The following is a 225,132-nucleotide window of genomic DNA, read 5'->3' on the forward strand; positions in this document are numbered from 1 at the left end:
CGTGCTCAAGCTGCTCGCCGCGGCCCAGCATCCGGGGACGGTCACGGTGCGGATCGGCGAGGAGACGCAGGTAGAGCAGATGCGCGGCACCTCGGTGGTGTCCACCGGCTACGGCGCGGCGGGAGCGGTGCTCGGCGGAATGGGGGTGCTCGGCCCGACCCGGATGGACTACCCGGGCACGATCGCATCGGTGGCGGCCGTGGCCCGATACATCGGTGAGGTCCTCGCCGAGCGCTGACCTGACCAGCGCGGGGAGACGCCACTGCTACGCTCGACCTTTCGGCCGGATAAAGTTGAGTGCACAAGACTAATGCTGTTGCCGGCGCGCTTCGAACGCGGCGCGGGCACCGGCGGCACCGTCGAGAACGACCAAGGACTAGAGAACTCAAGTGGCACGGGACTACTACGGACTGCTCGGCGTCGCGAAGAACGCGACCGATCAGGAGATCAAGCGGGCCTACCGCAAGCTGGCGCGTGAGCTCCACCCCGACGTCAACCCCGACGAGGCGGCGCAGGCCAGGTTCAAGGAAGTGTCGACCGCCTACGAGGTGCTGTCGGACCCGGAGAAGCGGCGCATCGTCGACATGGGCGGCGACCCGCTGGAATCCGGCGGCGGCGGGGCCGGATTCAACGGCGCGGGCTTCGGCGGGCTCGGCGACGTGTTCGAGGCGTTCTTCGGCGGCATGAGCGGATCGGCCGGCGCGCGCAAGCCGCGCGGCCGCGTCCAGCCCGGCGCCGACTCGCTGATCCGCACCCGGCTCAGCCTGGCCGAATGCGCGGTCGGCGTGACCAAGCACCTCACCGTGGACACCGCGATCCTGTGCGACATCTGCCAGGGCTCCGGAACCAACGGCAACTCCAAGCCGGTGCGCTGCGAAACCTGCGGCGGCGCGGGCGAAGTCCAGTCTGTGCAACGGTCCTTCCTCGGCCAGGTGCTGACCTCGCGCCCGTGCCCCACCTGCCGCGGCGCGGGCGAGACCATCCCCGACCCCTGCCACAAGTGCGGTGGCGACGGCCGGGTGCGGGCGCGCCGCGAGATCGCCGCCCCGATTCCCGCCGGCGTCGCGAACGGTATGCGGGTGCGGCTGGCCGCGCAGGGCGAGGTCGGCCCGGGCGGCGGTCACGCGGGTGACCTGTATGTCGAGATCGTGGAGCAGCCGCACGACGTCTTCGTCCGGGACGGCGACGATCTGCACTGCACCATCCGGGTGCCGATGGTCGACGCGGCGCTGGGCACCACCGTCGTGATCGACACCATCCTCGACGGCCCCACCGAGCTGACCATTCCGGCGGGCACCCAGCCCGGCGAGATCTCGGTGCTGCGCGGGCACGGCATGCCGCGGCTGCGCTCCGGCGCGCGCGGCGACCTGCTCGCGCACCTGGACATCGTGATCCCGGCCAAGCTGGACAGCAAGCAGACCGAACTGCTGCGCAAGTACAAGGGAATGCGCGAGCGCGAACGCGCCGAGGTGATGTCGGCGCAGTCCGAGCACAACAGCGGCCTGTTCGCGCGGCTGCGTGCCTCGTTCAGCGGGCGCTAGGTGGCCGCGACGGTCTTCTACCTCGACGAGGTGCCCGAGCCGGGTGCGGTCGCGGTGCTCGACGGACCGGAGGGCAGGCACGCCGCCACGGTGCGCCGTATCCGGGTCGGCGAGCCGATCACCCTCTCCGATGGGCGCGGCGTGCTCGCCGAATCGGAAGTCGTCGCCGCGCACCGTGACCGGCTCGAGCTGGCGGTGCGCGACCGGAGGCTCGCGGCCCCGCCGACGCCGCCGGTGACCGTCGTGCAGGCGCTGCCGAAATCCGACCGTTCCGAGCTGGCGGTCGAGCTGATGACCGAGGCCGGCGCCGACGCCGTCGTTCCCTGGCAGGCCGCGCGCTGCGTCGCGAACTGGGAGGCCAAGGCCGCCAAAGGGGTGGACAAGTGGCGGGCCGCGGCGCGTTCGGCCGCCCGGCAGTCCCGCCGCGCCTACATCCCGGAAGTCGCCGATCTGCACCGTACGAAAGAGCTGCTGGAGCTGGTTCGGAAGGCCAAGGCCGCCGGTGCGATCGTCGCGGCGCTGCACGAATCCGGTACCGCTCGCTTCACCGAATTGCCCTTCGCCGGCGCCACCGAAATCTTCCTCGTGGTCGGTCCGGAAGGCGGGCTGGACGACGCGGAACTCGCCGCTTTGACCGAGGCGGGCGCGGACGTGACCCTGCTCGGTCCGACGGTTCTGCGCACCTCCACCGCGGCGGCGGTCGCCCTCGGCGCGCTCGGCGCGCTGACACCGCGCTGGTGACGATTCCCCCGTGTGGCGCGACAATCGGTTCGGTGCTCGGTCAGACCCGGACAGGTGCCGCTTCCGAGGCGGGAGTGGCGCGCCTCGCCGCCTCGCGCTGCGCTCGATGCGATACGCCCAGCAGTAACGCCGCGAGGACCATCAGGAAGCCGATGCCGCAGGTCAGGCCGAGCCATCCGGCTCGGGCGTAAGCGATCCCGGCCGCGCCGCCGACCAGCGCGCTGCCCAGGTAGTAGGCGAAAAGATACAGCGACGACGCCGCGCCCCGATTGCCTTCGGCCATCGTGCCCACCCATGCGCTCGCCGCGGTGTGCGCACCGAAAAAGCCTGCGGTGTAGAGCAATACGCCGAGTATCACGGCACCGAGGTGATCGGGAATCGTGAGGACGAGCCCGAATGTCATCGCCAGCAGTGAGATCGTGAGCACCCACTGCCTGCCGATCCGATCGGTGAGCCGTCCGGACGCCGCCGACGCCGCCGTTCCGGCCAGATACAGCACGAAAACCAGCCCTGCCAGCGCTTCCGGCAAGCTGAACGGCGCCATGGTCAGCCGGTAGCCGAGATAGTTGTACATCGAGACGAACCCGCCCATCAGCACGAACGCCAGTCCGAACAGCGCGAGCAGTCCGCGATGGCGCAACTGGCTGCCCAGGTCGCCGAGCACCGTGCGGATCCCGGCGGGCCGCGGGACGAAGCCGCGAGACGGCGGCAGCCACCGGACGAACCATACGGTGCAGGCCGCGGCGGCGAGGGAGGCCACTGCCAGCGCCCACCGCCAGGACGCGAGGTCCGAGGTGAACGCCGGAATCAACCGCCCGGCCAGCCCGCCGATCGTGGTGCCCGCAACATAGACGCCCATCGCGGCGCCCAACCCGTCCCCGCCGATCTCCTCCGCCAGATATGCCATAGCCACCGCGGGCACACCTGCCAGGGCGACGCCCTGAAGCGCGCGTCCGGCGAGCAGCACATCCAATGAGGGGCTCAGCGGTAGCAGCAATCCGATCACCGCCGCCGTGATGGCGGAACCGGTCATCACCTTGGTCCGGCCGATCCGCGACGAGAGCGCGCTCACCGGGATGATCGCCAGCGCGAGGAATCCGGTCGTGAGCGAGACGGCCAGCGCCGCTCGCGCGGGCGTCGCGCCGAACGCGGCCGAAAGGCTGGGCAGCAGCGCTTGGGCGCTGTACATGGAGGCGAAGGTCGTCAAGCCGGCCGCGAACAGCGCGGTGGTGATCCTGCGGTCGTGGGCGGCGTCCCGTGCCACCCCGCTCGGAGTCGTGGACATGGCTTCCTCCTTTCGACCAGCATCACCAGCCGTTATTGAGAACGGAAATGAATAATGAGAGCCGAGTTCATGCGTTGATCGCATATAGGGAGGCCGGAGCGTGCTGGGTGAGGATCTGGAGTGGTTCACGACACTCGCCGAACTGGAGCGGGTGGGTGCGGCCGCGGACCGGTTGCACCTCGCGCAGCCGACGCTGTCGCGCATGCTGGCCCGATTGGAACGCAGGGTGGGTGTCGAACTGTTCGATCGGCACGGGAAGCGGATCACTCTCAACGAGTTCGGGCGGATCTATTACGAGCACGCCCGCCGCGCGCAATCCGAACTGGACGCCGCGAAACAGGCGCTCGCCGATCGGTCCAATCCGGCCGGGGGCGTGCTTCGGCTGTCGTTTCAGCACTCTTTCGGCGGCTCGCTGGTGCCGCAGCTGATCAGCGGTTTCCGGCGCGTTTCCGGCCGGATCACGATCACCTTGTGGCAGGGCGCGGCCGAAGCGGTGACCGAGCGGGTGCTCGCGGGCGAAGCCGATCTGGGCATCGTCTCGCCGCGCCCCGCCGCAGCGGGCATCGGCTGGCGCGCCGTGCTGCGCCAGCCGCTGGTCCTCGCGGTGCCGCCGGAACATCGGTTGGCCGGGCGGCGGCAGGTCCGGCTCGCGGAGGTGGCCGACGCGGAGTTCGTCACCATGCACCACGGCTTCGGGATGCGGCGCATCTTCGACGAACTGTGCGCCGCCGCGGATATCCGGCCGAGGATCGCGTTCGAATCGAGTGATCTCGTCACCGTGGCCGGGCTGGTGTCGGCGGGGTTGGGCCTGGCCATCCTGCCGGGCGAAGACCCGCTGTCGGCGGGACCGCTGTCCGGCCCGGCCACGGTGCCGCTGGCGGACGCGGGCGCCGCTCGCTCGGTGGGGCTGGTCTGGTCCGCCGCGGCGACGCCACCGGAGGCGGTGCGGCGCTTTCGTGACTTCACCGAGGATTGGGCGCGGCGACGTGGGGGAATCCCGTGAGGACCTGATTGCGCCGGCAGCATATTCACTGGGCGGTGTCGGTGGGGCGGGTTAAACTTCTCTCCATACAGCAGTCGAGACCGGAAAGCAGGCATTAGCCACTTTTGAGAACACAAGGCGAGATCGGCGACCCGGCCACCCCAGCGGCGGGCATCGGCGCCGGCGACAACGGTTCGGGTCCCGCAGCGCGCACAGTGCGCTCGAGTATCGAACTCGCTCCCGAATCCGTGTTCCCCTTCCTCGGTTCGGCCGACCAGAACCTTCGTGAACTGGAAACGCTGCTCGACGCGGACATTCACGTCCGCGGCAATTCCGTGACCCTCACCGGCAAGGCGGCCGATGTCGCGCTCGCCGAGCGGGTGATCGAGCAGCTCGTCGCGCTCACCGGCCGCAACCGCGTGGTGACGCCCGAGGCCGTTCGGCACACCGTGTCCATGCTCACCGAGGGCTCCAGCGACTCCCCCGCGGAAGTGCTCAGCCTGGACATCCTGTCCCGGCGGGGCAAGACCATCCGGCCCAAGACGCTGAACCAGAAGCGCTACGTCGACGCGATCGACGCAAACACCATCGTGTTCGGCATCGGCCCCGCGGGTACCGGCAAGACCTATCTGGCCATGGCCAAGGCGGTTCAGGCGCTGCAGTCCAAGTCGGTCAACCGGATCATCCTCACCCGCCCTGCGGTCGAGGCGGGGGAGCGGCTCGGCTTCCTGCCCGGCACGCTGAACGAGAAGATCGATCCGTACCTGCGCCCGCTCTACGACGCGCTGCACGACATGATGGATCCGGAGGCCATTCCGAAGCTGATGGCGGCCGGTGTCATCGAGGTCGCGCCGCTGGCCTACATGCGCGGGCGCACACTGAACGATTCGTTCATCATCCTGGACGAGGCGCAGAACACCACCGCCGAGCAGATGAAGATGTTCCTCACCCGCCTCGGCTTCGGCTCCAAGATCGTGGTGACCGGTGACGTGACACAGGTCGATCTGCCGAACGGCGCCCGATCCGGCCTGCGCGCCGCCAGCGAGATCCTCACCGAGATCGAAGACATCCACTTCGCCGAGCTGACCAGCAGCGATGTGGTTCGCCACCGGCTGGTCTCCGACATCGTCGACGCCTACGACCGCTTCGAGTCCCAGACGCGCCCGCAGGTCGCCCCGCATTACGCGGGCAACCGGGCGCAGCGCCGCGCGGCGAACCGGTCGGACCGGCGATAACTCGTCTCGCCGGGCGGGGCTCCGCTCCGCCGACGCGATAGCGGGGATCGTAGGCTGTTCGGGTGAGCATCGAGATCGCCAACGAGTCGGGCATCGACGTACCCGAAGAAGAGCTGGTCAGCGTCGCGCGGTTCGTGATCGCCCGGATGGACGTGCACCCGGCCGCGGAGCTGTCGATGGTGCTCGTCGATCTCGACACCATGGCCGATCTGCACATGCGCTGGATGGACCTACCCGGCCCGACCGACGTCATGTCCTTCCCGATGGACGAGCTCGAGCCGGGCGGGCGGCCCGACAGCCCCGAACCCGGCCCGTCCATGCTCGGCGACATCGTCTTGTGCCCGGAGTTCGCCGCCGGGCAGGCCCGCAAGGCGGGGCACTCCCTGGATCACGAACTCGCCCTGCTCACCGTGCACGGCGTCCTGCACCTGCTCGGCTACGACCACGCCGAGCCGGAGGAGGAGAAGGAGATGTTCGCGTTGCAGGCCCGGCTGCTCGAGGAGTGGTACGAGAGCCTGCGGGAAGCTCGGCGGCGCGCCGAGCTGGCCGAACGCGACGCGCGGTTGCTTGGCAAGGCGGGCTTCACCACACCGGGTGACTCCTCGGGTCAAGCGTGAATTCGCTGACCCTCGTTCTGCTCGCGGTCCTGCTCATCTCGGTGGGTGGGGTTTTCGCCGGTGTCGATTCCGCCCTGAACACGATTTCGCCCGCCCGCGTCGACGACATGATGCGCGCCGACCGGCCCGGCGCGGTGCGGTTGAGCCGGGTCGTCGCCGACCGGGCGCGCTACGTGAATCTCATGGTGCTGCTGCGCATCCTGTGCGAGATCGGCGCCACGGTGCTGCTCGCGGCGGGGCTGATGACGGTCTGGGGGAAGAACTGGGCGCTGCTGGTCACCGCGCTGGTGATGGTGCTGGTGTCCTACGTGGTGATCGGCGTCGGCCCGCGTACGCTCGGCCGGCAGCACGCGTACTCCATCGCGCTGGCCGCGGCCTTGCCGCTGCAGTTCATCGGCGCGCTACTCGGCCCCCTGAGCAGGCTGCTGATCCTCATCGGTAACGCGATCACCCCGGGTAAGGGTTTTCGCAACGGCCCCTTCGCTTCGGAGATCGAGCTGCGCGAGGTGGTCGAGATGGCCGGTGAGCGCGGTGTGGTCGCCGACGACGAACGGCGCATGATCCAGTCGGTCTTCGAACTCGGCGACACACCGGCGCGTGCGGTGATGGTGCCGCGCACCGAGATGGTCTGGATCGAAGCGGACAAGACCGCGGCGCAGGCGATGTCGCTGGCGGTGCGTTCCGGGCATTCGCGGATCCCGGTGATCGGCGAGAACGTCGACGACATCCTCGGCGTGGTCTATCTGAAGGATTTGGTGCCGTACACCGATCGCAGCCGCAAGGTGCGGGTGCGCGAGGTGATGCGGCCCGCGGTGTTCATGCCCGACTCCAAACCGCTCGACAGCCTGCTCGACGAGATGCAGCGCAGGCGCAACCACATGGCGTTGCTGGTGGACGAGTACGGCGGCATCGCGGGTCTGGTGACCATCGAGGACGTGCTCGAGGAGATCGTCGGTGAGATCGCCGACGAGTACGACACCGACGAGACCCCGCCCATCGAGGATCTCGGTGACGGCCGTTATCGCGTCTCGGCCCGGTTGCCGGTGGAGGACCTCGGCGAGCTGTACGGATTGGAGATCGACGAGGAGGACGTCGACACCGTCGGCGGCCTGCTCGCACACGAGCTGGGGCGCGTGCCGCTGCCCGGGTCGAAGATCGAGGCGCACGGGCTGGTGCTGCGCGGCGAAGGCGGCGCGGACGCGCGGGGCCGGATGCGGGTGAACACCGTAGTGGTACGCAAAGCGCGCGAGAAGGTCCCCGCGGGGAAGACCAACGGGGACAATGCCAATGGCAAGCGCAAGGCCAACGGATCGGAGCGGGAGATCCCTGCCGATCGCGACGAGGACGGAGACAGCGAATGACCGAACTGGACGCCGAGGACAACAAGCTGGTGGTGCTGGCGAGGGGCGCGCTCGGCCGTACCGGCGGGGCGAGCGGAGCGGCGATCCGGGACACCGACGGCCGCACCTACGCCGCCGGTGAGGTCACGCTGACCGCGCTGCGGCTGACGGCGCTGCAAGCAGCCGTGGCGGCGGCGTTGTCCAGCGGCGCGGAAGGATTCGAGGCGGCCGTCGTGGTCGGCGGGCGGTTGTCCGACTTCGGTGTGACCGCGGTGCGTGAGGTGTCGGCGGAGGCGCGGATCATCTTCACCGACCGCGACGGCGCGGTGTTCGAGATCGTCGACGACTCCGCCGACGCGGCCGACGCGGTGAGCGCCGAATCCAGCGAGGTTCGCGGTGGCTGACGCGCGGGAATTCCGTTCCGGATTCGTCTGTTTCGTCGGTCGCCCCAACACCGGCAAGTCGACGCTGACCAACGCGCTGGTGGGTGCGAAGATCGCGATCACCTCCTCGCGCCCGCAAACCACCAGGCACACGATTCGCGGCATCGTGCACCGCGAGCACACGCAGTTGATCCTGGTCGACACCCCCGGTCTGCACCGCCCACGCACCCTGCTCGGCCAGCGGCTCAACGACCTTGTGCGCGACACCTATTCGGAAGTCGACGTGATCGCGCTGTGCATCCCGGCCGACGAGAAGATCGGTCCGGGCGACCGCTGGATCGTGCAGCAGATCAGGCAGATGGCGCCGAAGACCACGCTGCTCGGCGTGGTCACGAAGATCGACAAGGTGAGCCGCGACCAAGTCGCCGAACAACTGATGGCCGTCTCCCGGCTACTCGGCCCGGATGCCGACGTGGTGCCGGTGTCGGCGGTCAAGGGCGAGCAGGTGGAGGTCCTCGTCGACGTCATCGCCTCGAAGATGCCGGAGGGCCCGGCGTTCTACCCCGACGGCGAACTCACCGACGAGCCGGAGGAAACGCTGATGGCCGAGCTCATCCGCGAGGCCGCGCTCGAAGGCGTACGCGACGAACTGCCGCACTCACTCGCCGTGGTCATCGAGGAAGTCCTGCCCTACGAGGAGCGCGAGGACATGCTCGACGTACACGCCCTGCTCTACGTCGAGCGCCCCAGCCAGAAGGCCATCGTCATCGGCAAGGGCGGCTCCCGCCTGAAAGAAGTGGGCACCAACGCCCGCAAGCAGATCGAACACATCCTCGGCACCCGGATCTATTTGAACCTGCACGTGAAGGTGGCCAAGGACTGGCAGCGGGATCCCAAACAGCTGGGCAAACTCGGGTTCTGAGCGGTTCGGTCGTCGGTTGCCATGAAGACCCTCTGGGGATGATGGCGGGCGCAGCGCTGTCGTTGCTCATGTCGCCAGGAAGGTTCTGATCGCTTCGTCGCTGGAGAGATGGTTGGCGCCGGTGGTGACGTCGATCGTCGGGTAGTTCCTGCGCACGGCGTCGGCGACGGTGGCGAGGCGATCGGCGACTACCGCGGGGTCGCGTAGCGCCTGCTGACTCAGGCCTTCGAAGCCGGGGAACCCGTCGGCGACCAGGGTTACCTCGGGGTTGGCGATGATGTCGTCGTAGGTCTGGAATTCGACGCTGACGATCTTGGATGTGTCCACCCGGCCCGGGGTGGTGAATACGCGGTCGCTGACGCCTTCGATGAAGTTGGCCGCCGAATGCCCCTCTTCGATCATCGGATTCACCCGGATACGGTTGGGGTCGATACCCAGGACCATGCCCGCGGGGTGGAACCGCATCGTGCCGTCGCGAACATCGGTCCAGCTCGTGATCGTTCCGTACACTCCGGCGATGTCTGTGCCGTCGGTCAGGTATACGACGTCTCCGGCGGTACTGTGCGACGCCGTACGGATATAGCCGTCCTCGGCTGAGGCTTCTCTTCCGCGAAAAGCCCTGGGAAACACCTGATCGACCTGCCATAGGCGTGCGCCGTTGTAGAAACGATCCGGCGGGGTGGATCCGGGTTCCAACAGGGGATGCGGGAACGACGGGTCGCCGGTAGCGAATTCGTGGCGAAAACCTCTGTCGGCGTCGGTGAGTACTCGGGCCGCACCCTCGGCTTCCCGAGCGAAGGGCCGGACGCCGTGTTCGGCGTCAACCCTCGCGAGCCTCTCGAGCTCGTTGCTCAAGTGTTGGGCGAAGCGGGCATACGCCCGTGCAATCAAGTCGGATCTGCTCAGCAAGACAACGCCCTCGGCCCGATCGCATCATCTAAGGCGTTACTGGCCTGCGGATACGTCTCCGCGGTGCTGAGGCGGCAGTAGTTCCTCGTCGAGCACCACCAAGACATGAGCGTCTACCGAATGACGGTCGGCCATCGGGGTCCTCCTCGCGTTCCGGGTTCGGCCGAGAGTCGCGGCATCGGCGCTCGGAACCCGCGAGGGCACAGCAGCGGCCGTACCGACACATGCGTGGACTCGGCGCATCCCACAAGGTACATCGCGCAGGTGGATGCCGAGCCTGATTCGGCGCGTCGCTCGGGTCGGAACCGGCACGGCCCGAGCCGGATTCGAGTCAGATCACCACCACGGGTCCGGGCGGTGGCGGTCCCATCGGAGTTCCGATTCGAGCTGGGCGGCCAACGAGATCAGCAGAGGTTCGGAATTCGCCGTGCCCATCAGTTGGGCGCCGATGGGGAGACCGGCGGCGGTGAAGCCGGCGGGGACGTTGATGCTCGGCCAGCCGAGGACGTTCCAGGGCCAGGTGTAGGGGCAGGCCGCGGTGATGAGGTTGTTGGTGGCGTTGACGCCGATGCCGTCGATCTCCTCGGCGCGCGGCGGGGGAGTCGCGGTGGTGGGTGCGAGGACGACGTCGTAGTGGCGGAAGAAGTGGCCGATTCGCCTGTGCAGCAGGGGTTCCAGTTGCCGTGCCGCGTAGAGGGCGGGGCCGTCGAGTACGCGCCCGATCCGGGCGTTGGCGGCGGTGCGCGGGTCTACCTCGAGGCCGTGCATGCGGTGGTATACCCGCCGGATTCCGGCGAGTGAACGCGGCAGGAACGAGGCGCCGATCAGGATGCCGTAGTGCAGGTCGGCCACGGTCACGGTATGCCCGAGCTCGCGCAGGGTTTCGGCGGTGCGTCGGACGGCTCGCTCGACCTCGGGATCCAGGGCGGTTCTGGTCGCGGTGAACGGAATACGCAGCGAGAGGGCGATGCGCAACCGGCCCGGATCGCGCCCCACCGCGTCCGAGGCGCTGATCGGCTCCGGCGTGTGCAAATCTCCCGGGTGCGGACCTGACGCAGCATCCAGCAGGAGCGCCGCGTCCGCGACGGTGCGCGCCAGCGGCCCGTTCACGGTGAGGCCGTAGAACGCTTCGGCCTCCGGCCAAGTCGAGATGCGTCCGCGCTGTGGCTTGATGCCGACCAGATTCGTCCAGGCGGCCGGGATGCGGATCGAGCCCGCGCCGTCGGACCCGAGGGCCGCCGGGACCAGTCCGGCCGCGACGGCTGCCGAAGCGCCGCCGGAGGACCCGCCCGGCGTCCTGGTGCGGTCCCACGGGTTACGGGTGTGCCCGAACCACGCGGCGCTGGTGAACGGCCACTGGCCCAGTTCGCAGGTATTGGTCTTCCCGACGATCACCGCGCCCGCGGCACGCAGGCGGCGGACCGATTCCGCGTCCTCGGTCTTCGGCGCGAAATCGCCGCCGCAGCCGAACGCGGTCGGCTCACCCGCGACATCGGTGTCGTCCTTCACCGCGACGGGCACCCCCAGCAGTGGCAGCCGTTCGCCCGCGGCCAAGCGCCGGTCGGCGTCGGCGGCCTCGGCCAGCGCCCGCTCGCGGCGCACGATCCGGAAGGCGTTGAGCGTTCCCTGGGCCGCGTCGATCCGATCCAGCGCCTCGCCGACCGCATCGGTCGACGTGATCGCGCCGCCGGCGATCGCGGCCGCCAGTTCGGCCAGCCCCAGCCCCATCCGCCGCGTGCCGGGTGCGGGATCGGACACCGTCATGTGAGCTCCGTCTCGTCGTTATCCACCAGACGGTAGCGCGAAGTTGGTCAATCGTCCATATCGGTGCGCGGCCATGGGACCCCGCTCGGCCGTGGTGGGGAGGGAACCGGGGCGGTGCTCGCCAGGCGGGTCACCTACCTCCCCGGCGCGGTACGCGCCGCAGCAGCGATGTGGTGCTGGGACGAGCCGCCCGACCGGAGGATCGCCTCAGCGAATGTGCTTGCACTCGCCGTAGGGCACGCCCTGGGTGAGGTCGGGCCTGCCGAACATCCGGCCGACCAGCGCGTTGAACGCGGCCACCGAGAACCTCTCCATGTCGTTGCAGAGGAAATCGTTCTTGGTGCCCGAGACATCCTTGGATTTCAGCGATTTCGCCCACTTCTGCGGTGTCCCCCCGCACCCGACGTGTACCTGGTAGTCGCCACCTTTGTCGAGCTCGAAGGAATAGTCGACCTTGGAGTGGCCGCCGAGCCGGACCGGGACCTTGGTCTGCGCCCATCCCGATTTCGACGTCTTGGCCTGGACCCAGACACCGACCGGCGAGGCACTGTTGATGCACCCGATGGTGCCGCTCACGGTGGTCGGCGCCGCCGACGCGCTCGGCAGGCCCAGGCCAAGGAATGCCGCCGAAGCGGAGAGCACAACGGCCGTGCGAAGGGACTTGCGCATTATTCGAACCTTTCGATAGGGGATTCCGTCTCGACGGACTCGGATCGCGCCGAGCGAGCCGCGACGACGACTTGTTCCGGTCGCAAGAGGCGCGCACCCATGACGTATCCGGGGCGCACGACCCGCAGCACCGAGCCCGGCGATCGGCCGGAAGCCTCGGCGGCGACCGCTTCATGGATGTCGGGATCGAAGCCGGCCCTGGCGGGCACGCGCCGGACGCCACGGCGTTCGAGAACCTCGTGCAGTTCGTCGACGATGCTGCCGAGCACCTCGTCGTGCTCGTCGTTCAGCGACGCCACGCGATCGACGAGCATGAGCAGTTCACGGAACAGCGGGGCGAGCAGCTGTTCGGCGAACCCTCCGCGGGCGAGGGAGAGCTGCTCGTGCAGATCGTCCAAGGCTCGATTCTTCGCCTTGTCCTCGAGCAACCGGCGGTGGAACAGGTCGCGCAGTTGGGCGACCTCTCCGGCCAGCGTCGTCAGCGGATCATCGGTACCGGGCGGGGCCGTCATATGCCGCGCTCGAGGATGTCGTACCGCTTCGAGTTGTGCTTCCAGACCGGCATGCGGTGGGTGAGCGTGTAGCCGGCGACGACGGCGGCGACGATCAGCAATCCGATGCCCTTCATGGGTATCAGGGCCAAGCCGATGATGAGGGCCACCGCCCACGGGCCCATACCGGTGTGGACCCACCTGGCCTCGGCGGCTTTGTCGGCGAGTTCGATGTTCTCTTGCAGCGATGCGCGCAGCGGACCGTCGTCGAACCGGAGTTTCAACGCGCGGCCGGACATGTCACGGGTGACGGCGATCTGGGCCTCGGAGGTGATGCAGTACGCTCCGCTGCGCAGCTGCGACCACATGCCGAGGTTGACCTGTTCCAGCGCGAGCGCCAGGTAGTACTGGAAGATCTGCTCGTTCGGATGATGCCGGACCACGTCCTCCATCAGCTCCAGCGCCTTGTCGTTCTTGTTCTGCTGCAAGTAGACGTTGGCGATGGCGGTCCGATAGAGCGGCTCGCCGGGCGCGAGACGCAGTGCCGTCTCGTATTCGGCGAGCGCTTCGTTCAGCGCGCCGGTGGCCAGGAACGCTTCGGCGTAGTCGAAGTGGTATTCCGGGCTGTCCGGCTTGAGACCGATGGCTTCCCGGAACTCGAAGCCGGCGTCCTTGTAGTTGCCCATGACGAACGACGAGTTCGCGCGCACCGCCCACGCCTCGTGGTCGGCGCCGTTGACCGAGATCGCCTCGCGGGCACAGTAGTACGCGGAGGGCGCGTTACCGCGCTCGAAGTACTCACGGGCGAGGCCGAGCCAGTCCCGGCCGCTCTGCGCCACCGGCGCCGGTTGATTGCTCGTCGGCCGATACTGCCTGGCCTGCTGGTCGAATTGCCGTCGTCGGTTCGCGTCGAGCAGCACGCGTTCGGCCTGACCGAGGTGGCGTACCCGGGCTTCGGCCTGCGCGCGTTTCACGGGATCCGACTGGCCCGCGCGCTTGTTCCACATTCTGCGCTGTTCGCGGATGGCCGTCTTGATGGCGTCCTCGTCGGCGGTCTCGGCGAGGCCGAGGATTTCGTAGTAGTTGACGAACTCTTCGGTTGTCGTGGTCATGCTCAATTCACCTCGAGATTTTCGTTCTTCGTGCGGGCGGCCCGGATGTCGGTGGCGCTGAGATTGGCGACGTTGTCGACCTCGAACGTGCCGAGTGATCTGTCCGCGGTGAGGTCGGTGATTTCGACCTGGATGGTCTGATCCATGTCGTAGTGGAAGGTGATCAGGACCGGAGCGTTCGCCGGATAAGGCGGGATGGCGAAAAGCTGCCCGCCGTCGGGCCATTTTCCTTTGGTGACGAACCGGACGTGGTCGATGTCCTCGTCGTCGCCTTGGGTGACGCAGATCCGCACTTCGGTCTGGCCGTCGGCGACGGTGCCGAACACCTTGCTCGCCTCGGCGGGGATCTTGGTGTTGCGCGGGATCACGATGCTGTTGCGCGGCCGCAAGCTGTCGTTCAGTGCGACCGTTCCCAGCGCCTGCGAAGTGACGTCGAGGATCACCGGCTTGCGCGCCGCGCTCGACGACGTCTCGGCTTCGGCCCGCAGCGCCGCGCCGAGCGCCACGAGCTCGTCGGGGTTTCCGGCCCGCAGCGGTGGCTTGCCGGTCAGTTCCTCCAGCATCGTCGCCACCATGGGCATGCGGGTGGACCCGCCCACGAGCAAGGTGTGATCGATGTCCGCGAACCGCAGGCTCAACTCCTCCACGAGGGAGTGGGCCAGGTCCCGCGACTGGTTGAGCAGGTCGCTGGTGAGGTCTTCGAACGTTTCGCGCGTCACGGTCAGTGTGCGGGTGACGCCGTCGTGGCTGAGCACCACTCGGGTGGACCGGGTCGAACTGAGCGTGCGTTTGGCGAGTTCGGCCTTCTCACGCAGGTCGGCTTCGGTCTCGAACGCGTCGGTGAGATCGCCGCCCCCCTGGGCCATGTACTCCTCGTTGAGGTGCTGCATCAGCCGGTTGTCCCATTCGAAGCCGCCCAGTTCGTGCAAACCGTCGGTGCCGAGTACGTCGAACACGCCGTCGCTGATGCGCATGACGGTGACGTCGAAGGTGCCGCCGCCCAGGTCGTACACCATGACGGTGCCGCTGCCGCGATCGAGTCCGAAGGCCAGCCCGGCCGCTGTCGGCTCGTTCACCACACGCAGCACGTTGAGACCGGCGATCGTGCCCGCGTCCCTGGTCGCCCGCCGTCGCGCGTCGTCGAAGAACGCCGGGACCGTGATCACCGCGTCGGTGACCTGCCCCAGGACGAGTTCGGCGTCCTCCTTCAGTCGTTTGAGGATCAACGCCGACACTTCCTCGGCCGAGTAGGCGCGGTCGTCGGAGGTGACGAATCGGTAGTCCGGGTTGCCCATCTGCCGTTTGACGAACTGCGCGACATCCAGCGGCGCGGTCACCGTGGACCGTTTGGCCATCGAGCCGACCAGCACGCTGTCGGAGTCGAAGAAGACCACCGACGGTGTGAGTCGCTCGCCGTCCCGGTTGACCAGGATCTCCGGCCTACCGCTCGCGCCGACGACGGCGACCGCTGAATACGTGGTACCGAGATCGATACCGACGGTATGTGCCACTGTTTGCCCTCCCGACGCACCTGGTGACGGTGCATGAAAAACGGATACTGCGAAATATTCGACGTGTGCGGTTCCTGTGGTGGCCCGCGTCGGCTTCGGACGCGCGCCACGCACCGCACAGCCGGCGGGAACGGTCAGGGATTCGGCGCCTTCCATTCGAATTTGCACATCTGGCACTGGTATTTCTGCCAGCCCTGACGATCCTTCTCGCCGATGTCCATTCCGGTCTTCTTGCTGCATTGCGGACATACTTCAGCCATAATCGGCCTTCCGGTAGTGGGAACTGTGCTCCAGAGCCATCGGGGGGTGCACAGGTTTAGAATCATATAAGTCGGAGAGGGCAAGTAATCAGCGAACTTCGCAGTGATTTCCGGCCCGTATTATCGGCGGCGGACCGAATTTTTGCCGTTCCTTGATGATGTCGCTGGATTATTGCTCCGAGTGCCCCGTACTCGGCAAGATCTTGCTACGGGGGTTCGTATCCCGGTCTTCGGCTCGGGTTGCCGATCTCGCTTCGGTACGCGCGCTATGAAACCTACTGGTTCGAAAGACGTTCGATGTCTTGCCGACGCGTATCACCAGCGATGAAGATCGCGATATGGAACCGAGCTTGCGAGTACTCGTCGCCTCGCCCCTGGGGGGAATCATCGCTCCCACACTGTCGCAATATTTTCCGGCATCGACCGTCGCGGTTGCCTCCGATGTCGACGAGGTTCGCACTCAAATCGTGGGACGTTTTCGGTTCGACGTGGTCATCTCGGATCTGATCTGGAACAAACCCGAAATGGAGTACCGTTTCGACGGTTTGGATGTCCTGGACTTGCTGCGTGACACCAAACGGCAGAGCGAGGTTCTGCTCGCCGCGCAAGGGCACAGCATGGAGAGCGATCACCTGGACGAGGCCCGGCTGCGCGCGGCCGAGATCGCCGAGTTCTACGACAAGTCATCCGGCGTCCCCGCGCTGCTCGCGGCTATCCAGCGCGCCGCGACCGGCCGCAGCGAACAGATCGCGCTCCCGCGGCAGGGGCCGCCCGCACTGTGCGCGCTGTTCACCGAACAGCGTGGTGAGACGGCGGGCCGGTTGGCCGGTGCGATCGCGGCCAAATCCGCTTGGGACTACAACTCTCTCGCCCAAGTCGCCCGGGTGGGCCTCAACACCGCCAACAAGGCCACCAACACTTATATCGGGCCGATCATTCTCGCCCGCAAGGAGTTGCCGGAGGGGACGCCGTTGACCCAGGGGGCGGTCTTCCGCTGGTGCGGTGAGCACGCGCATTATCTGATCAGTTGGTGCCGCCGCAACGGCCATGCCGATGTCCTCGGCCCGCGATTCACGTGACGGCACGATCCGCACCGGGAGTGCGCGGATCGCCATCAGCTCTCGTCCCGATGCGTCAGTACCTCCGTGTGCCCGTTGCGGCGACACCAACTCATCAGATAGCGCGCGTGTAATCCACACCAGCGGTACACGACGGCGGAGGTCAGCTCTCCGTGGGATTCGTTCTCGCGCCGTTGCGCGATGATTCGTCCGAGATGGCCGTCGGCGAGCGAATGGGCCGCGTCGAGATCGACTTCGGCCACGGCTGCCAGGGACGCGGGGTCCCACGTGCGTCCGGAGGCGATCGCCCCGGCGAGCCGGCCCGCGATTACTCCGTCTCGTCCGGTGAAAAGTTCATAGAGCGACGGAATACCGTCTGTCGCGCGCCGATTCGGCAGGCGTCGGCCGTCGGCCGCTTGTCGTATCGCCGAGAGCAGTGCCGCTACCCCCGTGGCTTTCTCGTGCACACCCGCGATCTCGTCCGCCCGGTGGTACGCCTCGTCCAAGTGATCCTGCTCCATGCTGTGCCCTTGGCCTGCCAGCAGAACGGCAGTGCCCGTCCGGCTTTCGCGCACCATTTCCAGGACATCCAACCCGTCGAAGCGGAACTCTTGCTCGGGGTCGTTCCATACCAGGTCCGCGAGCACCACGTCGAGTTTCTCGATGCCGGTGACAGCGTGGACCACCTCTGCCCGGTCGCGGGCGACGATGACCTTCGCCGCGGGGAAGGACGCCGACAGCGTCGGTTCGATGACGTTTCCGAGCGGTGAAGCGACGAGGAGTCGCATGAATCGTTTCCCCTCTCGTGATCCCGATGGAAACTTTCCGTCCCGCGGCGAGAAGATAAGTATGAGCCTCGCGCAGAAGCGCACGGGAGATCATCGACGCCGGATCTGGCACTCCGTCCGGCTCTGTCGGCCCGTAACAGCCACCCCGCGAGACCTTTTCGTCGATGGTTGCCTCCGTGCGGTAGGGGGCTGCAACATCTTGCCCGGCAGTGCGCTACTGCGGGCACAGACCGTGCTGGGCGATGGTCGGAAGGTAGCGCTGCCACTCGGTGGCGGTGATCGGCCCGCTGCCGCTGTCGCAGAGTTCGGCGGCGACCTCGTCGACGTCCGTCGCCCAGACGCGCACGATCCGGTCCGGTCCCGCCGCGAGCAGCACATCGCCGCCCAGCGCGTAGACGGCATCGTTGACCCGACCCGTGTAGGCGTTGAGCACCGCCAGCCGCCGCGGGTCGCGCGGGTCGGTGATGTCCCAGACCCAGATGCCGTTGTCACTGGCGCCGCCGACCAGTCGCGTGCCGTCGGGGCCGAAATTGACGGTGATGATCGCGTCGGCGGCGCCGATCAGCGTGGCGAGATGCCGGGGCGCCTCCGGGTCGGACAGGTCGAAGAGTTTGACGGTGTGGTCCATGCTGCCCGCGGCGAGGATCGGCGCGGTGGGGCTGAAGGCCACGGCGGCCAGATCGTTGGTGAATCCGGAGAGTTCGGGCAGTTCCCGCGGGCGGGCGCGATCACGGATGTCCCAGCGGAACACCGACTCGTTGGACGTGGCGATGGCGAGTTGGGCGCCCGCGGCGTCGACGGCGGCGATGCCCGGCAGGCCGGGACCGGTGGAGACCGCGCCGAGCGATCGCGGGGCGGCCAGGTCGCCGAGGTCCCACAGCGTGACAGTCGGATCGTCCTGGCCCGCGACGACCAACGTCTTGGCGTCGGGGGTGAAGGTCATGGCGGAGACGATGCCGTTGACGGCGGCCACCTTCGATGTCGGCCGGGGGTGCGCCGGATCGCGTAGGTCCCACAGCAGTACGTGCCCGGCGCGGGTGCCGACCGCGGCCGTCGAACCGTCCATCGCCAGCGCGACCGCTCCGCAACTCTTCTCATCCGCGCCGACGGGCAGCGCGGCGTATTCGACGGGTGCCGCGGGATCGCCGAGGTTCCACAGGTGGGCGCTGCCGTCGCCCGCGCCGGTGCCGACGAGCAAGAGCTTCCCGCTGCGATCGATCGGTGTCTGGAAGACCACGCTCTGTGCCCCGCGCAGGACCGGGCCCGGCAGCGGCCAGATCCGGACGGTGCCGTCGAGACTGCCCGTGATCAGTGCGTGCGCGTCGAGGGCGAAGCGCACCGACACCACGATGACCGGGTTGGGCAGTTCCATCTCCAGTTGGTCGGTGTCCAGGCGCCACACGCGCGTCTTGTTGTCCGAGCTGACCGCGGCCAGCCGCGTGCCGTCCGGGCTGAAGGCGACGTCGTTGACATAACTGGTGAATCCACGCAGCGCGGGCAGTGGCGCCGGGGCGGCCGGGTCGCGCACATCCCAGCGGCGCACCTCGTTGGCGCGTCCGGGGACGGCGAGGACGGAGCTGTCCGGACTGAATCGCAGCGACAATGCCTGCGCCGTGGAACCGTCGGGCGGAATGTCGGTCAGCGGAACGTCCCGGTCGGTGGCCCAGATGCGCAGTGCGCCCGCATTTCCCGCGGCGGCGAGAAGCTTCCCGTTCGGGGCGAACGCGATGACGGGTGCGCCTGCGGGAAGCTGCCAGGCGGGCAACGGAATCGGGTGCCGGGCGTCGGTGATGTCCCATCGGACGATCTCCGCCGTGGTGGTCGTCGCGGCGAGGGAGTGCTTGTCGGGGCCGAGATCGAGCGTGCGGTACTGGACGCCGGTTCCGGCGAGGGTGGCCAGCGTCCGGGGTGCGTCCGGGTTCGCGATGTCCCAGAGATCGATGTGGCCGCCGAATGCCGCGGCCAGCAGTGCGCCGTCGGGAGTCATCGTCACGGAGCCGAGAACCGCTCCCGGCCGGGGCGCGGGAATCCGGCTGCGGAAATCCGCCGACCCGGGCTGTCCGGAACGGGTGCTCCGGTGCAGGTGGTGCAGGTCGATCGTGGCGTCGCTGCGGCCGACGGCGAGTACGACTCCGGAGCGGTCGGTGGCCACCAGCGTGCCGCCGTCGGGTCCGAGCAGCCGGGTCGGCGTCTGCACCGCGGTGCTGTCCAAGAGCGCGGAGCGGGCTTCGAGGGTGGGTCGGATGCGGAAGGCCGCGAGCGCGAGCTGCGCCGACAGCGCGGGATCGGTGCCGCGCAGTCGCTCCGCTTGGAGCGCGATCTGGCGCGACAGCGCCTCGTCTCGCGCGTGCGCGGCGTTCGACCGGGCCACCAGTGCGACACCGGTCAAGACGATCGTCGCGATCAGCGCGGTCGCCAAGCCCGCGACCATCCGCTGCAAGATCCGGGTGCGGCGGCGTTCTCCGGCCTGGATCTCCGCCCGGTGGGCGATACTGGCGGCGATGTAGTCGCGTTCGCGCTGGTTGAGGTCTCGCCGATGTCCGTCGTCGCGCGCCCACTCCTGGACGAACTCCAGCCTCGCGGGTCCGAGCAGCGCGCTGGGGTCCTCGTTGTTGTCGAGCCAGACCTGGGTGGCCTGGGTCAGCCTGCGGTGCACGGCCAGGCTCTCCCGATCCTCGTCGAGCCACCGGTGCATCCGGGACCAGGCGCCGATCAGCGCCTCGTGCGTGATCGCGACGGTCTCTTCCTCGACCGTGAGCAGGCGGTGCGTGGCGAACCGCTCGATCACGGTGTTCACGTTCGCGACGGAGTCGTAGTCGAAGAACAGCTCCTGGCGTTGTACCCGGCGACGGGTGGTGACATCGTCGTCGATGTTGAGCAGTCGCAGGAACGTGCGGCGGGTGATCTGCCGCTGCGGCTCGGTGAGACCGCGATACACGGTTTCGGCGGTTTGCTCGATGGCGCCCGCGATTCCGCCGACGGCGTTGTAGTCGGCGACGGTCATCTTCCGGCGGCTGGACCGTTGCCAGGTCTCCAGCAGAGCATGCGACAGCAAGGGGAGAGCGCCGGTGTCGTGAGCTTCGGCGGACCCGCGCGGCGCGAGTTCCACGATCAGCAGCTGCACGAGTTCGTCTTCCACGCTCCAGTTCGCTTTGCGGGCCGGCTCGATGATGACGTCGCACAGCGCCTGCTTGCTCAGGGGGCCGACCAGCACCGAATGATGCGCCAGCGCGTGGTGCAAGAACGGCTCTTCGGCGGCGTGGCGGTAGAAATCCGCGCGCAGTCCCAGCACGTGGGTCCGGCCGCTCGCGTCGCCCGCGAGCGCGGCCAGGAAGTCGGCTCGCTCGCCGTCGTCGAGGCACAGTGTCCAGGTCTCCTCGAACTGATCGATGACCAGGACGTCGGCGGGGTCCTGGAGTACCTGGGCCGGATGTGCGCCGGGGGTGACCACCGCGGCCGTGCGGCCTTCGCGCTGGAGCGCGGGTAGCAGTCCGGCGCGCAGCAGCGAGGACTTCCCCGAGCCGGAGGCGCCGGTGACGATGAGTATCCGCTGTTCGGATCCGGCGAGCGACGAAACGCGCTGTCGCAGATCCGCCGTGAGTTCGGCGCGGCCGAAGAGCCATTCGGCGTCATCGGGTCGAAAAGGCTCCAGGCCCCGGTAGGGCACCGGTCCCTGGCTACGCCTGCGTCCGCTCGTCGGACGCACCTGCCGGACCGCCGCGAGCCACCGCTGTTGCCCCTCCGGGTCACGAACGCCGCACGCCGTCAGGACATCCCGGAACATCCGCTCGTTCTGCTCGGTCGGCACATGGTGACCGGCGAACCATCCGCTAACCGTGCCGTGCAGGCCTCCCGAGTGCTCGACGACCTGGCGGACGGTCAACCCGGCGGTGGTGCGCAGCCGTGTGAAGGCCGCCGCGAATTCCTCTCGGGTGGAGATGGATCGAGGATCCACCCGCCTCCCGCCCCCATCGGTCATGACGGGAGTCTAGCGAGATCCGGGCGGCGGCGCGGCGTGTCGTATGGACCTTGTATTGACTTCTTTCTCGACCGTACGCACTGCTCAGAGGCTATTTCCTGAACCCACGCCGCGAACGTGCTCCGCGCATCGCCGCAGTGGGAGGAAAGGAAACAGCCACCATGTCCGCACCATCACTGTCGTTGCCGACCCGGCCGAGGCCCGGATTCGGCCGCGCCCTCGATACCTTCCACCGGGCGGCGATCCACGTGCCGGCCTACGCCGACTTCCTCGCGCGCCGCGGAATCGAACCGGCAAACATCAGAACCGCCGATGACTTCGCCGCGCTGCCGCCGATGACCAAAGCGGAATACCTGCGGCACTACCCGTTGCGCATGTTGCTCTGGCACGGCGACGTCGCTTCGGCCGGGACGTGGTCGTGCAGTTCCGGCTCCACCGGCCGGCCCAGCTATTGGCCGAGGGACCTCGTCGCCCAGGAAGAGGCGATCGAGCTCTATTCGCGGGTGTTCCGCGACAGCTTCCAGACGCGGCAGCGGTCCACGCTGTTGGTCGTCGGCTTCGCGATGGGCAATTGGATCGGAGGCACCTACACCTACGCGGCGGCCACCGCGATGCGTCAGCGCGGGCACCGCATCTCGACCATCGCACCCGGCATCGAACCGGAGACGATCCTGGCCGACATCGCCGAACTGGGCCCGCACTACGACCAGGTCGTCCTGGCCGGTTACCCCCCGTTCGTCAAGGATGTGCTGGATCGGGCGCCCGCCGAGGTGCTGCGCCAGAACCTGCGCATTCTGCTGGCAGGCGAGGCCATCACCGAAGAATGGCGGGACTACGTGCTCGACCGGATCGGCAAGCCGGGGCAGCCGGGGGAGATCCGCGTCGTCTACGGCACCGCCGACGCGGGCATCATGGGTTGCGAGACGCGCACCAGTGTCGCCGTCCGCCGCGCGGCCGGCGCTGATCCCGCGCTGAGCGAGGCTTTGTTCGGCGAGGCGCACCCGCAGCCGACCTTCGTCGAGTACGACGCGGAGTATCGGTATACCGAAGTCGACGCCGAAGGCCGATTCCTGTTCAGCGCCGATACCGCGATCCCGTTGCTGCGCTACCGGATCAACGATGTCGGCCGGATCTTCTCCGCCGCTGAGCTCGCCGCCGTCCTCGACGCGCACGGTCACCGTCTGCCGGTGCGCACCTCCACCGACTCCTGCGGGTTCCTCGCCCTGCACCGGCGCACCGACGTCGCCGCGTCGTTCTACGCGCTGGAGATCTACCCGGAGAACATCCGCGCCGCGCTGGAGGACCCGGACGTCAGCCCGACGGTCACGGGAAAATTCGTGCTGGTGACCGACACGGACGCACGATTCGAGCAGACCTTGCGGCTGCGCGTGGAGCTCCGCGACGGCGTCTGCCCCGCAGGCGGATTCACCGCGCTGCTGGAGCGGAAGGTGGTCGATGCCCTGCTGCGCACCAACAGCGAGTACCGCCGCCTGCACCGGGCGCTCGGCTCGGCCGCCGAGCCGCAGATCAGCCTGCACCGGCACGGCGGCGCGGGCTTCGAGACGGGCGTCAAGCACCGGTGGACGGGAGCGCGGTCATGATCGAAATCCTGCATCCGGCAGACGACGAGCGGCGCATCGCCGAACTGTGCGCACCCGGATCCGGGTACCGGCTGGTCGACGGCTGGGCGAGTGCGGCAAGGGAACTCGCGTTGATCGAGCGGCCCGAACTCGCCGCGGGGACCCCGGCCGCGGCGGCAGCGCTGGAGGACTACCTGACCTCGGTGCGGGACGGTGCGGCCGTCGACCGGATCAGCCGCTACGTCGTGTACCCGTGGCGCCGGACCATCGTCGAACTGCCCGACCGCGAGCAGTTCTGGCGCTTGAGAACGGCCAGGAACCGGCACCTGCTGACCGGTGACGAGCAACGGGCCTGGTCGGACGCCGTGGTGGGAGTGGCCGGGCTCAGCGTGGGCGCTTCCGCGCTGGCGGTCTGCGCGATGTCCGGCGCCCGGCGGTTCCGGCTCGCCGAGCACGACACTCTCGGATGCACCAACCTCAACAGGCTCCAGGCGTCGGTGTGCGATCTCGGCGAACCCAAACTGACTCTGGCGCAACGCCGTACGTTGGAGCTGGACCCTTATAGCGAGATCGCCGCCTTCCCCGAGGGGTACCGGCCGGAGAACGCATTGGACTACCTGGGCGGGCCGGGAGGCTCCGCGCCCCTGACCGTCCTCATCGAGGAGATGGACGACCTCGCGCTGAAAGTGGATATCCGCAAGCGCGCCCGCGCGCTCGGCATCCCCGTGGTGATGGCGACCGATCACGGCGACAGCTCCTTCGTCGACGTGGAGCGCTACGACCTGGAACCGGACTATCCGTTCTTGCACGGCCGGGCCGGCGATCTGACCGACCTGACGGCGGCCGAGCTGCGCGATCCGGCGCGACGGATCGAGCTGGCCACCGCCATCGTCGGCAGCGACGTCACACCGCGGACGCGCTACTCGCTGACCGAAGTCGGCCGCAGCCTGCCCTCGTGGCCGCAGTTGGCCACCGCGGTGACTCTCGCGGGGGCGCTGGCCGGCCTGGCCGCACGGTTGATCGCCTGTGGTAGCAGCTTGTCCTCCGGCAGGTATCGAGTGGATCTCGACACGCTGCTGCGGGGTACGCGGGAGCGGTGGAACGAGCTGGGAGAGGCGGAGTTCCGCGCGATGCTCGGCATCCCCTAGTGCTCGAGCAAGATCTTGCCGATAAGGATTCGCGTCGAGCCGAAACGAACCCGGGTACGGCGGTGTCCGGCCATACCTGGCACGGCTTCCTGGTTCCGCTCGGCTCGACCCGAGCCGGATGTTTGGCTGGCGAGGTGCGATGCGCCGAGTGTCAGCATTTCAACCGCCACGGCTACCCGTTCTGCGGGAACTGTGGTGTGCGTGCCCGACGGAGGCGGATCGGCGGCGACGGTGCGGCCCCATCGAAGGCGGTGGAGGATCTGCGTTCTTCGCTGAGCGATCTGCTCGACCGGATCAGTGGGTGCGACATCGACCTGGAGGACCGGCAGCTGGTCGAGGAGACGACTCGGCGCGCGGCGGTCGAGGCGGCGAAGGATCGGCCGAACCGGATCGTTCTCACCGGTGTCCTCCACGCGGTCGGAGAGTCCGTCGCAGGGGTCGCCTCCTTGGCGACCGCGGTGATGGCCTCGAAGGACGCGGTCGAGGCTGTCTTCCGCTGATCCATCGAGCCGAATGTAGACATACATACGGTATGTATGTAACAGTGGACGGGAACCCGAACACTGGGAGGACCCATGGCAACCAGCACAGCTCTCGGCCGCACCCGCGAGGTGGATCTGCCCGGCGGCCGCATTCGCTATCACGAGACGGGGGAGGGTGCTCCGGTCGTCTTCGTGCACGGCCTGCTCGTCAACGCGGACGTCTGGCGCAAAGTCGTGCCCGTGGTCGCCGCGGCCGGATACCGCTGCCTGGCGCCGGACTGGCCGCTGGGCTCGCACGAGATCCCGGTCCCGGACGCGGAACTGACCCCCATCGGCATCGCCGATCTCATCGCCGCGTTTCTCGAACGTCTCGACCTCACCGACGTCACCCTGGTCGCCAACGACACCGGCGGAGCGATCACCCAGGTGCTGCTGACCCGCGACCGGTCCCGCGTCGGCCGCGTCGTGCTCGCCTCGGTGGACAGCTACGAGAGTTTCCTGCCGCAGCCGTTCACCTCGCTTCCGCTGCTGGCGAAGATCCCGGGATCGCTGCGCCCCCTCACCGCGGCGCTGCGGATCCGGGCGCTGCACCGCCTGCCGCTGGCCTTCGGATGGGTGACCAAGCGGCCCGTTCCGCCCGAGATCGTGGACTCCTATCTGCTGCCGAGCCGCAATTCCGCCGCGATCCGGAAAGATCTGCGCCGCTTCCTGAAATCGGCGCATCGCCGCTACACGCTGGAAGCCGCGCGCCACTTCGCCGAGGTCGACATCCCGGTGCTGTTGGCCTGGGCGCGCGAGGACCGGCTGTTCCCGGTGTCGTTCGCCGAACGCCTGGCCCGCGACCTGCCGGACGCGCAACTGAAGCTCATCGACGACTCCTACACCTTCGTGTCGGAGGATCAGCCCGAGTTGCTCGCCGAATCGATCCTGGAGTTCACTCGGCTGCATGCCACGCCGTAGCCAGGAAGACCGGTCTCGCGCGACCAGGGCCGCGCTCGAACAGGCGGGACGCCGCCTGTTCACCGAGCGCGGCTTCGCCGGAACCTCGGCCGAAGGGCTGGTCATCGAGGCAGGCGTCACCCGCGGCGCGCTGCACCACCACTACGGCGACAAACGGGGACTGTTCCTCGCGGTGCTGGAGCAGATCGAGGTCGAGATCACCGAGGAGATCGAGAACGCCATCGGGGCGGTCGATTCCGAGGACGTGATGGCCGGAATGGCGGTGGGGCTCGCGCTTTTCCTGGAGATCTGCCAGCGCCCGGCGATGCTGCGGATCGCCCTCACCGACGCCCCAGCCGTGCTCGGCTGGCAGGCCTGGCGCGAATTCGAATCCGCGCACGGCCTCGGCCTGATCACCAGGCAACTCGAGCGCGCCCGCGCCGCCGGGTTGATCGCCGACGCCCCCATCCCCGTACTGGCCCAGCTCGTCGTCAGCGTGATCAGCGAGGCCTCCTTGATCGTCGCGCACGCCGAAGACCCCGATCGCGCCCGCGCCGAGGCACAGGAGTCGGTGCTGTTGCTGATCTCCGGACTCATGCGCACCAGCGGTTGAATTGCTCCGGCTGCTCGGCGCGCGTCGGTCTCGGACGGCGCCGCTCGCTCGTGGTAGGTGCCTCGCCTCCCCGAATCCGGCCACGCACGGCCTTATCCTGCGCACGTGACTGAGCAACCGGCGCGCTCGGCATATCGACTCCCCTGGCGTGCGACGGCGCTGACCGTGGGTCTCCTGCTGGCGGCAGGTGGTGCCGCGACCCGCCCCTTCAGCAGGCCTGCGACCGCGATCGTGGCGGTGGCGGCGCTGGGCGCGCTGGTGCTGGCGTTCCGCGGGCGAAGCGCGCGGCCGCCGTGCACCACCCGGCTCGGACGTGGCGTGGCTGTGTGGTCGGCGCTGCTGGTCGCGGTGTTGGCGTGGGAGGTCTACGCATTGTCGCGGCAGCCCGCCCTGAATCAGCCGAGCGACGAGCACCCGACACTGTCCACGCTGCTGGATCCGGCGCTCGAACAGTGGCCGCTGCGGCTCGCCGGCTGGCTGGTGTGGCTGGGCGCCGGGTGGTGGCTGGTGTCGAGATGAGCGACCGAGGCATCATCCTCCTCGGATTCGGCCTGATCGCGGCGGCCGCACTCGTCGCGATCCTGCTGACGCGGTTGCGCCGGGATTCGGTCGCGTCCCTCGGCGAAACGATCGCGTACCTGACCGGCACGCGAACAACGAGAATCACCGCCGTGCTCATATGGGCATGGCTCGGCTGGCATTTCTTGGCCAGGTGAGGCCCGTGGAGCCGCATGCCACCTGTCCGGAGTTCGCATGCCCCGCGCCCGGCTCACCGCGACTCCTGCTTTCGAGCGAAGCGAGACCGGGCATCACTGTTGACACTGGCAGAAAGCAACTCGCCCCTGGCGTATGGGCGGCCGGATTGCACGACGAACCGTCCTCAGGGTTGTCGGTTGTCCGGCCCGGGCCGCGCACCCGATGTCTGGAGTTCGCATACCGACGCCCCCGGCTGACCGTAACTCCCGGTTTCGAGCGAAGCGAGACCGAGCATGTTCGGTTCGCGGCCCGGCTCGCGTTTGCGCGGCCGTCGCGTCCGCGACGAAGTCGCCAGCGGCGGTCGCGCGAACGCGAGCCATAAGGGGGCCGCGAACACGCAGCGCCGCAGGCGCTGCAATTAAGCTGAGCACGTGCGTTTGTATCGGGACGAGGCGGTTGTGGTGCGCCAGCACAAGCTGGGCGAGGCGGACCGCATCGTCACGCTGCTCACGCGGCAGCACGGGCTGGTTCGCGCGGTCGCCAAGGGGGTGCGGCGCACCAAGTCGAGGTTCGGGGCCCGGTTGGAGCCGTTCTCCTACATCGACGTGCAGCTGCACCCCGGGCGCACGTTGGACACCGTCACCCAGGTGCACACGATGGAGGCGTTCGCCGCCGACATCATCGACGACTACGGGCGATACACCACCGCGTGCGCGGTACTGGAGACCGCCGAGCGTCTGGCGGGGGAGGAGCGCGCGCCCGCGCCCCGGCTGCACGCGCTCACCGCGAGCGCCCTGCGCGCCATCGCGGCCAAACAGCGCCCGCACGAACTGATCCTGGACGCGTTCCTGTTGCGCGCCATGGGTTTCGCGGGCTGGGCGCCCGCACTGGACGAGTGCGCCAAGTGCGCGACACCGGGTCCGCATCGCGCTTTCCACGTCGCCGCCGGAGGCGCGGTGTGTGTGCATTGCCGTCCCCCGGGTGCGGCGACGCCCGCGCCGGGGGTGCTCGACCTGCTGGTCGCGTTGTTGCGGGGGGAGTGGGAGCAGGTCGAGGCGACGCCCGAGGCGGTGCGGCGACAGGCCAGCGGCCTGGTCGCGGCGCATTTGCAGTGGCATCTGGAACGTCAGTTGCGCACGCTGCCGTTGATCGAGCGGTCTACTCCACGAATTGAAGCTCTACCTGGGGCAGCTCGATCATGACCCGGGCGCACACGGCACGATGCCAGGTGGCCGGGTAGCGGGTGTCCGGCTCGTGCTTGCAGTAGTCGTCGTTGGTCCGGTAGGTGTGCAGGCGGGGTGAGATCTCCCCGGCGTCGATGGCGTCGACCATGGCCTCGACCACCTGGTCGGTCTCGTCCGCGATGGAGGCGAGTTCCCTGGCCACGATGTCGGGAATCTGGAAGGCCCCCTTCTCCCACCGCTCGACGGTGCGTTCCGCGACCGCGAAGAACCGTGCACACCATGGAACCGGAAGGCCGAGCAGTTCACGAGTGGCCCGGAAACCCGCCGCGGTCGCGGTGCCTGGTAAATCGGTCACGTTCGAGAAACCCCTCCCCAGTATCACGATAGGGAAAAGAATAAGTCACCGGCGCCGGTGGAACCGCGGAATTCGGCAGGAAGCAACGCGGCGGTAGGGGCGGCGGAAGCGATCAGGCAGGATAGAGGCCGTGATCCGCCGCCGAGATTCCGCCACCGCGACCGCGCCCGAGCACGCGGGCGTCGTCCGCCCGCCCGCGCCGCACCCGTCGGGAGCTCGGCCGCCGCAACTGCCGCCGGAACTGGTGCCCAACCACGTCGCGCTCGTCATGGACGGCAACGGGCGCTGGGCCCAGGAGCGCGGGCTGCCGCGCACCGCCGGGCACGAGCGCGGCGAGGCGGTGCTGATGGACACCGTCGAGGGCTGTATCGAGATCGGCGTCAAGTGGCTGTCGGCCTACGCGTTCTCCACCGAGAACTGGCGGCGCAGCCCCGAGGAGGTGCGCTTCCTCATGGGCTTCAACCGCGACGTGATCCGCAGGCGCCGGGACGAGATGCACGAGATGGGTGTGCGGGTGCGCTGGGCCGGTCGGCGACCGCGCCTGTGGCGCAGCGTGATCAAGGAACTGGAGATCGCCGAGGAACTCACCAAGGACAACACGGTGATGACGCTGACCATGTGCGTCAACTACGGCGGCCGCGCCGAAATCGCCGACGCGGCAAGGGAGATCGCGCGCCGGGTGGCGGCGGGTGAGATCGATCCGGAGAAGGTCACCGAGGCGACGGTGGCGAAATACCTCGACGAGCCAGACATGCCGGACGTGGACCTGTTCCTGCGCCCGTCGGGCGAGTTCCGCAGCTCCAACTTCCTCCTCTGGCAGTCGGCCTACGCCGAATTCGTCTACCAGGACACGCTGTTCCCCGACTTCGATCGGCGCAACCTGTGGGAGGCATGCCTCCAGTACGCTTCCCGGGACCGCCGTTTCGGCGGCACCAAGTGAACGGCGGGTCGGACATGGACGCAGCGGTGACGCCGGATCGGGAACTTCAGGCGCGGGCCGGGGCCTGCCTGTCGAGTTACGGCATCGACGTGCGGGTCGACCCAGAAGGGTCGCTGGGATTCGAGTACGAGGGCGCGCTGTGCTCGCTGCGCGCGGTGACCCTGGCGCCCGGCTTGGACGTGCTGAGTCTCACCTGTGTGCTGGCCTGGGACCGCCCGCTGAAGGCGCAGCTGCACAAGCGCGTCGCCGAGCGCAACAACGCGCTGCAATTCGGTTCGCTCACCGTGATCGCCCGTGGCGGGCTCGCCGATGTCATCCTGCGCTACACCTTCCCCGCCGCAGGCTTGGACGACCAAGCCCTCACCACCATGCTGCTGCTGGTGCTGTCCAACGCGAGCCGAGCCAGGCAGGGTCTGCTGCCCTGAGGAGGGCACGACGGCCGTCAGCCGGCGTTCGTGCCGGTGGTTTCGCCGTAGGGCAGCAGGGTGCGCACGCCGCGCGCCAGCGTCTGCGGGTCGAGGTCGTCGAGGATGAGGTGCTGGAGGATGAATCCCGGCAGCAGTCCGATGATCGCTTTGGCCACGGCGTCGAGGTCGGCGTCCGCGGGTAGCCAGCCCTTGTCGCGCATGCGCTCGGCGTAGGTCACCCAGAGCGCGCGCATCGAGATCATCGTCTCGCGCACCATCACCGCCGCCTCCGGATGCACCAGGGCCAGCGCCCAGGCTTGCGGCGCCAGTCGCACCGGCCCGTCGGGTCCGCTGCGCCGCACGACCTCCTCGGCGATCACGGTGATCAGCTCGGCGGGCGTGGGCAGCGGGTCACGGCCGATCGCGTCGGCCATGGCCACGCGCAGGGACACCGTCGTCTCCGTGGCGAGCGCCGTGATCAGCTCGTCCTTGCTTTTGAAGTACCGGTAGACCGCACCGGCCGAGAGCCCCGACTGCGCGAACACGTCCTGCATGGACGTCTCGAAGAACCCCTTGCGGGCGAAGCAGAGCCGCGCGGCGTCCAGAATCTGCTGCCTGCGGCGTTCCATGTGCTCTTCGCTGACTCGGGGCATAGGCCAAAAATAAAACGAATATCCGTTCTTGACAACTTTCCGGTCCCATGCGACCGTAGGCGCAACTAAAAAGAACGAGCATTCGATTTTTAGGAGAAGGTCATGAACACCACGCAGCGGGCGTTCGCGCTGGGCATCGGCGCCGCTCTGCTCCAGGCGCTGATGCTGATCGCTTTCGCCTGGCCGGCCGCGAACATCGCGCCTCGTGACCTACCGCTGGCCGTCACCGGTCCGCAGGCCGCGATGGTCACCGGCAAGCTCGCCGAGCACAGCCCTGGCGCCTTCGAGATCACCACCCCCGCGGACGAGGCCGCCGCTCGCGCCGCGATCGAGGACCGGGAGGTCTACGGGGCGATCGTCACCGGCGACGGACCGCCGCGCGTGCTGGTCGCCTCCGGCGCCAGTCCCGCTGTCGCACAGCAACTCACCCAGATCGGGCAGCAGCTCTCCGGCGCACCCGCCGCCCGGGTCGAGGACGTGGTGGCCGCCGACTCGGACGATCCGCGTGGCACCGCGTTCGGTGCGATGGTGCTGCCGCTGGTGATGTCCGGCATCGCGGCAGGTGTGCTCCTGTCGCTGCTGATCCCGGGAATCGGAGGAAAGGTGATCGGGCTGGCCACCTTCGGTGTCGTGGGTGGACTGCTCGGGATGGCGATCATCCAGGGCTGGATGTCGGTGGTGCCCGGGTCGTACCCGGTGCTCGCGGCGGTCGCGGGGCTGGTGTCGTTCGCGGTCGCCGGTGCGGTCGTCGGCCTCGCCGCGGTGCTCGGACGTGCCGGAATCGGTATCGCCGCGCTCACCATGCTGCTGATCGGCAATCCGTTCTCGGCGGCCACGTCCGCGCCGGAGCTGTTGCCGCAGCCGTGGGGCGCCGTCGGGCAGTTGCTGCCGCCGGGCGCCGCCGCATCGTTGCTGCGTTCGGTCGCGTTCTTCGACGGCGCCGCCGCGATCGGACCGCTGGTGGTGCTGCTGGTCTGGAGCGCGCTGGCGCTCGCACTGCTCGGAGTGGCCGCGCTGCGCGGTCGTCCGGCCCAGACGCCTGTGTCGGCTCGGGCCGCGGTCCCGGTCGGCTGAACCGAGTACAGGCGCGGAGCCGTACTGTGCGTCGGGTTCACGCGGTCGTCGCAACACTCTCCAGCCGGGATGTTGCGGCGACCGTGTCGTTTTCCGAGGACATGGCCCGGTTCAGTGGCAGGGCAGTACGGAATGTGAGATGTTCTCGGCCGACCGGCCGTGCGGCCGAAGCGCCTGGGCCCCGGGGGGTGGAGAGTATCCACCCCCCGGGTGGGTGGGCACCCGCAGGGGGTGGGCGCCTTGACCCAACTCGGACCGTAGCGGCTCGCCGGTCGGTCCCGAGGTGTTTTCACTGCGGCGTCGCGCGTGACACGTCGTTGTCCCCATCGCCTCTCTCGCACTGCGGCAATCCTTCAGCAAGTGAATGCGCTCGGCTCGGACGCTCGGTCTCGGCGCAGCTGCCCCACTGCACCTCGGGATTCTCGAGGGGCTCGGGGAAGGTTCGCCGAAAAAGGCGGCGGGCGACCGGATCAGCCCACCGTGAACGACAGTGTGGGCGCGCCGGCCGCGCCTTCTTCCTTCTGAGCGTTGTACGTCAGCGTGTAGGGGCCTGTGCCAGGGGAGGGCACCACGAAGACGACGTAGTTCTTCGGGTTGTCGATGGTCTCGTTGGCGTTGAGCAACTCGTTGATCGGGCCGCGGACGTCGGCGGCCACGGTCTGGCCGTCGGGGGTCCGGACGGTGAAGTAGTCGTAGTAGATGTTCGTCCCGCCCGCGGGGATGCCCGCTCCGCCGACGAGCGCGATGCGCAGCGCCAGATCGGATTTGCCGTTCTCGTTCTCGGTGTAGCTCGGGCTGATTCTGCCGCCGGTGATCCGGATGGTCGTCTGGTCCTGCACCAGCGTGCCGCTGATCGGCAATGTCCTCGGCTGGACGCTGTCCACCTTGCCCGCCGCGGCGAGCGGGATCTTGGTCTGGTTGTCCGCGGCCTTGCCGTACACGATGGTCATCGTGTCGATGAGGTGCTCGGCGTCCTTCGCCGACGCGACGGACGTCGTCGCGGTGCCCGTGGCCGAGCCGTTGCCGGGCACCGCCGGGCTGTCGAAGATCGCCCCGCCATCCACTTCCCTGCCGACCAGCAGCGACGGCGTGATGCTCAGGGTGTGGTCGTCGAGGGTGGTGTTCTTGTAGGTGATGTCGACGCGCACCTTCGCGCCGCCGTATTCGTCCGGCACGACGGTCGCCTTGTCCACGGTGATGTCGAATCCGTCGTACCAGCCGGTCTTGCCGACGGTGCGGACGGTCGACTGCCCGCTGTCGGTGCCCGGCCGGACCGCGACCGCGGAGGTGGGCGTCGGGGAGACGGCCACCGGCGTACCGTTCTTGTCCTCGCACGCCGAGAGGAGCATCGCCGAGACCACGGCGAGCGCGGCCCCGGCGACGGTCACGGCCCGGCGGCGCACCGGGCGGATGGATGAGTCGATGGTCGTTGACACGCTGCCTCCCCAGCAGATGGCGGTTCCTCCGTATCGGGCTCGGCTCGGCCCGGGCGTTCGAGGAACTCGCCGGTGAATCTCCGTTGATGGAGGCCGCGTTAACCGGACACGCCGGGAATCGGGTGGCTCAGCCGTCGCGGCGGCGCGCCGCCCCGCATGTCGTGCAGGTGCCGAACACCTCGAGGGTGTGGCTGATCTCGCTGAAGCCGTGCTCGCTCGCGATGGCCTCGGCCCATGCTTCCACCGTCGGGCCCTCCACCTCCACGGTGTGGCCGCAATGCCGGCACACCAGGTGGTGATGATGGCCGGTGGAGCACTGGCGGTAGACCGACTCGCCGGAGTCGGTGCGCAGCACGTCGACCATGCCCGCGTCGGCCAGCGACTGCAACGTCCGGTAGACCGTGGTCAGCCCGATGCCCTCGCCGCGCTTACGCAACTCGTCGTGCAGGTCCTGGGCGGAGCGGAACTCATCGATGTCACCGAGCAGCGCGGCGATGGCGCTGCGCTGCCTGGTGCTGCGGATACCGACCGGTTTCTGTGGAACGGTCGTGTTGTCTGGCACGAATCACCCTTCCTCGGCGTGCGCGACGGCGTCGACGACGATGTGCGCCAGATGGTCGTCGACGAGTTCGTAGAGCACCTCGCGACCCGAACGCTCACCGTGCACGACACCGGCGGCCTTGAGGATACGCAGATGCTGACTGACCAGTGGTTGCGTGACACCGAGCGCGTCGACCAATTCGTGCACGCACCGCGGTGACTCGCGCAACTGGAGCACGATAGCAATCCGAACCGGCGCTGCCAGCGCCCGCAACAACTCACCCGCGTCCTCCAGCACGGATCGTGCGGGTACCGGCGCCGGGCCGGGCGACCGATACGGGTTGTGCGGCGGTGCCGGGGCGGTCTCGGCGGTCATGTCACCAACTCCTTAATGGAAAGCATTACCAGTTTGCGTATGCACAGGTGCGCATGTCAAACGGGCGCGCCGAACCGTGCGGTTGAAACCGGCACCGGGCCTGCCGATAGGCTGGGCACAATCGCAGCATCGACACAAAACTATCGTGTTCATGCAATGCAAAATTCCGACTCGCAGTGGATGGAGAATTCTCGCGTGGCACCCAAGTCGAAGGTGGACACCGTTGCCAACCTCGCCAAGCGCCGGGGTCTGGTGTACCCGTGCGGTGAGATCTACGGAGGCACCAAGTCGGCATGGGATTACGGGCCACTGGGCGTCGAACTCAAGGAGAACATCAAGAAGCAGTGGTGGCGCGCCATGGTCACCGGCCGCGAGGATGTCGTCGGTCTCGACTCCTCGGTGATCCTGCCCCGCCAGGTGTGGGTCGCCTCCGGTCACGTGGGCGTGTTCAACGACCCGCTGGTCGAGTGCCTGAACTGCCATCACCGCTTCCGGCAGGACCACCTGCAGGAGGCGTACGCGCTCAAGAACAAGATCGATGATCCGGACACGGTCTCGATGGAGCTCATCGCGTGCCCGAACTGCGGCACCGTCGGCCGCTGGACCGAGCCGCGCGACTTCAACATGATGCTCAAGACCTACCTCGGCCCGATCGAGTCCGAGGAGGGCCTGCACTACCTGCGCCCGGAAACCGCCCAGGGCATCTTCGTGAACTTCGCCAACGTGATGACGACCGCGCGCAAGAAGCCGCCGTTCGGCATCGCGCAGATCGGCAAGAGCTTCCGCAACGAGATCACGCCGGGCAACTTCATCTTCCGCACCCGCGAGTTCGAGCAGATGGAGATGGAGTACTTCGTCAAGCCGGGCGAGGACGTGGAGTGGCACAAGTACTGGATCGAGACGCGGTTCTCCTGGTACACCGACCTCGGCATCGCCGCGGAGAACCTGCGGCTGTTCGAGCACCCGAAGGACAAGCTCTCGCACTACTCGGCGGGCACCACCGACATCGAGTACCGCTTCGGCTTCCAGGGCAACGAGTGGGGTGAGTTGGAGGGCATCGCCAACCGCACCGACTTCGACCTCAAGACGCACTCGGAGCACTCCGGAACCGAGCTGAGCTTCTTCGACCAGACGACCAACGAGCGCTACGTCCCGTATGTCATCGAGCCCGCGGCGGGCCTCACCCGCTCGCTGATGGCGTTCCTGGTCGACGCCTACGCCGAGGACGAGGCGCCCAACGCCAAGGGCGGCGTGGATACCCGCACGGTGCTGCGCCTGGATCGCCGCCTCGCGCCGGTGAAGGCGGCGGTGCTGCCGCTCTCACGCAACGCCGACCTCACGCCGAAGGCGAAAGACCTGGCCGCGCAACTGCGCAAGAACTGGAACGTCGAGTTCGACGACGCGGGCGCGATCGGCCGCCGCTACCGCCGCCAGGACGAGATCGGCACGCCGTTCTGCATCACCGTCGACTTCGAGACGCTCGAGGACCAGGCGGTGACCATCCGCGAGCGCGACACGATGACCCAGGAGCGCATCGCGCTGGACAAGGTGGAGGGCTACCTGGCCCAGCACCTGATCGGCGCCTGAGTCCGCCGTTGCGCCCCGTGGTCGTGATCGGCTACGGGGCCCCGGCGTTCAGCGGCTCTTCTTGCGGGTGATCATGCCGATCGTGGTGGGGATCAGCAGCGCGAGTCCCCACGGCACCGCCACCCAGAACGGCCAGAAGTAGCCCGCGCCGGTGGCCAGATAGATCGCCACGCACAGCACGTTGACGAACACCCACGGCGTCCACATGATCGTGATCCACTGGGGTACGCCTGTCCCGCGCGCAGGCTGCGATTCCCGTTGTGCGGGAAGGTCGGACAGCAACGGCGTCAGTTCGCCATAGGTCTTGGCGGCGTACACCTGTTGCAGCCGTTCGTCGAATTCGGGCAGCGACAGCCTGCCCTCGTTCATCGCCTGACGCAATCGGTCGACGATCTTCTCGCGATCGGCGTCGGATGCCCGCACGTGGTCCTGACTCACGTTGTCAGCGTAGGTCACTCATCCGTGCCCGGATGGATTCAGCGGGACGTCCCAGAACGCCAGTTCATGCCGCAACCCCTCGCGGAACAGCTCCTCCGCGCGGGCCGGGTCGACTCCGGATTCATCGATCATCTGCGCGCAGCGGCGGGTCAGGGCGGCGAAGCCGGGATCGGCGTAGGTGTCGACCCAGCGGCGGTAGCGCGGTTCGGCGGGCGGGCGCTGTGCCAGTCGCGCGCCCAGCGTGGAGTACCCCCACATGCACGGATAGAGGGCGGCGAGCCCCGCACCGTAGGACGCGGCGGAGTCCAGGAGAAACGCGGTGTACGCCGCGCACGGCGCGCCTTTGGTGGCGCCGTCGAGATCCGCGCGGAATTCGGCGGCCAGCGAGCGGTGCAGCGACAGCTCCTCGTGGTAGGTGGCGTGCGCCAGGTCGACCAGGTCGCCCAGATGAGCCTGCGGAGCTTGCCATGCCAAGCGGGCGAACACCCGCACGTAGTCGAGCAGGAAGAGGTAGTCCTGCTCCAGCCAGGACCGGAAGACCGCTTCGGGCAGGGTGCCCTCGGCGATACCCACCACGGTGGGATGGTTGAGCTGTTCCTCCACCGAGGACAGGCCGAGGATCTCCAAACGCGCCGCGAGACTCATACCGGCAGTCTTCCGCATCCGTCCGCCCGGTCGGTTTGCACCCGTGGCGGTGGTGCCGCACCCTTGCGATGTGTTGTGGGATGAGGATTCTCTGGTTCGGATGCTGGCGCCGTCGGAGCAGCGGTTCGTGCGGCATGGCACCTACACGGGCCGGTCGGTGTCGGTGCGGGGAGCGCTCGACGTGACGGCGCTGCGGGAGGCGTTCGCGACGTTGCGGCGCGGGTATCCGGTGATCGGTTGCAGAATCGTGGAAGACGCCGCAGGACAGGGCTATCTGCTCGCCGGGGACGAGGCGGCGTGGACCTCGGTCTCCGTGCGCGAGGGTGACGTGGCGGTGATCGACCTTCCCGCGGTGGATCCGGCGGCGCAATCGGCCTATCTGGACGTCGTCGGCTCGGGCGCGGACGAATGGCGGATCACGCTGTTCGCGCACCACAGCGTCGCCGACGCAGGCCACTGCGTCGAGCTGTTGTCGCGACTCTGGGACTGCTATACCGGCATCACCGAACGGCAATCCATAGAGATTGCGCCACAGGGGATTCCGCAATCGTTGGAGTGGCATGTCGCGGCGCGCGGCATCACGAGGACCACGACATCCGGCTTCGAGGACGTGACCAAGCCGCTTCCGCCGCAAGCGCGGGAGCTGCCGTCCGACAGCGCGCCACCGGCACCGAGCACGCTCGCCCGTCCGGTACGTGTGCGGCTGAACCGGGAGGCCACCGCCCGGATCGTCGAACTCGGACGCAGAGCAGGCGTGACGGTGAACGGCTTGCTCACCGCCGCTCTGCTACGCGCTCATGCACGGGAGACAGTCGGCGGCGCGGCACATTCGGGCTGTCTGTATCCCGTCGACCTGCGTACCCGGCTGGAGCCGCGGGTGGCCGCGTCGGCGGGCACCAACATGGCCGGTCTGGCTTCCTTCGCCGCGGAGGTGGATCCCGCGGCCAACCCGCTCGAACTGGCACAGCGCATTTCGGCCCGCCTGACGCGCGACCTGGCCGACGGCGTCGTGCAGCAGTCCGTGCTGCACTTCCCGGATTATTACGGCGCGAACAGGATTCACTCGCTGGCCGGGCACATCGCGGTGACCAACACCGGCGTCGTCCCGGTGTTCCGCATGCCGCCCGGCCTCGAGTTCACCGATTACGAGATCGTGTACGTCTCGGCGCATCCCCGCCCGTCCGCGGGCGCGTCGGCCGCGGTCACCTTCCTCGCCTACACCTTCGCAGGCGAGTTGGCCGTCGGCGTGCTCGGCGGCGGCGCGCACGCCGACGGCCTGCCCGAGGCGGTGCGGGCGGAGCTGACCGCCTTGGCGGCGGTCGGCGCCCGCTGATCCGGCGTGCCCACCCGGTCAGAATCTCCCGCCGCGACCGATCCGCCGGGAGCCGGACGAACCACCGAACGAGCCCGGGCTCCAGCCGCCTCCGGAGTGCCGCGCGCCACCGGCCGCCCCGCGCAGCAATCCTTCGAGCAGGATGCCGCCGAGCACCGCCCCCGCCTGCGCGCCACCGGCGGGGGCCTGCTGCGCCTCCCATGCCCGCACACTGGCCTGAGCCGCCTGGAGGGCGCGCCCGGCCAGATCCGCCGCCGCCTGCGCGTGCCGCAGTGCCCGGGCCGGATCGCTCGCGCCCACCCGCAGCGCCTCGTCGAGGTTGCGCTGAGCTTCGGAGAGGCGGGTGCGCGCTTCGGCATCGATGCCGCCGCGCCGAGTGGTCACGTAGTCGGCGGCCGCGCCGATCCGGGCCCTGGCGTCGCCGAGTGCGCCGTCGAGCCTGCGCCGCAGATCCTCGACGGCGAGTTTGCGGTCGGTGGCGGCGGCGAGGGCGCGGTCGAGATCGGCGTCGGCGGTGACCGCGTCGTGGAAGGCGCTCAGCGGATCGGTGTCCGCCGTGGACGTCGCCTTTTCCAGCGCGGACTGCGCCGAGGTGCGGGCATCCGCCAGCTCCGGCCCGCCGTAAGCGGAGAGCTCGGTGGCGGAGGTGAGGTCGCGGCGCAGCTCGTCCAGCACAGCCGGTAGGCCGTCGCGCGCCTGCTGGATGGCGCTCGAGGCGTTGTCGACCGCGTCGAGCAGCGCGCGGGCCTGCCCGATCGCGGCTTCGGCGGAACGAATGGCGGCCACCGCGCCGCCTTGCTCGCCGACCGGCTCGGTGAGCGCCGACCGGCCCGCGTCGATGTTCCGCTCCGCGAACGCGATACGCTCCCGCGCCATCCGCACGTTGTCCGCGATCGGCGCGAGGACACCGGCCGGATGGGTGGCGGCGAGCCGGTCCAGCTCGGCTTCCGAGCCGGGTGTCCGGGCGGTGACGTCGACGATGTCCCGGGTCAGCGCGTCCAGCCGGCCCGCGGCGCCGAGCAGCAGATCGCGCATGGCGTCGAATTCGGCTACCTGCGCGTCGAGTTCGCGGTCGGCGCGGCCCACCGTGCCGATCAGCTCGACCAGCAGCGAGCGCTGTTCTTCGGGGGTCTCCGGTATCGCGTCGTCGAGGCGCTGCCGGATCGCGAAGGCCTCGGCGGCAGCGGCTTTCGCGTTGTCGAGCGCGGTGCGGAAGGGCGTGGTGGCGGTGGCGCCGAACTCGCCGGTGGCGAGTTCGAGTTCCTCGCCGCTGGTGCGGATCGCGTTGTCGATCTCCACCAGCGTCTCGCGGGAGCGGGCGTGCAGCGCTTCCAGCGGCAGCTCGGCCAGCGCCGTCGTGTTCTCCGGATCCAGTTGCCGCGCCGCCGCCAGCTCGGCATCGGCTCGGTCACGACGCCGTTTGCGCGCGTACCAGACGAGGCCCGCCGCCACCAGAACCACCAGCGCAGCGATGACGAGCAAGGCGCGCACGCTCACCCCGCCGCCGCGCATGGCCGCGTCCAGCCCGTCGGCCGTCGCGATCCCCGCCTCGGCCCACCGCCCGTCGCGCAGGGCGGGCTCGACCTCGCCGATCAGCATGCTGTCGAGTTCGGCATCGCTGACGCCGCCGGGCAGTTCACCCTCCAGCCAGTACGCGCGGTCCTCGGTGGCGACCGCGAGGAGCAGGTCGCGCCCGCCGAACCCGGAGATCGAAGCCGTGCGCTGGGCCCACTGCTGCGGATCGAGCCCGTCGAAGCCGCGTACGTACACCACCCACAACCGGATCTGCTGGTCGGCGTAGAGCTGGTCCACCGCACCGCGCACCCGATCGAGCTGCCCTTGGTCCAGCGCGCCGGCGGAATCCTCCACGTAGGTGCTCATCCGCGCCGGCGGTTCCGCCGCGCTCTCCGGAACGCCGAGCAGGGCGATCGCGGCCAACAGGACGCTGGTCGCGAGCAAGCGAAGGAGGCCGATCCGCGGCGGCAGTGACATGGCACGAATCTAGCTCGCTAGCATCGTTTCGTGATCACCATCGATCGCTCCTACAGCGGCCACGTGTCCCCGGATTCCGATCCGCAGCAGCGCGACGTCCCCGGCGCCCGCATCGTCAAGATGTCCGTCGGCGGCATGGACAACAACTGCTACCTGGTGCAATGCACCGGCACCGGCGCAGCCCTGCTCATCGACGCGGCCAACGAGGCGCCGCGCATCGCGGCGCTCGTCGAGCAGGAGGCGCCGGGGCAGGTGCGGCTGATCGTCACCACCCATCAGCATCGCGACCACTGGATGGCGCTGCGGGAGACCACCGCCGCCACCGGAGCGCCCACCGCGGCGCATCCGCTCGACGCCGACCCGCTGCCGGTCCGCCCCGACCGGCTGCTCGAGGAGGGCGATACCGTCACGATCGGCGACCTGGTCTTCGAAGTCATCCACCTGCGTGGGCACACGCCGGGCTCGATCACCCTCGCCCTGACCGACGGGGCGGGACGCACCCACCTGTTCACCGGGGACTCGCTGTTTCCCGGCGGCGTCGGGCGTACCACCGCAACGGAAGACTTCACCTCCCTGTTCACCGATGTCTCGGCCAAACTCTTCGATCGCTACCCCGACGACACCGTCGTCTACCCCGGCCACGGCGACGACACCACCCTCGGCGCCGAGCGCCCCAGCCTTCCGGACTGGCGAGCGCGGGGCTGGTAACCGGCACTGGTGGTTGCCGGTCCGGGATCGGCGCCGCTGCTGGCAGACTTGGGGAGTGGATTTGCCAACGATGCGCACCCGGGCTCTCCCGGCTCCCGACCCTGCCCGGCCGCACGGCTTCGGCGCCGGGTTGCTGCGCTGGACGCGGCGGCTGGTCATCGGGTCGGTGGTGATGGGCGCGGTGCTGGTCGGCGGGACCGCTTTCCGCGTGTGGCAGGTCGCGCGCGTCGATGACTACGCGAAGGCCGACGCGATCGTCGTGCTCGGCGCGGCACAGTACTCCGGGACCCCGTCCTCGGTGTTCGAAGCGCGACTGGATCAGGCGTACAAGCTGTTCCGCGCCGGTGTCGCGCCGCGCGTCATCACCGTGGGCGGCAAGCAGGAGGGCGATCTGTTCACCGAGGCCGCCTCGGGCAAGAACTACCTGCAGGCGCGCGGGGTGCCGGGTGACAAGATCCTCGCCGTCGAGACCGGGTCCGACACCCTGCGCAGCGTCGAAGCGGTGGCGACGGCGATGCGGGCGCGGGACATGTCGTCGGCGGTGCTGGTCAGCGATCCCTGGCACTCGCTGCGCACCCGCACCATGGCCAGGGACGAAGGTCTGTCGGCGTGGACCGCGCCGACCAGAACCGGTCCCGCCGTCTACACCCGCGAATCCCAGGCGCACGGCATCGCTCGGGAGACCGGCGCCTTGCTGTGGTATCAGCTCACCCACTTCGCAGCGGACTTCCCCTACACGGCGGGACAGTGAGACCTTGAGCGCCCGGTACACCGACCACGACACCGAACGCCTCGTCGTCGAGCGCGCCAAGACAGCGGGGCTCGGTCCGCCGCGCGATGAGTTCGAGATCGGCCACCGGACCGAATTCGCGCGCGACCGGGCCCGCGTGCTGCACTCCGCGGCATTGCGCAGGCTGGCCGACAAAACGCAGGTCATGGGTCCGCGTGAGGCGGACACTCCGCGCACCCGGCTCACCCACTCGCTGGAGGTCGCCCAGATCGGCCGCAGCATCGCCGACGGACTCGGCTGCGATCCCGACCTGGTGGACCTGGCCGGTCTCGCCCACGACATCGGCCATCCGCCCTACGGCCACAACGGCGAGAAAGCCCTCGACACCTTCGCCGACGCGTTCGGCGGGTTCGAAGGCAACGCGCAGAACCTGCGCATCCTCACCCGCCTCGAACCGAAAGTGCTCGAACTCGACGGTGTCAGCGCGGGCCTCAACCTCACCCGCGCCGCGCTCGACGCGGCGATCAAATACCCCTGGGGCCGAACGGGTCCCGGCACCAAGTTCGGCGCCTACGAGGTCGACACCGAGCGTCTGGAATGGATCCGCAAGGGAGCGCCGGACCGGCGCCGCAGCCTCGAATGCCAGGTCATGGACTGGTCCGACGACGTCGCCTACTCGGTGCACGACGTCGAGGACGGCGTGATCGCGGGCCGCATCGACCTGCGCGCGCTGGCCGACCCGGCCGAACAGGACGCGCTGGCGGCGCTCGGCCAGTTCCAGCACTCGCTGGCCGCCGACGAGTTGATCGCCGCCGCGCAACGACTGTCGGAACTCCCGGTGGTCGCGGCGGTGACCGCATACGACGGCACGTTCACCGCCTCGGTGGCGCTGAAGCGCCTGACCAGCGAGCTCGTCGGCCGTTTCGCCACCGCGGCGATCATGGCGACGAGGGAGGTGGCCGGTCCGGAACCGGTGTCCCGCTACGCGGCGGACCTGCAAGTACCGCGCATCGTCGCCGCCGAGGTGGCGTTGCTGAAGACCGTCGCGTTGCGTTACGTCATGTCCGACCCGGCGCACCGGTTACGGCAGGCCGCGCAACGCGAACGCATCCTCGCCGTGGCCGATCGTTTGCTGGCCACCGCCCCGCACAGCCTCGATCCGCTGCTGCTGCCGTTCTGGAACGCCGCGACCGACGACGCCGCTCGCGTGCGCGTCGTCGTGGACCAGATCGCCTCCTACACCGAAAGCCGCCTGGAACGGGTCGCGGTGGAACTGAACGTCTAGACCGGGCGGCGTCATGCCGAGAGGCCGTCGGTGGACTCCGCTCGAGCCATTTTGACCAGCGCCGCGTGCAACTCCTTGGCCGACGCCCCCGCTCGCTCTCCCCGCAGGACCACCTCGGTGAAGCCGTCGACCAAGGCCCGGCCGGGATCCAGCAGCCCGGCACCACCCCCGCCGCCGCGCAGGGACTCGTTGATCAACGTCCGCAACGCTTCTTGCCGAGCCCGGAAACCACCCGCCAGGTCCAATGCCCCCGCGAATTCGCGGACGACCGCCTTGTACACCGGCCGCTCGGCGGGCCCACGTCTACGAAACACTCTTCGCGTCTCCACCGGCGCCGCCCGCGGCGGATTCAGGGCAGCCCGGTCGAGGACGATCCAGATCGCGGTCTCCGCTGACTGCTTCGCCGTCGGCGTGCGATCCGGCCTCGGGCGAGATTCCGAGCCGTCGGTCAACTCGACGCCCTGCAGCGGCAGCGGGTATTTCGCGAGCAGCTCATCGATGGCGGACGCGATCTCGCGGACCACCTGAACGTCCATGTCCGCCGCGTCGAACCCGACGACTTCCACCCCATGCCGCGCCGACATCTCTCGGACGATCCGAAGCGCCTCGGGCCCGTCAGCGGTCTCGGTCCGCTCCGCGACGGCGGGGCGTGGTGTGGTGTTGCTCCGCTCGACGTGTGCGGGCTTTTTTCTCCGGGCGGCCGCGGCGTCGTCGGTCCGTTGGGCAGGAGCGCCGGTGCCGGCGATCGGCGGGACGGCCCCGCGCGCCTGTGGCGGCCGTGGCCCTTCCCGAGCCGCGGCGACAGCGGCGGAGCCGTCGGCGGTGGTCGTCCGCTGAGCAGATCCGGGCCGGTGCGCTGTAGCGGTGTCTTCGATCGGTGCGGGCGGTCGCGGGGCTTCGGTTCGTCGGCTGAGTTCGGCCGCGTCGGTGCGGTCGGGCGAATCAGTTCGACGGCCGGTTGCCTGATGAGTCGTGCGGCCCGTCTTCCGGTTGGCTTCGATGTCGTCTGTGCTGCCGGACTGCCCAGGTGTGATGTCGGCCCGCACAATGGGTTCCGGAGAAGACCGGGGGCCGATGCGTTCCATGGATGCACTGTCGGTTCGCTGGGCCGGGGTGCGGTCGCTCGCATCGTCGGTCGGCGGATGCGGTCCGGGGTCCCCGCGGTGAACCGAGGGGTCGTCGGCCGATTCAGCACTCGGCGGGGTGACCTGCGCGCCGCGCGCGGCGTCGATCCAGGAAAAGCGCAGTGTGTCGAGCCACGGCAGAGCGGCGGGGGTGGTCTCGGTTCGTCGGCGCGATAGGGGTTCGTCACCGGGGTCCGTCTGCTGGATGGCCGCGGAGCCTGTTCGCGGATCGGCCGCACTGGGATCCGCCACGCCGGTCGGGTGGATATGAGCGGAGTGGCGCGCGGCATCGGTCTCCGGTGCGGAGGTCGCATCCTCGGCAGCGACCGTCCCTACCGCGTCGTGTGCGCTGGTCGTCGGCTGCCTTCGGGCGAGCGGCTCCGCGGTCTCGATCGGCGGGCTGGGTGCGGCGGTGGCTGGGGAACCATTCGGCAGATCGCTCCGTGACGCGGCGTCGGTCGACCGGGCGGGGGCGTCGTCTCTTCGCAAATGGGTGGACTCGCCTGCCATCTCGGACGCTGGGGCGGCGGGGGAGTCGTAAGTGGCGTCGCTCTGCTGGGCGGTCGACGGAGGGTGCGGAGTCCCGCTCGTCTCGGTGCCCCCGATGTCTCCGGTGTCGACGGGGGAACGCTGCCCGCCGTCCGCTGCGACGGGTCCGAGGTCCTCGGGCATGTCGATCTGGCGGAGAAGGTCCGCGTCTGTCGTCTGTGCCGCGGGCTCGGGGGTGGGTGCGTTGTCTGGTGTGGGTGTGGGCTCGGGTGTGGATGCGGAGTCAGGGGCAGAAGCGATGTCTCGCTGCGGGGCGGACGTCGCGGCTGAATCCGTAGGCGGGTGCGCGTCGCTGGTCTGCCGTATGGGTTCGTCTTGGGCGACCTCGAGGGGCGGCGCCGTCTCGGGCCGGGGTGCGCTGTCGAGCTCGAGGATGTCCGGGGAGTCGGTATGGGCCGAGGCGGAGGCGCCGGCGAGATCGGTCTGTCGAATCGGTGCGTCGCCGGTCGGCGCGCCTGACGCGGGGTCTGTCGGGGTCGGTAGCGGTGTCGAGTCGTCTGCGATGTCGACGTGTCGGCTGGGCGTGAAACCGTCGGCGCTGTCTGCTCGCGGGGCTGATTCGCGATGGTGCGTAGTCGCGGGCTCGGGCAGGGGCTCGGGGTGGTGCGAGAAATCTATCTTCGGGACCGATGGCGGCTTCTGCACCGTCACATCGATGTGTGGGCGCCCGGCCGGATCGTCGGTCCTGCTCGCCTGCCGGAAGCCAGGGGTGCGATTCTCGACCGGCGGAGCGGATGCGGCTCCGGTCGGCGCGATCGCTGTGGAGGCGTCAACGGCATTCGTCCGGCGGAAAGACGCGGCGTCGGCTCGTGGGTGGGGGCCGGAGTGCTCTGCGCGGCCCGGCCTCTGGATCAGCGCCGAATCGACGGTGATGGCCTGCGGGGCGGGGGGAGGGCTGTGCGCGACATCCGTGCTCCGGACGGATATCGGGTCGTCGACGGCATCCGTCCGACGAGCTGCCGGGTCGAATTCCGAGTAGCGCGCGGCGGCCGGTGGCCGTGCAGGCGCGGGCATTTCTGCCGCCGCATCGCCGGGCGCGGGTGCCCGAACCGGCGCACTCGGCGCCGTCGGGCACGGTCGGACGACCCGCCTCGACCACGGCGTCGATGCCGAGGCTCTTCGGGCCCACGGGGTGGGCATCGCCTGCCGCTCGGGCGCGGCCGATGCTTCGGGCGTGGACTCCGGAGCCCGGGACTCCGCTACCGGGGCAGACAGTGCGCTCGCCTGGTGGAGTTGGTCGCTGAGCTGCGCCTCGGCGGACGCGATGGCTGCCTTCAACGCGCCGACCGTCCGGGAGGCATCGGCGATGAGCCGCTCCAGTGTCGATACCATCGCCCGCAGTTCGCCCGTGTCGATCCGCGACGGCTGACCCACGATGTCTCCCGCTTGTCCTCATCAGGTCGTGCCGCGGTGCGCCGACATGCTGATCTCGCGTGACCGTAAAGCAAACTGTGATCGCGTCATTGTCGCTCAGACCGGCCGGACCTCTCGGGGCTGGGAAGATGGATGATGGGTCGCGAGCCGCCGAACAGCTATCGAATCGCAACCTGCCCGCATCCTTACCACCCTGCTCTCGATGCCGAAGGGCCGGGGGCGGTCGACTCACGTTCGCCGCCCCCTGGCCCGGTGCTGTTCATCGTCCCGATGAACAGCCTTGTGCGGCAATGGTATTCGTTACAGCTTCCAGTTGGCTACCATGGAAGGGTGCGGATCGGAGTAGGGCTCTCCACCGCGTCCGAGGCGCGGCGAGCGGGCCGGGAAGCCGCAGCGCGCGCCCGCGACCAGCTCGCGGGCGAAGCGCCGTCGCTCGCTGTGCTGCTCGCCTCCCGCGTCCACACCGACGACGCCGTGGAGGTGCTGTACGGCGTCCACCGGACGGTCCGGGTGCCCGCGCTGATCGGATGCGTGGCCCAGGCAATCGTGGCGGGTCGTCGCGAGATCGAGGACGAGCCCGCGGTGGTGGTGTGGCTGGCCTCCGGACTGCCCGCCGCCGAGACTTTCCAGCTGGACTTCCTCCGCACGGCGAGCGGCGGGTTGCTCGCCGGTTACCGCTTCGACAAGGCCGCCCGCGACTTCCACCTGCTGCTGCCCGACCCCTACTCGTTCCCGGCCGATCTCCTGCTGGAGTACGTGAACACGGATCTGCCCGGCACCGTCGTGATGGGCGGGTTGGTCAGCGGCGGACGGGGCCCGGAAGGCAGCCGTTTGTTCCGCGACCACACCGTGGTGACCTCGGGCGCGGTCGGCGTGCGCCTCCCCGGCCTGCGCAGCGTGCCGATCGTGTCCCAGGGCTGCAGGCCGATCGGCTATCCCTACACCGTTACCGGCGCGGACGGCACGGTGATCACCGGGCTCGGCGGCCTGCCCCCGATCGAGCGGTTGCGCGAGATCGTGGCCGTGCTGCCGCTCGCCCAGCAGGAACAGCTCGCGCGCGGCCTGCAGATCGGATTCGTGGTCGACGAGCATCTCGCCGAGCCCGGGCAGGGCGACTTCCTGATCCGCGGCCTGCTGGGCGCCGATCCATCCAGCGGGGCGATCGAGGTGGGCGACGTCGTGGAGGTCGGCACGACCGTCCAATTCCAGGTCCGCGACGCGATCGGCGCCGACCAGGACCTGCGTGCGGCCCTGGCGCGGGCGCGCACCGATCTTCCCGGGCGTCCGGCCGGTGCGCTGCTGTTCACCTGCAACGGACGCGGCAGGCGGATGTTCGGGGTCGCGGATCACGACGCCACGACGATCGAGGACCTGCTCGACGGCATCCCGCTCGCGGGATTCTTCGCCGCCGGCGAGATCGGGCCCATCGCGGGCCGCAACGCGCTGCACGGATTCACGGCGTCGATGGCGCTGTTCGTCGAATGAGCGTCGACCTGCGGGTCTACGCCGAGCTGAACGACTTCCTTCGGCCCGGCGAGCAGTACACCGTGCTGCGGCGGCCCTACCGGCCGCACCAGACCGTCAAGGACGTCATCGAGGCCGCGGGCGTTCCGCACACCGAGGTCGACCTGGTCCTGGTCGACGGACAACCGGTGCACTTCGACCATCACCCGCGTCCCGGTGGGCGGATCACCGCGTATCCCGTCTTCGAGACGCTCGACATCGGCCGCGTGACCAGGGTTCGCCCGCACCCGTTGCGTGAGCCGCGGTTCCTCGCGGACGTGAATCTCGGCGGTCTCGCCAAGCTGATGCGGCTGATGGGCCTGGACGTGCACTGCCGGTGGGAGGCCGCGGACGCCGAACTCGCCGAGCTGTCGGCGGCCGAGCACCGGATCCTGCTCACTCGCGACCGCGGCCTGTTGAAGCGCCGCAATGTCACACACGGCGTCTACATCCGGTCGGATCGGCCGGTCGACCAGGTCGTCGAGGTGATCCGGCGGCTCGACCTCGTCGCGCGCCTGGATCCGTTCACCCGCTGCCTGCGCTGCGGCGGCGTCGTCGACGAGGTCGCCAAAGCCGAGGTCGAGGATCGGCTGCAACCGCTCACCCGTCGTTACTACGACACCTTCCGGCAGTGCCGCGACTGCGGCCGGATCTACTGGCAGGGCTCCCACCAGGCACGACTGGCCGAGACGATCGGGGCGATCCGCGCGGAGCTCGACCGCTCCTGACACTCGCGCGAGCGATTCCGGTTCGACCACGCGATGACTCCATCGAAGGCCGGACACCGCCTCGGTCCGAGCCGCCGTGGCCCGCCCGGCCACCCGCTCGTCGGCAGGTTCGACCGGAACTCGCTGTGCGGAGCCGCCCGGGCGCGTCGGCCTCGCGTTCGCCTAGACTCTCTGCCGTGGCCGGACGACTTCCAGATCGCGATATCGCGGCAATACGCGAACGCGTCCGGATCGAAGACGTGGTGGGGGAGTACGTCGCGCTCAAGCGCGCCGGTGCGGACTCCATGAAGGGCCTGTGCCCGTTCCACGACGAGAAGTCGCCGTCGTTCCATGTGCGGCCCAATCACGGACTGTTCCACTGCTTCGGCTGCGGCGAGGGCGGCGACGTGTTCGCCTTCATGCAGAAGATCGAGCATGTCGGGTTCGTCGAGTCCGTCGAGCAATTGGCCGACCGGATCGGTTACCAGATCAACTACGAGGGCGGCGGCACGTCGGTGCAGCGCGACCGGGGCACCCGGTCCCGGCTGGTCGCGGCGAACGCGGCCGCGCACGAGTTCTACGTCGCCCAGCTGCGCGAGCCGGGAGCCGAGGCCGCGCGCAATTATCTCACCGAGCGCAATTTCGACGCCGCGGCCGCGCACACCTTCGGCTGCGGCTACGCCCCCGCCGGATGGGACACCCTCACCAAGCACCTGCTTCGCAAGGGCTTCGACTTCAAGGAGCTGGAGGCGGCCGGACTGTCCCGGCAGGGTCAGCGCGGCCCGATCGACCGCTTCCACCGGCGGCTGCTGTGGCCGATCCGGAACCTGTCCGGCGACGTCATCGGGTTCGGCGCCCGCAAGCTCTTCGACGACGACACCATGCCCGGCAAGTACATCAACACGCCGGAAACGGTGCTCTACAAGAAATCCCAGGTGCTGTTCGGCCTGGATCTGGCCAAGCGCGAGATCGCCAAGGGCCACCAGGCGGTCGTGGTCGAGGGCTACACCGACGTCATGGCGATGCACCTGGCCGGGGTCAAGACCGCCGTCGCCTCGTGCGGCACGGCCTTCGGCGACGAGCATCTCGCCCTGCTGCGCCGCCTGATGATGGACGACAATTTCTGGCGCGGCGAGATCATCTACACCTTCGACGGCGACGCGGCGGGCCAAGCGGCGGCCCTGAAAGCCTTCGGAGGCGACCAGAAGCTGGCCGGTCAGACCTACATCGCGATCGCCCCGGACGGACAGGACCCGTGCGAACTGCGGCAGCACTCCGGCGACGCCGCCGTGCGCGACCTGGTCGCCCGCCGAACCCCGCTGTACGAGTTCGTGATTCGCGGCCTGCTCGCCGACCACAACTTGGACACCGCCGAGGGCCAGGTGGAGGCGCTGCGCCGCGCGGTGCCGGTGGTCGCGCAGATCAAGGACAACGCCCTGCGCAAGGCCTACGCCACCAAACTCGCGGGCTGGGTCGGCTGGGACGACATCCAGACCGTGGTGCGCCGCGTCGGCGAGGAAGCCAAGCGGCACCGCAACGGCGGCGGCACCGCCGGTGTCGGGCGGGCGCCCGCGCCGCGTGAAGTGGTCGCCGAACATCCTGCGGCACGGCCGAATCCGAACGATCCCACGCTCTTGCCGCAACGCCAGGTGCTGGCCGCCGCGTTGCAGTACCCGGCGATGGCCGGAGCCGGTTTCGACGCGCTCGAGGCCGAAGCCTTCACCCATCCCGCCTACGCCGTCCTGCGCGCCCTGATCGCCGAGGTGGGCGGTACGGCGATCGGGCTGGGCGGCGCCGAGTGGGTCAATGCCGTCGCCGACCGCACCGACGACCTGACCGTGCGCGCCCTGCTCTCGGAGCTGGCCAACGAGCCGCTACCGGTGAAAACGGAAGCCGACATCCCTCGCTTCGTCGCCGGTGTCCTGGCGCGCACCCAGGAGGCCTGGGTCGGCAGGCAGATCGCCGAGCTGAAGTCCAAGCTCCAGCGGGTCTCCTCGACCGAACAGCCGGACGCCTACTTCGCCCTCTTCGGCGACCTCGTCGCCCTGGAGCAGTACCGCAAGAGCCTGCTCACCCAGGCGATGGGCAGCCACGGGGACTTCGCCACCGGAGCCTAGCGTCCGGCCGCGTCGGTACAGGTACGCGCGGGGCGGGGAGGCCCGGTGTGCGCAGGTCAGCGGCGGAGCTGGTCGTGCGGCACCAGCACGGTGGTCCGCTCGTCGAGCGGCTCCATCGGCTCCAGGCGGGGACGGGTGCTGAGCTTGTCCGACAATTTCTGCCTGCCGACGAGCACGAGCTTGCGAGTCACCGGGCTCTCGGTCAGCGCGCGGGTCGCGGCGCTGATCTGTTCGTAGCGAGCCCGCCCGGCCTTGCTGCCGAGTACGTACCCGGCCGCCACGCCGATGATCAACCGCAGCATCTCGATGTGCTCCTCCCAGTTGCCAGTTCGCCGCCCCCATCCTGCCCGACGCCCCAGGCGCCTGTCGATCCGGACACCCGATAGCTCCGCACCCGGCCCACCCGGACAAGTCGCAGGTAGCGACACGATTTGGGCTCTCGCCCAGCGATACGCTAGAGTTTCTCCTCGGCCCGCCCGATACCAACCGGACGAGCCAAGGGCAATCCCCTATAGCTCAATTGGCAGAGCAGCCGACTGTTAATCGGCAGGTTTCTGGTTCGAGTCCAGATGGGGGAGCAGAAAACGGCCTCTGACCAGCAGTTCATCCTGCAAGGTCAGGGGCCGCATTTGTATCCGAACCCGAAAAACCTCCAGAAAGTCTCCCAAAAGGCGCTCGGCGTCCCTCGCCGTCCCGAGTTTGCCCATCAGCCCGCAATCCGTCCATCACCGCCCTGTGCACTATCGCCGCGGCATCATGGTGCACCCGACCTCGCGCCATATATTTGCGCTGGGTCATCGCCGGGTCGGCGTGCTGGAGGACATCAGCAGTCACACGAGCCGAGATTCCCTCGTCATCGAGCACCAGCGCGATCAGTTTGCGGAACGCGTACGGGCTCAGGTCGTCGGTAAGCCCGAGCGCTTCGCGAACTCGCTGCCATTGGTTTGGCATCGAGACGAGAACCTGCCGCTCGTCGACCGCTACATCGAAGCGCTCTACAAAGTGATGACCCACCACGCCGACCTGAAAGGATAGGGCTCGATGATCGAGACAACGCTGCTGGAGAAGTTGACGCGGGAAGCCGACCGGGGCGAGGTGCAACAACTCGTCGTCGGTGCCGTCGTCCAGCACGGCGGCAAAGTCCTTCTGCTGCAACGCCCCGCCGATGATTTCATGGGTGGAATCTGGGAACTCCCTAGCGGCAAAGTCGACCCTGGGGAAGCCATCGACCAAGCCCTCATTCGGGAAGTCAAGGAAGAGACGGGCCTTGAGGTCACCGCCATCACGAACTACCTCGGCGAATTCGACTACCAGTCCGGCAGCGGCAAGAAAAGCCGACAGTTCAACTTCACCGTCGAGGTCGGCCATGCCGAGCCTGTGCAGCTGACCGAACACGACGCCTACACCTGGACCAGCCTGGTCGAGGAACCACCGGTCACCGATGCCGTGAAGCAGGTTCTGGCGCGGTACCGGGAGAGCTGACCGCACAGTCAAATCGGCCGCGCCGACGGGTACAAACCGAGGTATCCGTAAACGCCAATAGCCCGCTCCTGAAACGGAGCGGGCTACGCTGATGGTGCTGTCCTTACTCATGACCCCTCGATCACCTCAGGACGGACATGGTATAAACGGCGCAGCTTCGCTGAGGAGTAGTGAGACGAGTCCTGCAGTAGGCGTTTCTGCATGAGCAGTCTGGGGAGCCTAACTATCTCGATGGCGCGGACTCGCTGTGTTAGTCGCCGGAAGATCGATCCAACCGTGCGATGATTCTTTCGAAATCGCGTACCGAACGTCGGCAGAACTCCAAATCCGTATTAACCAAGAGGTCCGCAGCGTATCTCTCCTGCCCCAGCGGCAACCTTTAGGCATATTCACGCAGTGTCTTGGCGTCCTTGTTCTCGTAGGCCAGATGCCGGAACCACGAGCACAACGGCTCGATCGGCTGCATCGTGACCTCGTCCAGGAACACCGGTGTCCCAGCAGGGATCGCGCGGAACTCCGGGAGCCGGACCACGTCGCTGGCATCGACCGCCCCACCCGCGAAGTGATCACCGACCAGCACAGGATCAACGAACGACAAGAACAACCAGCCCTCCTCCACGAACCCCAGCGGAGGACAGTCATTACACGAACCATCAGAGCGACACGCAGACGTTCACCCTCGGTGTGCCAGAGCTGATGGTAGGCGCCGATCGCGAAGGCGAGACCGGCGCTGGTGGGCGGACCGCCATGTACGCTTCGCTCATGCGTTCGATACCGAAAATCGCGACCAAAATCCGGCAAAAGGAATCATGGCAATGGATCGGTGGCGCGGTGAGCATCTTCGCGATCCTCGCAGTCACGGCCTGCGGCGGGATCAGCCCAAATCCTGAATTCGAGTCCGTTCCTACCTCGTCAACCCAAGAATCTGCCCCGCCACCCCCAACCGAGCTGCTCACGCCTTCACCTCCGCGGCCACAATGGGCTGCTGTCGGCCAGCCAGTCGAATTCGCGGACACCTTTGACATGCGGGGCACCAGCTTCGACACCCTGCCACGCATCACCATGACGGTCACCTCAGCACAAACCACGAACACGGATCCGCACATCCCCGCCGAATTCCGGAAGCCGAAGGAGGGAGAACAGTACTTAATCCTGACCGTCAAAACAAATTCTCCCAACCCCACTCATGTTCCCTCTATGGCGCATTTCCAGCTGGTGGCACCGGATGGCGCGACATTCGAACTGAATGAAAACATGTCCTACCGGCCGGACCGTTATGAAAATGGGAACGGCGTCCTCATGTACAACGTTCCCGCGACTGGAATCCCCAAGGGCACCAAGGTGCAACTGGAACTGTACCGTGGCCAGCCGTTCGGCTGGGTGGTGTCGTAATCATTGAGACAGTCACGAACTGCCAGCGGGCCGTCTGGCGTTCGATGAACTTCGAAGAAGCTGAGTTTTTGCCCGTCGAGCGCACGCGGCTATCCAAGGGGTGGGGCAGCCGGACTCGGGGGAAAGTTGTCGGTCGGTTGCGCTACGGTTCTGTTCGCCGACAATCGACCGGCACCGCCGAGGGGGAGACATGGCACGACGGCGTCGTCACTCCGACAACGTGGCTCTGCTGTTGATGTTCGGGATTGCCGGGGTTGTGGTTCTGGCCCCGGTGGTGCGATTCGCCAGGGACAACCTCGTGGTCATTGTCGCGGCGGTGGTGGGGGTTGTCGCCGTGGCAGTAGCTGCGGCGGTGTTGTGGAGGTCGCGTATCCGGCGGCGTCGGGAGCTCGAGGACAAGCGACTACGTGCCGTCTTGCCGTTTCACGATATGAATGACAAGCAGTTCGAGCACGCGCTGGCTTCGCTGTGTCGCGACAGCGGTTGCCGTCAGGTGGAGGTCTCCGGCGGCTCGGGTGACCACGGCGCGGACGTGGTCGCGTTGACTCCGGACGGGCGCAGGTTGATCCTGCAGGCCAAGCGGTACAACATCACACGCAGGGTCGGTGACAAGGAGATGCAGCAACTGGTCGGTGGATTGCTGACCTGGCACCGATTCGACATCGCCGCACTCGTCGCGACGGCGTCGTTCACCGCGCCCGCTCGCGCCACAGCCGCTCGGAGCGGCATCCGGCTCGTGGACAACCGTGCGCTGGCCGCATGGAACTCCGGGACCGGTCCTGCTCCCTGGGAATGAGGTCGGGTGGGCGAGGAAACCGGCCTTGGACGAACCTCGGCGGCCAGGAAGAAGGGCGAGTCTTCCGTGTTGGCCGCACCCCCGGCGGGCGTCTCCAACGGCCCGGCCCGTCGAGGACAACGTGGAGGAATGGGTTGACCATCTAACGGAGGCTGGATCGCCAGGCGCGAGGTGGCCGCGATGCTCGATTCGGGCGACGGCACCGCCGTTCGCGAGGCGATTCTGTCTGTGGCACTGCATGATCCGGAGGCCGCGTGGGTGACCGACCGTGCGCTGAGGTTGTCGGATGGTGGGCGGCTGCGGTCACCGCTGTCGGGCATCTCGCCCGAATCCATCGGACAATCGATGAAGAACGTGTTGTTCCGGCATTGCGCGGATTGTCGCACGAGCCCGAGGTCGCCGGGCGAGTCGAGGATGTTCTCGACGTCATCGCGGTCTTCGTCCGCAGGTCGGCGTAGGAGCGGGCGGGGAGCCCGCAACCAGTGGTTCGCGGACAGTGACCAGGCTCACGATTCGGTCTCGGCACCTGGCGGGAGCGGCTGCTGAACAGCGGTTTCTGGTAGGCGTGTGCGGTGGGTCGGCCGGAAAATCGGGTGATTTCTGTCGGTGCCGACCGGAATACTGACCCGCGCCCGATGAGTTCGAGCAATCGACGCCGTCTCTACAGCTGTGGCGCCGGGACCCGATCCGGTGACTCGGCGCAGGGCCACATGTTCTTGTCAACGACCCATTGCCCCGGAGGTATCCGATGTCCGCCGAATTATCCGCTCCCGCCTCGGGAGGGCGGACACCGACCGTCATCCGGGTGCTGGTACTCGCGACTTTCGTCGTGATCCTGAACGAGACCATCATGATCAACGCGATTCCGCGGTTGATGGAAGACCTCTCGATCACCGACCGGGCGGCGCAGTGGGTGTCGACGGCGTTCATGCTGACGATGGCGGCGGTCATCCCGACCACCGGCTGGTTCCTGCAGCGTGTGTCCACTCGGCACGCTTACGCCGCCGCGATGGGCGTCTTCCTGGCCGGTACCGCGCTGTCGGCGGTCGCCCCGTCGTTCGCGGTGCTGCTGCTCGGGCGAGTCGTTCAGGCGTTCGGCACCGCGGTGATGATGCCGCTGTTGATGACCACGCTGATGACGGTGGTGCCCGAACAGGACCGGGGCCGGGTGATGGGCAACGTCACCTTGGCTATTTCGGTCGCGCCCGCGATGGGTCCGGTGATCTCCGGAGCGGTACTGCAAATCGGTTCGTGGCGTTGGCTTTTCGTGCTGGTGCTGCCGATCGCCGGGATCATCGCCTGGCTGGGTCTGCGTCAGCTGGAGAACGTCGGTGAACCGCAAGCCGGGCAGATCGACGTGTCCAGCGTGGCACTGGCGGCGCTCGGGTTCGGTGGGCTGGTGTTCGGGCTCAGCCGGTTCGAGAGCGGCAACCTCACCAGCCCGGCGCTGATCGTCGCCGCGGGCTCGGCGCTGATCGCTGCGTTCGTGTGGCGTCAGCTGCGCCTGCAGCGCACCGGCACGCCGCTGCTGGATCTGCGGGTCCTGCTGTCGGGCACCTACGCCAAGGCGCTGATCCTGATGTCGGTGGCGTTCATGGCGATGCTCGGATCGATGATCCTGCTGCCGTTGTACCTGCAGAACCTGCGTGGTCTGAGCCCCTTGGCCACCGGCTTGCTGGTGATGCCGGGCGGATTGGCCATGGGCCTGCTCGGACCGACGGTCGGCCGCCTGTTCGACCGGTTCGGCGGGCGCCTGCTGGTGATTCCGGGCTCGATCGGCATCGCCGCGTCGCTGGCCGGGTTCACTCGGATCTCGATGACCATGCCGTACTGGCAGCTGCTGGCCCTGCACATTCTGCTGATGGTGTCGCTCGCGGCGGCGTTCACCCCGGTGTTCACGCTCGGTCTCGGTGCGTTGCCGCAGCAGCTGTACTCGCACGGCAGCTCCATGCTCGGCACCTTGCAGCAGGTCGCCGCGGCGTTCGGTACCGCACTGGTGGTGACGGTGATGTCGGCGCACGCCACCACCCGCGCCGCGGAAGGCGCGGATCTCGTCACCGCCCATCTCGACGGCATGCGCCTGGCCTTCCTCGTGTCGGCGGCTCTGGCGTTGCTCGTGATCGTCATGGCCGTGCTGTTGCCGGGCCGGGCCGCCGCCCCGGCGGAAGCCGACGAATTCGAGACCGCGACTCCCGAACTAGCCAAGCACTGAGCTAATTCCGCACGGCGAAGCCCTGGCAGCATCGACTGCCAGGGCTTCGCCGTATGCGGCCGGGACCGGTGGGGTAGGTACCCGCGCACGGCCGCCGCTCAATCGTTGATGATCGTGACTATCCGGTAGCCGATGATCAGGGCGGTCAGCACCGCGGGGATCGCGGCCACGCTGGGGGTGACGATCGCTCGCGCGAAATCGCGAGCCGGACGGCCGGAAACGGGGGTCATGTCGAACGGAAGCAATCCGGTCGCTGCCGGGTCTCGCAACTGCTGGGCAACGGAGGCGAACAGCTGACGGTAGCGGCGTTCCAGGCTCAGGTAGTACCCGTCGAGACCCCAGAAGATCCAGGTAGGCGCCAAAGCCAGCAGTATCAGGCCCGATCCCTGCCGAGCCTGCGCGGTGAGCAGCGCGAAGATCACCGAGACCAGAGTCACCGACCATCCGCGCACCGTGAACGACTGCTGACTCAACCGTGCGATGATGGATTGCAACATCTCGAGATGCTTGACTCGATGATCCGTGTCCATTCCATCCCCAATTCTCGTCCGGCGGAGAGCAATTCAGTATTCCGGTCCGAGTCGCCAGGGTACGGCAGTAGGGAGCGGGGCGGCCGCGACGGACAAATCAGGGTATCGGCGCATCGGCTGTGCGGGCATTGTCCGACAACGAATTCGCGTACCGCGAGAAGCGGTGGACGGTAGACTCACGGCAACAAGGGGTGTGGTAGCCGGTCGGCCCCGGCTCGAACGGGCAGTTGCAGGTTCGTCGGAGTATCTCGTCGTGGACGAGACGCCCCGGCAGGCAACGGATCCGAGGTAATGATGGCAGGTGCTGAATTCGGTCCGGAGCTGCGCAGACGCCGAGTCGAGCAGAAGATGACCCTGGGGAAGCTCGCCGGACGCGTGCACTACAGCACGAGCCACCTGAGCAGAATAGAGAACGGGCACAAGTCGCCCTCCGCGGCGCTGGCGCGCATCTGCGATACGGTCCTGTCCGCCGGCGGCGATCTGCTGATGCTCGCTCCGCCGGAAGCGCAACCGGATGGCGATCCGGACATCGATGACGACATCTGTTCGGAGGCCGAGTGGATCGTCCGATTGCAGGTGGATGGTTCCGGTGCATTCCACCTCGGGGAGTCGCACGCGCCGCCGGTGACCGCGTTCCCTCCGGTGCTCACCGGCTCCGCCGTCGTGTTGCCCGGCCTGAGCGCGATGTTCGAGCAGACGAGACAGCTCGGCCGGGCCAGCAGCCCGAGCGTCGTGCTGCCGATGGTCGTCACTCAAACGCATGCCGCGGTCACCTCAGCGCGGCAGAGCACCGGCGAGCTACGTCAGCGACTGCTGCTGCACGCCGCGCGTACCGCGGAGTTCGCCGGATGGATGGCGCAAGAGTGCGGTGACGAGCGGGGCGCCCTGTGGTGGACCGATCAGGCGGTCCTGCACGCCTCTGCCGTCAGTGACGAACACATGACCAGCTACGCGCTCGTCCGCCGGGCGGTGCTGAGCCTTTATCGCGGCGATTCCTCCGCGACGACCGGCCTCACCGAACAAGTGCTCGCCGACCACGCCGTCCATCCTCGGATCCGCTGGCTGGCCGCGCTCGGAGCCGCGCAGGGGTACGCCATCGGCTTGGACGATTCGAGTTCGATGCGCGCGCTGGACAAGGCCGCGAGTCTGTACGACGCGGCACACCGCACCGGGGACAACGCGCTGGGGCCGTCAGCGCTGCATGAACGGCCTGTGCTCATCGAGGCCTGGTGCCACTACGACCTCGGCAACCTCCGGGAGGCCGCCGTTCTCTTCGATCGAGCGTTGTCGCAGAACTTCGAGCAGTCCGACCGTGACCGTGCTCGGTTCGGCACCCGCCGGGCATTGGTGTACGCCGCGCTCGGTGAGCTGGACCGAGCGTGCGCACTGATCGAGCCGTTGCTCGACATCATCAGCGCGGTCGACTCGATGACCATCCGCGCCGATCTGCGCGAGTTCGCTCGCACGATCGGACGCTACCGCGGGCACTCCGCGCTGCACGACATCCAACCGGCTCTCATGTCCGCCCTGTCGAGGCGTTGAACGACTGGTTGTCCGTTGCCGTTCGCAGCGGCAACGGACAACCACTGTTGCCGGTCGGCTGCCCGCTGGATGCTGGAGAGCGAGCCGTGATTCGCGGCCTGGAAATCCTGGGCCACCGGCACGGGCGATATCGCGCTGGGCGGCACCGTCTTCGGGATCGGATACGTCGGGGGCGACCATGAGACGACAACGCCGCTTCGATGCGTCGCGGCGACGAGGGGAAGGAATACGCCGACCTACACTGAAACATCGACACATGGCTCAGCGGGGGGTCGACTGCCGAGCACCGGTGGCGGGAAGTCGACCGAAATAGGGAAATAAACCAACCAGAATCTTTCGCCGCGAGGTCGTTTGCTGCACCCGGTCGGGTATATGACCGAACGTTTGCTGTTCCGGTCGCCCGGATCCGGGTTCGAGTGCAGACTTATATTCGAAAACCGTGGTGTTTCGGTCGAGGACGAGATTTGTGACCGCGAGACATCCGGAAGGATGTCACGCGAGGGGTGTAACGAACTGGTCGGTTTGATTCCTGTCTCCACTATCCCGCATCATAAATCTTCACATCGCGCCGTGCTGCGCTGATAACCGTCCTCGAGGAGTACCCCAGTTGACGGAGATATTCTTGAACTACCGAATCGTTGACAGCGTCTACGCCGTCAACGAGATATCGAAGCAGATGGCCCACCATCTCGGCAGGGCGCGCGTCTTCCGGGACGAGGATTCCCTGGCCTTGGGCGTGTTGTACGCACGCCGGATACGTCGGGCGCTCCAGGAGTGCGACACGATGGTGTCGGTGATCGGCCCGCATTGGCTCGAGGCGCGCGACGCACGCGGACGTCGTCGGATCGACAACCCTCGCGACTGGGTGCGGCTGGAGTTGCGCACCGCTTACGAACGCGGGATACGTGTGGTTCCCGTGGTGCTGGACGACACGCCGCTGCCGAGCCCGGAGCAGCTTCCGAATGACATTCGCGCCCTATCCGGTTCGCAATACTGGCGTATTCGCTACCGGACGCTCGAAGAAGACGTCCGCGGCCTAGTCGGGCGACTCGCCCCGCAGGTCGAAAGCCGGCCTGACGATCGGCAGCGGGCGGCCGCGCCGGGTACGCAGAACAACCAGGTCAACGTCGCGAGTGAAGGCGGCATCGTGAACGCCAATCAGAACGGGACCCAGCGCATCAGGCTGGACGGTCCCGGCAGGAGATGAAAATGCACCCTTCGCCGGGATCGAACAACAATCCCAATGCGAACAATCAAGTCAACATGGCCAACAACGGCGGCAGCATCTTCGCCAACAATGGTGGCCGACAGCGGATAAGCATCAACCACGGCCCGCGGCGGCGCCTCTGGACCTGGTATGTGCTGGCGGGGATGTTGCTCCTCGACATCGCGTACTTCTTCTACGGCCAGTCCGCCTATACGGGCAACGCCGGGAACTCCGGTGATCTATCGCGTGCGTTGATCTTTTTCACGCTGTTCGTCGGGACCGTTGCCCTGTTGCGGCTCTGTCTGCGCGACCTGTTCGGACGGCGGTAGGCGTTCATCTCGCGAGACACGTTTCCGCTGGTCTCGCCGCGAAGCGGGGGTGAAGAACTGTGGAATACGCGCCGAGTTCCCGTGGAATCGGCCGCGCGTCCTCGAGTAGCTCGAAAACAATATCGAAGTGTTGTAAAGGAAAAATTCATGAGTGTCGCGTTCGACCACAGGAACGACCCGCTGCCCGCCGCGCTGGGGGCGCGGGAGCGTCCGGCGCTGAGCAGTCGGGAGATCGAGGTGCTGCTGGCGTGGATCGCGTCGGACTCCAAACTGGAAGTCAGTCGGCGCCTGTATATCTCGCTGGGAACGGTCAATACCCATCTGGCTCGGATCAGGGACAAGTACGCCGCGGTCGGCCGGCCCGCGCCGTCGAAGGCCGCCCTCGTTGCCCGCGCATTGCAGGATGGGCTGATCGACATCGAGGACCTCTGACCATCGAAGGTCCCGGGCTGTCGCGGTTGGACGGTCCGGACGACGCTGCGGCGCCGAAGGTCCGGGCGACTCGACGGGCCCGCAGCTGTCCGTCGCGGACCGCGTCGACCGAGGCTGCCGGGACGCGGGACCGTTCGCGCCCGCCCGGGATCAGGGTGTGGATGTTCGGGTATGACGCCGCTGACGCCGGTCGGGATTCTGCCGGGAAATGCATGGGCTCGGCAAGATATTGCTCGATACGCGTCGAAGTCGGCGATATATGACTCCTCGCAGGCGCCTCCCTCCGAGTAGCTCAGCGGTAACATTATCGGAAGTATGATCGGCGACGGGACGTGAACGTTCGCATCGCCGCCGGGGTGATGAGGTATATATTGTGCTCGTAAGCGCCTACAGAAATGCTCCATTACGGCATCGAATTCTGAAGGGCTACGTAGTCGTCGCAGACGATATCGACGAAATGCATCGAAAGTTGCAACGGTCATCCAGCGCGTTGTCCGGTTCTGGCGGGGGGTTCCCGCGAGTGTGTTTCAATGCGAACCGGCCGGGCTGTCTGTGGATCGATACCGGGCCGGTCTGGATCAGCGATCCCGCGCAGCGCTCCGCGCTCGTCGGCGCCTTGGCCGACGTCGTGTCCGCCGCCGCGGAACAGGTGTGGCAGGCCGGTGGGACGCTGTTGCCGTCGGGCATCTCCTGGGGCGGCCCGCCGCATCGTCGGCTGTGCGAGGACGGGCATTCCGTCGAAGTCGCCGACGACTTGCAGCGGGAGATTCTCAGCAACCTGATCCGGCGCTACGTCCCCGAACTCGTCGCGCTCAGCGGACGCGCGCTGTTCGTCGCGGGCCGCGTCAACGGACGTGGTTCGCTGCGTCTGGCGGAATCGAAAGACCAAGTCTCCACGCGCTATATCGCATCCGCGTCCGTCCGGCACCTGCGGCGGGTCGAGCAGGCGTTGCGCCGCGACGACCGCGTATCGGGCTTCGCTGTGATGGACGTGAATCCGGTCGGTGACACGGAACTGGAGATCCCGAATGTCAGCGTTCGATGCCTCGATGCGCAAATCTTCCCGAGTTCGGCCGTCGCGCAGGCGGTCGTGCTGCAAGCACTCGCGGTACGTGCGCGGATGATGGAGCGCGACGGTCGGCGTATGCCCGCGGTCCCGCAACGGATGCTCGACAGAAATCGATCCAATGCCATTGCCAGGGGCATGGGCGGGGAGTTCGAGCGTGAGGCGGACGACCCGCGCAAGGCACGGGAACAGGCGACCGTCCGCCGCTCGGCGGCCGAGTCGGTGTCCGATCTGCTCGACGACCTCGATGCCGAACTGCGCGCGATGCAGATCGAGCCGCGCGAGATCCTGCCCTTGCTCTCCGCTCCGGAACTCGCGAAGCTGCATCCGGAATACGCCCAGACCGAGAATGACTTGCTGGCTGTCTGGAGCCGGCAGCACGCATTCGGAGTCGAGCAGATCGCGGCACTGCTGCGGGATCGGGCGACGCTCGCGGACGACCAGCTGACCGAGCACAACAGGCGGGTCGCTCCGGGCAGCCTGGGAACCTTGGAGGCGGCCTGGCGAACCAGGCTGACGGTCCGGCCGCGACGTTCGACGCCGAACGGGCGCAAGGGGCCGGCTCGCCCCGCTCGTCAGCGCCGGTCGGACGACGAGATCATTCGCGAGTTGGACCAGTTGACCGAGCAGCGTGACATGGATGAACGGCTGCGCGCTCTGCTGGCTGGTCGCCCGCCGCGCAATCTGGCTGCGGCGCTGTCGCGCCTCGGTCGCAGCAAGGAGATTCGGCGCGTGCTGCGGCAGCCGAACGCCACGGTGCTCGAACTGAGCGCGCCGGAGGAACTCGGCGATGGCGTACCGGACGAACTGGGCAGCCGGTTGTCGCAGAACAAGCGGGTTTGCGTGCGTCTCGATGTGGCCGAGGCCGAACGGAAATCCGCGGTGGACGCGCTGATGGATCTGGCACGCAGACTGCCGAGGGGAGCGTGTGCCGGATTGATCACCAACCAAACCTACGCACGCAAAACCGATCGCCGCGCCAGCATCGAGATGATCATCTTGGGCTCCACCGAAGGGGCGCGCTCGTGAATCAGCCCGTCAATGTCGTGCTGGATATCCGGCAGACGAGCAATCCGCCCACCGACGCGGCCGAGTTGCGGGCGCTATGGGCGCAGATCGAACAGCATCTGAACGGCGCCAGTCTTCGCGACGCCGAGAAGGTCGTTGTCCCGCTGCGGGACAACCGGACATGCGTTCTGTGGATACAGGATCGGCTTCGCGCTCCGGAGCGGGTCGACGACACCACGGCCTTCTCCATCAGGGGCGTCCTGGAGCCCGCCATGGTCCGGCACAAGTGCACGACCTGCTCGGCGGAAGGCAAGGTCACCTACGGGCCCTTCCTGTGCACCGGGTGCGGCCAAGGGGATCGGCTGGGACGTGTGTGCGACGAGCACGCCGTCGTCATCGAAGGTCGGATGACCGCGACCTGTGCGCGCCACCGGCCCAGCTGCGCGTGCGGGGCCGCGGCCACGTTCTGGTGCAACGGAGAGATATGCCGGGGACGCAACGCCTTCTGCGACCGGCACCGGGTCGGGCACCCCGGCGGCGCCGACATGTCGTACTGCCCCGATTGCTTTCGAAAAGAATTCCCGGAATGCGCGGGCCCGGGATGCAATTCGACCGGAAGCATCGCTTGCGAGTTCGTCGTCGATGGCAAGCGCGCGACTTGCGGAAACGCGGCATGTGCCAGGCACGCGTATCGCTGGCAGATCTTCGGGCCACATAAACGAGGGCTGGGGCTGTGCCCGGATCACGCGCGGCGGCTGAAGTCGCTGGAGGACCGCCAGATCGTCTTCCAGATCGTGGCGGGAACCGCGAATCGGCGGCGCGGTCAGCGCTCCGAGGCGAGGCGCACATATATCGGGCTGCCTCGGTTGACGATCGTTCGGCATATCTTCATCAATTCTCGTTCACGCAAGCTGGACATGGTTTCCATCGACCGGATGTTCGGTGAACTGCAGCACGACAGCCGCACCGACAACGCTGTGCGCCGTCTGTTGCAGGAGCACGAGAAGATACGCAAACAGGACGTGGCCGTTTTCGAAGGAGACGAAGAACGCGGTCGCGAACTCTTCGACAAACTCACCGCTTGGTTGCGGGCACGCGGCCGCGCCGAGGTGGCGAACCACATCAGCTTCGCGGACTATCGGCCTCGGTCCAACCTGCTGTTCGTCGACGTCGAGCCGGAATACATGGGCAGATTCATCGGACGCGGCGGCGCGGAGAAGCGAGCGGCGTCGAACGACCTGGGGGTCAGGGTCGAAGTGGAGCGGAAATGACATCGACCGAATGGGACAGCAGGCGGCACACGTTGCAGGTCGCCAAGGGAAATGGGCTGGTCACCGCGAATATCGTCGCCGTCAGCGCCGAGGATCGGCAGGGTACGTCCGGCCGGGTCGAAACCGCCCGGGTCGGTCTCTTCGAGGTGGGCGCCGACTCGTCGCGGCAGGCGGCGGTGCGGATCGTCGCCTCGCCTTCGGTCGCGGAGGGATCCGTCGTCGTCAGCACGGATCTGGTGGATGAGCTGCGGCTGGGCGTGATCGACGAGCACGGTTGGCGCTTGAGCGCGATGGCGTGCGATCCGGCTGCGCGGATCGTCCTGGAACCGCTCACCGAGAACCGTCTCGACGAGGTCTGCCAGCAGTTGCGGAACGCGAAGGACATCGTGGGCCAGCAAGTTCATCTCGGCGGCGGTGACTCGTGGGTATACGCCGACGGGGAGTCCTTCCGGGTACGCCAGGTCTTCGACCGCTCCGGGCGGGAGCGGACGGACCTCTGCTACATCGACGCCGAGACCGAAATGGACGTGTTCCTGGCCGGCAATCGCAACGGGGTCGACATCGTGATCCTCGCCGATTGCAGCGGTTCGATGAGCTGGGACGACATCGAGGACCGCGCCGACGTCGTCCGCCTCGGATCGCGCCGGAGATCCGCCTACATATCGCGGATGGATGCCCTGAAGCGTTCGCTCATGGACATGGTCGAGATCCGCAGGCACGTCACCGGGCGGGTGGCCCGTATCGCGCTGGTGAAGTTCACCACCACGTCGATGTGCGTCTTCCCGAGGTCGGGCTCGATGGCCGAGATCCAGGGCCCCGACGACGAGCGGACACTGCGGGACTTCCAGGGCGCCATCGGCCTGCTGCGGCCGGAGAACGCGGCAACCGACATCGGACAGGCCCTGCATTTCGCGTCCGACCTGCTGCACCGCCACGGTGTGCCGGGTAACGACCGACTGATAGTTCTGGTCAGTGACGGGGCCGACTGGAAACAGAAGGGCGAGGAAACCGCGGGTGAGGCCGTGGTCGCGATCGCCGATCCCGTCTCGCTGATGGAGGAACTGCACGAATTCCTGAGCATCAACCTCCATGCCGTCGGAATCGGCGATCGCGACACGTTCATGCGCTGGTGGCAGACGAATCGTCCACCGGGCGAGCGCGATCCGCATATCAGTGTGATCCCGAACCACGGGTTGCTGCGGGAACTGGTGCGGGTGGGGGGTGGCGATCCGAGCCGGACCGGCGGGGTAGACGTACTGCACAGCTATTTCGCGGATCTGGGCACCGGTGTCGCGCATCATGTCGGCAAACCGTCCGGTCCCGGCGGCGCCAGGCTGCAGTCGACGATCGACACGCTCCATCCCGCGGGTCGCCGCGTCGACCGCGAAGTGCGGCGGAGACTCGGGGATCTCTCCGAGGAGTTGCTGGACTTGCGGACCCAGTTGAACGACCTCTCGCGCCGCTGCGGTGAAAGCGATCTGTTCGGCCACGTGCATCACGGCAAACTGCTCGATCTCGGCCGTCCGCTGCACGGTGCGCGCGATTTCACGTCATGGATCATGGATTGTCATCAGGCGTTCGGTGAGACGTTGGACCGGCGGCTCAAAGGCGAGCAGCCCAAGGAGCCCAAGGACCGGTACGGCGTCGACGGCGTCTACGAGAAGATCCGGGATTGGCGGATGGACGCGGTCCGGCGGTTCCGAAACAGCGACGGGCACGCGTTCATCGAGAGTCGCGATGCCGAATTGCTCGGTGCGGTCTGCCTCAAGTTGACCGGACGGAAGGTCCTCGCCGACGACGACGCCGAGTCGTGGACGAAGTTGCAGGTCGGTTTGCTGGCCGGTGTCGTCGAGGTGCTGCGAGAGGTCAAGATCGTGCTCGAGAACGCACCGCTGTCTCCGCGGGCCGAGCAGTATGCCGACGCGTTCTCCATCGAAGGCTACTAGGCCCGTGATCACTGGACTCAGGAGAAATCGTGGCCGCTGACGTATTCGCGTGCCTGATCTTTCGGGTGCGCTGGCAGGCCGATCGAATGCCATCGGCTTGCGGCTGGTTCCCCGGCCCGCTCCCGGTGCCGATCCCGAGTGCCGGTGCCGCGGTCGGCCGCGGGGGCGAAGCGGTGGTCGCCGACCGAAACGCCCGGACCGCGTACTTCTCGGCCCGCGTGCACGACGCGCTGTACGGCGCGGCGGACTCGGTGGCGCCCACCGGCCGTTGGCACAGACGGACGACCGGTGAGCCGCCGGACCGGCGGGGTGCGATCGTCCACGGCTGGGAATTGCTGTTGGGCGAAGAAGGCGGTTACGCCGTCGCGCATGTGGAGCTGTCGAAGCAGCCGGTCGACGTGTTGTCCGAACTCACCGAGGTGCGGGGGGAGGGCCGCCGATGGTTGTCCAGCCTTGTCGACGACGTGTCGTTCGGGCCCGGGAGGCCTCGCGTCGTCAGCCACCTCTGCTGGACGAACGATTCGATGCCGGAGCCGATTTCCGATCCGGCGGCACTCGGTTCCTGGTCCACGTTGCAGCGGTGGCAGTGGTTTCTGGCGTCCGGCACGTCGGTGGCGGACGGCCTGCCCGACCCCGGCGATCCCAGGATCTTCGCTGACGTCGTCCATCTGTCGGGGGATTGGCGCGCGTTGGTGCTGCGCGACGGCGTGACCTACACGGCACTGACGTCGACCGACGCCACCGAATTCCACACCGTCGCACGCGCTTACGTGCGGTCGATCCATGTGGACGCCGTTCTGCTCGGCTCACTGCAACTGAACGCCTTGCACCGCATCGCGGATCGGATCGCGGACATCCGGGTCGACCGCACCGGCGCGGGGCCGGTCGAGTCGCTGGAAGCCGAGATCCTCGACACCCGCGCGAAGCTGTGGTGGAACAACATCTCCGAGCGTGGGGCGCAAGTCGCGGACGTGCTGCGCGCCTTCCAGAACCAGCATCGGATGACCGACCTCTACGCACAGGTCGTGGCGGACCTGGACGACATCTCCCGGTATCTGCAAGCCCGTCGCGCTCGACTGGAAGACGAGGCGATCGCCGAAGCGCAGGCACGCAGGCGCCGCAGCGAGGAGCGGCATCGGGTGTCCGAGGACCGCGATCGCCGCAATCAGACCACCATCGCTGTCATCTCGTTTCTGCTCCTGCCCTTCGCCGTCACCTTCAGCGGCGCCGCTGTGCTCACAGATCCGAGCGCGACCGCCTTCGCTTGGAGTATCGCCGTAGCCATCGGGTTGTCGCTGGCCCTCGTCACCATCTCTGCCTTGCGTGACCGGTGACGTGCGAAATGGGTGTTGTCGGACTCATCGCATTTTCGGTGCCAGCCGATTACGGTCACGCCATTATTTCCTATGCCGGTGGCATCGGCCTGCCCGCGCTGACGATCGGGTATCTCACGAATAGCGACATCGTCATGGGGATCGGTGGTATCGGTATAGCCGTCGCAGTCGTGGCGCTGATTCTCTTCGGATGGCTCGACCCGGGACAGCCGGCACGCGTGCGGAAAATTGTCGGCGCCGAACGTGTTTGTCGGTTGAACGGCCGACAGTGAATTCTCGTAGGAAAAGGTAGCATTGGCACGCCCGGGTGGCAGGTGAAAGGGAGTGGCACCGAATGAGTGAACCGAAGGCGACGATTCTTCCGGTGTATTTCGTCGCGGACGAATCGTATTCGATGGTCGACGACGTAGCGGATCTGAACACGGGCCTGACCAGCCTGCTCGACACCTTGCAGGGTGAATCCATGGCCGCGGCGAAGGTACGTTTCTGTGTGCTGGGGTTCTCCGACACCGCGGTCTGCTATCTGGAGCCCACCGATCTGCGACATCTGGACGCCATGCCGGAACTGCGGGCTCGTGGTTCGACGTCGTTCGCGGCGGCATTCGCCGAATTGACCGATCGGATACCGCGCGATATCGCAGCGCTGAAATCCGACGGCTATCTGGTGAACCGGCCTGCGGTGTTCTTCCTCACCGACGGTGCGCCGAATCCGGGAGACGGCTGGGAGAGCGAACACGCGCGCTTGACAAGTTTCGCGGCGCGTCCCAACATTCTCGCGTTCGGCATCGGTCAGGCCGACGCCAACGTTATCAGGCGGGTCGCCACGAGCCCGAACTACGCGTTCATCACCGCCGCCGGGACCGACACAGGCGTCGCGATCTCGAAATTCATCACCGCGCTCACGCAATCGGTGATCAATTCGGGCCAGGCGTTGGCGACGGGCCAGGCGACGCTTCAGGTGGAGAAGCCGGACAACTTCGTCTCGCTCGCGGTGGACACGGTGTGATGCGCTTTCTGAGCAAGCGAGACAAGCACGTGCCGGACGACTCCTCGCCGGCGGACACGATCGATGTCGCGAATCCGGAACCGGCAACTGAGCAAAGCGCCTCAGCCCTACCGAGCCGGTCGTCGAGCGCGCCGATCGTCGTCGGCGATCCCACACCGGCGTTCGAGCCGAAAGCCGTCGGCGACGAATACGGCAGGACGCCGTACCGCGCGGACACCATGATCGACGGATGGTCGCGCGGTCCGTTCACGATCCGCGCGGCTTCGGTGCGCGGATATCTGCACCGGTACAACGGTGCCCCGCGCCAGGACGATTTCGCCGTCACCGCCGCGCCGGATCGGGAACGACTGATCGTGGCCGTAGCCGACGGAGTGTCGGCGGCGCGGCATTCGCACATCGGCTCGACCACCGCCGTGCGCTACGCCACGCAGTGGCTGGAAGAGCAGCCCGCGCAGGAGCTCGGCGACATCGGCTGGCACTCGCTGTTCCAGAACACCGCGTGGATGTTGACCGAGCGGGCGGCTGCCGTCCTGTCGCTGCCGCAAGCGGATGCCGAGCAAGCCGAGCAAGCGCTGGCGACGACGCTGACGTGTGTGGTGTGCGAGCAGCACGCCGACGGCGGGTTGTCGGCGACGCTGGCCGGGGTCGGTGATTCCGGTGTGTGGTTGCTCTCGGGCGCGAGTTTCATTCCGGTGCTCGGCGGTAAGCCGGCTTCCGGCTCCGGGTTGACGTCATCCGCGGTGAGCGGGCTGCCCAGGGTTCCGAACGAAGTCGAGCCCATCTCGGTGATTGTCGAGCCGGGTCAGGTGCTGCTGGTAGGGACCGACGGATTCGGGGATCCGCTCGGGAGCGGCGACGGCGAAGTCGGCGCGTTGTTCGCCTCGGTGCTCGCCGGTCGAGTGCCGTCGCAGTTGGAATTCGCGCACGCCCTGGATTTCTCGCGGGAGACCTTCGACGACGACCGCACATTGGTGGCCATCTGGCCGAGGGAGAACTGACGGGACGGGCAGTGACACAGCAGCGAGTGAAGGTCGGTCAGCTGGGCCCTTTGACCAAACTGGCTTCCGGCGGTCAAGGGGTGGTCTACAGCGCCCCCGGTGCGCGGATGAGATACGCGAAGGCGGTGGTGTACAAGGAGTACAAACCCGCTGTGCTGCCCAGCGTCTCGGTCGACGTGCTGGACGAGATGCCTGCCTATCTGGAATCGCTGCCCTTCGCCGAGGGCATGGATCTGCTCTCCCGGGTGGCGTGGCCGTGCCGGCTGGTGGAGGCGGACAACTCCACGCAGGTGACCGGGTTCGTGATGCCCGCGATCCCGGACGAGTTCTTCGTCAAGATGACCATGTCCTCGGCGGTGCAGTCGAAGACCGCGGAGTTCCAGCACCTGCTCAACGGTGACGCCTTCCTCGTGAGGCGGGGCATCCCCTTGACCGAACGGCACCGTTACGAATTGCTGGCGGACGCCGCTGAGGCGCTGACGATTCTGCATCGCCACCACATCGCGGTCGGTGACCTGTCGCCGAAGAACCTGCTGTTCTCGTTGCAGCCGGACCGGAAGGTGTACTTCATCGACTGCGATGCCATGCGACTGCGCTCCCGGTCGGTATCCGCGCAGGTCGAGACTCCGGACTGGGAGGTCCGGGTGATCAATCCGGGAGAGGAACTGGCAACCGCCCAATCGGATGCCTACAAGTTCGGGTTGCTCGTCCTGCGGCTGCTGGCCGGAGACCAGAGCACCCGCGATCCGCACCGGTTGCCCGCCGCCGTGCCGAGTGCGGTCCGGGTGCTCGTCGACGCGGCTTTGTCCGCCACGCCGGGGCAGCGGCCTCGCCCGGCGGACTGGCTTCCGGCGCTCACCGACGCGGCCACCCACGCGACGACCCGAACGCCATCGCCACCACCACGAACACCACCATGGCGCGGCCCCGCCCCCACCGGCGGGGCCGGTGCGCCGGTACTACCACCCGTACCGGCGGCTCCGCCTCGGCCCACTGGCCGCCGCCCGTTCTACCAGCGCGTTTCGACGCGCGTGAAAGTGATCGCCGGGATAGCCGTCGTTCTCGTCATGGTCGGCTTGCTGACCAGCAAGACGTCGGGGGGCAACAATCCGAGCCCGGCAGGCAACCGGGCGCCGGCCGTGGCGGCGATTCCGGCGACGGTGACTTCGACGATCGCGGTGGGGGCGCAACCGTGGGGCGTCGCGGTCGATCCGAACACCGAAAGCGTGTTCGTCACCAACAGCGCGGGCAACTCGGTTTCGGTGATCAATACCCGGACGTCCGCCGCCGCGTCGGTCACCGCGCCGGGCATGGTGAAACCGGCCGCGGTCGCGATCGACGCGGCAGCGGGCATCGCCTATGTCACCAATGCCGGAAGCGGCTCGGTATCCCTGATCAATACGCGTAGCCGGGCGGTGGTCGGAAGTATCGCGGTCGGTGCGGGACCGTACGGCATCGCCGTCGACTCCGCCGCGCACACCGCCTTCGTCACGAACTTCGAGGCGAACACCGTGTCGGTGATCGACACCGGATCCAGGGTGGTCACCGCGACGATCCCGGTCGGCAGCCATCCCTATGGCGTGGCCGTGGATCCCAGTACGCGCGGCGTCTTCGTCGCCAACGCGGGACCGCCCGGCGCGGTCGATCACACGGTGTCGGTCATCGACCCCGTCGCGTCGGCCGTGGTCGCCACCATCAATGTCGGCAACCAGCCGTGGGGTGTGGCGATCGACGCCGATACGCGAACCGCGTACGTCACCAATCACGCCGACGGCACCGTCTCGGTGATCGACATCCGAACCCGCGCGGTCACCGCGACGCTGCGCGTCGGGCTCGGGCCGGTCGGTGTGGCGGTGGATCAACCCGGGCGGACGGTGTATGTCACCAATCACGGTCTCGATGACGCGCGTACCGGTAACACCCTTTCTTCGATCGACACCCGGACCGGCAAGGCAGGCAATTCGATCCGGGTCGGGGCCCGCCCGCACGGGGTCGTCGTCGATCCCGCCACCAGAAACGTCTATGTCACGAATTTCACTGACGGCACACTGTCCGTGATCGGTGACTGATGCCGATACACCACATCCACAAGGGGAGAACCCGCTGGTCACGGCTCGGTGTGGCGGTGGTCGTCGCGTACGCGACCGTTGTCGTCGCGGGCAGCGGAACCGAGCCGGGCACGCACGAGTCGCCCGCGGGACCGAGTGAATCGACTGCCCTCGGCCGGAGACTGGAGCCGATCGTGCGCGGCGTTCTCGATTCGATGCTCGTTCCCGGCGCGGTGGTCTACGTGCGCACACCGGACACCGTCTGGCGTCAGGCGTTCGGGACGCGGACCATCGGGCAGGACGACCCGATCGCGGTGGACGATTTCTTCCGGGTCGGTTCGACTACGAAGACGATGGTCGGCACCGTCGCACTGCAACTGGTCCGGGAAGGCAAGCTGGCACTGGACGATCCGGTGTCGAAGTACCGGCCGGGCGTTCCGAACGGCGCGCGGATCACGATCACCGAGCTGCTGAACATGCGCAGCGGGTTGTTCAGCTACAACGAGGCGCCGCGGCTCGCGCGAGCGATGGACGTGGATCCCGGGCGCACATGGCAGCCCGAAGAGCTCCTGCGGCTGGGTTTCTCGTCGCCGCCGTATTTCGAACCCGACGCGGAGTTCCGCTATTCGAATACGAATACGATCCTGTTGGCGTCGCTGCTCGAGCAGATCACCGGGGAGGATATCCGCTCGTTGCTCATGGATCGGATCTTCCGCCCGCTCGGCCTGGCGAAGACGTCCTTTCCAGTCGCCGGTGACGCATCCCTGCCCGCGCCGTCACCGCGTGGATACCTGTACGGCACCAACGTCGAGGCGCTCGCGTCGCCGCGGTTGCCGGACGACGAAGTCCTGGCAGCCCGAGCGGGCACCTTGCTGCCGACCGATGTGACGAATCTCGATCCCTCGTGGATCGGGGCCGCGGGAGCGGCGATCTCGACCGCGGAAGACCTGGCCGCCTACGTCCGGAAGCTGGTCGGCGGCGACGAATTGCTCGGGTCCCCGCTCCAGCGGCAGCGCCTCGACAGTGCGGCTCCGCTGAACAGGAGCGATCCGGCGGGCATCCATTACGGTCTCGGGCTGGAGTCGTTCGGGCCGATGATGGGCCACGACGGGGCCATTCCGGGTTTTCAGACGTTCATGGGTTACGACCCCGTCACGGACATCACCATCATCGTGCTGTGCACGTTGCGCGACGGGCCCGCCGGTGGAAGGCCCGCGAACGAGATCGCCTACGGCTTCGTCCGCACGCTGATCGGTGGATGATTCGGAGTCGCGATGGCCGAGCGTCTGCGTTCGCGGGCCGATCGTCCGGCGAAACGGTTCATGATGGGCTTGTCTATGCCGTGATAGATGGCTGCCGCGGCAAGGATGGATGCCATGAGTGTGACCGTCGCCCACATCGCCCAGCCGCCGATCGAGTATCGCCGGCCGCCGATGAACAGCCGGGTGATGATCACCATGACCGGGAACTGGATCATGTAGAACGCGTAGGAGATGTCACCGAGCCAGATCAGTGGGCGGCGGGCGTTGAGACCGGAGACGCCCGCGAGATCGCGGGTCGCCAGGGTGGCCACCACCGCCGCCATCGGTCCCACCAGCAGCGCCGACATCTTGTAGTTCACCGGAACGAACCAGGTGGCGGCGTAGCCGAGCGCGAGCGCCGTCAGCGGCATGGCCGGCCGGGTGTTGCGCCACAGCCCTTCGGCGACCAGGCGAGCGGCGAGAACTCCCAAGTAGAACTCGGGCAGTCGCGATGCCGGGAAAAGGTAGCTGAGCCAATACGACGGCGGAATCGGGATATCGCGTTGCGCGAACCATTGTGGTGAGGCGTGGATTTCGAACTCGGGGGAGACCTCACCCCGGAGCAGCCTCGGAGCGAAGGTGTTGGCGATTCCCTTTGGCCCGTCGGCCCAGAGGTAGAAGCCGGTGTGCAAGGTGAGGATCAGGACGAGCACCGCCGCGACCGCCCACCACAGTCGGCGCCGCGGAATCCGGGCGACAGCCGGTGCGACAAGGGGAAAACTGAGGTAGAAGAGCAGTTCCGCACACAACGACCAGGACGGCACATTGAGCCCTCCCAGCGTGGTCCACTTCGGCACCCAGGTGTGCACCAGCAGAAGGTTCGGCGCCCACACCACCGGACGGGCCAGCGGTACGCCCGCCGCGACGACGAATACCAATGCGGCGACCAGGTGGGTCGGGTAGATCTTCAGGATCCGGCGGCGATAGAACAGCCGGACCGACTTACCGTCGCGACACGACCAGTGGATGACGAAGCCGGACAGCACGAAGAAGAAGGTCACCCCTGCCGCGCCCGATTGCATGGGAACGAAGCCGTGGATGGTGCGGAACAGCTGTGACTTCTGGAAGGGGTAGACCGGAAGGAATACCAGTGCGTGCAATACGAATACCGCGAAGGCCGCCCACCATCGAGCGCCGGTGAGGGCGGGCAGTTCGGTGCCTGGACGGTGGTCGGGCAGCATGGGCGAGGCCTGCTCAGAGCCCGAATTGCTGTCGCATCCGGTCGGCGACGACGCCGTTGCCCCGCGCGTTGGGATGTACCGGAGCGCCGTCGAACGGTGAGTCGGCGCCGGCGAGGCCGCTGATCCACGGATCGTCCGAACAACTGGCGTGCCCGGTGGTGACGGCGCGCACGTCGACGAACTCGATCCCCAACAGCCCTGCGGCCGTCCGCTGCGCGTCCTGGACTCGATCCAGGTACGCGATATAGCCTTCCGCGCGCGGCTGGACGACCCGTCCGGCCACAGCGAGATCCATGCACGCGGTCGACTGTCCCGGCGGGAACACTTCCGGATACCCCACGAGTGCCACCCTGGCCTTCGGTGCGTAGTAACGCACGAACGTGACGACCTCGCGTACCCGATCGGCGTAACCGGAGCCGGTCACCGCGCGGTAGTCGGGCAGCCGGTTCTGATCGGCGGCGTCGAACCCGCACCCGGCCAGGATATTGAGTAGACAGTCGGTCGAGGGGAACGCCGTTCCGGTCGAGTTGCCCCACACGTCGTTCAGTCCCGCTTGGATCAGGACGACCTGGGTGCCGGGCCCGAAACCACCCCGCGCGAACGCCTTCCGTGCCTGATGCACCAGAGTCCAGCCGTTGCCGGTGTCGATCGTGCCACCGTTGCAGGACACGTCGAGGAATCGGGCCGTCCCGGACAGCTGTGTCGCCGCCGCGAGTTGGTTCGGCCAGGAAGAGGGCGAACGGGTGCATCCGTCGTCGGCGTGGCCCAGGACGGGAGCGGTCGCCGTGAACGAATCGCCCAGAACGACCAGTGCGGTCCCGCCGGCCGGATCGGCGACGGCGGTCGCGCCAGGGATCGGGACGGCCAACGACACCGCCGCGAGTACCGCGGTGACCGTGGACCTCCCTCGGAGCGACCTCATCACACACCCAATCTTTCGATGGCACAGGAGGATCCAGTATCGCGTCGCCGCGCCGCGCGCCGCTGTCGGTCGAACGGAGGACTGCCCTCGACGGGGTGCACGAATAGCCTGGCACCGTGCGCACCAGCCGATTCGGAACTCGTCGATTGCTGATCGCGACCGGTGTCGCCGCCCTCGCGGTCGGTGGGTGCGGCGAGCCGTCCGAGCCGTCGCCTGTCGGCGCTGTCTCGCCGACGTCGGTTACGGATCCGGCGCCGGTCGCGGAGCCCGCGCCGCCGACCGTTTCGGAAGCCGCGAACCGGCCGCCGGAAGCCGCAGTGCCCGAAGCCGCAGTGCCGGAGGTCGTCACATCGGAAGCTGCCGTACCGGAAGCCGCTGCTCCGCCGCTAGTGGAGGCCCCCGTCGTACCGGTTCCACAGCCCGCGCCGCAGCCGAAACCCGTGCAGCCGCCGCCGGCCGAGCCGCCCTCTCTCCCCGACCCCGGCTTCGAGCCGCGCTCTGGATACTGATCGGCCGGTCGTCCGGCGATTTACGCGTAGTAGCGGGAAGTGACTCGTCCAACTCGACGCGGCATCCGTCAGGTCACCCACGCCGGCAGAGGTCAGGAAACGGCGGCCTCGCCGCGCAGACGGAACAGCGAGGGTCCGCCGTAGAGACACCAGGCGGCGATCACCGGATCGCAGATCGCGCAGCCCAGGGAAGAGTCGTGCGCGAACGGGATGATGGGACTGCCTTTGAGATGGTGCAGCAGGTCCCAGGCGGTATGCAGGAGCCAGGCGATGCCGATGAACGTCCAGGACTCCAGGCCCCGGTAGGCGCAGTAGGTGACGGCGGCGGTGAAGACGAACTCCCAGCCGCCGAATCCGCCTCCGCTCAGGTACGCGGCTCCCGCGCCGGCGACCATGACGGCGTTGAAACGGCGGCGATGCGGCTCGGGAATCGCCGACATGGCCAGCGCGTACAGGACGCCGATCAGTATCGGCGCGACATAACTCATGATCGGCGGACTCCTTGTGAGCAGGGCCTTCGGCGACTCGAATGTATCGACGAGGCCCGTTGCCGCCCAGTGGCATTCGAGCCACGTCCCACCGGGAATTCGCCAAACGGCGCAGTCCTCTCCGTCGGATGACGGGGTCTGGCGGTTGTGGATGTGGCAGGTGGTGGGAGTCACAGGACGATTGATGACGTCGGGGACGGGTATGCGGCGGATGTCAGCCGACTAATCAATGGGAGGTATGTGATGCCGGAGCATCAGAGCGGACCCCGGGAAGCTGTCGAGGGTGTCGTCGAGGACATCAAGGGGAAGGCGAAGGAAGCCGCTGGCGTCGTCACCGGTGACGAGAACCTGAAGAAAGAGGGTCGCGCCCAGCAGGACAAGGCCGAATCCCAGCGGGACGCGGCGCAGAAGGAAGCCGAGGCCGAAAAGGCGCGTGCGGACGCGGATCTCGACGAGGCGCGGCAGAACGCGTACGAGAGCGGCAAGGACGTCTAGCTCCCGCCGCGAGATTCGATGTGGCGGAATGGCGGAGCGATCCGTTCCCGGTCGGCGGTGCATTGCCGCCGACCGGGCCGCCCTCAGCAATTACTCGGTGCGGGCACGTCGTGCAGGCGCGCGTCCAACCAATCGAGCGCGGACGGGATTCCGAGTAGGGCGGCGGACAAATGGTCCGGGCTGAGGAACTTCTCGTATTGCACGCGCACGCCCGCGTGGCAATACCGCCCGAGCGTGGCATCGACCGACTCCACCGGGATCAGCGCGTCGTTCTCCGCGCGCCATTGGTAGAGCGGCACGGCCGGAATACCTTCGTAGAGTTCCAGACTGTTCTCCTCGAGCACCCCGCGAGCGCGAGGGTCGTCGGCCAGCGAATTCGAGGCCGCGACGTCCACGATGCCGCGCCCGGCGCCCGCCAAGAGGATCTCGTTCGTACAACTGTCGGCGATCCTGTTGCGGACCGCCAATCCGACCGAATTCAGTTGCTCGCTCACCGGCAGCCGTGCCGGGTATTCCCGCTCCAGTCCGAGGGCCGCCGCGAAGGCGAGGCCGAATGCCGCGTGCGGCGCGTAGCCGAGACCCTCGATCATCTTGACCAGATTCATCGGCACCCCGCCCGCCGCCACCCCGGCCAGCGGCAGTTCCGGCGCGTAGGTCGGCGCCAGCGCGGCCGCCCACGAACTCGCCATGCCGCCGCCGGAGTAGCCGAGCAGGGCGATCGGGCTGTCCGCCAGTCCCAGTTCCGCGACCCGCCGGGCGGCGCGCAAACCGTCCAAGGTGATCATGCCGCCGAGTTTCGCGGCGCCGTAGGCGCTGGTGGGGCCCAGATGATCAGGGAGAGCGACCGACCAGCCGCGCAGCAGCAGGCCGTTGAGCGCGGGTGCTTCGCGCACCGCGAGGTTGGGATCGCTGGTGTAGAGCACCCGGGATACCGAGCACTGGGTGCCGAGTGCGTTGATGATGTGCTGGTAGGACAGCAGCGGCCTACCGGGGGCGGGATTCGGCGGAGTCAGCACGGTAGTGGTGGCCGCGATCGGGTCGCCCACGGAGTTGGTGGAGCGGAACTTGATCATCGTGACCGTCGAGCCCGGGAACACGGGCAGTGCGGGCATCTGCCGTACGGCGAGGACATCGCCGGGTGCGGCGCGATCCAGGTCGGCCGGGGTGGCGTAGAACGGATCCGGATCGGGTGCGGGATAGATCGGCTGCGCTGCGGCTTGCGGTGTGATCACGCAGAGCGCGGCCGCGGCGGTGGCGATGACCAATCGAAGCATGGTTTTCGACGACTCCCATTCATCACGACGTGCTGTTCCGTAACGCTGGTGTGCTGAAGTCGAATGCTCCCGGCCGCCGGTCGCTTTGACCGGTGCCCGGACCTGCACACTGTAGGGGACGATCGGAAAAAGCCGAGGTAGCCGCGCCGCTTGTCGACGCAGGGGCGCGCCGTCCCGCGGTCGGCTACCGTGGCCCGGTGCTTCTGCTGGTCGGTGTGGTCCTGCTCGGTGTGTTCGCGGTGCGATTCGGCAGGGACCGCAGGCGGCTGGGACACGGAGTGCTGCTGCTTCTCGGGGCGGGGTTCGTCGGCGCGTGGGCGGTGGGCCGGGTCGCCGAAGGGGATCTGCCGGTGGTGCTCGCACCGCTGCTGGTGCTCCTGTCGCCGCTGCTGGTCTTGGTGCTCGCCGGGTTGTCGATCGCCAACGGCGCGCAATTGGTGCGTCGAGAGGGGTGGCGTCTGCCGAATCTGCTACCGCTCGGGCTCGGCTTCGGGCTGCTGGTGCCCTACGTGGTGCTGGCTCTCGCCTTGGTGACCGAGAATCGCTGGCTGGTAGTGCTGCTGGCCTCGCTGACGATGGCGATCAGCTACGTCGGTTTCCTGTTCGCGGCGTTCCTGTTGTACTCGCTCTGCTACGGCCTGCTGTCCTATCGCCCCGAGATGGACGTGATCGTGGTGCACGGCGCCGGGTTGGTCGACGGCGAGGTGCCGCCGTTGCTGGCCGCGCGCCTGGATCGCGCGATCGAGGTCTACCGTGGCGAAGCCGATATGGGACGCGCCCCGCTGTTGATCGCCAGTGGCGGCAGGGGTTCCGATGAGGAGGTTTCCGAGGCGTCGGCGATGGCGGACTACCTGATCCGCCATGGGGTGCCCGAAGACCGCGTGGTGCTGGAGGATCGCTCGGAAACCACCGAGGAGAATCTGCTCTTCACCAAGCGGCTGCTCGGCGAGCGCGGCGCCACCACGCGCATGGTGCTGGTGACGAGCAATTTCCACGTGCTGCGCACGGCGATCCTGGCGCGCCGCCTCCGCCTCGATGCCGAGGTGACGGGCGCCAGGACCGCCTTCTACTACCTGCCGAGCGCTTTCCTGCGCGAATTCGCCGCGCTGCTGGTGGCCTACAAGTGGAGCAACGTGCTCATGGGCCTCGCGTCGGTGGCGCTGCCACCCCTCGTGCTGCTGGCCACCGGCCGATGACTCAGCCGAAGCTCTTGTGCGGAACGCCCACGGTCAGACCGCCGTCGATGATGAACTCGGCGCCGGTGGAGTACGACGACTCGTCGCTGGCCAGGTAGGTCACCAGCGCGGAGACCTCGGCCGGGTCGGCGGCGCGACCGAGCGGGATCTGCAAGAAGTCCTCGGGGATGTTCTCCGTCATCGGAGTGCGGATCAGACCGGGATGCACGGAATTCACCCGGATCTTGTACTGCGCCAGCTCGAGCGCGGTGGATTTGGTGAGCCCCCGCACGGCGAACTTGGTGGCCGTGTAGCCGTGCAGGCCCGGGCTGCCGCGCATGCCCTCGACGGAGGAGATGTTGACGATCGAGCCGCCGCCCGCCTCGATCATCGCGGGTGTGGCGGCCTGCATGCCGAGGAACGTGCCGGTGAGGTTGATGTCGATGATCCGCTGCCATTCGGCCAGCTCGAACGCGACGAGCAGGTTGCCGTTCACGATGCCCGCGTTGTTCACCAGGACGCTCAGCGACCCGAACCGCTGTACCGCCTCGTCGACGGCCTTGCGCCAGTCGCCCGGCTCGCGCACGTCGAGGTGGACGTAGACGGCGTGGTCGCCGAGTTCCGCGGCGACCGCGGCGCCCTCGTCGTCGAGCACGTCGCCCAGCACCACGCGCGCGTCCTCGGCGACCAGGGCCCTGGCGTGCGCCGCGCCCATGCCGCGCGCTCCGCCGCTGATCAACGCCACTTTGCCGGTCAACCGCCCCATCCGGGGTACCTCCGTCTCTCGATCTGTCTGTAACACGTTACAGAGATGCTCCTTGTGTCGGCGCGTCTCGCGACAGTAACCCAGGTAATCGCTCGGGAGTCGCGCGCGGATGTGTCATGATCGTGTAGAACGCGTTCTAAAATTGCCTCGGTGTGACCGCTCGGGAGGTGCGTCATGACGAACCCCGGCCGAAGCGCGACGCGGTTCGGTGGACGTTTCCGGGTGCCCGACATCGCCGAGGTGCCCGGTGGCCGCCTGGTCGAACTGCCGGGCCGGGGCCGGACCTACGTGGTCGACATCCCGGGCCCGGAGGACGCGCCCACGCTCGTGCTGCTGCACGCCACGGCCTGCACCGCGTACCTCACCTGGTTCCCGTCGCTGGCGGCGCTTGCCCAGCGGTACCGGGTGATCCTGTTCGACCAGCGCTGGCACGGTCGCGGCATCCGCTCCGAGCGGTTCACCCTGGAGGACTGCGCCGACGACGTGGTGGCCGTGCTCGACGCGCTGCGACTGGACCGGGCCATCTGCGCGGGATTCTCGCTGGGCGGGATCGTCGGCCTGCTGGCGGCGCGTCGCCATCCGGACCGGGTGAGCGGCCTGGTGCTCTGCGCGACGCCCTATCGGTTCCGCGAGAAATGGCGCGAGCACGCTTTTCACCGAACGTTCGCGGCCTTCGCCGCCGCCGTGGGGCCCTACTCCTACCGCCGGGCCGAGAAGCTCGCGGGGCGTCTGCCCGAACTTCCGGTGGTCACCTGGACGCCGGGGCGATTGGATCGCTGGGCACTGGGCGAGTTCCGCAGTACCAGTGGTTGGGCGCTCACCCAGGTGCTCGCCGCGGTCGGGCGCTTCGACGCGACCGCGTGGCTGCCGAGCTTGACGATGCCGAGCGCCGTGGTCGTCACGACCCGCGACCGGGCGGTACCGGTCTACCGGCAGGTCGAGATGGCGACCATGATCCCAGGGGCGAGCATGCACCGTGTCGCGGCCGGGCATGCGTGTTGCGTGCTCGAGGCCGATCGTTTCGTCCCCGTGTTGCTCGAAGCCTGCGAGGCCGTCGCGGCGAAGATCTGACGGGTGCTCGGTCCTGTCCGGCGGCGATGGCGGACAGTCGAGCGGCACTCAGCCCGATGTCCGTGCCGCGGAGAGCAAGTCGGAGACCACGCCGGGAACGGCGTCGGTGAGCGCCCCGATGTCGGGCACCAATTCCTTGCAGGCGATGAAACCGAAGTTCAGCTTGTCGTTGTTCGACAGCACGGTCACTGTCAGGCCCGCGCCGTGGAACACCGGCCCGAACGGGTACATCCCGTCCACCCGGAAGCCGAGGAAGTACAGCGGCATCGGGGGACCGGGCACGTTGGACACCACCAGGTTGTGCACCACGGGGTGCACCTCCGCCAGCTTGAGCGACGAGTACATCCGCGCCGCGAGCCGGAAGGTGTTCGGCGGAGCGTATTTCGACCAGTCCTGCAGGAAGTCCGCACCTATCACCTCGTGCTCTTCCTTGGCTCCGCGATTGGCCTCGGCCACCTCGCGCAAGCGTTCCACCGGGTCGGCGATGTCGGTACCGAGCGTCGCGAACAGCGCGGAAACCTTGTTGACGCCCGCGGTGTGCCGGGTCGACTCATGTACGGACACCGGCACGGAGGCGATGAGCGAGCGATCCGGCAATTCGTCGCGTCCGGCCAGATAGGTGCGCAGCGCACCGGCGACGACGGTCAGCACCACGTCGTTCACCTTGACGCCGAACGCGGAGCGGATCTCCTTGATGGCGTCGAGTTCGGCGTCGGTGAACGCGACGGCGCGATGCGGGGTGATGGCGAGATTGAAGGGCGTGCGGGGAGCGGAGAACGGTACCGCCATGCCCGCCTTGTTCTTGCGGCGGCGCTGCGCGAAGCTCGCGACGATGCCGACGGTTTTCGGCAGCATGCCGACGATGCCCGCCCGGGTCGGGAACTTCACCACCGCTTCGGCGAGCAGTTGCCAGTCGTTCGGTTTCGGGTCGGGGCGCCACTGCTGGTCGGGGGCCTCTTTGGTGGCGCCCGGTTCCGGATCGCATAGGTGCATCATCAGGTTGGCGCCGGTGATACCGTCCACGGCGGCGTGGTGGTATTTCCAGACCACCGCGACCTTTCCGTCGTCGAGGCCTTCCACCACCGACATCTCCCACAGCGGCCGATCGCGGTCCATGGGGCGGCTGGCGATGTCCCCGACGAGTTCGGCGAGTTCCCGGCGCCCGGCCGGGGGCGCGATCGCGATCCGGCGCACGTGGTAGTCGAGGTCGAAATTCGCGTCCTCCACCCAGACGGGATGGTCGAGATTCAACGGCACCTCGTACACGCGACGGCGCATCTGCGGAATCAGCGGAATCCGCCGGGCCAATTCGGCTTTGAAGCCCTCGAACGAGTAGTCACCCGACGACGGGTCGAGGATCAGCAGCGCGCACACATGCAGATGCTGGGTTCCGGTTTCCAAGTAGAGAAAGCTGGCATCCAATCCGGTCAATCGTTCCATAGCAAAAGCCTACTAGAACATGTTCTAGTTTTGTGGCGATCGCGGCCGGTGTGACGACTGTCGCGAAGTGAGACCACCGTACAACGGCGGGTAGCCGCTTTGTGTGTTACCGAAGGTTCCATATATGTGTATGATGCTTGCTACGGATATGTAGGAAACGCGCGCCGAGTGCGGACGCGTGCGGATCGAGGAGTATCGATGAAGCTACTTCGCAGGGCAGGGCGGCGGCCCGACACCGACCCGGGCGCGGTGGCGCTGCACGCCCGCAACGTGCGTTTCGACTGGTCGGACACTCCGCTGCGCTGGATGCCCACCGAACCCATCGCCTCGCACCTGATCAACTCGCTCAATCTGCTGCTGCCCGAAGGCGAGCGCATGTTCTGCGCCGCGTACGCCGAAGCGCTGCCGTACGTGCGAGACGAGAAGCTGCGCGAGGCGATGCTCGGGTTCATCGGTCAGGAATCGATGCACGCCGAGACACACGACAAAGTGCTGCACGAGGTGCTCGCTGTGCACGGTATCGATCCGGAGCCCTATCTGCGGCAGGCCGAGTACCTGTTCCGCCGGACACTCGGGCCGCGTGATGTGGACGGCGTGGCCGAGCGGCAGGTGCTGGTCGAGCGGCTTGCTTTCATCGCCTGCCTGGAGCACTTCTTCGCCTACCTCGGCGATTGGGTGCTCAACGCGGATCTGGAGCGGTTCGGCGCCGACCCGCGCATGGCCGACCTGTTCCGCTGGCACGGGGCCGAAGAGGTCGAGCACCGGCACGTGGCGCATGACGTGGCCGTCTACTTCGGTGCCGGCTACCTGCGGCGCGCCGGGCTGATGCTGCTGGTGTTCCCGATCTTCCTGGTTTTGGTGGTGCGCGGCACCAAGTTCCTGGTCCACCAGGACCGGGATCTGCCCGATCTCGGTTACCCCCGGTTGCTGGCAAGAGTCTTCGGCGCGATGTTGCGCGGCGCGTTGCCCGGCGTCCCCTCGCTGCTGCGCAGCGCGCTGAGCACCTTCGAGCCGGGCTACCACCCGGAGACGGTCGGCTCCACCGCCCAGGCGGTGGCCTACCTGGCCAAATCCCCTGCGGCGCGGGCGATCGCCTCGTGACCGTCCCCGACCAGCTGCCCGCGGATCTGTTCGGCAGGCGCGACGTCGATCGCACCGTGCGGGTGTTCGACGCGGTCGCCTCGGCGCGATTGCGCTGGACCACGCTGGTCAACCGGCGCGATCCCCGTCCGAAGGTGGACGACCGGCGGATGGCGCTGGTGGTCACCGAACGCCGGATCGAGGCGCACGACCAAGACGTGGTCGGCCTGCGGCTGGCCGCCCCAGACGGACGCGCGCTGCCGCCTTGGCGCCCCGGCGCCCACCTCGACCTCGAACTGCCATCCGGCCGCCTGCGCCAGTATTCGCTGTGCGGCGACCCGGCCGACGTCCGCGCCTACCGGGTGGCGGTGCGCCGGATCCCGGAAGGCGGCGGCGGCTCGGTGGAGGTGCACGACTGCCTTCCGGTGGGCTCGCCGATCGTGGTGCGCGGTCCACGTAACGCGTTCCCCTTCGCCGTGCCCGGTCACGGATCTCCGGCGGCGCGACTGCATTTCGTCGCGGGCGGCATCGGCGTCACGCCGATCCTGCCGATGGCCAGGCTGGCGCACCGGCTCGGCATCGAGTGGTCGATGGTGTACACCGGGCGCGACCGCGCGACACTGCCGTTCCTCGACGAGATCGAGGGCTTCGGCGATCGCGTCGTGGTGCGCACCGACGACGAGCACGGGCTCCCCGACGCGGGCGCCCTACTGCCCGGCGTCGGTCCCGATACCGCGATCTACAGCTGCGGTCCGGCGCCGATGATCGCCGTGATCGCCGCCGCCGTGCGCGAAATGCCGTCCGTGGAACTGCATTCCGAGCGGTTCTCGCCGCCGCCGATCGTGAACGGCAAGCCGTTCGAAATCCGATTCGCCTCCACCGGGGAGGTCGTCGAGGTCGGCGCGACGCGCACCGCGCTCGACGCCATCCTCGCGTCCCGGCCCGACCGTCCGTACTCGTGCAGGCAGGGTTTCTGCCGCACGTGCAAGGTCAGGGTGCTGGCCGGCGAACCCGACCACCGCGACAGCGTGCTCACCGCCGCCGAACGCGAGGCGGGCGCGATGCTCGTCTGCGTCTCGCGCGCCGATGGCGGACGCCTCGTGCTCGATCTGTGATCCGGCCTCCCGATCGGCCAAGGAGAATGATGACCACCACCGAAATCGCCGAACTCCCCGTGATCGAACGAACCGTGCGCAGCGGTGAATTCGACCTCGCCGTCTACGAATACGGCGACCCGGCCGCCGAGACCGTCGTGCTGGTGCACGGCTGGCCGGACACCCATCACCTCTGGGACGCGGTCGTACCGCGGTTGGCCCGGCGATTCCACGTCGTCGCCTACGACACCCGCGGGCACGGCCGTTCCACCCGCACCCGGCGCACCGCCGACTTCCGGCTCGATCGCCTGGCCGCGGATTTCTACGCGGTCGCCGACGCGGTGAGCCCCGACCGGCCCGTGCACGTGCTCGCCCACGACTGGGGTTCGGTGCAGGTGTGGGAAGCGGTGTGCGAGCCGCGCGCCGCCACTCGGGTCGCGTCGTTCACCTCGGTGTCGGGGCCGAACCTGGACCACATCGGCAAGTGGATCCGCAACCGGCTGGCCCGTCCGACCCCGCGCAACGTGTGGCAGCCGTTCACCCAGCTGCTGTCGTCGGCTTACACCTTCTTCTTCATGACTCCCGGGCTGCCGCGCGCCGCCTTCGGCCTGGCCGGGACCGAACGGGTATGGCAGCGGGTGGTATCGATCATGAACGAGACCGCGCCGTCGAACGTGCGGCTCGGCCCGACCTTCCGCACCGACATCGTCGACGGCCTGTTGATCTATCGCGCGAACATCGTGCGGCGCATGCTCGCCCCGCGCGAGCGGCACACCGAGGTGCCGGTGCAGCTGATCGTCGCCGGACGCGACGTCGCCGTGCGGCCCGCGGGATTCGACGACGAACACAAGTGGACCGGGCGGCTGTGGCGGCGGGATGTGCCCGCCGGGCACTGGATGCCGTTCTCGCATCCGGAATTGCTGGCCACCGCGACCACCGAACTGATCGACACGCTCGGCGGCTCGGCGGCGCCCCGGACGCTTCGCCGCGCCGAGGTGGGGCGCGCCGGGCGGCCGTTCGACGATCAGCTGGTGGTCATCACGGGCGCGGGCAGCGGTATCGGCCGCGCGACCGCGCTCGCCCTGGCCCGTCGCGGGGCCGAGATCGTGGTGTCCGACATCGATCTCGCCGCCGCGAAGGAGACCACCGAGCTGATCGCCGCCGAACACGGTGTGGCGCATGCCTATCCGCTCGATGTCGCCGACGAAGACGAGATGCGGGCGCACGCCGAGACAGTGCTGGAGACCCACGGCGTGCCGGACATCCTGATCAACAACGCCGGAATCGGACAGGCCGGGGGATTCTTCGAGACGTCGGCGGCGGAATTCGACCGGGTGATGCGGATCAACCTCGGCGGCGTACTGAACGGCTGTCGCGCGTTCGGCCCGGCCATGGCCGAGCGCGGCCTCGGCGGGCACATCGTGAACCTCTCGAGCATGGCCGCCTACAGTCCGCAACAAGGGTTCAGCGCCTATTCCACCAGCAAGTCGGCGGTGTTCATGTTCTCCGACTGTCTACGGGCCGAAATGGCCGGGCGCGGGATCTCGGTGCACACCATCTGCCCCGGCATCGTGCACACCGGCATCGTGCGGCGCACTCGGTTCTCCGGTGTCAGCGCGGAGGAGGAGCGGCGCAAGCAGGAGCGTTACGACAGCCTCTATCGGATGCGGCGTTACGGCCCGGAGAAGGTGGCCGAGCGGATCGTGCGCGCCATCGAGGGCGATCGCAGCGTCGTGCCGGTGACGCCGGAGGCCCACCTGCAATACCACTTCGGGCGGCTCGCGCCCGCCCTCGTCCGATTCCTGGCGGCGCGGGTGAAGCTGACCTGATCAGGAGGCGAGGGCACGGGCGAGTTCGGCCTCCACGGCCACGACTCGCTCGGGCTCGACGCCCCACGGCTGCTCGACGCCGACCCGGCGGTCCAGATCCCACAGCACGCATTCCTCGCCCGGAGCCGCCACGAACGACCACGCCACCACCGTGCGTCCGAGCTGCTCCGCCATGCTGCCGTGCGAATCGACCGGCGGCCCGGCGCCTTCCGGGAAGTGGTGCAGGAAGCGGCCGTAGGCGGTCGCGCAGAATTCCGCGTAGCGCTTGGTGCACAGGATGAACCCGTGCCATGCCTCGTCCACCGCGTGCGACGGCATGCCGATCACCTGGTCGTCCCGCATGGCGGCGCCGCAGCACAGCAGCCACTGCCGCAATCCCTTGTCCACCAATTCCCGCGGCTGCCACGGGCAGGTCTTGTAGACGGCCTCGGGCAGTTCCAGCGCGTCGACCGCGGCGCGCACGGTCGCCAGGTCGATCTCGCGCGCCGGAGATCTGCGGAACCTGAAGTTCACCACAGTTCACTGTACGTGCGCGCCGAGGGGCCGCTACCGTTCTGACATGAGCGCACTCATCCTTCTGTTCATTCTTCTGATGGTGCTGCTCCTCGTGGCGGTTCCGATCATCATCGTGGTCGTCGTCATCCGCTCGCAGCGCAACCGGTTCCTGCCGCCGCCCCCGTATGGTGGGTGGGGCGTCGGGAATCGAAGCGGGGGATATCACGAGGGGGGTTCCACCGATCCGTTCTGGGCGGCCGGCGGTGCCGGTTTGATCGGCGGGTTCGACCAGCCGAGCGGCTGCGGGGGCGGACATCACCATCACCACGACCATCACCACCATGGCAATAGTTGCGGTGGGGGGAGCGGTAGTAGTTGTGCTGGGGGAAGCAGTTCCAGTTGCAGCGGCGGCAGCAGTTCCAGTTGCGGCGGGGGCAGTAGCTCCAGTTGTGGCGGGGGCAGCAGTTCCAGCTGCGGCGGCGGTTCCTGACGCACGATTTGACCTCAACATGCCTTGAGGTTCCATGCTGATCTTCGTCGATAGACGCAAGGAACGACGAAGGGTGTGTCATGAGGGCTGTACAAGCCAGTGAGTTCGGTGGGCCAGAGGTGCTCGCGGTGCGGGAACTGCCGGAGCCTACGGCCGGGCCGGGCGAGGTGGTCGTCGACGTGGCCGCCGCGGATGTGATGTTCCTGGACACTCGGCTGCGTTCCGGCTGGGGCACCGATTTCTTCGCGATCGAGCTGCCCTACGTGCCCGGCGGCGCGATCGCCGGTGTGGTGGCGTCGGTCGGTCCCGGCGTCGATCCGTCCTGGGTCGGCAAGCGAGTGTCGACGCCCACCGCGGCCAGCGGCATCGGCGGAGGCCTGCCGATCGGCGGATACGCCGAGAAAGCACTGGCCAAGGCGGACACGCTGGTGGCTTTGCCCGAGGGGCTGACCCCGGCGCAGGCCGTCGCGCTCACCCACGACGGCAGGACGGCGCTCGCCGTGTTCGACCGCGCCGCTGTCCAACCAGGGGAATGGGTGCTGATCACCGCCGCGGCCGGCGGGCTGGGCGTCTTGTTGATCCAACTCGCCCGCGCCGCGGGCGCGAACGTCGTCGCCGCAGCGCGTGGCGCCACGAAGCTGGAACTGGCCGAGCGGCTCGGCGCGACCGCAGTGGTCGACTACTCCGCGCCCGATTGGGTGGCCGAGGCGCGCGCGGCGACCGGGGGAGCGGGCGCGCACGTGGTGCTCGACGGTGCGGGCGGCGGGCTGGGCGAGGCCGCACTCACGGTCGTCGCGGACGGCGGGCGCTTCCTCGGATACGGCGCTGCCGCAGGTGAATTCGCCACACTGGACCGGGACGACGCGGCGGCGCGCGGTGTCACCGTCTACGGGCTGTTCGACATCACCGGTTCGGATGTCGATTGGCAGGCGCTGGCCAGGCGCGCCCAGGACGAGGTCGCCGCGGGGCGCTTGGAGGTCGTCATCGGCCAGACCTTCCCGCTCGACGAAGCCCATCGGGCGCATGCCGCCATCGAGTCCCGAGCGGCTGTGGGGCGCACTTTGTTAACAGTGTGAACAAAGCGGCGAACTGGACAATTGACGTAGTGCGAGGTCCCGGCGACGGCGCTAGGGTGCCGGGGTGGAGACTCTGCTCGTCGTCGGTATCGTCATCGTGGTCCTCGGCTTCGTCGTCGCTGTCGTGGCGTTCGCCAGCCGGCCACCCAAGGAAGCCGAGCTATGGGACGACCGCGACGGCGCCGACGACTACGAGGACGACTGGGACGAGGACTATCGCGACGACTGACCCCGCTGCGCCGGCGTCAGCACCACGACCGCGATGGGCCGCTTGGTCAGCTTCTGATAGGCGCTGTAGCGACCCTTGTTCACCTTGTCGACAAGCGCCCACCGCCGGGCGTACTCGGGATCATCCGGCAACGTCGCCCGGGCCCGCACCGTCAGTTTCCGCCGCCCGACCTGGATCTCGCACTCCGGCCGCGCCTTCAGATTCGCCAGCCACCCCGGCGGCCGCGGCGACCCGCCGTTGGACGCCGTCACCAGATAGTCCCCGCCGTCGCGCGCGTACGTCAGCGCCGAAGTCCGCTGCGCACCGGACTTACGCCCCACCGTCCGCAGCAGCAGCGTCGGATTCCCCAGCAGCAGCCGATGCCCCACCAGCCCGCCGCTGTTCTCGTACACCCACTGATGCGCCTTCAGCACCTTCGTGAACAGACCGGCCATACCTGACCCTCCAGTAAGTTTCCGAAGCCTCCACCCTAAGCCAGGCGACTGGTTTCCACCCCTCAGGACCCGGTAGCATCCACAACGCTCGCGGTAACCGCGGCACGGGGCGGTAGCTCAGTCGGTTAGAGCCGTGGACTCATATCCACGAGAAAGTGCAGGTCAACCTATATCCGTGGGATAGATATGGGACCGTGCGCTATCGTCCCCCTTGGGATGCGCCTGGTAGGTTCATCCTGGAGCGCGGGTAGCTCAATAGGTTAGAGCCGTCGACTCATAATCGATTGGTTGCGGGTTCGAGCCCCGCCCCGCGCACAACAACCCCTCACGCCGCTTCTGCCCGGCTTCCGCACTCGCACGTAGGGCCAGTGCCTCACTGCGCACGGACCAGCGTTCAGAATGGCGCGCACGCCAGGCCCAACCGGATTGGCCGAATGCCCGTACCGCTTCTTCGCGATGTCGATCGACGCATGCCCCATGAGCACGCCAGTTCTCTCGCGGGAGTTGTTGTGGCCGTGGTCAACGTGTAAGAAAATCTTCTCGTTTCCGGGGCCGAATCAAGCCGAATGAACGTAGGACTCCAGAGTTTCGCGCATGTCGCCCGCAACAGTAGAATCCGGGAAATGGTCGGAGAGTAGCCTTTCCAACTGGTTCAGACGTTTACGCACCCAGGAAAAATGCGCGCTGATCGGGTTCTCGAGTACCGGCGCCACAGCCGCAATACTGCCGTCCAAATCTCCGAGACGCGCACTCGCGGATGCCAAATAGATTTGTGAAAGCATCTCGTCTCCGGGGGAGCGCTGCACCTGCCACGCCGCGATAGCGTCCTCGGATGCCTTGATGGATTTTCGGAGAGTCTTCTTATCTTCCGCCCACATGAGCGAGAACCCGCGATAGTAAATCTGTTTCGCTGGGGTGAACGTGAACAAGCCGGGTATCTCGTCTGGGCCCGCCGCTTCCCGTGCGCGCTCCGCCTGGTCGAGCAGTTCCAGTGCCCGCGCCGAATCACCCAGGTTCGCCACCGACGCAGCCAACCCGCACAGCAAGCGGGGTTCGGCGGTGCCGGTTGAGTGGGTGACGTATTTCAGTCCATCGGTAGCTGCGTCCCGTGCGCTTTCGAAATCCTTCACGAACCGGAACGCCAACGCTTGCGTGCCGCGCGCCCACGCCCTCAACTGGTTGTGCTCCGCACGGTCACCCAGTTGGAACGACGCCTGTGCATGCACGCGCGCTGTGTCTGCTTGCCCCAGGTCGAGCGTCAAATACGACAGCACACCGCACACGCGGCCAAGAGCTACGTAGAGTTCCCGTATCTCGTCCGGCCGGTGCGCACCCAGCTTGATTCGGCGCATCAACTCCGCGCGAATATCGATTGCGCGGCAGAGTGTTCGGTCGTAGGACTCGAACCGTGCGTTACGTGCGACATCAATGATGCCGTCTTGGACGTCGTCCAGCGGTGCCGCGTCCGGGGTGGCGAGCAAGGCTTCCGACTCGCGCCGCGCCTGGTCGAGCATCCGCAACGTATCCTCACGACGGGCGTGCTCGGCTTGATCCGCGTCCCATGCCGCGATCAGCGCTCCCCTTGCGTTCAGTGCACGGTCAACGCGCTCAGCCCATCCGCGATCTTTCGGCCATCGTCGGCCCGATTCAATGTTCGCAAGCTGGGAGTGGTCACAGAACGTTTGCCCCGCAAGCTCGCGCAGGGTGATTTCGCGTTCGGTCCGTAGCTGCCGAAGCGTACGGCCGGTTCTGTTTGGTTCCATCCCACACAATGGTCGACTTGCTGACGGCATCTCACACCCACCCATGTGTTTTCAAATGTGCCCCTGTCGTTTTGAAAACAGCTTAGTCCTGCTCAGGGGCGTTCGCGTGTGTTGATGTTGAGTGGCGTCCGGTTGGTGTAGTTGCGGCCCAACACCTTTGCGCGCAATGCAAGACGGGCCGGGCGCACATGAACCGACGAGTGCGAGCAGGGGAGGACGATGCACCGAGAAGCGTTTGGGGACACGCCGATGTCCCGCTGTGCCTACTACCGGAACGTGTGCGACATACCCGCTGTCGTGGACCCTCCCCACGTGGGTCGGATCGTGGCCCGCTGCGGCCCGGTGTGGGCTATCACGATGCCCGCCGTGTTGGGGCATGACGTGAAGGTGTGGATGCAGAACGGGGGCTACAAGCTGGGGCCGATCCTGTCGCATCCACGGTCTAAGCGTTGGACGTTCATCATTCGACCTGACGTGCCGGACGATGTGCCGCTGTTCGCTGAGATGTTCCGGTTCAACGTGTCCATCATGCGTGACGGCGCAACGATCGCGCTGCCCAGTCCAGCCGATCGCGGGACCGCGTTCCGTGCGTGGATCATTCGCCCCGACAGCCACGTTCGACCGTCCGGGTGGGTGATCGTCCGGGCGATACGCGACATTGCGGCCGCGAAGAGGGCGCAGCGTCGGCGGGCAGTGGCGTATGCCTGACAGCGACGAGCCGGAACGGCCCGCTGGTTCCGGGAACGGGGCATGTGATGACTTCCCCCATGCCCACCGAACCGGACGTGCATCTCGTCGTGCGGCTGCGCGGCTTACATCTCCACTTCGCGGCGTGCCTGACTGCCGCATTGATCTTCGTCCAAGACGAAGGGGTACGGCATCACACGGACGGCGTGTCCGTGGCTAAGGGCGTAACCGACAAGTTGCCGAGGTTGCCGGGGGAACGGCTGTACCTCGAGCGCTAACACCAAGGGGAAACACCATGAAGGTTCATGTAGTGCGCCTGCTTGTCACCATGTTCGCTGCGGCTACCTCTGCCATGCTCGCCCCGCTAGCACCCGAAGCGGCGGCGGATGCAGGAGGATGCAGCTTCCATTTCTGGAAGGAACCCGAGAAGCAGCACGACGCGATACTCGTAACCGGGTTCGCGGACTGCCGTCCAGCACCGCAACGGTTCCATGTGTCGCTGACGTTGGAGCGTTTGAAGCGCGGCGACGGGTGGGAAGTACGCGGAGCCAAATCGGACAGCCGGATACCCGACCCGCGGCTCAACATCGGCGCTTGGGCGCCGTGTGAGGACGGCGCGTGGCAAGCTGTAGCGAATGTGTGGGTGAGAGCGCGTGACGAAGAGTTCAAGTTCGTCAAGGACACCCACACAGCCATCATCAGATGTTGAGCGAGGTATGCACTGTGAGGCTCACACTGCGCAGAGAAGCGGAACGCGGTAGCTCGTACCCGGTGCGCCGCGAGTTCGGTGGTTGGGTGATCCGGCCTAGCCGGGGCTGGCGTCGGTACCGGTGGGTGACGCCACCGCTGCACTACACGCGGTCCATCTCGGCTGCCGACAAGGACGCGGCGGCGTATTGGGCACTGGATTGCATGGGCATGTGATCCGGCGGAGACAGCAGAGAACCCCTCAGATTTGACGCTGAGGGGTTTTCTGGCGTTCTGGGGGCCTACGACACGTCTGATGCGCGTGCTGTGAAGCCTTGGGGGCAAGCCGGACCACTTGCCTCTCGCCAGTGCCGAGGCGAGTGTCGTCCCATCCGGAATTGGAGGAAGATTGAGTCAATGCTGTTTGCGCACAAGGCGATTACCGCAGTTTCGCTCGTGCTGTTCATGCGTGCATCGCCATCGCGCGGTTCAGTTCACCTCCGCCGCCAAGGGCTAGGTGCCCCTGTAGCCGTAGGTGGTGATGTCTCGTTGAGGGCGATTCGACGCGGTGGCGCTACGATCACGCTAACGTTCTGAAAGGAAATCATGACCAAGTCGACGGCCTTCGCCGCTGTGTTCTCTGCGGCCGCTGCCGCTCTGTTCTTCCTGCCCGCCGCACCCGCGCATGCCCAGTCCCCGCACTGCGCCAAGGCCATCGAGCTGATCAACATCGCGATCGACACGAACGGCGGCACCCTGGACGGGGCGACGGCGGAAGCGCTGTCCGGCAGGCTGAGCGGGCTGGCCGATCTGGCCCAGGGCGCGGAGAAGGATGTCATCTCCGCTTATGCCTACGCGCTGGTAGACGAGAACGTCACCGATCTCAACCCCTACACCGACGAACTCAATCGCGTCTGCGCCTGACGGCGACCAGGTCCTGAACTGGTGAGCAAGGGGTCTTCGGCTATGTGACCCCGGGGCTCGCCAGGCTGCTCGCGAACGACTTGCCGACGATCGCGCGCCGAGGTCATCCGAGATCGGAGTTTGGATCTGACGGCACCTCTCTGCTGATCGAGGTTCGACGCAGAGCGGAGCCGGTAGATCCACAGTTCCGGCCGGCGCCCGGATACGTCCACGATCGCTCTTGGAATGGTAGGCCCGTTCGGCGATAGGACTCGACGGCGATGCGACGCTCGCTAGCCGTCGAGGTCGGTGGTATCGAGCAGTTGGACCAATTCTCGCACTGCCGCTTCGACATCCGACTCTATGTCGCTCGACAGTCTGCGGTACTGCACCCCCTTGAGAAACGCGGGCAACTCCACATGCTGAAGTCGCACGGGCAACAGTGTCGCGCGGCCTTCGATACTGGCCTGGTACAAACGCTGGGCCTCGGTGACGCAATAGGGGCTGGCGACGTAGCTGGGCGACAATAGCAGAACGCCGACCGCTGTCTTCGCCAAGCTGTCCATCAACTCGTCCAACCAATTCTGTCCGGTGCGTATGGATCCGCTCTTTCGATAGTCGAAGACTTCCTGGAACCTGGCATGCAGTGCCCGGCTGAACAGTTCCGCCGTTTCCTTGTCCTCGTTGGCGTAGCTGAGGAATACCACTTCGTTGCGAAGCGCGGCAGTCGTGAAATATCGGCTGGCCTGATCGGCGTCATGGAATAGGCGGGGCTGATGCCCGATCACAGTGAGAGTCTCATCGAAGGAGTTCTTCAGGTCGTTACGCTCTTGCCAGGACAAGACCCGTCTACTGTGCCGAGGTTGGACATCCTCGAACAAGGCTCCGGACAACTGGTCTGGGACTCTACCCTCAGGTGTGTGCAGCAGGGGCAGTGTAGGCACACCATGCCCTGCGGCGAAGCTTGCTGCGATGTATGCCGCCGGGTCGTCGAGGGGTATCACCAACCAATCCAGCTCCCGCAGTCGGCTGACGAACGTCAAATCGAGTCGGGGCGGCCAGGCCAGGTTGACTGGCTGCCACACCGCATCCTCGAGGCTGCTCTCCAACATATCGCCGATTTCCGCTCTGGAACTCCGGCTAAGTAGCAGGCCCACTTCTCTCCTGCGGTACGAGCGCGATCCGGCACGTGCGGATATCTGCGCCCGCAAGCTGCGTGCAAAAGATGCGAAGGCCTTTGTCACGCGTGCGATCAGTGGCGAATCTTGTTCGTCGGTGATCTCCTGTGGGTCGTACTCCACGACGCGGATCTCCGGAGGGCACCGGAACAGGGCGCCGTACCGGTGGTCACAGAAGACTATGCCGGGATGCCGCAGTCGGGTAGCGATGCTCAACTCCAGCAGGAAGTATCGCGCTTCCTGCTGGAGCGTTCGAAGATCCCAAACCGTTTGCGTATCTCCGGGGAGCGGGTAAATGCCCACGAAGCCGTCCGCGTCTCTAATCATCCGCTCGAGCCGCGTCGGGCTTGTGAAGGTCAGTCCTTCGTCCACGCGGAAGGCGACCGGCTGCACTTTACGAATGATTCGCCAGAAGAACAGATTCACATCCGGCGATCGGTAACGATGACTGAGAAAGACGTTCGGCTTAGTCGAATAATCTATCTCATCCGGCATTTTGATCTGCCTGTCCGTCGGAAAGAACTGAACGTAGGCTCGACGTGTCGACGACCTGTTGTTGGCGGATCTTGGCATACACCGCGTCGAATGTGTAGCCCGCGATGAAACCGACGGACAGTACGAAGAATAAGAGCCGCCGCGCACCGGCGCCGCTCAACAGATCCGGCGAGGTCGCCAGTTGTGCCGAGATGAACAAGAGGACCGCAATTGCACCCGCCGACATTCCCAATACCGAGCTCGGTGCCCAGTCGTCCCTACGGTCGACGGCGGTGCGGATTATCGCCCCTGATGTCGCCGTCAGCAGAGAGCCTGCGATCAGTCCGACCAGGGTGAGCGGTGCGTTTCCGTCTACCGCGTAGACTATCGGGATCATCGCGAGCCCGCCGATCAGCAAGAGCGCGCCGAAGAAGAGCCCAAGGCCGGACTTGTACTTGGCATGTCGCTCGGCGCGCGCCCGCACCGCCTCCGCTGATTGTTTGCGTTCCTGCTGGTTACGCAAGACCGCAACAATATTTTCAGCGGCACTGGTGTTCCATGCCCCGCCTAGGAGTGAAACTTCCCCCGGCGCGGTAAGGTTTCCGGCGCGCCCCATCGATGTCCATGCCTTCCGCGCAGCACCTCCGAAGGCGGCGACGGGCGCGAGGGGAATATCGAACGCCATCGCCACCATCGCGGTGATCAATGTGGTGCGACCGCCACCGATGAGTACGACGCCGTCGGCTTCACGTAGCGAACGATAATAGGAGACTTCCCAGTCATCGTCTGCCTCATGCCGAATTTCGAAGACGCCGGACTGATGTGGGGGATGAGAGAAGCTGGTCTCCGAAGATCCGTACGGTGGGCGGACATGGATGGAACCGGCTCTGCACGGCTCGACAGAGAGATATCCGGCTACAACGTCGCGTTCGACGAATCGCGGGGCGCTGGAATAGACGAAGAGGTCATAACCGGCTTGCGCGAGTTCGGTGCCGATCTCGCGCGCGGCCCGCGCACCGGCATCCTCGGTCCACGACGGGCGGTCCTCCACGCTGCAAGGGCGTATCCCTCCAACGATCGCGATTATGCGACGTTCACCGGCCGAGTCTCTTTTGCTTGACTGCACCGAACATCCCCTCGTTGATCAGGTAACAGTACGTTGGATAATAGCTATCGAACGGCTGTCCGCGCCGAGAATCGTTGAGCGATCTACCTTCTCGCGTCAAAATGTCCTCAGCGTCTTCGTGGTCGACTGGATTCTCCGCCACCGAGATGCCTTACAAGGCCTCCCGGCCGCCGGGATGTAGTCGCGTCTGTTGGGGAGCCACTAGGCGAATCCTGTAACGCCACGTTTCCCGAAGACTTGGCCTGTTCGACCAGACCCAGCACAGCTCGACTCCAACCACCGCGCCAAGCGACGCACCTGCGGGAAGTCTCATTCTGGTGTCTGCGATGTCGGATCAATCCAACCGAGTGCGTACTGCCGTCGTCGGCACATGTGGACGCCGTGAGGTTGGACCGCTTGATGGCGATCGCCGACGTCGAATGCGCGACGCCGCGAGCGTCGTTCGGGCGCTGGGCACCGGTGGGCGGGGTGCGCCGGTGAGCGCGGCGGAAGTCGGACTCGTCTTCGTTGTCGGTATGCCGCTGGCGGTCGTCGTCGCAATGATCCTCTGGCCGTCCGACTATGACGACCGGCGGACCGTCAGTGGTTGCGTCCTCGGTAGTCGAGGCAGGCACGGCCGTCGGTGGGTGGGGTAGTGGGTGTCATGGCTTCGGTGTAGGCGCGCAATCCTTCGGCGAGCTTGCCTGCCATGTTCTCCAGGTGTTCGGGGCGGAGGTGCTTCCCGAAGGCGGCGGCATCGAGCAGTTGCCTGCGTACGGCGTTGATCTGCGAGTAGGCGAACTGGGTGGGCTCGAGGTCCGGCATGCTCCGGCACCCTACCTCGAGTCGAACATATTTTCGATACACACGGCGTCTGGGGCGTCGGACTTTCTGGCCGGGCATAGCGCTCTCGAACCGGCGGGTTCCGCCTCGCATCTCCCGCCCCGCCCGACTAACGTCCGGCGAGCTCGGCGACGATCGGAGCGAACCTGTCGGCGAAGTCGGCGCCGAAGACGAAGTAGGAGAAGCCGATCTCCTCCCGTCGCCGCTGGATTTCCTCGGCGGCGGCCGCCGGATCATCCGGAAGCACGGTCACCGCGTCTGCCGCGCGAAGTGCCGCAGGGTCGGTGTCGGGGGGCGCCATGTGCGGCGCGACAGTGTCACCGATAACCGGCACGGCGAGCGCGAGCTCGACCTTCCCGTCGGTGCGGAAGTCGCGTGCCAGCCGCTCGACGTCGCCCCGCGGCTGGTCCCCCAGCGGGAAAGTGACCGTGTCGGCGACCTCGGCCGCCAGCGCCCGGGCCTTCGGACCGTAGACGGCCATCGCCACGGGCGTGTGACGGTCGGGGCCGTCGAGATCTCGCAGCCTCGTGACCGTCTCACGTACCTGTGCCAGCCGCTCGTTCGGCGGTGGTACGGCGGGCAGTCCCTTGTCGCGGAGCTCGTCCTCGATTCCCGGCCTGCCGGTGCCGATGCCCATCTCGAAGCGGCCGTCGGTCAGCAGCGACAGCGAGTGCGCTTCCCATGCCGTCAGCCAGGCCGGGCGTAGCGGAGAGGCGTACACCCACGTGCCCACGCGCAGGTCGGTCAGGGCCGCGACCGTGGCCAGCATGGGGCCGGGCGCCGGTTGCAGCTGCGGGAAGTCGGGCACCAGCAGCGTCGAGTAGCCGCTGTCGGCGATGCGGCGCACGCGATCTCGCCACGTCGGCAGGTCGGTTCTGAGCGGGGCAACCACCCCGAATCGAAACGGTCTCGTCATGTCCGGACTCCTGTCATTCGGTCTCTCCGAAGGAATCGACGACGGATCCATCCGAAATTCATCGGTGCAGCCGAGATCGTATGCACGCTCCTGCGAACGCCCTGCACTCGGCATTACCGAGCGGTCGTGAGTGACAGCCTTGTGACCAGGAAGATCCTGCCGGAAAGGTTGACGCAAGACGGCGGTACACGGGTGTCCGATCGGCCGAAATTCCCGCCGTGACCACGGCTAACACCGTGTCTGCGGACGTGTCAGGCCGGTATCAGGCCCGTGTCAGCCATCCTGGCGACAGTTGTCCACATGAACAGCACAGCGATCGCGGCTTCCGGGCTGCGGAAGGCATACGGGGACAGAACGATCCTCGATGGCATCGATTTGAATATCGGGGCAGGGACGATTTTCTCGCTGCTCGGTCCGAATGGGGCGGGTAAGACGACGACGGTGAACGTGCTGACCACGCTGCTGAAGGCCGATGGCGGCACGGCGCGGGTGGCCGGGCACGATATCGCGACCGAGCCCAAAGCGGTGCGCGCGGCGATCGGGGTCACCGGCCAGTTCGCGGCGGTGGACGATCTGCTGACGGGGGAGGAGAACCTCTGGCTGATGGCGGATCTGCATCATCTGCGGGCCGCCGAGGGCAAGCGGGTGGTCGCCGAATTGCTGGAACGGTTCGATCTGGTGGAATCGGCGCGAAAGCCGGCCTCGACCTATTCCGGGGGTATGCGCCGGAAATTGGACCTGGCGATGACGCTGGTCACCAAGCCGGCCATCGTTTTCCTGGACGAGCCGACGACCGGACTGGATCCGCGCAGCCGTCGCACCATGTGGGAAATCGTCCGGGAGTTGACGGCAGGCGGTGTCACGATCTTCCTCACCACCCAGTACCTCGAGGAAGCCGATCAGCTGGCCGACCGGATAGCGGTGCTCGACCAGGGCCGCATCGTCGGCGAAGGCACACCCGAGGAACTCAAGCGCCGCGTGCCCGGCAGCTACATCCGGCTCCGGTTCGCCGACGTCACGGCGCTCGACGCGGCGGCGCGGATCCTGCCCGGCGCCACCCGCGACGACGAGGCTCTGACCTTGCGGGTCCCGGGCGACGGCGGCACGAAATCACTGCGGGACCTGCTGGACCGGCTCGCCGAACACTCGATCGACGCCGACGAGGTCTCCGTCCACACCCCCGACCTCGACGACGTTTTCCTTTCCCTGACCGGTCACGCCACCACGGAGGCTGTCGCACAATGAGCACCATTTCCGCACCGCTGGCCGATTCGTCGATCATGTTGCGTCGCAACTTCAAGCACATCGCCCGGAGTCCGGTCACCATATTCAACGCGGCTTTCATGCCGGTCGTGATGATGCTGATCTTCGTGTACGTATTCGGCAACGCGTTCGATGTCGGCGAACAGTACATCAACTACGCGACACCGGGCATGATCCTGCTGGCCATCAGTTACGGGTTGTCGGGCACCGCGGTATCGGTGAGTTCCGATATGGCGAAGGGCATCATCAACCGTTTCAAGGTCATGGACGTCTCCCGCAGCGCCGTACTGACCGGCCATGTCGCGGCCACCATTCTGACCAATGTGGTAGCCATCGCGGCCGTGCTCGGGGTGGCATTCCTACTGGGCTTCCGGTCGTCGGCGACCGCACTCCACTGGCTCGGCGCGATCGGCATCATGGCGGCCACATCGTTCGCGGCCTCCTGGCTCACGGTCGCACTGGGCATGGCCGCGAAGACTCCGGAATCCGCGGGCATGACCGTGGTGCCGCTGATCATGCTGCCGTTCGTGAGCAGCGCGATCGTGCCCGCCGACCAGATGGGACAGGGTATCCGGCAATTCGCCCAGTATCAGCCCTTCACGCCGATCATCGAAGCCTTGCGCGGGTTTATCGGCGGCCATCCTTCCGGCGGATACACGGCGGCCGCGCTCGCCTGGTGCGCCGGGTTCGCCCTGGTCGGATTCCTGTGGTCGCGGGCCACGTTCAACAAGCGCGCGTAGTCGCCCGGCCGACCGCGCTGATCGGGGCGCGTCCCGCGATGCGCCGACAGCGGCGTCACCGGCCGGGTCCGCCACCCATTCCACACACCGAACAATTCCGAGGAGACAGCCATGCCCACGTTCGAGACACCGAAGCCGATCGTCGTCACCGTCGACGTGCTCTCCGGCAATGTCACTGTGATCGCCTCCGACCGTACCGACACCGTCGTCGAGGTCCGGCCGGCCGATGAGTCCAGAAAGGGTGACGTGCGCGCCGCCGAGCAGACCGAGGTCGCTTTCGCCGCAGGCACATTGACGGTGAAGACGCCGAAAGACTGGCGAACCTACACCCCGTTCGGCGGCAACCCGTCGATCGAGGTGACCATCGAGGTACCGACCGGCTCCCGGCTGAAGGGCACGGCCGCCGTGGGCCGATTGCGGGGCACCGGCGAACTCGGCGAGTGCGACCTGGAGATATCCGCCGGCGACATCACCGTCGAGCGCCCGGGCGGTTCGGTGACCGCGAAAACCGCCAAAGGTGACATCCGCATCGGCGAAGCCTCCCGCGGCGTGCTCCGGTTGGAGACATCCATGGGCGAGCTGGAGGTGGGTATCAGCCCGGGCAGCGCGGCGCGGCTGGAAGCCAACGCCCTCTCCGGTGCCGTGCAGAACTTGATGCGACCGGTCGACCGGCCGCAAGGCAAGGAGGACACCGTGCAGGTGTACGCACGTAACTCGCACGGCAACATCATCATTCGGCACGCCACCGCCGCCTAGCTCATCCAGCTCAGCAGCCCGGTCATCTCCACAGCCACCCGCCCCACGTCAGCGTGGTGAACACCGCACCCCGGTGCACGACTCCATGTCGGGTCGTGCACCGGGGTGCGGCCGTTTTCCGCCATGCTCAACCAGCGAGCGTGGTCGCGACCAGATCACTCCAATTCCCCTGCGCACCTTCCCTCGTCGCCTCGGTGAACCGTGCTTCTCCGAGGCGATGTCGTGCTGTCTGCTCGATCCGAGCCACGTCCGGTTGAGAACGATCGGGCAGTCCGCGTACCGCGGCACTCGCCGCGAGCAGTCGCACGGCCTGTTCGTCCTGGCCGTCGCGCAGCGCCAGATCCGCGACACCGACGAGGATTTGGGCGATGAGGGGCGCGTAGCCCGCCGCGGACGCCGCCTGGAAGGCCGCGGCGCGTTGTTCGCGGGCTTCGTCGAGACCGTCCGCGAGGTAACCGAGCAGGTCGTGTGTCACCGCCTTGACGTAAACCTGCTCCGCGTCGCTGCCCAGCATGGTTGTCGCCAGGTCGATCTCCCGGTGCGCCTGCGCGGTGTCGCCGTTCCAACGGGCCAGTTGCGCCTTCGCGAAGGCGAGTTCGGCCAGTGCGCTCTGCCAGGCTGACCGGTCGGCGTACCGCTGCCCCTCAGCGATGGCGGCCGCGCTCGCCTCCGCATCGCCCAGCAGCCAGTACAGCTGAGCCTGCCTGGCCCGCATCAGGAAAACGTCCTCGATCGCGCCGACCTCGGTGACCACCGCGATCGCCTGGTCGAGGTGTTCGCACGCGGCGGCGAACTCGCCGCGCATGGCGATTCGATTCGCCAGTTCGGTCAGCGCGAACGACATGCCCCAGCGCTCGCCGATGGCCCGGAACTCGGCGAGCGCCGTCTCGAGATACGTGTCCGCCTCCCGGCCCTCCTGGCCGAGCGCGATCCGCGCCTTGCCCAGTTGGAGCCGGGCCAGCGCCCGCACCCAGGGATCGTCGTCTGCGAGCAGCGGTTCGAACGCGGGCAGCAGCGCGTCGGGCCCCTGCAACATGCGTTCCATCGCGGCGACGAACCCCAGCAAGGGGTATCGGCTCTTGCTGCGGCGGCTGAATCGGTATGCCTGGTGGATCCATTCCTCCACTTGGTGCTCGTCGGTCGGTCCGGAGTTCATGAAATGCACGACCAGTCCGTACACCCTGGCGCGGATCTCGTCGTCCACCTCGCCGGGCAGTTCGGCGGCCGCGGTGATCAGCTCCATGCCTTCGGCCTTGTGCCCGCTGAGCCACCAGTACCAGCCCGTGGCCGCCGCGAGCCGCATCGCCTCGGCCGCGTCGCCCGCCGCGAGCGCGCCACGCATCGCGACGGCGATGTTGTCGTGCTCGGCTTCCAGCGTGGCGAGCCACTCCAACTGCTCGGCGCGGCGCAGGTGCGGCTCCGCGCTGTCGGCGAGTCCGGTGAAGTACGCGAGATGCGCCCGGCGCACCGCGTCCGATTCCCCCGCCTCCACGAGCCGGTCGAGGGCGTACTGCTTGATCGTGTCGAGCATTCGATAGCGCGGTCCGCCGTCCCCGGCGGTGAGCAGCGATTTCTCGGTCAGCGCGGTCAGCAGCTCGAGCATCTCCCATTGCTCGACCACCACGTTCTTCGCGCCCGCCTGCCCTTCGGGCCCGCCCTCCGTGCCCGCGCAAACCTGCTCGGCCGCTTCCAGGCTCGCGCCGCCGGAGAACACCGCGAGTCTGCGCAGGACCATCCGTTCGGCGTCGGTGAGCAGTTCCCAGCTCCAGTCGACCACCGCGCGCAGTGTCCGATGCTGCGGAAGCGCGGTACGGCTGCCGCCGGTCAGCAGGCGGAACCGATCGTCGAGGCGGGTGGCGAGCTGATCGAGGGACATGGTGCGCAGCCTGGCCGCGGCCAGTTCGATCGCCAGCGGTATTCCGTCGAGCGCCCGGCAGACGCGCGCCATGGTCGACAATGCGCGGGCATCGGCCGCGAGATCCTTGCGCACCGCACCGGCCCGGTCGCGCAACAGCTGAACGGCCGGGGAGGACTCGATCTCGTCCGGGCCCGCGTTCTCGGTGGGCAACGCCAGCGGCTCGACCTGCCATATCGCCTCACCCGTGATGCCGAGCGGTTCTCTGCTCGTCGCAAGGATCCGCAGCCGGTGACACTCGCCGAGCAGCCGGTGCGCGAACGCCGCCGCGGGCTCGATCACGTGCTCACAGTTGTCCAGGATCAACAGCGTTTCGCGCTCGCGGATCGCGGCGACGAGCCGGTCCATCGGCTCCGCGTTCGGTGCGCCGCCGAGCAGTGCGTCTCGCAGCCCGAGCGCGGCGAGCGCCGACTGCGACACGTCACCACTCGCGCCGACCGACGCCAGCTCCACCAGCCACGCCCCGTCCGGTAGGTCGTCGAGCATGGTCCGCGCGGTTTCCAGGGCCAGCCTGGTCTTGCCGGAACCGCCGGGCCCGGTCAACGTGGTGAGCCGATGGTCGGCGATGAGTTCGCGCACGACGGCGACGTCGGCGTATTTTCCGACGAACTTGGTCAACTCGGCCCGCAGGTTCGTCTTGCGGTCGGTTTCCCGCGCGCCCACTTCGCCGCGCAGCAGCGCGACGTGCAGTGCGGAGAGTTCCGGCGAGGGGTCCACGCCCAACTCGTCGGCGAGTGCCTCCCGGGCCTGCTGGTACACGACCAGTGCCTCGTTGCCGCGACCCGCGGCGCCGAGCGCGCGCATCAGCGCGGCGACGAGCCGTTCCCGCACCGGGTGCCGGGCCACCAGTTCGGTCAGTTCGGCCACCAGTTCCTGACCCCGGCCGAGGCGGATCTCCGCTTCGTACAGATCCTCCATGGCGGCCAGGCGCAGCCCCTCGAGCCGGGTGATCACCGCGTCGAAAGCTTCGCTGTCCTGGATACCGATGTCCTGCATCGGCGCACCCCGCCACAGGTCGACGGCCTCGCGCAGCAGTCCGGCCTGCCGCGCGTCCGCACCGCCGCGTGCCCGGTCGAGAAGCTGTTCGAATCGCACGGCGTCGACCGCGCCGGGTTCCACCGTAAGCCGGTAGCCGCCCGCCTGCGCGTCGAGCAACCCATCCGGCAGCACCCTGCGCAGCCGGGAGACCAGCGCCTGCAAGGCATTCGCGGCGTCGGAGGGTGGCTGTGCACCCCAGATCCAGTCGACCAGCGTTGTTTTGGCGACCACGCGACCGGGTTCGAGCGCGAGGGCGATCAACAGGGCCCGCAACCGAGCGCCCGGTACCTCGATCGATCCGCCGTCGTCTAGTCGGATCTCGAGCGGTCCAAGCATCCCGATTCGCACCGGCCCATTCTGCCGTGGACGATCGGCAGTCGGCGGGCCGCCCGTCCCTGGGGTGACAACCCGGGCCGATGGCATCGACCGTCGACGACCCGGACAAGTTTTCCCGACCGTCGAACACCGTGTCAGCGGACGTGTCAGGTCGGTGTCAGGGCGATATCAGCCGGGCCGCCGACAGTGTCCCTGTGAATAGTTCAGCGATTGCAGGTGGCGGCATGCGCTCCCTGCCCCTCACCCGGGGTTACCAGTGGAACTGAGGGTGGACCGCGAGCGCTGCATCAGCGCAGGCATGTGCGCACTGACCATCCCCGAAGTGTTCGACCAGGACACCGAGGACGGCCGGGTGGTGCTGCTGAACCGCACGCCCGTGCCCGACCAGGCATCTGCGGTCCGCGAGGCCGCACAGGTGTGCCCGTCCGGCGCGATCACCCTCGTCTCCGGCGACTAGTCCACAGCTCTGGCACAACACCCGCAACGAAGGAAACCTGATGACTCGAGCAGTTCCCATCCCGAACGGCCTCCCCATGGAGCGCGACGCCGGCCCCTTCGACCCGCCCCGCGAAATCACCCGGCTGCGCGAGACCCGACCGGTCTGCCCCTTGATCTTCCCGGACGGTCACGAGGGCTGGCTCGTCACCGGCTACGACGCGGTCCGCAGGCTCATGGCCGACACCCGGTTCAGCTCTCGCCAGGACATCGGCATTCTCCACGTGCCGTTCCCGACCCCGGGCATGCCCGCCGCTACCGAACCGTCCCCGCAGGTGCCGGGCTTGTTCGTCGCCATGGACCCGCCGGACCACACCCGGCTGCGGCGCAAGCTGACCGGCGCCTTCACCGTCAAACGCATGAAGCAGCTCGAAGAGCGCATCATCGAGATCACCGAACGGCAACTGGACGAGATGGCGCGGCTGACCCCGCCGGTCGACCTGGTCGAGGCGTTCGCGCTGCCGGTGCCCTCGCTGGTGATCTGCGAGCTGCTCGGCGTCCCCTACGCAGATCGGGAGACCTTCCAGGTCAACTCCGCCAAATTCCTGGTCAAGGAACAGCCGCTGGAAGAGAAGATGGCCGCCTACGGTGCGATGACCACGTACCTGGCCGGACTGGTCACCCGCAAACGCGCCGAACCCGGCGAGGACATACTGTCCGATCTGGCCCGCCACGACGACCTCACCATCGAGGAGCTGACCGGCGTCGCCTTCCTGCTGCTGCTCGCGGGCCACGAGACCACCGCCAACATGCTGGCCTTGGGCACCTTCGCGCTCCTGGAGCACCCAGAACAGCTGGCGCAACTGCGCGCCGACCCGGATCTGGTGCCCGGCGCCGTCGAGGAATTGCTGCGCTACCTGTCCGTCGCCGACATCTTCTACCGCTACGCCACAGACGACATCGAACTCGGCGGCGAGACGATCGGCAAGGGCTCGACCGTCGTCGTCTCGTTGCTGGCCGCCAACCACGATCCCCAGCGCTTCGACAACCCCGACACCCTGGACATCCACCGCACGGCCCGCGGGCATTTGTCCTTCGGCCACGGCATCCATCAATGCCTGGGCCAGCAATTGGCCCGCATCGAGATGCGCGCCGGTTTCGCCGGTCTGCTGCGCCGCTTCCCGTCCCTCGAGCTGGCCATCCCCGCCGGCGAAGTGAAACTCAGGACCGACATGAATATCTACGGCGTCCACGAACTGCCGGTCACCTGGACGGAAACGGCCCGGTAAACGGAAGAACCTCGGGGCGGGGATTCGGCGGATCCCGCCCCGATGGCCGGTCAGGACAGTCGCGCCTCGATGGTGTGCGCGGTGGCTTCGATGATGGTGCGGAGGCGGGATTCGGACAGGGCGGAGTCGGGGAAGAAGATTTGCCGGTTGACCAGTCCGTCGATCACGGTGACGCAGAGCTCGGCCGCCGTGGTGTCCACGGTGTGGCCGGCTTCGGCGCACCGGTCGCGGATCACTTGGACGAATGCGGCCCGTGCCGTCTCGAAGTGGCGGTGCAGTTCGGCGTCGACGCGGGCTTCGGCGAGCAGATGATGTCTCGCGAGCACCCGGTGCCGGGCGCGTGGCGCGGTCATCTCGAGGACGAAGTTCACCGCGATGCCGGACAGGCTCGCGGGGGATTCCGGGGTGTCGAAGTGGCGGGCGGCGACGGCCATGTCCTGGGCGAACAGTTCGTCGGAAGCCATGTGCAGCAGTCGTTGCCTGGTGGGCGCGTGGTAGTTGACCGAGCCGGACGGCAGTCGCGCCGCCGCGTCGACCGCGCGATGGGTGAGGCCGCGCGGACCGTGTTCACCGAGCACGCGCAGCGCGGCCTGGGCGATGACGGCGCGCCGCTGGGCCGAGTCCTGCCGCTGCCGCCTCGGTTGTGTCATGTCACGAAACCTACCCATCCCGGGCCGGGTCGCCGCGATCCCCACTAGTCTCAACACATGTTGAGATTATCGACCCGACGTCGCGCGCTGTCGATCGCGGCCGCTGCCGCGGGCGCGTTCGCTGTCGTGACGACCACCGCTTTCGCCCGCGCGGAGAACCGCCAGGACAACAGCCGTTATGCCGGGTACTCGGCCGGAGATCGGGCCGAGCCGTACGCGCGGTTCATGGCCGAGCGCACGGCTCCACCGCAGCCCGAGGTCACCGCAGCCTATGCGGCACCGGCAACCCCGAGCGAGCGGATCCCGGCCTTCTCGTCCTTGGTCGCCGATCTCGCGCCGACGGGATATTCGCCGATCGAAACCGGATACGGGCAAACCGATTCGGGGACGGTGTGGGTCGCGGTACGCACCGAGATGCCGCGTGTGACGGCGGCGATGTGGGATTGGTGGTTCGGCTGGCACATGGTCGAGTCCGCTCGGTACAAGCTGTGGCATCCGGACGCGCATCTGTACAGCGAGGTGGCCGTCGACCGGCTCGGCGCACCGATGGCAGACCGGGAACGCTATGTCGGCAACATCTCGTATGTCGACGAATACATCGGCCCGAAGCTGCAACAGCTCGCCATCGCATTCCATGATCCGGTCTCGTACGGCTTCACCGTTCCCGACGAGCACACGGTGATTCTCGGCCGCGTCGGCAGCGGCGTGGCTCCGGTGGATCTGGGCTGGTTGGCGCACCAGGTGCGGCCCATTCCCGGAGGCTGCGAAATGCGCAGCCGTTTCTACCTCAGGCTGTACGGGCCGCACGCACCCGATCCGCTGCACACCGCGCGTGCGATCCAGCGCGGCGCCGCAGCCGACGTGCGCGATCTTCTTCCCGGCCTGGATCTGGCTCGGGACCTGATGATGCACTGCGGCCAGGAAATGCACCACCTCGCACAGTTCCTGCCGGAGTTGTACCGCGAATTCGCGTGAGATTTCTCCTGGACGCGTCGGCGTCGGCACCTGCGGATCCCCCTTTGATACTCGCCGGTAACTGTTATAGCTCCCAATAGCTCGCAGGTAGCTGACTACTTATTTTCAACCCTGGGGAGCCTCTGACATCGGCATACTCGCTTAGCCGGTGATTGCGGGTCGAGAACGTATTGACGGATGCGAACCGCCCCGGGCAGAATCGGCCGAGTCGGAACAGGGGGTGGAGGAGTTATGCGCGTTAAAACGGATATACATTTCGACGTCGCTGTCGATCCCGCCCAGGTCTTCGATGCCCTCGCGGCCATCGAAATGCTCCCCGAATGGTCGGCGTATTCGGATGCGCGCGTGGCCACCCGCGGCGAATCCGGTCGGCCACAACGGGTTTACGTGACCGCCGATACTCTGTTCGGCAGGTCCGATCTGCAGGTGCTGGAATACGAGTGGACCGATGACCGGGTGTCGTGGCAGGTCGTGGACAGCTGTGTCGGCCTCGGCGGCGGCGGATGGTTCGAAGTGTCCGAGGACCGTGCGGGAGCGCAGGTCTGGTATCACACCGAGTTGCAGTCCTCCCTGCTGTTGCCGGGGCTCCTCCTCAAACGCAGCGTGCGCCGGGAGAGCGAAACCGTCGCGCGCAACTTCATCCAATTCGCGGAGGGGTTCGCCGCCCCTCCGCAATCGCGCGCGGTATAGCTGTCACGTAACGAACCGGTCCGGGCTCACCACTGGATGTCCGCGACCGAGGTCAACGGGGCTTCCACTTCCTCCGGCGCCAACTGGAGATCCGCGTCCCGCAGCGCTTGCGGGAAGTGGAAGCCGGCGCGCTGCTCGATCTCGTTCAACGGGACCTGGAAGACGCGGAACTCGTCGAGGTCGAGGGCCTCGAGCTGGTCGAGGCTCTGGCTCAACAGGAAGCCACGGGCCTTCAGTTCACCGTGTTCCTCGAACGCGATGACCTTCCAGAACTCGCGAGGAATCTTGACCTGCCGGAATTCGCGGTCGTCGGCGGTGAAGACCGGGCCGCCGAACGCGCTGACCTTGAGATCGTCGACGGTGGCGTCGGCGAAGACGGCGTCCTCGAGTCGCCCCCACACCCCGTCGCGCATGCTCTGATTGAAGTCGTCCATCTGCGGGGTGATGTTGGTGTAGAAGAACGAGTCCTTGTTCGCTTTCGCCGCTTCGGGCAGGCTGCCCCACAGCAGATCCGCGCGTCGCGCGAGATGGCCGCGATCGAGCCGGTTGTCGCGGTACAACTCGTTGCCGACCTGCGCGTCCGCGTCGAGTCGCGGATCCTTGACGAAGTCGATCTTCTTGCGCGAAAGCTTCTTGATCGAGGCGCCGTCGATGTTCCAGGCCACCCAGATGGCGAAGCGGCGTGAGCGGCGCATCGCGAGGGAGAAGTGCGTGTAGTGCAGGACGTCGGCGCCGTCGAGGGCGGTCGCCACGTCGGGGCGCAGCTGCGCGTCCACCTCGGGCAGCGGTATCGGCGACGCGAGGAACCGCGGATCGTATCCGGCGACCACCGCGACTTCCTCCGCAGGCGGCGGGGTCAAGCTGATGCCGAGCTTCTCGAACACCGATTGCGGCAGGCAGGCAAGCGCGTGCTCATCGGTGTCGGCGCCCGTCTCACCCGCGAAATGTAATCCGGCCAGTACGGTGCTGGTCTGGCCGTCGGCCGATTCGAACAGCCACGCCGACCCGGAGTCGCCACCGCTGCTGATCTCGCCGTCGGAGGCGGGATGGGCCGGATCCGGTCCGATTTCGAAGCCGCCGATGCTCTTCGGGCCGACCCCGTGGTAATCGATCCGGGCGATCACGTCGACGCGCCGCACGATGCCGTGGGTGACCGCGGTGGTCCGGCCGCTCTTGATCACCTTGTCGCCCAGCTCGGGTTCACCGAGACGGTCCGGAACGACGTCCAGTCCGGTGATCTCGGCGCTGAACCGCCGGTCCTCGATGGCGGCGACGGCGCAGTCGCCCGCCGTGCCGAGATGAGACCTGACGAGCTTGCCGAGCCGATTGCGGTCGATTCGATTGTCGTCGCGCGGGCCGGGCTGCACGACCACGTCGCCGAGTGCGCCCGCCGCGGTGTGCAGGACGTGCCAATTGCTCAGGACGTACGGCGTCCCGTCGTCTCGGTCGTAGACGACGCAACCGATCGTTCCGGCCGTGGTGGTGGGATGGCCGACGCTGATGCCGGGAACGATCGGATCCTGGCGCGTCTTGCGCTGCGGCGCCACCGCTTCGGTGACCAGCCGGAAGGCGGGCTCGAACGTGCGCTGCAGGACATCGGTGGGCACCTCGAACCCGTCGACGGTGACCGTCTCCGGAATCGTCGACGTGCCGAGCGCTTCGAGCTCCTCCGGCTCGGACACCTTCTCGTTCACCGTGAACTGCACCGCGATCTCGCCCGTCGGTTTTCCGCCGACTTGCTTGTAGCCGACGCCGATCGAGGAGATATTGGGGTCTTCGAGGAAGCTTTCCCCTTTGCTGCGGATGAATGTGCGCAGCGCGGTGAGCAGATCGTCGTTTTCGGCGTGGGACCGGTGGGAAGGTGAGTTCTTTTTCGCAGGCATCGGGGACTCCGTGTTCGAGGTGAGCGGGGTGACGACGTCGTCGTCGCACCGGCTGTTGCCATCGTCGGGTCACGGTGCCCACAGCACACGAGTAGCGAACTACCCGGAACGTCCGGTCGTAATGCTGGGTAAAAGTTTGTTCGGGTAACCGATACAGCGGAAATCGCTGTCGGCTTTACCGACGTTCGGCCAAAGCTGTCGCCGTGGCGGTCACCAGGGCGATCAACCGGGTTCGATCGATCTCGGGAAGCCTTCGGGTCAGTTCTTGCTCCAAATCCGCACGGAACTTCTCGCGCACCGCCGAGCCTTGGTCGGTCGGAACGGCGCGAGTCACGCGGCGGTCGCTGGGATCGGTTTGTCTGGCGAGCAATCCGCGCCGCTCGAGTCGGTCCACCATGCCGGTCACATTGGTCTTGTCACAACCGAGCATGGCGGCCAGTTCACCGAAGGACGGCGGCCGGTCGGCGCCCAGCAGACACAGCAATTCGGCTTGCTGACTCGTCAGCTCGAAACGCCGCGCGATCAGGCTGTAGAGAGTGCTCATCTCGCGGTGCAACTGCGCGAAGGCGGGCGCCAGCCCCGGGGCATCGGTCGGCATGTGAAAAGTCTAGGTCATGGACAGTTGACATCGCTGATCATTTAGTTGATGATATCGACTATCGCTATGATGGACTAATTGGAGGGTGCGATGTCGGTCGCGATCGTCACCGGAGGCTCGCGCGGCATCGGTCGCGCTATCGCGCGGCGTTTGGGCGCGCGGGGCGCATCGGTCGTCGTCAACTACCAGTCGAACCGGTCGGCCGCCGAGCACGTGGCGGCCGCGATCGAGAACTCCGGCGGGCAGGCGCTCACCGTGCGGGCCGATGTCGCGGACGCGGCAGGTCCGCGCCGATTGTTCGATGCCGCCGAGGAGCGTTTCGGCGGCGTGGACATCTTCGTGAACAACGCGGGCTCCGCGCGTTTCGGCGCGATAGCCGAGGCGACGGATGAGGACTTCGAGCTGATGTTCACCGTCAACACGAAAGCGACGTTCGTCGCCCTGCGCGAGGCCGCGAATCGGTTGCGGGACAACGGCCGCATCGTCGTCGTGTCATCCGGTACGACACTGACCCACCGGCCGGGCTCGGGCGTCTTCGGCGCCAGCAAGGCCGCCGTCGAGCAGTTGGTCCGTGTGTTGGCCAGAGAACTCGCCCCGCGCGGCGTCACAGCCAACAGTGTGCTGCCCGGGGCGGTGCGGACCGACGCGCTCGCGGCGGCGCGCGGGATCGGGTCGATGCAGCAGATCGTCCAGTCGATCCCGCTCGGCCGCCTCGGCGAACCCGACGATATCGCCGACGTGGTCGCCTTCCTGGCGTCGGACGCGGCCCGCTGGATCACCGGGGCGAGTGTGCCCGCCGGTGGGGGAGCGTTCTGATACCGCGGCCAAGCGTGCTGGGCGCCGTCGCACGGCGTCTCAGGATTGCCCGGCCGCCCGCCGTAGCTGATCCTCCGCTTCACCGGATGGCGTGCCGGCGGGGATTACCAGCAGCGTCGCCTCGGCGCCGTTCGTCCCGATCAGGTGCATGATGCCGGGCGGCTGACCGGTGTCGGGTCCGTGTACTTCGATGCCGTCCTGGCGGTCGATGCGGCGTTGGGTGATGCTGACGGCGTTCCATTCGAAGCTGACCCGTTCGGTGGGACCGAGCCGGGGAGTGAGGGCGCTGATCAGGTCGTGCAGCTCGGCGGTGAGGTTGTCCGTCCACGGCCACCAGCCGCCGTCGACCTGCTCGGGGCCGGTTCTGGATTCGCGCAGGAGCAGCCGCGGGGTGCGGGTGGGAGTCCGGAAGGGTTGCCGCCCGGGTTGCGGCGAGCCGGCGCCGGCGGTCATGTCGAAGTGGTTCGTGATCGGGCGGCGGGTATTGATCCTGGGCATGGTCTGTCCTCTGATCAGCCGGTGAGGCTCGCGGATTCGGGTGTGACGGCGGCCATCAGGGCCGTGTGGGCGATGTCCTCGTCGGTGTCCGACGGGATGACGCGCAGCACGATCAGGTCGTTGTCGCGGCCGAAGACGTACATCGTGTTCCATAGTTCGAAGGCATAGGAGTCGAGCCGGACGGTGTGACCACCGTGGATGGTGGTCTGCCGGGGCGCGGCCGCCCAGCACGTGGGGTCGTAGACGACGCGCCAGATGGGGCCGAGCCGCACGGTGAGAACTGCGAGCAGATCGGGCAGTTCCGCGGTGAGGTCACCGGAGCGGGGCCACCACGCGCCATCGATGTAATCGCCGCGGTCCGCTTTCGGCTTCAACCTCAGCCGGGGGGTGTAGTCGGGTGGAACGTCGTGCCGCGCGTAGGGCAACCGTTCGGATGTCGTGCTGGTAGCGATGCGGTGAAGTCGCATGTCGTGTCCTCTCGCGGGAGCGTCGCGTCGCCCGGCCGATGATGGCGCGACGGCTTCTGAATGCCGGGCGGTGCGGACGCTGGTCCGGCGGCTTCGTAGACGGCCGGGCGGTTCGACTCGGGCGCGTGCCGGGAAGCGGCCGCGTGTGCGGTGGTCGTGATCTCCGGGAGCGGATCGACGAAAGCGACCGGGCTCGAATGCCGTGTTCCTCCAGTACACGCCGAATATGTCCCAATGTCAACACTGTAGGTCTACACTTCACGGCAGCAGTGGGTTCCGAGCATGTTGGAGGCATCGAGATGGCCGAACCGGTTGATCGCACGGATGTGCGTCCGGAAGATCGCCGTTCCCGGCGTGCGACCGGCCCGGTCACGAGGGCAGTCGTGCTGACCGCGGCGCTCGAGATCATCGATCGCGACGGCGTCGAGGGGTTGTCGATGCGTCGGTTGGCCGAGGCGGTAGGGCGGGATCCGATGGTGATCTATCGGCACGTACCGAACAAGGCGGCCTTGCTCGACGGCGTGGCCGAACTCGTGTTCGCGCAGCTGTCGATCGATGCCACCGATCCGGATTGGGCGGCGCAACTGCGGGCGGTCGCCCAGGATTTCCGCCGGTTGGCGCTGGCGCATCCGCGGGTGGTGCCGTTGCTGGTGACCCGGCCGTTGGCCACGCCGTTGGGGTTGCGTCCGCCTGCGGTGATCCGCCCCCTGGAAGACATCCTTCAGTTGCTCACCCGTGCCGGATTCTCGGGCGCCGACGCGCTGCATGTCTACCGCGCGGTGTTCGGCTTCCTGTATGGGCACGTTCTCAACGAGCTGCAAGAGATCGTGGAACGTCCCGACGAGACCGACGAGGTGCTGCGACTCGGGCTGTACCGCCTCCCGCTGGCGGAGTTCCCACTGCTCCGCGAACTCGCGCCCGTCCTCGCCGCCTACGACGGCGAAGCCGAACTCGAACGCGGCATCGACATCCTGCTCGCCGGGTTGAGCGTCACACTGCTCCAGCCCGGCCGGAAGTGAGTTGTCAACGATGTACATCTACGTTGTAGACCCGAGTCGGTATAAACCGTAGACTGGTGACAACCGGTTCGCGCATCCGCTGTCGGCCGATCGAACGAGTCCGTCGCCGCGCAATCGGAAGAGGGAACCTTCGATGACCATCAAGAACAAAATCGCGCACCAGGTTCGGTCGGGCCGCTCGCATCTACGGATGCTGCTGGCCAAGACCGACGAAGACAGCCGTCGCAGGACGGACGTCGGAGGCAGACGTCCCGGCGGCACCATCGCACTGGCCGGGCGCAAGCTGAAGCAGGCGTTCACCCACTGACTCCGAACTCGACCGTCCGGAGATGGCGGCTCTCGTCGCGGCGAAGTGCTCCAGAGACGAGGTACTGACCGATGGCAATCACGCAGGTCGCGGCTTACGCGCATCTGAGCGAGACGGATATCGAAGCGATGGGGCGGGAGTTCGATGCGATTCGCCGGGACATCCTCGAACGACGCGGAGCCCGGGACGCCTCCTATATCCGCCGGACGATCGCGTTCCAGCGAATCCTGGACGCCGCGTCCCGGCTGGTGATCGCCGGTACTCGAACGAAAGGCGGCTGGCTGCTGGGGACGACGGCGCTGGCGGTGGCGAAGAGCATCGAGAACATGGAGATCGGCCACAACGTATGCCACGGCCAATGGGATTGGATGAACGACCCGGAAATTCATTCCACGACCTGGGAATGGGATATGGCCGGTGTGTCGTCCCAATGGCGCTATGCGCACAACTATCGCCATCACGTGTACACCAATGTGCTCGGCATGGACGACGACATCGGCTTCGGCGTGATGCGGGTGACCCGCGATCAGCGGTGGCGGCCGCGGCTGCTGTTGCAACCGTTGCAGAACCTGTTCCTGGCGATGACGTTCGAATGGGGCATCGCCCTGCACGACTTGGCCTCCGAGCGTGCCCGCGCGCCCGGGCCCGCGGAGGAGGCCGACCAGGGCAGAGCACTGATCCGGAAGATCGCGCGGCAGGCGGGCAAGGACTATGTGCTGTTTCCCGCGCTGAGCGGGCGGCGCTGGCGACGCACGCTCACCGCGAACACCACTGCCAATCTTCTGCGTAACCTCTGGGCATATGTGGTGATCTTCTGTGGTCATTTCCCGGACGGCGCGGAGAAATTCACCGCCGCCGTGGTGGAGCACGAGACGAAGGCCGAGTGGTATCTGCGGCAGATGCTCGGCAGCGCGAACTTCGAGGCCGGACCGGTCCTGGCGTTCATGAGCGGGAATCTGTGCCACCAGATCGAGCACCACCTGTTTCCGGACCTGCCCAGCAACCGGTACGCCGAGATAGCCGTGCGGGTGCGCGCGATATGCGACAAATACGATCTGCCCTATACCACCGGGCCGCTGATCCGGCAGTACCTGCTCACCCTGCGCACCATCCACAAGCTGGCCCTCCCGGACAGCTTGCTGACCGCCACCTCCGACGACGCCCCCGAGACCGCCTCGGAACGCAAGTTCGACGCCCGCGCTGCGACCGGAGCCGGCGCGACTCCCCGGCGCGGCCTGCGCACCGCGCTCCTGCTCACCGGCCGACTGCGCTCGTGAAGCGCCCGAGGTCCGCCGCGTGAGGACGCCTTGGTCGGAGCGTTCAGATCTCGATGTGCGCGCCCATGATGACGGTGCGTTCGCGCGGCAGGCCGAACTGCTCGGCGGCGTCGGCGGTGATGTAGGAGGTGGCGATGAACAGGCGTTTGCGCCACGCGGCCATCGTCGGCTCGGAGCCGGCGCGCAGCTCGATCTTCGACAGGAAGTAGGACGCCTGGTCCAGCTGCAAGGGCCCCTCGGTGACGGCGGGGTCGAGCAGCGCCAGCGCGCCGGGCACGTCCTGGGCCTCCATGTAGCCGAAGCGGGCCCGGGCGTGGATGATCCCGTCCTCGGTGTAGCCCAGGGAGTCGACGCTGATCCGCTGATCGGCCGGAACGCGGGGTACGGGCTCGGTCTCGATCGACATGATCACGACGTGCGCGTGGCGTACGTGGTTGTGTTCGGCGTTGGCCCGCATGGCCAGCGGCGCGGTTCGCTTGCCGCGGTTGAGGAAGACGGCCGTGCCGGGGACTTGGCGTATCGACGGGTCGTCGCCCGCGTGCAGGTGATCGATGAATTCGCGCAGCGACCCTTCCCGCCGTTCGCGTTCGGCGCTGACGATCTCGCGTCCGCGCTGCCAGGTGGTCATGACGGTGAACGCGGTCAGCGCGATCAGCAGCGGCAGCCACGCACCGTGCACGAGCTTGGTCAGATTCGCCGCGACGAACAGCAGGTCCACCGACACCAAGGGGACGGCGCCCACGGCGAGCAGCCACAGCGGGATGTTCCATCTGAGGCGGGCGATGTAGAAGAACAGCAGGGTGGTGATGGTGATCGTGCCGGTCACCGTCATGCCGTACGCGTAGGCCAGTGCCGCCGACCTGCGGAAGGCGAACACCAGGGTGAGTACCGAGACCAGCAGCAGCCAGTTGATCCACGGGACGTAGATCTGGCCGACGGTGGCCTCGGAGGTGTGCGCGATCCGCATCCGGGGCAGGTAGCCGAGCCGGGCGGCTTGCGAGGCCACCGAGTACGCGCCGGTGATCACCGCCTGGGAGGCGATCACCGTCGCCGCGGTGGCCAGCAGCACCAGCGGCAGCCGGCCCCATGTCGGCATGAGCAGGAAGAATGGGCTGCTGATGTGGCGGGAATCGCCGAGGATCAACGCGCCCTGGCCGAAATAGCTGAGAATGCACGCCGGGAACACCAGGATCAGCCAGGCCCGGGTGATCGAGCGGCGGCCGAAGTGGCCCATGTCGGCGAACAGTGCCTCGGCTCCGGTCACCACGAGGACGATCGCGGCCAAGGCGAAGAAGGCGGTGCCGAAATGGCCGAACAGGAAACCCAGCGCGTAGGTCGGTGACAGGGCTCGCAGGATCTGCGGATGAGCGGCGATACCCGCCACCCCGCAGGCGCCGATGGTCAGGAACCACACGATCATCACCGGTCCGAACACCCGGCCCACCGCCGAGGTGCCCCGGCGCTGCACCAGGAACAGCGTCACGATGATCACCGCGGTGATCGGCACGACGAACTCCCGCAGCGACGGCTCCACGACCTCGATTCCCTCGACGGCGGACAGCACGGAGATCGCCGGAGTGATCATGCTGTCGCCGAAGAACAGCGAAGCGCCGAAGATGCCGAGCGCCGCCAGCGCCGCGGTCTGGCGCCGCCCGTGTTGCGAGCCCCACCGCCGCAGCAGCGTGATCAGCGCCATGATGCCGCCCTCGCCGTCGTTGTCGGCGCGCAGGGCCAGCAGGATGTAGGTGACGGTGACGATGATGGTCACCGACCAGAAGATCAGCGAGACCACGCCGTACACGTTGTCCGTGGTGACGGGCACCGGATGCGGGTCGCGCGGGTTGAACACGGTCTGGAGGGTGTAGATCGGGCTGGTCCCGATGTCGCCGAATACCACGCCCAGCGCGGCGATCACCACGCTCAGCCGCGCGGTGTCGTGCGCGTTCGGCCCGGCGGACGCCGGGGATCGTGCCTCGTCGGATGTGGTCGTGTACTGCTGATCGGTCACGGGGATCCTCCTCGCGCGGGTTCCTCGGCCGCTTCCGGCGCTCGACTCAATACGACACGCGCGTCATGCGGATCTCGGAGATCGACATGCCCCGACGGCGGCGGAACAATCCGCGCAGGGTTCCGGCGTTGAGATAGCCCACCTTGGCGGCCACCGCGTCCACCGTGAGCGCTGTGGTGCGCAGCAGATGCACCGCCCGTTCGAGGCGGATGTCGTGCACGAACTCCGTGGGGGACATGCCGAGTTCGGCGTGCGTGGCCCGTTGCAGGCTGCGTTCGGTGACACCGATGGCGCGGGCGGCGTGGGCGATCCGGAAATTCTCGCCGAGATGTTCGCGGACCCAGCGTTCGAAGGCGGCGGTGACGGAATCGCCCCTGGCGATGACCTCGGGAACGATGAACTCGCGTTGCGGTCGGCCCGCGCCGACCGCGAGATAGCGCATCGCGCGCTCGGCCAGCGCCGGGCTCCTGGAGGCGATCAGCGACAGCGCCAGGTCCATGTGCGACAGCGCCGCGCCCGCGGTGGTGACGCCACGGCCGCGGCACAGCGTCCGGCCCTCGTCCAGTTCGACGCGCGGATAGCGGCGCCGGAAGCTGGGGCCGAGCCACCAGCTCGTGGTCGCGGCGGAACCGTCCAGCACGCCCGCCTCGGCCAGGAAGAACGTTCCGGTGCAGGCGGCGGCCAGATGAGCTCCCCGATCCCGTGCGGCGACGAGCCGGTCGAGCACGGGACGGCTGGCCGGTGCGGAGATGAGCTCGATCAGCGCCGCGGCCTCCAGCACGTTCACCGCGGGCACGATCATCAGCTCGAATTCGTCGCCGAGTTCGTCGAGCGGGATCGTCGGCACGGTGTTGCCGTTGCCGGACCGCACCGTGGCGCCGAACGACGCGCTGCGGATCCGCCACGGCTGCGGCGGGTCGGCGAGTTCGGTGCGCACGGCGTTGGCGGTGTTGAAGGTCTCGAGCAAGGCGGCGTATCCGAAATCGGCTACCCCGTCCACCACGAAGACGACGACGTCCATGTCGGAAACGGTACCGAAGATGTCGTTCACGACACTCCGTTCCGCGGAAGTTCTGTCCTACTCTCATCGCGAGACGGCCCGCCGCCCGCGGAGTCGTTCGAGCCCGCAGTACCTCGACGCTTGGGAGTTCGCGTGACCATGATCGAAACCACCGGGACGCACCACATCCGGTTGACAGTGACCGATATCGAGCGGTCCCGCGCTTTCTACCGAGATGTGCTCGGCTTCCCGATCGCCGCCGAATCGCCTGGCAGCCCGGACGATCCGGCGGTGCGCGCCGACCCGATGCGCCTGTTCGGCGGGGTGGTGTTCCAGGCCAACGGGATGTTGCTCGGCCTGCGCCCGGTGGCCGCCGCGACGGATCGATTCGATTCCGAGCGTGTGGGATTGGACCACCTCAGCTTCGCCGTCCCCGCGCGGGACGATCTGGTGGCCGCGGCCGCGCGCCTGTCCGAGGCAGGCATCGAACACGGTGAGATCAAGGAAATGGCCGATTTCGGCATCGCGATCCTCTCGTTCTCCGATCCCGACGGCATACATCTCGAACTCACTGCGCCACTGTGAGTTTGCATGCGCCCAGCGCGGGCATGCTCGATCCGGAATGAACGCTGTCCTGAAGAAGGCTTCGACGACCGGGCCGCGGCATCGGTGTGGTCGTGCCGAGGAGGTAGCCGATGCTGGTCCAGCGTGCGCGACCACGAAAGCTGTCCGAGAGTTCGGCGTTGCCGAGCCCGAGCGCTCTGCTGTGCGCGCTGGGCGGTCAGCACGTGCAGGGCCCGGTGAGCCGGTGGGCGCGCGAGCTGACCGAACTACACCGGCAGCGCCGTGAGCAAGCGCGAGACCTGGCCGAGCTGGAGCGGCGCCGTGCCGAGCTGGTCGACCGGATCGACACGTGGGCGACGTTGCAGCTGCCGTCCGCCGCGTCGGGTGTGCGGCTGCACGACGTCAGCCTGGGCGTGATGATCGACCGGATGGCCGCCGTGGCGGAAGAGGCGTTCCATCTGCTGATGAACGACGATCCGGGTGGCGAGCGCATGCACGCGGCATGGACCCGGCTGGCGGAATTGGAGATCGCCTACACCGATCTGGTGCGTGCGGTCGGTGACGGACGTCGTCGTCTTCCGCCGAAACGGGTAGGGCCGTTGCCGGTCCCCGGAACCGAATGATCCGGGCGGGAGTGATCGAGCACCGGACCCGAGGAGGCGGAGTCTGCCACCCCGGGGAAGGTGCAGGTCATCCGCATTGTCGACGATGGTGGGGAGTCGGCGCGGGCCATCGTGACCTGTCGCCGCGGGCGAAGACGCACGCGTTGTGCCGTGGCCGATCGAAGCGAGTGGACGAGAGGGCGTAGGCTGAGCGCTCCGACGGACGGCGCGACTTTCTGGGAGCGGTGCATGAGCAAGGGTGAGGGGACTCCTCCCGCTACTACGCGGACCGGCACGATCAGCGTGCGGGTGCCCGCGGTCTCCGAACAGCTGGCGATGCTGCGTGCCTTGGCCGAGACCGTCATGCTCATGGCCGATTTCGGCATCGATGAGGTGACCGATATCCGGCTGGCCCTCGACGAGGTGGCCAGCGCCCTGGTGCTGGACGCGGTGGACGGGGCGGAGCTCGAGTGCGGGTTCGGCTTCGAGGACGACGCGGTGGAGGTGCGCGTGTCCACCGTCACGGTGTCGGACACCAGCCCGGACGAGTCCGGCTTCGGCTGGCACATCGTCGCGACGCTGACGGATTCGGTCTCGGCCACCCGCGGCGCACACGACTCCGCCGCGGGCGGCTACCCGACTGTCGTCGACTTCCGTTGGGTCCGCGGCGGCTCGAATAATGAGTAGCGAGTCGAATTCGGCCGGTGCGAAGCGCAAATCGCGGGGAGACAGCTACGACAATATCGAGCCGCTCTTCGCCGAACTGGCCGCGCTGGCCCCGGACGATCCGCGCCGGGAGGCCGTGCGCGCCGAGCTGATCGAGCGCTGCCTGCCGCTGGCCGAACACATCGCCCGCAAGTTCAGCGGGCGCGGCGAGAGCTTCGAGGACCTGCTGCAGATCGCCCGGGTGGGCATGCTCGCCGCCGTCGACCGCTTCGATCCGGGACACGGCGCGACCTTCCTGTCGTTCGCGGTGCCGACGATCATGGGCGAAGTGCGCAGGCATTTCCGCGACTACGCCTGGTCGGTGCGAGTGCCGCGTCGGCTCAAGGAGATCCAGTCCACCATCGGTCCCACGGTGGAGATCCTGTCGCAGCGGCTGGGCCGGATGCCACGGGCGCGGGAGATCGCCGAGGAACTGGGCGCCGACCTGAACGAGGTGACCCAGGCGCTCATCGCCCGCAACGCCTACCAGACCTCCTCGATCGATGCCGCCTCCGACACCGACGATTCGGAATCCGGCGGCCCCTCGCTGCTGGACTCGCTCGGCGCCGAGGACCCGGATTTCGGCACCGTGGAGAACTATCTGGCGGTGAAGCCGCTGCTGGCCGCGTTGCCGGAGCGCGAGAAGCAGGTGCTGGTGATGCGCTTCTTCGACTCGATGTCCCAGGAGCAGATCGCCCAGCGGATCGGCTGTTCGCAGATGCAGGTCTCGCGGATTCTGTCGAAGACGTTGAAATCGCTGCGCGAGCAGGCTCTGCGGGACTGACGCACGCGCGCGGCGTTCACTCGCCGGTCAGCTCGTCGTGGTATTCGCGCATCGCCTGGACCACGGCGACCAGGACGCGGCGCGCGCCGGCCAGGTCCGCGTCGGCCAGTTCGGCCATCGCGGCGCGGGTCTGCCGCCCGAGTGGGGTGAAGAAGCCGCGGGCCACGTCCATGCCGTGCTCGTCGTAGTGCAGGATGACTCGTCTTCGGTCGGTCGGGTCGGCGGCGCGGCGCAGGTGACCGGAGTCGATCAGGCGCTCGACCAGGTAGGTCACCGCCGATGAGGAGATCCCCATCAATTTGCCGAGCCCGCCCGCGGTGAGCGGCGCGCCCTCGATCTCGGCGGTCGCGACGTGCATGAGTGCGCGAAAGTCGTTGGCGCGTAGTTGGTGTGTTCGCGCGAAGACCTGGCCGATCTGCTCGGAGATCGCGGTGAGGGCGCGGATGTCGGCGGCGATGCCGGCTTCCAATCCATCACGGTCCGGCCGGTCCGCGTTCGGCTCAGGGGTCAACGGCGCATCCTTTTCCACACGGGGGTCAGCGTAGTTCAGCAGGTGTCTCAATTGCTTAATATTTCAGTTTCTGAGAGAGTTGCGGGGTGAGCGCTTGGGATCGCTATGCGTCGGTGGTGACCGCCCGGACCTCGTGGGTGCTGCTGGTGGTGCTCTCCGCCGCCTCGGTAGGCCTGATCGGTGCGGTGGGTGAGAACGAGTCCGCCGGGCAGGCCCCGACCGCGCTACCGTCCTCGGCGGAATCGGCGCACGTCGAACAGGCGCTGGAGGAGTTCCCGGACGCCGGGACGGCCGCCGCCATCGTCGTCGTCACCCGTGCCGACGACGGCGAACTGACCGACGACGACCGGAACGCCGCCGCCGCGGCGGTCTCCCGCGCGTCGGGACGCCCGCCCGGTCCGGGCGACCTACTCGCCGCGCCGGACCGGAAGGCGGCGATCGGGCAGGTTCCGGTGAGCGCCGACCTGAACGGATTCGCGCTGACCGACCGCATCGACGAGATCCGTTCCGCCGCGCGGGACGGCTTGCCCGACGGGCTGGTTCTCCAGGTCACCGGTGGTCCGGCCTTCGGCGCCGACATCGCCGACTCGTTCTCCGGCGCCAACGTCACGCTGCTGGCGGTGACCGCGGTGGTCGTCGCGGTGCTGCTGATCGCGACGTATCGCTCACCCGTGCTGTGGCTGGTGCCGCTCGCGGTGGTCGGTGCGGCCGATCGGGTGGCCACCGGCGCGGGAACCGCGCTGGCGCGCCTGACCGACCTGACCTTCGACGGTTCGACCTCCGGTGTGACGAGCGTGCTGGTGTTCGGCGCCGGCACCAACTACGCGCTGTTGCTGGTATCGCGCTATCGCGACGAACTGCACCGGGAATCCGACCACCGCGCGGCGCTGCGGCAGGCGGTGCGGCGCGCCGGGCCCGCGGTCCTGGCCAGCAACGTGACGGTGGTCGCCGCGCTGCTCGTGCTGCTGCTCGCCTCGGTGCCGAGCACACGCAGTCTCGGTGTGATGGCCGCGCTCGGATTGCTGGTGGCGGTGGTGTTCGTCCTGCTCGCGCTGCCCGCCGCGCTCGCGTTGTGCGGGCGCAAGGTGTTCTGGCCCTTCGTGCCGGAGGCAGACGACCGCGACACGGCGGAGGAGGGCGTCTGGCACGCGATCGCCGCGCGGGTGGTGCGCAGGCCCGCGCTGGTCGCGGGCGGTGCGATCGTGGTGCTCGCGGTCTGCGCGACCGGATTGCTGTCGACGCAGGTGGGACTCTCGCAGACCGAGCAGTTCCGGGTCCGCGCGGAGTCGGTGGAGGGATTCGACGCCCTCGCGCGGCATTTCCCCTCCGGGGCTTCCGATCCCGCGATCGTCCTCGCGCGCAGCGATGCGGCGGCGGGAATCGATGAGGCGTTGCGCCGCACCGATGGCGTGGTACTGACCTCACAGACGGGCACCTCGCCGACCGGACTGACCCGGTGGTCGGTGGTGATCGACGCCCCACCGTCTTCCGCGCGCGCCTTCGACACGATCGAGGCGCTGCGCGCGTCGGTCGCGCGGGTGCCCGGAGCCGACGCGATGGTCGGCGGCACCGACGCCCAGGCGCTGGACGTGCAGACCGCCGCGAGCCGGGACCGCAAGGTGGTCATCCCGCTCATCCTCGTCGTCGTGCTCGTGGTACTGCTCGCGCTGCTGCGCGCGGTGCCCGCCGCGCTGCTGCTGGTTGCGGTCACGGTGCTGAGCGCGCTGGCCGCGCTGGGTCTGGGCAGCTGGATGAGCGAGCACGTGTTCGGATTCCCGGCGCTGGACATCAGCGTGCCGCTGTTCGCATTCCTGTTCCTGGTCGCCCTCGGCGTCGACTACACGATCTTCCTGGTCACCAGGGCGCGCGAGGAGACGCCGCGGTACGGCACCACGCGCGGCATGGTGCGGGCGGTGGCGGTGACCGGCGCGGTGATCACCAGTGCGGGCATCGTGCTGGCCGCGGTATTCTGCGTGCTCGGCGTGCTCCCGCTGATCACGCTCACCCAGGTCGGCATCGTGGTGGGCCTGGGCATCCTGCTCGACACCTTCGTGGTGCGCACGGTGGTGATCCCGGCGCTGTTCAGCCTGATCGGTCGCAAGCTCTGGTGGCCGAGCGAGCTGCGGCTCGTCGAGGGGGACGACGCCGCCGAATCGGCGCGGCGCACGGAAGGCACAGAGAAGAGCGGATGACCGCTCGTGCGGCCATCCGCTCGGGAAGGCGTATCTCTGCCATCGCTTCGATCATGCGCGGCGCCGGGGACCACCTCCCGCGGCGCCGTTCCACGGTGGTCAGTGCTTGAAGGCGTCCTTCACCTTCTCGCCTGCGTCCTTCAGGTCCGACTTGACCTTGTCGGTGCGGCCTTCGTCGCGCTTCCCCCGGTCGCCCGTCGCCTCGCCGACCTTCTCTTTGGCCTGACCAGCGACTTTATCGGCCTTATTCTTCGCCTTGTCGACTGTGCTCATGTCACAACCTCCTTGTGAAGAGACCGGCCGACCATCTTCAGCCGGTCTTCTTCGCGATAGCCCGTTATCGAGAAGCCAAACGTCCGGCCTTTCCGCGCGAAGCGGAAGACCCGGTCGAAACCGGGTCTTCGCGAAATTCGGGCGTATCTGAACGACGAGGCCGCGCGGCGTTCTCCGGTGGCGGAGCACGTCGGAAAGCGAATTACTAGGCGGGCACCGTGGGCGGCGTGAGGAGCCCCTGGAGCACACCGACACCCGCGCCGACAGCCGCGCCGACGGCGATGGCCGGGGACGCGACGAACCCGTAACCGATGGCGGCGCCGAAGGCCATGACGGCTACCGTCCCGGTCGGGAACATCGGCAGGCCCGCGATGGCGCCGCAAACGGCGCCGATGACCGCGCCGATCGAGGCGACCGGCGAGGCCACCATGCTGCCCACCGAGGCGCCGATGGCGGTGGAACCGAGGACGTCGGCGGCGATGGCGTCGGAGCGCGACGGCTCGAAGCCCGCCGAGTCCAATGTCTGCGCGATGCCGGCTTCCGGGCCCGCGATCGCGTCGTTGAACATCTTGCCCTGCTCGGGAGTCAGGAAGTCCGGCCTGCCGATCACCACCGAACCGACGCGCAGGGTGCCGGGAGGCGCCTCGATCGGCGCGACCGAGGGAGCCGGGGCGGCCGGGTTGGGCAGGTGCAGCCGCTGCGGGACGATCGGGGCGAGCACGTTCGGATCCGGCATCGGCCGGTTGACGCTCAGGTCGTTGCGGCCCGCCGAAACCGGGGGCGCGAGCGGAACGGCTTCGGGGGGAAGGGCTCCCGGGTCCGCGGGATCGGCCACCGGGGTGATGACGCCGACGGCGGGCGCCGGAGCGAACGGGAGCTGGACGGAGATCTCCGGCAGCAGCGGATCAGCGGTGGCGGTCGCCGCGCCGACCACGGACAACGGGATGGCGCCCGCGACGACCAGCGTGGCGGCGCGGCGTAAGAAGGGGTGTGCTGGAGTTTCGGGTACTGCTATGCCCATGGACTTACCCACCTCATTCTGAAGAGGACATATACCTACCTTTCTAGTTCGATTCAGAAAGCCCTACGGATGCGCGAAATTCGGATTTCTTTTCCGATAGCGAGGAACCGCTCCACGTGCCAATCGAATCCGTGCGGCGGTATCGAATATCGGTGGCGCCGTACGGCAACCGATGACGTTCGCGATTGCGGTCAAATTGCTGACGGAGTTCAGGAAAACCGGCGGGGAAACGGGTTTCGGCCCCGCTGCAAGGCTTCCGGTCCGCATCGCGGCCGAGCAGAGCGCCCCGGGTCGACCACCCCGGGGCGCACCGCGTCAGGAGGCTGCGGCGAATCCGGCGCGCAGGTCGGCGAGGATGTCGTCGATTCCTTCGATGCCGACGGCGAGGCGGACCAGGCCGGGGGTGACGCCCGCGGCCAGCTGCTCTTCGGGTGTGAGTTGTGAGTGGGTGGAGGTTATCGGCCGCCGCCCGACATGGACGGCCGCTATTGATCGCCGGTCCGTGACGCGTGCTGTCCCCTAGTCTGTCGGAATGGCAACTCCGAGTGTGTGGACCGTGACGACCACTACCCCCACCGAAGACGCTGCCCAATCCATCGCTCACGCCGCGGTAACGGAGAAGCTGGCGGCGGGTGCGTTCATCACCGGCCCGATCAAGTCCGTGTTCTGGCACCTCGGCGAATCCGGTGAAGGCCAGGAGTGGCGCGTCGAGCTGCGAACCTCCGACACCACCCGGGACGAGCTCGCCGCCAGGATCAAGGAGCTGCACCCTTGGGACAACCCGGAGCTGACCGGCCAGCCCATCGCATGGTGCCCCGATGAGTACGCGGACTGGGTGGGCCGCTCTACAGTGGCATAGCCGCATCTGCCTGTACGGTGGCCGTGTCCCGAATCCTCATCCGGCCGGGGCGCACTGTGCGGAGGAGGGGTCATGTTCGCGCTCGTCGTGAGGTTCGACCTGCAAGACGCCGGGAAGGCGACCGAATTCGACAAGTTGGTGGCGGAAACCGTTCGAGCGATAGCCGACTTCGAACCCGGGACGCTGGTGTACGCCACGCATACCGTCGAGGGTGAGCCGCTGTCGCGGATCTTCTACGAGGTGTACCGCGATCGTTCGGCCTTCGAGGAGCACGAGCGGCAACCACACACGCGCCACTTCCTGAGCCAGCGGGAGAACTACGTCGCTTCGTTCCGGGTGGAGTTCCTGTCGCCCGCGGATGCGAAGGGCCTGCCCGCGGCGGGCTGACCGGATCACAGACGCGCGGCAATCCCGCACCATACGGCGAAGCCGTGGACGGTGTCGACGCTGCGCGCTTCCGCTCGAGCCAGCGCCCGCACTGTCTCGTGCACCATTGGATTCCAGCGAGTCTGCGCCGGGGCAATCGCTTTGACTGGAGGCGGTGGCTCGGTGACCGCGATGGCTAGGCCGACAACGGTTTTCGCGGACGCACCCACGACAATCCTGGAGACTCCGGTGGCACGGTGTCGCTTCTACCGAAACGTCGGCGGGCTACCGGCGCGCATCGATCCCGAGCTGGGCCGAATCTTCATACCGTCGGGCAGTGTCGGCGCGATCACCGTGCCCGCGCAATTAGGGGCGATGGTGAAGATACGAATGCAGCAACTCGGTGGTCCTGCCGGACCGATCATTTCGCACCCGCGTTCGAAGCGGTGGACCTTCTTGGTGGCGCCGGATATCCCGCATGACATGCCGCTGTTCTCCGAGTTGTTCCGGCTGAACGCGACCCCCTCGCACCAATCGGTGCGCAGATCGCGTTGCCGTCACCCGCTGATGGTGTCGGTGACCGGTTCCGGGTGTGGGCGCAGGCTCCGAGCGACTCTTACCGGCCGTCCGCGCTGGCGGTGATAGGTGCAATCCGGGATTGCGTGCTGGCCCGGATACGGAGGTAGCGCGGGTGGGCGAGCAGCGCACAACCGTCACCTTACTCACCAGCGCGTTGGTGCTCGGCACGGCCACCATCGCCGACGCCGAACCCGTACGCGCCGCGAACGACGAGATCGTGTGCTTCGTCCACGCCATCGAGCCGTGGAAGACCGACCACGGGTCGATGGCCCCGATCAACTACGGGTTCAAGGTGCACTGCACCGGTCGGCCTGCGATGCGCAGCGTCACCACGAAGCTGTGGCGTTACGATGCTGCCGACGGGAAGTGGTACAAGCACGCCGAACGCATCGACACCAGCACCGACCCCGACGTGCAAGCGTTGTACTCCGCGTCGTGCTCGTCGGCGGGAATTTTCTACGGGTTCCATACCCAGGTTGAGGTGACCGCGATCGCCGGTACGTGGGACGACGGCGGCGACAACAGTGCCACCATTTCCGCGATCTGCTGACACGACAGGGAAGGGCACAGCCGATGGGCACACTGGACCATCCAGCGGTCAGCGTGGCGTTCGATGCCCTCGCGGCCGCTGACTCGAGCCTCGCCCCGATCGACGTCATCGTCCGGGCCGAGATCGTCGCAGTCCTCGTCGACGGCGAACGGGGCCGTTATGTCGTGTTCGTCCACCCCGACGGTGACCAGTGGGCGACGCGCGGAACGATGTTCGGCGTACCCCGTCCGACCGGTCCTCGGCACGAGCACACACCGGCGTGGGAGGCGCTGCAACGACTCGGCACCCGGTTCCGGTCGGCCACCGCCGACCGGTTCGGTGAGGGCTGGTTCGCGGTGATCGGCCGAGCCGCCCACGACGCGGTGTCCCTTTCGGTTACGTCCTCGTTCGAGGAATGCGTCGTGCCCATCGGCGCGGACGGTCTCGCGTTCGCGGTCATCCGCGCGACCGGCAGCGAGACACCGCGGGTTACCGTGACCACTCGCGACGGGCGAGCGATCACGGTCGCGCCGCTCGCGGCCTGACCGGAAGTCACCCGACGCCCCGGAGCGGATCACTCCGGGGCGCACCGCGTCAGGAGGCTGCGGCGAATCCGGCGCGCAGGTCGGCGAGGATGTCGTCGATTCCCTCGATGCCGACGGCGAGGCGGACCAGGCCCGGCGTGACGCCCGCGTTCAGCTGCTCCTCCGGTGTCAGCTGTGAGTGGGTGGTGGAGGCGGGGTGGATCACCAGCGAGCGCACGTCACCGATGTTGGCGACGTGGCTGTGCAGCCGCAGTGCCTCGACGAATCGCTTGCCTGCGTCCACGCCGCCGGCCAGTTCGAAGCCGATCACCGCGCCGGTGCCCTTGGGTGCGAGGGTGCGGCCGCGCTCGTACCACGGGGAGGACGGCAGGCCCGCGTAGGACACCGAGGTGACTTCCGAACGGCCGGTGAGGAATTCGGCCACCGCCTGCGCGTTCTGCACGTGCCGTTCGATCCGAAGGCTCAGCGTCTCCAGTCCCTGGCTGATCAGGAACGCGTTGAACGGCGAGACCGCGGCGCCGAGGTCGCGCAGCAGTTGCACGCGCGCCTTGAGCGCGTAGGCGGGCGGGCCGAGCTCGGCGTACACGACACCGTGGTAGCTCGGGTCGGGTTCGGTGAAGCCGGGGAACCGGCCACCGGTCCAGTCGAACGTGCCGCCGTCCACGATCACGCCCGCGATGGCCGCGCCGTGGCCGCCGAGGTACTTGGTGGCCGAGTGCACGACGATGTCGGCGCCGTGGGCCAGCGGCTGGATCAGGTACGGCGTGGCCACGGTGTTGTCCACGATCAGCGGGACGCCGTTGTCGTGGGCGACGCCCGCGATCCCCGGGATGTCGAGGATGTGATTCTGCGGGTTGGAGATCGTTTCGCCGTAGAGCGCCTTGGTGTTCGGGCGAATGGCGGCCTTCCACTGCTCGAGGTCGTCGGGATCGTCGACGAAGGAGACCTCGATGCCGAGCTTGGGCAGCGAGTAGTGGAAGAGGTTGTAGGTGCCGCCGTAGAGCCGGGGACTGGAGACGATGTGGTCGCCCGCTCCGGCGATGTTGAGGATCGCGAAGGTCTCCGCGGCCTGCCCGGAGGCCAGCAGCAGTGCGGCGACACCGCCTTCCAGTGCGGCGATGCGCTGCTCCACCGCGTCCTGGGTGGGGTTCATGATCCGGGTGTAGATGTTGCCGGGCTCGGCCAGACCGAACAGCGCCGCCGCGTGCGCGGTGTCGCGGAAGGTGTAGGAGGTGGTCTGGTAGATCGGCAGCGCGCGGGCGTTGGTCGTGCCGTCCGGAATCTGTCCGACGTGGATCTGCTTCGTCTCGAAGCTCCAGTTCTGGGACAGGTCGGGTTCGGTCATCGGGGAGGTCCTCCTTCTGGTGGGTGATCGATCGGGGTGGGGCGGCGGCTAATCGGTGATCAGGGTGGTGTCGACCGGGGTGCGCCCGGTGGTGAGATCCAGCACGGGGCAGTGCGCGTCGACGGCCTGCTGGAGTTCGGCATAGCGCTGCTCGGTGTCGGGTCCACTGATGCGAACGGTCACCCGCACCGCTTGGAACCCGGCGCGGACGTTGTCATCCAAGCCGAAGAATCCGCGTACGTCGAGATCGCCTTCGGCGCTCACCGACAAATCATCGATCGTGATGCCGAGGCGCTGCGCCCAGAACCGGTAGGTCACCACTTGACACGAGATGAGCGCCGCCAGATACACCTCGACCGGATTGGGCGCGGTGTCCGCGCCGCCGAGCGCGGGCGGTTCGTCCACGCGCACCGTGTACTTGCCGAGGGTGATCGCACTGCCCACCGTCCCCTCCGTGGTTCCGGAGGCACGGAACACCACCAGCGCGTTCGCCGCGTCGTCCGCGACGGCCCTGGCCGTCGCGTCGGCGATGTCGTTGAGCGGGGTGCTCACATCAGTTGTCATGTCCAGTGACGCTAGGAACCGCGGCGGGCGACGGCGAGAGTTACATTCGGACTGAGTGCAACGATGGCGTTTCCCGCGACGCGGTCAGTCCGCGGTCTCGCTCTCCGGCTCCGGCTCCGGCGGCGGCGCGGTGGCCGCGTCGATCTGCTCTCCGATGTACCGCAGGACGACCGCGGCCATCGCGACCACGGGGACGGCCAGGAACGCGCCCACGATCCCGTACAGCGAGCCGCCCGCGGTGACCGCGAGCAGCACGATGACCGCGTGCAGCTGCATGCTGCGGCTTTGCAGCACCGGTTGCAGCACGTTGCCTTCCAGCTGCTGCACGGCGATGACGATGCCGAGCACGATCAGCGCGGTCACGAAACCGTTGCCCACCAACGCGACCAGCACCGCCAGCGCACCCGCGACGAACGCGCCGACCATCGGGACGAATCCGCCGAGGAAGGTGATCACCGCGAGAACCAGTGCCAGCGGCACTCCGAGGATGACCAGCCCGGCGCCGATACACACCGCGTCGACCAGGCTGACCAGCGCCTGTGTGCGGATGAAGCCGCCGAGCACCACCCAGATCCGGCCGAGCACCTCCTCCAGGTGCTTGCCACCGCGGCTGCCGGAGACGCCGTGCAACCAGGGCAGGAAACGCGGTCCGTCCTTGACGAAGAAGAACACCAGCACCAGCACCAGGAACAGGGTGACCAGCACCGACGTCGCGGTGGTCACGCCGCTGAACACACCGCTCGCGATCTGAGCCGAACTCGACTGCAGCCGCGAGACGATCGCGTCCACGGCCGAATCCAGTTGCTCGTCCCGGATTTTCAGTGGCGGGCCTTGCAGCCAGTCACGCACCTGCTCGACGCCCGCGCTCGACTTGTCGGCCAGTTCCGGCGCCTGATCGACGACCGACGGCACGATCAGCGCGATGATGCCGGCCAGCACACCGATGAAACCGAGCACCGCGATCGAGGCGGCCGCCGCGGGTGGCAGGCCCCGTGCGGTGAGCCAGCGCACGGGCGGCCACAGCACGGTGGCGACGACGATCGCCAGCGCCACCGGCAGGATCACCACCCACAGCCGGGCGACCAGGAATCCGAGCACCCACGCGCCCGCCGCGATGGCGACGATGCACAGCGCCCACTTGGCCAGCCACACCAGGCCCGCACCGATGACGTCGCCGCGATCCCGCGGTGCGGGCTTGTCCGGTCCGTGGCTTTTGCTACGTTCGCTCACCGGCCCAGTCTGGCACGTGCGAACCCGATCGATCAGGGCTCGCGGCGGCCCACCCGCGCCGCACGGCTCAGGAACGCGCTGTTTGACCCGGCAGCCCGGGGTCATCACCTGAGCAGGTCATCGGAAGGGTGGTTGCCGTGCGGTGTGTGGTGTTCGGTGCGACCGGCTACATCGGCGGTCGCCTGGTGCCCGAGCTGCTGCGCGCCGGGCACACGGTACGGGTGCTGGCTCGCACACCGGGCAAGCTCGCCGACGCGCCCTGGCGCGATCGCGTCGAGGTGGTGGCCGGTGACGTGACCTCCGCCGCCGACGTGCGCGCCGCACTGGACGGCCAGGACGTGCTGTACTACCTGATCCACTCGCTGACCCGGGCCGACTTCGCCACCGTGGACCGGGAGGCCGCCACGCTGGTCGCGGCCGAGGCGGCGGACGCCGGGCTGACCAGGATCGTCTACCTGGGCGGCATCGTCCCGGATGCGCAGCGGTTGTCGCGGCACCTGGCCTCCCGCGCCGAGGTAGGCGAGATCCTGCGGGCGGGCTCGGTGCCCGCCTTGGTGCTGCGGGCCGCGGTGATCATCGGTTCCGGCTCGGCCAGCTTCGAGATGCTGCGCTACCTGACCGAGCGTCTGCCGATGATGGTCACCCCGCGCTGGGTGCGCAACCGGATCCAGCCGATCGCGGTGCGCGACGTGCTGTATTACCTGACCGAGGCGGCGGCGCTGCCCGAAGGCGCCGGCGGCGCGTTCGACATCGGCGGTCCGGACGTGCTGACCTATATGGAGATGATGCGCGGCTACGCCGAAGTGGCTCAGCTGCCGCGACGGCTGATCGTGCCGGTGCCGGTGCTGACACCGTGGTTGTCCGCGCAGTGGGTGAATCTGGTGACCCCGGTGCCCCGCGCGATCGCCGTGCCGTTGATGGAATCCCTGATCAACGACGTGGTCTGTCACGACCACGCTATCGCCGACCTCATCCCCGACCCGCCGGAAGGATCGACCGGTTATCGGCGGGCGGTGACGCTGGCGTTGCAGAAGATTCGCGATCTGGACGTGCCGACCAGGTGGTCGGACGCCCGTTCGGCGGGCGCGCCGTCGGATCCACTGCCCACCGACCCGGAGTGGTCGGGCGGTTCGCTCTACCGGGATGTGCGCGAACGGCACACCGACGCCGACCCGGCGACGCTGTGGCGGGTGATCGAGGCGATCGGGGGCGAACACGGCTGGTATTCGTTCCCGCTGGCCTGGTCGCTGCGCGGATGGATAGACCGGCTGGCCGGCGGCGTCGGTCTGGGCCGTGGCCGCCGCGACCCGCACCGGTTGCACGAGGGCGAGGCGCTGGATTGGTGGCGGGTGGAGCGGCTGGAGCGACCGCGGATGCTGCGTTTGCGCGCCGAGATGCGGGTGCCGGGCCGAGCGTGGCTCGAGCTCACGGTCGAACCGGACGGCCCGGGCGCCACCTATCGCCAGTGCGCGTTGTTCGAACCGCACGGGCTGGTCGGGCACCTGTACTGGAAATCCATCGCGCCGTTCCACGCGGTCATCTTCGGCGGGATGGCGCGCAACATCACCGGCGCCGCGGAATCGTCCCGGACGTGATGACCCGCTGACCGGGAGCGGGGGAGTCGTCGATCGCCGGCGCCGCGGCGATCACCGGCCAGGAGTTGTGCAGGTCCTGCTGCCAGTAACCCCAGGAGTGCGTGCCGAAGGGGCGGAAGTCGAAGGTGGCGGGGATGGCCAGTTCGAGATGAGCAGGCAGGTGATCGCGACGCTGCTCGGCAGGCTCGACATCCCCGACGTGGGATCGGCGCTGACGCAATACCTCCCGCACGGCTCGAGCTGGCGCATGGCCCCCGGCGCGGTGCCAGCGGCCGACCGGCCGCCGATGGCAACGCTGACCGCTACAGGTACTCGATGACGCGGCGAACGCCCCGCATCCTCCCGGTGGCGGACTTACGCTGATTCCGGTGGCGATTTCGGAGTGACGGCTGGGAGTCTCGGTGAGCGCGGCATTGGTCAAAGGTCAGAACGGGGCATTGGATGTGGCGCGCGTGCAGGTGGCGGTGCGCACCGAGGCCACGGTGGATGTGTCGGCGCTGCTGGTGACCGAAGCGGGGCGGGTGCGCTCGGACGCGGATTTCGTGTTCTTCAATCAGCCGAGCGCACCGGGCGTGTCGCTGGGGCCGGGAACGCCTGGCGCGCTGTCGGTTTCGCTGAGCGACCTGCCTGTGGACATCGCGCAAGTACGCGCGGTGCTCACTCTCGACGATCCGGCGCAGACCTTCGGCGGCGTCGCGCCTCCGGTCGCCACGGTCGCCGACGCGGCGGGAAACGTGCTCTACGAGTACCGCATCGAGGGCTTGGGCAGCGAATCCGTGGTGATCGCGCTCGAACTGTATCGCCGCCGAGGCGGATGGAAGGTGCGAGCGGTCGGGCAAGGTTATGCGGGCGGATTCGCCGCGCTGGTCACCGATCACGGCGTGAGCGTGGACGACGCCCCGGTGGTGGAGGCCTCGTCCGCGAATCGAGCCGAGCCGGGCCCGGCGGCAGGGCCCACCCCGGCGACGGACGTGTTCACCGTCCCCGGCGAGGCGCGGCTCTCCTTCGAAAAGCGGGCGAAACTGGACCTGCGCAAGCGGGAGGTCGCGAAAGTCCTCATCGACAAGAACGTTTTCGGCATCCGCGCGCGCGTCGTTCTGGTCATCGACAAGACCGGCAGCATGAACCGGCAGTATCGCGACCAGGTGGTGCATCGCGTCGTGCAGCGGATGATTCCGGTGGCCACCCAGCTCGACGACGACGGCACCCTGGAGGCGTACCTCTACGCCCGCTCCTTCGCCAAGCTGCCCGACATCACGGTCGAGCACGGTGAGGAGTGGGCACGAACCTATCTGCACCTCACCGGCACCCACGGCGGCATCGACTACGACGCGCTCGGCGCCCGCAACGAGGAACTGCCGATCATGCGCGACATCATCGACTCGTTGCGCCCCGGCGGTAGCCCCACTCTCGTGCTGTTCTTCACCGACGGGGGCTTCGCGAAGAAGCGCGAGATCGCCGCGCTCATGCGGGAGGCGTCGCTGCTGCCCGCGTTCTGGCAGTTCGTCGGCCTCGGGCGCGCCAACTACGGTCTGCTGCGCACCCTGGACGAATTGTCCGACCGCGCGGTCGACAACGCGGGGTTCTTCGCACTCGACGACATCGATCAGGTCGACGACGCGCAGCTCTACGCCCGCTTGCTCGGCGAGTTCCCCGACTGGCTGCGCGCCGCGCGAAACGCGAACATCCTGCGCTGAACGCGCGTGGGCGTCACCGCCGCAACGAGCCCGCAGCTGCCCTGCCCACGGAGCATCGCCCGCCTGTCATAGCGAGAAGCTATGGCAGGCGGTGATCGCTCCGCCGCGGATCAGCCGATGACAGCGTTCATGATGGTGCCGGCGCTGGTGGCGATCACCCCGCCGATCATGGCTCCCGCCACCATCTTCGGCGACTCGAGCCCGCCGCCGGTCCACTTCTCCCAGGCGAAGCGCCCACCGGCGTAGATGATGCCGCAGATGCCCGACAGGAGTACGAACCACGTCAGGTAGCGGACCAGTTGGAGGAACTTGTCGGAGATCGGCGGCGCTTCCGGGGTGGGATTGCCGATCTGCGCCAAGGTGTCGAAAGCGGCGGCCATGATCATCGTCGTTCGCTCATTCTGGATTCGGGACAGGGGCAAGTGAATCGCTGAGAAGATCGTATCCGTTCGCTCGCCCCGATGCAGTCAGGTCGGTGCAGCGCAGGGAAGTTCGTGTTTCCCCTGCCCGCACCCGGGTAGCCGAACTCGTGTCCGGACGCGGAGGATCCGCACCGTGCGCACACCGCGGCGGGCCGCATGCCCGTATCCTGGGCGTGGCCGAATTCATCGGTGGTCGAACAGTTTTCGCATAGCGGCTGGTCGACGCAGGGTTGCATTCGAGCGTAGAGGGAGTAGACGGTGAGCATCATTCTGGCGTCGGTCGGCGATTCGTTCACGACGTTGGCGCAGATCGGCAATCCGACCCCGGAGGCTCCGCCCCTGGCGGACAAGCTCTTACAGTTCGTGCGGTATCTGACCTGGTTCGCGCTCGCGTCCGGCATCGTCAGCATCATCTACGCGGGCGGCAGATTCGCCTGGGAGAAGTGGAGCGGCGGCGGATTGCAGTCGCCGAAGATGATCGCGGGGGCGATGCTCGGCGGGGTGGTCGCCACGAGCGCGGGCACCATCATGAACACCGTTCTGGAGTTCTGACCGCGGGCGGTCGCGGCGATCCTGGCGGCGCGCCTTCGTCGGTGACGACGAGCGTGCCGCGCGGGATCGCCGCCCGCGGTCCTCGCCGGGGACGCCGCCGAACTCGGCTCCCCCTTCTGCGATTGCCCCGCTGACCTGCGATTTTCACTGCGGAGGGCGGTTATACTCCGGTGCGGATCTCGCGGTGCCCGATAGGATCGGAGGCGGAGCAGGATCATGGACGACTGGACCGAGGGTGAGTTCACGCTGTCGCGGCGCACGGCGCTGGGCATCGCGGCGACATCGGTGGCCGCGTTCGGATTGGCGGCCTGCGGCGAGGCCGAGCAGAGGAATCCCGTCCCCCGAGACGCCGCCACGATCGCCAAGGACGCCTACGAATTCGGGTACCCGCTGGTGCTGATGGACGTCACCCGGATGGCGGCGGAGGCGTCCACGCCCGTCAACCGGTTCGAGCACGCGTCGTCGTTGCCCACCCCGGCGCAGCGCGAGGTGGTGCGGCTGGACCGGGACACCTTGCGGTCGACCGCGTGGCTCGATCTGGCGAACGAGCCGATGGTGCTGAGCGTCCCACCGATGGACCGGGGCCGGTTCTGGTTGGCGCAGGTGCTGGACGCCTGGACGAACAACGTGCACAACCCCAGCGGTCGCCGTCCGCAGGCGCGATCGGTGTTGCCGCCGTACACCTACGCGGTGACCGGCCCGGGCTGGTCGGGTGACCTGCCCGCCGGGCTGACCCCGTTGCCGATGCCGACGCCGACGGTGTGGCTGATCGTCCGGATCCAGGTCGACGGCGAGAGCGATCTGCCCGCTGTGCACTCTTTGCAGCGGCGGTTGCGGCTGGCTCCGTTGAGCGCGTGGGTGGCGGGCACCGAGCCGCCCGCCGCGCCACCCAGGGAGGGGATCGCGCAGCCACCGCCGGAGTGGGTCGACGAGATGGACCCGAAGGTGTTCTTCGATCGGATGTGCGCGTTGATGGCGATCGATCCGCCCGCGCGTGCGGACGAACCCGCCATGCGGCGGTTCGAGACGATCGGCATCCGGCCCGGCGGCGCGGTCGAAGGCCTCTCGGACGTGGAACTCGCCGCCGCGGTGGACACCGCCCAGCAGCAGATTCCGGTCTATCTCGGCGCGCGGACGGTCAATGAGAACGGCTGGCTCATCGACCCCGACGTCGGCCGGTTCGGCACCAACTATCTGCTCCGCGCCGCCATCGCGAGGGTGGCTCTCGGCGCGAGTCCGGCGGAGAACGCCTTCTATCCGACGCTGTTCGCCTCGACCGGCACCGGCGATGGCGGCACGGGCCGATTCCGGCTGCACTTCGCACCGGGTCAGCTACCGCCCGTCGACAACTTCTGGTCGCTGACCGCCTACGACGCCGACAGCTACCTGGTGCCCAATCCCGCGGAGATCTACACGGTGGGCCATCCGGAGCCGGTGATGCTCAACCCCGACGGGTCCACCAACATCGCGTTGCAGTACACCGATCCCGGCCCTTCCGTTCCCGCCGGGAACTGGCTGCCCATCCCCGAAGCCGGTCAATTCTCGCTGACCCTGCGGATGTACGCGCCGAAGGAGGAGGCCATCCACGGCCGGTGGCGTCCGCCGCCGTTGGTGCCGGTGCTCTGACCGCACTCCGCCCCGCCGCACGTTCCCGGCCGCTCAGCGCGCTGCGGCGCGAGGACCGTTCAGGGCGCTGACCAGCTATTTTCCCGCCGGAGGTGGTTATACTCCGGAACGGACCGGCTCGGCGACCGATCGGATCGGAGACGGAACAGGATCATGGACGACCGGACCTACCGTGAATCCGCGCTGTCGCGGCGCACCGTGCTGGGGATGGCGGCGTCGGTGGCCGCGCTCGGCGTGGCGTCGTGCGGCGGATCGGGCGAGGACGACTCGGCCCACCCGACGGTGACCAGTGCGGCCGGAGCGATCGCCAAGGACGCCTATGTATTCGGCTTTCCGCTGGTGCTGATGGACGTCGCCCGGATGGCCGCGGAGGCGTCCACGCCCGTCAACCGGTTCGAGCACGCGACCTCGTTGCCGACCCACGCACAACGGAACGTGGCGCGGCCGGACCCGGACACGCTGCACTCGACCGCGTGGCTCGACGTGACGAACGAGCCGATGGTGCTGAGCGTCCCCGCGATGGAAGGGGGCCGGTTCTGGCTGGCGCAGGTGCTGGACGCCTGGACGAACAACGTGCACAACCCGAGCAGTGTCCGGCCGCAGGCGCGGTCGGCGTCGTTCACCTACGCGGTGACCGGCCCGGGCTGGTCGGGTGCCCTGCCCGAAGATCTCACGCCCTTGCCGATGCCCACGCCGACGGTGTGGCTGATCGTGCGTATCCAGGTCGACGGCGAGAAGGACGTCTCGGTCGTGCGCTCGGTGCAGGAGAGGTTGCGGCTGGTTCCGTTGAGTGCGTGGACGGCGGGCGCCGCGCCGCCCGCGAGCGCGCCGCCCAGCGGGCAATCGGAGACGCGACGCCCGGTCGATCAGGTCATGGGGATGAACGCGCGCGATTTCTTCGATCGGATGTGCGCGGTGCTCGCGGTCGATCCGCCCGCTCCCGAGGACGAGCCCGCCATGCGCCGTTTCGCGGCGATCGGCATCCGGCCCGGCGGCGCGGTCGAAGGCATCTCCGAAGGTGAACTGACCGCCGCGGCCGACACCGTGAAGCAGCAGCTCCCGGTGACGCTGGGAACGAATACGGTCAACGACAACGGCTGGGTCTCCGACCTCGGGGCGGGCCGGTACGGCACCGACTATCTGCTGCGAGCGGTCACCGCGTTCGGCGCGCTCGGCATCCCGCTGCCCGAGGACGCGCATTACCTCTTCACGGCGGTCCCCGCCGGCTCTGGTCCTTTCCGGCTGCACTTCGCCTCCGGCGAGCTGCCGCCAGTGGACGCGTTCTGGTCGCTGGCCGTCTACGACGCCGCCGATTACCTGGTGTCCAATCCGGCCGAGATCTACTCGATCGGTCACCATGTGCCCGTCGTGCTCAACCCGGACGGCTCCCTCGACCTCACGCTCCAGCACGATGATCCGGGTTCCGGCGTCCCCGGGGGCAACTGGCTGCCCATCCCGGAATCAGACCCGTTCTCGGTGACCCTGGCGTTGTTCGCACCGAAAGCGGCCGTCTTGCAGCGGCGTTGGCAGCCACCGCCGCTGATCACGCTCTGACGAGCCGGTCTGCGATGCTGGGCCGAGGGGCGCGTCGAAAAAAGTAAACAGGTTTTACTAAACACTGTTCACGAAGCCTGGTTCTGTGGTTGCATCTCCTTGACCGTGTCCCCTGCATCGTTGTCAGGTCTGCGCCCAGACCGCCGTAGGAGTTAGCCGTGACCGTGACCACGCCCTCGATCCCCACGGGATTCGACTTCACCGACCCCGACCTGCTGGCCGCCCGCCTGCCCATCGGAGAGTTCGCCGAACTGCGCCGCACCGCCCCCGTGTGGTGGTGCGCGCAGCCCGATCGGGCCAGCGGGTTCGACGACGGTGGCTACTGGGTCGTCTCCAAGCTCGCGCACATCAAGGAGATCTCGAAGAATCCCGAGGTGTTCTCCTCGCACGAGAACACCGCCATCATCCGGTTCAACGAGGAGACCACGCGCGAGCAGATCGACATGCTCGGCGACATGCTGCTGCTCAACCTCGATCCGCCCAAGCACACCAAGACCCGCCGCATCATCTCCAAGGGCTTCACCCCGCGCGCGGTGGAGAGCCTGCGCGCCGCGCTGACCGAACGCGCCGAGCGGATCGTGCACGAGGCGAAGAAGTCCGGCAGCGGCGACTTCGTCGAACAGGTCGCCTGCGAACTGCCGTTGCAGGCCATCGCCGAGCTGCTCGGCATCCCGCAGGAGGACCGGAAGAAGATCTTCGACTGGTCCAACCAGATGATCTCCTACGACGACCCCGAGTTCGATGGCGATCACCACGCCGCCACCGCCGAGGTGATGGGCTACGCCTGGAACATGGCCGAGCAGCGGCGCGCCTGCCCGGCCGAGGACATCGTCACCCAGCTGGTCAACGCCGACATCGACGGCGAGCACCTCGGCTCGGACGAGTTCGCGTTCTTCGTCATCCTGCTGTCGGTCGCGGGCAACGAGACCACGCGCAATTCGATCACCCACGGCATGAAAGCGTTCGTGGACCACCCCGAGCAGTGGGAGATCTACCGGCAGCAGCGCCCGCGCACCGCGCCCGACGAGATCGTGCGGTGGGCCACGCCGGTCACCGCGTTCCAGCGCACCGCGACCCAGGACACCGTGCTCGGCGGCCAGCAGATCAAGAAGGGGCAGCGGCTCGGCTTGTTCTACAGCTCGGCCAATTTCGACGAGGAAGCCTTCGCGGATCCGTTCACCTTCGACGTGCTGCGCGATCCCAACCCGCACGTGGGTTTCGGTGGCACCGGCACGCACTACTGCGTCGGCGCGAACCTGGCCAGGCTGCAGATCGATCTGATGTTCAACGCCATCGCCGACGTGATGCCCAACCTGCGGCAGGTCGCCGAGCCGGTGCGGCTGCGGTCGGGCTGGCTGAACGGAATCAAGCGCTGGGAAGTCGAATACGCTTGAATCGATCGGTGCAACAGTCCAGACCACGGGGTCGCGCGCCGGTGGTGACCGACACCGACATCCGGCGGGTGGCCAGCGCGCTGCTGGTCGAACGCGGGCCCGATGCGGTGACCCTGCGCGCCATCGCGCGCGAACTCGGTGTCACCGCGCCCGCGCTGTACCGGTACTACAACTCGCTGGAAGACCTGCTGGAGCGACTGCGGCTGGACTTCTGCGCCGACCTGGCGGCGGAACTGACCGCCGAGATCGCCACGCTGCCCGACGACGGCGCCGTGCAGTTCTTCGCCATCTGCCGTGGCTTCCGGCGCTGGGCGCTGACGCACACCAGGGAGTTCACCCTGGTGTTCGCCTCGCCCGGCGCCGGGCAGGCCCGCGCGCTGCGCCGCTTCGACGAGCCCTTCGGCCGGGTCTTCCTGGCCACGGCGGGCAGGCTGCTGGCCACCTACGACATCGTCACGCCGTCCACCGACGTCATTCCGCCGGAACTGCGCGAGGACCTGGTGCACTTCCAGACCGAACTGCTGGCCGCGCTGTCGGAGTCGAGCCAGAAATTCCCCGCCGAGAAACTGGATCTCGGGGTGACGTATCTGATGATCCAGATCTGGGCGCGGCTCTACGGGCACGTCACACTCGAGGTCTTCGGTAACTATCCGATCCCGCTGGACAATCCGGAGATCCTGTTCGACGCGATGCTCGCCGATCTGGGCCGCACGGCGGGGTTGCTCACCGAGTGAGACCGGGCTAGATGCGGGCGCCCTTGGCCCGGTTGCACGCGCGGCACAGGATCTGGAGGTTCGCCGCGCTGGTCGCGCCACCGCGGCTGAGCGGAATGATGTGGTCGAACTCCAGGTAGTGCCCGTCGCCGCATTCGACGCACCGCCCGCCGTCGCGCTGCCACACCTGCGCCTTCACTTCCTGCGAGATGCTGCGGGTGTCACGCTGGCCCGGAGTGAGGACGAGACGTTTGGCCACGCGCAGCGCGCCTTCCAGCGCGGCCGAGACGTAGTCCGGATCGTCGACGGCGAACGTCGCGCCGCCGCGCGCCGAGGTTGCCGCGATCACCACCGCGCCTTGCTCCGCGTGCACGGAAACCACCCGTGACCAAGGCATCTCGATACCGGTGTCGGCGCCGACGAAACGCAGCTTCTTGTTGCTGCCGATCAGCCTGCCCTCGGTGAGCTTCGGGCCGCGCGCGAGCTGACGGACGTGCGTCGCGGGCAGGTCGAGGTGCACCTTCTCCTCGGGGTCCAAGTGCAGTCCGGGCGTGCGGACCACCGGCAGGTCGCCCGTGCGCAACCGATAGAGGGTGTTGCCGCGATGCATCCGTCTGCGCAGATCATCGATCAGCGGTCCGCCGAGTCCGAGTTCGGTGACCGCCTGCTCGAACAGTTCCAGCTCCGCGTCCCTGACCTCGCCGTCGGCGAAGGCGAAGGTGACCAGCCGCTCCACATAGCTGAGCGCCGCGTCGCGCAACGCCGCGCGTCCGGCTTCGGCGTCGATCCGTTGATAACGCAACGACGCCCACAGCGCCGCCCACTCGGGGCCACGCGGACCGTGGCCGGTGAGCACCCGCCAGGCCCGGGTGTGCCAATGGACGAGGTATTCCTCGATCTCCTCGGCACACCTCTGGCACGGGGCGAACCCGCCGAAGAACTTGCGGCGCAGCGGGCTTGCGCAGCGAGCGCAGTGGCGGTCGCCGCGCGGAGGGGGCAGATACCGGTCCTCGGTCCATCCTGCGCCGTCCCACCAGCGCATCCGCTCCGGGTTCTCCGGATCCGGGTGCCAGTCCGCGCATTCGGGGTCCGGGGGCGGAGGGGGAGGTGCGCTTTCAGGGGTGTAGCGGTTGAGATCGACCGGACGGGGAAAGTGCTGGAGGGCAGCGGTGTCCGCGCGGCCGAGCACTTCGGTGCGTGGCCATGCGGGTGTGCCCGGGCGTGGCGCTTCGGACCCTTCGGATCGCGGGGGTGGGTTCTCGGCCTGGTGGTCGTGCTCGCGGACGCGTTGTACCGAAGTGTGTTCGGCGGCGACGTTCGATGCGTCCGTTCGCTCGGCCGCGGCGGATTCGCCGTTCCTGCGCGACTGGCCGGAGGAGAACGACCCGTGCGGGACGCGCCGGGGCTGGGCGAAGTCGTGGCGATCGGCCCGTTCGGCCGAGCCGAGGCCGGACTCGGCGGTGGCCTGAAGTCGTTCTCGAGCCGGTGCCGTGGCGGCCGATCGGTGCACCCGGAACGGATTGGTGGGATGGGTGGTGCGGGCGGGCGCCGACGGGTCGTCGACCCGCACGCCGAACTCGCCGACCAACCCGGCCAGCCCGCTGGACCAGCCCTGGCCGATCGCGCGGAACCGCCACTGCCCGTCGCGGCGGTAGAACTCGCCGAACATCAGCGCCGCGACCGCGTCCGCGTCGTCGATCTCGAACGCCGCGACCACCCCGTCTACCGAGTGCACGGCGACGGTCAACTCCTGGATGTCGCCGAAGGTGCTTCCCTCCACCGATCCGGAGACGACGATGCGCTCGACGTCCGCTTCGGTGCGCGGCAGCGAGACGCTCAGCCGCGCGGTGCCCGGCGCGGGTTCCTGATCGAGCGTGACCGCCTGGGAGACGTGCCGCGGCGCGTTGTAGAACACCAGGTCCCGATCCGAGCGAACCGTGCCGTTCGCGTCCAGCAGCAAGGCGTGCGCGTCCACCGCGTGCTCCGATCGCCATGAAACAACCACGGCTAGAAGGGATGTCGGTACCGCTGCGTTCGCGCCCTTGCTGAGTTTCATTGTGCTCGAACTATGCCACGCCCCTCCGACACGCCGAACGCGCGAGGGGAGGTCCTTCGGCGGGGCGTGCGGCACAGTGTTCCCCATGACGAACCCGAAACGCCCGGGTCGTAAGCCGCCGACCCCGAGACTGCCCAGCGGGCGCGTACCCGGTCCCGCCGACGTCCTCGCCGCCGCCCAGGCGGCGGTCGAAGCGGCGCAGACGGCTGCGGGCCAAGCGCTGGAAGCCGCCCAGCTCACCGCGACCTCGGCGTTCGACACGGCGGTGCGGCTGCCGCCCGCGTCCGCGCAGCTGGCCGCGCAACTGCCCGGCCTCATCGAGAACCTCTCGACCGCGATCGAGCGGCTCAACTCCACCATCGATCGGCTCGACCGCACCCTGGCCCTGGCCGATCCGGCCTTCGCGGCCTATGACCGGCTGCTGCCCCGGCTGGAAGCGATGATCTCGCTGGGTGAGGACGTGTTCGGGCGTCTGGCGAAGCTGCCCGGAATCGCCTTGCTCGGCAAGCTGGCAGGCCTGAGTGCAGCCGAAGAACCACCCGCCGAGCAGCCCGCCCGGCGAAAGCCGGCGAAGCGGCGCAAATAGTCGAGAAGGACGCTCGCGTTCAGCGGTGCGCGTGGTCGGCGGCCGCGCGCAACGTGGCGGCCGCCTTGAGCAGAACCTCGTGGTACTCGTCGGCCGGGTCGGAGTCGAGCACGATGGCGCCGCCCGCTCCGATCCGCCAGCGTCCGCCGTAGCGCACGGCGGTGCGGATCACGATGTTGAGGTCCGCGGTGCCACCGAGCCCGAGGAAACCGATCGTGCCCGAATAGACGCCGCGCGCTTCGGTTTCCAGCGCATCGATGATCTCCATGGTGCGCAGCTTCGGCGCGCCGGTCATCGAGCCGCCGGGAAAACATGCGCGTAGGCAATCGACCACGCCGACCTCCGGGCGCAGCCTGCCGCGCACCGTCGAGACCAGTTGGTGCACGGTCGCGTACTGCTCGGTGGCCATCAGCTTCGGGACATACACACTGCCGATCTCGCAGACCCGGCCCAGATCGTTGCGCAGCAGATCGACGATCATGAGATTCTCCGCCCTGGTCTTCGGGCTGTCGGCCAGCTCGCGGCGCAGGCGCTCGTCCTGCTCGGGTGTCGCGCCGCGCGGCGCGGTCCCCTTGATCGGCTTGCTCTCCACGATGCGGCGCCGGTCGACCTTCAAGAAGCGCTCCGGCGAGGAGCAGGCGATGTCGAGGTCGTCGAAGCGCAGGTAGGCGGCGTACGGGGCGGGATTGCACCGGCGCAGCGTGCGGTAGAAATCGAGGCCGCCGGCCGCGGAGGCGGGGATCGTGGCGCTGTCGGTCAAGTTGATCTCGTAGGACTCGCCGGCGTGCAACCGCTCCTGGCAGACCGCGATATCGGCGAGATAGCGCTCCCGGCCGCGGGTGAGCAGTGGCTCGACGGCGTCATCGTCCGGCGGCACCTCGAGCGGCGGCGGATTCGTCCAGGTCGGGAGGGTGTTCAGGGTTTCGCGGGTGTCGCGCAGCCAGTCGGCGGCGGATCGGGCGGTCTCCACGTCGTCGCTCAGCGCCAGCAGGTGCGTGCGCCCGCCGACGTGGTCGACCACCACCATCCGGTCGGCGAAGATCCACTGGGCGTCCGGGGTCGGGGCGCGGTGAACCGCGTTCCCGCCGCAGTCGGCTTTCACCTCGTAACCGAGATAACCGACGTAGCCGCCGACGAAATCGAAGGGCAGATCGGGCAATTCGAGCCGGCGCGTGCGCAGCTCGGCGGCCAGGAAATCGAGGATGCCGCCGGGTGCGGTGCGCCGATGCCCGTCGGAGGACTCGACGGTCACCTCGCCGTCGCCCACGCGATAGCGCAGCACCTCGGCCAGGGGACCGCTCGCGTCGCCCAGGAAGGAGAACCGGTCGGCTCCGGGCTCAACATGCTCGCTGTCCAGCCAGAACGCCGTCGGGGAGTTGTCGTACAACTGCACGAACGCGCGCTCGGTATCGATCGGCCGTTCGAGCACGGCCCGCTGGAGCCGGTAGGTCCGCGGCACGGAGTGGATCGGACCGGTGCGCCCAGCGGATGACGCGCGATCGGCGGACCGCGCGAGCTCGACGGCCGCGGCGGGGAACTGCTCGGCTGCGAGCGGCACGGGTGAAGCCGTGTCGCAGGGGAGCGGGAGGCTTGCGGGGACCGGCTCCGCTACGCGATCACGCGCCAGGGCGACCGACGGGTTTCTTACCGTGGAAGCACGCCTGTTTCGATGCGCGGCGGTGAGCTTCGCGAAGTTGCGCAGCAGCGCCGCGCCGAACTCGCTCGCGATCGATTCCGGGTGGAACTGCACGCCCCACTGCGGTCGCGCGCGGTGCCGCACACCCATCACGACGCCGTCACCGGAAAGCGCGGTGACCTCCAGATCGTCCGGCAGCGGTCGCAGCGCGCACAAGGAGTGATAGCGCACCGCGGTGAAACCCTGCGGAATCCCGGCGAACAGGTCGCGGTCGTCGTGCTCGATGCGATCGAGATACCCGTGCCTGGCGGCGGGCGCCTCGGCGACCACGCCGCCCGCCGCGACCACGATGCCCTGGTGGCCCAGGCACACCCCGAGCAACGGCAGGTCGCTCTCGCCGATCACCGCCGCGGAGATTCCGACGTCGCGGGCCACGTCCGGCCGCCCCGGTCCGGGCGAGACCACGACGTTGTCGAAGCGGCCCAGATCGAGTTCGGCGACCGTGTGCGCCTCGTCGTTGCGCACGACCGTCGGCTCGACGCCGTTCACCTCGCTGATCAGCTGGTACAGGTTGTAGGTGAACGAGTCGTAGTTGTCGATCAACAGCGTGTGCATGGTTCTGGAAACCCTACGCCGCACCGGTCGGAGCTAACTGTTGTCGTCTGCCTTCAGTTCGGGTCGGCGGGTGGTGCACAATGTGGGACATGTCTGTTGCGCAACCGGTCGATGTGGATCCCGCGGTCGTCGACTTCGCCGTCGTCGGAAAGTGGATGGATGAGCAGGGTCTGTCCGGGGGTGAGTTCGAGGACGTGATCGCGCTCGGTGGCGGAACGCAGAACATCATGCTCCGCTTCACGCGTGGTGGCCGCGCCTACGTGCTGCGCCGTGGCCCGAAGCACCTGCGCGCCAAGAGCAACGACGTGATCCGGCGCGAGGCCAGGCTGCTCGGCGCACTGGGCGGCACCGAGGTCCGCGCGCCCAGGGTGATCGCGGCCTGCGCCGACGAGTCGGTGCTCGGCGCGGTCTTCTACCTGATGGAGCCGATCCACGGTTTCAATCCGCAGAACGAACTGCCCGAGCTGCACGCGGGCGATCCGGAAGTTCGCAGGCAGATGGGCCTGTCCGCGGTCGAAGCCATCGCGCGGCTCGGTGCGCTGGACTATCAGGCGCTCGGCTTGGCCGACTACGGCAAGCCGGAGGGATTCCTGGAGCGCCAGGTGCCGCGCTGGCTCGGTGAGCTGGAGTCGTATTCGGCCAACGAGGGCTACCCCGGTCCGGAGATTCCCGGCGTGGCGGCGGTGGGGGAGTGGCTGGACCGCAATCGCCCCGCGCGGTGGACCCCCGGCATCCTGCACGGTGACTGCCACCTGGCGAACATGATGTTCGAGTTCGACGGCCCGCAGGTGGCGGCGATGGTCGACTGGGAGATGTCCACCATCGGCGACCCGCTGCTGGACCTGGGCTGGCAGATCGCCACCCGCCCGGAGCCCGGCACCACCGGCGCGGCGCTGGTCGGCAAGCTCGGCGCGGTCGGCGGGCTGCCGACGGCCGAGGAGATGATCGCGCACTACGGGCAGTTCTCCGATCGCGACCTGACTGCGATGCCCTGGTACACCGTGCTGGCCTGCTTCAAGCTCGGCATCGTCCTGGAGGGCACGCACGCCCGCGCCTTCGCGGGCAAGGCCCCCAAGCAGGTCGGCGACTTCCTGCACGCGATCACGCTGGAACTCTTCGAGCGGGCGCAGCGGCTGATGGAGTGACTGTCGGGATGTGCCCGATAGTTGACCGGATATCGGTGGAAGGCGCTGTCCTGCCGCGCCTAGGTTGAGCGCATGCCGATCGTTCCCGATGTCAAGGACTGGACCTGGGTGTTGAGCCGCCCCTGTCCCGAATGCGGTTTCGACGCCGCCGCGACCGCCTACGAAGCCGTGCCCGCGCTGATCCGGGAGACGGCCATCCGTTTCGCCGGGGTGCTCGACCGCCCCGGCGTGCGCGTGCGGCCGGATGAATCGACCTGGTCGGCGCTGGAATACGGCGCGCACGTGCGCGACGTGTGCCGCATGTCCGACACTCGCCTGGGCCTGATGCTGACCGATGACCCCGAGGGGGAGCCGCCGCGTTTCCCGAACTGGGATCAGGACGCGGCCGCGGTCACCGACCGCTACAACCAGCAGGATCCGGCCGTGGTGGCCGGGGAGCTGGCCGAGGCCGCCGAGCGGGCGGCGCTGGCTTTCGAATCGGTGCCACCCGAGCGGCGCGGTCTGCGCGGTGCGCGCAGTGACGGAGCGGAGTTCACGGTGGAGTCGTTCGCGCGGTACATCCTCCATGATCTCCTGCACCACGTGCACGACGTGCGCGGTGAACGCATCGTCGAACTGTAACGCGTTCGGCGATGCTGTCACGCTTTGCCGACGAATTTTCCGACCGGTACTAGAACGCGTTACATTTTTCTCGTACTGTGGGTGCAGTCACATGAAAGCACGTGCATGCGAGAGGGTCGACAGGAATGAAGACGAAGGGCGCGATCCTGTGGGGGATCGACCAGCCGTGGTCGGTGGAGGAGATCGAGGTCGGTGACCCGGTCGCCGGCGAGGTGCAGATCCGGATGGAAACCGCCGGTATGTGCCACTCCGACCACCACATCGTGACCGGCGCGACCCCGATGCCGTCCTTCCCCGTCATGGGCGGGCACGAGGGCGCGGGCGTGATCACCAAGCTCGGCCCGAACTGCCCGGCCGACCTGCAGGTGGGCGACCACGTGATCCTGTCGTTCATCCCCGCCTGCGGCCGCTGTCCGGCCTGCGTGGCAGGACACATGGCGCTGTGCGACTTGGGTGCGGGCCTGCTGATGGGGCAGGCGATCAGCGACGGCACCTACCGCATCCAGGCCCGCGGCGAGAACGTCATCCCGATGTGCCTGCTGGGCACCTTCGCGCCGTACATGACGGTGCACCACACCTCCGTGGTGAAGATCGATCCGAGCATTCCGTTCGAGGTGGCCTGCCTGGTCGGCTGTGGCGTCCCCACCGGCTTCGGCTCCTCCACCCATGTGGCGCAGGTGGCGCCGGGCGAGACCGTGGTGATCGCGGGCATCGGCGGCGTCGGCATGAGCGCGTTGCAGGGCGCGGTGCTGTCGGGTGCGTCGAAGGTGGTGGCCATCGACCCGAATCCGTGGAAGCGCGAGCAGGCGCAGAAGTTCGGCGCCACGCACACCTACGAGAGCATGGCCGCCGCGATCATGCCGCTGCTGGAGGCCACCGAGGGCCGGATGGCCGAGAAGGTCATCCTGACCATGGGCGAGATGCACGGCGAGTACATCGAGGAGGGGCTGATCCTCACCTCGAAGGCGGGCACCCTGGTGGTCACCTCGATGGGCCGGATGGACGAGAACGACGTCAAGCTGAACAGCTTCCTGCTGTCGATGTTGCAGAAGACGGTGAAGGGCTGCATCTTCGGCGGTGGCAACGCCCGCCAGGACGCGCCGCGCCTGCTGTCGCTGTACAAGGCCGGCCAGCTCAACCTGGACGACATGGTCACCCGCAGCTACTCCCTGGAAGAGATCAACCAGGGCTACCAGGACATGCTGGACGGCAAGAACATCCGCGGGATCATCAAGTACACCGAAGCCGACTGGTAGAGCGCCCTCACCGCCGCTCGGCGAGCGTGGTGACGATCCGTGCGATCAGGTCGTACGGCACCGGTTCGCCGAGCCGGAACCGCAGCGTTCCCTTGCCCGCCCGGTACGGCTCGAGCTCGCGTGCCAACGCGGGATCGCCGTCCGGGATCGGGTAGAGGCTGACGTGCTGCTTCCACCCCGCGAAGTGCACGACGTTGCGGCCGTGCAACCGGAAGGTGGGGATGTCGTAGCTGATCGCCTCGGTGGCCTCCGGCAGGGCGTCCTGGATGGTGCGCCGGATCGCGTCGAGGATGCCGCGCGCGTCGTCGGGGAACGCGGCGAGATACGCGTCTACGGTGGCCGGTCGGTCTGCCACGAGCTCCCTCGATTCCACGGTCGGTAGCTGGTCGGCGAGTGCCTCCCGAGTGTAGGCAGCCCGTGGGCCGGACAGCGGTTCGCGAGAGGCCCGGCGTGCCGCCGGAGTTCAGATCCGGCAGCGCAGCAAGGCTTCGCGCAGGTTGCGGCTGCGGATGTCGTCCAGGACGGCAAGGCCGAGCCGGTTCATCGTGTAACCGAAGCCCAGGCCGGTGGCCGGGTCGGCGAAGCCGAACGAACCGCCGAGCCCCGTGGTGCCGTAGGCGCGTTTGTCGGAGCCGAAGCGGAAGCTACCGCGCGACTTGCGGAAGCCGAGGTGATAGCGGCTCTTGGTGTGCAGCACCAAGTCCTCGGCGGGGACGTCGTCGGCGGTGCGGTCGGTGGCGAGCCGGTCCAGCAGCGCGTCGTCGATCGGGAGCGCCCCGGTGCGACCGGCGGCCGCGCCGTAGACCTGGGCCAGCGCGCGGGCGTTGCCCACCCCGTTGGACCCGGGCAGTTCCACCTCGAGGAACTCGCGCCGGGTCGCCCGCGCCGGAGCCCCGCAGCGCGGGTTGGTCAGCGCCGCGTGCGACAGCCCGCGTCCGGCGTAGATCTCCGCGCCGATCCGCAGCGGGAGATCGCGCTCGTAGCGCAACACGTCCAGGCCGCGGGTGGCCGACATCGCGGCGATGCGGTCCATGCTCTGCTCGGCGGGCAGACCGATGCAGAAATCGACACCGAGCGGTGCGGCGATGTCCTCGGCGAAGATCCGTCCGAGCGTGCGGTGGTGCGGGTCGACGCGACGCAGCAGCTCGCCCTGGTACAGGCCGAGGGTGATCGCGTGATAACCGTGCCTGGTGCCGGGCCGCCAGGCCGGTTTCTGCGCCGCGAGAATGCGTGCGAGGCCGTCCAGGTCGGCGATCTGGGGCAGCCGCACGATCTCGCCGAGGCCGGACAGCCCGGCCTGGTGGTCGATCAACTGACGCACCGTGATCGCGTCCTTGCCGTGGGCGGCGAACTCCGGCCAGTACTTCGCCACCGGCTGCTCGTAGTCGAGCAGACCCTTGGCTACCGCAGCCGCGACGGTGAACGCCGCCATGCCCTTGGTCGAGGAGAACACCGGAACGATCGTGTCCCGCTCCCATGGCAGCGTGTGCCTGCGATCACGGAAGCCGGCCCACAGGTCCACCACGGGGCGCTCACCGGCGTATACCGCTACGGCGGCGCCGATTTCGCCGTGGCGCTCGAAGTTGCGGCGGAAGGCGTCGGCGACCGGTTCGAAACCTGATGCGACCTCGCCGTGAACAGTGGGCTTTTCACTCATGGCGAGTCGATGGTAGCTACCCGGTTCTCGTAGGCTCGCAGGGTGCGTTCACTCGAACAGATTCGGGAATGGCCGGTTCGGCACGCGGCGGCCGCGGTGGTCACCGCCGACGGCGGCGTGGCGAGCGAAGGCGATGTCGAGCGGGTGTTCCCGCTCGCGTCGGTGACCAAGCCGCTGGTCGCCTACGCCGTGCTCGTCGCCGTGGAGGAGGGCGCGGTCGACCTCGACCAGCCCGCCGGACCGCCCGGCGCCACGGTGCGTCATCTGCTGGCGCACGCCTCCGGACTCGCGTTCGACACCACCGACACCCAGGCGCCGCCCGGCTCCCGGCGGATCTACTCCAGCTCGGGTTTCGAAGTGCTCGCCGAATTCCTCACCGCGCAGACCGGGATCGCGTTCGACGAGTACCTGCGCGACGCCGTGTTCGAGCCGCTGGGCATGACCGCTTCGGTCCTGGCCGGTCCGGCCGGGCACGCGGGACGGTCCAGCGCGACGGACCTGGCCCGCTTCGCCGCCGAATTGCTGAACCCCCGGTTGATCTCGGCGCAGACGCACGCGGAGGCCACCTCCGTCCAGTTCCCCGGCCTGAACGGCGTGCTGCCCGGCTACGGTTCGCAGCGCCCCAACGACTGGGGGCTCGGCTTCGAAATCCGTGACGGCAAGTCTCCGCACTGGACCGGTGGCACGAATTCGCCACAAACCTATGGACATTTCGGCCAATCCGGGACATTTTTATGGGTTGACCCGAAAACGGGGTTGGCGTGTCTCGCCTTGAGCGACGAGAATTTCGGCGACTGGGCGCGGGCGGCCTGGCCACCACTGAGCGACGCCGTGATGGCGGAGGCGACAGCCGGTCGCAACACGGTCGCGAAGTAACACGTGTAACTTCGGGCACTCCAGTACACTCAGGCAACGCCAGTCCGACGAATCGTTGGGGAAGACGGTCCTCGTCGAAGCTGGAGGTATTGGTGGTGCGCGCATCGAGTCAGTTCGCGGACGCGACGGCGGGTGTGGTCTACATCCACTCGTCGCCTGCCGCGCTGTGCCCGCATGTCGAGTGGGCACTCACCTCGGCCCTGGGGGCCCCGGCGAAGCTGCGCTGGACCGCCCAACCGGCCGACGGCCAACTGCGCGCCACCAGTGAGTGGATCGGTCCGGTCGGCACCGCCTCGAAGATCGCCCAATCGTTGCGCTCCTGGCCCGTTCTGCGCTTCGAGGTGACCGAGGACCCTAGCGACGGCGTGGACGGCGAACGCTACAGCTTCGTCCCCGGCCTCGGTCTGTGGCACGGCTCCACGAGCGCCAACGGCGACGTCATGGTCGGCGAGATGCGCCTGCGCGCCATGCTCCAGGCCACCCGCGAACTCGGCAAGTACTCCGCCTACGACCTGGCCGCCGAAATCGACCGCGCCCTCGGCACCGCATGGGACGAGGACCTCGAAATCTACCGCTACGGAACGGAAACCGGCGCCGAAGTCACTTGGCTGCGCCGGGACGTGGGGTAGAGGTTTCCGCGGACACGGCGATCGCACCTGTCGCCGCAGTTGCGCTGAGTCAGGGCGACAGCCCGGATTGCTACAGAACCGACTGTAGCGGCGGCGAAATCACCCCATGTCGTCGACGACAAGAAATGATCATGGCAATCGTGCCTGTTCGGCATCGTCCGACTGCGCCGATCGGCGTTCGCGCCTGGCCTGGACCTCGTATGGGGCCGGGCACCTGACCGGGCGTGGTCAGCGGCTCGGGAGCGGCGCGGCTGACCGGCTCGTCAGGGAAGTATTTCGAGAGAGTTGAGGTGTTTCGGCCGGACCACTGAGAAGTGACGGCGATCCAATGTGGCCACTTGCCGAATGCCGAGTCGTTCTGCTGCCGCGATGACAGAAGCGTCGGCGGTGCCTAGCGGCAGGTTGCGGTACTTCGAGGTCAATTCCGCGATCCTCAGCCAATCACTGGGGTGCACCGGCTCGACCTCGAATAATCCCTCGGCGAAGTCTCCGAGAAATCGAACCTCCGCGTTCGTGCCCAACCGGGTCGCAATCAGATAAGCCGCTTCTGTGATGACCAAAGTCGGCACCACGAGAGGGCCTCGGTGGTGTTGAAGCAGGTCCAAGCAGGGAGCGTGGTTTGCATCGTCGGCGTCGACGTAGGCGTAGAGCGGGCCTGCGTCGACCAGTAGTCGCGTTATCGGTCCCACTCCCCGCGCAGGATCTCCTCGATCCGCTCCGAAATATCCGATCGCCCACTGTGTCCGACTCCGGCGGCCCCGAATCTGCGGGCTTCACCTGATCCTGGCAAGTGGGCTGAGAGGGCCTCCCGGGTCCATTCGGAAACGGTCATCTGCCGCCGGGCGGCCTCATGCCGAACTCGGCTGTCCAGGTCATCCGGCAGCTTCACCGTCGTACGCTTCATGGTATGCCAGCATACCATCGGTTTCGGTCCGGGTACGGCCTCCGAGCACCGACGGTGATGTCCTGATCGGCGGAATCGCGGCTGCGTGCCACCTGCGAATTCGGCAAGTGCTCCGCCTGACGACTCGACCGCCGAAACCGCCGTCACGGGCACCGTCTGGGGCGAGGACCTCGAAATCTACCGCTACGGAACGGAAACCGGCGCCGAAGTCACTTGGCTGCGCCGGGACGTGGGATAGGTGTCACCGCTGTAGCCACCGGAATTGGTGTCTGCCCCGGTTTCGCCGACGGGGATAGGGTCGTGACACGGTCGGGGCCGAGCACGAGGAGTCGACCATGAAGCATGCCGGTATGCGCATCATCGCCGCAGCGGCGATCGCCCTGACGGCCGCGACGGCTGCCCCTGCGACGGCAACCGCCGAACCGGTCGCGGCGTCCGTGGAAGTGCCCCCGGGCGTCGTCGACGCGGTCCGAGGCGCGATCGCGAGCGTCCTGTTCTTCGGCATCGTCGGCCTGTGCGTGGTGCGCGTCCTGCCGCCCGACCAGTGTCATCTGTTCTGAGGGATTCCGGCTGGTCCCCCTCCCGGCGACGACCTACCCTCGAGACATGGAGCACACCGGGCAGCGCATCCGGTACTGGCGCAGGCGACGGGGTGGGATCAGTCAGAAGGTGCTGGCTGATCGCGCCGGGCTGACGCAGGGCTATATCTCGCAGATCGAGAGTGGGCAGCGAGCTTTGGATCGGCGGGCGACCCAGGTTGCCATCGCTCGTGCGCTGAACGTCACCGTCGCGCAGCTGCTGGGGCAACCGGGAGATCCGACGGATCCGGCCAAGGCTGTTGCCATGGCGGCTATTCCGGAGATCAGGTCGGCTTACGTCGAAATCTCGGTGGAAGAACGCCGGAAGCCGGAACGGCCACGGGAGGCTGTACGCGAAGCGGTTGCCCGTTCGACGATCCTGCGCAATAACGCGGACTACGCCGCGCTTGCCCCGGGCATGGCTGATTTGCTGCGGGATGCCTTCTACTTCGGTGGGCCGGAGTTCGTCGAGTTGACGTTCAACGCCAGATTCCTGGTCAAGGGGGTGGGGTTTCCTGACCTTGCCTCGGGGATCGCGGATGCCGGGCTTCGATGTGCTCGGAATCTGGAGCATTCCGAATGGATCGGCTTGGCGGAGATTTCCAGACTGAACGCGATGCCGCCGGAGAATGCGGCATTGGCTGGTCGATTGGCGTCCCGTACCGCGGCAGAGATGCAGCCTTTCCTCGGTGCGACCGCGGTTCGGCAGGCATACGGGAACCTGCTGTGCCGGGGAGCCATCGCCAATGCGATTGCGGGACAGAACGGTACCGCCTCCGACCTGCTCGATGAGGCGTACTCCGAGGCGCGCTCGCTCGGTGAGACCGAGAACGGTGGGTTCGGTCGCCTCTGGTTCGGCCCCACCAGCGCGGCGATCTGGCATGTGTCGGTGGCGAGTGAACTCGGTGACAGCGACACGGCGATCAGAGTGGCTCGCACCGTGGATCCACGGCCGGTTCGTGCGCCGAATCGAGTCGTCTATTTCTGGACCGACTACGGCCATGCTCTCACCGCCGCAGGCAAAGATGCCGAGGCGGTACGGGCCTTCTCGGAGGCCGAAATGGTCGACCCGCAACGGACCCGAATGGACCCGATGGTTCTCGATTCCGTGGCGGCGATTGCTCGCCGCGCGCACCGCAAGGCGATCGACAGTCGCCTTGTGACGTTGGCGAACAGCCTCGGCATTGATCCACACCCGGTATAGCGCTCTGTAATCGTCACTTTCCGCTCGGCGGGCACGCTGGTGCCCAGCCTCGCCGCCGAGTCGATGCCGTTCACACTCCTCGGCGGCGGGTGCTCACCAACACAACGAGCAGGGGAGTGACTGGGGATGGACGGTGAAGGCGGTTGTACGAGCGCCACATCGATCGGGCCGAACGCGCTGGGCTTCATTCGGCGCCAGGTTTCCGGTGCGGACGAGCAACGTGACGAGTGGCTGATCCGTGAAATAGCTGCCGCACGTGGGTATTTCGTGGTGGAGCTGATCGTCTTCGCTACGGAGGTCCGGACGACGGCTCTGCTGGCGGTCGAGCATATCCGGGTGGCGGATGCGGTCGCGGTGATCGTGCCGGGGCCGGCTCATGTCGAGCCGTTCGCCCGTGCGGTCACCGAACTATGCGACCTGATCACTCCCGAGCAGACGTATCCGCGCGGGTATCGGTGGCCGTCGCTGCTGCCCATCGATCACCCGTACCGGAGGTTGCCGTGACCGGGTGGCAATTGTTGGCGGTCGCTATCGGTGCGGTGCTGCTCACCTTGCTGGTCGGCATGACCTTGTGGCTGTGGCCTGTTCGGTTGCCGGAGGGGCGCAGCGTGGACGAGATCACCCGGCGAGTGGAACGGGAGCGCGGAGACATGGACACGACGGTTTGGCCGATGGGTTTCCCGCATGACGCTCCCGAGCACGCGATGGGCGTGGGGGAGGCGCAGATGACCATGCAGCGGCACCGTGCTTGTCGCGTGGGGGAATGTCCGCGCAAGACGGCTGCGTGGCGGGTCCTCGTGGAGGCCGGGCGTATCCGGCCGGATGCGGGGCGGCAACGGTGAGAGCCGGGCGGCTCACTCTCCTCGGTGGCCGAGCACGGCGAACATGGTGACCGAGAGGTGGTAGTCGCCTCTGGCGATGCCCGCCTCCATGGTGGCGGCCAGGTCGTCGCGTTCCTGCTCGGTGATCACGCCGTCGGCGCGGGCGCGCTCGGTCATCTGGGCGAAGAGGGGGCGGATGGTCTGCGGATCCCAGATCACCGCCTCCGATCCGATGTCGTCGATCGCGAAACCGGCGGCGGTGAGCAGGCCGCGCAGGCTTCGGCCCGACTTCGGATTCGGGGTGGTCGCGAGCAGCGACGTGGACAGGCGGGCCATCACATCGTCGTCGCCGGGATGCGCGATGGCCGTGTGCCAGTCGCTGTCGATGAGCAGCACGCGCCCGCCCGGCCGCAGGACTCGCGCGATTTCGGCGGTGGCGGCGGCCGGGTCGTCGAGGTGCTGGTAGACGCGCTCGCAGCGCACCGCGTCGAAGGAATCGTCCGGGAACGGCAGTTGGTAGGCGGTGCCTTCGACGAAACGGGCCCGAGAGTCCGCCGACTCGGCGCGCCCACGGGCGATCGCGAGCATCGCGGGATTCGGGTCGACGCCGACCGCTTCACCGCGCGGCCCGACTCGGCGGGCCAGTTCGATCACCTCGGTGCCTGTTCCGGCGCCGATATCCAGCGCGCGCTCGCCGGGTTGGACGGCCAAAACCTCGTGCGCCCACGCGCGCATGCGCCGAATACCCGGCAGCGCCGCCTGGAGATCCAGGATGCCGACCAGCACGCCCATCGGATCGTCGGTAGTAGGGCGCGAAGCGTCGGGAATCGCGTTCACATGGAATGACGGGATGGACGGCGGGGGCTCGCTCGGCATATCCCGACAGTAATCCCGGCACCCCGGCAGATGGCAACACGTCCTTCCCGTCGCCTGGGCGACTGTCCTGGCCAGCGACTGGGCTATCTCTCAACGGGCCGAACGAACTCCGCCGACAGCGACTCGACGGCGTCCGCAAAGTCCACGATGCCGGAAAACGGTTGTGCGTCTTATCGAGTCAGGCGATCGACGCCCTGAACTCCGCGCCGTCTTGCACCGCCTGTGCGGCCTCTGCGATGTCGACGACAGGGTAGATCTGGTAGTCCGCGAAGAACGCGAATTTGTTCGGAGCGTCGGCCAGATCCATCGGATTGTCGGTCTCGACTACCGCGAACCCGCCGCTGCCGTCGAGCCTGCCGACGAACTGGTGGTACGTCATGCTGGTGAGCGGTTTCCAATTCGCGAATACAGCCAGGGCACGCCGGATGGCCACTTCATTCTCGGTGGCGGATCCGGTCCAACGGTAGGTCCAGGAAACCACGTATTTCATTCGATCCTCCCTTGGGTACCGCGCGTTATCGGCTCGAGCGGGATGTCCGCATCGGGAGACATACCCGCATGTTGTTTTCCAGGCGGTCGGCCTCCAGGCGCATCGCCTTCTCCCGGCTTTCCACCTGCACACCACCCACTCTGCTCCGGCGGATGCGCGGGAGAACATCAACCCTGGGGACGGATTTTCTCGAACCAGTGCGACTGGGTCTGCGCGGCCGGGAAAGCTGGCGGCCCTGCGACGAGCCGGGCAGCCGGTGTGGGCGATCGACGTCCCCGTCCGGGAGCCCTGGGGGCTCCACTCGGCTTGCGCCGAGGTGCGCAGTAGCCGAGCTATCGCGGCAGCCCCGGTTTGTCGCGACCTTTATCGGGTAAATACTCGCTCGGCTCGCGGTTTCGATGCGCCGCGCTGATTCGTGAGAATGCGCTGGTAGCGGCTCGCCCAGGGTCGGCGGGAGCGATCGCCGCCCGGCGCGGAAGATTCGATGGCGATCTCGGCAGTGTTCACGGCCGACTACAGAGGGAGCGTCAGATGACCGAATCCGGCTCCGCTGATCTCAAGCGGCGGCATCGTGCGATGTGGGCGCTGGGCGACTATTCGTCCATCGCCGCCGAAGTCATCCCGGGCCTGGGCCGTCGTCTCGTGGAGGTCTGCCGTATCGGCCCGGATCAACGGGTGCTGGACGTCGCGGCCGGGTCCGGGAACGCCGCGATCCCGGCTGCCGAGGCCGGTGCGGATGTCGTGGCGAGCGATCTGACGCCGGAACTGTTCGAGGCGGGTCGGCGCATCGCCGCCGACCGGGGCGTCGACCTCCAGTGGCAGGAAGCCGATGCCGAGGCATTGCCCTTCTCCGATGCCGAGTTCGACGCGGTGATCTCCTGCGTCGGTGTCATGTTCGCGCCGTTCCACCAGGCGGCCGCGGACGAACTGGTGCGCGTGGCCAAACCGGGCGGCACGATCGGGCTGATCAACTGGACGCCCTCCGGATTCATCGGGCAGATGTTCGCCACGATGAAACCGTTCGCTCCGCCGCCCCCGCCCGGCGCGCAGCCGCCCCCGCTCTGGGGCGACGAAGCGCATGTCCGGTCGCTGCTCGGCGATCGCGTCGCCGACCTGGAGCTACGCCGGGAGAACGCGGTCATCGACCGTTTCGCCGACGCCGCCGAATTCCGCGACTTCTTCAAGACGTACTACGGACCGACGGTCGCGGTGTACAAGGCCATTGCGGGGGAGCCCGACAAGATCGCGCAGTTGGACCGGGGTCTCGCGGAACTCGCGTCCCAGCACGACCTGGGCGACGGGCGCATGGAGTGGGAGTACCTTTTGGTCACCGGACGCCGCGCGGGCTGACTGCTCCACGGGCTATTCGTTCGGCGTCCGCGCCCGGAACGCTGGGGTATACCCGGGCGTGGGCGCGACGCGCCGACCGCAGGTGTCTGGCGGTCCGGTGAGACCGTTGAGCAGCCGAACCGGCGCGTCCGTCATGCACCGGGGTGGGCCGGGTGATGGCGCGTCGGATCGTATTGTTCGAAATAGGACTCGCCCACGGCGAACATTCCGCGTTGCGGCAGCCAGAAGTCACCGAGTTTGGCCTGCTCGGCCAGAGGTCCCGGAGGACCGATATCTATTCCGTCGATCCGGGCAGTGCTGTTTTCGACGGTCCACAGCATCCGGGGGTTGGCCCGGAACAATTGACCGTTCGGCGAAGTACCGCTGAGCTGTACCCGTCCCACGCCGAGCGCCGGTCCCGCCGCCCGCGACATGAGCGATAAGACGGCAGGGCGTCGCCAGAGAGCGGCGGGCATCATGCGGCCGAGACCCGTCATCGCGGCTGTCGCCACCGATCGTCCCAGCTGGAGATCCCACACGATCTTGTCGCCCACCCGCACGGTGAAGGTGGCGGGGCCGGTCCAATCGACCGAGATGTCTTCGGTTCGCGCGTCTTCGAGCGCTGCTCCGAAATAGCGGGCGCAGCTGGTGGCCGGGGAGACACTGCTGTGGATCACCCATTTGCCGTCGGGGTCACGATGCCACACCGCGTCGTACCCCGCGCCGACCGAGCTGGCGGGGAAGTGCCGCAGCGCCAGGTAGTGACCGCTGGCGAACGGCATTCCCATCACTCCGTAGCCGGAGAATCGCTCCTCATCCGTACCCGAAGGAAGCGCCTTGTCGGTCGCGGCAATCGATCGTGGGCTGTCGGTCATCGCCGACCTCCTCGAGGAGTGGACTCGTGCCGATTATTTTACGTCCGCGGGAGGGAAGGCCGGTACGACAGGGAGCCGCGAGGTGGCCGCGGTTTCCTGTCGGCCGCAGCGGTCGGGCCGCTGGTCATCGACACCGGTCTCGACCCAGTAACGCCGTGCCGGACCGAGCTGGGTGTCCACGATGCGCTCGAGGACGCCGCCTCGGCGCTCGATGGTCTTCGCCGAGGCGATGTTGTCGACCGCGCAGACGATCAGCACTCGATCCATGCCGAGTCTCCGCGCCTCGTCCAGCATCCGGCCCAGAGCCCAGCCGGCCAACCCGCGCCGGCGCGCGGACGGCCGGATGCCGTAGCCGATGTGCCCGGCCCACCGCACGAAGTCGTCGAACTCATGCCGCAAGGCGATCCCGCCGAGCACTCGGTCACCCTCGACAATCCATCGGTAGGTGCACCGCGCCCGGCCCGTCTCGTCCACCGCCCGACCCGATTCGTGGTCCAGCCGAGCCACCCAGGCCGCGAAACCCGTCGGCGATTCCACGTCATCGGACGGCCGCAGTCCGAAGCCGTCCTCGTGTGGGCCGGGCCCCCACTCCTCATGCGCCTCGAGCCAGGCCGCATGCAGACGTGCCGTCGGAGCGATCAACGCGGGCATATCGCGACGATACCGACCCCGCTGCCTGCGATCTTGGCAATGGACGCGCCGAACGAGCCGCGAACGCGCGGCGCGCCTGTTCCGCGTCGCCGCCTGCCTTTGGAAGTATTCGGCTCGTGTCGGGCTGGGTGGAAGTGCTCCTCGATCGTGGGTCGCTGAACGCCGGCGACGACGCGCTCCCGCACGGCCAACGCTGGATGTTCCCGGCCACGTCCACGATCTCCGACTTGGTGGTCTGGATCGCTTCGCACTATGTGCCGCGGCTGCCCGGCGTTCACCACTGGGAGCTCTTCATCGATTCGGACGACGCCCACGCCGACTGGATCTCGGCAGGTACCGAGGGGTGGCCGCACTGGGGGTGCCCGCTCGGCATCCTGTACACGCATACTCACGACGTGGGGCCCGTCGAAGAGTTGGAAGACAGGGTCGCTCTCTACTTGCCGGGACATCGGCAGTTGGGTGGGCTTGCCCGCTCCTCGCGCCTGAAAGTGACCGCCGGGCATACCTATGGAGATCCCGCGAAGCCGGTCGGGATCCGCGAAATCCACTACGGCTCGTCCTTCGAGGGCGGCAGCCCCATCAGGGTGGACTGAGGCGGCGGCGGGCGCACCCGCCGATCCTGCCGCACGGCGGCCTCGCGAGGCCGGGTGAGACAAGAAACGCCGTCACATGCCGCGGTGGCGGCCCGGGGCGGCGGGGGCCGGATATCTTGTGCGGCTGTACCGCTTCGAACCGAACCGCACCGGGAGGTCTGCGAGTGGCGAACAGGATTCAGGGCGGGGCGATCGCCGTGGTCGCGGCCGCGGTGGTCACCGGCCCGGCGGCGGCGTCGGCGGCCGCCGAGGTGATCGAGCTGACCGCGATCGAGATGAGTTCCTCGTTCTTCGACCGGGATGGCGACAAGCGACTCGGTCCGGGCGATCAGGTGACTCACATCGACGATCTTCGGCGCGACGAGGCCGGGTTCGGCCGCGGCTCCGGGGTTTGCACGGTCGTGTCCATCGCCGAGAACGCTTCGGCGCAGATGCGGTGTGACGGCGCGCTGTCGCTGCCCGAGGGCCGGATCACCACCAAGGGCACGGTGACCGATCCTCGCACGCCCGGCGCGAGCGCCTACGACATCGCGATCACCGGGGGCACCGGCAAGTACACGGCGGCCCGAGGTTACATCCATGTCGAGGTCGTCGCCGCGGACCGAACCCAACTGACCCTCCACCTCACCTGACCTCGACCGGATACCGGCCTCGGGTTGCCCGGGTATGGGCCACCTCGGCAAGCTCTACTTCTGTGGGCCTAACGCTCCGCAACCCGAGCACTCTGACAGCCGGGGGTCGACGATTCGGATCGGCGTTGTATGGCGCAACCAACGCGCTTGTACCGCATTGGTTGCGCTTGGCGTGGCGTATGGATCGACGGTCGGTTTCCGCCCGGTGCCGTGGGTTGTGATCCGGAACTCGACTTGCTTCGTTGCGAACCGTGCTCTAGCAAGGTAACTTGATCATCGTTCCGGGCACGAAACGTTGCGATTCGCCGGGGCAATCATCAAGGGGAGGGAAATATGAAACCGAATAGGTTTGTCGTGTCGGGGGAATTCGCTTTACCGATGTCAACTCGAAGTCTACTGTTGGCCTTATCAACCGCACTACTCGCTGCGTTTGGGGCGACGGCGACGCTTTCAGCGGGATTTGCCAATGCGGCGAATTGGTCTGACATTCTGGCGGAAGCGAACGACGCCAACGAAGCAAATGTTCCGATTCGCGCGGGAAATGCTGACTTGGGATTCGATCACTATGCGCAGAAGCACAATCTAACCAAATATTACGTTATTCAGCACACCATCCGTACTGCAAAACCCAAGACTTCGGGCGCGCGTGTGGAGTACCTCGTGGAGTATAAACACGCGAAAAGCAAAGGAAAAGTTGACGATCGCGTGACCCTCCATATAGTCGCCCAGGCAGCCACGCGAACAGATGACGGCAGATATAAATCACCCGACAACAAGAATATCGGAGTCATCACAGCGTATTGTGAAGGCCGCGATACCTGCCCCGATTGGTTGCGCGATCTGTCAGGCTAACCATGAAAGAATCGAATTCGGAGGTGCGGGCCATGGCAGTCGACGCAGGTGATCATGCGTTCAGTTTTCTGCTCCGGACGATGATTCCACTGATTGTCGCACCCATGGGCCCACTTCCGCCGACGGGTGTCCAACTGCGCGGAGTCGTTCGAGCGAACGACGAGCGGGTACGGGTCGCGTTGTCGGATGGAGCACGGATGTTGTCTGGTCTCGCAGTGGAATTCGACCTCGCGCGGGATGCCGACGCGTCGTCCGTCAATCCGATCATGGACCATGTGCGTGCCAATGTCGCACCACGAATGACCCAACTGATGGCGACACACCCACAGACTAGCGACACTCATTCGAATGTAGTTATCCAGGCCTCCGCCACCGGCTTCGACCCCTCTGCTGCCCCATTGCATTACGATCAAGGCTTGTTCAGCGTCTTCAGCCTGTTCGTGCACGGTGGCGGTTTTCCATGGTTCGAGGAGGATTACACCTTCGGCGGGTTCATGTTCCGAAGCGATCACACATGTCGCATATACATCCGAATCACCGCGACTGACGAAGTCTACGGATTCGATGCACCGATCAACGGGCCACATGGACCGGGGGTTTTCGGATACGGACTCTTGCCACAAGAACTTGCTCCGCTGGCTCGTACGGGGGACCTCTCCTCGAAAACGATCGTCGATGATACCGACGAGTACTGCCTTGCTGTGGTTGATCTCTCGACCTGGGTTACCAGGGATTGACCCAACCAGCGTAGTGTCCTGGAATCGGTGCCGACAGGCAGCTGCCGGTGTCGGTAGCTCCGGCGAGGCAGCGGTACAGGGCGGCACGGCTGACACCGAACGCGGCGGAGACCTGGTCGATGGGCTGGTCGGCGGCCGGAGCGGCGCGGCCGCGGCGCTATCCGCCCGCGCGGCTGCTCCTGGAAAGCCAGGGTTCGAAGTTGTTGCGGTGGTTAAGATTCGCGAATGGCATCTCCGAAATTCCCGTCTTCCAGTTCTGAGTCGTTGGGGCAGTTCGGGATCGTGGACTCGGACGAGAACCTGCAGGGGCGCGAGCGCACAGGAGTTGTGCGCATCGACGGTCAGCGGGTGGAGCTCGAGGTCAGCCCCGAGATAACTCCGTCGATCGACTGGGTTGAACAGGAAGATGGTTCTTGGGCGGGTACCTCACCGTCGTCGGAGCCAGCCGACTTTGTCGTACTCGGCACCCTCGCAATGAGCCCTGCCCAGGTGACACTCTGGGGTGCCAACACAGTGGCGCGCCGAACGGTGGGGTTCGCAAGACCGGACCGGGATTCGCCCGGGAGCCAGCGCATAAGGGCGTCCTGGTGCCTAGTAGGCGAGCGCATGGCGGATCCGAAGCGGTTGTTTCGGGAGATAACCCTCGAGGTCACTAACCTGCATGAATGGGGAGGGCTTTCGGGGGTCTCACATACCTTCCCGGTGAAGGGTGGGGGCCCTCGAACATGGCAGCTCGACATGCCTGACTCGGTTTCCGCGCCATTGCGAACCGGCGATGGCGAATTGGAGCTGGTTCCAGTCGCGACGATGTCGTCGCCGAGCATGAGCGGGTTCAGTGTCACGACGAATTCACGGGTTGTCGTGAAGGCGCGCTCAGGCGGATGGACATTGCAGACTGCTCTGTCCGACATGGTGTTGCCGCTTGAGTCCCTGATGACCCTCCTCTCGGGTGCACGGTGCCAAGTGAAAGCGCTGACGCTGAGCGACGACGATGTCCACGCTGAGGTGTACGGTCGGCATATTGAACCGTCCGCGCCGAAAACTGCGGGTGATCTGTTGCTAACCCGCCGCGGCGCCAGTATTGAGCTGCTTACGCGGTGGCTGGAGCTGAGCAAGAAGGTGGTGCCGGTACCAGAGATCGTTGCCGCCGCCTACAGCGGGGAGTTCAAAACCGTCGACACAGAGGCGCTGTCCCTTGCCACAGCCGCCGAAGCGCTTCATCGGTTGCTTCACCCCGATGAGCTGCGTTTCGAACCCGACGAGATTGAAGCCGCCAAGGCAGCAGTCTCCGCAACGGAGATGCCCTCCGGTATCAAAGAGTCGCTGACCTCCGCCCTTGGCACCTACTGGGCAGAAAAATCCTACCCACAGAGGATCAAGCAACTCGCCGAGCCAGTGGCAGATGCGGTGCCGGAGTGCATCGGCAAGCTGAATACATGGAAGGCTGCGATAGTCGACCAGCGAGTCTCTCTGGCACACGGAATTTCGGGGGATAAGCCGCGTACGTCCGACGACCTTCTGAGGATGTACAGCTTGACAAGATCTCTGCGTTGGATGCTTACCCTGCGACTTCTGTTGGCTGCAGGCGTGGGAACCGATCAGTTACACACCGCCGTTCAGGGTTCCGAGAGGTTCGCGAGCGATGCAAGGCAATGGAAGCGTGACTGGCCGAAAATCTACCCTGCCAAGCAGGCCGGTGAGCCTGGCTAGCTGGCGCCCGGTGGGACCCTGCCGGCCTGCATGCTAGAGGCTGGCGGATACCTGACCCACGTACGCATACGTGAGACGCACTCGGCGCGGTGGACACCAGTCGCTCGTTCATTCCACTGAGCACCTGGCGGCTCGGCTGTGCCACCGCGCAAATGCAGACCACCGACCTGGGCGGATTCGTGAACCCGCTCGACGGTCACAGCCGTCGCTTTCTCCGCCGGCGGCGATTCCCAAGCTCGACTACTACTAGATGCCTGGCGGGTACCGTGCCACCGGAGTCCGAGAATTCCTCGACGTCCCCCCGTTCGGCTTCCCCAGCCACAACGACTTGAGCATACGACGGTAACCGTTCCCGCCGTCCCGCATGGCTGGCGGCGGGGCCTGGGGCAAGGGCTGATGAGCGAGCCGCGTTGCGCGTCGTTATCACGAGGTGCTCGTGAATGAGGTCGAGTTCTGTCTTGGGGCTGTCTGGAACTCGGTCGGCTCCTACTGCAAACAGCTCCGACCATGGCATTGAGTGTTCAAGGTATCTCGGAATGCTGGAGCGTGTACGTCCGCCTGGCGAGTGGAGGGCTGCCACTCTGTACGAGGACAGCGCTGAGCACCCCCATGCTTGTACGCCGTCGTCCGAGGCGTACGGCGGCCAGTACTCATTCGATTCCAACGCCGTGATATCGAGCCTGGCACCGTCCCTGTCAGCGAATCGGGTCTCTTCCCACCCGTTGTAGAAGACATGGAACGGAAAGAAGTGGCTCGCTTCTCTGCAACTCTTGATGAGGGTGTCGTATTGATGGTCGCCCTCTTCGACCCCAGGATGGTCGAGCTGCTGGTAAGTGGTGGTGAAGACTCGCTTGGCCTGGACCCGCAGACACAGCCAGCCGTCAGCATCAGATCCGATCCACCATTCCCAATCGGCTCCGACCGTATGCTCTCGCTGTCGTGTGTATCTGTGGACATGCAGATCGGGGAACTGACGACGCAGCTGCAGTAGGTTGCGGTCCGTGATCGACTCCTCACCTGGGGTGAGTCCGTACCGTGATCCATCTGCGTAATCTCGCCAGGTCTGCGAGGAGAGATGATCCATCGCATCGCACAGATCGGCCAGATCCATCCGTCCCCTCGATCGGTTCGGTGTGCTTCGACGCGAGCTTCCGTGATCGCCCGAACGCACAAACTCACGTGGGACTGTCGGCTGCCCCACATTTGCCCCACAAAGGCGCGTGGGGCAGATGTGAGGCCCCACCCTTGACCCGGCTTACCTGCAACTTCTTCGGTGGGCGCAGAGGGGATCGAACCCCCGACCGCTGGTGTGTAAAACCAGTGCTCTACCGCTGAGCTATACGCCCGGACCGTTACCGGCGGCTTATGAATCTAGCGCGGCGAGCGCTTTCTCCCAAGCCGCCTGGTCACGGGGCTCCCCGGGGCCGTTCATCTCGGCGAAGCGGATGAGGCCCTCGCGGTCGACGACGAACGTGCCGCGGTTGGGGTAGCCGGACTTCTCGTTGAAGACTCCGTAGGCCTGGGCCACCGCGCCGTGCGGCCAGAAATCCGACAGCAGCGGGAAGGTGTAGCCCTGTTCGGCGGCCCAGATCTTGTGCGTGGGTGGCGGGCCGACCGAGATCGCCACGATCTCCGCGTTGTCGTTCTGGAACTTGGGCAGCTCGTCGCGGACCTTGCACAACTCGCCCTGGCAGATCCCGGTGAAGGCGAGCGGGTAGAAGACGATGAGGACATTCTTCTTCCCACGGAAGTCCGACAGGCTGACTTCCTGGTTGTTCTGGTCCTTCAGCGTGAAGTCCGGCGCGACAGTGCCAACCTCGAGCGGCATAGCGAATCCTCCATCGTGTCGGGTCTCCACCGGGCGGGCGTGCGACACCGCCCTGGTGGAAACCATAGCGCGGTGGCTCAGCGCTGCTTCGAGGGCGCCTTGGGCTGTACCAGCCTGCTACCCGTCCATGAGCCGAGGCTGATCGCCGAGGTCTGGGTCAGACCTGCGGTCGGTGCGGATTCGGCGATTTCGCTCGGCTCGACGTGGCCCGGCTGTCCGGTCTTGGGGGTGAGCACCCACACGAAACCCTCGTCGGCGAGGGGGGCGATGGCGTCCATCAAGGCGTCGACCAGATCCCCGTCCCCGTCGCGCCACCACAGCAGCACGACGTCGATCACCTCGTCGGAGTCCTCGTCGACGAGTTCGCCGCCGATCGCGTCCTCGACGTCGGCCCTCAGGTCGTCGTCGACGTCTTCGTCCCAGCCCAATTCCTGGACAACCAAGCCGTGTGAAATGCCAAGCTTCTGAGCGTAGTTCTGCGCGTCCGCCGCGGCGACCACGGTGGTGTCCTCCTCAACTCCCGACAGTAGATAGTTGCAAGCGAACATGGTTATGGGCTTCAGCGCAAGCCGATCCGGTGAAATAGCTACCGAATGTCGCTTTGCGATGGTGTGTCAAGGGCTTTCTCAGCGCTTCGGACACGAGTCGCGGACGGCGTTGCGCGCGTCGTTGACCCGCCTGCTGGCGTCGTTGAGCGCCGCGACGGGGGCGGTGTAGGTCATCTTGCGCGTCTCGGCGGCCAGCGCGCGTGCCGCGTTCACGTACTCGGTGAACAGGCCGGCCAAGTCAACGGGCAGTGCGTCCCTGGCGGAGTTCACGCCGCTTTCCACCTTGTTGGCGGCGTCCTCCAGGGTCTGCACCGCCGAGTCGCGCTTGGCGTCGTAGTCGGGCGCGTTCGAATCGTGCGCGTCGACGAAGTCGTTGTACTTGCTTACGCCCGCTCCGGTGGTGGTGGGGAATTGACCACAGTTGTCGGCGATGGCCTTGCCCTGGGCCGCCGCGCGCCGGGAGGATGTCGCCGCCGCCGACGAGGACGCCGCCTCGGTCTTGTACGCCGCCAGATCGCCCGCGTTCGGACCGGCCACGCCGTCCACCCGGTTGGCGCATCCCGCGACGACCACCCCGATAGCGACCGCGCCGGTGGCGCACACCATTCCGAACCCGCGTGGGTTCAGCAGCTTCATCGTCCTCCCGCTCCTCAGGGCTGCCACGCTCTCATGCTCACCTTGCCTGTCGAACGGTACTGGATTTCCGGCTGACATGATGATTTGGGACGCGCCATCGGCAAGGATGGATGGTGCGCCCGAACCTTTCGTAAACGGGCGGTCCGCCAACCAGCGAACCCGCCCGGGGATACCGACGCCATCAGCATGTCCACCCCTGTACGAGGAGCAGATTTGACCGACCTGATCCACTCTTCCGCACCGGCGAAATCCGCCGGAAACAGCTCCGCCCCCGCGCCCGCCGCGAGCAGCGATCCCCACGGGTCGCACGCGCCGCAGCCGGGCGGCCGGGTGCGGGTGATCCGCGAAGGGGTGGCGTCCTACCTACCGGACATCGACCCGGAGGAAACCAGCGAATGGCTCGAGTCGTTCGATGAGATGCTCGACCGGGAGGGCCCCGGCCGGGCGCGTTACCTCATGCTCCGCTTGCTGGAGCGGGCCGGTGAACGTCGTGTCGCCATCCCGTCGTTGACCTCCACCGACTACGTGAACACCATTCCCACCGAGAACGAGCCGTGGTTCCCCGGCGACGAGGAGGTGGAGCGGCGCTTCCGCGCCTGGATCCGCTGGAACGCCGCGATCATGGTGCATCGCGCCCAGCGCCCCGGCATCGGCGTGGGCGGCCACATCTCGACCTACGCGTCCTCGGCGGCGCTCTACGAGGTCGGCTTCAACCACTTCTTCCGCGGCAAGGACCATCCCAGCGGCGGTGACTCGATCTTCATCCAGGGCCACGCCTCGCCGGGCATCTACGCCCGCGCGTTCCTGGAGGGCAGGCTGTCGGCCGATCAGCTCGACGGGTTCCGGCAGGAGTACAGCCACGGCGGTCCCGGCCACGGGCTGCCGTCCTATCCGCACCCCCGGCTGCTGAACAACTTCTGGGAGTTCCCGACGGTGTCGATGGGCCTGGGCCCGATGAACGCCATCTACCAGGCGCGCTTCAATCACTACCTGAACGACCGCGGGATCAAGGACACCTCCGACCAGCACGTATGGGCGTTCCTCGGCGACGGCGAGATGGACGAGCCGGAGTCGCGCGGTCTCGCGCACGTCGCGGCCATGGAGGGTCTGGACAACCTGACCTTCGTCGTCAACTGCAACCTGCAGCGCCTGGACGGGCCGGTGCGCGGCAACGGCAAGATCATCCAGGAGCTGGAGTCGTTCTTCCGCGGCGCGGGCTGGAACGTCATCAAGGTGATCTGGGGCCGCGAGTGGGACGCGCTGCTCGGCGCCGACCGCGACGGGGCGCTGGTGAACCTGATGAACAGCACCCCCGACGGCGACTACCAGACCTACAAGGCCAACGACGGCGCGTACGTGCGCGACCACTTCTTCGGCCGCGACCCGCGCACCAAGGCGCTGGTGCAGGACCTGTCCGACCAGGAGATCTGGAACCTCAAGCGCGGTGGCCACGACTACCGCAAGGTGTACGCGGCCTACGCGGCCGCGATGGCGCACAAGGGCCAGCCGACGGTGATCCTGGCCAAGACCATCAAGGGCTACACCCTCGGCAAGCACTTCGAGGGCCGCAACGCCACGCACCAGATGAAGAAGCTGACCCTGCAGGACCTCAAGGACTTCCGCGACCTGCAGCGGATCCCGATCAGCGATGCCGAGCTGGAGAAGGATCCGTACCTGCCCCCGTACTACCACCCCGGTATGGAGGCTCGCGAGGTCCAGTACATGCTCGACCGGCGCAAGGCGCTCGGCGGGTTCCTGCCCGAGCGGCGCGCCGCGGCCAAGCCGCTGAAGCTGCCCGGTGACGAGGCCTACCGCTCGGTGCGCAAGGGTTCGGGCAAGCAGAACGTCGCCACCACGATGGCCCTGGTGCGGCTGATGAAGGAGCTGCTGCGGGACAAGGAGATCGGCAAGCGGATCGTGCCGATCATCCCCGACGAGGCCAGGACCTTCGGTATGGACTCGTGGTTCCCCTCGTTGAAGATCTACAACCGCAACGGCCAGTTGTACACATCGGTCGACGCGGAATTGATGCTTGCCTACAAAGAGAGCACCGTCGGGCAGATCCTGCACGAGGGCATCAACGAGGCGGGGTCGACGGCCTCGTTCACCGCGGCGGGCACCTCGTACGCCACGCACGGCGAGCCGATGATCCCGCTGTACATCTTCTACTCGATGTTCGGTTTCCAGCGCACCGGCGACGGCCTGTGGGCGGCGGCCGACCAGCTCGCCCGCGGCTTCGTGCTCGGGGCGACCGCCGGGCGCACCACGCTGACCGGTGAGGGCCTCCAGCACAACGACGGGCACTCGCTGCTGCTCGCCTCGACCAACCCGGCCGTGGTGACCTACGACCCGGCGTTCGCGTTCGAGATCGCCCACATCGTGCGCGACGGCCTGCGCCGGATGTACGGCGGTGGCGCCGCGCCGAAGGGCGCCGCGCCGCTGCCCGGCACCCATCCGCACGGCAGCGCGGGCGAGTTCGGCGGCGAGGACATCTTCTACTACATCACCCTCTACAACGAGCCGTACCCGCAGCCTGCCGAGCCGGAAGACCTCGACGTCGAAGGTCTGCTCAAGGGCGTCTACCTGTACAAGCGCGGAGGCGAGGGCCAGGTGCGCGCCCAGATCCTGGTCTCCGGCGTCACCGTGCCGGACGGCTTGCGCGCGCAGGCGCTGCTCGCGCAGGAGTGGGGCGTGCAGGCGGACGTCTGGTCGGTGACCTCGTGGGGCGAACTCCGCAAGGATGCGCTCGACAAGGAGATCGCCGCACTGCGCGATCCGGGCAGCGATCCCGGCCTCCCGTACGTCACCGAGGCGCTCTCGCGCGCCGAGGGCCCGTACGTCGCCGCCACCGACTGGATGCGCGCGGTGCCCGACCAGGTTCGCAAGTGGGTGCCCGGCGACTTCACCACGCTCGGCACGGACGGGTTCGGCTTCTCCGACACCCGCCCGGCCGCGCGACGGGTGTTCAACGTCGACGCGCAGTCCATCGTGGTCGCGGCGCTGGCCGGGCTCGGCCGCACCGGCAAGCTCGACCCGGCCAAGGCCGTGGAAGCGGCGGCGAAGTACGGGATCGCCGACGTGGACGCCGCGCCGAAGGCAGCGGTGAGTTCGGACGAAGACCTCGCGTAGCGGAATATTGGATGGTGGACCGTAAACCGCCGCGGCCGCGACGGATCTCCGAAGGCTCTTCCGAGCACGAGGTGTATCTGCCGACGGGCGCGCTCTCCCCGAACCGGCAGACCCGCGACCCCCTTCCGGACACGCTGCTCAAACGCGTGAAGCAGTTCTCCGGCCGCCTCTCCACCGAGGCGGTGGGGTCGATGCAGGATCGGTTGCCGTTCTTCGCCGATCTGGACGCCGCGCAGCGGGCCGGCGTGCAGATGCTGGTGCAGACCGCGGTGGTGAACTTCCTGGAATGGCTCCAGGACCCGGACAGCGACATCCGGTTCAGCCTGGACGCCTTCCAGGTCATTCCGCAGGATCTCGCGCGGCGGTTGACGCTGCGCCAGACCGTGGACATGGTGCGCGTCGCTATGGAGTTCTTCGAGCAGTGGCTGCCCGCGCTCGCGCGCAACGACCGGCAGCTGGTCGCCTTGACCGAGGCGGTGCTGCGGTACGGGCGCGAGCTCGGGTTCGCCGCCGCCTCGGTGTACGCCAGCGCCGCCGAGTCGCGCGGCGCGTGGGACACCCGGCTGGAGGCGCTCGTCGTCGACGCCGTGGTGCGCGGTGACACCGGCCCGGACATGCTCTCCCGGGCCGCGACGCTGAACTGGGACGCCACCGCACCGGCGACGGTGCTGGTGGGCACCCCGCCCGGCGAGCAGGGCGTGTCGTCGGTGGGGTCGGTGCATTCCATCGCGGCGCGGCACGGGCGGGCCGCGCTGGCGGTGGTGCAGGGCGCGAGGCTGGTGATGGTCGTCTCCGGGCACCTGGGGGAGAGCTCGCACGTCTCCCCGTTCCTGGCCGATCTGCTCGCCGAGGTGTTCTCCGACGGCCCGGTGGTGATCGGGCCGACCACCCGCACCCTCGGCGCGGCGCACGCCAGCGCGGTGGAAGCGCTGGCCGGGATGGAGGCCGTGGTGGGCTGGCGCGGGGCTCCTCGGCCGGTGCACGCCGCGGAATTGCTGCCGGAACGCGCTTTGTTGGGTGATCGAGCTGCGATCGACGCGCTGAACGAGTACCTTGTCCTACCGTTGGCCGCGGCGGGGTCGTCGCTGGCGGACACTCTCGACGCCTATCTGGATTGCGGCGGTGCGGTCGAGACGTGTGCGCGTCAGCTGTACGTCCATCCAAATACGGTCCGGTATCGCCTCAAGCGCATCGGCGAGATCACGGGCCGTGATCCGCTGAATCCGAGAGACGCGTATGTGCTCCGGATCGCCGCCACAGTGGGTCGTTTGACACGAACCCGTAACGAATCGTCGTCTCCTGCCCCAGAGGTAACTCCGGTCGCGTTCAGCCCCGAGCGCTTGTAACGCCTCCGTGGAATCGGTCGATTCGGACAGCCCACGTGGTCTTTTGTGGAACCCCCACAAAAGCACTTCCGAACCTTCATTCGCGTCGACATCTCGTGCGGCCCGCCTCACAGTGTTTTCTTAGAGGCGTGATCGCGTTGTTCGCCCCTGGACAGGGCTCTCAGACACCCGGCATGCTCGCGCCTTGGCTCGACCTCCCCGGCGCGGCTGAGCGCCTGACGCTGTGGTCCAAGGCCTCCGGCCTCGACCTGGTCCGTCTCGGTACCACCGCGACGGCCGAAGAGATCACCGACACGGCCGTTACCCAGCCGCTGGTGGTCGCCGCGGCGCTGCTCGCGTTCGCGGAGATCTCGCCCGACGAGCTTCCCGCCGCTACCATCGTGGCCGGGCACTCGGTCGGTGAACTCGCCGCCGCCGCGGTCGCCGGAGTCATCTCCGCCGACGACGCGGTCCGGCTGGCCGCCATCCGCGGAGCGGAGATGGCCAAGGCGTGCGCACTGGAGCCGACCGGGATGTCCGCGGTGCTCGGCGGCGACGAAGCCGTCGTGCTGGAACGGCTCACCGAACTCGACCTCGTCCCGGCCAACCGCAACGCGGTGGGTCAGATCGTGGCCGCGGGTCGGTTGGACGCTCTCGCCGAGCTCGCCGCGAACCCCCCGGAGAAGGCCAGGGTTCGGGCGCTGCCCGTCGCGGGCGCGTTCCACACGGCGTTCATGGCCTCGGCGCAGGATGCTGTGACCGATGCCATAACGAAGATCACGCCGAACGAGCCGACCAGGACCTTGCTCTCGAATTTCGACGGCAAGCCTGTCGCGTCCGGACGTGAGGCGATAGATAAGCTCGCCGCGCAGGTCACTCGGCCAGTTCGCTGGGACCTGTGCACCGAGACCGTCCGGCAAGCCGGCGTCTCGGCAGTGGCGGAGCTGCCGCCGGCGGGCACCCTCGTCGGCATCGCGAAACGGGAGCTGAAGGGCACGCCCACGCTGGCCCTGAAGACCCCGCAAGACCTCCCCGCGTTGGCTGAGCTGACCGTATCCGGCTAGCTTTCCTCCGCGACCATGCATTCAGATGCGAGGTCGTGACCGAGAGGCGGTAACCATTTCCGCGCTCGATCCGAAAAAACCAGTAGAGCCCTACAAAGTATCAAGAAGGGAGCCACGAAGTGGCCGCTCTGACCCAGGAACAAATCGTCGAGGAACTCGGCAAGATCATCGAAGAGGTGACCGGCATCGAGCCCTCCGAGGTGACGGTCGAGAAGTCCTTCGTCGATGACCTGGACATCGACTCGCTGTCCATGGTCGAGATCGCGGTGCAGACCGAGGACAAGTACGGCGTCAAGATCCCCGACGAGGATCTCGCCAGCCTGAAGACGGTCGGCGACGCCGTCGCCTACATCCAGAAGCTCGAGGCCGAGAACGCTGACGCGGCGGCCGAGCTCAAGGCCAAGTTCGACGCCGAGTAGGGCCGAAACAGTGACCACTCCTTCCACCTTGAACGGGAATTTCCCCAACGTCGTCGTAACCAGCCTTGCGGCGACCACGTCGATCGCGGGTGACGTCGATGCGACGTGGAAGGGACTCCTCAACGGCGAGAGCGGCATCGACGTTCTCGAGGATTCCTTCGTCGAGGAATACGATCTTCCGGTCCGCATCGGCGGCCACCTGAAGGTCCGGCCCGACACCCTGCTGTCTCGTGTCGAATGCCGGCGCATGGCCTATGTCGAGCAGCTCGCGACCGTGCTCGGTCGCGAGGTCTGGCGGAACGCGGGCAGCCCGGAAGTCGACCCGGAGCGGCTGGGTGTGGCCATCGGCACCGGATTGGGAGGCGGCGACGCCCTCATCGATTCGGTGGACAAGCTGAAGAACGGCGGCTATCGCAAGATCTCGCCGTTGGCTGTGCAGATGGTCATGCCGAACGGCCCTTCGGCCGTTGTCGGTCTCGAATTGAAGGCCAGGGCAGGAGTGGTCACTCCGGTCTCGGCATGCTCGTCCGGCTCCGAGGCCATCGCCAACGCCTGGCGCATGATCGTCATGGGTGACGCGGACATCGTCGTCACCGGTGGCGTCGAAGGCTTCATCGACGCGGTGCCGATCGCGGCGTTCACCATGATGCGCGCCATGAGTACCCGCAACGACGACCCCAAGGGCGCGTCGCGTCCGTTCGACAAGGATCGCGACGGCTTCGTCTTCGGCGAGGCGGGCGCGCTCATGGTCATCGAGACCGAAGAGCACGCGAAGGCCCGTGGCGCGACCATCCACGCGCGCCTGCTCGGCGCGGGCATCACCTCCGACGGCTTCCACCTCGTCGCCCCCGATCCCACGGGTGACGGCGCCGCGCGGGCGATGACCAGGGCGATGCAGTCCGCGGGTTTGACCAAGAAGGACATCACGCACATCAACGCGCACGCGACCGCGACGCCGATCGGCGACACCGCCGAGGCGAACGCGATCAACAAGGCCGTGGGCAGCCACGCCTCGGTGTACGCGCCCAAGTCGGCGCTCGGCCACTCGATCGGCGCCGTCGGTGCCCTCGAGTCGGTGCTGACCGTGATGAGCATCCGCGACGGCATCGTTCCGCCGACGCTGAACCTGGAGAACCAGGATCCGGAGATCGACCTCGATGTGGTGAGGGGCGAAGCCCGTCGTCAGGAGATCGAGTACGCGATCAACAACTCCTTCGGATTCGGTGGGCACAATGTGGCGCTCGCCTTCGGTCGGGCATAGCCGCGCGATCGACTGCACAACGATCCCGGCGGGGTCGGCCAGCTGAACTGGCCCGGCCCCGCCGTGGTTCGACATACGCAGCCGCAGCAGCGGCACACTCATCGAGGTGAGGAGACCACGCGATGACAATCATCGCTCCCGCGTTGCATCAAGAGACTGCGACCGACCCGCGTAATCCGCTCGGTCGACTCCAGCGCTTCTTCGATCCCGGGACCATTCTTCCGCTCCACCCGCGCGACAAGTCCGGCGTGCTCGCCGCCATCGGCGAGGTGGACGGCGTCCGCACCGTGGCCTACTGCTCCGACGCGACCGTCATGGGCGGCGCGATGGGCGTGGAGGGTTGCAAGCACATCGTCGACGCCATCGACACCGCCATCGACTCCGGTATCCCCGTGGTCGGTCTGTGGCACTCCGGCGGCGCTCGCCTGGCCGAGGGCGTCGAGGCGCTGCACGCGGTCGGCCAGGTCTTCGAGGCCATGGTCCGCGCGTCCGGCCTGGTTCCGCAGATCTCCGTGGTGCTCGGCTTCGCCGCCGGTGGCGCCGCCTACGGTCCCGCGCTGACCGACATCGTGATCATGGCTCCGGAAGGCCGCGTCTTCGTGACCGGCCCGGACGTGGTGCGCAGCGTGACCGGCGAGCAGGTGGACATGGCCACCCTGGGCGGTCCGGAGACCCACGGCAAGAAGTCCGGCGTCACCCACATCGTGGCCGACGACGAGTCCGACGCGCTGCACCGCGCGCGCCGCCTGGTGTCGATGTTCGCCGAGCAGGGCGAGTTCGACCTGGTCGCGGCCGAGCACGGCGACGTGGACCTGAAGGCCATGCTGCCGGAATCGGCCAAGCGCGCCTACGACGTGAAGCCGATCATCCACGAACTGCTCGACAACGTCGACGGCGAGTCGTCGTTCGAGGAGTTGCAGGGGCTGTATGCCCGCAGCATCGTGACCGGCATCGGTCGTCTCGGCGGACGCACCGTCGGCGTGCTGGCGAACAACCCGATCCGCCTCGGCGGCTGCCTGAACTCCGAAAGCGCTGAGAAGGCGGCGCGTTTCGTGCGGCTGTGCGACGCGTTCGGCATCCCGCTGATCGTGGTCACCGACGTTCCGGGTTACCTGCCCGGTGTCGGCCAGGAATGGGAAGGCGTCGTGCGGCGCGGTGCGAAGCTGCTGCACGCGTTCGCCGAGGCGCGCGTACCGCGGGTCACCCTGGTCACCCGCAAGATCTACGGCGGCGCCTACATCGCGATGAACGCCCGTTCGCTCGGCGCGACGGCGGTCTACGCGTGGCCCGGTTCCGAGGTGGCCGTCATGGGCGCCAAGGCCGCGGTCGGCATCCTGCACAAGAAGGCCCTGGCGGCCGCGCCGGAGGAGGAGCGCGAAGCGCTGCACGAGCGGCTCACCGCCGAACACGAGCGCATCGCGGGCGGCGTGGAGCGCGCCATCGCCATCGGTGTGGTCGACCAGGTCATCGACCCGGCGAAGACCCGCAGCGTCATCGCCGCGGCTCTCGCGGCGGCCCCCGCCCGCGCCAGCCACCACAAGAACATCCCGCTCTGATCCACCCACCGAAGCGGGCCCGGCACTCCCGGGGCCCGCTTCGCGTTTTCAGGCTGCCCGCGAGGGGTCGGCGAACCGGCGGTGGCGTGCGTCGACGGTGGCTTGGAAGGTGTACGTGCCCGGGCAGGCGGAGGTCGTGAAGTCTCACGGGGCGGGGGTGGCTCGGTGGTCGGTAGCATCGGGAGGTGCGCTACGAAGAACTGGCCGACGTGCCGTGCTCGATCACGCGCCCGCTCGTGATCTTCGGTGATCGCTGGACTCTGCTCATCCTCAAGTCCTGCTTCTCCGGTATCCGGCGGTTCAACGCTTTCCAGAGCGCACTGGGGATCTCGCGCAGCAGGCTGCAGGATCGTCTGGACCGGTTGATCGACAACGGCATCCTCGTCAAACAGAAGGCCGCCGTGGGCGCGCACGAGGAGTACCGGCTCACCCCCAAAGGCCACGACATCTACCCGATCCTGCTGGCCATCCGCGATTGGGGCGATACCTACGTGGCGCCCGAAGGGCCTCCGGTGCGCTATACCCATCGCGATTGCGCGGGCGAGGCGCACGTCAAGCTCGAATGCGATTCGTGCGGAACCGAACTCACCGCACGAGAGGTCACCCCGGAACCGGGACCCGGTTTGCTGGGCGTCACCGGTAGCGAGGCCGCCGCGGGTCGCGCGCGCTAGCGAGAGCGCGGTGACCGACGGCGGGCGCAGCGGAATACGCCGTCGGCGCGACCTCGCCGGGCGAGGCCGCGCCCGGCGGCATCAGTCGGCGAACCAGGTGGCGACTTCGTCGGGCTCGGCCCGGGTGGTGCGGAAGCCGTTGACGGGATGGTCGAGGTCGGGATATCCGAACGAGATTCCGGCGACCACCTTGCGCTGCTCCGGGATACCGAAGTACTGCCGGATGAAGGGGGAGTAGGTGGCCAGCGCGGCCTGCGGCGCCGCACCGAGGCCGAGGCTGTGGGCGCCCAAGAGGAAACTGCCGATGTAGAGACCGCAGTCCACCGCTCCGTAGATGCCCAGATCGGCTTCGCTGGTCACGATCGCCACATGCGGCGCGTCGAAGAGTTCGAAATTCCGCACGGCCTGGCGCATGGTCTTCTCGTGATCGCCCTTGGCGATGCCGACGCTTTCGTAGAGTTGCTTTCCGCATTCCCGCCTGCGGTCCCGGTACGCCCCGGTGTATTGCGCCGGGAACTCGAAATCCGGTGCGGGCGTGGCGGTCGCGATGTGGTCGATGAGTTCCTTCCGGAAACGATCCGTGCCGGCCCCCTCCGTCACCACGACCTGCCAGGGTTGGGTGTTGCACCACGACGGCGTCCGCTGGGCCAGCCGCAACAGGGCATGGATGGTGTCGTGCTCGACCGGCTGCGGATGGAATTGCCTGCAGGTCCACCGTTCGTCGAGCACCCGGCTCAGCGCCGTGAAGTCGTCTGTCGTCACTGTCTTCCCCCGACTCCTTTGTCAGTCTTATTTCGAGACCAGACGCTAGCATCGAACACCCCGCCGCGAAAGCCGGGCGGTCACCCGGGACGGGCGAGTCGGCCGCGACGCGCGCGGTCCCGCGATCCTGTTGCCCGAGTTACGGCGATCGGCACGGCGCGACGAGGCAGAATCCCGATATGGCGTCCGAAGCTCCCGCCGCGCGGGACCGCAAACGGCACGGCAGGCATTACACGCCCCCTGTGCTGGCCCGGTTCCTGGCGCAACGGCTGCTACGCCATGTCGAGTTCTCGGACGCCGGCGTCCTGCGTGTGCTCGATCCGGCCTGCGGTGACGGCGAATTGCTGTTCGCCGTGCACCACGAGGTCGCGACCCGGTGTCCCGGCCTCCGCCTGGTGCTGGTCGGCTACGACCTGGATGCCCGAGCGCTCGCGGTCGCCCGCGAGCGCGCACGGGCGGCGGGGATCACCGCGCAATGGCACAGCGCCGACTTCCTCGCGGTGGAGGCCCAACTCGCGGACGGCTCGTTCGACGCGGTGATCACCAACCCGCCGTATGTGCGCACCCAGCAGCTGGGCGGATCGACGGCGCAGCTGCTGAGCAAGCGGTTCGGCCTGCGCGGGCGGATCGACCTGACCCATCCGTTCGTCGCGACGCTGCCGCGGCTGCTGGCCGCGGGAGGCGTGCTCGGCCTGTTGTGCGCCAACCGGTTCCTGACCACCAAGGCAGGCGCGAACATCCGGCGGTTGCTGGTGACCGACCTGGTTCCGGTCGAGCTGTACGACCTGGGCGACACCAAACTGTTCACCGCCGCCGTGCTCCCCGCGATCGCCATCGCGCGGCGCGCCGCGCACGGCGACGGCTGCCGCTACGTCTCCGCCTACGAGGCCACCGGCCAAACACCCGGCGAGAAGACGCTGTTCGATGCGCTCGTCGACCCGGGCGGCTCGATCGTCGAGTACAACGGCCGGACCTTCGTCATCGAGGTCGGTGAGCTGGCGACCGAATCCCAGGAGTCGACGTCCCCGGACTCCGCCGGAGCCGATCGCGGACGCGACGGCGGTTCGACCGGCGCGGCGACGGGGGACGGGGGACCAGAGCTGACGGCGGAACGAAGGACTCGCCGGGGTGTGGCGCGGGAACCGGAGGTCGCGTGGCGGATGTCGCACGACGCGATCGATTCCTGGCTGGCGCGGATAGCGGAGACGACTTGGCGCACTTTCGGCGATGTGGCACGCATCCGAGTGGGCATCAAGACGACCGCCGACCGCGTGTTCATCTCCGACCGCTGGGCTCAGGCCGAGCCGTGTCCGGAGTCCGAATTGCTGCTCGACCTGATCACCCACCACGATCTCGCGCCGTGGCGGACTACCCGCGCCCGCGAGGTGCGCGTGCTGTATCCCTACGACCTGGCCAGTGCACGCCGCACGCCGATCGATCTCGACGAATATCCCGCCGCGGCCGCGTATCTGCGGTCCCATCGGGAGACGCTGGCCGGACGCCGCTATGTCACCGAGAGCGGTCGCGCCTGGTATGAGATCTGGGTCCCGCAGCGGCCGCACCTGTGGCGCGAGCCGAAGCTGGTCTTCCCCGACATCAGCGACCGGCCGCGTTTCGCGCTGGACGGCTCGGGCGCGGTGGTCAACGGCGACTGTTACTGGATCTCACTGCCCGATCTGGCCGATCTGCCCGCCGAGGCGACGCGCTTGGCGTATCTGCTGATGGGGGTGGCCAATTCGGCGCTCGGGTTGCGGTTCTACGACGTGGTCTGCGGCAATCGGCTGTACTCGGGCAGGCGTCGGTGGATCACGCAGTACGTGTCGCGGCTGCCGGTGCCCGATCCGGCGGCCACCCGGTCGGCGGGTGTGATCGATCTGGTCCGTGAGTTCGTGGAGGGCCGGGTGCCGGATCTCGCGGCGCAGGCAGAGCTGGACGAGCGGGTGGCCGCAGCGTTCGGCGTCGGACTACGCCCTGACCCGGACGCCGACCATCGGCAGCAGGGTGCGGCGGGCGAATTCGCGCGCCGCGCCGCGATCGCTGACCGGGATCAGGCCGTCGGGGGTGAGAGCGAGCGACAGCGCCAGCCGGGCCATGATCTCGGCGACCAGATCGGCGTCGAAGTCGTGCGTGCCACCGGCATCCCGTAGCTCGCGCAGCTTCTCGGCCAGGTAGTCGCGGCCGACGGCGAGGATCGGTCCCGCCTCGGTGGTCAGCCGGGGCAGGATCAGGTCGGGCTCGGTCCGCAGCAGCCTGCGCAGCAGTTCGTTGCCCGCGATGGCGCCGATGAACGCCACGAAGATCTCCACCAGCTGATCGTCGTTGCCCGAGACGGTGCGCACCTGCTTCTCGATCGAGGCGACGAAGCGCTGCGCCTCCCGCACGCTGACCGCCTCGACCAGATCGTTCTTGGACTCGTAGCGCCGGTACAGCGTGGCCGGGCTGATACCCGCGCGGCGGGCGATCTCGCCCATGCTGGTCCGCTTGATGCCGAAATCCAGGAAGGCCGAGAGCGCGCTTTCCAGGAGCTTCTCGCCGTCGGCGACCGGTTTCTCGAGGATGCGTTGCAGCATGGGCGAGATGGTTGGCATCGGATCTCCAGTGGGTTCGGCGCGGCGGCCGGGCCGTGGCCGGTGGCGCGGCGTCGCGACGGTGCGGACGGGAACATCCATTATTTCATCGAGTGGGCGAAGCGTGAGCGGGCATCGCCGGACGGGGCGGTCCCGCCGAGTAGGTCGCGCGTCCATGTTCGACTGGCTAGCCTGTGGTCGGCGTCCGGCCCTGACCCTCGGCCGGTGCGGAAAGGGGTTGAGCCATGGGGTATTTCGCGGATCGAGTCGTGGCGATCACCGGGGCGGGTTCCGGTATCGGCCGGGAATTGGCCGTGGCGTTGGCCGGTGCGGGGGCGTGGCTGGCACTGTCGGACAAGTCGGCGGAGGCTGTCGCCGAGACGGGGGCGTTGTGCGCGGCCACCGGACGGGAGCCGGAGGTGAGCGCGGTGGACGTCACCGACCGCGCGGCCGTGCTCGCGTACGCGGAGCGGACCGTCGCGCGCTTCGGCCGGGTGGAGGCGCTGTTCAACAACGCGGGCATCCTGCACGTCGGCAGCGTGCTCGAGTCGCCGTTCAGCGACTTCGAACAAGTGATGGCCGTCGACTTCTGGGGTGTGGTCAACGGGACCAAGGCCTTCCTGCCGCATCTGCTGGCCGCCGATCGCGCGCATGTCGTCAACATGTCCTCGGCCTTCGGGTTGGTGGCCGTGGCGCGGCACGCGCCGTACAACGCGGCGAAGTTCGCCGTGCGCGGTTTCACCGACTCGCTGCGCCAGGACATGCGGGCAGCCGGCGGCTCGGTGCGGGTCACCGGGGTGTACCCCGGTGGCGTGCTCACCGGGATCGCCCGGTCGGCGAGCGTCGCGCCGGGGATCGACGCGGAGGAGGTGGTGCGCCGATTCGAAGGGCACGTGGCGCGGACCAGTCCCGCCGCCGCGGCGCGGACGATCCTGCGTGGCGCCGCGCGGGGCGAGGCCAAGGTTCTGGTCGGACTGGACGCCATCGCTGTGGACCTGGTCACAAGAATCGCCGGGTCGTACCACGAGAAGGTGCTGGACGTGGTATTCCGTTTCTGATCGCGGTCAGGGATGGGGATTGACGAAATGACAACCAGCCGAACATGTTTCACTCTATGGGGGAAGCCGGACGGGTCGCGCGGCGGTAGGGTGCGGGGACCCGAGTGGTGACGAAATGGGTTCTCGTCGAGTGTTTCTCGGGTTCTCCGGGGCGGGTGATCGCGGTGGGGTCCGCGCCGAAGTCGTTCGTGCCGCTGACCAACATCGTGCGCAATCCGCTGTCGCTGGCCGACGCGGAGACGGCACTCGGGCGGGCATGCGCGACCGGTGTGCCGGTGGCGGAAGTCTCCGCTGACGGGCGGCGCACGGTGCTGGCCGAGCCGCTGCTCATCTCGCCGCGGCGGGCGCATGCCGTCCGGCTGTGGGTGGGCCCGCGGCGGGAGCCGGTCACGGCGGCCGACCCGATGGGGGCGTGGTACTTCGATCTCACGACCAACCGCTCGGTGCGCAGCACCGACCTGCTGGACCTGTACGGCGTCGCGCCGGAGAACCGCGCCGCCGAGCTGGCCATCGCGGGCGCGTTCACCCGGTTGGTGACCAACCGCGACGAGAGCGAAGCGCTGGCGAAGATCGTCAACTCCGCGCCGGGCACCGAGCACCAGGCGGTATGGACCGTCCGGCGGGACGACGACGCGCTGCGCGCCGCGCATTTCGCCTGCCGGATCGTCGCCGAGCCCGATGACCGCGGCGAGTGTCACGTGCTGCTGTGCGGCGTGACCCAGGACATCGGCGCGGCCATCGCGGTCTCCGCGGCGCCGCCGCCCGCGATCCTGGAGTACACGCTGCTGGAAGCCGCCACCGAGCCCGGCGAGTACCGCGCGATCGTCAATCTGCGCTCGTTGCGGCTGATCCGGTGGATCGGCGCGCCCATGCCGGACATCGCCTGGGAGGACCGGCCGTGGCAGCCGAGGCCGCAGATCCATCCGGACGATCTGGCCACCGCGAAGACCATGTCACGGGACCTGGCGCGGCATCGCACCGAGGGAACGGTGCGTCTGCGCAGGCTCGACGGTGGTTGGCAACCGGTACGGATACGGGCCGCGTTGATGGCGCTGGATCAGCACACCACGGCTGGACTGGCCACGGTCACCGCGGAATCGTGAACCGCGGTGACCGTGGTAACGGAGTCATCGGCACGGCAGGTCCAGCTCGGCCATCTCCTTCTCGATCGCGTTCGCGGCGAAATCCACACCGCGGGAACGCAATTCATGAACCCGGCGCTGGAGTGCCTCGACTCCGCCGGGTTGGGCCGCGATGTCGGCGACGCTGATCCGGCCCTTGGGCCCGTGCACACCCGACTGCACGTACGACACCGTGATACCTCCTGCCTAACGCCCGCCCGCCCACCGACCCGGGTGGGTTCACCACTGCGCTACAAGTCGCACGACAACCGTGTCGACAGGAGAGCCCGGGTCGCCGGGCACGCTGGCTGAATGTTATCAGCGATCTTGACAGGACACTTGATCAATGTGTCCTGTTTCACACCTGATTTCCCGTGCGATGTTGAGCTGTATTTGCTAGGTAGACAGTCGCATTCAGGCGAATGCGATCTTGCTCCTCGGCGCCGAGCTCCCGACGCACCTTGCCGGGCACTCCCGCCACGAGGGAACCGGGCGGAATCCGCGCCCCTTCCGGGATCAGCGCGTTGGCCGCGATCAGGCTGCCTGGCCCGACGACGGCGCCGTTGAGGATGGTGGCGCCCATGCCGACCAGCACGTCGTCGCCGATGGTGCAGCCGTGCAGGATCGCGTTGTGGCCCACCGAGACCCCCGCGCCGACGGTGAGCGGGAAGCCGGGGTCGGCGTGCAGCACGCAGCCGTCCTGGATATTGCTGCGCGCGCCGACCTCGATCGTCTCCAAGTCGCCGCGCAGCACCGCGCTGTACCAGACGCTCACCTCGGCGCCGAGCCGCACGCGGCCGATCACGGTGGCGTTCGGCGCGATCCACGCGCTCTCCTCGATCTCCGGCGCATGCTCGCCCAGCTGAATCCGCATGGTCACGAACTTAGTGCAACCGCTCGGCTCTGCCCTTGGAAGCTGGTGCGGTGGGCGGCGGGGCTGGTGCCGAGGATGCGGTGGAAGTGGTGGCGCAGGCTCACCGCCGTGCCGAAGCCGGTGTCGACGGCGATGCGTTCCACGGTGTCGGTGGTGGACTCGAGCAGCAGCCGTGCCCGGTCGGTGCGCTGGAGCAGCAGCCACTGCTGCGGGCTGGTGCCGGTGCGGTCGCGGAAGCGGCGGGTGAAGGTGCGCCGCGACATGAGCGCGACGCGGGCCCAGCGATCAAGGTCGACCGGGTCGCCGAGATGGGTTCGCGCCCAGACCATGGCGCGCTCGATCGGATCGTCGTCGGCGGCGTCGGGGACCGCGACCGGGATGTACTGCGCCTGGGAGCCGCTGCGGTGCGGAGCGGTGACCAGTGCTCTGGCCAGTTCGGTGGCCGCTTTGCTGCCGAGATCACCGCGGACCAGGTGCAGGCAGCAGTCCAGCGCCGCGGCCACGCCCGCCGAGGTGACGACGTCGCCCAGATCCGACCACAGCGTGTCGGCGCGGACCCGGACGGCCGGAAACGCGCGGGCCAGTTCGGCGGCGGAGGCCCAGTGCGTGGTCACTTCCCGTCCGTCGGCCAGTCCGCTGGCGGCCACCGCCCACGAGCCGAGGCACAACCCGACGATCCTTGCGCCGCCCGCGTGGGCGGCGCGCAGGGCAGCGTTCAGTTCGCCGGACAGCGGTTCGCCTGCTCGCCAGCTCGGGATCACGACGGTGTCGGCGCGCGTCAGCGTGTCGAGGCCGTGGTGGACACGGATGTCGAATCCGGCCGGGGTCGCCAGGCTTCCGGGCTGCTCGGCGCACACGTCCACCCGATAGGGCGGGGGCCCTTCGACGCCGACCCGGCCGAAGACGAGGCTGGGCACCGACAGGTGAAACGGGCTGATTCCGTCGAACGCCAAGACGGCCACCGTACGCATGGCCCGATCTTAACGGTAAGCGGCTCACGGGCCACTGGTTACCGGTACGCGGGCAGGACAAGATCAACGGCATGAGCGACACGATCGAACGCACCGGGGTAGAAGTCCTGCACATCGGCGGTCCGACACTGCGGTTCCGCTACGCGGGCCGCACCTGGCTGACCGACCCCACCTTCGACGAGCCGGGCGACTACCCGGGCGTCGTCACCTTGCACAAACTCACCGGCCCCGCGGTGTCGGCCGAGGAGGTGGGCCCCGTGGACGTGGTGCTGCTCTCGCACGACGAACACGCCGACAACCTGGACGACTCCGGACGGAAACTGCTGACCACGGTGCCGACCGTGCTGTCAACACCCGGCGCCGCGACCCGGATCGATGGCGTGCGAGGGCTGGAGAACTGGGAGACCGTCACGGTGCACGGCGTCCGGGTGACCGGTGTCCCCGCCCTGCACGGTCCCGAGGGGTGCGAGCCGTTCAGCGGGATCGTCACCGGCTTCGTGCTGCGCGCCGAGGGCGAGCCGACGGTATACGTCTCCGGTGACAACGCCTCCGTCGAGGTGGTGCGCGAGATCGTCGAGCGGATCGGCCGCATCGACATCGCCGTACTCAACATCGGCGCCGCCAACATCGGCCGCTTCGGCGACGCCGACGTCACCTTGAACGCGCGCACCGCGCTGCGGGCGGCCGAGGTGCTCGGCGACGCGGTGATCGTGCCGGTGCATGCCGAAGGCTGGGCGCACTTCAGCGAGAACCTCGACTACCTGGGCCACGTCTTCCGTTACGGCGGCCGCGCCGAGCAGTTGCGGATACCGCCGCTGGGCCGCGCCGCGATCGTGTGAGCGGTGCCGTCCGCGCTCAGCTGGGCAACGTGCCGAGAAACTCGCCCGCGGCGCGGGCGCGGGTGGTCGCCGTGCGCGTTCGGCGCGTCGGTCGTGGCGCGGGCCCGGTGCCGGGGCGACGATGACGGTATGAGGATCGGAGTACCACGGGAGGTCAAGGAGCAAGAGTTCCGGGTAGCCCTGACGCCGGCGGGCGCCGGGGAACTGACCGGGCACGGACACGAGGTGCTGGTGCAGGCGGGCGCGGGCGTCGGATCGGGATTCCCCGACGCAGGCTACGCCGCGGCGGGGGCCCGCCTGGTCCCGGACGCCGACCAGGTATGGCGGGAAGCCGAGCTGGTGCTGAAGGTGAAGGAACCGATCGCGCCGGAGTACCCGCGGATGCGCCGCGATCAGGTGCTGTTCACCTTCCTGCACCTGGCCGCGTCGCGCGAGTGCACCGACGCCGTGTTGCGCTCGGGCATCACCGCGATCGCCTACGAGATGGTCCGCGCCGCCGACGGCTCGCTGCCGCTGCTGGCTCCGATGAGCGAGATCGCGGGCAAGCTCGGTGCCCAGGTGGGCGCGTATCACCTGATGGCCCCGCTCGGCGGTGCGGGGCTGCTGCCCGGCGGCGTCCCCGGCGTGCGTCCCGCGGAAGTCGTCGTGCTCGGCGGCGGCGTCGCGGGATCGAACGCGGCCGCGGTCGCCATGGGCATGGGCGCGCGCGTCAGCGTGCTGGACACCAACCTGCGTCGGTTGCGCGAACTCGACGCCCGCTTCGACGGGCGGATCACCACCGTCGCGTCGAATGCCACGGAGATCCGGCGGGCGGTGCTGTCGGCCGACCTGGTGATCGGCGCGGTGCTGGTTCCCGGCGCGCGTGCGCCGGAACTGGTCTCCGACGACCTCGTCGCCGGGATGCGCCCCGGCGCCGTGCTGGTGGACATCTCGATCGACCAGGGTGGTTGCTTCGCCTCCGCGCGCCCGACGACGCACGCGGATCCCACCTTCCGGGTGGCGGATTCGCTGTTCTACTGCGTCGCCAACATGCCGGGCGCGGTGCCGCACACCTCGACGATCGCGCTCACCAACGCGACCCTGCCCTACGTACGGGCGATCGCCGACCTCGGCTGGCAGGAGGCATGCGCCACGCACCCCGATCTGGCCCACGGGCTCACCGCGGACGCCGGGCGGCTGCTGTCGGCGGAAGTCGCCGCCGCGCACGGGTATTCGCGGCCGCTCGGCGTCGCGGGCTGACTACTCCTGCCCGGTGAGGCCCTCGCCCAGGTACCAGTCCGGCTCGCCGCTGGTGGGCAGGTCACGCAGCTTGTCCGGGTTGCGGACCACGTCGATCGACACGATGCGACCGTCGTCGACGGTGAAGGCGAAGACGCCCGTGTGGGTGCCGTCGAAGACCACCAGCCCGGGTTGGCCGTTGACCAGCACCGCGCGGCCCCAAGCGCCCGCCGCGGACGGGGCGTGGTACCAGCCGAGCAGCAGCTTGGCCACGATCTCGGCGCCGTGCACGGGCTGCCGGATCGCGGGCACCTTGCCGCCGCCGTCGGCGGTGAGGCTGACGTTCGCGTCGAGCACACCGAGCAGAGCGCTCAGATCGCCGGACCGCCAGGCCAGGGCGAAGGCGGACACCACCTTCTGCTGCTCGTCCGGAGAGGCCGGGAAGCGCGGAGTGCCCTGCTCGACGTGCTTGCGAGCCCGGGAGGCGAGCTGACGGACGGCGGCCGGGGTGCGGCCGACCACCTCGGCGACCTCCGGGCCGCTCATGCCGAACACGTCCTGGAGCACGAACGCGGTGCGCTCGGCGGGCGACAGGGACTCGAGCACGACCAGCAGCGCGGTGGTGACCCGCTCGTCCTGGGTGATCCGGTCGGCGGGATCCTCCCAGCTGGTCACCTCCGGCTCCGGCAGCCATTCGCCGACGTACTGTTCGCGGCGCACGCGGGCGGAACCGAGGTGGTCGAGGGCGAGCCGGCCGGTCACGGTGGACAGCCACGCGCGCAGGTTGTCGATCTCACCCGCGGCGCCCGCCTCGTACTGGCGCTGCAACCGCAGCCACGCCTCCTGCACGACGTCGTCGGCGTCGCTGAGACTGCCCAACGTGCTGTAGGCGAGCCTGCGCAGATACCCGCGGTGCTCCTCGAACTGCCGGGCCAGCTCGGCTTGGTCGAGGGGCTCACGCTGTTCGGAAGTCACTTGGTCGCCTGTTCGTCGTTCGGCCCCTGCCGGGGCGAGTCTATGGTGCGTCACCCGATCGACGACGCAGGGGAACAGAGTGTGACATGGCTTCGAGCGGTGAGCCGTCTGCGCGGGGCCGGTCACCCGACCGATAGCCTCACCGGGTGCAGAAGGGGACCTCTACCGCGATCGGGTTGCTGCTCGGATTCGCGCTCGACCGGGCGTTCGGCGATCCGCGGCGGTGGCATCCGGTGGCCGGATTCGGCTCGGCGGTGGCGGCTCTGGAATCGGTGACCTACGCCGACCGGCGCACGGCGGGGCTGGTGCACGAGGCGCTGGCCGTCGGCACGGTGGTCGGGCTCGGCATGGCCGTGCGGCGCGGCGGGGTGGCGTCGACCGCGGTCGCGACCTGGACCGTCCTGGGTGGACGCAGCCTGGCCCGGGCCGGGCACGCGATGGCCGATCGACTGGAGGGTGGCGACCTCGAGGGGGCTCGCGCGCTGCTGCCCTCGCTGTGCGGCCGCGATCCGCAGGCGCTCGACGCGGACGGGCTCGCCCGCGCGGCCCTGGAGTCCATCGCCGAGAACACCTCCGACGCGGCCGTAGCCCCGGTGGTCTGGGGCGCGGTCGCGGGCGTCCCGGGTCTGCTCGGGTACCGCGCGATCAACACGCTCGACGCGATGATCGGCTACCGCGACCAGCGCTACCGGCGCTTCGGCTGGGCCGCCGCGCGCGTCGACGACGCGGCCAATCTGATCCCGGCGCGGGTCACCGGTGTGCTCACCGCCGCGCTCGCCCCCTTGATCGGCGGGCGGCCCCCTGCCGTCCTGGCCGCATGGCGGCGTGACGCGGCCGGCCATCCGAGCCCGAACGCGGGAGTCGTGGAAGCGGCGATGGCCGGGGCGCTCGGCGTCCGGCTGGGCGGCCGTACCGAATACCCGCACGGTGTGGAGCTGCGCCCGGTGCTCGGCGACGGCCCGGCTCCCACCGTGCACGACCTGCGCCGCGCCGTTCGCCTTTCCGAGGCCGTGCAACTCACCGCCACTCTGCTCGCCGCCGCCGTCGCCGCGACCAGGCGCTGAGTGATTCGACGTGGGTCGCCGCCGTCGGGCGCGACCACCCCGAGCCGAACTCGCGAGGACGGCGACGTCTTCAGGGCGGTCGACGGGGGCCGGATAGGGTTTCGCGGTGCGGATCGGACTCATCACCATCGTCGTGGCGGAGTACGACCCCGCGATCGAATTCTTCGTCGACACCCTGGGATTCGAGCTGGTCGAGGACTCGGCGGCGCTCACGAACGACGGCCGTCCGAAACGCTGGGTGGTCGTGCGGCCGCCCGGTGCCGAGACGGGCATTCTGCTGGCCCGAGCCGACGGTAGGGCGCAAGCCGCGGTGATCGGGCACCAGGTCGCGGGGCGGGTCGGGTTCTTCTTGCAGGTGGGGGACTTCCAGTCGGCGTACGACCGGATGGTTTCCCGCGGCGTCGAGTTCGTGCGCGCGCCGCGCGTCGAGCCGTATGGGCGGGTCGCGGTCTTCCTGGACATCGCGGGGAACCGGTGGGATCTGCTCGGGCCACCTCAGCCCTGACGCGAACTCCGACGGCGTCGAGCCGCGGCGTAGTGCCGAATGGCCGCGGCGCCGGGATCAACCGCGGCCGCGGCCGTAGCGGTCGGCCAGGCGGGCTTCGGTAGTCGGCGCGGCCGGAGCCGGCGAGGGAATCGGCCCGGACCGGATCGGCTCGGTGGGCGACGGCGAGCGGGGTGGCTCGGCGGAGGCCTTCTCTTTCCTTCTTTCCCGGATCTCGGCGTAGACGAAGTAGCCGAGGCCGAGGGGAGCCATGATGCCGAAGGCCAGCCATTGCAAGCCGTAGGACAGATACGGGCCCGCGTCGAGTTGGGGAAGCGGGGTGGGGGTGAACGCGCCCGGTTGGCTCTCGCCCAGCTGGAGGTAACCGCCGCGCTCGCCGCCGGTGGGCACGGGGGTGATGGACTGCTGGAGGACCGTCGATTCCTGCGTGGTGTCGATGGAGTACACCTGGCGATAGCCGTCCTGGACGCTCGGATCCTTACCCGGCGTGACGCCCTCGGACATCCGGACCCTGGCCTCGACGCGCTGCGGCCCGGCGGGCGGTGCGGGGATCTGCGGCGGGCGTGTCCCGTCGACGGCGGAAACCAGCCCGCGGTCGACGAGCAGCAGGGGGCCGTCGGCCAGCCGGAACGTCGCGAGTACCGCGTACCCCGGAGCGCCGTCGAGGTGGCGCAGCCGCACCAGAACCGTCGAGTCGGGCACGTAACTGCCGGTGGCGGTGACCCGCCGCCATTCGGTGTGCGCGCCGTTCCCAGTGTCGGAGAGCACGGTGGTGACGTCGACGGGATCGGCTCGCACCGAGTCGGCGATCAGCTGGTTGCGGTGCGAAGTGGCCGTGTTCTTGCCGAGTTGCCACGGGGCGAGCACGGTGAAGCACAGATAGGCGAACGCGGCGACCAGCACGGCCAGGATCAGCCAGCTGGGACGCAACAGGAACGCGAGCCTGCGCATCAGCGTCGCTCGTCGGGAACGGGTCGCAGGTCGGGCGGTTCGGCGGCCAGTTCGGCGCGCACCCAGTCGAGCAGGCCGGGGACGGCGGCCTCGATCTGCGCGCGCACGAGTTCGAAGTCCGCCGCGTCGCCGTAGTAGGGGTCGGCCACGTCGTGGTCGTCGGCGTCGGGATCGAAGGCGCGCAGCAACCGCAGCCGCTCGGCCGGGATGCCGAGGCGGACCAGGTCACGCTGATGGGAGCGGTCCAGGGCGACCACCAGGTCGGCGTCGCTGTGCTCGGCGCCGAACACGGCGGCGACGTGCCCGGTCGGGTATCCATATTTGCGCAGGGTGGCGCTGGTGCGAGGGTCCGCGTCGGCGCCCACGTGCCAGGAACCGGTGCCCGCGCTGCTCACCCGGACCCGGTTGGCCAACCCGGCCCGGTACAGGTGCGAGGCGAAGATCTTCTCCGCCATCGGAGAGCGGCAGATGTTGCCGGTACAGACGAACGAGACGTGCAGCTGACCCACGCCTGCCATTCTGGCCGGTTCTGCTCCGGGACCGCCACGTAGGGTGTGCTCTCGTGGCCGAGGACACCGTCGATCGCGCGAAACTGCGTCACCACGGCGACGTGGACGCACGTGCGGGCATGCTCGATTTCGCGGTCAACGTCCAAGGGCTCGCACCACCGGAGTGGCTGCGGCGGCGTCTGGCCGAGCGGTTGTCCGATCTGGGCCGCTATCCCAGCGTCGAGGACGCCGACGCGGCCCGTCGCGCGGTCGCGGCCCGGCACGGCCGCTCTCCCGGCGAGGTATTGCTGCTGGCAGGCGCGGCGGAAGGGTTTGCGCTGCTGCCCCGCCTCGCGCCGCGCTCGGCCGCGGTGCTGCACCCGTCGTTCACCGAGCCGGAACTCGCGTTGCGGGAGGCGGGCGTCCCCGTCGCCAGGGTCGTATTGGAACCTCCCTACCGGCTCGATCCCGCCGCGGTGCCCGCCGAGGCCGACCTCGTGGTGCTCGGCAACCCGACCAACCCGACCTCGGTGCTGCATCCCGCGGCCACCATCCGCGCCCTGCGCAGGCCGGGCCGCGTCATCGTGGTCGACGAAGCCTTCGCCGACGCGGTGGCGGGCGAGCCGGAATCCCTCGCCGCCGACTCCGCGCCCGACCTGCTCGTGCTGCGCAGCCTCACCAAGACGTGGGCGCTGGCGGGGCTGCGCTGCGGCTATTTCCTCGGCGCACCGGATGTGCTCGCGCGCCTCGACCACGGGCGGCCGCACTGGCCGCTGGGCACCCTGCAACTGGAGGCCATCATCGCCACCGCGAGTCCCGCGGCCGTGGCGGAGTCCGAGCGCCGCGCGGGGACGCTCGCCGTGCACCGCGCCGCGATGGTCGAACGCCTGATCGGCCTGGGCGTCGAAGTCCACACGCCGGCGGCGGGCCCGTTCCTGCTGCTCCGCGTGGCGGACGGTGAATTGCTGCGCAAACACCTGGCTGCCGAGGGCATCGCGGTCCGTCGTGCGGACACCTTCCCCGGTCTCGGCCCGGACCACCTGCGCGTCGCGGTTCGTGGCGTCGAGGAGGTCGATCGGCTGGTCGCCGCGATCCGGTCGGCCGATGTCCGGTAGGCACACGACTTCGATCAGGCGGGGGAGTATGAGTTCGATGCTTCGCCCCGGCTGTGCACCGGATACGGCGTTTCCCCCGCGGCGGAGGTCTCGGCCGGAATCGCCGTCGTCTCCGGACTTGCGTCAGCCATACGTCGATCGCGCGCTCGGGACACGGGCGAGTGCCCGGAATCGAAGCCGATCCGGAAAAGAACCAGTGCAGCAGTGCAGGACGGAAGCGAAGGAAGGTGGACGATGACCACGCTCGCGGATCTCATCGGGGTGCTCGACGCGGCGTACCCGCCCGCGCTGGCCGAGCCGTGGGACTCGGTCGGCCTGGTCTGCGGTGACCCGGCCGAGGAACTGACCCGGGTGCTGTTCGCGGTCGACGCCACCGCGGCGGTCGTCGACGAGGCGATCGACTGGCGCGCGCAGGCCCTGGTGGTGCATCATCCGCTGCTGTTGCGCGGCGTCGACACCGTCGCGGCGAGCACGCCGAAAGGCGCGCTGCTGCACCGGCTGATCCGCTCCGGTTGCGCGCTGTTCACCGCGCACACCAACGCCGACTCCGCCGACCCCGGCGTGTCCGACGCGCTCGCCGCGGCGCTCGGCCTTATGGTGACCGGCCCGCTGGACGCGAAACCCGAATCCGCCGTGGACCACTGGGTGATCCAGGTGCCACGCACGCACACCGACGCGGTGCTCGCCGCGCTTTTCGCCGCCGGCGCGGGTAGGCGGGAACACGCTTGCGACTGTGCGCTGCGGGTGCCCGCGACAGGGCAGTTCCGGCCGACTCCGGAGCAAGGCTCCCTGACCGAACTCCAGCACGTCGAGGAGGACCGGGTGGAGGTGACAGCACCGCCCGCGGCGCGTTCGGCCGTGCTCGCCGCGCTGCGCGCCGCCCATCCGAGCGCGGACCCGGCCTATCACATCAGTGAACGCGCCCAGCTGCCGTCGTCGCTCGGCATCGGCCGCGTCGGCACCCTGCCGGAACCGGAATCGTTGCGCGCCTTCACCGAACGCGTAGGCCGCTCCCTTCCGCCCACCGCGTGGGGTGTTCGCGCCGCGGGTGATCCTGACCGCACCGTCTACACCGTGGCGGTGTGCGGGGGAGCGGGTGACTCCTACCTGGGCAGGGCCGCGGGGCTCGGCGTCGATGTCTACCTCACCTCCGACCTGCGCCACCATCCGGTCGACGAGCACCTGCGCAAGGGCGGTCCCGCCGTGGTCGACGCCGCGCACTGGGCGACCGAATTCCCTTGGTGCGCGCAGGCCGAGACGGTGGTGCGAACCGCCCTGCCCGGCCTGGAGACCAGGGTGTCCACGCTGCGCACCGACCCGTGGACGGTGCGCGCGCCGGGCTGAGCGCCGCACGTCCGCGTCCGAAGCCGTTGTCGCGGCGACGAACCGGCAACGGCGTGTCGGGGCGTATGCGCGCCGTGCCGGAAAAGGTTGGGCGGTTCGGGTGAATCGAGTAGTTCGTGCGGGGTACAACTACCGCATGAACTTCCCGGTTGATTTCGGGCTCGTGCAGATCGGGCTGATCCTGCTGCTGGTCGCCGGTGTGGCGCTGATCGTCTCCGGCCTGATCGCCGCGCGCCGGGTCGGGATGCGGCCGCTGCTCGCGCGCGGGACCGGCGGGCTCGCGCTGCTGCTGGTCGCGGCGGTGCTGCTGTGGATCGCGACCCTGCTGCAGACGTACCTCGGCCTGACGGGGGAGATCAAGGCGGCCCACGTGGTGGCCAAGCCGGTGGCGGGACAGGAACACCAGCTCGACGTCGATCTCATCCTGTACGGCGACGACGACCATCCCGAACAGCGCGAGACCTACCGCGTCGAGGGCGACATGTGGGTGCTGCAAGCGGGCATCGTCGAGCTGGAGCCGTGGGTCAACGCCCTGGGCTTCCACTCCGGCTACCGGATAAGCCGCCTGTACGGACAGCGTCTCGACGGCGTCGCGACCCAGCAGAACCAGATCTTCCTCAACGACGGCGACAAGGACTTCTTCGCCGACATGCGCGAGGGCCGCTGGTGGACCCAGCCGTTCGTGCGCTCGGCCTACGGCAACGCGGTGATCGCGGTGCCCGGCGAGTACGACGTCTACATCTCCCGCGACGCCATCAAAACCCGCACCGTCGGCGGCTGACGCGGGTCCGCCGGTCCGGCGGGGTACGGTTGAACACCAGTCCCGTCCACGCCGTCCAGGAGTTTGCCCGCGTTGAATGTCGAACCCCCGCTCCAGGCCGAGTTGCTGCGGCTCGCCGCCGTCGACGCCGAGCTGACCCGGATCGCGCACCGCCGCACCGTGCTGCCCGAGCAGCAGGAGGTGGCGCGACTGGAAGCCGAGCGCAACGCGCACTCCGACGCCGCGGTGGCCGTGCAGATCGCGCTGGACGATCTCGACCGCGACATCCGCAAGCTGGAGGGCGAGGTCGAGGCCGTGCGCAAGCGCGAGGAGCGCGACAAGGCCATGCTCGCCGCGGGAACGGTGAACGCCAAGCAGCTTTCGGAGATCCAGCACGAACTGGGCAGTCTGGAGCGGCGCCGCTCGGTGCTGGAGGACGAACTGCTCGAGGTGATGGAGCGGCGCGAAGCCTCCGCCGCCGACTACGAGCACGCGGGCGCGCGGCTGAGCAAGACCGAGGAGGAACTCACCGTCGCCCTGCGTCAGCGCGACGAGGCGCTCGCTGATCTGGACGTGGCGCAGACGCGCTGCGAGACCGATCGCGCGGGCTCGGTGGCGAAGCTGCCCGGCGAACTGCTCGCTATCTACGACCGGCAGCGCGAACAGCACGGCGCGGGCGCCGCGCTGCTGCAGGCTCGCCGCTGTGGCGCGTGCCGCATCGAACTCGATCGCGGCGAGATCGCGCGGATCGCCAAGACCGCTCCCGACGTGGTCGTGCGCTGCCCGGAGTGCGGTGCGATCCTGGTCCGGACCAAGGAATCGGGGCTGTGAGCTGGCCGCGACCGGTTGTCCGGGCACAGCGATGAGCTTGCCCGAGGTGATCGTCGAAGCCGACGGCGGATCGCGGGGCAATCCCGGTCCGGCCGGATACGGTGCGGTGGTCTTCGACGCCGGCCGCGTCCGGGTGCTCGCCGAGCGCCGGGAGTTCCTCGGCATCGCCACCAACAACGTCGCCGAATATCGCGGATTGATCGCCGGATTGGAGGCGGCCGCGGAACTGGGCGCCGAGTCGGTGCTGGTGCGTATGGATTCCAAGCTGGTCGTCGAGCAGATGTCCGGTCGCTGGAAGATCAAGCACGCGGCCTTGATCCCGCTCGCCGATCGAGCCCGCAGGATCGCCGCCGGATTGGGCCGGGTCACTTACAGCTGGATTCCGCGCTCGCAGAACTCGCACGCCGACCGGCTGGCGAACGAGGCCATGGACGAGGGCACCGGCGTCGCGGAGGCCACCGCGCAGGCCGCGGACGAGCGGGAGGCCGCGGACCCGGCCCTGGCGGTCACCGAGCGCGATCTGCCGAGCCGGATCGATGAAGTCGGGGACGCGAACGCCGAGCAGTCCGAATCCGCGCAGCAGGGGCCGGGGTGGACCGGTGCCACCGGTCGTCCCACCCGGTTGCTGCTGCTTCGCCACGGTCAAACCGAGTTGTCGTTGCAGCGCCGGTATTCCGGGCGCGGCAATCCGCCGCTCACCGCCTTGGGCCGGGAGCAGGCCGCGCGGGCCGCGAAAATGCTCGCCGCCAAAGGCGGTATCGCCGCGGTGATCAGTTCTCCGCTCGGCCGGGCCAGGGAGACCGCGGAGGCGGCCGCCGCCGCGCTCGGGGTCGCGGTGGAGGTCCACGACGGGTTGATCGAGACCGACTTCGGCGAGTGGGAGGGGCTGACCTTCGCGGAGGCCGCGCAGCGCGACCCCGGCCTGCACGCCCGCTGGATCGGCGATCCCACCGTCGCGGCGCCCGGCGGGGAGAGCTTCGAGGAGGTCTTGCAGCGGGTGGAGGCCGTGCTGCGCGATCTGCTCGGACGTTACCCCGGCGCCAATGTGGTTGTGGTCAGCCACGTGACCCCGATCAAGACCTTGCTTCGGCTGGCCCTCGATGTCGGCCCCGCGTTGCTGTACCGGTTGCATCTGGATCTGGCGTCGCTATCGATAGCGGAGTTCTATCTCGACGGCGGGTCTTCGGTGCGTCTGGTGAACGATACGTCCTACCTCTGAGGCCGCCGCCGCGCCCGAATCGAGGGCGAATGTGGTGCGCGGAGGGCGAATTATGCCCCATTGCAACACATTTGCGTTTCACAATCGCGCGATGCGGTGAATCTCACTTCAACTCTGCCTTGCGCGGCGAGTAGCGGTAGGCTTCCGGTCGGTCAGGCACAGGCGTCCAGCTGCCTGGTCGGGGTCGCCGCAGTGGCCTCGATCAGTGCTGCTCGGTGGGACGATTTCGCGCGGGCAGCGTCGCTCGCGCCGCGTCTCGGTGGGAAGCCCCTGTGCCGTCGAGTGGTTCGATGAGAGTGCAGGTTCGATGAGCAGTCCGATCAAGGTTGTCGTTCTCGGGGCGGGGATCGGAGGACTCACCACCGCGGCTGCTCTGCGGCAGGCGGGTTTCGGCGTCGAACTCTATGAAGCGGGTCCCGAGCTGCGGGCGCAGGGTTTCGGACTTTCCGTGCAGGCCAACGGAATCAACGCACTGCGCACCCTCGGCCTCGGGCTCGACGAGCAACTGCTCGAACGCGGCGGCCGGGTGGAGACCTTCCGCTTCTGCAACCCCGACGGCAGCCCGATCCGGGTGCTCCCCGTGCACCGGCTCGATGCCCAGCTCGGCGCTCCCGCCGTCGCGCTGCACCGTACCGACCTGCACGACGTGCTGCTGCGCGAGATCGGTGACACACCGACGTTCGTCGGGGCGCAAGCCACCCGCTTCGTCGACGACGGCGAGCACGTGCGCGTCGAGTTCGCCGACGGCCGGGTCGCCGAGGGCGATCTGCTCGTCGGCGCCGACGGCATCCACTCGGTGGTGCGGGCCCAATTGCACGGCCGCGCCGAGCCGCGCCCCGGCAATTTCGTGTGCTGGCTGGCCTGCATCCCCTTCGAGCATCCCAACGTCGCCCGCGGCCTCTCGGCGCATTTCTGGGGCACCGGAATGCGTTTCGGCATCCACGACATCGGCCACGGCCGGGTGTACTGGTGGGGCACCAAGACGTTGCCCGCCGAGGAGGCCGCGAACTGGCAGGGCGGTAAGGAAGAGCTGCTGCGCCTCTACGCCGACTGGGCGCCGGAGGTGCGCGCCTGCATCGAGCAGACCGACGAGGCGGCGATCCTGGCCGTGCCCGCGCAGGACCGTCCGCCGCTGGCCCAATGGGGCCGCGGCCGGGTGACGCTGCTCGGCGACGCGGCGCACCCGATGCTGCCCAGCCTCGGCCAGGGCGCCAACGCCGCCATCGAGGACGCGGTGGTGCTGGCCGGTGTGCTGCGCAACTCGTTGGATCCGGTCGCGGGACTGCGTCGTTACGAGAAACTGCGCGCCGACCGCACCGCCATGTTCGTCAACGGCTCGGCTTCGCTGGCCAAGATCGAGCAGACCACCGACCCGCGCCTGGTGCGGGTGCGCGACACCTACTTCCGGCACGCGCCCACCGAATTCTTCCTGCGCGAACTCGGCAAGCCGATGTCCTTCCCGGCGCCGGACGGGCCGACCGCGCGGCTGCCGCGCCCGCTCTCGCCGGTCGAGCGCTGGCACTGGATCGCCGATCAGCTGGCGCCGCTGCACATCCTGTCGCGCGTGCGGATCCGGGGGCACGTCGAGGTCGAGCAGATCCGCGCCGGCCTGGACGAGGTGCAGCGCCGACATCCGCTCTTGCGGGTCGCCGTCGCCGCCGAACCCGACGGCACCGCACCGCGTTTCGTGGCGGTGCAGGCGCCGATTCCGCTGCGTGTGATCGAATCCGAGGACAGCACGAACTGGCTGGCCGAGGCCGACGAGGTGGAACTGCGCGAGCCGTTCGACTGGCGCACCGGCCCGCTGGCCAGGGCGGTGCTGATCAAGGAGACCGATGGCACCAACGAGCTGATCGTCACGCTGCACTACGCCATCGCCGACGGCGAGAGCGCGCTGTCGGTGGCGAAGCAGGTGCTCCAAGTCGCCGCCGGGGAAGCGGCCGACTTCGCGCCCGCCCCGGTGCGGCCGGGCCCGGAGGAGCTGTTCCCGCCGCGCTTCCAGGGGGCGGGCGGTGCGCTGCGCACCGCGGGTTCGTTCCTGCGCGACCAGAAGTCGCAGCTGCGCAAGCCGCACAGACTGGAGCCAACCACGCTGGCGCCGCCCGCCCAGCGGCGCAGCCGGGTGGTGCACCGCAGCCTCGACGCCGACCGGCTCGACGCGCTCACCGCGGGCTGTGATCGCCACGGCGTCGGCCTGCAGGCCGCCCTCTCCGCCGCGCTGCTGATCGCGGCGGCCAGGGAGGCGGGCACCGAGAAGGCCACCTGGTACACCGTCGGCAGCTCGGTCAACTTCCGCGACCATCTCGACGGCGCCGCGGGCGACACCGAGGTCGGCACCTATCAGGGCATGATCGCCACCCCGGCGAAGTACGCGCCGTGGGCGTCGCTGTGGGAGATCGCGGCCGAGATCGAGCGGGAGTACGGTGCGCGGATGGACCGGCGCGACCATCTGTCCGCGTTGAACCTGCTGAAGGTGGCCGCGCCGAAGTCGGTGTCGGCCAGTGCGTCCACGGTGAAACTCATGGATACCCGCGGCCCGGGTCATCTCTGTATGACCTACCTGGGCGACTACCCCTTCCCGGACAAGATCGGCTCCTGGCAGCTGGAGGGCGCGCAGTTCGTCTCCGGCATGTCCGTCAGCGGTTTCATCATGGCCACCGCCAACGCGACGCACAACGAGCTGTCCCTCAATATCGGCTACGTCGAGCCCGCCGTATCACGCGACCGGGCCGACCGTCTCGCCGACGAAAGCGTGCGCGCGCTGCTGTCGGCCTGCTGACCGGCCGCGCATACACCGCGATAACAACAGCAGAGTCGCGGCATCGGCAGAGCCGATGCCGTGATTCGCGATATCGATAACTTGATAAGCGTGGTAGCAGCTTTGCGTGACAGTGATCAGGGTGGGCTTGGGTAGATCTGCGCACGGCCGGTGCCGCGACTGTCGCGATAGGAGTGACTGTGCCATTCGAACCGAGTGCTACTTCCGAAAGACCCCCCGAAGCCTGGCCGGTCAGCGCCTATCAGCGCGATGTGTTGTCGGTTTCCTACCGGTATGCCCCGGCGCCGGTCACCCGAAACGCCTACTGCGCGTTCCTGGACGAGCCTTTCGATATGGCCCGGTTGCGCGCGGTGGTCCGCAGGGCGCTGCTCGGTGACGCCGCGCTGCGCCTGAGGTTCGAGTTCTCCGAAGGCCGCTTCTGGCAGTGGGTCTGCGACGAGCTACCCGAGGTCGAGCTGGTCGATCTCAGCTGGGCGTCGGATCCCGCCGCGGCACGGCGCGACTGGGTGAACCGGGCGAACGTGACGCCCTCCCCGCCGCGCCAGCCGTTCCGGATCGCCGCGCTGGTCGACGGGCCCGACCATTTCCATCTCTACGTGGCGATGCACCACGCCATGATCGACGGCTGGGGCGTGAACGCGCTGTGGAGCGCCCTGGTGGACAACTACAGCCGCAAAGACCTGTCGCTCGAACAGCTCGCCGAGCCGGATCCGGTCACCGAGCAGACCGATCGCGGCGCGGCCACCTATCGCAAGATCGCCGCCGAGCACGAGGAGTATCTGTCCTCGGCGCAGTGGGTGGCGGATCGGGACGCGCTGGTGCGCCGCTTCGAGGGCGTGGTCCCCGCGCTCTTCTCCGGCCGCGCGAGCACCCCCGACGTCAACCGGGGACGCCGGCGCGTAGTGGTGGAACCCGCGTTCCTCGACCGCATTCGGGCCACCGGCTTCTCCGTCTTCGCGTTCACCGTCTCGGCGCTGGCCGCCTACTTGACCACCATTCACCGCTCCGAGGAGGTGGTGATCGGGGTCCCGATGCTCAACCGGCACAGCGCCGAGACCTTCCGCACCGCCGGGCACCGGACGAACGTGGTGCCCCTGCGCATCCGGGTCGACCCGGACCAGCCGCTGTCGGCGGTCGCCACCGAGGTGGCCGCGCAGATCCGGGAACTCAAGCGCTACGAGCGTTTTCCGTACGGCGACCTGGCGCGTGCGCTCAGCAGCGACCCGACGGCGCCGCCGCTGTTCGACGTGGCGTACTCCTACATCAAGATGCCGCCGTCGGATCACTTGGACAAGATCCTCGGCACCCTCGACATCGTCAATCCCGGCACGGTGCTCGAAGCGCTGAACATCCTCGGCGTCGAGCACGCCCGCGACGGTTCGCTGAACCTCCAGCTCTACTACGACAAGGACGTCTTCGACGAGAACTTCCCCTTCGAGTCGGTCGTGCGCGGCATCGGCGCGCTGTTGGTGGCGGCGCTGGACCGGCCCGGAGTGCCGATCTCGGCCCTGCCGCTGATGCCCGCGCGGGAGCAGGCCGCCATCGCCGCGTTCGAAGCGGGCCCGCGCGAGGAGTTCCCGTACACGACCATCGACCGGCTGGTCGCCGACGTGGCCGCCCGGCATCCAGAGCGGATCGCGATCGAACCGATAGCGGGCTCGGGGGAACAGCCGCTGCGCTACGCCGAACTGTCCGCGCTCGCCGATGGATTCGCCGCCAGATTGCACGCGCTGGGCGCGACCGGCAACGAGTGCGTCGCCGTCGTGCTGCCCCGCTCGACCGAGATGCTCGTCGCGATCTTCGGCGTGTTGCGGGCCGGTTGCGCGTACGTGCCGCTCGACCCGGACTTCCCGGCCGCCCGCATCGGAACCGTGCTCGCCGACTGCGGGGCGCGCTTCGTGGTGGCGGGGCCGCGGCATCGAGCGGTCTTCGACGAGCTGGGCGTCACCAGCATCGCGGTGGCCGACACCGTCCCGGCGCGCGGCGTCGAAAGCGTCTCGCACCCGGCCGATCTCGGTTACCTCATCTACACGTCGGGCTCCACGGGCGTGCCCAAGGGCGTGATGATCGAGCACCGGTCGGTGGTCAACCGCCTGACCTGGATGCAGCGGCGCTACCCCCTGCACGCCGCGGACGTGATCCTCCAGAAGACGCCGGCCACCTTCGACGTGTCGGTGTGGGAACTGTTCTGGTGGGCGATCACCGGCGCTCGGGTGGCCTTGCTGGAACCCGGCGGGGAGCGCGATCCGCGCCGCATCGCCGACGCGATCAGCGCGCACGACGTGACGGTGCTGCATTTCGTACCATCCATGCTCGCCGCGTTCGTCGACGAGCTGGCCGCCGACCCGGCGACGGTCGCGCGGATCGGCAGCGTGCGACGGGTGTTCTGCAGCGGCGAGGCGTTACCGCCCGCGCTGGTACGCCGGTTCCACGCGGTCTTCGCCGCGGCCGGGGCCGCAGCGCCGCAGCTGGTGAATCTCTACGGCCCGACCGAGGCCACCGTCGATGTCTCCTATTTCGACTGCCCGGCCGACGAGTCGCCGGCCGTGGTGCCGATCGGCCGTCCGATCGCGAACATCGACCTGCTCGTGCTCGACCACATCGGCCGCCGGGTGCCCGTCGGGGTGCCGGGGGAGCTGAACATCGCGGGTGTGGGCGTGGCCCGCGGTTATCGCGGCAGGCCCGAGCTGACCGCGGCGGCGTTCGTCGACGACCGCGGGGTGCCGGGCCGCCGCCGCTACCGCACCGGCGACCTGGCGCGATGGCTGCCCGACGGCAACCTCGAGTACCTGGGCCGCTTCGACGACCAGGTGAAGATCCGCGGCAACCGGATCACTCTCGGCGAGGTGCAGAACGCCATGCTCGGCTGCGCCGGGGTGCGCGCGGCGGCCGTGGTGGACGAAGTCTCAGAGGCGCACGGCGTGCAACTGGTCGGCTATTTCGTCGGCGCCGACGTCTCCGGCGAGGAGATCGCCGAGCAACTCGCGGCCCGGCTGCCCCGCTACATGGTGCCGTCCCGGTTGATCCGGGTGGAGCGGATACCGTTGACCCGCAACGGAAAACTGGACCGGCGCGCACTCGCCGAGCAACTCGTCCTCGGCCACGGCGCCGAGCAGGCGGCAGGCGGCGCGCCGCGCACCCCGGTGCAGACCCGGCTCGCGCAGGTCTGGCGCACCGTGCTGGGCGTCGAGTCGATCGGCGTGCACGACAACTTCTTCACCCACGGCGGCGATTCCATCCTCGCGCTGGCCGTGCGCACCGCCGCCGAACGCGCCGGGCTCTACTTCGACGTGGACGCCTTCTACCAGGCGCCGACCATCGCCGAGTTGGCCAGGGTCGTGCGCGACGACCGCCACGACGAGCGCGGGCGCGTCGTGGCTCCCTTGCAAACGGTGCCGCTGATCGACCGCGCCGCGCTGCACCAGGCCGAGGACGCGTTCCCGGCAACGGCCCTGCAACTGGGCATGCTGTATCACAGCATCGAGCGCGCCGACTCGGTCACCTACAAGGACGTGTTCCGCTACCGGCTCGAAATCCCCTGGGATGAATCGCAATTCCGGGACGCGGTGGACCGGCTGGTGCGGCGGCAACCCGCGCTGCGCTCGTCGTTCGAGCTGAGCAGGTATTCGGTCCCGCTGCAGATCGTGCACGTCGCACCGCACTACGAGCTGGAGATCGTCGACCTCGGCGACATGGGCGAGGCGGACGGCGAAGACCTGATCGAGATCTATCTCCAGGAGCGCGCCCACGCGCAGTACGACATCGCGCTCGCTCCGCTGTTCGCCATCCGGGTCTTCGTCCGCCCCGGCCCGCAAGAGCCGGTCGGCACGGTGGACCTGGTACTGAGCTTCCACCACGCCATCCTGGACGGCTGGAGTGTGGCCACGTCGGTGCTGGAACTGCTACTGGACTACCTCAACCACATCGGCATGACCCGGACCCAGGTGGAGGCCACCGCCCATCCGACCACCGTGCTCGCCGAGTACGCGCAGGCCGAGCAGGGCGCGGCGCACGACGCCGCCCGCGAGTACTGGTCGACCGCCCTGGCCGGCGCGGAACCCACCGCGCTCACCGCGCTCGGGGTGCACCAGCCGGTGGTCGAGGGCGTGCCGCAGGCACGGGCGCTGGTGCCGCGCAGGCTGGCCGAACGGGTCTCCGCGTTCGCCGCGCGCCACCAGGTGCCGGAGAAGGCGGTCTATCTGGCCGCGCACTGCCTGGCGCTGCGGGCGCTCACCGGCCGCACGGACGTCACCACCGGCGTGGTGAGCCACGGTCGCCCGGACCGCGCCGGCGCCGAACGCGTGGCGGGGCTGTTCCTCAACACGCTGCCGATCCGGCTGGACAGCACCGCGACCACGTGGCGCGCCGCGGTGGAGCAGCTCGCGCGACGCGAACGCGAGGCCTATCCGTTCCGTCGCTACCCGCTGCGATCGATACTCGCCGACGGCGGGCCGGTCTTCGAGACGGCGTTCAACTTCGTCAACTATCACGTCTTCCAGCCCATGCTGGTGCTGGACGGCGTGCGCCTGCTGGACTTCGACGCCCGCGAGGAGACCAACTTCCAGCTGCTGGTGACCGCGGCGACCGACCCGCGTGACGGCCGGATGTGGTTGCGGGTCGACGGTGATCACACGCTGACCGCCGAACAGTGCGAGACCGTGGCGCTCACCCAGCTGCGCATGCTGGCAGGCATCGTCGCCGACCCCGACGCGGTGATCGACCGCGGCGCCGGCCCCGCGACCGCCCACGACGTGGGCACGCTGGTGGCCGAGGCGGCGGCGCTCCATCCCGCCCGCGTCGCTCTGGCCGGTGACGACGAATCGGTCAGCTATGACGAGATGATCGAAAGCTCCGATCGGCTGGCCCGGCGCCTGGCCGCACTCGGCGTGTCACCGGGCGACCGGGTCGGCATCCTGATGGGGCGTCGTCCGCAACTGGTGTTGCTCGTGCTCGCCCTGACCAGGATCGGGGCCGCGTGCGTCCCGCTGGATGTCAGTTACCCGCGGGCCAGGCTGAACCTGATGATCGACCGCGCCCGCCCGCACCGGGTGATCGCCGATGGCGCCTACCGCGACATCGTCGACGACGCCGCCTTGGTCCTGGACAGCGCCGCGCTCTTCGACGGCTCCGCGCCCGAGCCGGAAGTGGAACTGCCCGATCACGTGTCGCCCGACGCGGTGGCCTACGTGCTGTTCACCTCCGGGTCGACCGGTGAGCCCAAGGGCGTCGCGATGCCGCATCGCGGCCTGACCTCCCTGGTGGACTGGCAGAATCGTGCGGCCACCGGCACCGGTCTGCTGAGCACACTCCAGTTGGCGCCGTTGAGTTTCGACGTGTCGTTCCAGGAGATCTTCACCACCCTCGCGGCCGGGTCCACCCTGCGGGTGAGTTCGGCCGATCTGCGCTCGAACGTCGAGCAATTGCTGAACACCGTCGTGGAGGAGGGCATCGAACGGCTGTTCCTGCCGTACGTGGCGTTGCAGGCGTTCGCCGAGGCCGCCGTGGGGCACCGGATGTTCCCGACCGAACTGAAGGTGCTGATCTCCTCCGGCGAACAGTTGCGCATCACCGACGAGATCCGCGCGCTGTGCAAAGTGGTTCCGGGCCTGGTGCTGGAGAACCAGTACGGTCCCACCGAATCCCACGTCGCGACCAAGTTCACGCTCACCGGTCCGGCCGACGAGTTCCCCGCGCTGCCGCCCATCGGCCGCGCCGTCGACGGCGACACCGTGGAACTGCTCGACAGCGCGCTGCGGCCGGTGCCGGACGGCGTGATCGGCGAGATCTATCTCGGCGGCCGCAGCATCGCCCGCGGCTACGAGGGCAGGCCCGCGCTCACCGCACAGCGGTTCGTCGCCACGCACGCGGGCGGAATCCGGTACCGCACCGGCGACCTCGGTGTCCGGCTGTTCTCCGGTGACATCGTCTGCCTGGGCCGCAGCGACAGCCAGGTCAAGATCCGCGGGTTCCGGGTTGAACCCGCCGAAGTCGAGCTGTGCATCCTGAGCCTGGCGGAGAAGTTCCCCGGCATCACCGAGGCCGCCGTGGTGGCCCGCGGTTTCGGCGGTATCGACGGCTCGCTGATCGCGTTCCTGGTCGGCGCGGCCGAGCAGACCGACCTCGCCGCACTGCGGCACGACCTGCGCTCGATGCTGCCCGCGCACATGGTGCCGTCGCGGTTCGCCTGGCTCGACGAACTGCCTCGCACGCCCAGCGGCAAGCGCGACGACGCGACGCTGCGCGCCTACGGTGCGGACGCCGCGGAGCCGGTGTCGGCCCGGCGAGAGCCCGCCGACGACTACGAGCGGTCGGCGGTCGAACTACTGGCCGAGTACGCGGGCCTGCGCTCGATCGGCGTGGACGACGACTTCTTCGCGTCGGGTGGCACCTCGATCGGGGCGATGCGCGTGGTGATGGCGCTGTCGCGCCGATGGGGCGTCGAGGTGCCGCTGGACGCGTTCATCGGCGCGCCCACCGCCGCCGGGCTCGCCACGCTGGTGCGCGCGGGCGACGTGCAGCGCACGTTCGACCCGCTGGTGCCGATCAGCTTGGGCGGGGTCAAGCCGCCGCTGTTCCTGGTGCACCCGATCGGCGGCAATGTGCTGTGCTATCTGGCTCTCGCGCGTCACCTGGATCCGGACCGCCCGGTGTACGGGCTGCAGGCGGCGGGCGCGGATTCGGGCAGCGCGCCGGAGAAGTCCATTCCCGCGATGGCGGAGTCGTACCTGGAGGCGGTGCGGCGAGTGCATCCGACCGGCACGTATCACTTGGCGGGCTGGTCGTTCGGCGGCTATGTCGCCTTGGAGATGGCCCGCAGGCTCCCCGAGGACGAGGTGTCCAGTGTGACGCTGCTGGACACGATGGCGCTGCGCGCGCGGACGCGAACACCGATCCCGGAGGAGAAACTCATCCGGTGGTTCTTCCTGGAACTGCTGTGGTACGCGCGCGGAAGCCAGTCGGCGCTGGTCGATTTCGAGCCCGACGTGCACAATTCCGAGGATTTGTTCGCGGCGATGCTGGCGGAGTCGGTGCGCTCGGGCATCCTGCCCGCCGACAGCTCCCCGCAGGCGATCCGGCGGCTCTACGAGGTGTTCTTCGCCAACTACTCATCGATGCTGGACTACAAACTCGAGCCGTACGACCGCGACATCACGCTGCTGCGCGCGACCGAGGGACTGCCGCCGGGCGTCGATCTGGCGCACAAGACCGTCGGCAGCATGTTCGACAGCGCCGACAACGGATGGAAACAGTACGCGGCGCGCCGGTTCACGGTGATCGACGTTCCTGGCGATCACCTGAACATGATGTCCGAGCCGAACATCGGCGAGCTGGGCCTGCGGCTGGACGAGGTGCTGTCGGCCGCCGACCCCGATCTGGACCGTGAGTGGGACGAATCCATGCTGGACGCCTGAGGCTCGCTCACGCCTTCGCCGCGGCCGCCCCGCGCAGCACGGCCGCGGTGAAATCATCCAAGGGATAGAACAATTCGATGGCCAGCTCCGACAGCGTCACGTCGGCGGGTGCGCCGAAGGTGGCCATCGTGCTGAACATCGACAGTTCGCCGGCCGGAGTGCGGATCCGGATCGGCACCTCGAAAGGGCCGGGCGGTGCGCCTGCCCCCGCTTCCGACCCGTCGATTCCGGCCGGCTCGGGATAGGCCGCCACCTCGTCGTGAAGCGCGGCCAGTTCCGCGTCGCCGCTCGCGCTGACCTGCCTGCCGAGCCGCTCCAGGAACAGGGCACGCACCTGGGCGAGGTTGGCCAACCGGCCCGCGAGCCCGTCGGGGTGCAGCACCAGCCGGTAGACGTTGAGCCGCGGCGCCCGCACGTGTTCGGGAACGCCGTCCATCAGCACGCTCATCGCCGCGTTGCCCGTCACCACATTCCACAACCGATCGATGACCACCGCCGGGTACGGTTCGTGCGCCGTCAGCATGGTGTTCAGCGCGGTGCGGACCGTCGCGAGATGGGCGTCGTCGAGACCGCTCTCCGGGTAAGCGGGGGCGAAACCGGCTGCCACCAGCAGGGTGTTGCGTTCGCGCAGCGGCACCTCCAGCGCGTCGCACAGCCGCAGCACCATCGCCCGGCTGGGCGCGGCGCGGCCGGTCTCCAGGTACGACAGGTGACGCGCCGAACTGTCCGCGGCCAGCGCCAGATCCAGCTGGCTCAGCCTGCGCCGTTGCCGCCATTCACGGAGCAGGATGCCCGCTCTCGATGGTGTCCGCACCGCTGTCATTCGACCAGCTAAGCACTCGGTCGTGCGGTGCGGCCATGACCTCCGAGGTCATTGCTACGCCGACCTCCCGCCAGCAGGGTTGGCGGCGGGAGCCGATAGGCCCCGCCGGATCGATGAACGGAGTGCGATATGAGACCAGCCACCCTGGCTCGCCGCGAGGGGAGCACCGCGTTCCTGCGAACCGCGCTGCGCGTGGACGGCTGGAGCACCGGAATCTTCGGCGGGGTGCTGCTGGCCGGAGCAGGAGTGCTGCGCGACCCGCTCGGGCTGCCGGTCGGCTGGAGTATCGCGTTCGGAGTGGTCATGGTCGGTGGCGCGCTCGCACTGCTGACGCCCGCACGACGCCCCGTGGTGTCCGCGCGCCACGCGCAGGCGGTCGTCACGGTCAACGCCTTGTCGGCAGTGGGGATGATCGGACTGGCCGGTACGAACGTCCTCGCGTTGACCGGTCCGGGCGTGGCTTTCCTGCTCGTCGGCGCGGCAGCGGTCGCGATCTTCGCCGGACTGGAATCGGCCGGGCTCCGCAGGCTCGGTTGAGCACCCATGGGACCGACCGATCCCGCCTCGCCGACGAGTCCGGCCTCGGCCGCCTGCTCGACGCGCGGATCACCGTGGGCGGCCGGTGATGCGGTCACGGCATTCGGTCCCCTCGCGGAACTGGTGACCAGCAGCGGCCGCAGGCCGGCCAGGGACAGCGACGAGTGCCATCCGGATCAGGATGGCCGTACGGCAGGCCCGACGGTGGCTGTTCACCCCGTCCCGGAGTCACGGGTGAGCGGGCACTGTGCGTCCTCGACGGCTCATCGGAATTCCGTTGTGCCCGACTCCGCCGACCGGGTAGAGACATGCGGATGGACGTCTCTATGCCCGAGATCAGATTGCTCGTACCCGATGACTGGGCGGTATTCCGGCGTATCAGGCTCGCGGCGCTGACCGACGCGCCGCAGTTCTTCGGTAGCACCCTCGCCGAGGCCCAGGCCCGGACCGAGAGCGACTGGCGGCGCGCGCTGTCGGATCGAGCGCAGTTCGTGGCCCAGTGGGACGGCGCCGAAGTGGGGACCGTCGCGGGCATGCCCGACCCGGAACGCGGCGGGGTGCACCTGATCTCGATGTGGGTGGCGCCGTCGGCACGGGGGACCGGGGTGTCCGACCGGCTGGTGCGCGCGGTGCTCGACTGGGCGGTCGAGGGCGGGCACGACGTCGTCCGCTTGGAGTTCGCCGAGCACAATGCCTTCGCCGAGCGGCTGTATCTGCGCAACGGCTTCGTGCGGACCGGGGGCAGCGGGCCGATCGCCCCGGGCGAGCCGCGACGGGAATTCGAGATGGCCTGGCGGCCGCCCACGCCCGGTTTGCCCGCCCACCCGCAGGGTATCCGGGCCGCGACGGCATCCGAGACATCCGTCCCGCACCGCGACGCCGAGCACAGGAGGCAGCCATGACCGATCGCAATTCCGCGGACAAGGGGACCGACGACGTGCGGGGCGCCGGTGGTGTGCCTGCTGAAACCGGGCAGCCGTCCAAGGGCGCGGCGGTGCACGGCGGAGCCTCCCGAGCGGACCGGGATGCGGAGCCGGGCGCCGCGCAGCGTCCCGCGAACACGTCCGGCGAGTCACGCGGGGACGTTGCGGAAGTGCGGAAGGCCGAGTCGGATACGCGTAGCGCGGCTGCTGGGGCGGGAGGCGAGACCGAGTCGGTGAGTTCGGCCCAGGTTTCGGAGAATGCGTCTGCGGAGCCGGGCGGCGCTGCTGGTTCGGCGGAGAAGCCGGAGACGGCGGCCTCGGCGCCGATCTCGAAGGATGCGGCTGTGCAGGCGGGCGGTGCCGCCGGCGTGGCGGGAAAGCCTGAGACGGTGACTTCGCGGTTGTCGGAGGGCCGGTCCTCGGAGGCCGGTGGCGCCGGTGCGGGAGGAAGGACAGAGTCGGTGAGTTCGGCTCAGGTCTCGGAGGGCGCGTCCGCGCAGGCGGGTGGTACCGCAGGCGCGGGAGGGAAGACGGAGTCGGTGAGTTCGGCTCAGGTCTCGGAGGATGTGCCCGCGACAGCGGGCGCGGCCGGCGCTACGGGGAAACCGGAGACGGTGGCCTCGGCGCAGGCACCGGAAGGCGCGGGCGCGACAGGAAATGCGGATCCGGAAGCCGTGCGGCATTCGGCCGCGGAGGGCAGCCCGAAGGAAACACCGATATACGAGTCGGTTCGCCGCGCCGCCGAACGCGCCGAGCAGGTCCAGGCGGACGCCGCCACCGCCGCCGAACGCGGCGCCGCGGGAATTCCCGGACCGGTGAGCCGCCCTGGCCGCACCCTTCTGGAAATGCTTCGCGACAAGCCCATCCTCGCCGCGATCCCGGCGTCCACCCTCGCCTTCATCCTCTGGCGCGCGTTCCACCGGCGCTGACCCGGTTCACACGCGCCGTCGATAGACCTGCCGGGATCCACCCTCCGGCCCGGGAGCCGCCTCCTCCGCGGGGTGGAAACCCAACTTCTCGTAGAACGTGCGCGCACCGCCGGCGACCGCGCCGGGGTGATCGAGCCCGAAGGTGACCGCTTCCAGCGTTCCCGGGGCCGGCACGTACCGGCGAACCGCGTCCGCGATGAGCGCCCGGCCGATGCCGTGCCCGCGAGCCTGTTCCGCGACGACCAGCCAGCGCACCCGGTGGACCGGCGGGTTCGACCCGAACAGGATGCCGCCGAGGACCTCCGCCCCCGCGGACCGAGCGACGAGCGCCGTCCCGCGCCCGATGTGCCGCAGCACCGCGGCACGAAACTCGGCATCCTCGGCGGACGCCCCGAACCAGTGCTCGACCTGCCCCGCCAGTTCGAGAAAACCGGCGAGGTCGTCCTCTCGCGCAAGCCTGACAATCATCCGCGCCATCGTGACAGCATCGGTCGGCCGCGTCGACTCGAAGCGACCTCAGCTTGCGGTGGCTTGCAGAGCGGTGTCCAGCTTGGTGCGGAAACGCGCGAAGTGGGGATCGGTGTCGGGAAGGTCGAAACCGGCTACGTCCCACCAATGTTCACCGTCGAACTCACGCGGATCGAGGGCGTGGCCGCGGGCGCGGTCACCGCGGATCACGTACCAGAGGCTGACGTCTTCGTGCGCGTCGGAGCCGACGGTGGTGGTGACGGTGAGGAACAGCGGGTCGGGCCCGACGACGTCGAACCGGGCCTCGACGCCGATCTCCTCGGCCGCTTCCCGCCGCGCCGCGTCGAGCGGATGCTCGCCGGGATCGACGTGCCCTCCGGTCGGCAGCCACAGCCCGGCGAGGCGATGCCTGCCGAGCAGCACCGCCCGCGCCACCGGATCGACCAGCACGGCATAGGCGACCAGGTGTCGCGGCGGCGTGGCCGGCTTGGCCCGCCGGAAGATGTCGTCGGTCGACGCGAGCCAATCCAGCGTCGTGTCGACGTGCTGTCGCTCGAGCTCGTCGAGCGGCGTGATCCGCTGCACGACATCGACGACCGCGGCGGTGGCGGAGTGCATGGCGGGGACTGTAGCGCCGGGCCCGACAGGTTCAGCCGTCCAGTACCACCGGTTCGAGCCGGGTGGTGTACGTCGCGGCGCGGTCGAGCGCGTCGGCGGCCGCGGCGAGTTCGGGCAGCGCTTCCTCGAACACCTCGCGCGCGCGACGCAGTAACCGGGGGTGGTGAGCGGTGCCTCGTTCCGATGGACGCGTGTTCACCCGCAATCTACCGAGCGCGGCTGTTCTCGTGCGGCCCGGCGCACGTCCGGGCCGCGGACGATTCACGGTCGCAGCACCGACACCAGGAATTCGGTCTGGTCGTACACGGTCTTCTCGAAGACCTCGTCGAAATAGATATCGAAATGTCCTGCGGGATATCGCTTCACCACCGCGTGCTTGGTGCGTTCGGCGGCGCGCAGCGCCGATTTCACCGGCGCGACGGAGTCGTCGTCGCACAGGGCGTACAGCACCGGCATCTTCAGGGCCTTCGCGCGTCGCCCCGGCGCGTCGAACAGTGCGGAGAATGCGACGCGGGCGGCCACTTTCGGCTCGTAGGTCTCGCTCTCGTCGGTCAGTCTGCGGAAGCCGTCCGGCACGTCCGGCGCGCTCATCAGCGCCGCGGCCCGCTTGCGCCCGGCGAGCCGGATGCGGACCGGCTTACGCCGGATCGGCCCGAGCAGCAGGTCGGCGGCCGCGATGGTGGAGACCTTGATGAGGCTGATCGGCCCCTTCGCCAGCGCCGAGGACAGTCCGCTGGTGAACGGCACCTGCGCGACCACGGCGGCGATGTAGGCGTCGTCCGGCGCGACCGAGAGCACGTGCCCGCCCCCGAACGACGTGCCCCACAGCGCGATCCGGGTCGCATCGATGCCGCGCAGCGTGCGCGCGTACGCGATGGCGGCGTGCCAGTCTTCGCGTTGCCGCGCGATGCTCAGCAACTGGCGCGGCGTGCCCTGACTGGCGCCGAAATGCCGATAGTCGAATACCAGGACCGCCATCCCCGCGGCCGCGAAACGCCGCGCGTACCGATCCAGTCCCATTTCCCGATTGGCCCCCAGGCCGTGTCCCATCACCACTAGCGGGCGGGGTTTGGGTGCGCCGTCCGGGCGATATAGCCACGCCGCGCACTGTTCGCTTCCGGATGGGAAGCCGACCTCGACACGTTCCATGGCCACCAACCGTACCCAGTATCCTGGGACGGCGGACGAGTTGGTCGGGCGGCCGCGGCGCTGGGAACGGGCACGGTTGTGCCGCCGCCCGGCGCCGAGGAAAGTCCGGACTCCACAGAGCAGGGCGGTTGCTAACGGCAACCCGGGGTGACCCGCGGGAAAGTGCCACAGAAAAGAGACCGCCCACGGCCTCCGGGCCGTGCGGTGAGGGTGAAACGGTGCGGTAAGAGCGCACCAGCGCCCCGGGTGACCGGGGCGGCTGGGTAAACCCCGCCCGGAGCAAGGTCGAAGGCCGCACCGTTCGCGGTGCGGCTGCGCAGGCGCTCGAGGGCTGCTCGCCCGAGCCTGCGGGTGGACCGCTCGAGGTACCCGGCGACGGAGTGCCCAGATGGATGGTCGCCTCCCGGCCCCAGGGCCGGGGACAGGATCCGGCTTACAGACCAACTCGTCCGCCCGCCGGGCGTGCTCCGCACGTGCGAAGCACGCCTGCGCAGAGCAGGGTCAGCACATGAGCTTGGCCATTTGATAGATCGCCTTGGCCTCTTCGGAGCTGGGCTGGGTGGCACCGCCCGCGCGCTTGGTGATATTCGCGACGACGTCGTTCTCCGATTTACCGGCTTTGAGGTCCCCGCATGTCTCGGTCAGGATGCTCGCGATCTTCGCGTCGTCCTTTCCTTCGGACAGCTTGGGGAACGCGCCGCGGAAGCTGACGAGGAACGCGCCCGCCTTCACGCTGTCGACCTGCGCGGTGGCCTGCGTCGCCGTGGTGGTGGCCTGCGAGCCGGCATCGTTGGTCTTGTCGTCCCCGCAACCGGTGAGGAGCAGGGCGAGGAGGGTGGCGCCTGCCGCGAGCGCGGCCGTGGTTCTGGCCGCGAGCGCGGCGGTAGTTCTGGTCACGCAGCGGCATGCTAGCGGCCTGTAACCACCGTCGCCTCCCGTCAGGTGAACGGGAGGCGACGAGTAGTGGGAGAAAAGAATCGCGCGGTCAGATCGGGTTGATCACGAAAACCTGCGCCCAATAGGCGGCCTGCTCCGGGCCGAGCAGAGGCAACAGGTAGTCGAACAAAATCGATGACATAGGTATGGAGCTCCCAAATTGTCGACGTGCGGGACATTTCGAAGGCGCGGGCGAACCCGACGCCCGTCACGGCGGGCCACGTTAGCAGCGCGGGCGCGCTGGTGTCTCGGGGCGAGAATTTCCGCTGTCCGATTCGTGCGGAACTGGCCCTGATCGTGATCGACGTCATAAAGTAGTCGCCGTTGGCAAGGCCCGGCGCAGGGCAGCATCGGGCCATTCATACTTCGATCGCGGGAAAGCAGGTCTCAACACATATGCGAGTAGTTCGCTCCATGGTCGCAGGCGCATTGGTCGCAGGCGCCGCTTCGGTTTTCGCGGTGCTGGGTGCGGGTTCCGCAAGCGCCGTCGCGGTGACCCCGCTGCAAGGTGGAGTTCAGGTCGACCTGAGTCCCGCCGACACGGTGTGGGTGCACCAGAATCACGTCGGCCTGGCTCTCGCCGGGTTGCCGCATCCGTCTGCCGCCTCCTTCGGCGAGGCGCTGGACGCCGCGGCCGGGGTCTCGTCCTCGGTGCCCGGTGGCCGGGTCACCTTCACCGTCTACGGTCCGTTCGATCAGTTGAACGGCACCATGCTGGCGCTCCAGTAGGACCGGCGCCTCAGCGTGGAACTCCACCCGCGGATCGTGTCGGCGCCGGTCGATTTCGGCGCCATACGTTCCGAGTTCGGCCTGGCCTCGGCGTACCCTGCCGAGGCCAGCACGGAAGCCCGCGACGCGGTGGACGCGTTCGCGGGCATCCGGGTCGATCGCACGGACATCCCGTTCGTGACGATCGACCCGCCCGGGGCCATGGATCTGGATCAGGCCCTGCACATCGAACGCACCTCCGGCGGCTTCATCGTGCATTACGCCATCGCCGATGTAGGCGCCGTGATCGCCCCCGACGGCGCGCTGGCCGAAGAGTCCGGCGCCAGGGGACAGACCTTCTATCTTCCCGACGGCACCGTGCCGCTGCACCCGCCCGCCTTGTCGGAAGGCTCCGCGAGCCTGCTTCCCGAGCGGACGCGCCCGGCCGCGCTGTGGACCATCGAACTCGACGAGCAGGCCGAACCGGTGCGGTTCTCGGTGGTCCGTGCCCTGGTGCGCTCGCGGGCCCGGTTCGACTACTTCCGCGTGCAGGCCGACGCCCAGGCCGGTCGGCTGCACCCCTCCATCGCGGCCCTGCCGGAATTCGGCACGCGGCGCATCGAGGCGGGGCTGGCGCGCGGCGCGATCGGGCTGCGGTTGCCCGCGCAAGCCGTGGTCGAGGACGAGCGCGCCGACGGGCACTGGCGGCTGGTGGTGGAACCGCGCACCGCCGCCGACGACTGGAACGAGCAGGTCTCGCTGCTGACGGGCATGTGCGCGGCGCGGATCATGCTGGACGCGGACGCGCCCGCCAGGGAGCGGGTCGCGCTGCTGCGCACCATGCCGCCACCGTCGGAATCCGCGATCGATTCGATGCGCCGCACCGCGCAGGCGCTGGGCGTGGCGTGGTCCGACGGCGAATCGGTCGGGCGGATGCTGGCCGGGCTGGATACCGGCACGCCCGCGGCGCTGGTACTCATGTCCGAGGCGACAACCCTGCTGCGCGGCGCTTCCTACACCGTCGTCGACGGGGTGTCTGGGCAGCCGCCCGCGCCGGAAAATTTGCGGCACAGTGCGATCGGCGCCCCCTACGCGCATGTCACCGCCCCGCTGCGGCGGTTGTCGGACCGGTTCACGACCGAGATCTGCCTGGCCAGGTGCGCGGGAACCGAGGTGCCGCGCTGGGTGCGCGAGGGGCTGGCGGGCGCTGCCGACGCCATGCGGCGCAGCGACAACGCCGCGGGCAAGATCGAACGGGCCTGTATCGACCTGACCGAGTCGAGCCTGCTGGCGCCGCGGACCGGCGCGGAGTTCGACGCCGTTGTGGTGCGCGAGGCCAACGGCAACCGGCCCGCCGTGGTCTTCGTCGCCGACCCGCCGGTGCTCGGGCCGTGTGTGGGGAAACCGCCGGAAGGCGAGACGGTGCGGGTGCGGCTGCTGTCGGCCGACCCGGTGGAGCGGAAAGTGTCGTTCGAGTACCCGGCGTGAACGGGTACGGCCGAGAGTTGCCGCGCCGCACTGAGGAGCGGGCACGGCTGAGCCGACTATGGCACCGACCGGGAGGCCCCGCTCGTCGAGCCCGGCCACCGAAGCGGTGTTCGGTTCAGGGCTTGCCGCGACCGGCTTCGTGCGTCGCGAGTGCGACTCACCCGAACAGCGTGGCGGCGGTGGCCGGGTAGCGGCTCAGCTCGCGACCTGCCGCCGCGTCCTCCGCGGCCGCGAGAATCTCGTAGAGACCGGCATCCTCGCCCGCGGCGGCGGCCTCGGCCGCGCGGTGCAGGATCGTCTCGTGCGACTCCACCGCGTCCCGGTGATCGCCGAGCACGGTCTGGAGCTTCTTCGCGCGGCTGCCGCGCTCGGCGGCCTCGTCCCCGATCACCTGCTCCGCCGCCTCGCACGCATACCGCAGCCGCTTGGCGCTCTTGCGGATATCGTGCAGCAACTCCACCCGGTGCAGCGGGTCGACGGTGGCCTCGGCGCGGACCAGGGACTGCACCCGGTCGAGGTCGCGCCGCAGCACCTCTCCGAAGACGTCCGTCGCGGACGCGGCGGCGCGGGAGTGGCGCAGCGGCGGATCGGTGCGCCACCCGGACAGTTCGTCGCGCAGCTCGCGGTAGCGCGCGCCGTCCAGCGCGGCCAGCACCTCGTCGTGCGCCGCACGATAGCGATCGCGCTCGGTGTCGACCAGACGCTCGGTGACGGCGTCGAGGCCGGCCTGCTCGGCATGCTCGGTGAGCAGTTCGGCGAACCGATCGGCGCGCACCTCCGCGTCTCGCGCCGCGCCGAGCAATCCGGCCAGCCACTTGAGTTCCGCGCCCATCGCGGCGGCGGGTTTCTTCGTGAGCAGTCGGCCGTAGGACCGCAACACGCTGCGCAGCCTGCGGGTGGCCACCCGCATCTGATGGACCGAATCCGGTGCGTCGGCGCGGACCTCTGGCTCGGCGGCCAAGAGCCGGTCGATGTCCTCGCGCAATGCGGCGACCAGTGCGTTCCCGGCCGTGACCACCGGTCGGACCCCTGCTTCCGCGAATCGGTCGGTCGCTTCGATCAGGTGGTGGGTGATGCCGGGTTCGCTCGCCGCGTGCCCGGCGTCGTCGACGATGTGCAGGACCGAGCCGGGCCAGGCGCGATGCAGATCCCACGCGCTGACCGCCGGGCAGACGATGTCGTGACGGCCTTGCACGATCACCGCGGGAATGTGGGTGATGGCGCCGATATCGCGCAGCAGCTGGCCCTCGTCGAGGAATCCGCCGTTGCGGAAGTAATGGTTCTCGATGCGCGCGAACGCGAGGGCGAATCGGGGATCGGAGGTCTCGGCCACCCGATCCGGGTGCGGCAGCAGCGAACTCGTCGCTCCCTCCCAGCTGGACCAGGCGATCGCGGCCGTGCGGGCGAGCTGCTCGTCGGGTGCGTGCAGCAGGCGGTGGTAGACCTCGACCAGGTCTCCGTCGCGTTCGTCCTCGGGCACCGGCGCGAGGAACTTCTCCCACTCGTCCGGATAGACGTAGCCGGCGGCGCCGTTGTAGTACCAGTCGATTTCCTTGCGCCGCAACAGGAAGATCCCGCGCAGCACCATTTCGGTGACGCGGTCGGGATGCCGCTGCGCGTAGGCCAGCGCGAGCGTGGACCCCCACGAGCCGCCGAACACCTGCCAGCGATCGATGCCGAGATGTTCGCGCAACGCCTCGATATCGGAGATCAGATGGCCGGTGGTGTTGTACTCCAGACTCGCGCCGTCGGCCAGGTGCGGGGTGGATCGGCCGCACCCGCGCTGGTCGAACAGCACGATCCGATAGGCGGCCGGATCGAAGAACTGCCGATGGAAGGGCGCGGTCCCGCCGCCGGGGCCGCCGTGCAGGAACACCACCGGCTTGCCCTCAGGGTTGCCGCTGACTTCCCAGTACATCGACTGGCCGTCGCCGACCGCCAGCATGCCGGAGTCGTACGGCTCGATCGCGGGATAGCGGGTGCGCATCCGACCGCCCGGCTCAGAACGCCAGACCGGAGGCCAGATCCGGGATGCCGAGTGCCTCCACGGCCTGCTGACGCACGTCCGGGCAACTCTTGGTGGTGAGGCGGTCGACGATCGGCTTGTCGGCCAGCACCGCGCTGTTGATGCCGCCGTTGCGCAGCGCCCACTCGTGCACCAGGGCGTTCAGCCCGATCTTGCCCAGGGTGCCGCCCTGGATTCGCCAGTTGGACAGCTCCGGCCGGATCATGTCGCACAGCTGCGCCGCGGCCGCGTCGGAGATCTCCGGGGCCGTCGGCGTGACGCGGCCGGAGGTCGTGCCCGGCGCGCCGGTGGCCGACACCGTGGTCGAACTCGAGCTGCCGGTGGGGGCCGGGTCCGAGTCGCTGCCGCAAGCGGTCAACGCCCCGGCGGCGAATACGCCCGCCACCAGCAGGGTGCTGCGTGAAATCCAACGGCTGTACGGCATGGGTACCTCTGGTCCTGTCGGTTACGTCGGCATCGAGTCTGCCATTGATTTCGGCGACCGGCCCGAACCGGCCGTTTTCGGTGGGAATAGGTCAGTGGAAGTGCGCGCGCAGCTCGTCGAGCAGATCCTGGCGTACCCGATCGAAGGCCGGCTCGGCGCTTTCCACGGTCCGCCACGGATGCAGGGCGACCAGCGGAGCCAGGCGGTCGGCCGCGGCGATCTCGTCCTCGGAGACGTCCCTCACCTGTCGCCAGCGGGCGAAATACTCCGCGCGATAGGGACTGTGCAGCACGCGGTGGGACAGGAACGGATGGGTGATCACGGCGTCGCCCCAGTCGAAGAGCAGGCCGGCCGCCGCACCACGCGCGAAGATGTTGCCCGGATGCAGATCGTTGTGCTCGAGGCCGAGCAGGCCGGACTCGGTCAGAACGGTGGCGGCCGCTTCGATGGCGCCGCCGAGCCCCGGCACGCGCGGCTCGAAATGGCGGTAGACGCTGATCAATTCGCCCGGCGGCAAGTAGGGTGTGCCGGTGGCGCGCAGGTCGTCCACGTGCCTGGTGAGCGAGTGCTGGAGATCGGCATAGTGGCGGATCGAAGCGGGCCATCCTGCGTCGAAGCCGTCGGCGGTGGCGCCGCCGTCCGGGCTGAGCAGCCAGCCGTTGCCCTGGTGCACCGCGAGCGGTTCCAGCACGCTGCCGGGACGCAGGCGGGCCAGCACACGCAACAGTGGTCCCTCGTGGGCGAAGGCGCGCGCGTTGGCCTTCACCCACATCGGACCGGCATCGGTGGGGATACGGGCGAGTAGCGACCATGCTCGCCGCTTGGTCTCCACCGGGACGCCGGTGACCTCGATGCCGTGGGCGCGCAGCATGGCGCGCGCCCAGCTCACAAGGGGTTCCAGCGGTTGGCCGAGCAGCGTGCGGGGTGCGTGCGCTGCCCGGCCGGTGCTCGCCGGGGAATCGCCGGTCAGAAGCTGTGTTCCGGCCCGGGGAAGCTGCCCCGGCGCACTTCGTCGGCGTAGGCCGCCGCGGCGGCGCGCAATTCGTCACCGACATTGCCGAAGCGCTTGACGAATTTCGCGGTCTTGCCGCTGGTGTAGCCGGCCATGTCCTGCCAGACCAGCACCTGCGCGTCGGTGTCGGCGCCCGCGCCGATGCCGACGGTGGGAATGGTCAGCTTGCGGGTGACCTGCCCCGCCAGCTCGGCCGGGACCATCTCCATGACCACGGAGAACGCGCCCGCCTCCTGGACCGCGATGGCGTCGGCGATCAGTTGCTCGGCGCCGTCGCCGCGGCCCTGCACCCGGAATCCACCCAGCGTGTTCACGCTCTGCGGGGTGAAGCCGATGTGCGCCATGACCGGGATGCCCGCCGCGGTGATGAGCGCGATCTGCTCGGCGACGCGCTCGCCGCCTTCCAGCTTCACCGCGTGCGCCCCGCCCTCCTTCATGAACCGAGTCGCGGTGGCCAGCGCCTGCTGCGGGGAGGACTCGTAGGTGCCGAACGGCAGGTCGGCCACCACCAGGGCGTGCGGCGCGCCGCGCACCACGCCGCGCACCAGCGGGATGAGTTCGTCCACGGTGATCGGCACGGTGGTGTCGTAGCCGTACACGACATTGGCCGCGGAGTCGCCCACCAGCAGCACGGGAATGCCTGCTTCTTCGAACAGCCGCGCCGAGGAATAGTCGTAGGCGGTCAGCATCGCCCAGCGTTCGCCGTCGGCTTTCATCTGCTGCAAGTGGTGCACCCGGGTCTTGCGCACGACCTTCTGGGTCTTGCCGGGCACCGCACCGTAGGCAGGGGTTTCCGAATCGGATACGGACATCATCGTCCCTTTCGTCTGTGTCGCCTCGGGGCCCGTCCGGGTCCCCGGGATTGTCTGACGAGATTCAGTGTGCCACTCGCCACCGAGGCGGATTAAGGCCGATGACCGGTGCAATTGGTCACAGCGCTCGTTGGTTCGCCCGGGGCGGTGCCTGCGGTGACTCGATGGCAATATCGACAGCATGTCGACGGTGCGAAGTGGACGCGGTGCGTTCCCGGTGGCGGTGCTGGCCTCGGTCGCTGTCCTGATGTCGGGGTGCGCCGTCACCCGCACCGAATCGGGGCAGCCGACGACCGCGCCGCCCAGCGGCCTGGAGAAGTTCTACGGGCAGACGGTGCAGTGGGGCGACTGCGCCGGATTCGGCGGACCCGACGACCGGCTCCCGCCGAGCACCGAGTGCGCGCGGGTCACCGTGCCGGTGGACTACGCGGCGCCCGACGGGCCGACCGCGCAGATCGCGGTCTCCCGGATCCGGGCGACCGGGCGGCGGGTGGGTTCGCTGGTGATGAACCCGGGCGGGCCGGGGGAGTCCGGCCTCGGCCTGTCGTCGCTGGGTAACAAGACGGAGTTGGCCGAGCGCTTCGACCGGGTCGGTTTCGACCCGCGTGGTGTCGGCTCCTCCACACCCGTGATCGTCTGCCAGACGCCGCAGGAGCAGGACGCCGAGCGCGCCGAGCCGGAGGAGGACTACACCCCGTCCGGTATCGCCGACGCGGAGGCCGACAACCGCCGGTACGCCGACCGTTGCGCCGAACGCACCGGAAAGGACTTCCTCGCCCATGTCGGCACCCGCGAGGTCGTCCAGGACCTCGACGTCATGCGCGCCGCGCTGGGTGACGCGAAGCTGACCTACGTGGGGTACTCCTACGGCACCAAGATCGGTTCGGCCTACGCGGAGAAGTTCCCCGACCGGGTGCGCGCGATGGTGCTGGACGGCGCCATCGACTCCTCTCAGGACCCGGTGCAGGAGTCGCTGCGGCAGGCGGCGGGCTTCCAGAAGGTGTTCGACGCCTACGCCGCGGACTGCGCGCAGCGGCCGGACTGTCCGCTGGGGGCCGATCCGGTGCAGGCGGTGCCGCGGTTCCGCGCGTTGGTGAACCCGCTGTGGGACAAGCCCGCGCAGACCACCGATCCGCGCGGGCTGACCTACGGTGACGCGCTCACCGGCGTGCGCCAGGCGCTCTACACCGACGAGTTGTGGAAGGTGCTCACGCTGGGGCTGTCGGAGTTGCGCGACGGGCGCGGCGATACGTTGCTGGCGCTGGCCGACCTCTACGACGGCCGCCGCGACGACGGCAGCTACGCCAACACCACCGACGCGTTCAACGCGATTCGCTGCGTGGACGATCCGCGCGTCACCGATCGCGAGGTGACCGGACGCCAGGACGCGCAATACCGTAAGGCCGCGCCGTTCCTGGACGACGGCCACGCCACCGGTGCCGCGCCGCTGGAGTTGTGCACCGCCTGGCCGGTGCCGAACACGAGTGAACCGCACCGCATCTCCGTGCCCGGGCTGCCGAAGACGGTGGTGGTCTCGACGACCGAGGATCCGGCGACGCCGTACCAGGCCGGAGTCGACCTGGCCGGGCAGCTGGGCGCCGCGCTGATCACCTACCAGGGCAACCGGCACACGGTGGCGCTGGCCGGCGGCGTGCCGTGCGTGGACGACGCGGTCATCGCCTATCTGGTCGACCTGACCGAACCCGCTCCCGGTCTCACCTGCTGAGCCGGGCGGGCGCGGTTGCTGGTCGGTGACATCGGCCGGCCCGGTCCGGAAAACTCACAAAAGGGACGATCCGGCTGTGCGGAGTCTTCCGAAAACGTCCAGGTCAGCAATCTTAAGCGTGTATGTAACACAGATTTAACGCCGGATGCTTACGCTCGCGGGCATGGATCGCCAGAAGGAATTCGTGCTGCGGACGCTCGAAGAGCGGGACATCCGCTTCGTACGTCTCTGGTTCACCGACGTCTTGGGTTACCTGAAGTCCGTCGCGATCGCGCCCGCCGAACTGGAAGGCGCGTTCGAAGAGGGTATCGGCTTCGACGGCTCGGCCATCGAGGGCTTCGCCCGGGTCTCCGAGGCCGACATGGTCGCCCGGCCCGATCCGTCGACCTTCCAGGTGCTGCCGTGGGCCACCAGCAAAGGCCACCAGCACTCCGCGCGCATGTTCTGCGACATCACCATGCCCGACGGCTCGCCGTCCTGGGCCGACCCGCGCCACGTGCTGCGCCGCCAGCTGAACAAGGCGGGCGATGTCGGCTTCAGCTGCTACGTGCACCCCGAGATCGAGTTCTTCCTGCTGGAGAACGGTCCGCACGGGGGCGCGCCGGTGCCCGCCGACAGCGGTGGCTTCTTCGACCAGGCCGTGCACGATTCGGCACCGAACTTCCGCCGCCACGCCATCGACGCGCTGGAGTCCATGGGCATCTCCGTGGAGTTCAGCCACCACGAGGGCGCTCCCGGCCAGCAGGAGATCGACCTGCGCTACGCCGACGCGCTGTCGATGGCCGACAACGTGATGACCTTCCGCTACCTGATCAAGGAAGTGGCCATCGACGAGGGCGTGCGCGCCACTTTCATGCCCAAGCCGTTCGCCCAGTACCCCGGCTCGGCGATGCACACGCACATGAGCCTGTTCGAGGGCGAGACCAACGCCTTCCACGACCCCGACGATCCGCAGAACCTGTCGGAGACGGCGCGCGCGTTCATCGCGGGCATCCTCGAGCACGCCTCGGAGATCAGCGCGGTCACCAACCAGTGGGTGAATTCCTACAAGCGTCTCATCCACGGCGGCGAGGCCCCCACCGCGGCCTCGTGGGGCCGGTCCAACCGCTCCGCGCTGGTGCGCGTGCCGATGTACACGCCGAACAAGTCGTCCTCGCGCCGTGTGGAGATTCGCAGCCCTGATTCCGCATGCAACCCCTACCTGACCTTCGCCGTACTGCTCGCGGCCGGTTTGCGGGGCATCGAGAAGGGCTACACGCTGCCGCCGGAAGCGGAGGACGACGTGTTCGCGTTGACCGTCGCGGAGCGGCGCGCGATGGGCTTCCGCGAGCTGCCCGGCACGCTGGACGAGGCGCTGCAGGCGATGGAGCGCTCCGAACTGGTCGCCGAGACCCTCGGCGAGCACGTGTTCGACTTCTTCCTGCGCAACAAGCGCCGGGAGTGGGCGGATTACCGCAGCCAGGTCACGCCGTTCGAGCTCAAGGAATACCTGGGGTTGTGATCCGGGCGATGTCCGGGGGCGGCGTGCCCCCGGTCGCGGCCATGTAATTTGAGAACCATGGTCCGGCCCCCGTCTGCGCGCTCCGCCGTCCCCGGTGTCGGCCGGCTCGGATTGCTCGAGCCGTCCGCCGCCGCGTCGCTGCGCGAATTGGGCTGGGACAACGTCGAGAGCATTCCCGTGCTGTGGGCACTGTCCCGCGCGCCGGACGCCGACCTCGCGTTGAGCACGCTGATGCGGTTGCGCGAAAGCATCGCCGACGGCTGGGACGCCATCGATGCGGCGATCCGCACCGATAGCTCCCTGCGGGGCAGGCTGTTCGCGCTGCTCGGCTCGTCCAGCGCGCTGGGCGATCATCTGGTGGCGGCGCCGTCGGCATGGGAGGTCTTGCGCCGCAAGGAGTTACCCGACCGCGACGAACTGATCGCCGACCTGCTCGCGGTGGTCGAGGCCGAGCCCGCGCAAGGACCCCGCGCAACCGAGGCAGCGTCGCAGCGCGACTCGATCGGGGGTGGCGGTCGGGAGACGGGCGAGCTGCTGTTTCGCGCCGGGCTCTCGGGACCCGACGTGGTGGCGTCGTTGCGCAAGCGGTACCGCGACCAGTTGATGCTGCTGGCCGCGTCGGATCTGGCGGCAACGGTGGAGAACGAGCCCGTGCTGCCCTACCAGGTGGTGGGCCGTCACCTCACCGACCTGGCCGATGCCGCCCTGACCGCGGCGCTGGCGGTCGCGGTGGCGCGAGTCTGCAAGGACGAGCCGGTGCCGGTGCGGTTGGGCGTGATCGCGATGGGCAAGTGCGGCGCGCGCGAGCTGAACTATGTCAGCGACGTCGACGTGGTGTTCGTCGCCGAGCCCGCCGACGCCACCGCCACGCGCTTGGCCGCGGAGATGATGAGCGTCGCGAGCCAGGCGTTCTTCGAGGTCGACGCGGCGCTGCGGCCGGAGGGCAAAGCCGGTGCCCTGGTGCGAACGCTGGATTCGCACATCGCCTACTACAAGCGGTGGGCCCGCACCTGGGAGTTCCAGGCGCTGTTGAAGAACCGTTCGGCGACGGGTGATCTCGCGCTCGGCGAGCAGTACCGCGCCGCGCTGATGCCGATGGTGTGGTCGGCGTCGGAACGCCCCGATTTCGTCGCCGACGTCCAGGCGATGCGCCGCCGCGTGGAAGATCTGGTGCCCGCCGATCTGCGCGAACGCGAACTCAAGCTCGGGCGCGGCAGCCTCCGGGACGTCGAGTTCGCCGTGCAGCTACTGCAATTGGTGCACGGGCGGGTGGACGAGACACTGCACGTGCAGGGCACCGTCGAGGCGCTCGGCGCGCTGGCCGCGGGCGGATACGTCGGCCGCGACGACGCGGCCAATCTCACCGCGTCCTACGAATTCCTGCGGCTGCTGGAACACCGGCTGCAACTCCAGCGGCTGCGTCGCACCCATACGCTGCCCGCCGCCGACGACGAGGAGGGCATGCGCTGGCTGGCCCGCGCCGCGCACATCCGGCCCGACGGCAGGCAGGACGCGGTGGGCGTGCTGGACAGCGAGATCCGCCGGAACGCGGTGCGCGTTCGGCGATTACACGCCAAGCTGTTCTACCGGCCGCTGCTGGAATCGGTGGCGCGACTGGACTCCGATGCGCTGCGCCTGAGCCCCGAGGCCGCCATCCGGCAGCTGGCCGCGCTCGGCTACGCGGCGCCCGAACACGCCCTCGGCCACCTCAAGGCCTTGACCGGCGGCGTGTCCCGCAAAGGCCGCATCCAAGCCCTGTTGTTGCCGACGCTGCTCGAATGGCTCGGCGACACGCCGAATCCCGATGCGGGCCTGCTGGCCTACCGCCGCGTGTCGGAGGGGCTGGCCGATCAGATCTGGTTCCTGCGCGAACTACGCGACGAGGGCGCGATCGCGCAGCGGCTCATGATCGTGCTCGGCTCCTCGGAGTATCTGCCGGATCTGCTGATCAACGCGCCCGAGACGATCCGGATGTACGCCGACGGGCCCGGTGGTCCGCTGCTGCTGGGCCCGCAGCCCGAGGAGGTGGCTCGCGGCATCCTCACCGCCGCCGCGCGCTACGACGATCCGAAACGCGCGGTAGCCGCTGCGCGTTCGCTGCGCAGGCACGAACTCGCGCGGGTGGCGTCGGCCGATCTGCTCGGCATGCTCGAAGTGCCGCAGGTGTGCCGGGCGTTGTCGTCGGTGTGGGTCGCGGTGCTCGATGCGTCATTGCTCGCGGTGATCCGGGCGAGTGAGGCGGAGCGGGGTGCGCCCGCGCCCGCCGACATCGCGGTGATCGGCATGGGCAGGCTCGGCGGCATGGAACTCGGCTACGGCTCGGACGCGGACGTGCTGTTCGTCTGCGACCCGAGGCCGGGGGAGGACGAGACCAAGGCCGTCAAATGGGCGATCGGGGTGGCCGACCGGGTGCAGCAGCTGCTCGGGGCGCCGAGCACCGACCCGCCGCTGCACGTGGACGCCGGGTTGCGTCCGGAGGGGCGCAGCGGCGCGCTGGTGCGCACGTTGGCCGCCTACGCCGCGTACTACGAGCAGTGGGCGCAGCCCTGGGAGGTGCAGGCGCTGCTGCGCGCCAACCAGGTGGCCGGTGACGAGGAACTCGGGGTGCGATTCCTGCACGTCATCGACAAGGTGCGGTACCCGGCGGGCGGTGTGTCGGCCGAGGCGGTGCGCGAGATCCGGCGGATCAAGGCCAGGGTGGACGCCGAGCGGCTGCCCCGCGGCGCCGATCCGGCCACGCACACCAAACTGGGGCGCGGGGGGCTGGCCGACATCGAGTGGACGGTCCAGCTCGTGCAGCTGCGGCATGCCCACGAGGTGCCAGGTCTGCACAACACCTCCACGCTGGAAGCGCTGGACGTGATCGAGCAGACCGGCCTGCTGGACGAGCAGGACGTGGCGCTGCTGCGCGACGCGTGGCTGACCGCCACCAACGCACGCAACGCCTTGGTGCTGGTGCGCGGCAAGCCGACCGATCAGCTTCCGGGGCCCGGCCGCCTTTTATCCGCCGTCGCACGCGTCGCGGGGTGGCCCAACGACGACGGCAGCGAATTCCTCGATCACTACATGCGCGTCACCCGGCGCGCCAAAGCCGTCGTCGAACGAGTCTTCGGCGGCGCGTAAGCGCGTACCGCGCGGGCTCTCACTCGTCCGGTGTCACGAACCGAGGGTGAGGCCGGTGCGGGCCGCGCGTTGTTCGCCCCAGTCGTAGAGCGCGGTGAGGACAGGCACGAGAGTGTGGCCTTCGTCGGTGAGGGTGTATTCGACCTGCGGCGGCACCGTGTCGAAGACGGTACGCCGGACCAGGCCGTCGGATTCCAGTTCTCGCAACTGCTGGACCAGCATCTTCTCGCTGGTCGTCGGCATCCGCCTGCGCAGCTCGCCGTAGCGGTGCACGCCCTCCTTCAGGTGGGCGAGGATCACCGGCTTCCACTTGCCGCCGATCAGGTCGACGGTCACCTCCACGGCGCAGTGGTAGCGCTTGTCGGGCACGTGTCCTCCGGGTACTCACTGAAAAGTGCGTTCTTGTAACACTGTAATCATCGCGATTCCATGGATGCCGTTCAGCGGAACCATCACGGACATGGAGTGAAATTCTATGAAGGTCATCGTTTTCGACCGATTCAAGCCCGGCGTCACACTGGAGACGATCAACCCCTATCTGCCCGAGGAGGTCGCCAACGTGTGGCGGCTGTGGAAGGCGGGCATCGTCCGGGAGAACTACGCCCGCGCCGACGAGCCCGGCGTGGTCATCGTCTTCGAGGTCGACAGCGTCGAGGAGGCGCGCAAGTACGTCGCGGACTTCCCGCTGACCAAGGCCGGGTACCTGGAGTGGACCTTCGTGCCGGTGCAGGCGCCGTTGCCGCTGGAGGCGCTGATGGACCCGGCCGTCGACGTCGCCGAGCCCTACGACCGGACCGCGTGAGCATGCGACACGCCTTCGGCCTGAGCATCCCGGGGACCGTACCCGAGGCCTGCGATCCCGCGCGGATGGCGCTGCTCATCTACGACATGCAGATCGGCATCGTGCGGCAGATCCCGGAGGGCGAGAAGATCGTGCGCGCCTGCGTGCGACTGCGCGACGCCGCGCGGGCGGGCGGTTTCCGCGTCTTCTACACCCGGCACATGTCGCTGCCGGTCGCCGCCTCGGGCGTCGCCCAGTTGCGCACCGCCATGTCCTGGCAGCGCGTGGACGACCCCGCCGAGCTGCGCTCCAGCTTCCCGCAGGGCTCCGCGCAGTTCCAGCTGGTACCCGAGCTGACGCCCGGGCCGGACGAGGTGGTGTTCGACAAGATCACCATGTCGGCGTTCGCGGCGACCCCGCTGGATTTCGCGCTGCGCGACTGCGGCATCGACACCTACGCCGTGGCGGGCATCGCCATGGAGGTCGGCATCGAGCCGACCGTCCGGCACAGCCTCGATCTGGGTTATCTGCCGATCGTCGTCACCGACGCGTGCGGTGCCGGGCATCCGGAAGCGGCCGAAAGATCGTTTGCCACCCTGCAATTCGCGGGCGGTTCGCTCACAACGGACACCGCTGTACTCATCGAGTCGATGAGTCGGCCCGCCCGCTGACGCCGTCGAACCGCTGCGCGCCGCCCACCGGTCCGGGTTCGTGGCCGTAAGCTCGCTCGCCCGGTCGCATTTCGGCTCATCGTTGCCTGTGGGCGAGTCCGCCTCGCGGTCGGGTGCTCGCAGCACCGGTCAAGGACTGGAATCGGTCGACGAACTGGCGGATCGCCAACCGGTCCTCGTCACCGAGCCCGTTCGCGGCCGTGACGGTGACCATGGTGCCGGAGTCGATCCGCAGGACGTCCCAGGCCACCGGCAGGACGGGCGCGTGCACGCTGCGCCCGTTACCGCTGACCGTGATGGACGAACGGCAGACACCCGGATTCCAGGCCAGCTCTTGGGCGATCTCGGCCGTGAGCGGCCCCTGCGCGGGAAATTCCTCGACGTACATCCTCGACCTCGTCACGTCGCCGACGGTGCTGAGCCAGTGTAGCCGGGCCGGAATCCGCTCGGACCACACAGAACGCACACCTGCGCTCCATCGCGTCTTCGCGGATCTTGCCTAGGCTCGACCACATGCGTGAATGGATGGGCCGGGCATTGCTCGGTGTGGGGTGGTGCGCTGTCGCCGCGGGCGCCGTCGGACTCGTGCTGCATTTCGGCGCGTGGCAGCGGCGCGGGCTGGTGCTGCTCGCGTCGGGGGCGACGTACCTGATGATCGGCGCCATCGTGGGTGTGGTGCTGCTGCTGATCGCGCGCGGGTGGCGCAGTGCGGCCGTCGCCGGGGTGCTGGCGGCGGCCGTGCTGTGGACGCTGGTGCCCGCGTTCGTACCGGAAGGGCGGGCCGCGAACGGTCCGCAGCTCACCGTCATGCAGTCGAATCTGCTGTTCGGCGGCGCCGATCCGGCCGCAGTGGTGCGCGCGGTGCGGGACAACCACGTCGACGTGCTGACGGTCGACGAACTGACCGGTGCCGCGGTCGAGCGGCTGGCGGACGCCGGTCTGCTCGGCGAATTGCCCTATCACTACACCGAGCCCACCCGCGACGGCGGTGGCGGCACCGGCATCTACGGCCGATACCCGCTGCGGGACAACAGAAAGTACGACGGCTACATCCTCAACAATGTCTCCGC

The 225,132-nt window shown here is 68.3% G+C and carries 220 protein-coding genes, 3 tRNA genes, 1 other RNA gene and 4 pseudogenes (2 of these 228 running past the window's edge); 140 read left to right on the forward strand and 88 right to left on the reverse strand.

Features of this window, described 5'->3' with window-relative positions:
* The 3 genes from hrcA to ACZ6DL_RS15425 form a co-directional block, all read left to right on the forward strand.
* Positions 1-238, forward strand: the 3' end of a protein-coding gene (gene hrcA, locus ACZ6DL_RS15415; protein WP_062969765.1) for a heat-inducible transcriptional repressor HrcA. The gene continues 794 nt to the left of window position 1, outside the view; 238 of the gene's 1,032 nt are visible here — the last part of the coding sequence; its start codon lies off the left edge, out of view; it ends in the stop codon at positions 236-238.
* Between the two features lie 151 nt (positions 239-389).
* Complete coding sequence (gene dnaJ / locus ACZ6DL_RS15420) at positions 390-1,541, forward strand: molecular chaperone DnaJ (protein WP_040865605.1); 1,152 nt, start codon at positions 390-392, stop codon at positions 1,539-1,541.
* Positions 1,542-2,282: a 16S rRNA (uracil(1498)-N(3))-methyltransferase gene (locus ACZ6DL_RS15425; RefSeq protein ID WP_466051548.1), complete on the forward strand. Its 741-nt coding sequence runs from the start codon at positions 1,542-1,544 to the stop codon at positions 2,280-2,282. It abuts the gene before it with no gap.
* 40 nt (positions 2,283-2,322) lie between these two features.
* Here ACZ6DL_RS15425 and ACZ6DL_RS15430 read toward each other — a convergent pair whose 3' ends face one another.
* Complete coding sequence (locus tag ACZ6DL_RS15430) at positions 2,323-3,567, reverse strand: MFS transporter (protein WP_466051550.1); 1,245 nt, start codon at positions 3,565-3,567, stop codon at positions 2,323-2,325.
* Between the two features lie 100 nt (positions 3,568-3,667).
* Here ACZ6DL_RS15430 and ACZ6DL_RS15435 point away from each other — a divergent pair, with 100 nt between their 5' ends.
* The 6 genes from ACZ6DL_RS15435 (at position 3,668) to era (ending at position 9,046) form a co-directional block, all read left to right on the forward strand.
* Positions 3,668-4,570, forward strand: coding sequence for a LysR family transcriptional regulator (locus ACZ6DL_RS15435; RefSeq protein ID WP_466051552.1), 903 nt, complete (start codon positions 3,668-3,670; stop codon positions 4,568-4,570).
* Positions 4,571-4,722: 152 nt separating this feature from the next.
* The gene (locus ACZ6DL_RS15440; RefSeq protein WP_466051988.1) at positions 4,723-5,784 is read left to right on the forward strand and encodes a PhoH family protein; all 1,062 of its coding nucleotides are present in this window, start codon (positions 4,723-4,725) and stop codon (positions 5,782-5,784) included.
* A 62-nt stretch (positions 5,785-5,846) separates the two neighbouring features.
* Complete coding sequence (gene ybeY, locus ACZ6DL_RS15445; protein ID WP_040865608.1) at positions 5,847-6,401, forward strand: rRNA maturation RNase YbeY; 555 nt, start codon at positions 5,847-5,849, stop codon at positions 6,399-6,401.
* Positions 6,398-7,762, forward strand: a complete 1,365-nt coding sequence (locus ACZ6DL_RS15450) for a hemolysin family protein (protein WP_063049200.1) — start codon at positions 6,398-6,400, stop codon at positions 7,760-7,762. Before ybeY ends, ACZ6DL_RS15450 begins: the two co-directional genes overlap by 4 nt.
* Positions 7,759-8,145: a cytidine deaminase gene (locus tag ACZ6DL_RS15455; protein WP_466051555.1), complete on the forward strand. Its 387-nt coding sequence runs from the start codon at positions 7,759-7,761 to the stop codon at positions 8,143-8,145. Before ACZ6DL_RS15450 ends, ACZ6DL_RS15455 begins: the two co-directional genes overlap by 4 nt.
* The gene (era, locus tag ACZ6DL_RS15460; protein ID WP_466051556.1) at positions 8,138-9,046 is read left to right on the forward strand and encodes a GTPase Era; all 909 of its coding nucleotides are present in this window, start codon (positions 8,138-8,140) and stop codon (positions 9,044-9,046) included. Before ACZ6DL_RS15455 ends, era begins: the two co-directional genes overlap by 8 nt.
* A gap of 66 nt (positions 9,047-9,112) precedes the next feature.
* On the opposite strand, the gene ACZ6DL_RS15465 is transcribed toward era, so the two are convergent.
* The 6 genes from ACZ6DL_RS15465 to ACZ6DL_RS15490 all read right to left on the reverse strand — a co-directional run bounded on the left by ACZ6DL_RS15465 (position 9,113) and on the right by ACZ6DL_RS15490 (position 15,502).
* Entirely contained in the window at positions 9,113-9,901 is a 789-nt protein-coding gene (locus tag ACZ6DL_RS15465) for a hypothetical protein (protein WP_466051558.1), read from the reverse strand.
* A gap of 390 nt (positions 9,902-10,291) precedes the next feature.
* Entirely contained in the window at positions 10,292-11,719 is a 1,428-nt protein-coding gene (locus ACZ6DL_RS15470) for an amidase (RefSeq protein ID WP_466051559.1), read from the reverse strand.
* A 207-nt stretch (positions 11,720-11,926) separates the two neighbouring features.
* Complete coding sequence (locus ACZ6DL_RS15475) at positions 11,927-12,388, reverse strand: hypothetical protein (RefSeq protein ID WP_466051561.1); 462 nt, start codon at positions 12,386-12,388, stop codon at positions 11,927-11,929.
* Positions 12,388-12,900, reverse strand: a complete 513-nt coding sequence (gene grpE / locus ACZ6DL_RS15480; protein WP_466051563.1) for a nucleotide exchange factor GrpE — start codon at positions 12,898-12,900, stop codon at positions 12,388-12,390. The genes ACZ6DL_RS15475 and grpE overlap by 1 nt, the downstream gene beginning before the upstream one ends.
* A complete protein-coding gene (locus tag ACZ6DL_RS15485; RefSeq protein ID WP_466051564.1) occupies positions 12,897-13,991 on the reverse strand; it encodes a tetratricopeptide repeat protein in 1,095 nt (364 codons plus the stop codon). The genes grpE and ACZ6DL_RS15485 overlap by 4 nt, the downstream gene beginning before the upstream one ends.
* 2 nt (positions 13,992-13,993) lie before the next feature.
* A complete protein-coding gene (locus ACZ6DL_RS15490) occupies positions 13,994-15,502 on the reverse strand; it encodes an Hsp70 family protein (protein WP_466051566.1) in 1,509 nt (502 codons plus the stop codon).
* Positions 15,503-16,100: 598 nt separating this feature from the next.
* Between ACZ6DL_RS15490 and ACZ6DL_RS15495 the strand changes: the two genes are divergently transcribed.
* Positions 16,101-16,841 carry an MSMEG_1198 family transcriptional regulator gene (locus ACZ6DL_RS15495; RefSeq protein WP_357037402.1) on the forward strand — a complete coding sequence of 247 codons (741 nt, stop codon included), beginning with the start codon at positions 16,101-16,103 and terminating at the stop codon, positions 16,839-16,841.
* A 35-nt stretch (positions 16,842-16,876) separates the two neighbouring features.
* Here ACZ6DL_RS15495 and ACZ6DL_RS15500 read toward each other — a convergent pair whose 3' ends face one another.
* Both ACZ6DL_RS15500 and ACZ6DL_RS15505 read right to left on the reverse strand, forming a co-directional pair.
* On the reverse strand, positions 16,877-17,608 hold the full coding sequence (locus ACZ6DL_RS15500) for an MSMEG_1198 family transcriptional regulator (protein ID WP_466051568.1): 732 nt from the start codon (positions 17,606-17,608) through the stop codon (positions 16,877-16,879).
* 214 nt (positions 17,609-17,822) lie between these two features.
* Positions 17,823-21,587: an nSTAND1 domain-containing NTPase gene (locus ACZ6DL_RS15505; protein ID WP_466051569.1), complete on the reverse strand. Its 3,765-nt coding sequence runs from the start codon at positions 21,585-21,587 to the stop codon at positions 17,823-17,825.
* A 161-nt stretch (positions 21,588-21,748) separates the two neighbouring features.
* On the opposite strand from ACZ6DL_RS15505, the gene ACZ6DL_RS15510 reads away from it, so the two are divergent.
* From ACZ6DL_RS15510 to recO, 8 genes are all read left to right on the forward strand, one after another.
* Positions 21,749-23,188, forward strand: a complete 1,440-nt coding sequence (locus tag ACZ6DL_RS15510) for a phenylacetate--CoA ligase family protein (RefSeq protein ID WP_466051571.1) — start codon at positions 21,749-21,751, stop codon at positions 23,186-23,188.
* Entirely contained in the window at positions 23,185-24,315 is a 1,131-nt protein-coding gene (locus ACZ6DL_RS15515; protein ID WP_466051573.1) for a ThiF family adenylyltransferase, read from the forward strand. The genes ACZ6DL_RS15510 and ACZ6DL_RS15515 overlap by 4 nt, the downstream gene beginning before the upstream one ends.
* A gap of 197 nt (positions 24,316-24,512) precedes the next feature.
* The gene (locus ACZ6DL_RS15520; RefSeq protein ID WP_466051575.1) at positions 24,513-24,815 is read left to right on the forward strand and encodes a hypothetical protein; all 303 of its coding nucleotides are present in this window, start codon (positions 24,513-24,515) and stop codon (positions 24,813-24,815) included.
* A gap of 75 nt (positions 24,816-24,890) precedes the next feature.
* On the forward strand, positions 24,891-25,757 hold the full coding sequence (locus tag ACZ6DL_RS15525; RefSeq protein WP_466051577.1) for an alpha/beta fold hydrolase: 867 nt from the start codon (positions 24,891-24,893) through the stop codon (positions 25,755-25,757).
* Positions 25,744-26,349 (forward strand): TetR/AcrR family transcriptional regulator, encoded by a 606-nt coding sequence (locus ACZ6DL_RS15530; protein ID WP_466051579.1) that lies wholly within the window; start codon positions 25,744-25,746, stop codon positions 26,347-26,349. Before ACZ6DL_RS15525 ends, ACZ6DL_RS15530 begins: the two co-directional genes overlap by 14 nt.
* A 105-nt stretch (positions 26,350-26,454) precedes the next feature.
* Positions 26,455-26,868 carry a hypothetical protein gene (locus tag ACZ6DL_RS15535; RefSeq protein WP_466051580.1) on the forward strand — a complete coding sequence of 138 codons (414 nt, stop codon included), beginning with the start codon at positions 26,455-26,457 and terminating at the stop codon, positions 26,866-26,868.
* Positions 26,865-27,065, forward strand: a complete 201-nt coding sequence (locus tag ACZ6DL_RS15540) for a DUF6186 family protein (protein WP_466051582.1) — start codon at positions 26,865-26,867, stop codon at positions 27,063-27,065. Before ACZ6DL_RS15535 ends, ACZ6DL_RS15540 begins: the two co-directional genes overlap by 4 nt.
* 411 nt (positions 27,066-27,476) lie before the next feature.
* Positions 27,477-28,247: a DNA repair protein RecO gene (gene recO / locus ACZ6DL_RS15545; protein WP_040865627.1), complete on the forward strand. Its 771-nt coding sequence runs from the start codon at positions 27,477-27,479 to the stop codon at positions 28,245-28,247.
* Here the strand turns inward: recO and ACZ6DL_RS15550 are convergent.
* Positions 28,204-28,584 carry an Aca2/YdiL-like domain-containing protein gene (locus tag ACZ6DL_RS15550; protein WP_051174996.1) on the reverse strand — a complete coding sequence of 127 codons (381 nt, stop codon included), beginning with the start codon at positions 28,582-28,584 and terminating at the stop codon, positions 28,204-28,206. The two genes, recO and ACZ6DL_RS15550, sit on opposite strands and share 44 nt — an antisense overlap.
* A gap of 130 nt (positions 28,585-28,714) precedes the next feature.
* Here ACZ6DL_RS15550 and ACZ6DL_RS15555 point away from each other — a divergent pair, with 130 nt between their 5' ends.
* The gene (locus ACZ6DL_RS15555) at positions 28,715-29,524 is read left to right on the forward strand and encodes an isoprenyl transferase (RefSeq protein ID WP_466051584.1); all 810 of its coding nucleotides are present in this window, start codon (positions 28,715-28,717) and stop codon (positions 29,522-29,524) included.
* Positions 29,525-29,538: 14 nt separating this feature from the next.
* The gene (locus ACZ6DL_RS15560; RefSeq protein ID WP_062969797.1) at positions 29,539-29,949 is read left to right on the forward strand and encodes a YbjN domain-containing protein; all 411 of its coding nucleotides are present in this window, start codon (positions 29,539-29,541) and stop codon (positions 29,947-29,949) included.
* Between the two features lie 17 nt (positions 29,950-29,966).
* On the opposite strand, the gene ACZ6DL_RS15565 is transcribed toward ACZ6DL_RS15560, so the two are convergent.
* Positions 29,967-30,584, reverse strand: a complete 618-nt coding sequence (locus ACZ6DL_RS15565) for a TetR/AcrR family transcriptional regulator (protein ID WP_466051586.1) — start codon at positions 30,582-30,584, stop codon at positions 29,967-29,969.
* Between the two features lie 102 nt (positions 30,585-30,686).
* Between ACZ6DL_RS15565 and ACZ6DL_RS15570 the strand changes: the two genes are divergently transcribed.
* Positions 30,687-31,658 carry a hypothetical protein gene (locus ACZ6DL_RS15570; RefSeq protein ID WP_466051588.1) on the forward strand — a complete coding sequence of 324 codons (972 nt, stop codon included), beginning with the start codon at positions 30,687-30,689 and terminating at the stop codon, positions 31,656-31,658.
* 470 nt (positions 31,659-32,128) lie between these two features.
* On the opposite strand, the gene ACZ6DL_RS15575 is transcribed toward ACZ6DL_RS15570, so the two are convergent.
* From ACZ6DL_RS15575 to ACZ6DL_RS15585, 3 genes are all read right to left on the reverse strand, one after another.
* Positions 32,129-33,094 (reverse strand): hypothetical protein, encoded by a 966-nt coding sequence (locus ACZ6DL_RS15575; protein ID WP_466051590.1) that lies wholly within the window; start codon positions 33,092-33,094, stop codon positions 32,129-32,131.
* Positions 33,095-33,221: 127 nt separating this feature from the next.
* Positions 33,222-33,656: a Fur family transcriptional regulator gene (locus ACZ6DL_RS15580; RefSeq protein ID WP_062969735.1), complete on the reverse strand. Its 435-nt coding sequence runs from the start codon at positions 33,654-33,656 to the stop codon at positions 33,222-33,224.
* Positions 33,657-33,659: 3 nt separating this feature from the next.
* Positions 33,660-34,010 carry an ArsR/SmtB family transcription factor gene (locus ACZ6DL_RS15585; protein WP_040865632.1) on the reverse strand — a complete coding sequence of 117 codons (351 nt, stop codon included), beginning with the start codon at positions 34,008-34,010 and terminating at the stop codon, positions 33,660-33,662.
* Positions 34,011-34,205: 195 nt separating this feature from the next.
* Here ACZ6DL_RS15585 and ACZ6DL_RS15590 point away from each other — a divergent pair, with 195 nt between their 5' ends.
* On the forward strand, positions 34,206-35,597 hold the full coding sequence (locus ACZ6DL_RS15590) for a glycine--tRNA ligase (protein WP_357037444.1): 1,392 nt from the start codon (positions 34,206-34,208) through the stop codon (positions 35,595-35,597).
* 48 nt (positions 35,598-35,645) lie between these two features.
* On the opposite strand, the gene ACZ6DL_RS15595 is transcribed toward ACZ6DL_RS15590, so the two are convergent.
* Both ACZ6DL_RS15595 and ACZ6DL_RS15600 read right to left on the reverse strand, forming a co-directional pair.
* Positions 35,646-36,035, reverse strand: a complete 390-nt coding sequence (locus ACZ6DL_RS15595) for a DUF1707 domain-containing protein (protein WP_466051593.1) — start codon at positions 36,033-36,035, stop codon at positions 35,646-35,648.
* 18 nt (positions 36,036-36,053) lie between these two features.
* Positions 36,054-36,680 (reverse strand): TenA family protein, encoded by a 627-nt coding sequence (locus ACZ6DL_RS15600; RefSeq protein ID WP_466051595.1) that lies wholly within the window; start codon positions 36,678-36,680, stop codon positions 36,054-36,056.
* Between the two features lie 100 nt (positions 36,681-36,780).
* On the opposite strand from ACZ6DL_RS15600, the gene ACZ6DL_RS15605 reads away from it, so the two are divergent.
* Positions 36,781-38,013, forward strand: coding sequence for a phthiocerol/phthiodiolone dimycocerosyl transferase family protein (locus ACZ6DL_RS15605; RefSeq protein WP_466051597.1), 1,233 nt, complete (start codon positions 36,781-36,783; stop codon positions 38,011-38,013).
* An 18-nt stretch (positions 38,014-38,031) separates the two neighbouring features.
* Here ACZ6DL_RS15605 and ACZ6DL_RS15610 read toward each other — a convergent pair whose 3' ends face one another.
* The gene (locus tag ACZ6DL_RS15610) at positions 38,032-40,005 is read right to left on the reverse strand and encodes a TPM domain-containing protein (RefSeq protein ID WP_466051599.1); all 1,974 of its coding nucleotides are present in this window, start codon (positions 40,003-40,005) and stop codon (positions 38,032-38,034) included.
* A gap of 30 nt (positions 40,006-40,035) precedes the next feature.
* Here ACZ6DL_RS15610 and ACZ6DL_RS15615 point away from each other — a divergent pair, with 30 nt between their 5' ends.
* The 3 genes from ACZ6DL_RS15615 (at position 40,036) to ACZ6DL_RS15625 (ending at position 42,728) form a co-directional block, all read left to right on the forward strand.
* Entirely contained in the window at positions 40,036-40,713 is a 678-nt protein-coding gene (locus tag ACZ6DL_RS15615; RefSeq protein ID WP_466051601.1) for an MBL fold metallo-hydrolase, read from the forward strand.
* A 70-nt stretch (positions 40,714-40,783) separates the two neighbouring features.
* Positions 40,784-41,464 (forward strand): YdcF family protein, encoded by a 681-nt coding sequence (locus ACZ6DL_RS15620; protein ID WP_466051990.1) that lies wholly within the window; start codon positions 40,784-40,786, stop codon positions 41,462-41,464.
* Positions 41,465-41,468: 4 nt separating this feature from the next.
* Positions 41,469-42,728, forward strand: coding sequence for a deoxyguanosinetriphosphate triphosphohydrolase (locus ACZ6DL_RS15625; protein ID WP_466051603.1), 1,260 nt, complete (start codon positions 41,469-41,471; stop codon positions 42,726-42,728).
* 11 nt (positions 42,729-42,739) lie between these two features.
* On the opposite strand, the gene ACZ6DL_RS15630 is transcribed toward ACZ6DL_RS15625, so the two are convergent.
* Positions 42,740-43,312, reverse strand: a complete 573-nt coding sequence (locus ACZ6DL_RS15630) for a hypothetical protein (protein ID WP_466051605.1) — start codon at positions 43,310-43,312, stop codon at positions 42,740-42,742.
* Between the two features lie 2,263 nt (positions 43,313-45,575).
* On the opposite strand from ACZ6DL_RS15630, the gene ACZ6DL_RS15635 reads away from it, so the two are divergent.
* From ACZ6DL_RS15635 to dnaG, 4 genes are all read left to right on the forward strand, one after another.
* Positions 45,576-45,770 carry a hypothetical protein gene (locus ACZ6DL_RS15635; protein ID WP_466051607.1) on the forward strand — a complete coding sequence of 65 codons (195 nt, stop codon included), beginning with the start codon at positions 45,576-45,578 and terminating at the stop codon, positions 45,768-45,770.
* 335 nt (positions 45,771-46,105) lie between these two features.
* Complete coding sequence (locus ACZ6DL_RS15640) at positions 46,106-47,260, forward strand: FIST signal transduction protein (protein ID WP_062969729.1); 1,155 nt, start codon at positions 46,106-46,108, stop codon at positions 47,258-47,260.
* The gene (locus ACZ6DL_RS15645) at positions 47,257-48,006 is read left to right on the forward strand and encodes a Mut7-C RNAse domain-containing protein (RefSeq protein ID WP_466051609.1); all 750 of its coding nucleotides are present in this window, start codon (positions 47,257-47,259) and stop codon (positions 48,004-48,006) included. Before ACZ6DL_RS15640 ends, ACZ6DL_RS15645 begins: the two co-directional genes overlap by 4 nt.
* Positions 48,007-48,182: 176 nt before the next feature.
* Positions 48,183-50,102: a DNA primase gene (dnaG, locus tag ACZ6DL_RS15650; RefSeq protein ID WP_393235358.1), complete on the forward strand. Its 1,920-nt coding sequence runs from the start codon at positions 48,183-48,185 to the stop codon at positions 50,100-50,102.
* A 56-nt stretch (positions 50,103-50,158) separates the two neighbouring features.
* Here the strand turns inward: dnaG and ACZ6DL_RS15655 are convergent, their stop codons facing one another.
* Positions 50,159-50,404 carry a hypothetical protein gene (locus ACZ6DL_RS15655; protein ID WP_040865658.1) on the reverse strand — a complete coding sequence of 82 codons (246 nt, stop codon included), beginning with the start codon at positions 50,402-50,404 and terminating at the stop codon, positions 50,159-50,161.
* 203 nt (positions 50,405-50,607) lie between these two features.
* Here ACZ6DL_RS15655 and ACZ6DL_RS15660 point away from each other — a divergent pair.
* From ACZ6DL_RS15660 to ACZ6DL_RS15670, 3 genes are all read left to right on the forward strand, one after another.
* A tRNA-Asn gene (locus ACZ6DL_RS15660) sits at positions 50,608-50,680 on the forward strand.
* A gap of 157 nt (positions 50,681-50,837) precedes the next feature.
* Entirely contained in the window at positions 50,838-51,137 is a 300-nt protein-coding gene (locus tag ACZ6DL_RS15665) for a hypothetical protein (protein WP_466051611.1), read from the forward strand.
* 6 nt (positions 51,138-51,143) lie between these two features.
* Positions 51,144-51,584 (forward strand): NUDIX hydrolase, encoded by a 441-nt coding sequence (locus ACZ6DL_RS15670; protein ID WP_466051613.1) that lies wholly within the window; start codon positions 51,144-51,146, stop codon positions 51,582-51,584.
* A gap of 379 nt (positions 51,585-51,963) precedes the next feature.
* Here ACZ6DL_RS15670 and ACZ6DL_RS15675 read toward each other — a convergent pair whose 3' ends face one another.
* Positions 51,964-52,182: a hypothetical protein gene (locus tag ACZ6DL_RS15675; RefSeq protein WP_466051614.1), complete on the reverse strand. Its 219-nt coding sequence runs from the start codon at positions 52,180-52,182 to the stop codon at positions 51,964-51,966.
* Positions 52,183-52,346: 164 nt separating this feature from the next.
* Here ACZ6DL_RS15675 and ACZ6DL_RS15680 point away from each other — a divergent pair, with 164 nt between their 5' ends.
* The 3 genes from ACZ6DL_RS15680 to ACZ6DL_RS15690 all read left to right on the forward strand — a co-directional run bounded on the left by ACZ6DL_RS15680 (position 52,347) and on the right by ACZ6DL_RS15690 (position 55,984).
* On the forward strand, positions 52,347-52,976 hold the full coding sequence (locus tag ACZ6DL_RS15680; protein ID WP_466051616.1) for a hypothetical protein: 630 nt from the start codon (positions 52,347-52,349) through the stop codon (positions 52,974-52,976).
* A gap of 190 nt (positions 52,977-53,166) precedes the next feature.
* Positions 53,167-53,772 (forward strand): restriction endonuclease, encoded by a 606-nt coding sequence (locus ACZ6DL_RS15685; RefSeq protein ID WP_466051618.1) that lies wholly within the window; start codon positions 53,167-53,169, stop codon positions 53,770-53,772.
* A gap of 748 nt (positions 53,773-54,520) precedes the next feature.
* On the forward strand, positions 54,521-55,984 hold the full coding sequence (locus tag ACZ6DL_RS15690; protein WP_466051620.1) for an MDR family MFS transporter: 1,464 nt from the start codon (positions 54,521-54,523) through the stop codon (positions 55,982-55,984).
* Between the two features lie 98 nt (positions 55,985-56,082).
* On the opposite strand, the gene ACZ6DL_RS15695 is transcribed toward ACZ6DL_RS15690, so the two are convergent.
* A complete protein-coding gene (locus ACZ6DL_RS15695; RefSeq protein WP_466051622.1) occupies positions 56,083-56,481 on the reverse strand; it encodes a hypothetical protein in 399 nt (132 codons plus the stop codon).
* A 327-nt stretch (positions 56,482-56,808) separates the two neighbouring features.
* Here ACZ6DL_RS15695 and ACZ6DL_RS15700 point away from each other — a divergent pair, with 327 nt between their 5' ends.
* The 13 genes from ACZ6DL_RS15700 to ACZ6DL_RS15760 all read left to right on the forward strand — a co-directional run bounded on the left by ACZ6DL_RS15700 (position 56,809) and on the right by ACZ6DL_RS15760 (position 71,963).
* On the forward strand, positions 56,809-58,056 hold the full coding sequence (locus tag ACZ6DL_RS15700; protein WP_466051624.1) for a helix-turn-helix domain-containing protein: 1,248 nt from the start codon (positions 56,809-56,811) through the stop codon (positions 58,054-58,056).
* A gap of 622 nt (positions 58,057-58,678) precedes the next feature.
* Entirely contained in the window at positions 58,679-59,263 is a 585-nt protein-coding gene (locus ACZ6DL_RS15705) for a toll/interleukin-1 receptor domain-containing protein (RefSeq protein ID WP_466051992.1), read from the forward strand.
* A gap of 2 nt (positions 59,264-59,265) precedes the next feature.
* Complete coding sequence (locus ACZ6DL_RS15710; protein WP_466051625.1) at positions 59,266-59,592, forward strand: hypothetical protein; 327 nt, start codon at positions 59,266-59,268, stop codon at positions 59,590-59,592.
* 147 nt (positions 59,593-59,739) lie between these two features.
* The gene (locus ACZ6DL_RS15715; protein WP_466051627.1) at positions 59,740-60,024 is read left to right on the forward strand and encodes a LuxR C-terminal-related transcriptional regulator; all 285 of its coding nucleotides are present in this window, start codon (positions 59,740-59,742) and stop codon (positions 60,022-60,024) included.
* Positions 60,025-60,544: 520 nt separating this feature from the next.
* Positions 60,545-62,119 (forward strand): hypothetical protein, encoded by a 1,575-nt coding sequence (locus tag ACZ6DL_RS15720; RefSeq protein WP_466051628.1) that lies wholly within the window; start codon positions 60,545-60,547, stop codon positions 62,117-62,119.
* The gene (locus tag ACZ6DL_RS15725; RefSeq protein WP_466051630.1) at positions 62,116-63,369 is read left to right on the forward strand and encodes a KH domain-containing protein; all 1,254 of its coding nucleotides are present in this window, start codon (positions 62,116-62,118) and stop codon (positions 63,367-63,369) included. The genes ACZ6DL_RS15720 and ACZ6DL_RS15725 overlap by 4 nt, the downstream gene beginning before the upstream one ends.
* Positions 63,366-65,315 carry a vWA domain-containing protein gene (locus ACZ6DL_RS15730; RefSeq protein WP_466051632.1) on the forward strand — a complete coding sequence of 650 codons (1,950 nt, stop codon included), beginning with the start codon at positions 63,366-63,368 and terminating at the stop codon, positions 65,313-65,315. The genes ACZ6DL_RS15725 and ACZ6DL_RS15730 overlap by 4 nt, the downstream gene beginning before the upstream one ends.
* A gap of 29 nt (positions 65,316-65,344) precedes the next feature.
* A complete protein-coding gene (locus ACZ6DL_RS15735) occupies positions 65,345-66,649 on the forward strand; it encodes a hypothetical protein (protein ID WP_466051634.1) in 1,305 nt (434 codons plus the stop codon).
* An 8-nt stretch (positions 66,650-66,657) separates the two neighbouring features.
* Entirely contained in the window at positions 66,658-66,921 is a 264-nt protein-coding gene (locus ACZ6DL_RS15740; protein WP_466051636.1) for a hypothetical protein, read from the forward strand.
* Between the two features lie 62 nt (positions 66,922-66,983).
* Positions 66,984-67,655 (forward strand): vWA domain-containing protein, encoded by a 672-nt coding sequence (locus ACZ6DL_RS15745; RefSeq protein ID WP_040865669.1) that lies wholly within the window; start codon positions 66,984-66,986, stop codon positions 67,653-67,655.
* Positions 67,655-68,653 carry a protein phosphatase 2C domain-containing protein gene (locus ACZ6DL_RS15750; protein WP_466051994.1) on the forward strand — a complete coding sequence of 333 codons (999 nt, stop codon included), beginning with the start codon at positions 67,655-67,657 and terminating at the stop codon, positions 68,651-68,653. Before ACZ6DL_RS15745 ends, ACZ6DL_RS15750 begins: the two co-directional genes overlap by 1 nt.
* Before the next feature lie 11 nt (positions 68,654-68,664).
* The gene (locus tag ACZ6DL_RS15755; RefSeq protein WP_466051638.1) at positions 68,665-70,722 is read left to right on the forward strand and encodes a YVTN family beta-propeller repeat protein; all 2,058 of its coding nucleotides are present in this window, start codon (positions 68,665-68,667) and stop codon (positions 70,720-70,722) included.
* Positions 70,722-71,963 (forward strand): serine hydrolase domain-containing protein, encoded by a 1,242-nt coding sequence (locus tag ACZ6DL_RS15760; RefSeq protein WP_466051640.1) that lies wholly within the window; start codon positions 70,722-70,724, stop codon positions 71,961-71,963. Before ACZ6DL_RS15755 ends, ACZ6DL_RS15760 begins: the two co-directional genes overlap by 1 nt.
* Here the strand turns inward: ACZ6DL_RS15760 and ACZ6DL_RS15765 are convergent.
* The 3 genes from ACZ6DL_RS15765 to ACZ6DL_RS15775 form a co-directional block, all read right to left on the reverse strand.
* The gene (locus ACZ6DL_RS15765; RefSeq protein WP_466051642.1) at positions 71,930-73,183 is read right to left on the reverse strand and encodes an acyltransferase family protein; all 1,254 of its coding nucleotides are present in this window, start codon (positions 73,181-73,183) and stop codon (positions 71,930-71,932) included. The genes ACZ6DL_RS15760 and ACZ6DL_RS15765 overlap by 34 nt on opposite strands.
* A 13-nt stretch (positions 73,184-73,196) precedes the next feature.
* Positions 73,197-74,105 carry an SGNH/GDSL hydrolase family protein gene (locus ACZ6DL_RS15770; protein WP_466051644.1) on the reverse strand — a complete coding sequence of 303 codons (909 nt, stop codon included), beginning with the start codon at positions 74,103-74,105 and terminating at the stop codon, positions 73,197-73,199.
* A 601-nt stretch (positions 74,106-74,706) separates the two neighbouring features.
* The gene (locus tag ACZ6DL_RS15775; protein ID WP_466051646.1) at positions 74,707-75,102 is read right to left on the reverse strand and encodes a DUF6010 family protein; all 396 of its coding nucleotides are present in this window, start codon (positions 75,100-75,102) and stop codon (positions 74,707-74,709) included.
* Positions 75,103-75,345: 243 nt separating this feature from the next.
* Here ACZ6DL_RS15775 and mbp1 point away from each other — a divergent pair, with 243 nt between their 5' ends.
* Positions 75,346-75,597 carry a microaggregate-binding protein 1 gene (gene mbp1, locus ACZ6DL_RS15780; protein ID WP_062969707.1) on the forward strand — a complete coding sequence of 84 codons (252 nt, stop codon included), beginning with the start codon at positions 75,346-75,348 and terminating at the stop codon, positions 75,595-75,597.
* Between the two features lie 83 nt (positions 75,598-75,680).
* Here the strand turns inward: mbp1 and ACZ6DL_RS15785 are convergent, their stop codons facing one another.
* Complete coding sequence (locus tag ACZ6DL_RS15785) at positions 75,681-76,871, reverse strand: lipase family protein (RefSeq protein WP_466051649.1); 1,191 nt, start codon at positions 76,869-76,871, stop codon at positions 75,681-75,683.
* 197 nt (positions 76,872-77,068) lie between these two features.
* On the opposite strand from ACZ6DL_RS15785, the gene ACZ6DL_RS15790 reads away from it, so the two are divergent.
* Positions 77,069-78,067: a YdcF family protein gene (locus tag ACZ6DL_RS15790; RefSeq protein ID WP_466051651.1), complete on the forward strand. Its 999-nt coding sequence runs from the start codon at positions 77,069-77,071 to the stop codon at positions 78,065-78,067.
* Between the two features lies 1 nt (position 78,068).
* Here ACZ6DL_RS15790 and ACZ6DL_RS15795 read toward each other — a convergent pair whose 3' ends face one another.
* A complete protein-coding gene (locus ACZ6DL_RS15795; RefSeq protein ID WP_466051653.1) occupies positions 78,069-78,812 on the reverse strand; it encodes a glucose 1-dehydrogenase in 744 nt (247 codons plus the stop codon).
* Between the two features lie 174 nt (positions 78,813-78,986).
* Here ACZ6DL_RS15795 and ACZ6DL_RS15800 point away from each other — a divergent pair, with 174 nt between their 5' ends.
* Positions 78,987-79,883 (forward strand): alpha/beta fold hydrolase, encoded by an 897-nt coding sequence (locus ACZ6DL_RS15800; RefSeq protein WP_466051655.1) that lies wholly within the window; start codon positions 78,987-78,989, stop codon positions 79,881-79,883.
* 48 nt (positions 79,884-79,931) lie between these two features.
* On the opposite strand, the gene ACZ6DL_RS15805 is transcribed toward ACZ6DL_RS15800, so the two are convergent.
* On the reverse strand, positions 79,932-81,323 hold the full coding sequence (locus ACZ6DL_RS15805; RefSeq protein ID WP_466051657.1) for a WS/DGAT/MGAT family O-acyltransferase: 1,392 nt from the start codon (positions 81,321-81,323) through the stop codon (positions 79,932-79,934).
* A gap of 198 nt (positions 81,324-81,521) precedes the next feature.
* On the opposite strand from ACZ6DL_RS15805, the gene ACZ6DL_RS15810 reads away from it, so the two are divergent.
* Genes ACZ6DL_RS15810 through ACZ6DL_RS15820 form a run of 3 tightly spaced genes read left to right on the forward strand, consistent with a single transcriptional unit; the run spans position 81,522 to position 85,326 of the window.
* Entirely contained in the window at positions 81,522-82,424 is a 903-nt protein-coding gene (locus tag ACZ6DL_RS15810; protein ID WP_466051658.1) for a metal-dependent hydrolase, read from the forward strand.
* On the forward strand, positions 82,421-83,518 hold the full coding sequence (locus ACZ6DL_RS15815; protein WP_466051660.1) for a PDR/VanB family oxidoreductase: 1,098 nt from the start codon (positions 82,421-82,423) through the stop codon (positions 83,516-83,518). Before ACZ6DL_RS15810 ends, ACZ6DL_RS15815 begins: the two co-directional genes overlap by 4 nt.
* Before the next feature lie 26 nt (positions 83,519-83,544).
* Positions 83,545-85,326 carry an SDR family oxidoreductase gene (locus tag ACZ6DL_RS15820; protein WP_466051664.1) on the forward strand — a complete coding sequence of 594 codons (1,782 nt, stop codon included), beginning with the start codon at positions 83,545-83,547 and terminating at the stop codon, positions 85,324-85,326.
* Here ACZ6DL_RS15820 and ACZ6DL_RS15825 read toward each other — a convergent pair whose 3' ends face one another.
* Positions 85,327-85,842: a glycine-rich domain-containing protein gene (locus ACZ6DL_RS15825; protein ID WP_466051667.1), complete on the reverse strand. Its 516-nt coding sequence runs from the start codon at positions 85,840-85,842 to the stop codon at positions 85,327-85,329.
* A 312-nt stretch (positions 85,843-86,154) separates the two neighbouring features.
* Entirely contained in the window at positions 86,155-86,316 is a 162-nt protein-coding gene (locus ACZ6DL_RS15830; RefSeq protein ID WP_466051669.1) for a hypothetical protein, read from the reverse strand.
* A 75-nt stretch (positions 86,317-86,391) separates the two neighbouring features.
* Here ACZ6DL_RS15830 and ACZ6DL_RS15835 point away from each other — a divergent pair, with 75 nt between their 5' ends.
* On the forward strand, positions 86,392-87,387 hold the full coding sequence (locus ACZ6DL_RS15835) for a zinc-binding dehydrogenase (protein ID WP_466051671.1): 996 nt from the start codon (positions 86,392-86,394) through the stop codon (positions 87,385-87,387).
* Positions 87,388-87,451: 64 nt separating this feature from the next.
* Positions 87,452-87,616, forward strand: coding sequence for a hypothetical protein (locus tag ACZ6DL_RS15840; protein WP_466051673.1), 165 nt, complete (start codon positions 87,452-87,454; stop codon positions 87,614-87,616).
* Here ACZ6DL_RS15840 and ACZ6DL_RS15845 read toward each other — a convergent pair.
* Positions 87,601-88,050: a nitroreductase/quinone reductase family protein gene (locus ACZ6DL_RS15845; protein WP_466051675.1), complete on the reverse strand. Its 450-nt coding sequence runs from the start codon at positions 88,048-88,050 to the stop codon at positions 87,601-87,603. The two genes, ACZ6DL_RS15840 and ACZ6DL_RS15845, sit on opposite strands and share 16 nt — an antisense overlap.
* 241 nt (positions 88,051-88,291) lie before the next feature.
* Between ACZ6DL_RS15845 and ACZ6DL_RS15850 the strand changes: the two genes are divergently transcribed.
* Positions 88,292-88,365 (forward strand) — tRNA-Ile (locus ACZ6DL_RS15850).
* Between the two features lie 242 nt (positions 88,366-88,607).
* Here ACZ6DL_RS15850 and ACZ6DL_RS15855 read toward each other — a convergent pair.
* Positions 88,608-89,813 (reverse strand): helix-turn-helix domain-containing protein, encoded by a 1,206-nt coding sequence (locus ACZ6DL_RS15855; protein WP_466051677.1) that lies wholly within the window; start codon positions 89,811-89,813, stop codon positions 88,608-88,610.
* A 312-nt stretch (positions 89,814-90,125) separates the two neighbouring features.
* Between ACZ6DL_RS15855 and ACZ6DL_RS15860 the strand changes: the two genes are divergently transcribed.
* The 5 genes from ACZ6DL_RS15860 (at position 90,126) to ACZ6DL_RS15880 (ending at position 92,111) form a co-directional block, all read left to right on the forward strand.
* Positions 90,126-90,521, forward strand: a complete 396-nt coding sequence (locus tag ACZ6DL_RS15860) for a DNA-directed RNA polymerase subunit beta (protein WP_466051679.1) — start codon at positions 90,126-90,128, stop codon at positions 90,519-90,521.
* Between the two features lie 47 nt (positions 90,522-90,568).
* Entirely contained in the window at positions 90,569-90,778 is a 210-nt protein-coding gene (locus ACZ6DL_RS15865; RefSeq protein WP_466051680.1) for a hypothetical protein, read from the forward strand.
* Positions 90,779-90,795: 17 nt separating this feature from the next.
* Positions 90,796-91,209: a hypothetical protein gene (locus tag ACZ6DL_RS15870; protein ID WP_466051682.1), complete on the forward strand. Its 414-nt coding sequence runs from the start codon at positions 90,796-90,798 to the stop codon at positions 91,207-91,209.
* Positions 91,210-91,223: 14 nt separating this feature from the next.
* The gene (locus ACZ6DL_RS15875; protein WP_466051684.1) at positions 91,224-91,424 is read left to right on the forward strand and encodes a hypothetical protein; all 201 of its coding nucleotides are present in this window, start codon (positions 91,224-91,226) and stop codon (positions 91,422-91,424) included.
* Positions 91,425-91,793: 369 nt separating this feature from the next.
* On the forward strand, positions 91,794-92,111 hold the full coding sequence (locus tag ACZ6DL_RS15880) for a hypothetical protein (protein WP_466051686.1): 318 nt from the start codon (positions 91,794-91,796) through the stop codon (positions 92,109-92,111).
* Between the two features lie 272 nt (positions 92,112-92,383).
* Here the strand turns inward: ACZ6DL_RS15880 and ACZ6DL_RS15885 are convergent, their stop codons facing one another.
* The 4 genes from ACZ6DL_RS15885 to ACZ6DL_RS15900 all read right to left on the reverse strand — a co-directional run bounded on the left by ACZ6DL_RS15885 (position 92,384) and on the right by ACZ6DL_RS15900 (position 96,606).
* Positions 92,384-93,763 carry a toll/interleukin-1 receptor domain-containing protein gene (locus ACZ6DL_RS15885; protein ID WP_466051688.1) on the reverse strand — a complete coding sequence of 460 codons (1,380 nt, stop codon included), beginning with the start codon at positions 93,761-93,763 and terminating at the stop codon, positions 92,384-92,386.
* Positions 93,753-94,793, reverse strand: coding sequence for a hypothetical protein (locus tag ACZ6DL_RS15890; RefSeq protein ID WP_466051690.1), 1,041 nt, complete (start codon positions 94,791-94,793; stop codon positions 93,753-93,755). Before ACZ6DL_RS15890 ends, ACZ6DL_RS15885 begins: the two co-directional genes overlap by 11 nt.
* 654 nt (positions 94,794-95,447) lie before the next feature.
* Entirely contained in the window at positions 95,448-95,672 is a 225-nt protein-coding gene (locus ACZ6DL_RS15895; protein ID WP_040865689.1) for a DUF6374 family protein, read from the reverse strand.
* Positions 95,673-95,799: 127 nt separating this feature from the next.
* On the reverse strand, positions 95,800-96,606 hold the full coding sequence (locus ACZ6DL_RS15900) for an LLM class flavin-dependent oxidoreductase (protein ID WP_466051693.1): 807 nt from the start codon (positions 96,604-96,606) through the stop codon (positions 95,800-95,802).
* A gap of 300 nt (positions 96,607-96,906) precedes the next feature.
* On the opposite strand from ACZ6DL_RS15900, the gene ACZ6DL_RS15905 reads away from it, so the two are divergent.
* The 3 genes from ACZ6DL_RS15905 (at position 96,907) to ACZ6DL_RS15915 (ending at position 99,365) form a co-directional block, all read left to right on the forward strand.
* Entirely contained in the window at positions 96,907-97,851 is a 945-nt protein-coding gene (locus ACZ6DL_RS15905) for an ATP-binding cassette domain-containing protein (protein ID WP_466051695.1), read from the forward strand.
* Complete coding sequence (locus ACZ6DL_RS15910) at positions 97,848-98,609, forward strand: ABC transporter permease (RefSeq protein ID WP_466051696.1); 762 nt, start codon at positions 97,848-97,850, stop codon at positions 98,607-98,609. The genes ACZ6DL_RS15905 and ACZ6DL_RS15910 overlap by 4 nt, the downstream gene beginning before the upstream one ends.
* 111 nt (positions 98,610-98,720) lie before the next feature.
* The gene (locus ACZ6DL_RS15915; RefSeq protein WP_466051697.1) at positions 98,721-99,365 is read left to right on the forward strand and encodes a DUF4097 family beta strand repeat-containing protein; all 645 of its coding nucleotides are present in this window, start codon (positions 98,721-98,723) and stop codon (positions 99,363-99,365) included.
* Positions 99,366-99,492: 127 nt separating this feature from the next.
* Here ACZ6DL_RS15915 and ACZ6DL_RS15920 read toward each other — a convergent pair whose 3' ends face one another.
* Positions 99,493-102,666, reverse strand: coding sequence for a BTAD domain-containing putative transcriptional regulator (locus ACZ6DL_RS15920; RefSeq protein WP_466051699.1), 3,174 nt, complete (start codon positions 102,664-102,666; stop codon positions 99,493-99,495).
* Positions 102,667-102,910: 244 nt separating this feature from the next.
* Between ACZ6DL_RS15920 and ACZ6DL_RS15925 the strand changes: the two genes are divergently transcribed.
* Together ACZ6DL_RS15925 and ACZ6DL_RS15930 are read left to right on the forward strand one after the other, a co-directional pair.
* The gene (locus ACZ6DL_RS15925) at positions 102,911-103,111 is read left to right on the forward strand and encodes a ferredoxin (RefSeq protein ID WP_466051701.1); all 201 of its coding nucleotides are present in this window, start codon (positions 102,911-102,913) and stop codon (positions 103,109-103,111) included.
* Positions 103,112-103,151: 40 nt separating this feature from the next.
* A complete protein-coding gene (locus ACZ6DL_RS15930; RefSeq protein ID WP_466051702.1) occupies positions 103,152-104,378 on the forward strand; it encodes a cytochrome P450 in 1,227 nt (408 codons plus the stop codon).
* 50 nt (positions 104,379-104,428) lie between these two features.
* On the opposite strand, the gene ACZ6DL_RS15935 is transcribed toward ACZ6DL_RS15930, so the two are convergent.
* Positions 104,429-105,028, reverse strand: coding sequence for a TetR/AcrR family transcriptional regulator (locus tag ACZ6DL_RS15935; protein ID WP_466051704.1), 600 nt, complete (start codon positions 105,026-105,028; stop codon positions 104,429-104,431).
* Positions 105,029-105,085: 57 nt separating this feature from the next.
* Here ACZ6DL_RS15935 and ACZ6DL_RS15940 point away from each other — a divergent pair, with 57 nt between their 5' ends.
* Together ACZ6DL_RS15940 and ACZ6DL_RS15945 are read left to right on the forward strand one after the other, a co-directional pair.
* On the forward strand, positions 105,086-106,003 hold the full coding sequence (locus tag ACZ6DL_RS15940) for a DAPG hydrolase family protein (RefSeq protein WP_466051705.1): 918 nt from the start codon (positions 105,086-105,088) through the stop codon (positions 106,001-106,003).
* A gap of 231 nt (positions 106,004-106,234) precedes the next feature.
* Positions 106,235-106,693, forward strand: a complete 459-nt coding sequence (locus ACZ6DL_RS15945; RefSeq protein WP_466051706.1) for an SRPBCC family protein — start codon at positions 106,235-106,237, stop codon at positions 106,691-106,693.
* Between the two features lie 26 nt (positions 106,694-106,719).
* On the opposite strand, the gene ACZ6DL_RS15950 is transcribed toward ACZ6DL_RS15945, so the two are convergent.
* The gene (locus tag ACZ6DL_RS15950; protein ID WP_466051708.1) at positions 106,720-108,576 is read right to left on the reverse strand and encodes a DNA/RNA non-specific endonuclease; all 1,857 of its coding nucleotides are present in this window, start codon (positions 108,574-108,576) and stop codon (positions 106,720-106,722) included.
* Positions 108,577-108,751: 175 nt separating this feature from the next.
* Positions 108,752-109,174 carry a MarR family winged helix-turn-helix transcriptional regulator gene (locus tag ACZ6DL_RS15955; RefSeq protein ID WP_466051710.1) on the reverse strand — a complete coding sequence of 141 codons (423 nt, stop codon included), beginning with the start codon at positions 109,172-109,174 and terminating at the stop codon, positions 108,752-108,754.
* 90 nt (positions 109,175-109,264) lie between these two features.
* On the opposite strand from ACZ6DL_RS15955, the gene ACZ6DL_RS15960 reads away from it, so the two are divergent.
* Positions 109,265-109,990 (forward strand): glucose 1-dehydrogenase, encoded by a 726-nt coding sequence (locus ACZ6DL_RS15960; protein WP_466051712.1) that lies wholly within the window; start codon positions 109,265-109,267, stop codon positions 109,988-109,990.
* A gap of 39 nt (positions 109,991-110,029) precedes the next feature.
* Here the strand turns inward: ACZ6DL_RS15960 and ACZ6DL_RS15965 are convergent, their stop codons facing one another.
* Positions 110,030-110,488 carry a DUF5994 family protein gene (locus tag ACZ6DL_RS15965; protein WP_466051713.1) on the reverse strand — a complete coding sequence of 153 codons (459 nt, stop codon included), beginning with the start codon at positions 110,486-110,488 and terminating at the stop codon, positions 110,030-110,032.
* Between the two features lie 14 nt (positions 110,489-110,502).
* Positions 110,503-110,955: a DUF5994 family protein gene (locus ACZ6DL_RS15970; RefSeq protein ID WP_063825263.1), complete on the reverse strand. Its 453-nt coding sequence runs from the start codon at positions 110,953-110,955 to the stop codon at positions 110,503-110,505.
* 299 nt (positions 110,956-111,254) lie between these two features.
* On the opposite strand from ACZ6DL_RS15970, the gene ACZ6DL_RS15975 reads away from it, so the two are divergent.
* The 3 genes from ACZ6DL_RS15975 to ACZ6DL_RS15985 all read left to right on the forward strand — a co-directional run bounded on the left by ACZ6DL_RS15975 (position 111,255) and on the right by ACZ6DL_RS15985 (position 113,558).
* A complete protein-coding gene (locus ACZ6DL_RS15975; RefSeq protein ID WP_466051715.1) occupies positions 111,255-111,974 on the forward strand; it encodes a TetR/AcrR family transcriptional regulator C-terminal domain-containing protein in 720 nt (239 codons plus the stop codon).
* 133 nt (positions 111,975-112,107) lie between these two features.
* Entirely contained in the window at positions 112,108-112,281 is a 174-nt protein-coding gene (locus ACZ6DL_RS15980) for a hypothetical protein (protein WP_466051717.1), read from the forward strand.
* Positions 112,282-112,352: 71 nt separating this feature from the next.
* Positions 112,353-113,558, forward strand: coding sequence for a fatty acid desaturase family protein (locus ACZ6DL_RS15985; protein WP_466051719.1), 1,206 nt, complete (start codon positions 112,353-112,355; stop codon positions 113,556-113,558).
* Between the two features lie 43 nt (positions 113,559-113,601).
* On the opposite strand, the gene ACZ6DL_RS15990 is transcribed toward ACZ6DL_RS15985, so the two are convergent.
* Together ACZ6DL_RS15990 and ACZ6DL_RS15995 are read right to left on the reverse strand one after the other, a co-directional pair.
* Positions 113,602-115,476, reverse strand: coding sequence for a potassium transporter Kup (locus ACZ6DL_RS15990; protein ID WP_466051996.1), 1,875 nt, complete (start codon positions 115,474-115,476; stop codon positions 113,602-113,604).
* Between the two features lie 136 nt (positions 115,477-115,612).
* Positions 115,613-116,617, reverse strand: coding sequence for a GlxA family transcriptional regulator (locus ACZ6DL_RS15995; protein ID WP_466051721.1), 1,005 nt, complete (start codon positions 116,615-116,617; stop codon positions 115,613-115,615).
* A 108-nt stretch (positions 116,618-116,725) separates the two neighbouring features.
* Between ACZ6DL_RS15995 and ACZ6DL_RS16000 the strand changes: the two genes are divergently transcribed.
* The 4 genes from ACZ6DL_RS16000 (at position 116,726) to ACZ6DL_RS16015 (ending at position 119,221) form a co-directional block, all read left to right on the forward strand.
* The gene (locus ACZ6DL_RS16000) at positions 116,726-117,151 is read left to right on the forward strand and encodes a VOC family protein (protein WP_393239716.1); all 426 of its coding nucleotides are present in this window, start codon (positions 116,726-116,728) and stop codon (positions 117,149-117,151) included.
* A gap of 110 nt (positions 117,152-117,261) precedes the next feature.
* Positions 117,262-117,753 carry a DUF4254 domain-containing protein gene (locus ACZ6DL_RS16005; protein ID WP_466051723.1) on the forward strand — a complete coding sequence of 164 codons (492 nt, stop codon included), beginning with the start codon at positions 117,262-117,264 and terminating at the stop codon, positions 117,751-117,753.
* 228 nt (positions 117,754-117,981) lie between these two features.
* Positions 117,982-118,419 carry an ATP-binding protein gene (locus ACZ6DL_RS16010; RefSeq protein ID WP_040865700.1) on the forward strand — a complete coding sequence of 146 codons (438 nt, stop codon included), beginning with the start codon at positions 117,982-117,984 and terminating at the stop codon, positions 118,417-118,419.
* The gene (locus ACZ6DL_RS16015) at positions 118,412-119,221 is read left to right on the forward strand and encodes an RNA polymerase sigma factor SigF (RefSeq protein ID WP_466051725.1); all 810 of its coding nucleotides are present in this window, start codon (positions 118,412-118,414) and stop codon (positions 119,219-119,221) included. Before ACZ6DL_RS16010 ends, ACZ6DL_RS16015 begins: the two co-directional genes overlap by 8 nt.
* Positions 119,222-119,237: 16 nt before the next feature.
* Here the strand turns inward: ACZ6DL_RS16015 and ACZ6DL_RS16020 are convergent, their stop codons facing one another.
* Positions 119,238-119,732 carry a MarR family winged helix-turn-helix transcriptional regulator gene (locus ACZ6DL_RS16020; RefSeq protein ID WP_466051726.1) on the reverse strand — a complete coding sequence of 165 codons (495 nt, stop codon included), beginning with the start codon at positions 119,730-119,732 and terminating at the stop codon, positions 119,238-119,240.
* An 86-nt stretch (positions 119,733-119,818) separates the two neighbouring features.
* On the opposite strand from ACZ6DL_RS16020, the gene ACZ6DL_RS16025 reads away from it, so the two are divergent.
* The gene (locus tag ACZ6DL_RS16025; RefSeq protein ID WP_466051728.1) at positions 119,819-121,924 is read left to right on the forward strand and encodes an MMPL family transporter; all 2,106 of its coding nucleotides are present in this window, start codon (positions 119,819-119,821) and stop codon (positions 121,922-121,924) included.
* A gap of 99 nt (positions 121,925-122,023) precedes the next feature.
* Here the strand turns inward: ACZ6DL_RS16025 and ACZ6DL_RS16030 are convergent, their stop codons facing one another.
* The 3 genes and pseudogenes from ACZ6DL_RS16030 to ACZ6DL_RS16040 all read right to left on the reverse strand — a co-directional run.
* Positions 122,024-122,197, reverse strand: coding sequence for a CsbD family protein (locus tag ACZ6DL_RS16030; RefSeq protein ID WP_040865702.1), 174 nt, complete (start codon positions 122,195-122,197; stop codon positions 122,024-122,026).
* A 205-nt stretch (positions 122,198-122,402) separates the two neighbouring features.
* Complete coding sequence (locus tag ACZ6DL_RS16035) at positions 122,403-123,218, reverse strand: hypothetical protein (protein WP_466051731.1); 816 nt, start codon at positions 123,216-123,218, stop codon at positions 122,403-122,405.
* A gap of 315 nt (positions 123,219-123,533) precedes the next feature.
* Positions 123,534-123,731 (reverse strand): annotated as a pseudogene (locus ACZ6DL_RS16040) (PLP-dependent transferase); the annotation flags it as partial.
* Between the two features lie 19 nt (positions 123,732-123,750).
* Here ACZ6DL_RS16040 and cutA point away from each other — a divergent pair.
* The 4 genes from cutA to ACZ6DL_RS16060 all read left to right on the forward strand — a co-directional run bounded on the left by cutA (position 123,751) and on the right by ACZ6DL_RS16060 (position 126,096).
* Positions 123,751-124,077: a divalent-cation tolerance protein CutA gene (gene cutA, locus ACZ6DL_RS16045; RefSeq protein ID WP_466051733.1), complete on the forward strand. Its 327-nt coding sequence runs from the start codon at positions 123,751-123,753 to the stop codon at positions 124,075-124,077.
* Positions 124,078-124,149: 72 nt separating this feature from the next.
* The gene (locus ACZ6DL_RS16050) at positions 124,150-124,464 is read left to right on the forward strand and encodes a putative quinol monooxygenase (RefSeq protein ID WP_466051735.1); all 315 of its coding nucleotides are present in this window, start codon (positions 124,150-124,152) and stop codon (positions 124,462-124,464) included.
* 670 nt (positions 124,465-125,134) lie between these two features.
* A complete protein-coding gene (locus ACZ6DL_RS16055; protein WP_466051736.1) occupies positions 125,135-125,572 on the forward strand; it encodes a hypothetical protein in 438 nt (145 codons plus the stop codon).
* Positions 125,573-125,595: 23 nt separating this feature from the next.
* Complete coding sequence (locus tag ACZ6DL_RS16060; protein ID WP_466051738.1) at positions 125,596-126,096, forward strand: hypothetical protein; 501 nt, start codon at positions 125,596-125,598, stop codon at positions 126,094-126,096.
* Positions 126,097-126,145: 49 nt separating this feature from the next.
* Here the strand turns inward: ACZ6DL_RS16060 and ACZ6DL_RS16065 are convergent, their stop codons facing one another.
* The 3 genes from ACZ6DL_RS16065 to ACZ6DL_RS16075 form a co-directional block, all read right to left on the reverse strand.
* Positions 126,146-127,441 carry a bifunctional o-acetylhomoserine/o-acetylserine sulfhydrylase gene (locus tag ACZ6DL_RS16065; RefSeq protein ID WP_466051740.1) on the reverse strand — a complete coding sequence of 432 codons (1,296 nt, stop codon included), beginning with the start codon at positions 127,439-127,441 and terminating at the stop codon, positions 126,146-126,148.
* Between the two features lie 48 nt (positions 127,442-127,489).
* Positions 127,490-128,005, reverse strand: a complete 516-nt coding sequence (locus ACZ6DL_RS16070) for an OsmC family protein (protein WP_466051742.1) — start codon at positions 128,003-128,005, stop codon at positions 127,490-127,492.
* 84 nt (positions 128,006-128,089) lie between these two features.
* Positions 128,090-129,235: an AI-2E family transporter gene (locus ACZ6DL_RS16075; protein ID WP_466051743.1), complete on the reverse strand. Its 1,146-nt coding sequence runs from the start codon at positions 129,233-129,235 to the stop codon at positions 128,090-128,092.
* A gap of 137 nt (positions 129,236-129,372) precedes the next feature.
* Between ACZ6DL_RS16075 and ACZ6DL_RS16080 the strand changes: the two genes are divergently transcribed.
* Complete coding sequence (locus tag ACZ6DL_RS16080; RefSeq protein ID WP_466051745.1) at positions 129,373-130,830, forward strand: SDR family oxidoreductase; 1,458 nt, start codon at positions 129,373-129,375, stop codon at positions 130,828-130,830.
* Here ACZ6DL_RS16080 and ACZ6DL_RS16085 read toward each other — a convergent pair.
* Positions 130,799-131,062, reverse strand: coding sequence for a hypothetical protein (locus tag ACZ6DL_RS16085; protein WP_466052012.1), 264 nt, complete (start codon positions 131,060-131,062; stop codon positions 130,799-130,801). The two genes, ACZ6DL_RS16080 and ACZ6DL_RS16085, sit on opposite strands and share 32 nt — an antisense overlap.
* A gap of 169 nt (positions 131,063-131,231) precedes the next feature.
* Here ACZ6DL_RS16085 and ACZ6DL_RS16090 point away from each other — a divergent pair, with 169 nt between their 5' ends.
* Positions 131,232-132,527 carry a vWA domain-containing protein gene (locus ACZ6DL_RS16090; RefSeq protein ID WP_466051747.1) on the forward strand — a complete coding sequence of 432 codons (1,296 nt, stop codon included), beginning with the start codon at positions 131,232-131,234 and terminating at the stop codon, positions 132,525-132,527.
* Positions 132,528-132,637: 110 nt separating this feature from the next.
* On the opposite strand, the gene ACZ6DL_RS16095 is transcribed toward ACZ6DL_RS16090, so the two are convergent.
* A complete protein-coding gene (locus ACZ6DL_RS16095) occupies positions 132,638-132,913 on the reverse strand; it encodes a hypothetical protein (protein WP_040865712.1) in 276 nt (91 codons plus the stop codon).
* A 294-nt stretch (positions 132,914-133,207) separates the two neighbouring features.
* Here ACZ6DL_RS16095 and ACZ6DL_RS16100 point away from each other — a divergent pair, with 294 nt between their 5' ends.
* From ACZ6DL_RS16100 to ACZ6DL_RS16120, 5 genes are all read left to right on the forward strand, one after another.
* Entirely contained in the window at positions 133,208-133,501 is a 294-nt protein-coding gene (locus ACZ6DL_RS16100; RefSeq protein ID WP_040865713.1) for a hypothetical protein, read from the forward strand.
* A gap of 216 nt (positions 133,502-133,717) precedes the next feature.
* Positions 133,718-135,127 (forward strand): DUF1254 domain-containing protein, encoded by a 1,410-nt coding sequence (locus ACZ6DL_RS16105; RefSeq protein WP_466051750.1) that lies wholly within the window; start codon positions 133,718-133,720, stop codon positions 135,125-135,127.
* A gap of 153 nt (positions 135,128-135,280) precedes the next feature.
* Entirely contained in the window at positions 135,281-136,681 is a 1,401-nt protein-coding gene (locus ACZ6DL_RS16110; RefSeq protein WP_466051752.1) for a DUF1254 domain-containing protein, read from the forward strand.
* 164 nt (positions 136,682-136,845) lie between these two features.
* Positions 136,846-138,075: a cytochrome P450 gene (locus tag ACZ6DL_RS16115; RefSeq protein WP_466051999.1), complete on the forward strand. Its 1,230-nt coding sequence runs from the start codon at positions 136,846-136,848 to the stop codon at positions 138,073-138,075.
* Between the two features lie 8 nt (positions 138,076-138,083).
* The gene (locus ACZ6DL_RS16120) at positions 138,084-138,809 is read left to right on the forward strand and encodes a TetR/AcrR family transcriptional regulator (RefSeq protein ID WP_466051753.1); all 726 of its coding nucleotides are present in this window, start codon (positions 138,084-138,086) and stop codon (positions 138,807-138,809) included.
* 7 nt (positions 138,810-138,816) lie between these two features.
* Here ACZ6DL_RS16120 and ACZ6DL_RS16125 read toward each other — a convergent pair whose 3' ends face one another.
* Positions 138,817-140,844 carry a TerD family protein gene (locus ACZ6DL_RS16125; protein WP_466051755.1) on the reverse strand — a complete coding sequence of 676 codons (2,028 nt, stop codon included), beginning with the start codon at positions 140,842-140,844 and terminating at the stop codon, positions 138,817-138,819.
* An 85-nt stretch (positions 140,845-140,929) separates the two neighbouring features.
* Between ACZ6DL_RS16125 and ACZ6DL_RS16130 the strand changes: the two genes are divergently transcribed.
* Positions 140,930-141,430, forward strand: coding sequence for a hypothetical protein (locus tag ACZ6DL_RS16130; protein WP_466051757.1), 501 nt, complete (start codon positions 140,930-140,932; stop codon positions 141,428-141,430).
* A 19-nt stretch (positions 141,431-141,449) separates the two neighbouring features.
* On the opposite strand, the gene pabB is transcribed toward ACZ6DL_RS16130, so the two are convergent.
* Positions 141,450-143,681 carry an aminodeoxychorismate synthase component I gene (pabB, locus tag ACZ6DL_RS16135; RefSeq protein ID WP_466051759.1) on the reverse strand — a complete coding sequence of 744 codons (2,232 nt, stop codon included), beginning with the start codon at positions 143,679-143,681 and terminating at the stop codon, positions 141,450-141,452.
* An 89-nt stretch (positions 143,682-143,770) separates the two neighbouring features.
* Here pabB and ACZ6DL_RS16140 point away from each other — a divergent pair, with 89 nt between their 5' ends.
* From ACZ6DL_RS16140 to ACZ6DL_RS16150, 3 genes are all read left to right on the forward strand, one after another.
* Entirely contained in the window at positions 143,771-144,826 is a 1,056-nt protein-coding gene (locus ACZ6DL_RS16140) for a phosphotransferase family protein (protein WP_466051760.1), read from the forward strand.
* Between the two features lie 72 nt (positions 144,827-144,898).
* Complete coding sequence (locus tag ACZ6DL_RS16145; protein ID WP_466051762.1) at positions 144,899-145,447, forward strand: DinB family protein; 549 nt, start codon at positions 144,899-144,901, stop codon at positions 145,445-145,447.
* Between the two features lie 125 nt (positions 145,448-145,572).
* Positions 145,573-146,703 (forward strand): NDMA-dependent alcohol dehydrogenase, encoded by a 1,131-nt coding sequence (locus tag ACZ6DL_RS16150; RefSeq protein ID WP_062969657.1) that lies wholly within the window; start codon positions 145,573-145,575, stop codon positions 146,701-146,703.
* A gap of 7 nt (positions 146,704-146,710) precedes the next feature.
* Here the strand turns inward: ACZ6DL_RS16150 and ACZ6DL_RS16155 are convergent, their stop codons facing one another.
* Together ACZ6DL_RS16155 and ACZ6DL_RS16160 are read right to left on the reverse strand one after the other, a co-directional pair.
* Complete coding sequence (locus tag ACZ6DL_RS16155) at positions 146,711-147,058, reverse strand: iron chaperone (RefSeq protein ID WP_466051764.1); 348 nt, start codon at positions 147,056-147,058, stop codon at positions 146,711-146,713.
* A 108-nt stretch (positions 147,059-147,166) separates the two neighbouring features.
* On the reverse strand, positions 147,167-148,360 hold the full coding sequence (locus tag ACZ6DL_RS16160; protein ID WP_466051766.1) for a serine hydrolase domain-containing protein: 1,194 nt from the start codon (positions 148,358-148,360) through the stop codon (positions 147,167-147,169).
* Positions 148,361-148,402: 42 nt separating this feature from the next.
* On the opposite strand from ACZ6DL_RS16160, the gene ACZ6DL_RS16165 reads away from it, so the two are divergent.
* A complete protein-coding gene (locus ACZ6DL_RS16165; RefSeq protein WP_466051768.1) occupies positions 148,403-149,236 on the forward strand; it encodes a serine hydrolase domain-containing protein in 834 nt (277 codons plus the stop codon).
* 95 nt (positions 149,237-149,331) lie between these two features.
* A complete protein-coding gene (locus tag ACZ6DL_RS16170) occupies positions 149,332-149,865 on the forward strand; it encodes a DUF3145 domain-containing protein (protein ID WP_040865831.1) in 534 nt (177 codons plus the stop codon).
* Positions 149,866-150,128: 263 nt separating this feature from the next.
* On the opposite strand, the gene ACZ6DL_RS16175 is transcribed toward ACZ6DL_RS16170, so the two are convergent.
* Positions 150,129-150,554, reverse strand: coding sequence for a type II toxin-antitoxin system VapC family toxin (locus ACZ6DL_RS16175; RefSeq protein WP_466051771.1), 426 nt, complete (start codon positions 150,552-150,554; stop codon positions 150,129-150,131).
* Positions 150,542-150,787: a ribbon-helix-helix domain-containing protein gene (locus ACZ6DL_RS16180; RefSeq protein ID WP_466051772.1), complete on the reverse strand. Its 246-nt coding sequence runs from the start codon at positions 150,785-150,787 to the stop codon at positions 150,542-150,544. The genes ACZ6DL_RS16175 and ACZ6DL_RS16180 overlap by 13 nt, the downstream gene beginning before the upstream one ends.
* A 130-nt stretch (positions 150,788-150,917) precedes the next feature.
* Between ACZ6DL_RS16180 and ACZ6DL_RS16185 the strand changes: the two are divergent.
* From ACZ6DL_RS16185 to ACZ6DL_RS16205, 5 genes and pseudogenes are all read left to right on the forward strand, one after another.
* Positions 150,918-151,007: pseudogene (locus tag ACZ6DL_RS16185) on the forward strand (DUF3145 domain-containing protein); the annotation flags it as partial.
* Between the two features lie 112 nt (positions 151,008-151,119).
* Positions 151,120-151,329 (forward strand): hypothetical protein, encoded by a 210-nt coding sequence (locus ACZ6DL_RS16190; RefSeq protein ID WP_466051773.1) that lies wholly within the window; start codon positions 151,120-151,122, stop codon positions 151,327-151,329.
* A gap of 46 nt (positions 151,330-151,375) precedes the next feature.
* Entirely contained in the window at positions 151,376-152,551 is a 1,176-nt protein-coding gene (locus ACZ6DL_RS16195; protein ID WP_466051774.1) for a helix-turn-helix domain-containing protein, read from the forward strand.
* Between the two features lie 126 nt (positions 152,552-152,677).
* Complete coding sequence (locus ACZ6DL_RS16200; protein WP_466051776.1) at positions 152,678-153,055, forward strand: hypothetical protein; 378 nt, start codon at positions 152,678-152,680, stop codon at positions 153,053-153,055.
* Positions 153,052-153,393 carry a hypothetical protein gene (locus ACZ6DL_RS16205; RefSeq protein ID WP_466051777.1) on the forward strand — a complete coding sequence of 114 codons (342 nt, stop codon included), beginning with the start codon at positions 153,052-153,054 and terminating at the stop codon, positions 153,391-153,393. Before ACZ6DL_RS16200 ends, ACZ6DL_RS16205 begins: the two co-directional genes overlap by 4 nt.
* A gap of 12 nt (positions 153,394-153,405) precedes the next feature.
* Here ACZ6DL_RS16205 and ACZ6DL_RS16210 read toward each other — a convergent pair whose 3' ends face one another.
* Complete coding sequence (locus ACZ6DL_RS16210) at positions 153,406-154,248, reverse strand: methyltransferase domain-containing protein (RefSeq protein WP_466051779.1); 843 nt, start codon at positions 154,246-154,248, stop codon at positions 153,406-153,408.
* 178 nt (positions 154,249-154,426) lie between these two features.
* Positions 154,427-154,738, reverse strand: a complete 312-nt coding sequence (locus tag ACZ6DL_RS16215; protein ID WP_466051780.1) for a DUF3303 domain-containing protein — start codon at positions 154,736-154,738, stop codon at positions 154,427-154,429.
* 531 nt (positions 154,739-155,269) lie between these two features.
* Between ACZ6DL_RS16215 and ACZ6DL_RS16220 the strand changes: the two genes are divergently transcribed.
* Entirely contained in the window at positions 155,270-156,088 is an 819-nt protein-coding gene (locus tag ACZ6DL_RS16220) for a class I SAM-dependent methyltransferase (RefSeq protein ID WP_466051782.1), read from the forward strand.
* Between the two features lie 131 nt (positions 156,089-156,219).
* Here ACZ6DL_RS16220 and ACZ6DL_RS16225 read toward each other — a convergent pair whose 3' ends face one another.
* Positions 156,220-156,942 carry a hypothetical protein gene (locus tag ACZ6DL_RS16225; protein ID WP_466051783.1) on the reverse strand — a complete coding sequence of 241 codons (723 nt, stop codon included), beginning with the start codon at positions 156,940-156,942 and terminating at the stop codon, positions 156,220-156,222.
* Between the two features lie 33 nt (positions 156,943-156,975).
* A complete protein-coding gene (locus tag ACZ6DL_RS16230) occupies positions 156,976-157,593 on the reverse strand; it encodes a GNAT family N-acetyltransferase (protein ID WP_466051785.1) in 618 nt (205 codons plus the stop codon).
* A gap of 116 nt (positions 157,594-157,709) precedes the next feature.
* Between ACZ6DL_RS16230 and ACZ6DL_RS16235 the strand changes: the two genes are divergently transcribed.
* The 5 genes from ACZ6DL_RS16235 to ACZ6DL_RS16255 all read left to right on the forward strand — a co-directional run bounded on the left by ACZ6DL_RS16235 (position 157,710) and on the right by ACZ6DL_RS16255 (position 162,117).
* Positions 157,710-158,186: a hypothetical protein gene (locus ACZ6DL_RS16235; RefSeq protein WP_466051786.1), complete on the forward strand. Its 477-nt coding sequence runs from the start codon at positions 157,710-157,712 to the stop codon at positions 158,184-158,186.
* A gap of 164 nt (positions 158,187-158,350) precedes the next feature.
* Positions 158,351-158,818: an allene oxide cyclase barrel-like domain-containing protein gene (locus tag ACZ6DL_RS16240; protein WP_466051787.1), complete on the forward strand. Its 468-nt coding sequence runs from the start codon at positions 158,351-158,353 to the stop codon at positions 158,816-158,818.
* 333 nt (positions 158,819-159,151) lie between these two features.
* Entirely contained in the window at positions 159,152-159,670 is a 519-nt protein-coding gene (locus tag ACZ6DL_RS16245) for a hypothetical protein (protein WP_466051788.1), read from the forward strand.
* A 32-nt stretch (positions 159,671-159,702) separates the two neighbouring features.
* On the forward strand, positions 159,703-160,407 hold the full coding sequence (locus ACZ6DL_RS16250; RefSeq protein WP_466051789.1) for a hypothetical protein: 705 nt from the start codon (positions 159,703-159,705) through the stop codon (positions 160,405-160,407).
* Positions 160,408-160,632: 225 nt separating this feature from the next.
* Positions 160,633-162,117: an ApeA N-terminal domain 1-containing protein gene (locus tag ACZ6DL_RS16255; protein ID WP_466051790.1), complete on the forward strand. Its 1,485-nt coding sequence runs from the start codon at positions 160,633-160,635 to the stop codon at positions 162,115-162,117.
* 196 nt (positions 162,118-162,313) lie between these two features.
* On the opposite strand, the gene ACZ6DL_RS16260 is transcribed toward ACZ6DL_RS16255, so the two are convergent.
* The 5 genes from ACZ6DL_RS16260 to ACZ6DL_RS16280 form a co-directional block, all read right to left on the reverse strand.
* Positions 162,314-163,228, reverse strand: coding sequence for a DUF6615 family protein (locus tag ACZ6DL_RS16260; RefSeq protein WP_466051793.1), 915 nt, complete (start codon positions 163,226-163,228; stop codon positions 162,314-162,316).
* Between the two features lie 163 nt (positions 163,229-163,391).
* Positions 163,392-163,463 (reverse strand) — tRNA-Val (locus ACZ6DL_RS16265).
* Between the two features lie 17 nt (positions 163,464-163,480).
* Positions 163,481-163,945 carry a peroxiredoxin gene (locus ACZ6DL_RS16270; protein WP_062969784.1) on the reverse strand — a complete coding sequence of 155 codons (465 nt, stop codon included), beginning with the start codon at positions 163,943-163,945 and terminating at the stop codon, positions 163,481-163,483.
* A 77-nt stretch (positions 163,946-164,022) separates the two neighbouring features.
* Complete coding sequence (locus ACZ6DL_RS16275) at positions 164,023-164,445, reverse strand: DUF3052 domain-containing protein (RefSeq protein ID WP_063049243.1); 423 nt, start codon at positions 164,443-164,445, stop codon at positions 164,023-164,025.
* Between the two features lie 126 nt (positions 164,446-164,571).
* The gene (locus ACZ6DL_RS16280; protein WP_466051796.1) at positions 164,572-165,129 is read right to left on the reverse strand and encodes a hypothetical protein; all 558 of its coding nucleotides are present in this window, start codon (positions 165,127-165,129) and stop codon (positions 164,572-164,574) included.
* Positions 165,130-165,459: 330 nt separating this feature from the next.
* Here ACZ6DL_RS16280 and aceE point away from each other — a divergent pair, with 330 nt between their 5' ends.
* From aceE to ACZ6DL_RS16315, 7 genes are all read left to right on the forward strand, one after another.
* Complete coding sequence (gene aceE / locus ACZ6DL_RS16285) at positions 165,460-168,258, forward strand: pyruvate dehydrogenase (acetyl-transferring), homodimeric type (RefSeq protein WP_466052002.1); 2,799 nt, start codon at positions 165,460-165,462, stop codon at positions 168,256-168,258.
* Between the two features lie 11 nt (positions 168,259-168,269).
* Positions 168,270-169,604 (forward strand): PucR family transcriptional regulator, encoded by a 1,335-nt coding sequence (locus ACZ6DL_RS16290; RefSeq protein WP_466051798.1) that lies wholly within the window; start codon positions 168,270-168,272, stop codon positions 169,602-169,604.
* Positions 169,605-169,732: 128 nt separating this feature from the next.
* Positions 169,733-170,647, forward strand: coding sequence for an ACP S-malonyltransferase (locus ACZ6DL_RS16295; protein ID WP_466051800.1), 915 nt, complete (start codon positions 169,733-169,735; stop codon positions 170,645-170,647).
* Between the two features lie 119 nt (positions 170,648-170,766).
* Entirely contained in the window at positions 170,767-171,066 is a 300-nt protein-coding gene (gene acpM, locus ACZ6DL_RS16300) for a meromycolate extension acyl carrier protein AcpM (RefSeq protein WP_040865735.1), read from the forward strand.
* Positions 171,067-171,076: 10 nt separating this feature from the next.
* Positions 171,077-172,327 carry a KasA/KasB family beta-ketoacyl-ACP synthase gene (locus ACZ6DL_RS16305; RefSeq protein WP_062969630.1) on the forward strand — a complete coding sequence of 417 codons (1,251 nt, stop codon included), beginning with the start codon at positions 171,077-171,079 and terminating at the stop codon, positions 172,325-172,327.
* A 122-nt stretch (positions 172,328-172,449) separates the two neighbouring features.
* A complete protein-coding gene (locus tag ACZ6DL_RS16310; protein WP_466051802.1) occupies positions 172,450-173,883 on the forward strand; it encodes an acyl-CoA carboxylase subunit beta in 1,434 nt (477 codons plus the stop codon).
* A 185-nt stretch (positions 173,884-174,068) separates the two neighbouring features.
* Complete coding sequence (locus ACZ6DL_RS16315) at positions 174,069-174,554, forward strand: winged helix-turn-helix transcriptional regulator (RefSeq protein WP_466051804.1); 486 nt, start codon at positions 174,069-174,071, stop codon at positions 174,552-174,554.
* An 81-nt stretch (positions 174,555-174,635) separates the two neighbouring features.
* Here ACZ6DL_RS16315 and ACZ6DL_RS16320 read toward each other — a convergent pair whose 3' ends face one another.
* Positions 174,636-175,316 carry a nitroreductase gene (locus tag ACZ6DL_RS16320; RefSeq protein WP_466051806.1) on the reverse strand — a complete coding sequence of 227 codons (681 nt, stop codon included), beginning with the start codon at positions 175,314-175,316 and terminating at the stop codon, positions 174,636-174,638.
* Positions 175,317-175,495: 179 nt separating this feature from the next.
* On the opposite strand from ACZ6DL_RS16320, the pseudogene ACZ6DL_RS16325 reads away from it, so the two are divergent.
* Positions 175,496-176,110 (forward strand): annotated as a pseudogene (locus ACZ6DL_RS16325) (Eco57I restriction-modification methylase domain-containing protein); the annotation flags it as partial.
* A gap of 1,170 nt (positions 176,111-177,280) precedes the next feature.
* On the opposite strand, the gene ACZ6DL_RS16330 reads toward ACZ6DL_RS16325, so the two are convergent.
* The gene (locus tag ACZ6DL_RS16330; RefSeq protein WP_466051808.1) at positions 177,281-177,985 is read right to left on the reverse strand and encodes a TetR/AcrR family transcriptional regulator; all 705 of its coding nucleotides are present in this window, start codon (positions 177,983-177,985) and stop codon (positions 177,281-177,283) included.
* Between the two features lie 143 nt (positions 177,986-178,128).
* On the opposite strand from ACZ6DL_RS16330, the gene ACZ6DL_RS16335 reads away from it, so the two are divergent.
* Positions 178,129-178,941 carry an SDR family NAD(P)-dependent oxidoreductase gene (locus ACZ6DL_RS16335; protein ID WP_466051810.1) on the forward strand — a complete coding sequence of 271 codons (813 nt, stop codon included), beginning with the start codon at positions 178,129-178,131 and terminating at the stop codon, positions 178,939-178,941.
* A gap of 107 nt (positions 178,942-179,048) precedes the next feature.
* Complete coding sequence (locus ACZ6DL_RS16340) at positions 179,049-180,044, forward strand: GAF domain-containing protein (protein ID WP_466051812.1); 996 nt, start codon at positions 179,049-179,051, stop codon at positions 180,042-180,044.
* A 24-nt stretch (positions 180,045-180,068) separates the two neighbouring features.
* Here ACZ6DL_RS16340 and ACZ6DL_RS16345 read toward each other — a convergent pair whose 3' ends face one another.
* From ACZ6DL_RS16345 to ACZ6DL_RS16355, 3 genes are all read right to left on the reverse strand, one after another.
* Positions 180,069-180,254 (reverse strand): hypothetical protein, encoded by a 186-nt coding sequence (locus ACZ6DL_RS16345; RefSeq protein ID WP_040865840.1) that lies wholly within the window; start codon positions 180,252-180,254, stop codon positions 180,069-180,071.
* 166 nt (positions 180,255-180,420) lie between these two features.
* On the reverse strand, positions 180,421-180,936 hold the full coding sequence (locus ACZ6DL_RS16350; RefSeq protein WP_040865743.1) for a gamma carbonic anhydrase family protein: 516 nt from the start codon (positions 180,934-180,936) through the stop codon (positions 180,421-180,423).
* A 2-nt stretch (positions 180,937-180,938) separates the two neighbouring features.
* Positions 180,939-181,907: a GlxA family transcriptional regulator gene (locus ACZ6DL_RS16355; protein ID WP_466051815.1), complete on the reverse strand. Its 969-nt coding sequence runs from the start codon at positions 181,905-181,907 to the stop codon at positions 180,939-180,941.
* A 71-nt stretch (positions 181,908-181,978) separates the two neighbouring features.
* On the opposite strand from ACZ6DL_RS16355, the gene ACZ6DL_RS16360 reads away from it, so the two are divergent.
* The gene (locus tag ACZ6DL_RS16360; RefSeq protein WP_466051817.1) at positions 181,979-182,746 is read left to right on the forward strand and encodes an MBL fold metallo-hydrolase; all 768 of its coding nucleotides are present in this window, start codon (positions 181,979-181,981) and stop codon (positions 182,744-182,746) included.
* 129 nt (positions 182,747-182,875) lie between these two features.
* Complete coding sequence (gene ald, locus ACZ6DL_RS16365) at positions 182,876-183,985, forward strand: alanine dehydrogenase (protein WP_466051819.1); 1,110 nt, start codon at positions 182,876-182,878, stop codon at positions 183,983-183,985.
* Here ald and sigJ read toward each other — a convergent pair whose 3' ends face one another.
* The gene (sigJ, locus tag ACZ6DL_RS16370) at positions 183,986-184,939 is read right to left on the reverse strand and encodes an RNA polymerase sigma factor SigJ (RefSeq protein ID WP_466051821.1); all 954 of its coding nucleotides are present in this window, start codon (positions 184,937-184,939) and stop codon (positions 183,986-183,988) included.
* A gap of 146 nt (positions 184,940-185,085) precedes the next feature.
* Between sigJ and ACZ6DL_RS16375 the strand changes: the two genes are divergently transcribed.
* Both ACZ6DL_RS16375 and ACZ6DL_RS16380 read left to right on the forward strand, forming a co-directional pair.
* Positions 185,086-186,003: a cobalamin biosynthesis protein gene (locus ACZ6DL_RS16375; RefSeq protein WP_466051823.1), complete on the forward strand. Its 918-nt coding sequence runs from the start codon at positions 185,086-185,088 to the stop codon at positions 186,001-186,003.
* Positions 186,004-186,109: 106 nt separating this feature from the next.
* Positions 186,110-186,508, forward strand: a complete 399-nt coding sequence (locus tag ACZ6DL_RS16380) for a VOC family protein (protein WP_466051825.1) — start codon at positions 186,110-186,112, stop codon at positions 186,506-186,508.
* 57 nt (positions 186,509-186,565) lie between these two features.
* Here the strand turns inward: ACZ6DL_RS16380 and ACZ6DL_RS16385 are convergent, their stop codons facing one another.
* Both ACZ6DL_RS16385 and ACZ6DL_RS16390 read right to left on the reverse strand, forming a co-directional pair.
* Positions 186,566-187,459 (reverse strand): SURF1 family cytochrome oxidase biogenesis protein, encoded by an 894-nt coding sequence (locus ACZ6DL_RS16385; RefSeq protein ID WP_466051826.1) that lies wholly within the window; start codon positions 187,457-187,459, stop codon positions 186,566-186,568.
* Positions 187,459-187,977 (reverse strand): low molecular weight protein-tyrosine-phosphatase, encoded by a 519-nt coding sequence (locus ACZ6DL_RS16390; RefSeq protein ID WP_051175021.1) that lies wholly within the window; start codon positions 187,975-187,977, stop codon positions 187,459-187,461. Before ACZ6DL_RS16390 ends, ACZ6DL_RS16385 begins: the two co-directional genes overlap by 1 nt.
* Before the next feature lie 44 nt (positions 187,978-188,021).
* Here ACZ6DL_RS16390 and cobC point away from each other — a divergent pair, with 44 nt between their 5' ends.
* The 7 genes from cobC (at position 188,022) to ACZ6DL_RS16425 (ending at position 203,407) form a co-directional block, all read left to right on the forward strand.
* Positions 188,022-189,062, forward strand: coding sequence for an Rv2231c family pyridoxal phosphate-dependent protein CobC (gene cobC, locus ACZ6DL_RS16395; protein WP_466051829.1), 1,041 nt, complete (start codon positions 188,022-188,024; stop codon positions 189,060-189,062).
* 234 nt (positions 189,063-189,296) lie between these two features.
* Entirely contained in the window at positions 189,297-190,406 is a 1,110-nt protein-coding gene (locus ACZ6DL_RS16400) for a Nif3-like dinuclear metal center hexameric protein (RefSeq protein ID WP_466051831.1), read from the forward strand.
* Between the two features lie 136 nt (positions 190,407-190,542).
* The gene (locus tag ACZ6DL_RS16405; protein WP_357037876.1) at positions 190,543-191,187 is read left to right on the forward strand and encodes a hypothetical protein; all 645 of its coding nucleotides are present in this window, start codon (positions 190,543-190,545) and stop codon (positions 191,185-191,187) included.
* Between the two features lie 72 nt (positions 191,188-191,259).
* On the forward strand, positions 191,260-191,997 hold the full coding sequence (locus ACZ6DL_RS16410; RefSeq protein ID WP_466051834.1) for a zinc ribbon domain-containing protein: 738 nt from the start codon (positions 191,260-191,262) through the stop codon (positions 191,995-191,997).
* A gap of 31 nt (positions 191,998-192,028) precedes the next feature.
* Positions 192,029-193,216 carry a bifunctional RNase H/acid phosphatase gene (locus tag ACZ6DL_RS16415; RefSeq protein ID WP_466051836.1) on the forward strand — a complete coding sequence of 396 codons (1,188 nt, stop codon included), beginning with the start codon at positions 192,029-192,031 and terminating at the stop codon, positions 193,214-193,216.
* Between the two features lie 307 nt (positions 193,217-193,523).
* Positions 193,524-195,995 carry an FAD-dependent monooxygenase gene (locus ACZ6DL_RS16420; protein ID WP_466051838.1) on the forward strand — a complete coding sequence of 824 codons (2,472 nt, stop codon included), beginning with the start codon at positions 193,524-193,526 and terminating at the stop codon, positions 195,993-195,995.
* A gap of 179 nt (positions 195,996-196,174) precedes the next feature.
* Positions 196,175-203,407, forward strand: a complete 7,233-nt coding sequence (locus ACZ6DL_RS16425) for an amino acid adenylation domain-containing protein (protein WP_466051840.1) — start codon at positions 196,175-196,177, stop codon at positions 203,405-203,407.
* A 7-nt stretch (positions 203,408-203,414) separates the two neighbouring features.
* On the opposite strand, the gene ACZ6DL_RS16430 is transcribed toward ACZ6DL_RS16425, so the two are convergent.
* Entirely contained in the window at positions 203,415-204,230 is an 816-nt protein-coding gene (locus ACZ6DL_RS16430; RefSeq protein ID WP_466051842.1) for a helix-turn-helix domain-containing protein, read from the reverse strand.
* 129 nt (positions 204,231-204,359) lie between these two features.
* Between ACZ6DL_RS16430 and ACZ6DL_RS16435 the strand changes: the two genes are divergently transcribed.
* From ACZ6DL_RS16435 to ACZ6DL_RS16445, 3 genes are all read left to right on the forward strand, one after another.
* Positions 204,360-204,767, forward strand: a complete 408-nt coding sequence (locus ACZ6DL_RS16435) for a hypothetical protein (protein ID WP_466051843.1) — start codon at positions 204,360-204,362, stop codon at positions 204,765-204,767.
* A 326-nt stretch (positions 204,768-205,093) separates the two neighbouring features.
* Positions 205,094-205,669 (forward strand): GNAT family N-acetyltransferase, encoded by a 576-nt coding sequence (locus ACZ6DL_RS16440; protein ID WP_466051845.1) that lies wholly within the window; start codon positions 205,094-205,096, stop codon positions 205,667-205,669.
* On the forward strand, positions 205,666-206,619 hold the full coding sequence (locus tag ACZ6DL_RS16445) for a hypothetical protein (RefSeq protein ID WP_466051847.1): 954 nt from the start codon (positions 205,666-205,668) through the stop codon (positions 206,617-206,619). The genes ACZ6DL_RS16440 and ACZ6DL_RS16445 overlap by 4 nt, the downstream gene beginning before the upstream one ends.
* Before the next feature lie 6 nt (positions 206,620-206,625).
* On the opposite strand, the gene ACZ6DL_RS16450 is transcribed toward ACZ6DL_RS16445, so the two are convergent.
* From ACZ6DL_RS16450 to ACZ6DL_RS16465, 4 genes are all read right to left on the reverse strand, one after another.
* On the reverse strand, positions 206,626-207,087 hold the full coding sequence (locus ACZ6DL_RS16450; protein WP_466051849.1) for a GNAT family N-acetyltransferase: 462 nt from the start codon (positions 207,085-207,087) through the stop codon (positions 206,626-206,628).
* Positions 207,088-207,135: 48 nt separating this feature from the next.
* Positions 207,136-207,705, reverse strand: a complete 570-nt coding sequence (locus tag ACZ6DL_RS16455) for an NUDIX hydrolase (protein WP_466051851.1) — start codon at positions 207,703-207,705, stop codon at positions 207,136-207,138.
* 31 nt (positions 207,706-207,736) lie between these two features.
* The gene (locus ACZ6DL_RS16460; protein WP_466051853.1) at positions 207,737-207,904 is read right to left on the reverse strand and encodes a hypothetical protein; all 168 of its coding nucleotides are present in this window, start codon (positions 207,902-207,904) and stop codon (positions 207,737-207,739) included.
* Positions 207,905-207,966: 62 nt separating this feature from the next.
* Positions 207,967-208,854, reverse strand: coding sequence for an alpha/beta hydrolase (locus tag ACZ6DL_RS16465; protein ID WP_062976673.1), 888 nt, complete (start codon positions 208,852-208,854; stop codon positions 207,967-207,969).
* A gap of 36 nt (positions 208,855-208,890) precedes the next feature.
* Between ACZ6DL_RS16465 and rnpB the strand changes: the two genes are divergently transcribed.
* An RNA gene (rnpB, locus tag ACZ6DL_RS16470) (RNase P RNA component class A) lies at positions 208,891-209,306 on the forward strand.
* 49 nt (positions 209,307-209,355) lie between these two features.
* On the opposite strand, the gene ACZ6DL_RS16475 is transcribed toward rnpB, so the two are convergent.
* On the reverse strand, positions 209,356-209,751 hold the full coding sequence (locus ACZ6DL_RS16475) for a hypothetical protein (protein ID WP_466051855.1): 396 nt from the start codon (positions 209,749-209,751) through the stop codon (positions 209,356-209,358).
* A 453-nt stretch (positions 209,752-210,204) separates the two neighbouring features.
* On the opposite strand from ACZ6DL_RS16475, the gene ACZ6DL_RS16480 reads away from it, so the two are divergent.
* Entirely contained in the window at positions 210,205-210,519 is a 315-nt protein-coding gene (locus tag ACZ6DL_RS16480) for a hypothetical protein (RefSeq protein ID WP_245660131.1), read from the forward strand.
* Positions 210,520-210,534: 15 nt separating this feature from the next.
* Positions 210,535-211,986: an RNB domain-containing ribonuclease gene (locus tag ACZ6DL_RS16485; RefSeq protein ID WP_466051858.1), complete on the forward strand. Its 1,452-nt coding sequence runs from the start codon at positions 210,535-210,537 to the stop codon at positions 211,984-211,986.
* A 157-nt stretch (positions 211,987-212,143) separates the two neighbouring features.
* Here ACZ6DL_RS16485 and ACZ6DL_RS16490 read toward each other — a convergent pair whose 3' ends face one another.
* The 5 genes and pseudogenes from ACZ6DL_RS16490 to panB form a co-directional block, all read right to left on the reverse strand.
* On the reverse strand, positions 212,144-213,004 hold the full coding sequence (locus ACZ6DL_RS16490) for a CHAD domain-containing protein (RefSeq protein WP_466052004.1): 861 nt from the start codon (positions 213,002-213,004) through the stop codon (positions 212,144-212,146).
* Positions 213,005-213,019: 15 nt separating this feature from the next.
* Positions 213,020-213,973: pseudogene (gene pip, locus ACZ6DL_RS16495) on the reverse strand (prolyl aminopeptidase); the annotation flags it as partial.
* A gap of 13 nt (positions 213,974-213,986) precedes the next feature.
* Positions 213,987-214,436 carry a hypothetical protein gene (locus tag ACZ6DL_RS16500; RefSeq protein WP_466051860.1) on the reverse strand — a complete coding sequence of 150 codons (450 nt, stop codon included), beginning with the start codon at positions 214,434-214,436 and terminating at the stop codon, positions 213,987-213,989.
* 91 nt (positions 214,437-214,527) lie between these two features.
* Positions 214,528-215,325, reverse strand: a complete 798-nt coding sequence (locus ACZ6DL_RS16505; protein ID WP_466051862.1) for a hypothetical protein — start codon at positions 215,323-215,325, stop codon at positions 214,528-214,530.
* A 77-nt stretch (positions 215,326-215,402) separates the two neighbouring features.
* Entirely contained in the window at positions 215,403-216,260 is an 858-nt protein-coding gene (gene panB, locus ACZ6DL_RS16510) for a 3-methyl-2-oxobutanoate hydroxymethyltransferase (protein ID WP_466051864.1), read from the reverse strand.
* A 181-nt stretch (positions 216,261-216,441) separates the two neighbouring features.
* On the opposite strand from panB, the gene ACZ6DL_RS16515 reads away from it, so the two are divergent.
* The 3 genes from ACZ6DL_RS16515 to ACZ6DL_RS16525 all read left to right on the forward strand — a co-directional run bounded on the left by ACZ6DL_RS16515 (position 216,442) and on the right by ACZ6DL_RS16525 (position 222,610).
* Positions 216,442-217,986 carry an alpha/beta hydrolase gene (locus tag ACZ6DL_RS16515; RefSeq protein WP_466051866.1) on the forward strand — a complete coding sequence of 515 codons (1,545 nt, stop codon included), beginning with the start codon at positions 216,442-216,444 and terminating at the stop codon, positions 217,984-217,986.
* Positions 217,987-218,149: 163 nt separating this feature from the next.
* Positions 218,150-219,487, forward strand: a complete 1,338-nt coding sequence (locus ACZ6DL_RS16520) for a glutamine synthetase family protein (protein WP_393239489.1) — start codon at positions 218,150-218,152, stop codon at positions 219,485-219,487.
* 57 nt (positions 219,488-219,544) lie between these two features.
* The gene (locus ACZ6DL_RS16525) at positions 219,545-222,610 is read left to right on the forward strand and encodes a bifunctional [glutamine synthetase] adenylyltransferase/[glutamine synthetase]-adenylyl-L-tyrosine phosphorylase (protein ID WP_466051869.1); all 3,066 of its coding nucleotides are present in this window, start codon (positions 219,545-219,547) and stop codon (positions 222,608-222,610) included.
* A 33-nt stretch (positions 222,611-222,643) separates the two neighbouring features.
* Here the strand turns inward: ACZ6DL_RS16525 and ACZ6DL_RS16530 are convergent, their stop codons facing one another.
* Positions 222,644-222,979 (reverse strand): winged helix-turn-helix transcriptional regulator, encoded by a 336-nt coding sequence (locus tag ACZ6DL_RS16530; protein ID WP_040865767.1) that lies wholly within the window; start codon positions 222,977-222,979, stop codon positions 222,644-222,646.
* A 106-nt stretch (positions 222,980-223,085) separates the two neighbouring features.
* Between ACZ6DL_RS16530 and ACZ6DL_RS16535 the strand changes: the two genes are divergently transcribed.
* Together ACZ6DL_RS16535 and ACZ6DL_RS16540 are read left to right on the forward strand one after the other, a co-directional pair.
* Positions 223,086-223,412: a YciI family protein gene (locus ACZ6DL_RS16535; RefSeq protein ID WP_040865768.1), complete on the forward strand. Its 327-nt coding sequence runs from the start codon at positions 223,086-223,088 to the stop codon at positions 223,410-223,412.
* A 2-nt stretch (positions 223,413-223,414) separates the two neighbouring features.
* Positions 223,415-224,062, forward strand: a complete 648-nt coding sequence (locus tag ACZ6DL_RS16540) for a cysteine hydrolase family protein (RefSeq protein WP_466052005.1) — start codon at positions 223,415-223,417, stop codon at positions 224,060-224,062.
* A gap of 76 nt (positions 224,063-224,138) precedes the next feature.
* Here the strand turns inward: ACZ6DL_RS16540 and ACZ6DL_RS16545 are convergent, their stop codons facing one another.
* The gene (locus tag ACZ6DL_RS16545; protein WP_466051871.1) at positions 224,139-224,465 is read right to left on the reverse strand and encodes a hypothetical protein; all 327 of its coding nucleotides are present in this window, start codon (positions 224,463-224,465) and stop codon (positions 224,139-224,141) included.
* Between the two features lie 110 nt (positions 224,466-224,575).
* On the opposite strand from ACZ6DL_RS16545, the gene ACZ6DL_RS16550 reads away from it, so the two are divergent.
* Positions 224,576-225,132 carry the 5' portion of an endonuclease/exonuclease/phosphatase family protein gene (locus ACZ6DL_RS16550; protein ID WP_466051873.1) on the forward strand. 388 nt of this gene lie beyond the right edge of the window, so 557 of the gene's 945 nt are visible here — the first part of the coding sequence; its start codon is at positions 224,576-224,578; the stop codon falls past the right edge of the window.

The organism is Nocardia sp. NPDC041819 (assembly GCF_055590505.1).

Bases quoted from the DNA above. Each gene is read 5' to 3' on its own strand.
- ACZ6DL_RS16310 (WP_466051802.1), top strand. From the start codon at position 172,450: ATGACAATCATCGCTCCCGCGTTGCATCAAGAGACTGCGACCGACCCG.
- ACZ6DL_RS16430 (WP_466051842.1), bottom strand. From the start codon at position 204,230: ATGACAGCGGTGCGGACACCATCGAGAGCGGGCATCCTGCTCCGTGAA.
- ACZ6DL_RS16360 (WP_466051817.1), top strand. From the start codon at position 181,979: ATGAGCGACACGATCGAACGCACCGGGGTAGAAGTCCTGCACATCGGC.
- ACZ6DL_RS15960 (WP_466051712.1), top strand. From the start codon at position 109,265: ATGTCGGTCGCGATCGTCACCGGAGGCTCGCGCGGCATCGGTCGCGCT.
- ACZ6DL_RS16260 (WP_466051793.1), bottom strand. From the start codon at position 163,228: ATGGATCTGGCCGATCTGTGCGATGCGATGGATCATCTCTCCTCGCAG.
- ACZ6DL_RS15955 (WP_466051710.1), bottom strand. From the start codon at position 109,174: ATGCCGACCGATGCCCCGGGGCTGGCGCCCGCCTTCGCGCAGTTGCAC.
- ACZ6DL_RS16420 (WP_466051838.1), top strand. From the start codon at position 193,524: ATGAGCAGTCCGATCAAGGTTGTCGTTCTCGGGGCGGGGATCGGAGGA.
- ACZ6DL_RS16060 (WP_466051738.1), top strand. From the start codon at position 125,596: ATGGGCACACTGGACCATCCAGCGGTCAGCGTGGCGTTCGATGCCCTC.
- ACZ6DL_RS16465 (WP_062976673.1), bottom strand. From the start codon at position 208,854: ATGGAACGTGTCGAGGTCGGCTTCCCATCCGGAAGCGAACAGTGCGCG.
- ACZ6DL_RS15690 (WP_466051620.1), top strand. From the start codon at position 54,521: ATGTCCGCCGAATTATCCGCTCCCGCCTCGGGAGGGCGGACACCGACC.
- ACZ6DL_RS15655 (WP_040865658.1), bottom strand. From the start codon at position 50,404: ATGCTGCGGTTGATCATCGGCGTGGCGGCCGGGTACGTACTCGGCAGC.
- ACZ6DL_RS16455 (WP_466051851.1), bottom strand. From the start codon at position 207,705: ATGCACTCCGCCACCGCCGCGGTCGTCGATGTCGTGCAGCGGATCACG.
- ACZ6DL_RS16270 (WP_062969784.1), bottom strand. From the start codon at position 163,945: ATGCCGCTCGAGGTTGGCACTGTCGCGCCGGACTTCACGCTGAAGGAC.
- ACZ6DL_RS16290 (WP_466051798.1), top strand. From the start codon at position 168,270: ATGGTGGACCGTAAACCGCCGCGGCCGCGACGGATCTCCGAAGGCTCT.
- ACZ6DL_RS16255 (WP_466051790.1), top strand. From the start codon at position 160,633: ATGGCATCTCCGAAATTCCCGTCTTCCAGTTCTGAGTCGTTGGGGCAG.
- ACZ6DL_RS16515 (WP_466051866.1), top strand. From the start codon at position 216,442: ATGTCGACGGTGCGAAGTGGACGCGGTGCGTTCCCGGTGGCGGTGCTG.
- ACZ6DL_RS15760 (WP_466051640.1), top strand. From the start codon at position 70,722: ATGCCGATACACCACATCCACAAGGGGAGAACCCGCTGGTCACGGCTC.
- ACZ6DL_RS15560 (WP_062969797.1), top strand. From the start codon at position 29,539: ATGGACGCAGCGGTGACGCCGGATCGGGAACTTCAGGCGCGGGCCGGG.
- ACZ6DL_RS15500 (WP_466051568.1), bottom strand. From the start codon at position 17,608: ATGCGACTCCTCGTCGCTTCACCGCTCGGAAACGTCATCGAACCGACG.
- ACZ6DL_RS15940 (WP_466051705.1), top strand. From the start codon at position 105,086: ATGTTGAGATTATCGACCCGACGTCGCGCGCTGTCGATCGCGGCCGCT.
- ACZ6DL_RS15475 (WP_466051561.1), bottom strand. From the start codon at position 12,388: ATGCGCAAGTCCCTTCGCACGGCCGTTGTGCTCTCCGCTTCGGCGGCA.
- ACZ6DL_RS16010 (WP_040865700.1), top strand. From the start codon at position 117,982: ATGAGCAAGGGTGAGGGGACTCCTCCCGCTACTACGCGGACCGGCACG.
- mbp1 (WP_062969707.1), top strand. From the start codon at position 75,346: ATGCCGGAGCATCAGAGCGGACCCCGGGAAGCTGTCGAGGGTGTCGTC.
- ACZ6DL_RS16225 (WP_466051783.1), bottom strand. From the start codon at position 156,942: ATGACCGACAGCCCACGATCGATTGCCGCGACCGACAAGGCGCTTCCT.
- ACZ6DL_RS15915 (WP_466051697.1), top strand. From the start codon at position 98,721: ATGCCCACGTTCGAGACACCGAAGCCGATCGTCGTCACCGTCGACGTG.
- ald (WP_466051819.1), top strand. From the start codon at position 182,876: ATGAGGATCGGAGTACCACGGGAGGTCAAGGAGCAAGAGTTCCGGGTA.
- ACZ6DL_RS15730 (WP_466051632.1), top strand. From the start codon at position 63,366: ATGACATCGACCGAATGGGACAGCAGGCGGCACACGTTGCAGGTCGCC.
- ACZ6DL_RS15565 (WP_466051586.1), bottom strand. From the start codon at position 30,584: ATGCCCCGAGTCAGCGAAGAGCACATGGAACGCCGCAGGCAGCAGATT.
- ACZ6DL_RS16070 (WP_466051742.1), bottom strand. From the start codon at position 128,005: ATGACAACTGATGTGAGCACCCCGCTCAACGACATCGCCGACGCGACG.
- ACZ6DL_RS15980 (WP_466051717.1), top strand. From the start codon at position 112,108: ATGACCATCAAGAACAAAATCGCGCACCAGGTTCGGTCGGGCCGCTCG.
- ACZ6DL_RS15745 (WP_040865669.1), top strand. From the start codon at position 66,984: ATGAGTGAACCGAAGGCGACGATTCTTCCGGTGTATTTCGTCGCGGAC.
- ACZ6DL_RS15905 (WP_466051695.1), top strand. From the start codon at position 96,907: ATGAACAGCACAGCGATCGCGGCTTCCGGGCTGCGGAAGGCATACGGG.
- ACZ6DL_RS16450 (WP_466051849.1), bottom strand. From the start codon at position 207,087: ATGATTGTCAGGCTTGCGCGAGAGGACGACCTCGCCGGTTTTCTCGAA.
- ACZ6DL_RS15885 (WP_466051688.1), bottom strand. From the start codon at position 93,763: ATGCCGGATGAGATAGATTATTCGACTAAGCCGAACGTCTTTCTCAGT.
- ACZ6DL_RS16000 (WP_393239716.1), top strand. From the start codon at position 116,726: ATGATCGAAACCACCGGGACGCACCACATCCGGTTGACAGTGACCGAT.
- panB (WP_466051864.1), bottom strand. From the start codon at position 216,260: ATGTCCGTATCCGATTCGGAAACCCCTGCCTACGGTGCGGTGCCCGGC.
- ACZ6DL_RS15800 (WP_466051655.1), top strand. From the start codon at position 78,987: ATGACGAACCCCGGCCGAAGCGCGACGCGGTTCGGTGGACGTTTCCGG.
- ACZ6DL_RS15770 (WP_466051644.1), bottom strand. From the start codon at position 74,105: ATGAGGTCGCTCCGAGGGAGGTCCACGGTCACCGCGGTACTCGCGGCG.
- ACZ6DL_RS16440 (WP_466051845.1), top strand. From the start codon at position 205,094: ATGCCCGAGATCAGATTGCTCGTACCCGATGACTGGGCGGTATTCCGG.
- ACZ6DL_RS15680 (WP_466051616.1), top strand. From the start codon at position 52,347: ATGCGTTCGATACCGAAAATCGCGACCAAAATCCGGCAAAAGGAATCA.
- ACZ6DL_RS15880 (WP_466051686.1), top strand. From the start codon at position 91,794: ATGACCAAGTCGACGGCCTTCGCCGCTGTGTTCTCTGCGGCCGCTGCC.
- ACZ6DL_RS16390 (WP_051175021.1), bottom strand. From the start codon at position 187,977: ATGGCAGGCGTGGGTCAGCTGCACGTCTCGTTCGTCTGTACCGGCAAC.
- cutA (WP_466051733.1), top strand. From the start codon at position 123,751: ATGGCAACTCCGAGTGTGTGGACCGTGACGACCACTACCCCCACCGAA.
- ACZ6DL_RS15970 (WP_063825263.1), bottom strand. From the start codon at position 110,955: ATGCGACTTCACCGCATCGCTACCAGCACGACATCCGAACGGTTGCCC.
- ACZ6DL_RS15600 (WP_466051595.1), bottom strand. From the start codon at position 36,680: ATGAGTCTCGCGGCGCGTTTGGAGATCCTCGGCCTGTCCTCGGTGGAG.
- ACZ6DL_RS16105 (WP_466051750.1), top strand. From the start codon at position 133,718: ATGGACGACTGGACCGAGGGTGAGTTCACGCTGTCGCGGCGCACGGCG.
- ACZ6DL_RS16535 (WP_040865768.1), top strand. From the start codon at position 223,086: ATGAAGGTCATCGTTTTCGACCGATTCAAGCCCGGCGTCACACTGGAG.
- ACZ6DL_RS15930 (WP_466051702.1), top strand. From the start codon at position 103,152: ATGACTCGAGCAGTTCCCATCCCGAACGGCCTCCCCATGGAGCGCGAC.
- ACZ6DL_RS15485 (WP_466051564.1), bottom strand. From the start codon at position 13,991: ATGACCACGACAACCGAAGAGTTCGTCAACTACTACGAAATCCTCGGC.
- ACZ6DL_RS15805 (WP_466051657.1), bottom strand. From the start codon at position 81,323: ATGGAACGATTGACCGGATTGGATGCCAGCTTTCTCTACTTGGAAACC.
- ACZ6DL_RS15835 (WP_466051671.1), top strand. From the start codon at position 86,392: ATGAGGGCTGTACAAGCCAGTGAGTTCGGTGGGCCAGAGGTGCTCGCG.
- ACZ6DL_RS16350 (WP_040865743.1), bottom strand. From the start codon at position 180,936: ATGCGGATTCAGCTGGGCGAGCATGCGCCGGAGATCGAGGAGAGCGCG.
- ACZ6DL_RS16405 (WP_357037876.1), top strand. From the start codon at position 190,543: ATGAACTTCCCGGTTGATTTCGGGCTCGTGCAGATCGGGCTGATCCTG.
- ACZ6DL_RS16540 (WP_466052005.1), top strand. From the start codon at position 223,415: ATGCGACACGCCTTCGGCCTGAGCATCCCGGGGACCGTACCCGAGGCC.
- ACZ6DL_RS15965 (WP_466051713.1), bottom strand. From the start codon at position 110,488: ATGCCCAGGATCAATACCCGCCGCCCGATCACGAACCACTTCGACATG.
- ACZ6DL_RS15585 (WP_040865632.1), bottom strand. From the start codon at position 34,010: ATGACCGCCGAGACCGCCCCGGCACCGCCGCACAACCCGTATCGGTCG.
- ACZ6DL_RS16065 (WP_466051740.1), bottom strand. From the start codon at position 127,441: ATGACCGAACCCGACCTGTCCCAGAACTGGAGCTTCGAGACGAAGCAG.
- ACZ6DL_RS15895 (WP_040865689.1), bottom strand. From the start codon at position 95,672: ATGCCGGACCTCGAGCCCACCCAGTTCGCCTACTCGCAGATCAACGCC.
- ACZ6DL_RS16250 (WP_466051789.1), top strand. From the start codon at position 159,703: ATGGCAGTCGACGCAGGTGATCATGCGTTCAGTTTTCTGCTCCGGACG.
- ACZ6DL_RS16210 (WP_466051779.1), bottom strand. From the start codon at position 154,248: ATGCCGAGCGAGCCCCCGCCGTCCATCCCGTCATTCCATGTGAACGCG.
- ACZ6DL_RS15515 (WP_466051573.1), top strand. From the start codon at position 23,185: ATGATCGAAATCCTGCATCCGGCAGACGACGAGCGGCGCATCGCCGAA.
- ACZ6DL_RS15630 (WP_466051605.1), bottom strand. From the start codon at position 43,312: ATGTCGGCGCGGCATGGGGTGGAAGTCGTCGGGTTCGACGCGGCGGAC.
- ACZ6DL_RS15845 (WP_466051675.1), bottom strand. From the start codon at position 88,050: ATGGCCGGTCTGTTCACGAAGGTGCTGAAGGCGCATCAGTGGGTGTAC.
- ACZ6DL_RS16195 (WP_466051774.1), top strand. From the start codon at position 151,376: ATGGAGCACACCGGGCAGCGCATCCGGTACTGGCGCAGGCGACGGGGT.
- ACZ6DL_RS16180 (WP_466051772.1), bottom strand. From the start codon at position 150,787: ATGGTATGCTGGCATACCATGAAGCGTACGACGGTGAAGCTGCCGGAT.
- ACZ6DL_RS15700 (WP_466051624.1), top strand. From the start codon at position 56,809: ATGGCAGGTGCTGAATTCGGTCCGGAGCTGCGCAGACGCCGAGTCGAG.
- ACZ6DL_RS15525 (WP_466051577.1), top strand. From the start codon at position 24,891: ATGGCAACCAGCACAGCTCTCGGCCGCACCCGCGAGGTGGATCTGCCC.
- ACZ6DL_RS16445 (WP_466051847.1), top strand. From the start codon at position 205,666: ATGACCGATCGCAATTCCGCGGACAAGGGGACCGACGACGTGCGGGGC.
- ACZ6DL_RS16095 (WP_040865712.1), bottom strand. From the start codon at position 132,913: ATGATCATGGCCGCCGCTTTCGACACCTTGGCGCAGATCGGCAATCCC.
- ACZ6DL_RS15785 (WP_466051649.1), bottom strand. From the start codon at position 76,871: ATGCTTCGATTGGTCATCGCCACCGCCGCGGCCGCGCTCTGCGTGATC.
- ACZ6DL_RS16480 (WP_245660131.1), top strand. From the start codon at position 210,205: ATGGTCGCAGGCGCATTGGTCGCAGGCGCCGCTTCGGTTTTCGCGGTG.
- grpE (WP_466051563.1), bottom strand. From the start codon at position 12,900: ATGACGGCCCCGCCCGGTACCGATGATCCGCTGACGACGCTGGCCGGA.
- ACZ6DL_RS15540 (WP_466051582.1), top strand. From the start codon at position 26,865: ATGAGCGACCGAGGCATCATCCTCCTCGGATTCGGCCTGATCGCGGCG.
- ACZ6DL_RS16190 (WP_466051773.1), top strand. From the start codon at position 151,120: ATGCGCATCATCGCCGCAGCGGCGATCGCCCTGACGGCCGCGACGGCT.
- ACZ6DL_RS16220 (WP_466051782.1), top strand. From the start codon at position 155,270: ATGACCGAATCCGGCTCCGCTGATCTCAAGCGGCGGCATCGTGCGATG.
- ACZ6DL_RS16435 (WP_466051843.1), top strand. From the start codon at position 204,360: ATGAGACCAGCCACCCTGGCTCGCCGCGAGGGGAGCACCGCGTTCCTG.
- ACZ6DL_RS15865 (WP_466051680.1), top strand. From the start codon at position 90,569: ATGACTTCCCCCATGCCCACCGAACCGGACGTGCATCTCGTCGTGCGG.
- ACZ6DL_RS15695 (WP_466051622.1), bottom strand. From the start codon at position 56,481: ATGTTGCAATCCATCATCGCACGGTTGAGTCAGCAGTCGTTCACGGTG.
- ACZ6DL_RS16050 (WP_466051735.1), top strand. From the start codon at position 124,150: ATGTTCGCGCTCGTCGTGAGGTTCGACCTGCAAGACGCCGGGAAGGCG.
- ACZ6DL_RS15765 (WP_466051642.1), bottom strand. From the start codon at position 73,183: ATGCTGCCCGACCACCGTCCAGGCACCGAACTGCCCGCCCTCACCGGC.
- ACZ6DL_RS15505 (WP_466051569.1), bottom strand. From the start codon at position 21,587: ATGACCGATGGGGGCGGGAGGCGGGTGGATCCTCGATCCATCTCCACC.
- ACZ6DL_RS15750 (WP_466051994.1), top strand. From the start codon at position 67,655: ATGCGCTTTCTGAGCAAGCGAGACAAGCACGTGCCGGACGACTCCTCG.
- ACZ6DL_RS15855 (WP_466051677.1), bottom strand. From the start codon at position 89,813: ATGGAACCAAACAGAACCGGCCGTACGCTTCGGCAGCTACGGACCGAA.
- ACZ6DL_RS15685 (WP_466051618.1), top strand. From the start codon at position 53,167: ATGGCACGACGGCGTCGTCACTCCGACAACGTGGCTCTGCTGTTGATG.
- ACZ6DL_RS16015 (WP_466051725.1), top strand. From the start codon at position 118,412: ATGAGTAGCGAGTCGAATTCGGCCGGTGCGAAGCGCAAATCGCGGGGA.
- ACZ6DL_RS16130 (WP_466051757.1), top strand. From the start codon at position 140,930: ATGACGAACCCGAAACGCCCGGGTCGTAAGCCGCCGACCCCGAGACTG.
- ACZ6DL_RS16280 (WP_466051796.1), bottom strand. From the start codon at position 165,129: ATGAAGCTGCTGAACCCACGCGGGTTCGGAATGGTGTGCGCCACCGGC.
- ACZ6DL_RS16035 (WP_466051731.1), bottom strand. From the start codon at position 123,218: ATGGGCATAGCAGTACCCGAAACTCCAGCACACCCCTTCTTACGCCGC.
- ACZ6DL_RS16160 (WP_466051766.1), bottom strand. From the start codon at position 148,360: ATGAGTGAAAAGCCCACTGTTCACGGCGAGGTCGCATCAGGTTTCGAA.
- ACZ6DL_RS16215 (WP_466051780.1), bottom strand. From the start codon at position 154,738: ATGAAATACGTGGTTTCCTGGACCTACCGTTGGACCGGATCCGCCACC.
- ACZ6DL_RS16140 (WP_466051760.1), top strand. From the start codon at position 143,771: ATGTCTGTTGCGCAACCGGTCGATGTGGATCCCGCGGTCGTCGACTTC.
- ACZ6DL_RS15975 (WP_466051715.1), top strand. From the start codon at position 111,255: ATGGCCGAACCGGTTGATCGCACGGATGTGCGTCCGGAAGATCGCCGT.
- ACZ6DL_RS16150 (WP_062969657.1), top strand. From the start codon at position 145,573: ATGAAGACGAAGGGCGCGATCCTGTGGGGGATCGACCAGCCGTGGTCG.
- ACZ6DL_RS15900 (WP_466051693.1), bottom strand. From the start codon at position 96,606: ATGACGAGACCGTTTCGATTCGGGGTGGTTGCCCCGCTCAGAACCGAC.
- ACZ6DL_RS16145 (WP_466051762.1), top strand. From the start codon at position 144,899: ATGCCGATCGTTCCCGATGTCAAGGACTGGACCTGGGTGTTGAGCCGC.
- ACZ6DL_RS15430 (WP_466051550.1), bottom strand. From the start codon at position 3,567: ATGTCCACGACTCCGAGCGGGGTGGCACGGGACGCCGCCCACGACCGC.
- pabB (WP_466051759.1), bottom strand. From the start codon at position 143,681: ATGCACACGCTGTTGATCGACAACTACGACTCGTTCACCTACAACCTG.
- ACZ6DL_RS16415 (WP_466051836.1), top strand. From the start codon at position 192,029: ATGAGCTTGCCCGAGGTGATCGTCGAAGCCGACGGCGGATCGCGGGGC.
- ACZ6DL_RS15945 (WP_466051706.1), top strand. From the start codon at position 106,235: ATGCGCGTTAAAACGGATATACATTTCGACGTCGCTGTCGATCCCGCC.
- ACZ6DL_RS15610 (WP_466051599.1), bottom strand. From the start codon at position 40,005: ATGTCACTGCCGCCGCGGATCGGCCTCCTTCGCTTGCTCGCGACCAGC.
- ACZ6DL_RS16230 (WP_466051785.1), bottom strand. From the start codon at position 157,593: ATGCCCGCGTTGATCGCTCCGACGGCACGTCTGCATGCGGCCTGGCTC.
- ACZ6DL_RS15605 (WP_466051597.1), top strand. From the start codon at position 36,781: ATGCTGGCGCCGTCGGAGCAGCGGTTCGTGCGGCATGGCACCTACACG.
- ACZ6DL_RS15455 (WP_466051555.1), top strand. From the start codon at position 7,759: ATGACCGAACTGGACGCCGAGGACAACAAGCTGGTGGTGCTGGCGAGG.
- ACZ6DL_RS15795 (WP_466051653.1), bottom strand. From the start codon at position 78,812: ATGGGGCGGTTGACCGGCAAAGTGGCGTTGATCAGCGGCGGAGCGCGC.
- ACZ6DL_RS16335 (WP_466051810.1), top strand. From the start codon at position 178,129: ATGGGGTATTTCGCGGATCGAGTCGTGGCGATCACCGGGGCGGGTTCC.
- ACZ6DL_RS15810 (WP_466051658.1), top strand. From the start codon at position 81,522: ATGAAGCTACTTCGCAGGGCAGGGCGGCGGCCCGACACCGACCCGGGC.
- ACZ6DL_RS15715 (WP_466051627.1), top strand. From the start codon at position 59,740: ATGAGTGTCGCGTTCGACCACAGGAACGACCCGCTGCCCGCCGCGCTG.
- ACZ6DL_RS15530 (WP_466051579.1), top strand. From the start codon at position 25,744: ATGCCACGCCGTAGCCAGGAAGACCGGTCTCGCGCGACCAGGGCCGCG.
- ACZ6DL_RS15620 (WP_466051990.1), top strand. From the start codon at position 40,784: ATGCGCACCCGGGCTCTCCCGGCTCCCGACCCTGCCCGGCCGCACGGC.
- ACZ6DL_RS15670 (WP_466051613.1), top strand. From the start codon at position 51,144: ATGATCGAGACAACGCTGCTGGAGAAGTTGACGCGGGAAGCCGACCGG.
- ACZ6DL_RS16330 (WP_466051808.1), bottom strand. From the start codon at position 177,985: ATGGATGTTCCCGTCCGCACCGTCGCGACGCCGCGCCACCGGCCACGG.
- ACZ6DL_RS16245 (WP_466051788.1), top strand. From the start codon at position 159,152: ATGAAACCGAATAGGTTTGTCGTGTCGGGGGAATTCGCTTTACCGATG.
- ACZ6DL_RS15510 (WP_466051571.1), top strand. From the start codon at position 21,749: ATGTCCGCACCATCACTGTCGTTGCCGACCCGGCCGAGGCCCGGATTC.
- ACZ6DL_RS15985 (WP_466051719.1), top strand. From the start codon at position 112,353: ATGGCAATCACGCAGGTCGCGGCTTACGCGCATCTGAGCGAGACGGAT.
- ACZ6DL_RS15740 (WP_466051636.1), top strand. From the start codon at position 66,658: ATGGGTGTTGTCGGACTCATCGCATTTTCGGTGCCAGCCGATTACGGT.
- ACZ6DL_RS16110 (WP_466051752.1), top strand. From the start codon at position 135,281: ATGGACGACCGGACCTACCGTGAATCCGCGCTGTCGCGGCGCACCGTG.
- ACZ6DL_RS16520 (WP_393239489.1), top strand. From the start codon at position 218,150: ATGGATCGCCAGAAGGAATTCGTGCTGCGGACGCTCGAAGAGCGGGAC.
- ACZ6DL_RS16125 (WP_466051755.1), bottom strand. From the start codon at position 140,844: ATGAAACTCAGCAAGGGCGCGAACGCAGCGGTACCGACATCCCTTCTA.
- ACZ6DL_RS15910 (WP_466051696.1), top strand. From the start codon at position 97,848: ATGAGCACCATTTCCGCACCGCTGGCCGATTCGTCGATCATGTTGCGT.
- ACZ6DL_RS15495 (WP_357037402.1), top strand. From the start codon at position 16,101: ATGGAACCGAGCTTGCGAGTACTCGTCGCCTCGCCCCTGGGGGGAATC.
- ACZ6DL_RS15710 (WP_466051625.1), top strand. From the start codon at position 59,266: ATGCACCCTTCGCCGGGATCGAACAACAATCCCAATGCGAACAATCAA.
- ACZ6DL_RS15470 (WP_466051559.1), bottom strand. From the start codon at position 11,719: ATGACGGTGTCCGATCCCGCACCCGGCACGCGGCGGATGGGGCTGGGG.
- ACZ6DL_RS16005 (WP_466051723.1), top strand. From the start codon at position 117,262: ATGCTGGTCCAGCGTGCGCGACCACGAAAGCTGTCCGAGAGTTCGGCG.
- ACZ6DL_RS15870 (WP_466051682.1), top strand. From the start codon at position 90,796: ATGAAGGTTCATGTAGTGCGCCTGCTTGTCACCATGTTCGCTGCGGCT.
- ACZ6DL_RS16200 (WP_466051776.1), top strand. From the start codon at position 152,678: ATGGACGGTGAAGGCGGTTGTACGAGCGCCACATCGATCGGGCCGAAC.
- ACZ6DL_RS16525 (WP_466051869.1), top strand. From the start codon at position 219,545: ATGGTCCGGCCCCCGTCTGCGCGCTCCGCCGTCCCCGGTGTCGGCCGG.
- ACZ6DL_RS15820 (WP_466051664.1), top strand. From the start codon at position 83,545: ATGATGACCACCACCGAAATCGCCGAACTCCCCGTGATCGAACGAACC.
- ACZ6DL_RS15645 (WP_466051609.1), top strand. From the start codon at position 47,257: ATGAGCGTCGACCTGCGGGTCTACGCCGAGCTGAACGACTTCCTTCGG.
- ACZ6DL_RS15935 (WP_466051704.1), bottom strand. From the start codon at position 105,028: ATGACACAACCGAGGCGGCAGCGGCAGGACTCGGCCCAGCGGCGCGCC.
- ACZ6DL_RS15775 (WP_466051646.1), bottom strand. From the start codon at position 75,102: ATGAGTTATGTCGCGCCGATACTGATCGGCGTCCTGTACGCGCTGGCC.
- ACZ6DL_RS16355 (WP_466051815.1), bottom strand. From the start codon at position 181,907: ATGCGTACGGTGGCCGTCTTGGCGTTCGACGGAATCAGCCCGTTTCAC.
- ACZ6DL_RS15570 (WP_466051588.1), top strand. From the start codon at position 30,687: ATGAACACCACGCAGCGGGCGTTCGCGCTGGGCATCGGCGCCGCTCTG.
- ACZ6DL_RS16385 (WP_466051826.1), bottom strand. From the start codon at position 187,459: ATGCGCAGGCTCGCGTTCCTGTTGCGTCCCAGCTGGCTGATCCTGGCC.
- ACZ6DL_RS16500 (WP_466051860.1), bottom strand. From the start codon at position 214,436: ATGCCGTACAGCCGTTGGATTTCACGCAGCACCCTGCTGGTGGCGGGC.
- ACZ6DL_RS15950 (WP_466051708.1), bottom strand. From the start codon at position 108,576: ATGCCTGCGAAAAAGAACTCACCTTCCCACCGGTCCCACGCCGAAAAC.
- ACZ6DL_RS16030 (WP_040865702.1), bottom strand. From the start codon at position 122,197: ATGAGCACAGTCGACAAGGCGAAGAATAAGGCCGATAAAGTCGCTGGT.
- ACZ6DL_RS16400 (WP_466051831.1), top strand. From the start codon at position 189,297: ATGACCACGCTCGCGGATCTCATCGGGGTGCTCGACGCGGCGTACCCG.